Raw genomic sequence first — 199,291 nt, forward strand, 5'->3', positions numbered from 1 at the left:
TTATAGCATTTTTGAATGTGCATAACATTTAATTTATGAAGTGCAATTATTCCTATACTAGGTATAACATGGTGGGTTATATTGCTATTATAAGAAACATAGGTATTCTTTTCTATAATGACCCTTTTAATTTCTAACCACTGAACCATATAGTCTTTTAAACTAAGCTTAGTAGGTTCCACAAAAGCCCCTTCATATCTTTTTCGGCTTCTTTTTCCTATCTCTGGATCACGACCAATATTAATAAAGATACGGTACTTATTTCCTCTTTTTCGAATATGTCCTTCCGCTTAAAACACTCCTTCATTTTATTTTGAGCAATGGTGTATAAGTCTTGTTGTAATTTTACTGCTATGAAAATTATATTGTTGTACATATGAGAGATGGATATATTTTATCATATTTAGATTGTTATTAAGGAATAAAAAAAGAGCCATAAGGCCTCTTTTTTGCTGTGTTCATGGAAATAAAATTGAAAACGTTTGATAAATAGCTGCAAAAGTACAACATGTGTTTGCTAAAACACTAGCTAACCATCTTGGAGCATGAGTTTTTAACAGTAAGATATAAACTAATCCAAAAGTAACCAAGCGGAGGTTTGTTGATTCTTATTAGGATTAATTTGTTTTTTTGAGATTGATTGTTGTGGTGTTAAATTTGGGACACTCCCCATTTTAAAGCCTCCATTACTTATGTATAGAATTTAAATTTTTTAAAAGTATTATATATGCTAAATAGATAATTTTAAACCTATCTGGATAAAGAGAGGTTTTATAAAATTCAAATAAAATTCTTATTTGAACAGAAAAAAAGCGTCCGGGAAAGCGCTCTTTGACTAAGACTCAGATTAAGTGAAAATGTAGCAGTAATTTATTTTATATATGTTTCTAGCATATGTGCAAATTTCAAATGATATAGTTATTTTACTATAGAAAAATAAGTGACTTGGTAATTGTGTCAGCCGAGTCACCCAGTACTATCAATCCAGATAATATTCTTTTTTATATGTAGTTATAGCGAGTTCTTAGGGGCTAACTCAAAACCGCAGTTAAAGAACAAAGAAAATTATTTTAGAGAGAACTAGATTTTATTATGTTAACGCTACAACAGCAAGAGTTAAGCCCAACGTATTTAATGTATTAGAATATGGTCCTACATTAACAGTAAGAGTACTTGTTATACCTGAAGGTGTAGTGAAAATAGCGGGTGCTGATACAGAAGTGAATCCTGCAGTATATCCCAGAGAAGTACCAGAGCCAATGATTGGATTATTATTAAGGTACATAGTGATACCTGCCGAATTACCTCCTGGTTGAATGATAACTTGCACTTCATAGATTGCCAAATAGGTTCTTCCACCTTCAAGTAAAACAGTTGTTGGTGGTGTGAATGAGATTGCCGTACCATTAGAATTTACCACGGTATCTAGTGGAATCGCAGAATTTACAGAGACTATTGATGGGGTAGTTTGAACAACATTTAAACTGTTAGCCGTGGGGGATGGACAAGTGCAAGGTTTGTGAATGTTTGAGTTATTATCATTTTGGTAATTCACAAATAATCAAGCTCCTTTGCGTAAGATAATTTTTTATCCTATATAAAACGTAGCTTTTTTGTATCTAAATTATTTTTAATAAGTCTTTAAAGATAAGTCGAATATTGGTGGTCAGTCAACTCTTAAAGGCATTTGATACTCTGTGACTTCAAAGTGTATCTGATAAATATATATGAATGTTTTTTAAGGACATTACTGTAAGTTAGGAAACATAATAAGATAGTTATTTGGGCATAAAAAAGAGCACAATATATGTGCTCTTGGATAAGAAAGGTAGATTTCTATGAGTGAATGCCTCCATACAATAACATATGCTTGTCCAGTTAAAAGGTGAATAGATAAAAGAACCCGTTTGTTATAAACGGATTCTTTCCACAAGGTTTGCAAGAAATTCAAGGTAACTAGACCGGAGCACTTATTGAATTTCTTGTGATAATACTGTATGCAAATGAATTAATAAGGTTAAAGAAATTTTAAAAAAATCCTTATTTAACAACAAATAAAAAAGAGCGCTAATCAGGAACACTCTTTATACCTCATTATAACGAAAGTGACGAACTCATATCATACAGAAAGGTAGTATTAAAGTATGTAAAAGTATGAAATTGGTGAATGGGTTCAAACAAACTCTTTATTTAAATGAAGAAGCTCTAGAGTTAGGGCCCTAAGGCTTCTTGTGTTGGTATATCTCACACGATTTTATAAAAAGAATAGAATGTACTGAAGATAACACATGAATGTTTCATAAATGTATCAAAAAAGTGAACAAAATCGTTATTTTAATTAGTTCAGCCCCTTGAAGGGCGCTCCAAGGGGCTAAGATTCGAGAACTTGTAAACTCTTGTTTAATTACATGAAAACTCCCTAAGGAGAATCTATGATATTTTAACACTCAACTAACTATTTTGACAAATATATATTGATAAAAGAAGCCCCGATTGTCGACGGGGCTTCTAAGGGTAAGTGCCAAGTAATGATGTACTCGACTAATTAACCATATCATGAATTTTTCCGGTAAAAATACTGGTAAATTTGCCTAATTTTATGGTCGTTAATTTGAACAAAAACACTATTTTAATAAGAGTTGGTTCTCACTCAAAAGCAAGGGTTGCATAGGGAGTTCCAAAATGTTCTTTTTAGATGTATTAATGGTTAGGGAAACATAAATCTGGGAATAAAACTTGATATTCTGGGATTAATCGAAGGTCAACAGTTGTACTTGCAAAGAATTTATATTTTGTTTCTAATTCAGCTAGTGTAACTAGGTGATGCGTACCTAAGCCCTTCTGTATGCTATGTTTAGAAAGGGTTGGACCAATTTGTAATTTTCGATTTTTCATAGCTATGTTCCATGGACTGTAAAAGAATTTTAAAACGAAAGCAGGGCACATGTAAACGATAAAGGAATGATTTGACCAATGCCTTCCGGCTATATAGTTACCATGCGAATAATTGTGGATTAGTCTACCTCCGTAGTAAGGGGCAGGTGGAGTAGGGTGGAGTATTCTCCCATGATAACGCTGTTTGACAAGGGGAATTCCGTATCTCGGATTGGAATAACCATGAGTAGGGTCATCTACCATCAGAATAGTCCTAATAGCATACATGTTTTTCCTTAAAGTGATAAGAGATGAGAAAAAGGCTTCCTTATCAAAACAGCAAAGAAATTCAGTGGTATTTAAAACCATTTTCCACCCCTTAATTTCTTTTTCTATTTCCATTATCTCTTTATCAACTAATATAGCATCAAACTCTAATACTTTTGAATCTCGGATTTCCCAATGAGGCGCAAATAATTTACATATTTCTACTGAGCGATCAGTAGATCCTCGATTAATAAGAATACCGTGATCAAATAGTTTTGTATGGTGCATTAGCCACCATGGGAGTAGATACTCTTCATTGTAGAAATGGGAAATTAAAGTTGTCTTAATAAAAACCCCTCCTTATAAACATGGATAAAATAATTCTTGCTCTAGTATAATGCTTATCCTAGTAAATACATATGTTTTGAGTATATTTGAGCAAAATGTTTATTTACAAATAAAAAGAGCACTTTGGGAGGAAGGTGCTTTATAATCAAATCTTTTTTTGAAAAAAGGGTTCATATCATATTGTATGTATGTTTCTTAGATAGGTGTGGTTTTATACAAAAATCTGTATTTCATAACAAGAAAAAAAGAGTACATGTTTATATGTGCTCTGAGATAATCTTTTTAATATCTATTCAAGTGTTTCATTAGCATAAGTTGTATCAAATTTATCAATCAGTTTAAATAATGTCTCTAAAAGAATTGTAGATAAAATCGCAAAGATTAACACGGCATGTGGTGTTAATTGCACTGCTGTGAAATTAAGTTTTACTAGCCAAAAATATCCGACATACATTGGCAGGAAGGTACTAACAATTGAAATTGTAAACCCTAAGAAACCTAATTCTTTTAGCTTTGCTTCAGATAGTTTGAATACGCGTAGTACGAAAGAGAAGATGATCCCAACTATGAAAAATCCAATACATAATGTCAATAATGACATTAAACGTAGGTATTCAATTTCATTAGGCATTAATTGTTTCATTCCAATAATAATAACTGAAGAGACCAAGATAGGTATTAATAGTGGTGATAACACTAGGGAATTTGCCAATAGTCTATTGATTTTGTTTGTTTCATTGTTGTTTTGATTATTCATAAAGCCTCCAAAAATAAATTTCAAATAAATATCCTAGTGGATTTTAATACAAAAGTATTAGTAAATTCAAATTCAAAAAAAGGTGAATTTAAATAAAAAAGCTATTTTAATAGGGAGCAAGTTTAAAAGGCCCTGATTGACACAGGACCTTTTAAAAGGGAATAACATTTGACATGTTAAAAATTATGACTGAAAGTTACTTTCATATTACCATTATTGGGATTTTAATTCCAATAATGGTTGTTGAGAAATAAAAATCTTCTTTTGCACAACAAAGCAGCCAGCTCTAATTAGCTAACTACTTGTTGTACAAAAGAAATTAGGCCCTACAAGTTTGGATATGTAACTTTAAGTTACAGTTATAGTATGCACAAAACTCAACATGTTATGTGGGTGCAACTTAATAATAATTTCATTTTGTAGAAATAAGGAAATTAAAAAAGAGCACCATGCATCAGTGCACTTTCAGATAGGAGGTAACTCTTATGAGCGTAACGAGTAGGTATGAAGTATGTGGCTTGAAAAAGAAATAAGAACAAAATTTTATTATTTGCTCAATACAAAAGAGCAGTTAACAAGCGCTAACTGCTCATCCCTCAGAGAAAGGGAAAGAACATTACAGAGGTCACTGCGAATTCAAGCTGTATGAGCTCATTTATAGTATGGGACATAATTTGAAACTTTATTCGGGTAAACTAAAAAAAGGCAGCTGCAAGAGCTAACTGCCCTAGTGAATAAGAATAACGAAATGGTCATTCGTACTCAACCTTGGTGTAGTTATATTATTAACACTTTTTAGAAATTTATTCAATAAAAGAGCAGTTAGCCCAGCCTAACTGCTCCATACAGAGGTAAAAAATCTAGATGCATAGATATTATATGCCAAATTATTTATTTTATTCGAGACGGATTAAAGAATTTGTCCTTATTAGGGAAATATAGTTAAAGAATTTCTTTAAGAAACAGAAGCAGTAACTAAATAAAAGAGTAGCTAATAAAAACTAGTTGCTAAGCCCTCGGGTATTAAGGGAAATCAGAAACTGTATTTACATTATTAACGGAATAGTGGGTTTTATTCAGGGGGGGCAGAAATAGTATATATACAAACTGTAGACTGAATTAAATAAAAAATAACAGAGTTGCAGCGTAGCAAGATAAAACTGAAATGATAGAAAACATGGTTTTAAGTTTTCGGCGTTCTTTTTCATCTTCCGTGGCAAACAAAATATATTTTCGTATTCCAAATACGAATAGTCAATTGCCAAAGGTTAATCCGAACATGCTAACAAAGAAATGAAGATTAGGGAATGAAGTAGAGGTAGTAGCGGATAAAAGTACAGTTTTAATAGATAAATAAGAAAATGTTGTTAAAAGAGAACAATACATGATAGCGATAATCGATTTTTTCATAATATTTTCTTTTATAAAAAATAGTTAATTTATGTAAAAGAAAATATTATATCATGAAGCACGTTTATTGTATGTAATGGAGACAACTGAACAAAATAATCCTTTTGAAGTTAAATAGGTACCATTCACATTCAATCAGTTTTTTGAATGTAATAAGGTATTAAATTAATGAAAACACCCAAAAATGGAGAGTAAAAGTGTTTCGTAAGAAGGAGTGAGAGGATTGAATAATTTAAAGAAGAAGAAATTAAAAAAAGCAATTTCTCGTCGCACAAAAGCTATACAAAAATATGAGAAAGAAAGATTAGATAAAGCATGGATGAATCTTTTCATACAGTCAATTATCACAAAATAAATACAGTCAGGCTAGAAAACTAAAGGAAACCAATTCATTAAAGCAGCAAGTAAGGCTGTTTTAGGAATAGGTGGTCTTTTTATTTTGAAAAGGGAGATGGAGAAATGAAGGCGTTAAAGGATCAGTTACGTGAATGGAAAAAGAAATCTAAGTAAGGAAAGAAGAAAAAACGAAAAGAGAAATTTAGCACTTGTGAAATTGAGGATTTAATGGGGATGCATAGACCTTGTTATGAACTAAGACGTGGGGCATTAAGACAAAAGTAATTAAAACATAAAAAGGAGTGGTCTTACATGACTAAACAATTATCTTTCTTACCAAAAATTGATAGAACAGCGACACAAGAAGAATTAGAAGGTGTGTTGGAAAGCATACGTATACATAGGAAACTTGGGATGATGCGTAAGGAAATGAAAGTCACTCCTTCTTATGAAATACGTGAGCACGGTCCTACACATGCAGTTGGAAAACCATTAGAAGATGTTGCTATAGCAAATATTCAACAGAGCAAACGAGAAGAGTGGCTTGAAAGAAATGTCGTATTGATCAGTTTCTAAATCGATTAGGGAACGGACGTGCAGGAAGCATTCAAAGAGATATTATTTAGAAACGTTATTTAGAAGAAGAGGACGTATGTGATTATATGGTTTATAACGAAATAGGGATGTCAAAGCATACGGTTTCCTCTTTTCATTGCTACCGATAATGAGACGTTATGTTAACTGGGTTTGAATATTGTATACAGGCTAAAAACAGAGAAAGCTACCTGTCGTGTAGGTTGTTTTTTCTGTTTTTTTGATGATAGTTGTTAACTGATGTCTCACATTTCAAAAAACAACTTTTTTGTTTGCTTGTCCACACCATTTCACCTCTTTATGAATTATATAGTATTAAAGGAGGTGAAAAGAATGAATGAAGATATTATTTCAATTGGGGCAAATTGTATAGTGAGAATTAGAAACAGATTCTTTCTTCTAGTAGAAATTGAAGTGGAAGTTGGAAATGTAGCTATAGAGGAATTTGTTTTTATTCGAATATCTGAGCAAGAAGCTAGAACATTGTTAGCAGGGGGTATTCAACGTTGTACTATTTCTAATTGTATTCCTAGGTCTCATGATGATTTAGAAGTAGAATTCATTTGTGTTTTAATCGTGGGTGGGGAAGCATTTGCGGTTTTTGATGTAGAAGACGATGTTGATGAAGCTGTACTTGTTCCAATTTCATTAAGAGAAGCCGAGCGTTTAATCTGTAGAGGAGCAAGACGATGTACAGTTATCAATAGATAAGAGTAAAGCTTTTGGGAGCTAAAGAGGTTTCATTTTGTGTGGCTTCTTTTAAGAATAATTATGTAAATATGAATATCCTCCAGAGTACTTAACTGGAGGATATTTTTGTAGACTTCTAGATGTATTAACTACCAATAATCGATAATTATGTAAATAAGCTGTCCATATGGGCAGCTTATTTTATTTTTCCGCATAGCGTAGGTTATTTTGCAAAATGCTGGTGGTATCCCTATACAGTTACTCATAATTTTCGTACTGTGTAACATGAGTGATGGACTCTTTTTTTACTGTCTACCTATAGAGGATAATACCATAGGGCCTCTTTTTTACTGTGTTCATGGAAAAAAATTAAAAGCGTTTGATAAATAGCTGCAATAGTACATGTGGTTTCTAAAACACTAGCTAACCATCTTGGAGCATGTGCTTTTAACATTAAGACATAAACTAATCCAAAAGTAACCAAGCAGAGGTTTCTCTCCTTGTAATAGATCAAGCCGACCAGGATTTAATTAAAAATCGTCCTATAGGATTAGGGATTTGCTAAATAGGAAGAGGAAAAATCATTTTACAATTTAATCCTTGCTTTACAACTTGAAATTGGAGAGCTTGCAAATGAAACAAGTTGCTTTAAGCATTGGAGTAATAAAGGTCCTAGTGAAAAAGAAGTCATTTTAATGGAATATGTAGATGGATTCCATTTTATAGCTTCATTAGGGAACCGCATTGGATTCAATCATAATGAATATAACCTGAAATTATTAGAACATAATGCAAACATTTATACCGCAAGTACGTTAGTCAATTAATTTAACAATGTATATGTACCTGTGTCGGAATTTCGTGCAACTCAAGATACTGAGCTTTATGAAGAATAGTTGTACTCGTTCTTAGGTTTAGGTAAGAAATTAGAATAGTAAATTTAGATGTTAAACAAGGTGAAATGGACAAGTGAGGAATTTAGCAATGAAATTTTATAAAAGCGTTATTTTAAAATTAAAGAGTATCTTGGAAGAAAGGCGCTTGATGACCAAGGAGTGTAGTGAAAATGATACTCAATGAAAATAATGAGATGATCAAGAGTATTGTATGTATATTTCTAATGTATGTGAAGTCTTTATATACATTCAAAAAGAGCACGCATATAAGCGTGCTCTTGGACAAGAAAGGTAGATTTCTATGAGTGGATGACTCCATACAATAATATATGCTTGTCCAGTTAAAAGGTGAAATGTTTTAATAAAATAGTTATTTGATAGAATTTTGATAAAAAGCGATGATCATTAACTCACTCCTTAATTCATGACAATCGCTTATGTATTGAAAAGTTATTCAGCTATTTGAAATATAGTTTCATTAGGTCTGGAGAATCCATATAGTTTCCTTGCGAACTTTAAAATACCTTCTTCGCTCTCTGTTAAAGTTTCAACATCGTTTTCAAAATAACGTCCTATTAGTTCTAATTCAGACAATTTTTTCTTTTCTTTATTAATTGTAATTTGTTTTTCTTGAATCATATCTTCTTGTTTGTAAATGCAGATTTGAATGGAAATAACCATAGGTAGCATAAAAGCAAGTGTTAATAACAGACGACGTCTTAGCTTTTTATTCGTTTGTTGATTCTTATTAGGGTTCATTTGTTTTTTTGAGATTGATTGTTGTGGTGTTAAATTTGGGACACTCCCCATTTTAAAGCCTCCATTACTTATGTATAGAATTTAAATTATTTAAAAGTATTATATATGCTAAATAGATAATTTTGAATCTATTTGGATAAAGGGGGGATTAAATATAAATAAAAACGTTATTTGAATAGAGAAGTCCTAGATTTAGGGGGCTAGGGCTTCAAATCTGAGCATATCCCACACGGCATTATAAAGAGAAAAGAACGTACTGAAGATAACATATGAATGTTTCATAAATGTAACAAAAAAGCGAACAAATTCTTTATTTCAAAACTAAAGAGCGCTTTTTAAAGCGCCCTATGACTAAGATGTATATTGAAAAAAAGGTTCACATCCTATTTTATGTATGTTTTTTTATGATGGTGCAATTTTGAAACAAAATCGTTATTTGAATTATCAATGCGAGTTTTACATTATTAAAGGAGGGAGAAGGGGGGATAGAAGTATAATTCTACTTTTCCCTAAGAATAAATAGATTTGATTAAGGTTGAGTTATATTCGTTGTGACGCAACTTGCTTCGGAATTATTGTTAAATACAAGTGTACCTTCACCAGTAAATGGCACTCTAATAACTAGATTCTTACTATCATAATCAAATTCTGTTGATAGTGAACATGATCCGCACTCAACGGAGGAGGATACAAGGTTACCGTTAGAAATATTATAAATAAGAGTTAAACAAAGTGGCTGAGTTAACCCTGTGATAATGCAAGACATTCTATTTACACCTCCTATCTTCTTACTTATTAATAGCGTATGCAAATAGTACAAGCTTTGGCACAGTAGAAGCGGATAGGGAATGATGTAAAGATAGAAACTTTTAATAAAAGCGCTATTTTAATCAAAAGGGAGAATGAACATTGATCGTAAAGGAGTACGTCGTTTATAAAAGTTAGAGAAATGGTGTGATTAAGTATGGACATTGAATACGGAATGTTTATATTAAAAAAGAGCAGACTTTAACCTACACATAAAAGTGCTGAAGTTGTTCTAAAGGAAGGAATATCTGAAATATAAATATAATTGAGAGGAGTGAAATAATAATGGAAACTAGTTCTTTTTTAGGGCTGTTCTGGGGATGGATGACGGTTATCGTATCGGGAATACTTTTCGTCCGTCCATCGGTGCTACGTGACTTGAAAAAATTAGTGGTTGAAGACAGAGGGTTTGGTATTATATATGGTTTTCTATCGATTTTCCTAGGATTAGGTACTGTAATTCTACATAATGTATGGGGATTCAACTGGCAGGGATTCCTAACGGTTATTGCATGGCTTGCATTATTAAAGGGAATTTACATAATTGCATATCCTGAACTCTCCAAGAAAACAGACTTTGAAGTAAGGATACTATCTACACGTATAGTACTCGCTATTATTGGTGCTTTGGCTTTATGGATGCTTATAGTAATCTACATAAAATAATCTTTTTTTTATAAATAAAAGAGCCTGATGTGAGAGAATAGGCCTTTTCAAAAATTGCAATAGAAGGAAAAAGAAATATGTATATTGTCATTACCCTGTACCATCCATTTTGTTTAAAATATAGGGAGTTAAACTCACACATTAGTACACAATTGGAAATATAATCAGTATGTAAAGAAAGAATGTGTGAATTATTTAAACAAAAAAGTGCTAACAAGTTTGCAAACGAACTTGCTAACACTTATACAAAATAGACATAAATTATCGCTGATATGTCTTCCTCAATAATAGCCATAATCAATTAGAACACACTAGTACGAAACGCTCATAAAACTATTTTTAATATACATGACAATAGTATAAACTCTATATTTCTTTTAATAATTTAGGGTTATACCCTTTCCGCATTAGCCGCTTTTAACCACGCTTCATAGAATTCTATAACTGATGCATACCGTTCTGCTCGATTGGCATTTATAGCGCGATACGCTACCTCATATAATTCCTTACTTGCTTCCCATTTTATAAAAGAACGATCTTTTTCACCGCCTAAAAGTGAGAAAGCCATTGCTCCCATATTAAATACATTTGTTCTTTCATCAATTGTTGCGTTTAGTTCAAATTCCTCTGGTGACATAAAACGGGAGGAACCCCATAGCCGGCCCATTCTATTTATGTAAGGTTTCTTACTGTATAAATCTATATCACAAATTTTTGTTTCGTTTGTATTAAAATTATATAAAATACTACCGTCATAAAAATCTATTGCTACATAGTTTTTCTTTTCTACATAACTATGGAAAGAAAAAATGGAATGTAAGGAATGAATTCGTTCTATAGCAGATAAATGCCTAAATTTATAAAATGGTGAGTTTGGATTTTTATATTTTTCAGGAGGTGGGAAACTCCAATGCGAATGAAGACATTCACCATCAAACCAATCGAAAATTAATACATATCCAGATTGGACTGGAAAATGATTAATTAGTCTTATGAGCGATTCATGCTTTAAATCTTCATAGATAGTAACTGAATTTTTTAGCCTTTTAATAGCATCACCCGTTGTTCCTTCATATGTAATTGTTTGTGCTCCTGCGTATTTGATAAATTTCTTATGCCCATCTTTTTCTACACCAAAACTTATATTCCCTGAATCTTGTTGGTCAAAAACTGCAAATACGGTCCCTAATTTAATAAGCCAATCAAAATTATGATATTCTTTTAATTGGAATGTTACGTTATTTAACTGAATTTCGACGGAATTATCTTTCATAGATTACCTCACATTTAATATAATTAAGTTGTACATTCCACTATTCGACATATTTTATGGAAATCCTATGCTAACAACATAAAATTTTATAAATATAATGATAAACACTTATAGAGAGGTGAGTATAATGGATCAACAAATTGTTATTAAACCGTATCAAAAAGACTGGGTTGAAGAGTATATAAAAGAAGAAGAGAAATTCTGTTCCTTGTTAGGACAAGAAATAATCGCTGTTGAACATATAGGGAGCACAGCAGTAGAAGGATTAGGAGCTAAACCTCTTATTGATATGATGATTGGCGTAACAGACTTACAAATTACTGAAAACTGGATTGAAGTTCTATCGGAAATTGGATATGAGTTTGTCCCAAAAGAAGCAACGAATTGGCGTTTTTTTAGAAAGGGAAAATGGAGAGCAGGTACTCATCATTTGCATGTTTATATTTATAATAGTGACGAGTGGAGAAACAATATTTTATTTCGCGACTTTCTAATATGCCATAAATGGGCACGTAAAGAATATAGAGAATTAAAAGAGAGGCTTGCTATTACATATGCTTTTGATCGTGTTTCATATACAAAGGCAAAAGCGCCGTTTATTCGAAAAATATTAGAATTGGCTAGAACTCAATGAATTTATAGATTCTGATCTAACTAGTTTTGAAACCTCTTCCTATACTTTTTATAGGGAGGGGATTTTTTTCATAACAAAATATATAATTTCTAATTATTGGAGGCAAACTATTTTATTTATTTTGATATTTCTAGTACATTGGAAATATTAAGGGGGAATTAAGCAATGAAAGCTATTGTACATCAATATGAAAAAGGATTAGAGGGGTTAGAATATAAATTTTCACCTGAGATAAGTCCTAATGCAGGTGAAGTAAAAATAAAGTTAAAAGCTGCAGGGTTAAATCATAGGGATTTATTTATTATAAATAATAGAAAAGAAATGGGTCTACCATTAGTAATAGGGTCAGATGGATCAGGAATTGTTACAGAAATAGGAGAAGGAGTTTCAAATATTACACTACATACAGAAGTTATTATTAATCCTAGTATTGGATGGGAACATGCTACTGAAGTACCGGAGTTACCGGAAGTGCTAGGTGGACCGAAAGATGGAACGTTTGCTGAATATGTAATTGTACCAGCTGAAAATGTAGTAGAAAAGCCGTCATATCTTACTTGGGAAGAATCAGGTGTTTTATCTTTATCCGCATTAACTGCATATAGGGCGCTTTTTACAAAAGGGAGATTGAAGTGCGGCGAACACGTTTTAATTCCGGGAATAGGCGGTGGTGTTGCTACATTTGCCATGTTATTCGCGAAAGCAATTGGCGCAAAAGTGAGTGTTACTTCAAGGGTAGAGAATAAAAGGGAACTTGCTGCAAAATATGGTGCAGATATTTCTTTTCATAGTGCCGGAAATTGGGAAGAGAGCTTACAAGGTGAAAAAGTAGATTTAATAATAGATAGTATAGGTCCAGCAACTTTTTTGAAATATTTTGATGTATTAAAACCAAACGGAAGAATCGTGAATTTTGGTGCAAGCTCAGGAGATAAAATTGAATTACCATTACGCGCGCTATTTTACAATCAAATTGATATTATGGGAACATCCATGGGTAGCCGTGAGGAATTTAATGAGATGATAAAGTTTATAGAAAAACATCAAATTAAACCAATTATTGATAAAGTTTACTCGTTAGAAGAGGCAATTCGAGCACTTAGCCGTATGGAACATGGAGAACAATTTGGAAATATTGTACTTCAAATGAATTAAAAAATATGATTTTGCAATTAGTATATTTAAATGAACATGTTATGTATTCCAAACATGAAAAAAATACGAATCGCCTTATTATAAAGGTTTACGAACTTTATATATAAATAGCGTATAAAATTTGCTTTATAATTGTCACATGAGTAATAGTAAAATGAGAATTAGATGAGAAAAGTTTAAGCCCATTTTCATAATGGTATTGTATACTGTGTAAATCAAGAACACTTGTAAGTAGGGAGAGAGTATTATGAATTACACAGTATTTCAGTGGTTTAATAATTTTGCTGATTCATCCAAACTATTAGATACGATAATGGTTGCAATTACAAATAGTGCTGCATACGTAGCCATTTTATTTATGCTTATCTTATGGTTTAATAATGGAAAGAAAGAGAATGCAATTAGAAAACAATATACAGTTTTATATACGACGCTTTCGGTTATTATTGCATTAGTAGTAAATGTTCTTATACATGCGGTATATTACCATCCGCGTCCGTTCGTATCACATGATGTACATCAATTAGTACCACATGCAGCAGATTCATCATTTGTTAGTGATCATTCTGTACTTGTATTTTCAATCGCCTTCGTATTTATTCTTAGAGGAGAAAAACTGAAATATATCGCGCTATTATGGGCAGTGTTAGTCGGTATATCACGTATGTATGTAGGTGTTCATTATCCTTTAGATATACTTGGTGCAGCATTCTTAACACTTATTACGAGTGCTTTAGTAATGCAAAGTACACGTATGTTTGAACCAATAGCGAAATTCGTATTCAAAATGTATGCATTAGTAGCGAGACGAATTCCTTTCTTAGCAAAATATAACCATATTGCATAATTTTCTTATAAAAAGTTCCCCTTTGGAAATCCAGAGGGGAACTTTTTATAGTAAATAAGAAAAGAGTTTAGAGTGCTATGCAATCAAGTTTTGGTGAAGTTAATATTCAGAAATTTCACGCACCGTATTTTAATGAAATAAAACAAAAACAAAAAATAACAATAGTTAGTTTCGTATTGTTTTAAAGGAATTAAAAAGAAAACTTCGAAACATATAGTATCGTAAACAAAAACTACAAATTATAAAACGCATCTTCGTACGAATCCATTCCAAAAGAGAGGAGATAAGTATGCAAAAACTTCAAACGAATAAAGGCGCTCGATATATGATGATTGCTTTTATTGTTTTGTTTCTTATTATGATTTTGCGTATAGTCTATATTCAGGCAGTAGGAGTCGTGCATAATGTAAATGTAAAGGACCTCGCGGATGAACAACATAATAAAAAAGGTGTTTTAGAAGCGAATCGTGGCACTATCTATGACCAAACGGGAAAGGTGTTAGTACAAGATTCTACAACATATCGAGTTGTTGTGAATTTAAAAGGAAAAGATAAAGTGAAAAATAAAGATGAAACCGCACAACAATTAGCCGATGTGCTTGAAATTGATAAAGAAGAAGTATTAAAAAACTTTCATGAAGGGCGTACGCAAGTTGAAATTGGGAAAATTGGTCGGAACTTATCTAGGGAAACGAAGGAAAAAATTAACGATTTAAAAATACCAGGTGTATCTTTTATGTCGGAAAAAGCAAGAGTGTATCCGAATGAAGATTTTGCATCCTATATACTGGGTTTTGCTAGACCAGATGATAAAGGGAATACGGAAGGAAAGTTTGGGCTTGAAAAGAGTTTGGATAAATATTTGCGCTCGACAAACGGGAATATAGAATATGTGGGTACACGAAGGGGGATTCCGCTTACAAATGATATAGGTAAAGTAGAACCTGCTAAAAATGGGAATAACGTGTATTTAACGCTTGATAAACAAATTAATAGCTTTTTAGAAGAAGCGATGAACAAAGCACAAGAGCATTATGATCCTTCTATGTTAATTGGCATTATTGCTGATCCAAAAACAGGAAAGGTTTTAGCGATGTCTAGTAAACCTAGTTACAATCCTAATGTAGGTGATATCGAATACTTTTTAAATGATCCGATTGCAAATGCATATGAACCAGGTTCAACAATGAAAGTTTTTACGTTAGCGGCTGCCATTAATGAAGGTGTATATAACGGCAAAGAATATTTTCAATCTGGAAAATATTCCGTTGGTTCATCTGATATAAAAGATCATAATGGTGGATTTGGATGGGGATCAATTACATTTGATGAAGGTTTTGAAAGGTCATCAAACGTAGCTTTTTCTATTTTAGAAGATCAGTTACTGAAACCAAATAAATTTAAGCAATATATGAATAAATTTGGATTCAATCAAAAAACAGGAATAGATTTACCTGGAGAAAGTAAAAATACTTTATTATTAAATACGCAAATTCAACAGGTTACAACTTCTTTTGGTCAAGGTTCTACAGTAACTCCGATTCAATTAATCCAAGCGGCTACTGCTATAGCAAATGACGGGAAAATGATGCAACCATATATCGTTGATAAAGTTGTAAATCCAACAAACAAAGAAGTTATTATGGAAAATCAACCGAAAGAAATTGGGAATCCGATAAAAAAAGTAACAGCGGACAAGGTTAGAAGCTTAATGGAGCGTGTTATAACATCTTCAAAAGGAACTGGTACAATGTATAAAGTGGATGGTTATCCAATTGGAGGTAAGACAGGAACAGCACAAATCCCGAATCCTGAAAACGGCCGATATATGGAAGGGAAAGAGAATTACATTTTCTCCTTTTTAGGAATGGCTCCAATTGATGATCCGGAGTTAATCGTATACTTAGCTATTAAGCAGCCAAAGTTAAAAGGAGATGAGTATGGAGCTCAGCCTCTTGCTGAAATATTTAAACCTGTTATAAAAAACAGCCTTGAATATTTAAAGGTGAAACCGTATACCGAAAAACAAATAGCTGATGCAGCGAAACAATCTCAATTAAAAGTACAAAATTATGTAAATCAATCGATGGGTACAGCAGAGAAAAGTGTAGAAAAAGAGAAGCTACAGCCGGTAATTTTAGGAGAAGGAAAAATAATAAAACAATATCCACAGTCTGGCGAGGTAATGAGTGAAGGTGATCGTATATTTTTATTAGGGAATAACGCACAAATGCCAAATGTAAAAGGTTGGTCCATGCGTGATGTTATGTATTTCTCTAAGCTTTTGAAATTAGATTTGAAAACTTCTGGTACGGGTTATGTAACGAGCCAAAGTATTGAAAAAGGACAAGATTTACATGAAGGAGATACACTAGAACTAGAATTAGAACCGCCGTTACAACCGTTAACAGAGGCGAATACGAATTAATCCAGGCATTTGGAAAGAGCTATATGCAAATAGCTCTTTCTTTAGAGTTGCGAGTAATTTCACGCACCGTAATTTTTAGAAAAAATAATAAATAAAAGAACTAACAGTGACACGTTATTAAATATCTGATTATTGTTTATTTACAGTTAAATTTATATGTGATAATATGGAAAAAATAAATGCAGTGAAGAGAAGAGTAAATAAAATGAATTTTTCACAGAGAGCTCCATGTAGCTGAAAAGGAGTAAAAATTCTTTATTGAACCAAGCCTCTGAGCAGCACATCGGAACCTATTATTAGGGGATGGTGTGACGGGAGCTCCCGTTATAGAGCTATGGTATAAGCATGAATTAGAATGCAGTACCTGATAAGGTTAGTATGGTGACATATTAACAAACTAGGGTGGCACCGCGATGATAAATCTCGTCCCTAAGATTAAAAGTCTTGGGGGTGGGATTTTTTTATTGTTGTAAAACAATTTTGAAAGCGGGGGCCAAAAATGAAAAATTTACTTAAAGATTGGAAATATCCTTTATTACTATTGTCCGGAGTTGGTATTGCGAATTTAGGGGCATGGATTTACTTAATAGCACTGAATGTACTTGTCTATAATATGGGTGGCTCAGCCTTAGCTGTTGCTACTTTATATGTAATAAAACCATTAGCCACTTTATTTACAAACGCTTGGTCTGGGAGTATGATTGATCGTTTAAATAAACGGAATTTAATGATTCACCTCGATATATATCGTGCGTTATTTATCGCTATTTTACCTTTACTTCCGTCACTTTGGATTGTTTATGTATTCGTATTCTTTATAAGTATGGCCAGTGCAATTTATGAGCCAACTGCTATGACGTATATGACGAAATTAATTCCAGTAGAGCAAAGACAACGTTTCAACTCATTACGCAGTTTAATAGGATCTGGTGCATTTTTAATTGGTCCAGCGATAGCGGGGGTTTTATTAATTGCGAGTACACCAGAGTATGCTATATATATAAATGCTATAGCATTTCTCTTATCAGGATTCATTACATTACTTTTACCGAATCTTGATAAGAAAGAAGATTCGGATACAACTAGTAATACATTATCACTTACAGTATTAAAAAAAGATTGGAACACTGTTATAAATTTTAGTAGAAAACATGTGTATGTCGTATGTGTGTATTTCTTATTTCAAAGTATGTTCGTATTAGCAACTGCTACTGATTCACTTGAACTATCGTTTGCGAAAGAGGTATTACTACTAACAGATAGTGAATACGGTTTTCTAGTTAGTATAGCTGGTGCAGGATTTATTTTAGGTGCCATAACAAATACAATTTTATCAAAGAAATTAGCACCTTCATTTCTAATTGGAATAGGATCATTATTCATCGCAATTGGTTATATAATTTATGCTTTTTCAAATGTATTTTTAATAGCTGCTATTGGATTCTTTATTTTATCTTTCTCTATGGCATATGCAAATACAGGATTTTATACATTTTACCAAAATAACGTTCCCGTTCATATAATGGGACGGATCGGGAGTATATATGGACTTGTTATTGCGTTAGTAACAATCTTTATTACAATATTATCTGGTGTTGCGACTCAGTTCATTTCTATACAACTTGTAGTTATTGTAGGTTCATTGATCATGTTATTTATTACTATCGTCTTGTGTGTGTTTACTTTATTCCCATCACAATCTAAGTTGTATTCTACTGAATCAATAAAGTGAAACTTTAATCAGGGGGGGCATCCTCCGCTGATTATTAGCCCTCACCAATCGGGCTTTTACGGGCAGCAGGGCCCCCACCTCATTTCTTTGCTTCTACTGAATTTTGAGATGGGGGTCTTACTGCTCATAAATAACGGGATAACTTCGAAATGAACTTTGTGTTCTCATTAACAATTTATCGTATTTAATAAGAGGGTTCTTTCCTCTTTATATGGAAAAATTAATATGAGGAAAGAACAATACCGAAAGATAAGGGTGGTTGTCGTGATAAAAACAAAAGATGAAATTGATAAAATTGTAAAAGAAATACAAAAGAAAATAGATTTCTCTGGAGTAGTTTTAGTAAAAAAAGAAAAAGATTTAGTCTATGAAACAGCATTGGGTTACGCAAACCAAAGTGAATGTATAAACAATACGATACAAACAAGATTTGGCATTGCCTCAGGATGTAAAATCTTCACTGCAATTGGCATCTGTCAACTTGTTGAAAAAGGTGTTATTTCTTTTCATACAAAATTAAAAGATTGTCTAGAGATAAAATTTCCAAACTTCGATGAAGATATTACAATACATCAACTACTAACGCATAGTGCTGGTATACCAGATTATTTTGATGAAAGTATTATGGATAACTTCGAAGACCTTTGGAAACAAACACCTATGTATCTATTAAAGAGCGTAAAAGACTTTTTACCATTATTTCAAAACAATAATATGATGTTTGCACCTGGAAATAAGTTTCACTACAACAACGCAGGTTTTATTATACTTGGATTAATAATAGAAGAACAGACGGGACTTAAATTCACGGAGTATATAGAAACAAACATTTTTAATCCTGTTGGTATGAATGATTCTGGCTATTTTTCGTTAGATAGATTACCAAGACATACAGCTCTAGGATATATAAAGGACGAAACCAACCAAAATTGGAGAACAAACATCTACTCTATACCAATAAAAGGAGGAGCTGATGGAGGTGCATATGTTACTGCACCAGACATGCTGAAATTTTGGGCGGCACTATTTAATAATGAAATTTTAGGAAAGGAATATACAAGGTTACTTTTAACTCCCCACATTCAAGTAAATGATAAACAATCTTACGGATATGGAATATGGATTGAAACACGAGAAAACAAGGTATTCAAATATCATGTAATGGGATATGATCCAGGCGTCAGTTTTCGCTCGGCCATATATCCAGAATTAGGAATCGCTTTAGTTATTCCATCGAATAAAGGGGCAGGACCCGAAAAATTAATGACAGAAATAGAAAGAGCTTTTTAATTATATGGATATAAAAGAAGAGATACGAAAATAATTTAAACGGGTTCATGCTTGTTTCTGTTTTGAAAAATATTTTAGTTAACGAGGAACCCTATATTCATTTAATAAGGGTTTTTTGTAATTCCGCACAATTATATATAAATATATGGATTTTTAAATAAAAAACATTACTATATAGTTGTAAATTTTAATTATTACTTCATATGAAAGGATGTGTTAACAATTTGTATATGATCAACGGTAGTTTGTTTATTATTTTAGGGGTTATTTGTTATTTAATTGTACGTGGAATATTAATTGGTACCAAAAATAAAAAATATGTGATTTGGTGGAAAGAACTAGTAAGTTTTTTATTCGTGGTCTACATTTGTATGGTTGTTGCAGTAACTTTATTCCCTTTACCAATCGGTTTTCCTTCTAATATTGAAAATCTGAATCGCTCGGTCAATATAATACCATTTGCATCAATTATTAAAGACATCAATCAAATTGGTAGTGCTTATGATGGAGATGCCCTATTTATGATTGGTCTAATTGTAAGAAATGTAGGCGGGAATATTTTATTATTAATGCCTTTAGGATTTTTAGCACCTATCCTATGGGATAAATATAAGAAATTCAAAAATACAATTTTATTAGGATTTTCTATATCAGCTAGTATTGAATTGCTACAATTAATTGAGTCGTTATTTAGTGGAGTGGGACGTATTACTGATATTGATGATGTGATTTGTAATGTTCTAGGTTCTATTTTTGGATATTGTATTTATAATATCTTTTTAAAAGCCATTAATAAATTTAACATTCGAGTGTTGGGTAAAACTAATTCTAAAGGTATGGAATTAGTTGATAAATAGGAGTTTAAACGAGTTATTAAAGGCGTACGAGTAAAAAGTACGTCTTTTTATTTTTATAAATAATGCTTAAGGCTGATGAGAAGGGGAGAATATAAGCTTTAAAGATAAACAAGTTTATAGGAGGATTCTAAATGGATATTTTACTTGTTGTTCTTATTATTGTTTTGATGTAAAGTAAAGAACGAAAAGTGAAAATAAACCGTATTTGGCTCATTTCGGCTTTGTTGTGGTTTGTAACAATCCAGTCCATTATTCATATGGGACAAATAACATCCCTTGTTTAACATTGCTAAGAACGGTAATACTAATTAACATTGAACTTTTACAACAAGGGATGATAATATGATATACATTTACACAGATTTTGGTGGAACACATACTACCTCACTAGCTGCAGCGTATCATTTAAATAAACTACCAACGGATCGTAAGTTAACGAAAGAAGAAATTTTGAATGTAGATTACTTTAATAAATTGAAAACAGAAGATATGGGAAAAATTATTTTTCATGGAATCGATGAACATGGTCATCCTGTATATACGATTGGATGTGGCGCATCAAAAGTTGTTGTACCAGCGATGAAGCATTTAGGAGAAATCTTGCAAAAACATTATCAAAGCCATGAAAAGATTATATTTTCTAATACATCACCAACAGTGCCTTTACCGATGACTTTCGGTGGGCTGTTTTCTAGAAGGTTCCATATCGATTTTATTGGCGTACCGTTACTCGTATGGGGAGCAAAAATTTGCTGTGATAATATACAAAGGCTTGTTAGTTATACAAAAGAAGCTGGACGATTAACAAATGATTATGTAGTAATTTTAGATAATGAAACTTTTAAATAGTATATGATAAGAAGAAAATCGAGCAAATTCCTTGATTTTCTTTTTTATTTGTGAAATAGACAAGAAATAGTCACATTTAATATACATCTACTATAGCCAAAACAATAAAGTCCTGTTACTATTACAGGGATATTCTCTTTTCATAACATAAATATATAGAAAAATTAGAAAAGAGGAATTGAATTAAGGGAGGAACAACATGAATCGTGTTGCTTGGATTACTGATAGTACAACTGCGAGTTTTAAAACAGAAGGAGATAACTTTGTTATCCCAATTGAAGTTATTATTGATGGTGTGTCGTACAAAGATTGTGAAGAAGGTGTGCGTGAGCGCGTTTATAATGCTTTGAACGAAGGTAAAACTGTCACTACATCACAGCCTAACATAGGGGAAATGGTAGAGTTATTTTCGAAATGCAAAGAAGAATATGAAGAAGGATTTGCAGTTGCTATTAGCGGAAAAGTAAGTGGAACCTATCAAAATATGAAGTTAGCTGCAGAAATGGCAGGTTTTCCATTAACGGTATTAGACAGTGAAACAACAAGTTATCCAATGGATGAACTAATTAGAAAAGCGAAATCGTTATACAATGATGGTATGACTTTACAAGATATACACAAAACATTAGTAGAGGAAAAAAGAAGACCTTTCCACGTATTCCCGAAAAGTTTAAAAGGCCTTTATGCAAGTGGTCGTGTAAAGGGCATTCAATTTTTACTTGGAAGTTTATTAAGTGTTAACTTAATATTAGAAGTAAAAGGTGGAGAGCTTTTACTTGAAAAGAAAGTTCGTAAAATCCAAAAATGTCGAGAATATATTAAAAATGAACTTGAAAAAGAATTACCAAAAGTACTTCACATGTTCCATGCTAATGATAAAGATGGAGCCGAGGAATGGATTGCAGATATTAGACAAGCATTCCCTGAAATGGATTTCAAATTATATCCATTACCAATTTCATTTGCGGTTCATGCAGGTGAAGGTACAATAGCAATTAGTTATTAAAGTAAAACCCGTGAATTATTTACGGGTTTTTTATTTAATTAAAATGAAATGTGATCTCGACATATCTCCATCGAGGTTAGAAATCGATGGTCGAGCTACCTTCTCATAGATAACTGTGGAATGCCTTTTTTATGACTTATCCAATTATTTCTTACAAGATTTAAGGAGGATTGAGTTGAAAATGAATTGATTAAAGTGTAAAATTACACTAAATAACACATTAGTTACTTTTGAGGGGGAAGTAAAGTGAATAAGGAGCATGCAATTGAACTTATTTCAATGAAAATAAAGTTAATACGCACTGAAAAAAGATATACACAAGATAAAATGGCTGAAGTTCTCGGCATATCAAAAAAAACGCTTGTTCAAATTGAGAAAGGGAGAACGAATGCAGGTTGGACCAACACTGTTGCTATTTGTGCATTGTTTAGAGATAGTGAAGTTTTACAGAATACTCTTGGGGATGATCCATTAGTAGTAATCGAAACAATGGCCCACAATAGCACTAACAACTTCAAAGAAAAAACATTGGGAGGAAAAGTCTGGTGGAAGCAGATTCAAGAAAAAGGGAACTTTCGCTTACAACAAAATCTAATTAGTCAGCATTATCGTATTCTAGACAGACAGGATTACCGTTGGTTTAATTCGTTTGATTTAGAAGAAACGCTAAATCAACTTAATAAATTAGCAACGAATTCAGAACATCAAATAACCAGAACTACAATGAGCGAAAATAAATAGGAGGAAATTACATATGATCATCTTGCATTTTCTTTGGATTTACTTTATGCCAATTTACTGGTTATGTGGATTTATAGGTGGAATCTATTTAATTATTGCAGGTATCAAATATCTTAAATTACTTGTAAGTGTAATGGGATTACTTTGTCTTACCCTTGTCGTGTTACCTATTGTTTGTTGGGGGACAGGGATTAATGCGGAATTTCTTCTTACACCCGTTTCCAACTTTTCACTATTCTCTTTAAGTGGGTTAATAGCAGGATTTATTGGATTGTGGTCAAAAATTAAAGGCATAAGAAATATGGGATTTACTATTTTTACTTGTGGAGTAATAGGTGCCCTATTCTATTATTTAATGTCTATACCCGATTCATACTATATAGGATAGTTTTTCAAAACTCAGTTCATTTACAAACAAAAGGATAGTGAAACAGGAAAAACATTATTTCTATTCTTTCTGTCTAACTTATTAAATAAAAAGGAGGTGCTATAGAACTGGTAGCGTTTCCTTTTTCACATGAATCATTCACCTATCAGATAGGTTGCGCTCCAGTACGTAGTAGGTAGCATATCAATAACTAGCTATAATTTCTACATTCTCTGACTTTAAATGATAAAGGAGATGTTATCACAGTTGTTCCTGCAAAGAAAAAATGAATAGTTGTAGTAAAAACATTCTAGAATACAGAAGCTTAGGAATATTGGATATAAAATATGATAAATACGAGGCATAAGCCAGTTTACAATTTTTATGTCAACACTACAAACTTGACATGTGTGTATTTCGTTTTGCACTGTAAATCATTCATATTAAGTAATAGAATTGTAGGAATATATAATAGAATATTCGCACTAATATTTATACAGCTACAATCTATTTACATATAAGGTTATTGGGATTATATTGAAAATGAAAGAGAAAACAATAGATGGAAGGGGATGTTTTTTATGTTTAAAAAAGCAGCACTAGGGATTTCATCGTTAGCAATCACAGCGTTCGTCGGATTAGGAATGGCAACAGAAGCTTCAGCTGGACCAGCAGCACCACTTACTTCACTAAACGTCGTACAAGTAGAGTCTGAGCTAGGCGGGGTAGAAACAATTAATCAGAACAGCTTCAGCACATCGCGTAACCACGGGGGAAAATATTTATATATTACAACGAAAGAAATGGGCTATGGCCAAAACCCATTTGCTAAAATGAATGGTTCTAATGTAAAAAGTATTGATTCCACTATAATTGGCGGAAGACCAATCGTTGGCTGGTATTATAAATGGGATGCTTCTGGACACCAACAAGGAACGTTTGAGTACCAAAAGACATCTATAAATTCACCATTTAATACAATGCGTACATCAATTTATATCCAATAATTTTGAAAGCGTTCGCACATATAGAATAGTAAAAAAGGTACTTCTAGGAGTACCTTTTTTTGATTTGAATCACGTTCATCTATATTTACAATCCTGATTTCACAGCAAAAATACTTACCATAAAACAAAATCCTTAAACGTCTATAAAATTAATATGAACGCGTAGTACAAGTCCGCTACAGTTAAAGTACGTAACTTTACATATTTCAACTCAATGAAGAAGGAAGAAACTGTAGTACTTACGCCACAGTTTTTAATTTATCCATGAACTCATAGTTTAATTTTAAGTTTTTTAGATATATAGACATAACCGTACTACCTGCTACCCTTTTTTTAAATTCAAGATTAAAAAGAGTAGCTAAACTTATATAAGCTTAGCTTGATGGATATGTGGCGGAACTCTAAAATTAATTACATCTTTTTCATAATATAAACAATTTTATATAGGGAGATGAAAGGATTTTTTAAAATAATAAAGAAGTATGTATAAACAAATATATAAATGGTAGTGATTAGGATGAAAATCAGTAAGTTTGCAGAAGTAAATAATGTAAGTGTAGATACGATTAGACATTATATGGATCTCGGACTCGTTATTCCTGAGAAAAAAGGAAGTCACTATTTTTTTGACGAGTATTGTCAAAAGGATATAGAACTTATATTAGAGTACAAATGGATAGGGTTTAGCTTGAATGAAATTAAAGAACTGTTTTTTTATAAAAATTTAGGGAAATCCTTAGACTATGAAAAGGATATTTTTTATCAATCTATATTTAAAGTAAAATATGAAAAGATTGAACAAGAGATAAAAACCTTAAAGGAACGAAAAGATAAATTAAAGAAAACGTTAAATAATTTATCTATAGAAACTGAAATTTCGAGTTCAATTTTAGGGGTAGATTTAAAAGTACTTCATTTATTTAAATGTGTTAAGTGTAACGGAAATTTAATTCTTGAAGATGGGATTATTAATAAGAATCAAATTATTGAAGGAAAGTTAATTTGTAATTGTGGTGAAGAATACGCGATTATTTCAGGGGTTTTAACAGCTGGTAACTCGTTGAAAGCGTATGAAAAGACATCACTTGAAGATTCTATTTCGGATTATATCCATGAAACCGATACTGCTTTTTTGGAAAATGTTCAAAGAGGAGGAGAATGGTCAAAAAAGAAACTAATGCAACTAGATTTAAATGAAAAAATACTACTTGATTTAGGGTCTGGTATTGGGTTCTTTTTACGAAATATTTATGAAGAACTACCGGAAAATTGTTTATATATTGCTGTTGATCGAGATTTGAATAAACTTTTACTTTTAAAAGATGTAATTGAGAGAAGAAATGTGAAAAGAAATATTGTATTTATTTGTGCCGACTTTCTAAACATACCTATTCAGAGTAGTTCTATTGATATTGTAATCGATCAATCAGGTACAAGTAATTATAGTTTTGAACATGAGGAGTTCTTATTGCGCGAATTAAATTCCCTTTTTAAACACAATTGTTATTTATTAAGTTCATTTATTTTATTTAATAAATTTAGTATAAATAGCCAAATTGCACCTAGACTCCGAGGGAATTTTACATCTGCAAAAGTAACGAAAGAAATCCAAAATTTACAGTTTCAATCGATTGATGAAAGCACTTCAAATTATTTAAAAAGAGGCGGAAAGTACGAAGATTTCTTTGTTCAAGGAGAAGAAATTTATACATATTCATTTTTCGGAAAAAGATGGGGTTAACTCCATCTTTTATTTATTTTCCCTTAAAACTTTTCAAATCGTACATATTGCTATTGGGCTGACCCAAGAACTTACAATGTACGTAATACAAAGTTATGCAGGGGGGAAAATGATGGGAAGTTTACGATTACATATAGAAAATAAAAATAGAAACCAAGAACTAAGAAATATTTGTTTATATTCAATTGCAAAAACAGTATCACTATTTGGTAGCTCTATTTATAGTTTCGCATTAGGGTTGTATGTATTAAAAATAACCGGATCTGCTTTAAATTTCGCGATTACGCTTATTTTAGGAACGATTCCAATGATTGTTATGAATCCATTTGCCGGTGTCATTGCTGATAAGGTTGATAAAAAGAAACTCGTCGTTTGCATGGATGTATTAAGCGGGTGCTTATTAATAACTGTTTATATATTAAGCAACTATTATGGATTAAACTTATTCATTATTTATACTACTACCTTTCTTATGACCGTATTTACAACGTTTTTTGGAATAGGATTAGAGGCCGTAAAACCGAATATGGTTACTAAAGAACGGTTAATGAGTATTAATTCTATAAGTAAAATTATCGATTCTATATCTTTAATTTTAGGGCCTATGTTAGGGGGCATTGTTTTTGCAGTCTTTGATATGAAAACTTTTATAATTATTAACGGTATTTCATTTATCCTTTCGGCTATATCCATATTGTTTATAAACTTTAAATTGTGCGAGCAAAACATAAATGAGGAATGTTCAATTAGAGAAATTAATTTTATTGAAGATATAAAGGAGGGATACTCTTACTTATTGGAGCGGAAAAGCTTAAAAAATACTTTTAGTATTTTAATTTCCCTTAATTTCTTTTTAGGCTTTGCTGTAACCGTTCCGTTGCCATACATTATTAACACAGTTCTCAATCTTAATTCTAAGCAATTTGGTATGATTCAAGGGACTTTTCCGATAGGTATGATAGTTGGTGCAATATTAGTGAAAAAGATAACTGATTGTTATTCTTATTCTTATCTATTGAAAAAAATAAGTTTTATGTTGGCAATTTTTATGATAGTTTCAGGGATACCTGTTTTATTTAAATCTATTGTAGTAAATAATTTGGTATATGTTACTACGTATTGCATGATTATGTTCTTTTTAGGATTTATGATAGCACAAATTGATATTCCTTTAATGTATTTCATGCAAAATGAGATTCCTGAAGAATATAGAGGAAGAGTTCTTAGTATTGGATTAAGCTTAGGTAAAATAATGCAACCAATAGCACTTGCAATATCAGGACTATTATTAAATTTCATTCCAGCCTACACGCTTCCCATTGCAGGGGGGATTGTATTTTTTACTTTGAATAAAATTTTAGCAAATAAGTTTAATTTAGAAATTCATTCAAAAGATTATAGTGTTTAACGTAACTTAAAAAGCGCAGGATTAGCATCCTGCGCTTTTCTATCGTAATTCAGCTGTTTTTCTAATAACAATCTTATCAATATCATCTTCTTCATCACCAATAAATAACCCGCGCTCTTTTAAATACGCTTCAAAATATAAATCTGCTTCTGCACGTTCATCATATGGTTTGACAGATAGAACGAAACCTAATTTGTTTTGTTCTTCTAAATGAGAAGTGGAAATGTATGCCGGTACATTGTGGCGTAAAAAGAGTTCTTTAACCGGAATAATCATATCTTTCATTAATTTCGTTAACATACCCATTTCAAACTCGAAATTAAAGCGATCTATACTAGATAAATCAGCGAATACTACACCGATAAAACCTGTATTAAATACTTCTTGATATTCTACATCTTCGTCATGGCCGCCGTAAAAATTCTTTTCGATTAAATAATTTACAAAATAAGCAACGCCATCACTTTGTTCAAATGGTTTCGTTGAAAGAACAAAGCCAATTTTCTTTTGTTTATGTAAATATACACATGACATGTATGCTGAAATGTTATGTTCTTTAAACAAAGCGCTTGTTGCTCCAGAGAGACCATCTAATACGTGATGAACAATTTGAAGTTTTTTACGAGCGAAATAATAGGATTTCTTTTGTAACTCCAATGTATCAATAAAGACAGAGCCGATAAAGCCTGTATTTGAAATAATAGGTGCTTGCTTTTTTCTTCCTCTGCGCTTTAATGGAGCCATTGTTAAAATCATCCCTTCATGTACGTTTAAAATAAAAAAAGAACGTTTGTTCGTATAATTATATTTTACTATTAAAACGCTATAAAGTAAAGGGTTTTTGATGAAAATATAACAAAAAAGACACCTTATAAAAGGTGCCTTAAACGCTGTAGGGAATAGGGTTTACCCTAACTATTTATATTATGATACAGAAACAATCTCTTCTGTATCTTCTACATCTAAATGACAGTCCATAGTACGAACATCTTGATCTTCATGACTTCCGAAATAAATAGTAATTTTCATATGTATCGCTCCTTTATTCTAGGAATACCTAAAATAATTACTAGTAATGTTAATATTTATTATATACCACTTTTTTCATTCCGACAACGTTATATTATTTTTAATTATTTTAAACTATAGAGCACAATTTAAAGAGGTACTTTTTATAAAAAAAGGTAAATTTCTAATATGTTATATTTAATATAGAGAGATTCGAGTATTACTTTTTATGAAAAGGAGAACTATTGATGAATTATAAACAATTACTAATAGATAACTTTGCATTTAAAACTTCATATGTTGCGCAATTTGTGCCCGGAATGAGTATAAAAGAAACGAAAGATTATATTGCTGTTGATTGCGGATTACCTGCCGATACATTCAATATCATCACTCTACTGAATAATAATTTAACGGAAGGGGTCGAGAAATTATATAAGGAGGTAGAATACTATAATCAAAAGAAATTTCCAATGAGTGTTTGGTTATGGGATGAGGAGCAAGAGCGGGATATAAAAAGCGAGTTAAATAAAATCGGTTTAAAAGAAGCGGAGCAAAATATTGCGATGGTAGCAGACTTAAAAATAATTTCTCCAACAATACACATGCCAGTAAGTTTTACAATTCAACAAGCATCTTCACCTGGACTAATAAAAAAATTTGGAGAAACGTTAGCTAATCTATTCGGCACATCAGAAGAAGCTATACATGTACAAGCATTCTATAATCAAATTTCTAATCTTGATTTATGGAACAGTGAGAATATGAAACTATTTTTAGGATTTTATGAAGGTGAAATCGTAACTGTTGGTTCATTGATATGTTCAAAAGATAGTATTGGTATTTATGACATCGCAACGAAAGAAGAAATGAGAGGACGAGGATTCGGATCTACTATGTTCAATTTCCTTCTGCAAGAAGCACATAAATTTAAAAATACGTATTGTGTATTACAAGCTTCACCCGATGGAATCAATATTTATAAAAAATTGGGATTTCAAGATATCGGCAAAATGACTGTATTGGAAAATCGACATTTAATTGAGTAAATCATTCAAGTTAAATCGTCTTTATATAGGAGCTTATAAATCGTTATGAAAAAGATATATCTCGTTACAATAATTTGTGCATTTATAGTAATAAGTATCTTTGTTTTTCAGAAAATAAATGAACATAAGTATACTAAAGCTATTAATCAATCAAATCATATAAAAAATATCGCACATAGAGGTGCTTCTGCATATGCGCCTGAACATACAATAGCAGCATATAAATTAGGACAAAAAATGAATGGAGATTATATAGAAATTGATCTCCAAATGACAAAAGATGGGCATTTAGTGGCAATGCATGACGAAACCTTAAACCGTACAACAAATGGTACTGGGCTAGTGAAAGAGCATACATTAGAAGAAATAAAGCAACTAAATGCAGATTCTTTTTTCAACGAAAAATATCCGAACTTAGCAAAGAAAGAATTTGAAAATGCTAAAGTCCCAACATTAACAGAAATTATTGAAATGTTTGGGCATAACGCAAACTATTATATTGAAACAAAATCACCTAATGAATATCCAGGAATGGAAGAAAAATTATTAGAAATTATTAATCACTATGAAATACAGGATAAAGTTATTATTCAATCGTTTAGTGAAGAAAGTCTGCAAAAGATTCATAGCTTAAATAGTAATATATCTTTAGTACAATTATTACCTTATAAAAAAGCAGTTCAATTAACAGAATTAGAGATAGAAAAGTATAAAACGTACTGCATAGGTCTTGGTATGAATTACAAATATATTGATTCAGATTATGTAAATAAAATAAAGAAAAACGGATTAGAAGTTCATCCATTTACAGTAGATAATGAAAAAGATATGAAAAAGTTACTTTCATGGGGAGTCGACGGGATGTTTACTAATTATCCGGATCGTTTACATTCAATATTGGATTTGAAAAGTCATGAATAAGAAGTGTTATTCATAAAGGGAAAATTTACACAACCTATATATTAGGATTAATAATGCAAGGTGGCATGTTGCATATAAAAAGAAAATACCAAAAACCGCAACTAGAAGACCTGGGTTGCGGTTTTTTTATTGCTTCGATTTCAGTTTACAAAGTTTGAAGCTAGAAATGTAAATCTATTTAGATGAATTGGCTTCTTATGTATTTGTACTTCGGATCGTTCTAGGTATATGTACAACCCATGAGACGAGTTTTGCATAGGATAATAGAAAAGGAGATGTTGCATATTGAAATACCACAATAGAAATGTAAGTAATCTGAATAAATTAGCGGATAATACGAAAGCTGCAGCTTTTAAGTGGTATCAGTACTGTATCGACAATGGAATTGAAGTATTAATTTATGAAACAATCCGTACGGTCGAGCAACAACGTGAATATGTTCGTAAAGGAGCATCACAAACGATGCGCTCATATCACTTAGTAGGACAGGCATTAGATTTTGTTCCAATTCAGTCGAATGGTACAGAAGATTGGAATGGCTATAATAAAGAACCGTGGGCATCAGCAATTCGTTATGCTAAACAAATTGGCTTTGAATGGGGCGGTGACTGGAAAGGATTTGTGGATAGCCCGCATTTGCAATATAACTACAAAGGATATGGAACGGATACTTTTGGAAAAGGTGCTCAAAACGTAGTGACTCCTCCCCCGTCGAATGATAGTGTAGGGATTGCTTATATTAACGGTAGTAATGTAAATTTACGAAAAGGACCTGGTACTGGATATGGCGTTATTCGTCAATTAGGGAAAGGAGAGTCCTACAAAGTATTTGGACAATCAAATGGCTGGTTAAATCTCGGTGGCGATCAGTGGATTTATAACGATCCATCATATATTCGTTATACGGGAGGAAATGTACCAACACCTTCACAATCATCAAACGAGGGTGTAGGTGTAGTTACTATAATCGCTGATGTATTGCGTGTTCGTACCGGCCCAGGAACAAATTACGGCATTGTGAAAAACGTGTATCAAGGTGAAAAATATCAATCATTTGGATATAAAGATGGTTGGTATAATGTTGGTGGAAATCAATGGGTTTCTGGTGAATATGTTACGTTTGTAAAGTAAAAATAAGAGCCGTCCTGTTGGGCGGCATTTTATTTTAAATATTCATAGGGCGAGCACTCATGATATCATTCGTGATACATAGAGTATAATTTTTCATTCTAATAATCAGAAAGTAATCAAAATGTAATTAATTTCAACTACGCTTTTTATATTTTTTTGATACACTGGCTACGAGGGGGATACCAATTAAGGTGGGTAAAAACCAAAACCATATTGGCGGAAGTAAATTTATAATAGGAATATGGATGCCGACATTTACTAAAAGTGCGGTGACTGCCCCTATATAAGAACCTAACATACCTCTAATGTGGTGATGGAGCCAATTTTTCCAACGTTTTTTTCGTGCAAGGTATCCATAAATCGCAAATGAATAAGAGAAGATTGCTACATAAAATAAATATGCAATTTTATCCCAGTTGATAATGGATAATAGTATTGCCGTAAGGGTAATGACAACATAGGATGCATGATATATTTCGCCCCATTCGGTATGTTTTCCTTTCTTCTTTTGGGCAACCATCGCTACAATACCAGTGATTAAGCATATTGTTCCAAATAGGATGTGTACGGTTAAAAGAATGTTAAAAATGCTCATAATAATTCCTCCTTTTTTATTTTTATAGTATTGCAGTATAGGAGAAAAGTTGAAAAATATAGTTAGTTCGGCTTAATATATTGAAATAAAGGTACTCCTAGAACAAAATCCAATGATTGAACTATTTTCTCAAATTTAGTGAGCTGATTATTATGTTAAATGAAGGAGAGACTTCTATGTTTACATCTATTACATATTTACAATCGGGCAATGACAAGCAACAAAAAATATATGATGTTTTGAATAGCCTAAACATAATGGAAGATTTAGCTTTATATAATCCCGTTCTTTGCGGGACAATCCCGATAAGAATTGATACTCCTCAATCTGACTTAGATATTGTAATGGAAGTATATAACTTTGATGTTTTTGAGCAGGAAATGAGATCTTTATATGGTTCTTATGGAGGGTTCAACATTAAAAAGAAAAAAATTAAAGGTACTGAATCGATAAAGGTGAATTTTGAATTCGAAGGTTTTGAATTTGAATTATTTGCTCAACCTAAGCCAGTGCGTAATCAAAATGCATATAGACATATGATAGTGGAGCACATGTTATTAATGCAGCATCCCCATATAAGGGAAGAAGTTATTCACTTAAAGGAACAAGGTTTAAAAACAGAACCTGCTTTTGCTCAAGTATTAAATATTGACGGAGATCCTTATGAAGAACTTATTTTATTAGGGCAGGAAATGAAATTGTGGTAAATAAGATACATAAAAAAATCCTCCAAAAACAAAAGAGGATTTTTTTATGCCGTTAACTTCCGAATTAATTCACTGAGCAATTTAATTCCGTTAGTCATTTGTTCTGGAGTAGCATATCCATATGATAAACGAATGTACTGATCTGATTCTTCTTCATAAATACGTCCCGGATTTAAAAGAATTCCTTTTGATAGTGCCTCTGAAAATAGTTTTTTCATCGGAATGTTATGTACAACTTTTAGCCATATAAAAAATCCACCACTAGGAATATCCCATGATGCAATATCTGCACAATATTTATTTAAAGCTCGTATCATTATTTGTCTTCGTTCTTTCAGGTGCATTCTTACGTTTGCTACATGTGCTTCATAAAAACCTTCATTTATCCATTCAGCAGCTACTCTTTGAGATAAAGAGCTGGATCCATAGTCTGTTTGCATTTTTATATCTGACAATCTATCAATAACAGGTTCTGGTCCAATTATCCATCCAATTCTAAGTCCTGGGCTAAGTGTTTTAGAGAGACTACCAATATATAATACATGTCCATGTTTATCCATCGACTTTAAAGGAGCTGGAGGTGATTCATCAAGCCATAACTCTCGGTAAATATCATCCTCGATGATAGGCAATTGCTCTTTTTCACATATTTTTAATATTTCTTTTCTTCGCTCTTTGGACATCAATATCCCCGTTGGATTTTGAAAACAAGGGATTGAATATAAAATATTATTCTTTTGACTATATTTAATTCGTTTTAATAAGTCGTTAGGTAAAATACCGTGATGATCCATTGATATACCGGATAAATTTATATTTGCTGATTGAAAAACATGAAGTGAATATAAGTAAGAAGGTTGTTCAAGTAAAACAGTTGATTTTCTATGTAAAAGACCAATTGATATTAATTGTAATGCTTGGAGTGCACCAGAGACTATTAATATAGAACCCGGTGATGCATGTATTCCAAATGATTTTACGTATTTGCTTATTGCTTCACGTAACGGATAAAAACCTTTTTGTTCTTCGTATCCGAAATAATCTAATTCCTCACTGACGTTTTTAATTATAGATTGCATAGTTTCGAGCGGGAAAAGGTGAGGTGCAAGTTCACCTTTACTAAGATGGATAAGCGTTTTATTTGCTTCTGCTTCATTTATTTCTCGCACCATTAACTTACTTGGTTTATGAATACCGGCCTTTACATATTCACTCCAATCGGGCGGGGGATTAGTTGCTAATAATGACCATGTATTATTTGTTACAATTGTTCCTGCTCCGATTTGTCCTTGAATTAAACCATCTGCCATAAGTTCATCTAGCGCATTTATTACAGTACTTCGATTTACATGAAATAATTTTGCTAACTGCCGCTGACTAGGGATTTTACTTCCAATTGGCCATTCTCCGTTTTCAATTTTTTCTTTCATATAGTCTATTATCTGCCGATATTTGGGCACTTTTTTATCGGTTGTCATATAAAAAACTCCTTCGTTTATTTAAAAGATTCAAAGTGGTTGGTTTTTCCGATAAATAACTGGTTGAAGACATTGTATCAACTATTAAATATGATGAAAAGAAATAATTGGTAATTTAAAAATGGTTGGTTTTTTAGGGAAGGAGAGAAAATATGCATAATAAAAAATGGGATTTACGCATTATATGTGCTCACGCTTTGACAATTCTTATATGGGGAACTGCTTTTCCAGCAATTCGTATGGGGCTTGAATCTTATACGCCTGAACACCTTACTTTACTACGCTTATTAATCGCTTCATTTATACTTTTGTTATTTTCATTTATATACAAACTACGACTACCGGATTTAAAGGATATCCCAGCAATTTTTATATTTGGTGCTTTAGGGTTTACTATTTATCACATCGCATTAAATTACGGCGAAAAAACAGTAAATGCTGGATCTGCAAGTTTAATTATTTCAGTCACCCCAATAGTGACGGCAATTCTTGCTTCTGTTTTTTTGAATGACAAAATGAAATTAAATGGTTGGCTTGGTGGTGTAATTAGTTTTACAGGAATTGCCTTAATTTCATTTAGCCAGGGCGATGCTATTCAATTGAATAGCGGGGGATTATTTATATTATTAGCGGCGATTTCAGAAAGTCTATTTTTCGTTTTCCAAACATCTTACTTAAAAAAATACGGCTTCTTACCATTTACCATATATACAATTTTGTCTAGTACTGTATGTATGCTTATTTTCTTACCCGGAGTTTATCAAGAAATACTAGCAGCTCCTCTTGAAGTTAACTTGAGCGTTATATATTTAGGTGCCTTTCCAACAGTACTCCCGTATATTGCATTGGCCTATATTATATCTCGTGCTGGTGCTTCTGAAGCAACAAGTTCTCTATATTTAACGCCAATAACTGCGTGTTTCATTGCTTGGATATGGTTAGGAGAAGTGCCAACTTTAGTTTCGATAATTGGCGGAGGGATTACTATACTTGGAATTGTGATTGCTCATATACCGGTATTAAGAAAAGAAAAACATAGGAATTTAGCAAATAATCAATCCGTATAATGTAATTCAATAATAATTTTATGATACTTTTTTATATAGTTTCTTTCTTATGTTGATAAATATAATATTTTGTATTTCAGTTAAATATTGTATGTTACATTTTATGTAGTAAGCATTTTAAAAGGAGCTGACAACATAATGAATGGAAAAAGAAAAATTTTCACATGTATTTCTATTGTAGGAATCGGACTAGCTAGTTTTTCTAATTCTAGTTTCGCAGCAAGTGTAACGGACAATTCAATACAAAATTCTATTCCCGTAGTTAATCAACAAGTAGCTGCTGCAAAGGAGATGAAACCATTTCCCCAGCAAGTTAATTATGCAGGTGTTATAAAACCGAATCATGTTACACAGGAAAGTTTAAATGCTTCTGTAAGAAGTTACTACGATAATTGGAAAAAGAAATATTTGAAAAATGATTTATCTTCTTTACCTGGTGGTTATTATGTAAAAGGAGAGATTACAGGTGATGCTGATGGGTTTAAGCCACTTGGAACTTCAGAAGGTCAAGGGTATGGGATGATAATTACAGTATTAATGGCTGGTTATGATTCGAATGCTCAAAAAATCTATGACGGTTTATTTAAAACAGCAAGAACTTTTAAAAGTTCTCAAAATCCTAATTTAATGGGATGGGTTGTCGCAGATAGTAAAAAAGCACAAGGTCATTTTGATTCTGCTACTGATGGAGATTTAGATATTGCGTATTCTCTTCTTCTTGCTCATAAGCAGTGGGGATCTAATGGAACAGTTAATTATTTGAAAGAAGCACAAGACATGATTACAAAAGGTATTAAAGCTAGTAATGTTACAAATAATAACCGACTAAATTTAGGAGATTGGGATTCTAAAAGTTCACTTGATACGAGACCATCTGATTGGATGATGTCACACCTTAGAGCATTTTATGAATTTACAGGTGATAAAACTTGGCTTACTGTTATTAATAATTTGTACGATGTTTATACGCAATTTAGTAATAAGTACTCTCCAAATACAGGACTTATTTCAGATTTCGTTGTAAAAAACCCACCACAACCCGCACCTAAAGACTTCTTAGATGAGTCAGAATATACAAATGCATATTATTACAATGCTAGTCGGGTACCATTGAGAATTGTAATGGACTATGCGATGTACGGCGAGAAAAGAAGTAAAGTCATTTCTGATAAAGTCTCTTCATGGATTCAAAATAAAACGAATGGAAATCCTTCTAAAATTGTGGATGGTTATCAATTAAACGGATCCAATATTGGTAGTTATTCAACTGCTGTATTTGTTTCACCGTTTATTGCTGCAAGTATAACGAGTAGCAATAATCAAAAGTGGGTAAATAGCGGTTGGGATTGGATGAAGAATAAGAAAGAAAGTTATTTTAGTGATAGTTATAATTTATTAACTATGTTATTTATTACAGGAAATTGGTGGAAGCCTGTACCTGATGATAAAAAAACACAAAATCTAATAAATGATGCAATTTATGAAGGATACGATAATTAATTAAATTTGAGAATGGTTACTGAAGAAAGGAATTAGCATTCGCTAGTTCCTTTTTAATGTTTTGTAAAACATTATCCATTCTAAAATTCGCATAGATATACTTGCTTTTTTCATATACATAGTTATTGATGACTCTATGTTTTTATGAAGGGAGAGTATTTCTTGGAAAAAGTATTAAGTTGTTGTCGAAAAAGGGAATTATTTCGCTACGTTGAATATAAACATACATCCTCTATATAAAGGAGCTTACCATATTGAATATCCAGTTAAAGGTTGTTACGAGAGAGAATTGGGAAGATGCTTTAAAGTTACAAGTTAAAGATAATCAGACGAAATTTGTTCCATCTGTAGCAGTTTCACTTGCTAAAGTATATATAAAACCAGATGGGGACGCTGTAGAGTACCTACCATTTGCGATATACAATGGTGATCTAATGGTTGGTTTTGTTATGCATGCTGTTGTAAAAGAAACAACTGATATGTATTGGATAAACGGATTTATTATCGATCGAAAGCAGCAAGGTAACGGTTATGGAAAAGCGGCATTACAAGAAAGTATATACTTAATAAAAAATACGTTTAAGGCGTGTAAAGAAATTAGATTAACCGTACATAAAGATAATATCTCTGCAAAGAGATTATATGAACGATATGGTTTCATATCATTAGGACAGGAGTATGATGGTGAGCAAGTATATCGTTTATTTGTTTAACTATTAGGAAGTAAAGGTGTGAAATGAAATATGCAATTTACTGAAGTGAAAATTGAAGTGTTCATTCCTGAAGAATATATTGAAACATTAAGGGATGAATTAAATAAAATTGGAGCATGTAAAACGGGCGAATATGACCATTGTCTTTCCTATAGTTCAGTGAAAGGATATTGGAGACCTTTAGACGAGGCATCTCCTTTTAATGGAGAAATTGGGCGAATATGCGAAGGACAAGAATGTAAAGTTGAAATAAAGTGTAAACGAGAACTTATAAAAGATGCTCTTGAAGTTATTAATGATATTCATCCGTATGAAACACCTATGATTTATATTATACCAATACTAAATGACTATTTTGAGCAACTATACATTGAATAACTAGGAGGAATACCAATTGAAAAGTAAATTTCATCATATTGTACGAGCACTCATGATAAAAGATGAAAAATTATTAGTTGCTGAATATATTGACCATCATTATTTTTTACCTGGTGGCCATGTTGAAATTGGAGAATCAGCAGAGAATGCATTAAAAAGAGAGTTAAGAGAAGAACTTGGAGTAAACTGTATTATACAACAATTTTTAGGCGTCATAGAAAATCAATGGCAAGATAAAGAAGTGCTTCATCATGAAATTAACCACATTTTTGAAGTAGAGTCACAAGATTTACATACGGACTTAACACCGAAATCTAGCGAGTCTCATTTAGCATTTCACTGGATAGATTATAATAAAGAAGCCTTAAATCATTATGAAATCATGCCAATGCCTTTAGTGAAGGAATTACTAAAAAGAAAGGTAAATGATGAACTACTAAATTGTTGGATTAGTAATTTTTAAATCACTTTATTTATAGTAAATACGTCCATCAAATGAATATAAAGAAAATAGGCTAAAAAACAAGGTACATCACCTAGTGTAAGTTCATATTTTGTTGATGTACGCATTTAGTCTATAGTCTTGTTTCTACTTTGTTTACAAGAATTTATTAACTTTAATATTTGGACGAAATTTACATTTATAAATGGAGGGTTTCATAATGAATCAGTTTCAACAAGAACTACAATCATTAAACCTTAATGATTATCAAACTGGCAATGTTGTGTATTGGGATCAACAACAAAGTCAATATCCATACTACTATATTCAAGACGATGCACGTCGTTGTGGCGGATGCGGAGGTTGTGGTGGACGTTGCGGTGGATGTGGCGGTAGATGCGGTGGATGTGCAGGTCGTTGCGGCGGGTGTATAGGTTGTGCAGGATGTTTCGGTTGCTTTAATTGCTGGAACTGGTGGATCATTTAAGTATAGAACATCAAAGCTATTTTACTTGAAAGAAAGGTGTGAAAACTATTTTGCACTTTTCTTTCATGCTGTAATTTTGATGTGTATTAAGGGGGATTTATTTGTATACATATGATAAGTTGATTTCTTGGGTAGAGGATATAAAAGAAAAAAATCATAGTTCTGCTACAGCACTTTGTATTATAAAAGATAATAAAATCGTACTAGAGCATTATAGTGGTTATCACTCAAATACATCTACAACCAAGAGAGTAACAGCATCTTCACAATTTAACGTTGCTTCTGCTAGAAAAAGTTATTTAGGATTAATGATAGCGTATGCGCTTTATGAGGGGAAAATAAACTCTATTGATGATGAAGCGATAAAATATTTTAAAGACTTTGATCCTGCATTGCTTAGTAAAACGACGATAAGACATTTAGTAACACATTCGCACGGATTAGAAGAAACGAATGACAGGACAATTTTTCGTGAATTTGCACCGGGGCAATCATGGGCGTATAGAGATATTAATGTAAGAATGATGACACGTCTTATTTATCAGCTATATAACAAAAGTTTTCCTGAATTGTTAAAGGAGCGTGTGTTTAAGCCTGCTAATTTTCAAGAAACAGGTTGGAGAGTTCAGCGAGATGAAAATTTAGTTGACGTTGTTAATAATCCAAATGAAGACGCAATTAGTGAAATTGGTACGGTAGATGACGGTACTGAAAAAAATTTGTTTGTCTCAGCTAGAGAATTTGCGCAGTGGGGCAATCTTCATTTAAATCAAGGTGGGATAGATGGTAAACAAATTGTTCCAAAAGAAGTTATAAAAATCGCTACGAGTTTGCAGAGTCCAACATATATAAACAAAGAGCTACCACAAAATGGATTGTTTTGGTTCATCCAAAATGAGCCTGCGCGATTAAGCGAACTTGGTGAACGTGTTCCAAAAGGGGCTTATCAAATATTAGGGATTACTGGACCGACCATTTTAGTAATACCTGAATATAATGTAGTTGTTGCAAAAATGTATAACAAAAGATATAACTACGGCGGTGATAATTACTTATATTATTTACGTGAATTTAGTAATTTAGTCGCTGATACATTTAGTAACGGTAATAGGGCATAATTACTCCTATAACAAAAAGGAGTGATTGAAAGTGAAAGATAAAGTGAACAAAAATAAAAAACAAAATATAAAAGATGTAAATACAGAGCAAAATGCGATTTATAGCGATCCTAAAGATGCAGCTAATATGCAAACTGTACCGCAGCCGAAGGATTTTGATGAAATCGAATATTAATTTTTCATCCGACTATATGATGAATGAAAAATACGTCTTAAGTCTCATCACATATAAGAAATTATTTGATAACATATATACATAAGCATTTGAAAATGGCTTATCTTAACAAAGCTTTCTTTAGAAACATCTGATATAACCTGCAAAAGGCACTTCTTTATGAAGTGTCTTTTTGTGTATATGAACTTAATTACCATTTTCCGTACAGTATCTTGCAATTTATGATGGATATACTAACTGTGAAAATTCATGTCAAGATAAAAGAAGGGGACAGTTAGTATGAAACAAACTTCTATAAATCCGTTACTAATTGTTCTAGGTACAATCATTGTTCAAATTGGCCTTGGAACAATTTATACATGGAGTTTATTTAATCAACCCCTTGTAAGTAAGTTTGGATGGAATCTTAATTCAGTAGCGATAACTTTCTCCATAACAAGTTTTTCTTTATCATTCTCAACTTTATTTGCAGCCAAGTTGCAGAAAAAATTAGGACTTCGAAAACTTATTGCTACTGCAGGAATTGTTTTAGGACTCGGCTTAATACTTAGTTCACAAGTTTCTTCTTTACCACTATTATATTTATTAGCTGGTGTCGTTGTTGGTTATGCGGATGGAACAGCTTATATTACATCACTATCTAATTTAATTAAATGGTTTCCAAATCGGAAAGGGCTTATTTCAGGTATATCTGTATCAGCGTATGGAATGGGCAGCTTAATCTTTAGATATATAAACGGAAATCTTATCGATAACCTTGGTGTATCACAAGCATTTTTATATTGGGGTATTATCGTGTTACTTTTAGTGTTAATCGGATCGTTCTTCTTACGTGAGGCAATTGTAAGTAATGCTGTAACTGAAACATTACACAATGACTATACTCCGCGTGAAATGATGCGAACGAAACAAGTATATCTGCTATTTTTTATGTTATTCACCTCGTGTATGGGTGGTTTGTATTTAATCAGTATGGTAAAAGATATCGGCGTACAACTTGTTGGACTTAGCGCAGCAACCGCTGCAAACGCCGTTGCTATGATTGCGATCTTTAATACAGTAGGTAGAATCATTCTTGGGACGTTATCAGATAAAATCGGCCGAATGAAAATTGTCTCTGCAACGTTTATTATTATAGGTTTGTCAGTCTTTACTTTAAGTTTTATTCCGCTAAATTACGGAATCTATTTTGCTTGTGTAGCAAGTGTCGCCTTTTGCTTCGGCGGTAATATAACTATATTCCCAGCTATTGTCGGAGATTTCTTTGGATTAAAAAACCATAGTACAAATTACGGGATTGTCTACCAAGGTTTCGGATTTGGTGCGCTTGCAGGATCATTCATTGGAGCGATACTTGGAGGATTTCAACCAACTTTCATTATAATTGGTGTTTTAAGTGTTATTTCCTTCATTATTTCAATATTAATCCGTCCACCAACTGCAGAGAAGAAAAAGGAACTAAAACATTTACATCGGAAAGTAGCTTAATTTTAAAAAGAGTCCTCATACTAGGGCTCTTTTTTATTCCATTAACTTTGCTTCTTTACCAACTCATTAAAGACAGGACAATATCATTTTAAAATTGAATAGATAAGTAAAAAGGAGCGTGACACTTAAAATGAAAATAGTACAGCAGTGGGTACAAGAAGATAGTGATTACATAAGAGAGAAAGTAATTGAATACAATCAAAAATATCTCGCAGATGAAGAAAAAACACCTTCAGAAAAGGTTAGTTTCATAGTAAGAAATGAAAAAGAAGAAATAGTAGGTGGGGTAACAGCAATAACTTTTTGGCACCATATACACGTTGACTTTCTATGGGTTTCTGAAGAATATAGACATGAAGGTTACGGAACCAAGTTAATAAAACTTATTGAAGAATTTGCAATTGAAAAAGAGTGCAGGTTAATCAATTTAGATACTTTTAGTTTTCAGGCGCCTGATTTTTATAAGAAGCATGGATATAAAGTAATCGGAGTAAGTGAAGATCATCCGAAAGGACATAATCATTATTATTTAGAAAAACGGCTAAAAAGTATATAGAATTTGTTAACATTAGTATTTGGAATACACATGCAATAAGGGCGAGGTTATTATTAATTTCAGTATTAATTGAATCAATTTTTATTCTAAAACTGCAAGAACGTACTTTGGATAATCTTCCTAAGGTACGTTCTTTTTTTATATCAGTAGCCTATTCTTATTAACTCCACCAATAGTGGTAAAGGCAAGACTTAACTAACTTATATATATTAAAAGGAGTTAATGGTAGAATGAATAGAAGACAGAAAATTCCTTTTATTAAAAATAGAGGAGGAACATATGAAAAAAGTTAATGTTACATACGCGATTTTGTACGATAAAACTAATGAAAAGATTTTAATGGTAAAAAACAAAGGGGAAAATGGTTCTTATTATACATTACCAGGTGGCGCAGTTAAATTAGGAGAAACATTGGAAGAAGCAGTAATTCGAGAAGTAAAAGAAGAAACAGGGTTACATATAAACGTAAAAGGGATTTGTTCTATCAGCGAAGCCTTTTTCGAGGAAAGAGATCATCATGCAATTTTCTTTAATTTTCTAGGTGAAATAATTGGCGGAGAGACATATATATCAAGGCCAAAAGAAATTGAAGAGATTACTTGGATGGAATTACATATAGCAGCTCCATATTTACGCATACCAGAACATTTACTAGATTTATTACAAAAGAAAGAAACAGTACCTTATTTTTTTAACGGAACAATCGTTCATCAATCCTCATAAAAATATTATCTCATGTAAGGCGGGGAAAACATGGAGTTTATCGTTAATCACAAACAATTCACTCAAGCACTTTCAGAAGTAAGTAAAGCAATATCAACAAAATCTTTCATTCCTATATTATCTGGTATAAAAATAACTGCAGATCAATCTGGAATTACTTTAATCGCAAGTAACTCGAATATTTTTATCGAAAAATTCATTCCTGTTTCAATTGAAGACGAAAAGATTGCAACTATTTTAAAGGCAGGAACTATTGTTGTACCTGCAAAGTATTTCATTGAAATAATAAAGAAAATGCCAAGTTATATAGCAATAAAAAGTAAGAATGAGCAATTAATTACGATACAATCAGAAGAAATCACATTAAGTTTAAATGGATTTCCTGCAGATGAGTTTCCGAATGTACCGCTTATAGACAATCATGCAGAAATCAAAGTAGAGACAGAGCAATTGATTGAAGTATTTAAACAAACAGTCTTTGCGGTAGCGAAAAATGAATCTAGACCTGTTCTTACTGGGGTGCATATAGAGTTATCTAATAATAAGTTAATTTGTGCTGCAACTGACTCACATAGACTAGCGATACGTGAAACATTGCTTTCCTCAGATGTAAAAGCAAATTGTATTGTACCAAGCGCAACCATTAGTGAACTTCTAAAATTAATGAACAGCAATTCAGAATTCGTATATATCTATCTTTCAGAGAGTCATATTATATTTACGCTCGGAACAACTACATTATATTCAAGACTAATCGAAGGGAAATATCCTAATATTTCTAATCTTATTCCGAACGACTTTAAAACGATTATTAACATAGATAGAAAAAAGATATTACAAGGTGTAGACCGATCAAGTTTATTAGCAAGTGAATGGGCCAATAACAATGTTAACTTAGAAATCATAAACGAATCTACAATTAAAATTTCTTCAAATGCTTCTCAAATTGGGCAAATATCCGAAACGCAACAAATAGATGCGATTCAAGGTGAAAAACAATTAAATATATCTTTCGATGGGCGTTTTATGGTTGATGCTTTAAGAGCAATAAAAGAAGAAACGATTACTTTAAGCTTTGGTGGTTCTATGAGACCGATATTGATTGAAGCAGGAGAGAAATCTGCAGCAGTACATCTTATATCACCAGTAAGAGCTTATTAGGGATAGAGGAAGGGATTACATTATGTACAAGCAGACTTTTGTTTTATGAAATCATAAATCAATACATTATAAGAATGATGTATTAGTAAAGCAAACAGTTTACTAATTCCTACATAATATAATTCATAGACAAAGTAGCAATGGTAATCTGAAATACAAAGCAAAATAATAATAACCTCAATATAAAAGCCATAGATTAATCGATATGGGGTGAGTATGATGAAGAAAATAATTGTTTTACTCATTGGTATAGTTTTAATTACTTTTGCTTTTTATCAATACAATAAAAAAGACTATGCAGCTAAAAGTACTAACTTGTATGTAGAAAACTTTAAAGGGGGAAATGATTCAATAAAAATACAATCTGCTATTAATAAAGCAGAATCTAGTAAAATTAAAACGGTATTACTTGATGATAAGAAGTATAAAATTACGTCACCAATCATTGTTAAAAAAGGTGTGAAATTATTATTTGGTTATGGATCCCAATTTGTAGTTGAGGGAAACTTTAGAGTTCTAGAACTGGAGAACAACGCATCCATTGAAGGAGCGTATATAGCTATTGACGACCCTAAATTTAACTCTGAAGTTATTTATTTAGACGGTAAAAATAAATATTATAACACTTGGAACAAAACACAAATAAAAGATATAAATATTATTAATTGGACGGAAACGAATAAAGGTACCGGAATTTCTTTATACTCTGCTGGAAAAGAAAATGAAATTTCGTTTGTTAACTTCGAAAACATTAAAATTGTAGGAATGGAAACCGGACTAAAATTAGTAGCAAAAAAACCGAGCACCGGACAAGCTTGGATAAATGCCAATCGTTTTATGAACTTTTCTTTAGAAGACTGTGTAAATATGATTTATATGGATAGTCAAGTAACTACGCCAAATGAAATTAGTGGGAATCAATTTACAAATCTTCAAATACAGCCTTCAAATAAAACAAAAAGCATTATACAGGTAAGTGGTCAGCATAATGAATTTCATGGGATGGTGTGGGATTTAAATAAAATAAAACATGAAACCGAACTCATTGAACTGACTGATAAGAGTATGAATACAGTGGTTGAAATGTCCAGTGTACCAGCAAATAGAGTTTTAGATAGTGGGAAATCCAATATTGTGAAATAAGTTTAAATACAGAAAAAAGAGCGAATTCTTTATAAGAGGATTCGCTCTTTTTATATTTTAAAATTAAATTTCCTTCCACCAAGCGGATGAAGGATAATTTGTAGATTTTAACGTAATAGATTCACCAATTTGAGGCGTTGTAATTTTAACTCCTAAACGGTTAGCTTCTTTCGTAACACGTTCTATCGGGTCACTCCATTCGTGTAATGCTAACGTAAAAGCACCCCAATGAATCGGAAGAAGTAATTCTCCTTTAACATCAATATGAGCTTGTACCGTTTCTTCAGGCAACATATGAATAGCAGACCACCTCGGATCATATTGCCCGCATTCCATTAATGTAAGATCGAATGGACCGTATTTATCACCAATTTCCTTAAAGTGAGGGGCATAACCGCTATCACCACTAAAGAAAATTTTAGTCTCTTGACCAAGAATAAGCCATGAACACCATAATGAACGATCTCTATCTGTCATACCACGTCCAGAGAAATGCCTTGCAGGCGCACATACTAACTTAATATTATCAAACGTAATTTCGTCCCACCAATTATGCTCACTAATTTTACTAGGCGAAACACCCCATTTAATAAGATATTGTGCAACTCCAGTTGGAACATAAAAGTGCTTTGCGCGATCTTTTAACTGCATAATACTTTTGTAATTCAAATGATCATAGTGATTATGAGAAATGATAATCGCATCAATTTCTTGAAGGTCATCACGTTCTAAAGAAAAAGTACCACTATAGCGTTTACTATTAAACAAAGGAAATGGGGAAGAGGCATCTCCAAACATAGGGTCTAATAATAGTTTTTTACCTTCTATTTTCAAAAGAGAAGCAGAATGGCCAAACCATGTAACACTCTCTAACGATTCATTATCTTTATTTGATAAAACGATAGGCAAATCCTTTATAGGACGCAGCTTTGATTTTATTTTAAAGTAATCCGTCATTAAACTTATAATATCTTTCGGTTTAAAACTCATATCAGTATGAATTTGATTTGTATATTTCTTATTCATTCGTTCTCCTTTTTACGATTAACAATTTACGTATGTTGTTATTGTGGCTATTTGTAGTTTAAACTATATTATTTTACCTTTCATCTAAATTGCCTTGTATTTCATAAATTCGTCAAATTCATTATTTGTATCTATAAAGTACAAATTGCACAGTGGCAGCTAAAACAAATATTAAGTACATGTAAATTGTTTTTATTTAGTAAATTCCTTCTTATACGCAACAAAGAACATACGTTTCGTTGTATGTTATAGAAGAAAATATGTCTCTAATAAAAGAAAGGAAGGAGAGGATGTAAGTGCACATAGAGCGAAAAAAGAAATCAAAATGTAAACTATCAAAATCTGAAATCATGCATTTGTATACTGAAGGGAAGAGCACCTCAGAAATCGCCATGCTCGCTAATGTGTCTGCAAGGTATATTCGTATGGTTTTATCAGACAATAACGTACCAAGACGCGCTATAGGGAGTTGGAAGAGAAAGTATGACATAACAGAAGATTATTTTAAAACGTGGTCAAACAATATGGCTTATATTTTAGGGTTTATAGCAGCAGATGGTGTTATACAGAAAGAAAATCAATGTGTCAGTATATCTCAAAAAGAAAGTTATATTTTAGAAGATATAAAAAAAGAACTAAAAACAAACCAGCCACTTTATCAAAACAAAAAAACAGGCGTATATATGCTAAATATTAATAGCAAAACAATAAAAGACGACCTTATGAACATACACGGAATTATGCCATGTAAATCATTTAACATCGAATTTCCTTTTGTACCAGAAGAATATTTGCATCATTTTGTTCGTGGGTATTTTGATGGGGATGGTCATGTTAACTCTCACAAATACTTTGTTAGTTTTGTTGGTGGATCATATAATTTTATGAATTCTTTTAAAGATATCCTTGAGAATAATAAATTCCAATTAAGTTTTGTTGACAAAGAAAAACAATATCGTATTTACCTAAGTGGTAAAAATAATGTTAATAAATTTTCACGGTGGATTTATAAAGATAAAGGTTTACATTTAAAGCGTAAATACAATATTTTTCAAGAAAAAGAATAATTGTAATGATAATCGAATAATTCACAAACAAGTTCAATTATAAAATTAAAATTCACGATGAATTATTAATTGAAATCAAAGTAATTGCTAAAGCAAACAAATTATAAATATAGTTTAGTCAAATTCAAAGCAACTTGTTTAAATTTAATAATTAAACAAGTTGCTTTTTATTATGTTTTATTAATGATTATTTACGCTAATCCTGCATCAACGAACTATTCACTAATAAATAAAGAAAAGGGAAGTATACCAAATGAAACTAACCTATAATAAGTTTATTACTTTTTTCTAGTAGACATAATATATATTATAGGCAGTTATAGAAACAAAGTAATATCAGGTATCAAAAACCAAGTAAACTATACTTAATGAGACGAAACAGAGATTTTTAGTGAGATTCACATGAAATCTTATCTAAACAAATTTCTTCAGTTTTTATCGTTTTTATTTGTTATAAATTCATCACAGCAAATCTTAATCAATAATCGCTTAAGATTTAACGAATTAAAAACATTTTTGATTGGCAAGAAATTTTTATACAGAAAAATTATTTCTATACAAAATATAAATTAGTAATTTTATTTTATGTTTTACTTAATGAATTTATTGCTATTTGCACATGTTTTACAACTTTACATTATTTGTTGTTATTTCTGTTATTTAGACTTGACTTTCATTACACTCATTGTTTTTTATCCTAGTTAACATAACGCTTATTTTTAACATAAAAAAATCCTCCTCACCTTCAGGAAGATTTTTTGTTTGCTATTATTTTATTTATATCTTCTAGTAACAATCCCAATTGTAAATGACATTGGAAAAATCTAGATTTAACAAATCTTCCTTACGTATAAAGAAATTAGCAACCCCAGAATCGCCCCACATAATATTTAATGAATCGTCTGTATCGATTTGCAGCAATAATATGTCATGTTGCTGGTATTTTTCTTCCCATTCCCTTGGATCTGTCTGTGTGAAAAATGGATAACCACCAATTTTATGTCCTTGATCCTTACATAAATCATCATACAGTTCGCCTAATTCTGTATTATTTTCTTCATCAACAATTTCTTCCCAATCAATGTTATCACTAAAAATCATTTCAAATCGATAATCTCTTGGTGTTACTGGTTGATATGCCAACTCAAACTTTAGTTTTGCTGCTTCGGGTATGATAAAATTCTCTAAATCTAAAGTGTTTAAATAACTAAAATCAGTAATAACCTTATTTAAATCTTCTATAATTGTAGAATGATAAATAATTCGAAAGTCTTTTTGGACTGTTGGATGATCAAAATCTGCTCCAAAAAGATCTTCTTCAGCACTTATGAAAAACTGTAACATTCCATGTTGAGGCATATGTTCAATATTTGGTATTTCTTCAAGGTTTAACTGCGCAAGTAGCATCATAGGTTGTCCGTTTGAGTCTTTAGGATGCTCTTGATCTATAGGTAAATACGGATATCCACCAAACTTACTTTCAAAAAGCGTTGTCTCTGCTTGCGTTCCAGACACTTTAACATACGGTTTCACACTTTCTTCTAAAATACTACGATACTGTTCTAGTTCTTTCGGAATTTGAAGTTGATACGTATTCTTCACTACATTTGCCTCCCTTTAGTAATGAATTGAAAATGCCTAACTTAATTATATAGTAAGCGATAGCTCAATTGAAAATCGTTAAAAATCCATTTTCACCCTCATTTTTTGCGCGCTTGGTGGACAAAGTAGATTATGTTCTAATACCTTTTTATTAATAGTTCGAATTAAATCCGCTGTTTCTGCAGTATTTGTATTTTCTTTTAGCTTTTCTTTTAAATCGTCAATTTCTTTTGAAAGCTCAATCCACCTAGGTAAAACATGATTATTTGCTAAAGTTCTATAAAGTTGCTTTTCAGGATTGTACGAAAGATCTTTATCAAGATTAAGAGGTTTCCCTTTACCAGGTAAATGATCAAAAGACCCTTTCTTTTCTGCTTCTTTAACGATAGAACTAATATGATCTTCATACGTATAGGACCAAACTTTCTCATCTTTTACTAAAATCTCTTGCTTTTTTAGTTTTTTATCTAGTTCTTCTTGATTCATAGATTCTCTCTCCTTTTTATTTTCTAATGCCCTTAACCCATCGAATAGCTTTTCTCGCCACCATACGCTATCATGTCCGCCTTGAAACTCTTCGTAAGTGGTTTTGGTGTTTCATTTCTTCTAAAGCTTTATATAGCCGTCTATTAGCCGTTAAAAGAGGTTCGTTTTCAAGTTCACCTACTGCTATGTAAGTATTGAGGTGAGTTGCATTAGAATCTATTAATGAAATTTGATTTTCAATCCAAGGAATTGCATTTTCATAATCGTCCTTTTTCCAATGTACGGATCCAGACATTGACAACACATTTCCGAAAATATGTGGATTTTGAAGTGCTGCATAAAAAGCTGCTAAGCCACCAAGACTGAAACCAGCAATTGTTGTATGATTCCTTTCTTGATAAACGTGATACTTAGATTGAATCCACGGAAGTAATTCCTTTGTTAAAAATGTATTCATTTTATCGTTATAAGTTAGCTCTTCTAATCGATCAACAGGATCTATAGTAACAGCAATACACGATGGGATTTCTTTTTCGTAAATTAAATAATTAAGTGTTTTTGTGATTGAAAGGTCATTAATGAATGAATTCCCATCAAATACAATGAGAAGTTCTTGAATATGTGAAGTGTGAGAATAATCATGAGGCGTATAAATATGAATTTTGCGTGTGTTATTTAAAATCGAACTATAAAAAGAATATGTTTCAATCTTTCCGGATGGATAATCATTTGAAGGAAAACGACTGCTATATTGCACCTCCATTCCTATGTTTAACACAGACGCTTTATTGGTACCTTCTCCAAATGTATTTCGATTAAATTGGTCTATTTCGTACTGTTCACTACGCTTTATCCAATCATTTTCGAAAACATCGTTTACTGAAAAATAGTACGTTGAAATAAAACTCTTATCCGTCCTAAACGTTACATACCAAATATCTGTCTGTAACAATCGTTGTAATTGATTTACAGACAGATCCCAACCAGGAAAACTACCGAATACATAAACATTTTCAGTATTTTGATCGCCTAACCATATATACGTTATAAGTTTATACTGATTATCTGCAGGGCATTGTTCTATTAGTGGCGTGTGATTTGACTTGATTTCATGCAAAAAAGTATAAAGAGCTTTTTTGTTTCCATTCTTTAATTGATTTTTAAGCTTCTCTAACTTAGGACTGATTATTGTAGTCACCTCTCTTTCTCCTTTGTAGTATTTATTCTATATGTAGTTTTTTTCATTAGAATCCCTATATAAAAGTAGTCGTAAGTTATTTGTTTAGCGAAGTTATTTATTAGAAAAATAATCAATTGCCTGAATAGAAAGTTCTAATGATTTTATTCTTCTTTCTAAAAGCGTTCTTTGAGGACTCCCAAGCTTTGACTTAACGTAAATCTTTTCAATTGATGGAAGCAAACCAATTAGAACATTACGAGCTTCTGCTAAATCTTCCTGAGTATAATGATGAGTTTCTTGCTTCCAAACACTTTCTAACATAGCTAAGCCGATACTAGCTGCTTTGAGTCTTTTTTTCACTAAAGTAGTATTTGATCCTTTTTGAGTCATCTGTGATAAGGCATTTTCAAGTTTACTAATTGTTGACTGTAAAGATTTTATTGATTCTACTTTATCTATATTTGATACGTTTTTCATGTTAATGTTATCCCTTCTATGTTGCTAACTTGTTTTGTTTAATGTTTAATGAAATCCTTAAAAGCTTGATTTCACTCGAAATATTTTAACATAAATAACTAACTGTATTCGAGTTGGACAATAACTTAAAGTAAAACAGCTATTCCTCTCTCCTCCCCTGTATCATTCTATTATATGTACTTCTTTCTTCTCATTAGAATTCCTATATAAACTAGTTGTTAATATTGAATGTTTTATGAACAAAAAAACGTACAAGTAATGTAACCTGTACGTTTTCGCTTTTATTCAGTAAGGTAATAAAGTAATAGCTTCCTGGTCTTCTCATAACTTATGAAATCTCTATACAAAATGGGATAATTCACAATTTCTGTTTCTAGAAAACGATATTGCGGAAACCACTCAAAAAACGATTTTCTTAACCACTTTATTTGTTGAAACGTAATGTTCTGTTCGTTTCCATTTAGTACAGAATTTAAAGTAGCTGCTGTATGCATCCAATAATGATTAAAATCAGCGTTTATACAGTCATCTTCGGTAAATTTACTTTTTAAGTCTCGCTGCAATTTTGCTGTAGCACGATAAGGAAACGGTTTATGAAGTGGACTATGCATTTTCTGCAATTCCTTAAAAATAATTCGTTTTCCTAACTTCAACTTTCCACCCCTTTATTTCTCTATCCAATTTAATAAGTTTTCATAATGATATTGAGCATCGATATACCCAAGATTATATAGATTAACGAGCTTTTCCTTATTTCTTTCTATTCCGCTTATAGGAAGCTGTACACTTGGTTGAATTACATAAAAATTATCTTTTTGTTCTTCTCGATTCATATAAGATATCGTCTCATTATAAAAACGATAATGGTCTACTAAATTCTCTGCGATTTTCGGATATTTTCTATATAAAATTTTAGCCAGGCCTGAAAATTTATTTCGCTGCTTCTCATATCCTTCTGGCTTTGTCATAATTACAACGTTCTTTTCATAACCATCCTTTTGGGCTTTCAAAACAGGTATAGGGTCTATAATCCCTCCATCTAATAATTTTCGATTATTATATTCTACAGCAGGTGCTATAAACGGCACAGAGCTAGATGCACGAATGATTTTTAAAATATCATTTCCGTGTTCTGCTTTATTATAATAAATGGCTTGTCCTGATTCGCAATCAGTTGTCCCTATAACAAACTGTTCATTACAGTTTAAGAAAGTTTGAAAATCAAATGGTACAATTTTATTAGGTACTTCATCAAATAAAAAATCCATTCCGAATAATTCACGTTTTCGAATTAAGTTTCGATAAGATATATACCTGTAATCTGATACTAGCTCTGTATTTACTTTCTTATTTCTACCTTTTTGACGCGACAAATAGGTTGCTCCCATACAGGCTCCAGCTGATACGCCGACTACATATGGAAAGAATAAGTTCTTTTCCATGAAATATTCGAGTACACCTGCAGTATATAAACCTTTCATTCCTCCGCCCTCTAATACTAAACCAATATTCTTCATGCTATATCCCTCTGCTTCTTTTTTCTTAATTTCATATTAGCATAAGATTTTAAGATGAGGTTATATAAACTAATTACAACAATAACCAGAAACTACTAAAGTAATGTCATAATATCTTTGTGAGTAACATGTTACAATATAAGTAATTCATTCCACATATATTAAAGGAGGAATTTAATATGGGTTTATTTAGCGGTATTTTAGGAAATGCATCAAATACGAGTTCTGAAAGTGTAGAACGTGATTTAGAGAAGATTATGCTAGACGATGAAAAAGTAGAGCATGCTTATAAATTAATTCGTGATCTAATCGTATTTACAAATCGTCGTCTTATATTAGTAGATAAACAAGGAGTAACTGGCAAAAAAACAGAATACCATTCTATTCCTTATAAAAGTATTACACAATATAGCATCGAAACGGCTGGGCATTTTGATTTAGATGCAGAACTTAAAATTTGGGTGTCTAGTATGGAGGATCCAATTACGAAAGAATTTAAAGGTGACGATAGTATTTTAAGCATTCAAAAAGCGTTAGTAACCTTTACGACAAAGTAGTGGTTTTTTGTATTTTTATTCATTTTTAAAATTACTAACCCGATTATTCTGGAAGAACATACATTATTTTTGTATATTTAATCCGAAATGACATAAAAAGGTAAAGCGTATTTTATATGCTTTATCTTTCTTTTTTGTAATAAATAAGTGTAGTTTCATCATTTAATTTCTTTATAACTTCTGTTCTTTTATACTCCATCTTTTCATACAAAAAACAATTTTTCTCTTCTTCTAAAATAGTAGCAAGTTCCCAGCTCGTTGCTTCAGGAAACATTTCCTCAATTAATGTAAGTACCTTTTGGGCAATTCCTTTTCCTTGATAACTCGGGTGAATAAACATTGGACTGATCCAAAATTTAGAGGGTGTTTCTTTTTGTGAAATGCATATCGCTCCAACAAGATTCATTGCCACTATTATTTTATAGAAGCCACCGTCTACATGATTTATTCTACAAATAGTTTTTTCGATAGTTTCATTTGCTGGGTTTGTTTCGTAGTCTTTATATTTATGTAATAAAGGGCTAAATGAGTCTATTTGCATTTGAAATAAATCTGTTGCATCACTTTCTGTCGCCTTCTCTAATGTAATCTCCATGTTACCAATTAAGTCGCTTTCTTAACGAGGTAATATGAGCGGTATGATGACGACCATGCCATGCGTATAGTCCTATTGCAACAGCAAGTTCTGTTTCACCAGTTTCAGGATGGTTAAATGTCTTTTCTAAATCTTCAATTTCTAGAGAATATAAAAGGTTAACCCATCTTTTATGTAATGAATCTAGCATTACTAGTGAAACATCTACCGGTAATTTTGAATCGGGTAACTCTGCCCACTTCTCTTCTTTATACGGTTTAATAGTTGGATTCTTTTCTGTAAGTGCTAATTTGAAGCGTATGTAGCTATTCATATGGCTATCAACAACGTGATGAACAACTTGACGGACAGTCCACCCTCCAACGCGATATGGTGTATCTAACTGCTTCTGATCTAAATCTTTAATTGCCTTTGTTAGTTCATTAGGTAAATCTTCAATTTCTTGAATCCATGTATCAATCATTTCTTCAGTTATAGGACGTTTGTATGTAAATTGGCCAATTGGATAACGTAAATCCTTCATGAATAAGTCCTCCTTATTATAAGCGCGAAGTATTTCTCCAAATATAGTGTACAAACTTCACATGTTCTCCATGTAATTCTACAGATGTTATATCTGATTCATTTTGATAAGAAGAAAATCCGCTTTTTTCTAGTACAATTTGTGATGCGAGATTATTAGTCGTTGTTTTAGCATGAACTTCAGTAATTTCATTATTTTTCGCTACATCTAAAATTAATTTTACGGCTGCTGTTGCAACTCCTTTTTTAGTAAATTTTTCTCCGACCCGATACCCGAGGGAACTAATTCGAGTTTCCGTATCTATATCTACTAAATTAATTCGCCCTACAATTTCTTTTTCTTCATTACGAATTAAATAAAAATAAGAATCTCCATCCGCTTGTTCTATTAATAAATCGTCTAGTAGTTTTTGGAAATATTCAAATTCAAAATATTTCGAGCCACGATTTGGTACCATTGTTTCAAAAAAAGATTTATTCGTAAGTTCAAACATAAATAAATCCTTAGCATCTTGTTCCTTTAGTTGCTCTATGTATATTTCCATCCCGTATTCTCCTTCTTGATTTACTAACTGTTATACATTCTTTTTTAATCAATTATATTCCTGCTATTTCTTTCGATTAAGTAATATAGATAGTAACACTTTCGGATGAAAAAGATGAAATGGATTACGAATTAAGTTCATCACTCGTACTAACCGAATATAAACATCAGAATTACTTGCAGATAGTCGATATATTTGTTTCGTATACCATAGCTGAAATTTTTGTTTTGTAGTTAATTCTCTCTTTAGTTGCGGGTGACGTGATATTTCTGTTGTTGTCATATCCCAAGGGGTTTCTATTATAGTAGCTGCCTTTTTATAAAATTGTTGTGTAAATGTTTTATCAAGTTGTTTTCTATCTTGCAAAAGTAATTGCAATTGGTGAGCCTCCATAGCAGCAACTGATACGCCTTGGCCGAAAACGGGATCAAAACGACATTGCGCATCTCCAACAACTAATAATCCTTCTGGTACATTATTCACTAAATCAAATCGCCGGCGTACTTGATAAGGAATTTTGTATGTCTTTATATCAGTAATTCCCTCGGCCTTGTTTAAGAAATCTGTAACATTAGAAATTGATAGGTTTTCAGCAAAATCATAAAACTCATCATCTGTTTGTGGTGCTTTCTCGTTTGCGTATCCACTGAAAGTAACAAAATAACGATTATCTTCTATCGTTTGAATAAGAACGCCATAAGGGTTATCAGGGAAACTCGGAGACATTAGCACATTGCAACAGTCTAATTTCTCATTTTCTTTAAGTTTGAACATTTTCGTTGCGTAAAATAAATCAATACGAACTTTCTCTTCTTGTACTTCAATTTCGTATTCTCGTAGCCACTCTATACTTTTTGAGCCAAATCCACTCGCATCAACTACAAGATCCGCATGAACTTCTTCTTGTGTGTTTGTCTCTAGATATTTAACTTTTACTCCACACACTTTGTTAAGCTTTGCATCTACCAATAACCCTTTAACCAATGTTTCATATTTAATAGTAATATTTGAAATTTGATGTATTCGTTTTTGAATATGCCATTCTAGCAAAGGACGACTTTGTTGAATCATATGTACTTCCCCTATGAATGGCTGTTTCCATAGACCGAATTGATGCCATTTCAAATCACGAGTAAAGTTATTTACGATACTACCTGCTTCTATTAATTCATTCGTAATATTAGGAAACAATTCTTCAATTGCGTTTTCTCCACCTTTTAATAACACGTGAGGATGATTACTTTGTGGAACTCTTTTTCTCGAAGACTTTCCATCCCATCTTTCACCAGCTTCTATAATGATTACTTCTTTAAAAGAAGTTGATAATGCTTTTGCTGCAAACTTTCCTGCCATACTTCCACCAATAACGATAGCCTTATTAAACATATTTTCCCCCTTAATAAAAAGAGATCCTGCCTTGTATGAATGAAACAGGATCTTAAACTAATTAACTTCTTTATCATTATACTTAAAATACATCAGTAAATTGCAACATTAAAATTAAAATACCTAATCCCCATACGTAATACGCGAATACTTTTAAGGAGTGACGTTTTAAATATTGAATCATCCATGAAACAGCTATGTATCCAAAAAACGCTGCTGATAACGTTCCGACAATTAAAGATGTACTAGAAATAGATTCTGCTTTCCCTTGAAAAACGTCTATAAATTGCAAAATGATAGCTCCAACAATGGCTGGTGTCGATAGTAAAAAAGAAAAGTAAGCAGCAGTTTCACGGTCTAATTTTCTCCATAATGCAGCGACAATTGTCATTCCAGAACGGGAAATGGCTGGAAAAATAGCAGCAGCTTGAAATGAACCGATAATTAATGCGTCTTTATATGTTATGTCATCCATTTTTTTACGACCATTCTTTTGTTTATCTGCCGTGTAGAGAAAGAATCCGGTCACTAAAAACTCCCAACCGATCGTGATTCCTGTTTTTGAAATATCTTCAAAGAAATCTTTAAACAATAAACCAATTACAACTGCGGGTATTGTCCCAACGATAAGTAATAACATGAGCTTTGAAAATGGGTTTTTAATTAAATATATAAATTCTTTTTTGTAATAAATAAAAACCGCAAGTAAAGTCCCAATATGCAGCATCGTATCTAAAAATAAGCCAGCCTCATCTAATCGGAACAAATGCCTTCCTAAATAAAGATGTCCGGTACTACTGATTGGTAAAAATTCTGTTAAACCTTGAATTATACCTAGTATGAAAGCTTCTAACCAATTCATGATGGTCTCCTTTCTCTTTTGCTTGTACCAATATATGAGGGTTAAATTTTCGATATGAAAAAAACTATATTTCTCTATGAATTTACTTTTCATTTATGGATATATATGTAAAGAGGGTTAAGGAGGGTTATTATGTGGAAGCACACAAAATTCGGTAATGTATTACTTTGGGTGGGCCCTATCCTTGTATTTTTAGGACTATGTATGACAAATGTTATTTCAGATATTCCTTTCTTTGAGGGAAAACATAAAACGGTTGGTATTGTACTTATATTTATAGGTGTAATCTGTTTTGTTGCTGCTAATCATTTGAAAAAAGGAGAAAGATATGAAGAATAAATCTAAATAAAAAACAATCCTGGCATATTAGCTAGGATTGCTTTTTATTAATGTTGATTATTTGTAGAATACTTTATCAACGTTATATTTCGCTTTGTATTCATTAATGATATATGTTTCGTAAATTTCTCTTTCTGTTGGATCTTCTACGATACATGCATCAATGCGGTATACTTCATCACGGTGATTTTTAATTGGTGAAACATTATCTTCAAAATGCTTCTTAATACGTTGTCTAATTTTACGAGCTTTACCTACGAAAAGAAGTTCGTCATTAATATTGTAAAACATAAAAATGCCGCCTTTATCTCTAGGGAACAAGTGGAAATCGATAAATCCATTAATTGGAGTAATGATTGGCTCGTCTCCTTTAATAACTTGTTTACGTTCAGTAATTGAAACATCAGCTTCAGGAATATTAATTTTAATCAAGTTCATTCACGTCCTCTTTTATTATAAAGATAAATAATAGCATACATAAGTAAGAAAAGCTATGTTCAGAGGCATATTTCATTTTATAATTCAAATATTATAGGTGTATCATGTAAACTTTTCTTCCAAATCATATGATCACTGGATTCTCCCCAGTAATCTTTCAATACATAGCTAGGTTTTCCAAACTTTTTCATCCATATACTTTGCGCATTTTTATATCCACTATCTAAACAATATTCTGTTATCCCTCTGCTAAGTAATGTAAGAAACATTGTATGTAGTAATAAACTCCCTATTCCCTTTCTCTGATACTCCGGAAGTATGAATACAGTTCCTATTTCATACAAATTTTTAAGTACACCACCTGTACAACTATTAATCAATGTACTTGCTGGACCGATTTCGATTGTTCCAATGATTTTATCGTTACTTGTATCAATTGCTAATAAAAAGTAACGACTTTCTCCGTTACTATCAAAATCACTTTTCAAATACTGCTTTTTTGAGTTAATTTCATTTTCTATGTCATCTAATAATTGTGACAATCCTTCATTTTTGTATGTATTCGTAATAACTATACGGAAAAATAAATATAGTTCATCTATATCATTCAAATTCGGTCTTCTAACTGCAACGTTAGTCATGAATTCAATCTCCAATCCTCATTATGCCATTGTCAATACAACACTTTATATAATCTATTCATCATTATTCTGCAAAAACCTGCATAAATCCAACAGTATAGAAAACTCATTATAAATATTGATAAAATAATTTTTATATCCATAGTTGTATGAACAGCAGGACCAAGTACCGGAAAACGGAAAACATCGAGAACGATCATAATACCAATAAGTAGACAAGTTGCTGAAAAGGAAACAATCCAAATTCTCCTCTTTAATTTTAAAAAAGATACTCCTAAGGCTAGACCTAATAAGCCTGTAGTAAAAGGAAAGACAATTAGTTCACTGGGCTCAATAATAAATAATAGAAAAATAGTAAGAATATAAGAAAGTATTCCCTCACGAATAGAATAGAAAATAGCAAAAAAAATCGGTAATGTCGAAAATGGACTAATGAGCAAACCTATACCAGGAACTAAGTTCCCAGCTGCTTGAAACATGGTGGCCAATGCACTCATCAAAGCTGTCAGTACTAACTTATTCGCAAGGGACAATTTTCTTTTATGAACAAAACTCGTATCATGTTCTATCATCAGTTGATACCAATAACGTACAAACCGATTCATCAATATCTCCCCCTAAAGATGCCTCATTCATTACTTTCTATATTATTCATACAGTAGTGGTTTATGAGCTGCTTTCTACTTGTTATGAATTACTATATAATAAAAGACTTTTAGGGGGATAAATTGTGCGTTTTGAAACAAAATAAATTCCTTGGATTATTAAACTACGATTGTATATCGTATCAGGGAATAATTTCAAAAATGGTACCTTTGTTAAAATCAGTTACTTTCATAGAACTGTAAACTCCTAAATATAATTTAGTTTGATCCGAATTTGTTCCTAAACTCATATAATAAGCTGGTTGCGTACCAAAATCATAATTGGTTTCAATAGCATGAAAGTCAGCATGTTTACCGTCTGTACCTGCTCTAGTATAGGCTAAAACACCCTTAATTGGAGACTGAGATTCTCCTTTCTTGGCAAGGTCAGTAAAAACAACGCTACCTGTTAAATTTGGAATTGCATTTCCCATATATGGCTGAACTCCTGTAAGTGAAGTTCCTCCAAACTTATCTGTTCTAGAATCTTTATGAAAATAACTAAGTAGAGGCAGAATACGCTTGACTGAAGTTTGTATTGTTTCATCATAATAAACCATTGTTCTCTCATCCAAAGTCTGATTCTCAGAACAATGTCGTATAAAAGAAGTAGGTAAATCCCCTTCCCATCCTCGCCACCCAAAATTGATAACCCCATCTTGATTGGGAGTTAACCTCATAAAATGCATTTGAACAAGTTCTGTAACCGGTATAGGTTTATATTGAATAAATGAAAAAATAGACTCTACAATATCTTGTCCGACATTTCCGGCGTATTTGATATATTGATTATAAAACCTTTGAAATGAAATGCCGGTTATATTACGTACTCCTTTTGCAATTACTGTAAGTGTTTCTTGTATAGATAAAGGAAGTTCATTAAAGCGTGTAACTACAGGAGGGTTATTTATAAATGTATTTTTACTTACATCGATTTCAATTATTTTACCTGCTATTTCTAAATCATCTTGGCTTAAATTAAATGGATCATAACCTGACCCGCCATCTCCATTTGTAAAAACAAGTTTTCCAGTCTCAGGTGAAAAGTTTAAACTATTGACTCCGTTATGATTAAAAAATGGTCTTCTTACATTCAGTAATGTTCGTAGCTTTTGAGCTTGACCATTAGATTGTAAAGTCCATTCTTCTACTGTATCAATGTGATCATATTGCGTATTTCTATTAACCCACTTTAAATTTAGCGTTTTAGGGTCACAAGGATTCGGTTTAAATTGCTCAGAAAATGCACCTGGCCCTTGAGTTCCAGCTACTGAATAATGAAGATAAAATAACCCATTTTGATAAAATTGTGGATGGAACGCAAGTCCAAGCAATCCGCGTTCATCATAACCGCTACTAGAAACACCTTCTTCAAATGTACCTAATTTAATAATTAGGTGACGAATATCTAAAAATGTCTTTATAACTCCGTCCCCTATGTAAAAAATCTCCCCTAATTGAGTTGCGATAAATAGTCTTTCGGTTGATTCACCTGGAAGTATTGTTGTTTTCAATACGGTTGGTAAATTTATATTATGAACAATGGGTCGTAAACTAACTTTAACTTTTGTCAATTAACTGTACACCCCTTTTTCTTCTTTTTATAGAAGAATATGATTAGAGTAGTTCTGTTAGTATCAAATAAGTCGTATTCCTTTTTATTACAATTTTGTATATAATATAATTATAAATAATCTGGGGGACGAACTATGATAATCGTACTACAAATCATCTTACCACTAATTTTCGCAGTCTATTTATTTACCCTCTATCGTAAAGGGATGTATGGATCAGCTTCATTCATTTTAGCAGTCATGATAGGAATTTTCGGTTTAGAGAATATCTTTCAATATGCTAGTCTAACAGATCATGCTATTTATCCATATTGGGGCAGTTTGAAGGCTGTTGTTATCGTTTTATCAGTCGTATTTCTATTTAAAAAAGGTGGTTTAACAGGAAAATATTGATTTTTAATGCGTTACATATTTTCTTGTTAAATTGCTTTTATTTTATAAAAGAAGAAATATTTATGTAAAAACACGAAGAGATGTGTTACATATGTCTATAAATATTATTTCAATAGTATCTATCATAATATGGATTGTGTTAATTACAGAACTTATAAAACCTTCAAAAGAACAGAATGGACGAAAAATAGTAACTTTAGTAACTGCTGGTTCCGCATCAACACTTATTTTGACGGTTTCATTTATTCAAAATATCCCGTTTTGGAATTGATAGTGATATAACTAACAAAAATATGTATAAATAAAAAGATTAGGATTCACTCCTAATCTTTTTATTTTTTGAGGTAACACCACATGCCCAGCAAGCTAAGGTCTTGGAGTAGCCCCCAAACAAAATTTGAAATTTTTCTAAAGTTATTTATGTGAATTTAACTCGTTTTCAGGAACATATGTGATCCTTTTACAATTTGAATTTCTTTTTAAGCTTCTTATATTTTCTATACGAACGTCTAACAATGTTTAACATAAAATACGGTACTTTAATAGGGAAAGGCAATTTATATATGAAAGGAAAATAAAAGGTGAAATATGCCTTTTCTAGGTCTCTCCACTTACTATCTTCTTTTGTTTTTAAGAAATCAGATACATCGACTACATATCCCCTTCCTTTTTCCATCATCACATTTTTCCCGTGAACATCACAAGGAGTTAATCCCTGTTCCCTCGCATACTCTAAAGCCTTATTGATATCAAGTATTACCTGCTTAGGAATTTTAATCCCCTTATGAATAGCATCGTATAAGGTAATTTCTTTTAAACGTTTCAATACTATGAAATTTTCTCCTTTATATATAAGCTTTGAATAAGAAGGATGATTTCCGATTCTTCGGTATACTTCTGACTCTTTTTCAATTCCTTCTCCTTCTCGCACGTAAACTTTCACTACCCAATCTTTGTATTCTTTGTGCATGAATACTGCGGCATAATTACCTGTTCCTAAACACTTCCAAAGTCTAGGAATATCTTTAACTACTACAGGCTCGAATTCATCCTCACTTCTGATACTTACCTCTTTTAATAATTCGTTATTTATCAATCCCACAAAACTATTTATACTCATCATTCCCACTCCGGTTTTGCTAAAAGGGGGCCCACCCACATTTTAACGAAAATATACACTAAGCGAATTTTAGCATAAAACGAGTCATCTTTCTTCCTAAAATAAAAAGCTAACTCGTTTTATTTGAACTGTTGAATACTTAATATTTATTCCGTTATTCATAGCCAAAAACCGTACGATATAAAAATATTTCTAACTATTTTCATTTTTTCAGAGGCAAGTGTATAGGGCTTTTCTTAGTACAAGTTCTGTTCGTTCATTACCCATGCCAAATCTATAAAACATTGTTTAGAAGTGTAGCAAGGGTTTGTTAATGGTTCAATTCTTCTTCCACAACTATTTTTGTTAGCAAAAACTTTTATTGTTTTAATAGTCTTTTGTTTAATTCCCACAATGCTGTTTTGTTGCTATCCCATTTCAAAAGCGTTACTGCTTCCTCAAAGCATAACCATTTATAATTAAAGTGTTCTTTAGATAATAATATGTTTTTTGTAGGGACTTTAACTCCAAAAGAAAATTCTTTTATTACATAAACCTCTTCTCCCCAAAGGAATCCTCCAACTACATCCTCTACTGGTAGTGAAGACACAGAATCTAATTGTATATATGGACATTCTCTTGTAATACCAGCCTCTTCAAACGCTTCCCGTTTTGCTGATTCAATAGGAATCTCACCGTCTTCTCCGCCACCAGCTATTCCTTGCCAATAACCATAATCACTTCGGTTAAAAATGGCATATTGAATAGAATCGGCAGTTTTTATATAAGGAAATATCAATACTTGATATGACGCCCTCATTACTTAACCTCCTCTCGAAAATAAGTTTTAAATCAATATGAATAAAGAGCCGCCATCACAATTCTACATTATTAATGCAGGTTTATAATGTCGGCCCTCTATTTTTAAATAATTTTATTTTTCATAAACAGGCTTACTCTTAACAGAGGAAAAACTGATTATTTCTTGTCGAATTTGTTTAGCATGGTTTTTCCTAAATGTTAGCAGTACCCTATATTATTCAATTGCGCCAGCAACATCATAATCATTTAAATCTAATTCAATCGTTTTTCCGAGCGCTAGTTTAGCAAGTTCCGCTCCTAGATATGGACCAGCTGTTAAACCCGAAGCCCCTAATCCATTCGCAACGAGAATTCCTTCAAAGTTAGGTAGCGGTCCGATAACAGGTAAGAATCCTGGTGTAAATGGTCTGAATCCAACTCTCGTTTCAAGCATTGTAGCATTTTCTAAGCCAGGCGCAACTGTTAATGCCTTATGGAATACTTCATGTAAACCACCTGCTGTTACACGATGATCAAAACCAGTATCATTCTCATGTGTTGCACCAATTACGACATGCCCATTGTCAAACGTTAAAATATATTGATCGTTCGGTGGCATAACAACTGGCATATTTTCTGTTGCTGTATTCTCGATTTGCAGATGAACAATTTGTCCTTTTTGGAATGTAACTAAGAAATTAATTCCTAATGGTTTCAAGATTTCATTCGCCCATGCGCCTGCAGTTACAATAACCTTTTCTGCTAAAATTGTTTCATCGTTTACTGTAACTCCCGTAATATGATTTCCTTCACGGACTAATATAGCATCGCCTTTTATGAAAGTTGCACCATGTTTTTTCGCAGCACTTATTAATGCATTGCGTAATAATCTCCCATTTACTCGTGCAGCACCACTAATATGAACAGAACTATATTCGTCTGATAATGCTGGGAATAATTTTTTTGTTTCTTCAGCTGATAAGCGAGTGATTTCACCAATCTCCGGGGCATCTTCACGTCGTTTATAAGCTCGCTCTTCCATTTGATCTAACTTTTTCTCGTCAGTATGTAAACTAATTGCACCTACACGATTATATCCTGTGTCAGTTTCACCGTCTTCTTCTAATTGCTGAATTAACGAAGAATAGTAACGTGCACCGCCTTTAACAATTTTATACCATGCTTTATTACGACGCTGTGATAACCATGGACATACAATTCCTGCTCCTGCATCAGTTGCTTGCCCTAATTGTTGGCGATCCACGATAGTAACATTCGCACCTGTCTTAGCAAGATGATAAGCAGTAGACGCTCCTAAAATTCCAGATCCAACTACAATATACGATTTCATTTCAAACACCTTTTCTCTTTTGCTAATTATATAAATATAAGAACATTCCTTAGTATAATGGAAGGAATGCTTTTTTCAATGTACTCATCACAATTAATTGTTGCAGCATTGTGACTTCCTTAATCATTATTTTTTCTTCTTACGGAATAATTCAATTGTTTTATAGCCTTGTGAAAGGATTTCTATCATTTTCTCTAGACGTTTTTCACGAGTTTTTTCTTGTTTCACAGAAAAAAGATTACGTGCCCAATCTTTTTTGTATCCAGGCGTTAAACTTTGATAAAACTTAAGTTCATTCGGATGATTAGCTAATAATGCTTCAACATCTTTAATTCGATCTGCATAATCGGCAACACATTGACTCATAGCAGATGTTTTCGTTGTTTTTTTCTTTTCACGTTTTAAACCTACAACAGTAAAGACTTCATCCATACTTACCATTCGTGCAAATTTAATATCGCTTTCTCCCACATAACCATCTTCTCCAACGTTTAATGCCGGAAACATCTCATCACGGTGAATAAACGTACTATAACGAGCATTACCTTTTTTCGGATATGCGAAGAATAGGTAACCTTTTTCAATTAGTAATTCTTCATTACTAATAATAAAATTCGTTTGTTTCACCATTTCATCAAGCGTTTCTACAAATATAAAGATAGCATCGTGTTCTTTTGAGAATCCATTTTCTTTACCTGTAAAAATGTCATAATCACTTGGTTCGTTAATAACGACCATATTTGTATACTTATTAAGTTTCAATTTATCAATAACTGACATAATAATCTTCCTTTACATTCAAAATTCATTGTACATACTTTTTCGTACTGTTCTAGTGTATTATATGTATTAAGAAAATCAAACTTTAAATCGTGTTATTCTGCTGCAAAAGAACAGAATTCTTTAATAGATGGGGTGGTTTTATGCCATATGTAATCCGGGATGAAGGGCTAGTTTTACAAGGGGATGATGGAAAAGAACCAATTTTTCATACATATGAAGAAGCTGAGGAAACATTAAAAATATTAACTATACCGCAGTTTCCGAAACGTATTAGAAGAAAACCATTTACATCAAAAATAATAAAAATAGCCGCTTCTGAATAAGAACCGGCTATTTGTTTATTCATAACTTAATAGAAAATAAAGTATATAAAAACTCTCTATATTGATCTTCTGTAATTTCAAGCTTAGTTTTTTCCCCATGAATAATTTCAGTTAAACTTGTATTCGTTAATGAAATATGACCGGAGTTCGTCAACTTTACTGCAATTGGTCCTTTATTAAAAATAGACTTCTCATCTTCTATCACTCTTCTTTGAACATCGTTTACTACTATCTCATCAATATTATGTTTATAAAAAGCATGACAAACTTTCCATTCTCCATCAGTATCTATTCTTTCTAAAACATAATTTCCTTTACTCGTATCTTTTCGTCTCACCCGGTACGAACCATTTTTTGAAGAGACAGACTTACCAGTAAAAGGTACAGGAACAAGAGGTACTAACGAAGCTATACCTACATCAATTAAATACTGTACATTATCATAAGTTAAAATAATTGTTATATGGCCATCCTCAAGTGCCCATGCATTTATATCGTTTTTATAAACCGTACCTAATGCCAGTTGTACATCATAGCCACAGTCTCTTAAGAAATAGTAAAAAAGAGTATTTAATTCGTAGCAAAGTCCACCACGGGAACTAGTTAAAATTTTCTCTCGTAAGTTTTCCAGAGAGATTTGATTCGTATTTCGTGCTATAACATCTAAATTCTCAAATGGTATAGTATGCGCAAACGAAAAGAGTATGGTAGGTAATTCTTCAAACGTTACTTCATTACGTTTTTTAAGATTTAATCTTGTGAAAAGCTGATCTTGTAAACTTGTCATATTTAGCACCCCTTAAAAATTTATAAGTTTAAATAATATATGCTGATTGTAAATTTTAAGGGGCACTGTAACAACGTACATTTCATTAAACTGTACCGGTACAAAAATTACGATTCACATAGGAGGTGTCATTACACATGTTTTTTGTAATCACTTCTTTTTGTGGCAAACCAAAAGCTACGAATATAAATTTAATAGTTTATCTATAGGCAAACTATTACTATCACTTAAATCAACAAAATATTGAAGTTGCCATGCTTGGCTCTTTTTAGCTTGATTACTAACAGTGGTATCCCAAACAGGATAAATTCTCATTGCCATTTTCCCTGTTTGACTTTGTGTTCTCAATATTTTTTCTTTAAGAAGAATCTCTTTAGGAAAAATAAATTGCCCTAGTTTATTATCAGCAATACAAGTGATTACTAATAAATCAGGAGCAGCTTCATAAGAGAAAGCTCTATTTCGCATATTTTCATCTTTCTCCCAAAAAGAAACGAATTGACCAATTTTATTAGGTGTAACTTTTGATTTTCTAAAACGAATGGTTTTGTTATTTAAGTGGAATAAACATCCGGCATATTCTGCGTTTTGCTTTTCTTCTTTTAGATTCGTAATCATTAAGTTGTTAGGTTTGTAAACTATATTATTTAAATCTTGGATTATATTATTAAAATTGTTCAAAAAAACTCCCCCTTTATTCATCTCTTAGTTTACCACAAACATCAGTTCTTCTATATCGTATATAATTATGAACTAAGTGAAATGGGGGAATTTAGCAGGATATAATTATTACTTTAATGTACTTAGTTTTTTAATTGCTTGTTGTTCAGTTGCTAAGTAAAAAATGTCATTCCCTTTATTACATTCATAAATAAAATTCTTTAAGCTTTTACTAGTATACATAGAGAAATCTCCAACAATAGCAATCTTTACCTTGTAGTTTATAAACTTTTGAAGGATATCGCCCGCAAGCCGTGTTTTTAGATCAAAGAAATCTTCACTTATTAAAGATTTATGGATAATAATATGTTTCGCATCTACCTCATATTGAACTGTTGCCATAGTATCTAATGCAGACTGAACATCCGATATTAATACCTTATCGTTTCTAATGAGCGCAATATTGATTCCATCGATTACTACTTTCTTTATTTCCATAGTCCCACCTGTACAGAGATAATAAAGTTGTTGAATTTACAATAAAGTCATTTAAAAAATAATATAGTAGTTTAAAAATCCTTCTTCTACTAACGAGGCAGGTTAGTGGAAGAAATAGCAAGTGGTTTTAACTAGGAGAAGTGTCGATGACATTAAAGAAGACACCGAGGTGTCTTCTGTTTTTTAAATTAAGGATATCGATAAATTAAGATTTATTTACTTAACATTATACTTATTTTCGGACCGAAGCACCTAATCGATGAGTATATACAAACCAAGTAATGCTTGCTGTTAATAATGTTGACGAAATTAAAGCTGTAAGAACACTATATGTTTGCCAAATAAGTATCGTTGACCAATCGAAGGCAAAAAACATTATACACTGGGCAATCGTAGCGATTAGGAAAATAATTGTTACGATTGTTCTCTTTTTTGTCATTGGCTGCTGCTCATTCATTTTCCTTTTTCTTAATCCTAAGAAAAATAACAGAACGGCTAATAGGCAAAGAATAATTGTGGTAGACGACAAAATGATGTCCAAAAGCTGTGTGCCGCTTATCTCATATGACTGAGTTAGATTGCCGTTTAATATATCATTAACTTGTAGTACCAGGTTTATATTGGTATTTGCGCCGTTGCTCAGTAAGCAGATGGCTGTTCTTTCATTTGGCAGTATGGCTACTTTGGTACTAAAATTTGGATTACGCCCAGTGTGTTCTATAAACGTTTGTTCGGCGTTTACCGACCAACCTGCCGCATAATACATATCATTGACAGCCGAAACAGACATATCACCTCTATGTGATTTTTCGATGGCCCTGTGAAATATTTCGGGTATGTCCTGCACGATACCCATCTGTATGCCCATCCAACGCACCATATCTTTTGTATTAGAAATGATATAGCCGGCAGGTTTATTCCCAGCATAATCCGGAGCGTTAAATGGAGTTGTTATAAAAAAGGAAGAACGGTAGCCCTGTGCTAACTGTCCAGTGGCTTGAGCATCTTCTTTATAAACATACGTCTGGTGAAGACCTAAGGGTAGAAATACCTGTTCCTTCATAAAGTCTTCATAGCTTTGTCGTGATACAATCTCAATAACCAAACCCAATACGTCATAATTAACGGTTCCATAGTTATATTGTTCACCGGGAGAGAACGCCAATTCTGCATCTACCAGCGTTTCCACAGTCTTTTGCAACATATCAGGCGTATTACCTTGTGGAATATTTTGAAGATGTCTAATATTTGTCAGGCCGCTGGTATGGTGAAGAAAGTTATTTAGTGTAAGGTTTTGCATATCAACAGGTTTACCTTGATACTTTAACGTAAACCAAGGTAAATATTTTTGGATAGGGTCAGTCATTGATAGCAGCCCTTGCTCTTCCAATAGCAAAATCCCCATACCAGTAAAAGCTTTACTCACCGAGGCCAACTCATAGAGTGTATTTTCACTTGCAGACAGTCCCTTTTCAAGATCTGCATACCCAGAAGAAAAGTAGAACACTTCACCATCAGCAAGTATTGAGAGTGACATTCCAGGCACACCTGACGTACGACAGGCATCATCTAGCAATGCTTGTATTGCCACAGATTTCGAATCTGACAACGCATAACTTTGTGTTGCGAATCCTGAGAATAATATAAATATCGTTAATACAAAAACAATAGTCTTTTTCATACACTCTCCTTTCTGAAGAATTATAAGGGTATAAATAACTTATTTTTATAACTATAAACTAAATTCTGATTTATATTTCTATTCATCTATATAATATCAAATAATTGTGAAGAGTTACACTTAAAAACGGGGGCGTTAGTTTAATAAGAAGTAAACAACTTTATTATTCATTTTTTAAGCATTACATAAGCAGATGGATATAATTTGAAACAACTTTAAAGAGCCTTGCTGCATATAGAATGTAGTAAGGCTCTTATCTTTTTTAATCAAAATTCAATAACTTTATTATCACTATACACCACCCCTTTATAATTTACACAGTATGAGTAAAATTGTTTTACAAGACTTCGTATTAATCATAGATTAAATTAGCCACAGCTATTAAAATCGCCTCTATTTTTTATTGTAAGTATATATTTTTATTACTAATACGGTCAATGAAATTAATGATAGTTTCTCTTTTTTATATTATTTAATATATATATATATGGAATTACTTTTACTTGTTATAAAAATATTGTGGAGTAACATAACTTAACAAATTATCCAAAGTGTTAATCTCGGCATATGGTTGTATTTTGGTAGTATTATTGATTTTCTGAGGGTTAAACCACACCCCTTTTATATTTACATTTTGAGGACCAGCAATATCCTTTTCTAAGTCATCCCCAACAAATAAAGTATGTTCCGGTTGTAAATTTAGCTTATTTAATGCTAGTTCGAATATACGTTTATCAGGTTTACTAAATCCTACTTCTTCAGAAATAATGATTGTTTCAAAATACCTATTTAAATTCGTGTTAAATATTTTAGCTTTTTGCCTCTGAGTTGAGCCATTTGTTATAATTCCAACTTTACAGTGCTTCTTTATTTGATTTAAGAAATGAATAGTATTTTTGTCTATTGAAAAACATCTAGGGAAATTATTATTCCAAAAATCTTGGATGTAATTGCGTGGCAATCTATACCTTGGCGTGAATTCATCAAACAATGATTCTAAAACTGTCGTTTTATTACTTATGCCATATTCTCTTTTATCGTATTCTTTGAATTTCTGTAACATGTTGCTTTTAGCCGCACCATCTACATTTTCATAACACTTTTCTAAAACAATTAAAAATAATGCCTCTACTGCTTTATCCCTATCAAGTAATGTATCATCTAAATCAAACAGCATCGCTTTATAACCCATCAAATCATTTCACAACCTTTCTAGCATTATATAAATCTCTCCAAGTTTGTACCTTTAAACTTTTGGTTTAGCAAGAACATTATTATGTAGTGATTAACGATTAAATAGAAACTAGATGAAAGAAATCCAAAGTTCTTGGCACACACTCTAGTATTACGGTAGTTTCTTCTATATTGAAATTCCTTTTCCTCTTTTGGTAAAGAAGCAAAAGTATATTTTCACAAATTTTAAGAAACTACATACAATTCACATTATTATACATTAGTTTTTCGTAAATATTAATCGTACACCAATTCATACAATAAGTTTTTTTAAGCAATTATTTCTCCATAAAAAAGTAATATAGCTAATAATACTTTTTGGTAGTAAGCGTTCTATGAAGTTTACTACTGTATCTCCACATAAACTCCAGATTGTACGGCTATAATGACTACCAGGGGTGATATTATGAAAAACTATCATATCCTCGTGGTAGAGGACGATCAAGAAATTCAGGAATTAATTAAACAATTTTTAATGACACAGCATTATACAGTGGTAGTCGCTTCAGATGGACTAGAGGGTATGACACAATTTAATAAGCAATCCTTTGATTTAATTCTTCTAGATGTCATGATGCCCAATCTTAATGGATTTGAAGTTTCTAAAATGATTCGAAGTCAGTCAAACGTACCAATTATTATGCTAACTGCGTTGGAAGAAGAAGAAGATCAAATGAAAGGATTCGATCTTGGGATCGATGATTATATAACAAAACCCTTTTCATTTCATGTTTTGATTAGACGAGTCGAAGCTGTACTTAGAAGAAGTTATGATAAAAATGTAAATAATCATTTGATATTTAAAGAAGTTCGTATCGATGTGGATGCATATAGAGTCTATGTAAATGATGTTGAAATTATATTAACGACAAAAGAGTTTGAAATTCTACAACTACTATTTCAAAATGAGAGAAAAGTACTTACAAGAGAAAATATCGTAGAGAAAGTTTGGGGTTACGATTATTTTGGAGAAACACGAATAATTGATACACATATTAAAAACCTACGCAAAAAATTAGCTATCCCTTATATTAAAACAATAAAGGGTATTGGTTATAAAATTGATGAATAGTATTGTGAAACTCATGAAAATGAAGCAAATCACTTATAAACTCTTTATGACTACATCTCTCATTTTGTTATCCTTTGCAGTATTGATTTATTTAACTTTATACTTCTTTCTCCCTACATTTTATGAGCAATATAAAACAGATCAACTTCAAACAGGGATAAACGAAATCATTGATAAGTCTAAAAATCTTACGTTTCAAGATGCGATACCACTTTTTGATGAATACGCAAAAAAAAATAATGCGATGCTTTATCTTCAAAATAAAGAAGGAGTAATTATTTACTCTCCTTCGTTTTCTTTTATTCAAAGTGGTACGCAAAAAACAGTAGTTACTAAAGCAACACGATTCGAGAATGCAAGTACCCTTAGCAATTCATATAACGTTACGAAACCAATTCAATTCCAAGATGGTAGTTTAACGCTTATAGTCTTTGCTACATTTCAACCGATTGATGAAGCTTCACAGGTTTTAGTCCGCTTTCTCCCCTATATTAGTATCATTGTACTCGTAATTGGTATAGGGAGTGCTTATTTTTATTCCAGGTTTATTACAAAGCCACTTATTTATATTAATGAAGGTGCACAAAAGATGGCAAATTTAGATTTCTCCGAAAAAATTGAGGTTCGCTCTACAGATGAGTTAGGAGAATTGTCTAATAGTTTGAATGACATGTCTATTAACTTACAACAAGCTATGTTTGATTTAAAAAAAGCAAATGAACAATTAAAAAATGATATTGAAAAAGAAAGAGAAATAGAAACAAAACGCAGAGAGTTTTTTGCGATTGTAGCACATGAATTAAAGTCCCCTCTTACTGTAATGAAAGGCTACTTAGAAGGGATGATTTACAATATTGGCCCTTATCAAAATCGCGATCAATATTTAAAGAAAAATCATCAAATTATTGAAAGTATGGAACAATTAGTTCGTGAAATTTTAAGCGTATCGAAATTAGAACAACACACCTTCAAACTAAAAGTAGAGGAAGTTAATCCTTCAAAGTTAATAGGTACAATCACAAAAGATCTCGAATTTTTTGCTTCTCAAAAAAGCATCGAAATAATAAAAGAAATTGATTCTGACCTTTCTATTTATACAGATTGTGCTCTTTTAGAAAAAGCATGTAAAAATATTATTCACAATGCGGTTATGTATTCACCACATAATGAAAAAGTCTATATAAAGTTAAGTGAGGATTCGAAACAAGGTCAAATCGAAATGCAAATTATAAATACAGGTGTCAATATTAAAGACGAAGATTTACAACAAATTTTCAAACCATTTTATCGAATTGAAAAATCAAGAAATCGAAATACTGGAGGAAGTGGTTTGGGGTTATATATTGTTAAACAAATTCTTGAAACGCTAGATATAAAGTATTCAATAAAAAATATGGAACATAGTGTACAATTTCGCATGAGCATTCCATTATCTAAACACAAAAACAAACAAACTCTCCTTTAAATAGGACGAGTTTGTTTGTTTTTGTAGTAAATATAAACTTATTAACAGGTTTTTCACTTTAAACTTATTAACAGGTTTTTCACTTAATGGACAAATGCTGCTTCTTAAATGGCGATTATCATAAGTAGTGACAAACTGTATTCAATTTACATATTTATCTTCTACTATAACAGCAAAAAAACGAAATTCCGCATAGCGCAAATTAGATTCTCTTATTTGAGATGCATTTCATCTATGAAACTAAAAAGGAGGATGAAAAATGCATATTTGCCTCCATTTTTCAGATTAATTTGGAATTCTTTTATGATAAGCTATATGTAAAGATTAAACATAAAGGATGATTCGTATGCAAATAAGACCACAAGTAAGTGAATATAGCTCCTATTATGCAACGTATACCAACTTGGTATCAGACGGAAATATCATACATATTCTAGAACAACAAATGAAGGAAACGAATCTCTTATTAAAGGAAATTTCTGATAGTGAGGGACTTTTCCGGTATGCTCCTACTAAATGGAGTATAAAAGAAGTAATGGGTCATATAGCAGATACAGAACGGATTATGGCGTATCGATTGCTATCTATCGCTCGAGGCGAGACAGCAGAACTTCCAGGCTATAATGATGATATGTATGTTCTTAGAGCTGCTTTTGATAAGCAATCTATGCAAGATCTTCTTGAGAATTTAATTGTTGTTCGCCAATCTACCCTGTGTTTACTTAGAAGCTTAGATAAAGAAGCTTGGTCACAAAGAGGAAATGCGAATAATTCTGAAGTTACAGTTCGTGCATTAGCATACATCATTGCTGGTCATGAGCTTCATCATCTTCAAATTATAAAAGAACGTTACCTTGGTTCTGATGTATATCCAGCAACTTAATATTTGAAGAAAAAGATTCCTATTTATGTAGGGCTCTTTTTCAGAATTTATAACGGATTAGCGCTTAGAACCATGGCAATTAAATGTCTTTATTTATAAAATTCACCACATAATATATATGTTATCCCCTCTTATTCTGTACATAATTTTCTTTAGGCTGATATACTATAAACACAATAGTTCTGGAAAGGTGATGATATTATGTATGAACAACAAAATAATAGAGATAGAGATCAAAAAATGATGTTTTCTATGCAAGGAGTTCCCACAAATAAAATTAACATGAATCAATTACCTAAATGGATTAGAATTTTTGGCTATTGCGCGTTTGGTTGGATGATAGTATTTAGTTTAATTATGATTGTAGGTTTAATTCTGCAATAACTATACAGATACATAGGGAAACGGGACAGCATTTAGATCATACATCTAGGTAATGTCCCGTTTTTTATGTGTAATTATCCCATGATATAGGTAACCAATTATAATAAAAAGAACTTGTAGGATATTCTACAAGTTCTTTTTCAAATATTATTAAAACGGGAACGACAAACTATTTTAACATTCAGTACAGGGAGACCATTTTGATTATGGCATGATTTTATTATAAATCAAATATAAGCTTTTGAAAGGTCTAGTTTTTGAAAAATATGTGAATTAAACAGCTACGATGTTTATATTAGATTTCATTTATGACTAACTTCTTCTTACTTAAATACACTGCACGATCTGATTTTTTAGCAACCTCCTGTGAGTGCGTCACAACAATAATGCATTTATTCTCTTTATGTGCAAGTTCTTGAAACAGTTCTATTATATCCATTGCGGTTTCCTCGTCGAGATTTCCTGTCGGCTCATCTGCAATTAGTAAATCAACATTACAAGATAGTGCTCGAGCGATTGCTACACGCTGTTGTTGCCCGCCACTTAGTTGCAGGACGTTTCGTTTCGCTTCAGCTTCTGAGAGTCCTACCCTCTCTAATAATTCTAATGCTCTTGCTGTTTTATTTTGCACTTTAACACCTGTAATTTCCATTGCTGTTAAGACATTTTGAAGAGCGGTCATATAGGTAATTAAGTTATAAGATTGGAAAATTACAGATACATTTTGATTACGGTATCGATCCAAACCAATTTTTCTAATATCTTTGCCATTATACAGTACATAACCATTTTTAGGGACATCCAGTCCACAACCTAAGCTCAGAGTTGTGGTTTTACCAGATCCAGATAGCCCTAAAATCGTGTAGAAATGTCCTTTTTGAAAAGAAAAGTTAACATTATCTAGTATCGCTACATTTTTCCCATTACTTTCATAATAATAATCCAAATTTTTAAACTGTAAAATCGTCTCCATATCGAGCCTCCTCATTCATCTTTTAAAAGAATTTGTTTTGGGTTTAAACGTAGAATAGATAATGCTGGAAGAAGCGTTGCTATTATAGCAATAGCTAGTCCAATTCCACCCATTTTTCCTACATCTTCTCCTGTTACACTTACATCAATTTTATCGATTGGATCTTCTTTTTGATTTTGTAGAGTACCACCGGGTCCAGCCATCATTACAGTACCATGTTGCGAGGTATCTGTTTCTTCGCTTGCAGTAGCAATTTCATTCGAAAGTAAATTATCCCCGATATATTGAGAAACTTTAGCTCCTGTTGTTATGGATAATCCAAATGCTAAAATAGCGACACACACTACTTCTACTACGAATTGCGCCATCAGTTTCCACTTTTTCTCTCCAATAGACAATAGAATTCCCATTTCTTTACGACGCCCTTTAATTGATAGCATAATGATTAATCCTAAAATGATCGCACCTGCAATCGATACAATATAAATGATCATTTGAGAAGTCGAAGAGATATTTTCGATAGGACCAATCATTTGCTTGTACAATGAATCATGCGCATCTAATTTATAATAATTAAAATCAATATTAGATTTTTTTGCTTCTTTTTTAAATGCATCAATATATTGTGGATCATTCAAGAAATACACGACTTGAACACTACTTATACCTTGGTCTACTTCTAATTTTTTCATAGTTGAATGCGGCATATATAGTTTATTAGCTGGATCCATAATAGGAGGAGCCTGTTGACCCATTCCTTGCTCATTTGTTTCGTAAATACCGATAATTTCAACCTCAAGGGTTTCCTTCTTATCCCCTGATTGCACTTTAACTTTGTCTCCTACTTTCAAATTGTTTAATTCCGCTAATCGTTTTTCCATTAAAGCTACATTCTGATCCTTCATTTGCTCTGTAATTGGTTTTCCATCAATGATTTTACTTTTTCCGTTTTTAAAGCTTTCTTGTAATGCAGTCTTGCGAACTCCCTCAATCATAAAAGAAGCATTCATATCTATTTCTGTACCAGAGCTTGAACCGCCTCGCACAGCCGCCATTCCGGCTTTACCTTTTCCTTCTTCTTCTGAAGCTCCTACTAGTTTAAGTCCATCAGAAATACCAAAAGTGTTAGCTATGTAATTATAGTCTTTTACATACTTGGATTTCGCTAATTGATCTGTTTCTTTTGTATCGAGCTGCGGTGGATTTGGCATTTCTCCAGTTTCCTTAGCTTTTTGACCTAATTTGTCGAAATCAAGACCTAAAGTAACATCTGCACCAAGTTTTTTTCTCGCAGCATCCGCTGCTTTTTTTGACGCATTTTGGATTGTGAAACCTGAAAGAACCAAATTTGTAACAATCAGAAAAACTGCCATCAAAATTAATGATGTTCCTATCCTTTTTTTCATACTGAGAATTGCTCGTTTCATAAAATTCATTTTTTCTTACCTCCTTGATATCTTGTATTCTATATAGGTTATCTAGAGTTTATATGGAGCTAATCGGTAGTTTAACTAGAGATATAAGGAGTTTATGTGTAGTTATTTACCTGTTTCAGAAAAGCTAGAACACAAATTCAAAAACGTAGCCGTTTTTGAATATTGGTAAGGAGTTATTCCGTTTAATAAATTTATATAAAGGTTAAGATTAATTAAAGGTTAAGATTAATTTAATATATGTAGCACAAAAAATATTTACTGTGTAATTTCTATACAATAAATATAGAGAAACCTATTTGGATATCTATAATAGGGATTTTAATATAGTTACTGTATCTCATACAAATCACGTCGCTTTAAAAGGTGCACCTTTTAATACGAAAATAAGCAAGTTAATATTCTCTTATATGAATAAGAATATTAACTTGCTTTTTAGATTTTAGTATAATATATTTATAGTTTTATTTTATTGCAAGCTTTATAATATGATATACAAATTTATCACCTACTATTAGGAAAAGAGAATATTTTATAATTAATTTACAACATAAATTTTGTCCAGGTTTTAAACAATATGTATTTTGGAGGAGGTTAATTTGATTTTTTCAAAACTCATTGATCGGTACGCCTTATATGATTTACACAAAAAAAGAAGTGTAGCGTTTCAGTATACTTCCCTATCTAACACTTCATTAAATATAAAGGACATAGAATCTTTTTATAAAGTAAAACCATCCTATATTCATTTTGACATTAAGCATTCAAAACAGGAAAAGGAATACATGGTTGGGCAATTCAAATATAAAAGCTCGGTTCAATCCGGTGATTCACGCAACGACTCTGTAACTGGGGAATTATTCTTACATAAAAATGAAAATGCACCTCATGTTATCTTTGTTCACGGTTGGAGAATGGATTCTAACGAACGTGTGAAAAAAATATTCCACGATCATATGACCAGCCTGAAGTGGAATATGTATTATTTCACTCTACCCTATCATTTTGAAAGAAAACCCGATCAATCCTTATTCAGTGGAGAGTATATGGTAAGTGCAAATATTGAACGAACATTACAAGCAACTAGACAAGCGGTAGCTGATTTACGAGCTTTGATTAAATGGATTAAAGCAAATAAAAAGGGGCCCCTGATTCTAATAGGAATTAGTTTAGGCGGATTTATTACTAACTTAACCTCTCTTGTTGAAGAAGAAATTGATGTGTTAGCATCCATTTTCTATGCAAATCGACTTTCTTATTCGATTTGGAATACAACTCCAGGTAAATTTATTAGAGAAGACTTGGAACATCATGGTGTTACGTATGATGATTTAATAGATTATTGGAAAATCACTGAACCGAGTCAAGCATTGCCAAAAGTAAAAAAAGAAAATATTTTATTAATTTCAGGTAAGCATGATCTATATGTGCATTCTGAGGATACAGACTACTTGTGGGAATCTTGGGAAAGACCTCCACGATATATTTATACATGCGGGCATGCCGGGATCGTTCTTAAACGTAAAAAAATTGCAACTGATACTATTGATTTTATTCAAAATCGATTGAACTCCCCACACTTATCCAATGTCATGCCTTAAATCGCGAGATTACTAAGTAAAAAATCTTATACTTGTATTGTTATATTTTTTACTAGTCACCTTTGTAAATCTTAGCCCCAAGCCTTACACGATTGAAAATGAAATAAAATAAATAACTAAGGAACTAATTTACCATATGGAAAAACATTGCTCAGCATTTTCACCAGTGGTCCCTGTATATGCAATATTACATACAAAAATCTTTATGTATTACGTTATTAATTTAAAAATAAATTATTCATCCATTAATCTATACCATCCGTATTTACAGTTATGGATACCCTAATTACATATGAAAAAGAGAGAAGAACATTGGTTAATTCTTCTCTCTTTGTTTATTTTTAAGATAACCATCTATAAAATTTTGCTTTTCATAATTCTTCATGAGTCTAGAAAAGAATCTAATCCTTTTCTAGACTCAAAAAGAAATTTTTCTAATGTACATAATTACAACGACATTAAACCTCTTTGCTCTTAAATCCACTACTTGTATTATTGATTGCATGAAACTCCTTCTTGAGAAAGGTTTTAATTTCCGAATATTCTGTTGACCGTTATAACATATCCAATTTACAATTTAATTGTGGTGTTCTTTCACAATTAAACTACTTAGAATACACTTCATTTATTTGAAAACAATTACAAATAGAGGTGCTAAAATGAAAACTAGAGTAAATCCAGAATTATTACAAGGGTTAGAGATGTTTCCGGATCTCGATTTACGCCCAGAAAATTTGCAATCAATCAGAGAAGGAATAGCTCAAATGAGACCACCTACCGTTGTTGATGACTCTCTTTCTTTAACAGATAAAGTCATTGTTGGGCCTGATGATAATCCGTTACCATTACGAATTTATCGTCCAAAATCAAATCATGAATCTTTACCTGTCTTATTATGGATACATGGTGGAGGTTATATCTTAGGGTCTATAGATGATAACGATGATACTTGTATGAGGTTTGCAAAAGAAGCTAGCTGTGTGGTCGTGTCTGTAGACTACCGCTTAGCACCTGAACACCCTTACCCAGCACCAATTGAGGATTGTTATTCAGCTTTAAAATGGATTGCTGATAATGCAAAGTCATTAAACATTGATTCGAATCGAATTGGGGTTGCAGGAGTAAGCGCTGGCGGTGGACTAACAGCAGCATTATCATTATTAGCACGAGATCGAAAATATCCTTCAATTTGTTTACAAATGCCACTATATCCAATGATTGATGACAGAAATGATACACCTTCAGCGAATGAAATTAAAGAGGGATTTGTTTGGAACCAAAAGGCAAATGAAGCTGGCTGGAAAATGTATTTAGGAGAAATGTATGGAACGGATCAAATCCCTGCCTATGCAGCACCTTCTCGAGCTGAGGATTATAGTGACTTACCGTATACTTACACATTTGTTGGTCAATTAGATCCATTCCGCAGCGAAACATTAACCTATGTAAGCAAACTAGCACAAGCTGGTGTTGATGTGGAGTTTCATTTATATCCAAATGCCTATCACTGGTTTGAAGGGTTAAATCCAAATGCCGATGTATCTATTTATGCTGTGAACGAAATAGTACAAGCAATAAAGACTGGTTTCAAACGAGTATCCAAGGTTGAGGCTTAATCCCATTACAAGAGAAACACTTATAAATAGTATATATGTATTTATCATTTAAATATAATAGCCGATTCTAAATAAGAATCGGCTATTAATATGTAAAATCCGCCTAATATATCAAGGTTGAGAAACAGATATAAGATGTTTAGGCGATGTGTTTATTTCCTCTGCTAATGCTTTTATGTTCATCATGATTTGAAGTATTTCTTCTTTTGTTGTTCTTGGGTTGATAGAGCAAAGTCGAATTACTACTTTTTCTTTTAATTTAGTCGTACTTAGCATAGCAAATCCTCTTTGATTAATTTCTTCCACCAATTTTTTGTTTATTTCATGAATTGTATCTGTAGATGTTAGCTCACATGGAATATAACGAAAAGTAACAATTCCTAATTGGGCAGGTGTTACTACTTCCCAATCTTTTTCTTTCCTTAAAAACTCTTCAACTTGTTCAGCTAGCATAATGCCATGATCAATTGCCTCACGAAAAGCTGTAACTCCGAATGCTTTAAAAGAAAGCCATACCTTTAATGCTCTAAATCTACGAGAAAGTTCAATTCCACGCTCCCCAAAATTCACTTTTTCTTCTATATTAGTTTCTGTATCCTTAATATACTCTGGGATCATACGGAATGTTTCACTTAAATATTGGCTATTTCGAATAAGTACACAACCAACATCATAAGGCTGAAAAAGCCATTTATGCGGGTCTAACGTTAAAGAATCGGCACGATGAATTCCACTTAATAACTCCCTTCCTTTTTCACTGAGAATTGCTGCAGCCCCATAAGCTCCATCCACGTGTAGCCATATATCTTCATCACCACATACATCAGCCAATTCATCGAGGGAGTCCACCGCTCCGCAATTCGTTGTCCCTGCATTAGCAATAACACAGAATGGTTTTTTCCCTTTTAATCGATCTTCTTTTATTTGTTTTCTTAAAGTACTAACTGAAATTTTTAAGTCTTCATCTGTCTCAATTCGGCAAATTTGATGCTGTTTAAAACCTAATACTTTAAGTGCTCGATCTACAGAAAAATGAGTTTGGTTAGAAAAATAAACAATCGCATTTTCTATGTCATTATTCAGCTTGACCTGTCTCGCTACAGTAAGTGCAGTCAAATTAGCCATGGAACCACCACTGACAAATAATCCTTCAGCTGAATCAGGGAATCCTAGCATTGATTTTAACCAGTTAATTGTCGTTAATTCAATTTGTTCGGCACCTGCACCTACTATCCAAGCTGTAGGAAATACATTAAACCCACTTGCTAAAAAATCTGCTAATACACCAACATAATTATTAGGACCTGGCACAAAAGCCATAAAATGAGGATGATCCACATGAGTAATTTGATTAAACACATTGTTATTAAGAAAATGAAGTAATTCTTTTGGATTAGATCCGTTTTCCGGAATCGTTTCAATTAGCTTGTCTCTAAAAATATTACTATCAATCGTTTCTGAAACTGGTTTACTTTTTAAATGATTCATATGATCAACAATTAAGTCAACCGCTTGATATCCTAACTGACGCATTTCTTCGGCTGATAACTGTAATTTTTTTGTCATTTGATTTACTCCTATTCTATTTAAAAAGGCGAGTTTTTGCTCGCCTTTTCATTTTTTATAATTTGTAATCACAAATTGTTTGTATTGGATTTTGAAGAATCGTGTTGATTAACCCCTGGATGTGATTTAATATTTCCTGTATTTTCTCTGTTTCATATACCGTTTGATCATATCCAAACTTTATTGTAAGTCTTTCTTCAGGGAAGCACATAATTCCATACTTTACATGTGGCTCATCAACAACTTCGTAATCCGTGATAGCAAAATGTCTGTTTTCATTTGAAGAAAAGATTGCTGGATTAGTTGGATAGTTTTCAAAAACCCAAAGATGGTCAGTCAACTCAGTTTTTAATTCACTTTGCTTTTGTATATCAACAAATGAATAGTATGCATACTCATTACATTTCAATGTCTCTAGTTGTACCTTTTGCAGGAAGTCCACAAAAGATTGCGTTTCTGTCCATGCTAATCGGATAGGCAAAACATTTGTGAACAGACCGAACATATTTTCAATTCCTTCTACTTCGGGGGGTCTGACTGATACTAGGTTAGGCAATACTACTTCTCTCGTTCCGTTGAATTTGCCAAGCAATATTCCCCATACAGCTAGTAATGCCGTATTCATAGTTATATTATTTTTAGTTACAAATGTCTGTAACTGATCAGTCAAATCCTTGTCTAATGTTAAATCCATAAAAGTGAAGTTTAACCCTTCACTTTTAGATGGGACTTTCTTTTTAGGAATACTAATTTTCTGATTGTATCCTGATAAATAATCTCGCCAAAAATGACATGCTTTCTCATGATCTTGTGCCAAAGTCCAATCTATAAATGTTTCAAAAGGTTTTACCATGGGTAACCCCGCCGTAGTTCCGGCATTTGTAGTTTCGTAGAGCTGGAATAATTCGTCTATCAAAATGCTGACGCTCCAACCATCACATAATAGATGATGGGAACTCCAAATTACTTTATGCTCGTTATTACCTAGTTGGAATATACAGAGACGTGTCATAAGTTCATCATTTTTAAATCCTCGACTTAAATTTTCATTCATCCACTGTTTTAGGAATTCTTGCTGTTCTTGTTTCGTCATCTCAATCAAGTTTTTTATTTCTGAATTTATTTGAACATCATATAGAACAGCTTGCCAAGGTTTTGCTTGTTCATCTTGCACAATTATTGTTCTTAAAGCATCATGACGATCAACTAATTGTTGGAAACACTGAATAAAGAGTTTAATATCCAGCTCCCCCTCAAGTGCCCAAATTGTTTGTTCAAAATATGCATTTGTATCAGGTTCATTCGTAGCATGCTCATAAATAACTTCCTGGAAAGGTGCTAACGGGTAAATACGTTCTATTTTTATATCCGGCATTTTTTCTTGTATTTTGTTAAGTGTATGTTGATTAAGTTGTTTATCTTTAACATTTAGTAATGTAGCTTTATTATCGTTCATTATGTTTACATCATTTGTTTGTGAACTTGAAAACTGGTCTAGCTTTTTAACAAATTGAACCATGTCCCTTAATATAGGAAATGAAAATATATTTTTTGGTTCAAGCTCGAATCCTTGTCGATACAGTCTGACGGACACTTGAATCGCTTTTATCGAATCTCCACCTAAGGCGAAGAAATGATCATTTACTCCAACTTGATCTATTTTGAGTACTTCTTGCCAAATACTAGTTAATATTTTTTCCATTTCAGTTTTTGGGGCAATAAATACTTCATTTTTTTGTTTCTCCGGAGTAGGGAGCGCTTTTCTATCTAATTTACCGTTTGGAGTCAGGGGTAATTGGTCCAAATAAACAAAATAAGAAGGAATCATATAATCTGGCAAGTGATCTTGCAAATGCTTTCGTAGTTCTGTTGTACTAATATTTTGCTCAGTTACCACATATGCAACTAAAAATTTTATTCCGTTCTCATCTGTTTGATCAATTACGACAGCATGTTCGACTTGTTTATAAGTTAGAAGACAACGAGAGATTTCTTCTAACTCTACTCGATATCCCTGAATTTTCACTTGGTAATCTTGGCGGCCTAAAAATTCAATATATCCCTCAGAATGCATTTTTCCACAATCCCCTGTTTTATATATAAGACCAAAATCAGGATGTGACACAAACGCTTCATTTGTTTTCTTTTCATCATTTAAATATCCTTTAGCAAGGCCCACTCCCCCGATATATAAATCTCCAATTACACCAACAGGGCACATTTTCTTTTCATAGTTCAACACATAATACGTTTGGTTTGCCAAGGGCATCCCGTATGGAATACTATTCCAATGTGATTCCACCTGTTTGACCGGATAATAAATTGACCAAATCGATGCTTCTGTTGCCCCTCCTAGTGAGACTACTTCTGCAATCGGAAAATGTCGTTTTATTTTTTCTGGTAAAGAAAGCGGAATCCAATCTCCACTATGTAAAACTAAACGCAAAGAAGGATATTCAAAATGAGAACCTACTTGCTCCAATGCCAAATCCATGATTGCAGGCACTGTATTCCAAATTGTAATCCCTCTACGTTCGACAGTGCGGATTAATTCTTGCATGTCTCTCGGATCACGAATCATTACTAACATTGCACCTGTGCTTAAAGCTCCGAAAATATCGTATACAGATAGGTCAAAACACATGGAAGAGATACCAATAATACGATCATCTTCATTCACCTCATATTTTTGATTTATGTCTTGAATAGTATTTGTAACCGCTTGGTGAGTAATAATTACTCCTTTTGGTTTTCCTGTACTTCCTGAAGTGTATATAATATAGGCAATATCTTCTGGACCAGCAATAGCGGGCATATCTTCTGTTGTATAAAATGACAAATGATTTTCTTCATAAAGACTAGGTTCTAATAAAAGCTTGCATGAGCTATTTTTTAAAATATATGTTTGGCGATCTAAAGGATGATCGGGATCAATCGGAACATAAGCGGCACCTGATTTTAAAATACCTAACATATTAACAATTGTGTCAACTCGCCTTTTTGCTAAAAGACCCACTTTGTCACCTAGACCAATACCTTGCTCTTTTAAGAAGTGGGCAATTTGATTAGAACGTTTATGAAGTTCCGAGTATGTTAACCATTCTTGTTCAAATACCACTGCTACTTCATCCGGTGTACGTTTTACTTGGTCTGTAAATAATTGATACAGAGTAGTTGAAGGTATTTTTTCTGTTGTTTCATTGTATTGCTTAATTAAAGTTTGATCCGATTCTTTCATCTGCAAAGATGTTATATCGCTTTGTTTCACCAATTGTTCCAATAAGTCAACAAATTGGGAAAACATTGCTTCTATTACATCAACATCAAACAACTCTTCAACATAGTTCCAGCTAATTAATAACTCTCCATTTTTTTCAATTACTACATTATCCAAATACACTTGTGGAGTCCGAGCATGAATATAGCGAAGAGAACCAAGTTGTTCCCAAGAGAAAGCACCTGCACCTGCTAACATCGAGGTGAAAACGATTGGCATAACTGCTTTTGGCGTCATTTGATGATATCGAGTAAAATCTCGAATAAAGTTAACTCCATCGTAATGACGATGTTCAAGGCCATCTAATAAAGTAGCTTGCGTTTCTTTTACTCTAGTAAAGAAAGTTTGCTCTGGTTTTACATCAACATCCAATAAAATAAGTGATGTGAAATCTCCAACAATCTGTTCTACTTCATCATGAACAGGATAACGGTTAAATACAGTCAAGTTAATTGCTAATCGACGTTGATTACTCCAATATGCCAACACATCACCATATATTGTACAAAGTAGAGCGGAAGGCGTTACCTCTTTCTCTTGTGCTAACTTTCGTAGCTTTGTCCATTTTTTATTATCCAGGATTTTTGTAAGTGATTGGAATTTAGGAGTAGCAATCTCTGCTGGATCCTTTTTTAACAGCAAAGAAGGTGCAAACGGAAAGTCAGGAAGCTTACTTGTCCAATAATCTTTTGCTGTTTTATATTCTTCGCTTTGTTCCATTTCATCATAGATAAACATATAATCTTGAAAATCAAAAGATAAAGATTCTAATTTTTGATTTGGTTTATAATAATAATGCAACAAATCCTGTCCAACAATGTTCATGCTTGCTCCGTCCATTAATAAAGCATCGTATCGAAAACATAATAAATACGTGTCTTCTTTTAAAAGAAAAGCTTTCAATTCAAACAAAGGCCATTGCCCCAAAGGGAATACATGGTTAGTCATTCGAGAACGCTCTTCTTGTAAGCGAGCATGTTGATTCCTATCATCTAAATCTATGAGACTCACTATTTCAATCTCGTAATCAGGAACGCTTTGTAATATTTGCTGTTTTCCCTCTGGTAAAATTACAGCTCGCAACATTGGATGACGATGAATTACCTTTTGAAAACTTTTTGAAAGACGATTGATATCCAAAGCTGTTTCATATTCAAAATATGTTTGAGGGGAAATACCACTTAATTCAAACTGTGAATTCCGTCCTATCATATACGCTGTCTGAACTTCTGTTAAGGAAAATGGCTTAGACAAATCTTTAACATGAGTTGGTCTACTTTCAAGGTTTTCCTCTTTATGCTCTAGCTTTACACAAGAACTCAGTTGAGCGATTGTGGGGTGCTTAAAAAAATCTGTTGTACTTATTTTTAAGCCGTCTTTTCTTAATAAATTAATTACCTGAAGTGCTTTAATAGATTCTCCTTTTAATGCAAAAAAATTATCATGAATACCGATTCCCTCGATCTCCATAACTTTTTCCCATGCACGCACTAATTTTTGTTCAATTTCATTGCGCGGAGCAACGTATGGAATTGATACATAATCCGTTTGTGTTATATCCAACAATCTTTTTCTATCCACTTTTCCATTTGGATTCAATGGAATCTCTTCTACCTGAATCATTTTTTCAGGAATCATAAACTCAGGTAATTTATCACTTAAATATTTTCTGATTTCATCAAAAGACACCTTGTTATCCGATACATAGTAGGCAGCTAATAATTTCCTATTTCCATACACTTGATCAACAACGATAGCCTGGTTTATTTCTGGATATTCCCTTAATTGAGTTTCGATTTCTCTTAATTCAATCCGATACCCCCGAATTTTCACTTGCTGATCCATTCTACCTAAATATTCAAGTTCTCCATTAGGCAACCAACGAACGAGATCACCTGTATGATACATCATTTCCCCTGCCGCAAAAGGACTCGGTACAAACTTTTCATCTGTCAGTTTATTTTTACCAAGATACCCTCGTGCTACCGCTACGCCAGCAATGCAGAGTTCACCGGGAATTCCAAATGGTTTTAATTGGCCATACTTATTCAATATATAGGAATGATAATTCGGGTTAGGTTTGCCAATCGTAACTTCTTTGGAAGTGCTCAAGTCTTTTACTGTTGCGCAAATGGTTGTTTCTGTGGGACCATAAATATTTAAAATTGTTGCTTCACTGATACAACGAATTTTTTCAACCAAATCAATGGAAAATGATTCTCCTGCTAATAAAATAGATTTTAAATCTTTTAGAAAAATCGCCCCTTCTGGATCACTCAAAATCACTTCCATTCGCGATGGCGTTGATTCCCATAAATCCACCTTATGTTTTTTGACCAAATGAGCCAATTCTTTTGTTGCAAACTGGTCCTCTGTAGCAATTACTACTTTTGAACCTTGCGTTAAAGGAAGACATATTTCTAACAAGGAAATATCAAAAGATACACTAGCAAGAAACAAGAATGATTGATTAGCTTTTACTTTTTCTCTCATTACATTTAAAAAATGAACTAGCGATTTTTGTTCTATCATTACCCCTTTTGGATTTCCTGTCGATCCTGATGTGTAAATAACATAAGCTAAATCATTAGGATTATGTTCTCGTACTAAATTACTTTCTTCACCTTGAAAAAGATATTCTTTATCAAGATACAGTACTTCACCTGCAAATTGTGGCAATACTTCCTCTGTTCGCTTACTAAGTAAATATTTTGCTTGACTATCTTGTAACATATATTCAATTCGTTCAGTTGGGTAGTTAGGGTCGATTGGTAAATACGCTGCTCCTGCTTTTAAAATCCCCATCATACCAATAATCATTTCTAATGACCGATCTACCATAACGCCAATAATACTTTCTTTTGAAACACCTTTACTTTGAAGAATAGAAGCCAATTGATTCGCTTTCTTATTCAATTCTCTATATGTCAAAGATTGATCATTACAAACAACAGCAATTTGATCTGGAGTTTTTAATACTTGCGCTTCAAACAAATCTTGAAATGATTGAAACAAGTCTATGCCCGTTTGAAAAGTATTCAATCCTTCTAACAACTCTTTTTCTTCTTCTGCAATAATACAAATATCTTTCAATGCCAAATTCGGATTTTGTGAAACTTGCTTTAAAACATAACAATACGAATTGGCAAACTGTTGCAAAGAAGAGAATGAACGGGACTTGCAAGAAATTTGAAATTCAAATTCATTATGTATTTCATTCCATTTTCTTCGTATCCATAGGGCTAAATTATTCTCTGCGTATTCTTCTAGCGAATTTTCATTATGTAATCCTTCCATCCCGATTACAATTTGAAAAGGAGTTAAATTGTGTTTAACTAATAATTCAGAGAGCGGATACTCCTGATTTTCATACCCGAATAAAGTCGTTTGTTCAATCTCATTTACTAATTGTTTAAAGGTGTGATGCGGCTGGATTTCACTTCCTAAAGGAATCAACTTATTAAGATTCTCACTTTGTTCAAGATTCTTTTCAATTATAGGAATACCAATAGTAATTCTTTCTTGATCTGTATAATGTGCCAAACAAACCCTTAAAGCGGCTTGAAACCAGCTAAATAATAATAAATCTTGAGACTTACTTATTTTTTGTATACTTTTACTAAATTCTACATTCACTATGACTTGAACGTATTCACAAGGTGTTTCTTTATTTAGTTGGTAATCGTTATTAAATTTAAATACAGAAAAATCGAGAATCTCGGAAGATAATTGCTCCTTCCAAAACGCTTCTACTTCTTTATTTTCATGAATCGAACTTCGATCTTTAATGTGCATTTTTATCTTTATCCCCCTAATATTCATTTCTTCTACTCGTTAATTTTCAAGCCAACTTCAAGCCCATGAAGAAACACTTGATGATTATCCAAACATAAAAATTGCTGAATATCTTCAAATTTCATATGACCGACTGAACAAACCCCTAAATTTAATGTCTCAGCAACCATATTTAAGGTAGCAGTGATAATGCCTGACTCAATACAAGCAAATAAATATCCATCTGAACCGTATTTCGGGATGGAAGCGTTCGCATTATAAACCAAATAAACTGAGAAGGCAGATTGAGTAAATAAATCCTGATTAATTAACTCATGATCACTTTTGATTACTTGATCAATGTTGTTTACAATCACAAGACTATTTTTTGATGGGTTATAATAATAAAATCCAGCTTTCATATCCTCTATACGTTTTGGTTTTACATAAACAAAGATATCAATGGGATAGAGCCCGCCTGCACTTGCGTAATGATAGTATATTTTTTCTTCCCTAACCTGTTTTAGAGTTGATAAGAATCGGGAAAATTCCGAAAAACTAATATGTTTTTCCATATCAAATTGACGACAAGACCTACGTTCCTTGATTATAGTAGGTAGCTCATTTGTTGTTTCAAGTTGAATTTCGGTCGACCGTGCAGCAACGTGCGTGCGATTTAATTGTTTACTCATATACTTATCTAACTTTTCTTTAGAAAAGCGAATCTGGTTGCTATATGGATTTGAAAAAATCTTTTCTTGTGAAGAAAATACTTCTCTTGGGTGTAATATATTACTTACTAACACACGATTTTTTATCATGAGCTCTATGTTTTTTTGTGTCTCTTCTACATTTCCTAACGAAAAGCGCTCTACTAGTTCACTAATTTTCACACCTTTTTGAGCCATAAAATAAAAATCTGGAAACCACTCAGACAGAATACCTGTAAATCTCATTTCCCCTATCAAAACTTCATTATGCAACTTCTCCCAATGCTTAATCGGAGACCAGTAATAAATTTTCTCGCTCATATAACCCTCCATAAACATTTAACTTATTTTTGAAATGCAATTTTCTAATTTACAAAAATTTTTTCGGATTCTGCTCCTTGTCTCATAGTGATTATAAATACATGCACTTTAACGAAACTTGAAAATAATGAAATAACTTTTTCTTCATTAAAATTTTTTATTTCATCATAAAAAATGATTTCTTTTTGGATATTTCACATCCTTTCCCATAGTAATCCTATAAGGTATAAACCATTTGTAACATTGAGAATATTCATGTATTTCCAATGTGAAATTATTGTAATGGATTGGAGAGCGGTTGAATATAGTTATTAAATCAAATAATGTTGAGAAAGTTTTATTTATTATATCGATAAAATTTTATGATGTAATTTATTACAAATAGATTAAGAAAAGAGTTTTAAATTTTTCTTAATCAGTTAGTGTGAAAATATCACATACTATTACATACAATCGAGTTACTTACATTTCATATTCAAAATAGAGAAAAGACACCTTGAATGGTGTCTTTTCTCTATTTTAATTCCATATACTTTTTACGCCTTTGTTATTTTTAAACGATTTGTAGGAGTTAATACAACTCGAACATCTAGTTCGTTATATGTTCGAATATATAATAAACATTATATGAATTACGAATGTATTTCAGGTAATTTTATAAATAAACTCAAAGATATCTTCTCCTCCTACTGTCATAAAAGAAATAATCTATTGCTTATTTCTTTTATTAAATTGTAATATAATTACAGTATGTGAAATTATATTACATTAACTTTAAAAGCGAAGTGAGAATAATCTTCACTTCGCTTTTTTCATTTGCAATCCTTGTTAAATTTGCTCAATGCAGTATTTATTTCCACATTCTTCGCTTTTATTTAATCGGTTTCTCTGTTTTTAAGACAAATGAACTTAATGCAGGAACTTTAATTTTATTGTCATGGACAACATAAAGTAGTTTACTTCCCGCCTGCTTGCCATCTACTAGTACTTTCCAAGGCCCTTTCGATGGAAGTGTTATTTCAACAGCTTCTCTATTTGCATTGTGAGCCACTGTAAAGTATTCATGTTTATTCCCCTCTATTATATAAGCTACAGTATTTTTTGGAGCATCAATAAATGATACGTGTGTTTTTATTTGCTCTGCAGATGTCATTCGAAAAGCTGAGTACTTTTTGCGTAATTCTATTAAACCCTTCATATAATCTACTTCATTATTAAACGTTGCACGGCGCAGCCAATCCATCTGGTTAATTGAGTCTGGAGATTTGTAACTATTATGATCACCGTATTTCGTCCGCATAAACTCTTGCCCTGCATGTAAAAATGGAATTCCTTGTGATGTTAATAAAATCGAAGAAGACAATTTGTGCATTTGTGTTCGCACTTCATCGCTGTCACCTGGATTAGTTAACTCAAGTTTATCCCATAATGTATGATTGTCATGTGCTTCCACATAAGTTAGCACCTGCTCTGGATCTTGATAGGTAGACGAATTTGTATCGTAGTCAATACCTGCCGTAATACCTTTTTTAATACGATCTTCCATGTTTTCCTTTCCATTTATAAAACCATTTTCTTTTTCCTCAAATACACTACCTTTTAACCCATCACGTATATTATCGTTAAAATGAGCAATCCCTTTCATTTTCTCTGCATTTTTTTGATTTGCTTTCAGCTCAGCTGCAAGAGGTGTATTTAAATCCCATCCTTCTCCGTGTAGTATAATAGAAGGGTCAATTTGATTAACAGCTTTACGTATTTCATTCATCGTTTCATAATCATGAATACCCATTAAATCAAAACGGAATCCATCTAAATTGTATTCTTTTGCCCAATATGTGACGGAATCTATCATAAATTTCCTCATCATTTTTCTTTCTGAAGCAGTATCATTTCCTACTCCAGTTCCATTTGCAAATGTTCCATCTTCATTGTAACGATAATAATAACCTGGAACTAACTTATGGAAATTAGATTCAGCAGCGTTATACATATGGTTATATACTACATCCATCACCACTCGAAGATTATTATCATGTAGTGTTTGAACCATTTGCTTTAATTCAGTTATTCGCACAGTCGGCTCATAAGGATTTGTAGAATAGGAGCCTTCTGGAACATTGAAATTTTTAGGATCATATCCCCAGTTATATTGCGGTTCATTTAAAGTCTCTTCATTTACAGAAGCATAATCAAATATCGGTAAAAACTGAACGTGAGTAACACCAAGATCCTTTATATGATCAAGTCCTGTTTTTACACCTTCTGGCCCTTTTGTTCCTTTTTCTGTTACACCTAAATACTTCCCTTTCTGTTTAATACCACTTTCAGATTGAATGGAAAGATCGCGTACATGTAACTCATAAATAATAGCATCTTCCGGATTTTTAAATTTTGGCTTTTTGTTTGCTTTCCATTTTTTCGGATTTGTTTCTTCTAAATTAACGACTGCACCTTTATCCCCATTTACAGAAGCAGCACGCACATATGGATCAACCGCTTCAGTCCACTTATCACCAATTTTGACCTTATACGTATAAAAGAGCCCTTTTTGGTTCCCCTTTAGTTCTGCTGTCCAAGTTCCCTTTTCACCTTGTTGCATGTTTATTTCAGCACCTATTTTATCGTTCCAGTTTTTATATGTAACTAACTTCGCTTCGCTTGCAGTAGGAGCCCATAAACGAAACTTTGTATGTTGCGGAGTATATGTATTTCCTAAATCGTTACCACCATAATAAAATAAATTATCAAATTCTTCGCTACGAATGACTTTACCAATTTCAGTATTCGTATCAGCTAAGTTTTCTATTTTAACTTTGTATGTTTGTTTTAAATCAATTTTCTGTTCCGTAATTATTTTGACCTTATTAGTAATATCTCCACTGTTTATATCATAAGGAGTAATATTCTTAATTTTAATGCCTTCAATTTCAATTTTCTTTTCCTTAATATGAAACGGGACATTAGTCGTTACAGTAATTTCATGGAAACTATCAATAGTTGCTTTTTGAATTGAGAGATCCGATGATGGCTTAGAATTATATACTTTTTCATCACCCGAAAGAATCCATACTTCAGCACGACCGTCCTTTATATTTTCAATCCAACGATCCCCACCATCTTTTTCCCATTCATTTGTTCGAACTATAAATCCTACACGATTATAGTCACCGTCTATTTTTATCTTAGCGTATTTTCCAAATTCATCTTCACCAGTAAATTCATAAGATGTACCATTTGCATTTTCTCCCCATAACCAAAGATTCCAGTCTTTTGTATTTCCAAGCTTTTCTTTGTAATGAATGATAATTTCAGTTGTTTTCGAATTTGAAACTGCCTTCACACTCTGAAAGGAGAAAACAGATGATAACATAACGATTAAAGTAAGTAATAAAACTGTTTTGTTAATTAATCTTTTTATAATTTGCACCACATACACCCTTTCTTCAAATATTACTAACGATTTATTATGCTTTCACTACATAACACTGCTTAAATTAATCTAGAAATCTCTTTTACTTCACCTCCATATTGGCTATTTTCACGTATGTATTTCAATGACCTTTTAATACGAAAACGTTTGCATTAGTACTTAAAAAAATAGATTTGTTTATGCCTTCATATGTTTGTAAATGCTAAAAGATCAGGGAAATCATTTTAAAGCAATCGTTTGTTATCGCTTTCATTTTATAGACTTTCTATCAAGAGGTCAATATATTATTAATTTTCTGTTTTTATATATTTTAAACCTTATTTATTTGTCACAACTTCTTACAGGTAAAGTGCCTCATTATTGCTTAGTCAGTTTATTTTCAATAATACATTGCTACGTAAAAAACAGCTAATATCCTTAAAATGACATTAGCTGTTTTTCATAATGTATTAATATATGAATGATAACTATATTTCTAAATTACTTAATTTTTGCTGCATCAAATGCTTTTTGAACTGCTTGAACTTCAGCTGTATTCGCACCATATTTATTAGTTGCCACTCGAATACATGCTGATCTCAATTCTTTGAAATTAGAAGTCATGTTTAACTCATCTGTATTTGCATAATAGAAAATATCAAACATTTTATCTTCACCAATTCCTTTAACAGTTACTCCGTTATGAGTTCCGCCTTTTGCAATCAGATACGCAACTTTATTAATAATACTTGAATTAAAATGAACACCGCCTTGATCCCATCCATTAAAATCGTTAAATTCACTGTAATCATCTGGATAAGGCACTCCAAGTGAAGATGGCACAGAAGCTGGGTTTTCCATATCACGGAAAACAGATCCCGTTTGTTCTCCCATTGTCCAGTTAAAGTTTCCATTATTTACGTATTTCTCAATAGATGTTCCCATAATATCAGATAGCGCCTCATTAATCGCACCGGATTCCCCGTAATATTCAAGATTAGATTCGCTAGAAGTAACAGCATGTGTAAATTCATGTCCAGCTACGTCATATGCTTTAACAATAGGATCGCCATATACAAGCATACTTCCATTATTAGCACTTAATGCATTCTGCCAATTTTTCGGATCATTCGTCTCTTCAGAATCCCAAGCGTGTACAACTGAAACTACCTTTTGTCCCTTATTATCAAAGCTATTACGCTTGTATTTATCTTTATAAAAATCAAATACTTTTGTTGCTAAGTAATGAGCACTTACTGCTTTTGGATCGTTAAATGTTGCCGAAGTACTTGTCGCTAATGTACCAGGATAATAGCTTTCTTCTTTAGTAATATCTCTGTAATTCACATCATATGTTTCAATGCCTTGCCCTCTTGTATAATCAGCAAGAGCATATTTGCCATTACTTTGTTTAGAGATACCAAATGAACGATTAATACCTAAATCATCTTTTCCTGTTCCCGTTAATGATGTAAGGCTGCTTTGTTTACTTTTCTTTAAGGCTCCAACTAGTTTTTCACTTGCTTTTAAGTTAGATTCTTTTACCATATTTTTTAACATATCACCATTTTGTGCATTTACTAAATAAGTACCAGAAACATAGTTTGGTGTTGCAGCTTCGAAGGTAACTTGGTATGCATTGCTAGCTTGTCCATTATTTTCATCAACAAAAATAACCTCTTTAACTTCTGGCTCAGAAATAAACTTGATATCGTTCCCGTATTTCGTATAAATATATTGTTTTGCTTCATCTTTTGATAGATTAATAGTTTTTTTCAATTCTTCTTGTTTTAAATTTTGCGCGCTATCGCCTGAAACACTTTTAATAACACCCTTATTATCTACGTGTGCAGTTAATTGATGTCCATATACTTCTTTTCCTTCGTATGTTTGCTGCATACGCACAAGTGTAGTTCCATCATACGAACCACGTTTTTGAAGGACTTTATAATCTACTCCTGCTTCTCCATTGACTTGTTTTTGGGACAGAGCTTGTTCTGTTTTCTCCTTAAGTGCATCCTTTACTACATTTTCTGGTGCCTTTTGTGACGGCTGTGTAAGTTCACCCGAACGGAACGATTCCTCCTGAATTTGAACTTGTAGTTGATCTGTTTCCTCTGCATGACCTACCCCATATGGTGCCACAGCTGTTAAAGCTAATCCTGTTGTTAATGCTACCTTAGTTAATGTCTTTTTGTTTTTCATTATTTCACCTCGTATAATTTTTGAAATAGAAAGCTTGTACAAAGTATACTGTCTATTAATGTCTAAAAAAAGAGAAAATACACAATTTATGTAACATTATGCAAAATTACATAAATTAAGGATGATGCTACAATTAAAGAACAACTCATATAAATGCATTAATTTCAATAAAAAAGAGCTCCCTAAGACGCTCATCCAATTGGTTAGTTATTAATTATCTATATTCATTCTAATAAAAGTATACTTATATCTAAATAACAACATAAAAACCCACTCTTAACTATTTTAAGAGTGGGTTTCATGCTATTAAAATAACAATTACTATAAGAAATTTTATAATTTATATTTTTTTAGTAATCCTACTAAGTTTTTTGTAAAATTCACCTTTTGTCTTTACATGATTAAACTGATTTGGATTAATATTTGCTTTTTGTGAGAGTAATATAATCTCTTCTTTTGAAATTGAGTCTTTCGTATTTATAGATGCTATATTTGTGTATTTTCCGTCTTCTGTTTTTGGAATTTCTAAAATCCCTTTATTCACAAGATCAACTACCGCCTTATGCTCTGAAGAATGTAAATCTACACCAGTAATTTTCCAATTACGCATAACTTTTGGCGTGTATACACCGTTCTTTACCTCTTTTAAATATGTAATAGCAAGGTTACGAATGGTCCCACCTGTTTCTCCAAATGCATTCTCTTGTTTAGATGACCAAATTTGTTCAAACTTACGCCCCTCTAAAGCTCCTCCTTTTGCCTGAAGAGCCTCCATTCTATATGCATTCATTCCCAGCGTCATAGCATCGCTCATTTTGATTGGTTTGTTTGTACGAATAGAGCGTAAATTTGTAATTCTACTTCCATATGGTTTTGTTAAGTCAATTTCGTATTTTACGCCTCCAAAGAAATCGTTCGTACTGTATTTAGAGGCACGGCGGGTTTTATCAAAGCTAACGGTTACATCTCCGGCACGAGATGAGTTAAAATATCCTGCTGCCCATTCCATATAGTCTTTTAAATCTTTTCCAGAAATCTTATATACTGTAATTTCTCCCAAGGCATATTGATAATTGTACGCAATATCTTTTTTCTTAATAGGACCTATATCTAAACGGGCATAATCATTATCAATTTGATGGGCTACTACATCTGCTTTACTGTAGTAGAGCATGACTTCATGAAAGAAATCTGATAAAGGTGTTTCTTGAATCTGAACACTTGGAATACCCTTTATTTCATTTTCAGGAACAAGATTTCTACCCTTTAATTGAGCCACTACAACATTTGCATCTCCTCTCGCATATTCGTGAAAAGGTGTTAATGTTTCTTCAAGTGTAGGATCAGATAATATCGTTGTTCCATCAGCATTTTTTACAGGTATAGCGGTAGCAGTTTTATTTTTTAAAGCCAACTTCCCATCTTGCTTTGTAAAAGTAAGGTCAATACGTGAAATATGTGTTCCATATTTATCTGGTTCTGTAATAATTACGCCATTTACAACTTCTTTTTTTACAAGTTTATGCATGTGAGCCGCAAAAATAGCGCTTAGTTCCGGACAAGCATTTGCAATATCTTGAACACCAGTACCAGGGATACCATTCTCATTTTCTAATCCCATATGCATAACTCCTACCATTACATCTACTTTACCTTCTAATTCCTTAATTGCCTTTTTCGTCTCTTCTACCGGATTTTTCACCACTAAACCATTTAAGTGATCTGTCCCTTTTTCAAAATCACTAATCATTGGTGTATTCATACCAATAATCCCAACTTTAATTCCACCTTTTTCTACAATTGTATATGCAGGAAGAAAGCGCTCTCCATTTTCCTTATAAATATTTCCTGCTAACGTTTTCCCCTTATATTGCTCACTAACTTTTTTCAATGTATCTAATCCAAAGTTGAATTCATGATTTCCAAATGCCCAGGCGTCATATCCCATTGTATTCATCGCTACCATCATTGGCGATTGTGGCTTATCGTTGAATAATTCTACTGAGTTTCCTTGAATTGTATCCCCGGCATCTACTAATATGGTATTTGGATTTTCTTGACGGACCTTCTTTATAACCGTATAAAGCTGTGTCAAACTTCCACTCATATTTGCTCCATCAAGCGCATAATCCCAAGGCATAAATCTACCATGAATATCTGCAGTACCTAACAATGTGATATTAACTTCAGATTCCTCAGCCTTAGAGATAGGTGGTTTGACTATTACTGCTGTTCCAAGCAGTAATAGAATTACAAAGTAACATACAAAGTTCTTCCATTTCATTTTTTGCATAATAATAATATTTCTCCCCTTTTTGTAATTTCATAAAGTTGCTTGAACTTTAAAAATGTAACTTATTATTCAGGAAACTTCAACTACAAAAGATAATTTTGAAGGTGGTTCTGTTGCAAAAATAAAGAGAATAAATTGCATACATCCTCTAACAGAATTGTATTTTATCATTTCCTGACAGAATACCCCTTTCTTAAGAGTGTGAAGTGTACTTTCAAAATAAGGACATATCATTTATCATCATAAAAATCATCATTTCAATTTATTAAAACGGGCATATACAATATGTTATGATGATTAATTTTTTGAATTTCGTTACTGATTTATCTCCTTCTAAATAAAAACACTTTCAAAAAAATAACCCCGCTCTTCATTTAAGACGGGGGTTACACTTATACAGAAAATCGGATAGTTTCATATTTTCTTAAGCTTATTGGTTACTTTCAACTAATTTCATTCTATTTTTGGTTTCTTCTGAATCAATAAGAATCAACCGTTTTCCCTGTTTATAATACGTATCGATAATAAATAGGGAATAATTTTTACTTTTCAATTTCACAAAGCAATTTTATCTCTTTGATTTGTAACATATGACGCTGTTCATGCAAATAGATCAGTTCTATCCACTGATCAAGGGGCAATTCTCCAAGAGCTGGATGCATCACTGATTTTTTCGCTAATACAGACTCATCTTCTATTGTACTCAGGAAACGCATCAATTCTTTTCTTGATTCGTTTAGCATATTGAGCATTTGCTGCACTTCAAATAGTTCTATACTTGGTTCAATCATTTCTGGAGCTATAAACTTTTTCGTTCTATCTAATAAAATAGTGTGAATTTCTTTACGCTCATTTTGGGTACTATCTAACTTTTTTAATCCTGACGAAATAACTGTTATCACTCTCTCATCTAATAAAACTAAATGATGACAAACTTGTGCAATACTCCATTTATCCTTATCTGGTTTCCTATTAAATTGAGCATTACTCAACAAAGTAATTTCCTCAACTAATTGATTTCTCGTTTCATAAAACTTGTCATTTACAATTGTATCCATGTGGATTCTCCTTTCATTGCAGCCTACATACTTAAATTTCTACGCTAGAAATATTATCTTCGAAAAAAGATTTTCTTTCACTACTATTCCAATTTCATTTTAAAACCACAAATGAAGTTATTTGTTTTATATATATTTTTAATTGGCACAAATAAATCAACCTTTAACTTTCCTTCTAGATCTTCAGTAACATTATTTAAGCAAAACTCTAAATTATCTCTATCATAATCTGCATCATACTCACTATTTGGTAGCCACTCTGCATACATGTATTGATACGCTTCACTTAATTTATGAGGTTCATCATAGAACTGGCATAGACCATATGTACCTCCATCTAATCTTTTAAATTGCACAGTATGATACTTTTCTTTATCGAAGTTTTCAGGAATCGTAATACATGCATCATGCCGGCACTTATGACTTGCAACAAGTTCAGGATTATCCAATGATATTCCGATAAATGATTGCTCTGGTGGATACAGTTTATTTTCAATTGACCAATTCAGTAACTTTCCCCAGTGATCTTGCGGTTCAAAGTAGCTACCAGTTCGTCTTATATACGCTACTTCTAATGGTGGTAATTTTTTTATAACAACTTTCATTTATATCTTCTCCCCTATAAATATGTACACTGTTTAATTAGCTTTCTTTAACATTTATTCCTTCTTAAATAAAAAGAATTCTCTAATCATATAAAGTGAAACTTTAATCAGCGGGAGATGAATTTGAATTGAAATATAATTGATTACTATTACTATTACTATTACTACTAAAGTAGTATGTACTTTCATACTTTTATTTGATTTTAAATTCTTTTTAAATCGATATATTAATTGTAAGAAAATAAAAAGGTGGAGGATTTTAATTGATTAAAGGAATATACGAAGCGCATTTACCAGTGAGTAATTTACAACAATCTATCGAATTTTATGAAGAACTAGGGCTGAAGTTAGCCTGGAGCGATGAATCAACAGCATTCTTTTGGATTGAGGATGGGAAAAGTTGGCTAGGATTATGGGCGGGCTCTGAATACGAAACAAAATATCATCCTTCTTTACGTCATATTGCATTTAGAGTTTCCTATGAGGATTTAAAAGAATCATTACATTGGTTACACTCACTTCAAATTAAAGCTGTTCCGTTTGGGAGTAATGAATCTATTGAACCATTTGTCCGTCCACATCAAGGTAATGCATCTGTTTATTTTATTGATCCAGATGGTAATAGCTTAGAACTTATTTGTCATATTTTTGTACCTAACGCACTAAAACATATAAATGACAAATTGTCCTTGAAAGATTGGGAGACACTATTAGCTGACACATTTGAATGAATATTAGTTATAAATCATAATGGCTCACCTTTATTTTTATAACATGTATAACAATCTTGAATAATAATGTCCTATCAATTTATCATTAAATAAATGTAAAAAATGACCCTATTTATTCATTTTTAATGCGTATGTATGTACATTTGTTAATTTATTCGATATATTATGGGTATTGAATGATTACGTGAAGTGTATAGGTCGCTTATATAACACCTTATATTTTTATATCCGTGAAAACTACAAAGTGTATGAAAATCCATTTGTCAAATGAATTTAGTGCGGAAGGAGGTTTGTGGTTACTTCATAGGGTATAATAATCAGTTTTTTACTGATAAAAATATAGGAGGCGACATAATGTTTCGTACGATTTCAAATTTCATGAGAGTAGCTGAGATAAGAAGGAAAATCCTTTTTACACTAGCGATGTTAATCGTTTTTCGAATTGGCACGTTTATTCCAGTTCCTCATACTAACGCAGAGGTATTAAAAGTACAAGATCAAGCTAACGTTCTAGGTATGTTAAACGTATTTGGCGGAGGAGCATTGCAACACTTCTCAATCTTTGCTGTAGGTATTACACCATATATTACAGCTTCCATCATAGTACAGTTACTACAAATGGATGTTATACCTAAATTTTCGGAATGGGCAAAGCAAGGAGAAATGGGCCGTAAGAAATCAGCTCAATTCACTCGATACTTTACAATCATTCTCGCATTCATACAGGCCATCGGAATGTCGTATGGCTTTAATAATATAGCAGGTGGACAATTAATAACAGATCAAAGCTGGACTACATACTTATTTATTGCGACAGTTTTAACTGCAGGTACTGCATTTTTACTTTGGTTAGGCGAACAAATTACCGCTAACGGAGTTGGTAATGGTATTTCGATGATTATCTTCGCAGGTCTCGTTGCCGCCATTCCAAATGTTGCAAATCAAATTTATTTACAACAATTCCAAAATGCTGGCGATCAGCTATTTATGCACATAATAAAAATTGTTTTAATTGGACTCGTAATTTTAGCGATAGTTGTTGGTGTTATTTACATTCAACAAGCTGTACGTAAAATACCGATCCAATATGCAAAAGCTGTTTCAGGAAACAATCAATATCAAGGAGCAAAAAACACTCATTTACCGCTTAAAGTAAATAGTGCTGGTGTTATACCAGTTATCTTTGCTTCTGCATTTTTAATGACGCCGCGTACAATTGCGCAGCTCTTCCCTGATTCAAGCGTATCAAAATGGTTAGTTGCAAATCTTGATTTCGCACATCCAATTGGAATGACACTTTATGTCGGTCTTATTGTTGCTTTCACATACTTCTACGCATTTATTCAAGTAAATCCTGAACAAATGGCTGAGAATTTGAAAAAGCAAAATGGATATGTTCCTGGTATTCGTCCTGGTAAAGCAACTGAACAATATGTAACTAAAATTCTATACCGTTTAACATTTATCGGTGCAATTTTCTTAGGTGCTATTTCTATATTACCGCTCGTATTCACGAAAATTGCTACGTTACCACCTTCTGCTCAAATTGGTGGTACAAGCTTACTTATCATTGTCGGTGTAGCACTAGAAACTATGAAGACGTTAGAAAGCCAGCTTGTAAAACGTCATTATAAAGGCTTTATTAAAAAAGTGAATTAATTATCAAAAACACAGTTGGTTATTTTTCCAACTGTGTTTTTGATTTTATCAGTCCTGTAATATACAGGGCTATTGCTTTATTAAACTACATCTCCTTCTCTAATAACCGCCCTTTTTTGAAATAAGTCCGTAGTGTTGAACGATTGGCCAAAAATACACCAATCAATATAAGACAAGCCCCCATTCCCATTGTAGGATTTAAAGGTTCTCCTAAAATGATATATCCCACAATTATTGCAATTAATGGTGATACATATAACCACGTCGATGGAAATACTGGATTTGTTTTTGATAAGAGCCAGTAATATAATCCGTGTCCACCAATCGATCCGATAAATATGAGATATAAAATAGGCCATTGCACACTCCATGAAGTTAATACGGTTACATTTGGTTGTTCTACAATAATAGATGCGATTAGTAGTAAAATCCCTCCATAAAACATTTGAATACCGTTAATAAGAAATGGTGATACATTTGATAAATCTGACAGTATTTCTTTCGAACGAATAGAGCCTATTCCGTAAAATAACTCCCCTATAACTAAAACAATACAAGCAATACTCCATATGAAACTTACTTGTTGATGCATTCCTGGTAAAGAAACAAATATAACACCTATTAGTGCAATAACTAAAGCAACGAGTTGTTCCTTTTGTAATTTCTCCCTATTCCTCTTTGCTTGTATTAATAAAATCATCATTGGTCCCGTAGCAGAAAGAACAGCAGCTAATCCCGAAGAAATATATTGTTCTGACCAATATAAACTTGCGAATGTCATAAATGTTAAACAAAATCCAGCATACATAATGCGTTTTGAAAATATATGTGGCATAATTTCTTTTCGCTTTAATTTAAAAATAATCATAAGGATTATGCCCGCTAAAAAGAAGCGAATTCCTGCTGAAAACAACGGTGGCGCCCCTGCTTCAATTCCAATTTTTATCGTTAAAAATGTTGTCCCGAAAATAATACATACTAAAATGTAATTAAAAATGACCATTTTGCTTCCTCCTTTTTACTCTTAGAATGAGTATAGAGGCTATGGTGTATAACAGTGTATCGGTACATATAACAGTTACTTCAAGTTGTAGTTGATTCCCTATATATTTTTCGCTTTAATTAAGTTAAAAAGAAAAATAGGTGAACCTATGAAAATTGTATTGCGTAAAGAAACAAACATACCGTATTACAAGCAAATATATATGCAAATTGTTGACAGAATACAAAGTGGTATGCTTTCACATGGTGAATCTCTTCCTTCTTTACGTTGTATGGCCACAGATTTACAAATCAATGTATTAACAGTTCGTAAAGCGTATAAACAGTTAGAAACGAAAGGGTATATACGCATCGAACAAGGAAAAGGTGCTTACATATATAAACGGGTAAAGAAAGATTTCAAACCAATTCCGTATAAATGGCAACAAACGAAAACGATTAATGTTATGCGTTCTCAATATGCAATGAATAAGCACCGTAAATATTATAATTTTTCACAAGCAATTCTGTATCCTCGTCTGTTACCAAATCCATTTTTGGCAGATGAAATGCATAAATTGCTGGATAAAAATCCGATGTTGTTAGCAACTTATGGGCCAGTTCAAGGCGATTATGAATTGCGAGTTGAAATAGCAAATTACTTACATGAACACCAGAAATTAGTGACAGACCCATCTCAATTATTAATTACAAGCGGCGCACAACAAGGAATTGATTTAATTGCTCAAACATTATTAAAACCTGGAGATATTGTATTGGTAGAAAGTCCATGTTACAGTGCTGCGCTTGATATTTTCATCAATAAAGGTGTTCAAATCATTCCCGTTTCTCTTGATAATCATGGAGTTCGCTCCGACTTAATTGATGATATTTGTCAAAGTAAAAATCCCGTTTTATTGTATACGAATCCCACCTTCCAGAATCCGACAGGTACAGTAATGAGTAAAGAACGAAGAATGGAACTTATAGAACTATCGGAGCTATATCAATTTTTTATTATTGAAGATGATTCTTTCGGAGAAATATATTTTGAGGATGCTATAATCCCGCCCCCAATCAAAAGTTTTGATAAGGATGGCCACGTAATATATATAAAAGGATTTAGTAAAACGTTAGCACCAGGACTGCGTATTGCAGCACTTATTGCCGATGGTCCTATTTTTGAATGGCTATATGCAGTAAAAGGTTCAATGGATATCGGTAGTCCTTTATTAACACAAAAGGCACTTCTACCGTTTTTACGTGCAGAACGTATGAAAAACCATTTAGAAAAATTACGTACAGCTTTACAAATGAGACGTGATTTAACAATTGATATATTATCGCCATTAAAAGAACTACACTTTGAAATACCAAATGGAGGTTTTAATTTATGGGTGACACTACCTGATTCGATAGATCCCTTTACCTTATTACAAAAAGCAAATGAAGTAGATGTCTCTTTTTTACCAGGAACAGCTTGTCTATTAAACTACGAAACAAATGATAACCAATTAAGAATTAGCTATTCAATGTTAAACGAGAAAGATATGGAAATTGGATTAGAGAAATTACATGATACAATACGAAAAAGTATTTGTTAGAAGCAATATCACATTAGCCAACAATAAATAATACCCGAAAATGTATAGTATGGGATACTATTTATTGTTGAGCTTTTTCGTTATTCTTAACAACCGATTTTAAAACTTGTCTTTCTTTTAATTCTTCAACACTACCATATTGATCAATAACAATTGCTTTCATTTCCTCTCCTCCTTGCTGTTTATTTTAATAACATACAATTATTTCTCAAAATTTTTTGCCTTGAATTACCATATACTTATTTTTGGGGGTAATTATGCAAAAAGCATTATAAAGTGAAACTTTAATCATTCCTCACCAATCGGGCTCTTACTGCCCGGCAAATAGCGGGATGAATTTCAAAAAGAATCTTACACACATCTTAGAATGATTCAAAACTGTATTATTAATTAAATTCAAAAGAAATGGGGCTAACTTTATGAGTGAAAAGATATTTAAAATAAACGGTATTGATATATGTACAGAAAGCTTCGGTAACTCTAATGATCCCGCTATTTTATTAATTATGGGAGCTACTTGTTCAATGATATATTGGGATGAAGAATTTTGTGAACAGTTGGCGAACACAGGAAAATTTGTTATTCGCTTTGATAATCGCGATGTTGGACGCTCTGTTACATATGAACCTGGCACTTCAAATTATTCAGTAACAGATATGGCTGAAGATGCAATCGGAGTATTAGACGCTTATCATATTGATAAAGCTCACCTATTTGGTATGTCATTAGGTGGTATGATTGCTCAAATTGCTGCTGTAAAACATCCCGAAAGAATTTTGACGCTGACTTTACTAGCGACTAGTGTAATAGGATCTGATGACAATACTCGCGATTTACCTCCAATGGATGAAAGGATTTTAACACATCATGTTAATGGCACAAGTATAGATTGGGCAAATAAAAATGATGTGGCAGAGTATTTAGTTTCAGGATCTCGTCTATTATGTGGATCAGAACGAATATTTGATGAAAATAGAGTTTATAAACAAGTAAAACAAGAAATAGAACGCGCAAACAATTTATTAAGTATGTTTAATCACGCTTTACTTCAAGGTGATGATGCATATGAAGGTGTACTTCAATCGATACAAGCACCTACATTAGTTATTCACGGAACAGACGATACAGCACTACCATTTGAACATGGCCTCGCACTAATTGATGAAATTCCAAACTCAGTACTATTAACCCTTAAAGGGGCAGGCCATGAAAACCATCCAGATGACTGGGAAAGCATAATTAACGCTGTTTCTAAACATACATCTAAAATTTAGATAAATAACTAATGGAAGGGGGCACAAATTGTGCCCCCTTCTAGTTACAAACAAAAACCCATCACTGTATTCGTATGTATAGTGATGGGGACTTTTTATATTTTTCTATGTTTAAAAAAATGGACAATCTAATTGATCAACAGATTCCCATAATTTTTTTTTTGCATTTTCGGTGGATGTATTTGTGTCTAGTGTCATGTTTTTAAAAGGGTTTACTTCGACTTTTAATAAGGATGAAGGCTCCACATATAATGAGAAAACATGGCTGCTTGGTAAAGCTTTTGAAACGTCAATATCTCCAACTTGTTTAAATAGTTGCTGCGCAGCAAAAAAGAAGAAATTAGTTGGATTTGATTGTTTATTCAGCCACGCAAGCATTTCAGGTGATACCGATTTATGAATATTGATTTTTACTCGATCACCACGTTTATATCGCCTAGATCGCATACTTCCACCAACTAACTTATCGTTAAGTTTGTAAATCCTAACTCTTTTTGCTTATGCTCTCTATATTTTGGCGAACAAGTATAGACTAATAATCCTCGTGCATTTGTAAATAACGGATTATCTACAAAGATTACATTTTTGAGTCGTCCTTTTTGCTTTAAAATCATTTTTAAACTGTTTTTAATAATTACTGCACCCCCGCCATAAATAAACACGTATGGATCGTCTTTCATATCATCAATTTTATTTATAATATCTGTTGCAACACGTGCTGCTAAACCTAATAGCGCTGGCTGTGATTCCTCAACTAATAAGGTATTTCTCGGATGCTTATCATTTAAATAAATTTGATTGAATTCTGTAATACTATCAATCGTTTTAGTTGGATACTTCCGGTTCCATCTCGTAATGATTTGTAGTAACGTCTCTTTTACACCATAAGATAAACCTTTACTTAGTTGCGGACGGAAATTCACCCCTAATGAAACGACTTCTTCTGTCGTCCCTGCACCAATATCAAAAGAGAGTAGAGTTTTATCTACAAAATCAATTTCAGAAACTTGATTTTGCTCACATTCTATTTTATGTTTCACAACATTTCCTTCTTCATCGTATACAATGCCCCACGTACCAGAAGCGCCCTCAGGCAGGCATTTACAATACTCAATTGAAACATTAATTGTCACATCGCGTCCGTTCGGATAATGGAAAATAACCTTATGATTTCCCATATAACGTTTTGCATTTTCAGCAGCTATTTCTTGTGTAATAAGCTGCATAGGAAGAGCGACAGATAAATCATAACGAATATTAATATGGCTAGAAGTTGGACTTTGACGCATAGCGCTTACCGCCAAACCTGATAGTATTGTAATAACCATTAACTCATCCGTTGACTTATTCGATTTCTTCTCTACCTCAGTACCTTTTAATTGATCTTGAATAACTTTTTCTCCAACGATGTATCGTACATTATTTAGCATTAACGATGGCGAACTTATAGTCACATCAATGTGGTTTTCTAATTCAGATAATGAAACATCTACCTCATCTAAGAGTCCTGTAGGCTCACCTATATATAAAGAATAAATACTCGGAATAAAAATAGGGTCTTGCCCTTTCACCATTAACTTCAAACCGTTGTTTCCTGCATCTGCACCAGCTTTTAAAAGTATAGACATAACTACCCCCTAAATTAATCTGACATCCCTTCCAAATATATGCGAGCCCATTCTTTTACATTCAAATGTATTGTAATTTTTTATTTATCATAAAACCAAAATATTGCATACTTACATATTTCGTGTAAAAAGTATTTGACATGATACTTTTCCAATTTTATACTTATATTTGTAAAAAGTTTTTTACAATCGAGGGGGCAATTATTTATTGAATACTAAAAAAACTATTTTTATAATCATTGTTTTAGCATTAATTGCAATACTAGTACATGGCACATATAAATACATAACTGAAGGTTCTATTTTAGGTGGTACGATTTTTGCTATTTCGTTAATACTTAGTAATTTAATTAATCACATTACTTGGGGAGATCCCCACGGTGTGTCAGAAGAAAGTCAAGATGAGATGGGACAACAAATTACATATAAAAGCTTTAAAATTGCGTATTTTGTGCTTGTAGTTGTAATGTTCCTTTTATTAATCTTCTCCGAAGGATTTTCTATGGGGGCTAATTTAGATGGAGTAAAAAACCTCCCCCTGTTCATCGCAATTTGCTCTTCATTCTTTATTTATCCTATTGTCGAACTCATAGTTGCAAAACAATATAAGTAAAAAGATGAGGTTTTCTACATGTAGAAAACCTCATCTTTTTATATTTACATACTCTCTACAATTGCTTTTAATTTATTCACAGTCCGCCAATTCCTAACTGTAGCTGGTGTATGTGACTTCTGAAACTGGTTCATTAATTTAGAATTTCGAATGCTATTTTTGAAAAATAAATAAACGACCTTCTCATCTATATAGCAATCTTCAAGTTCACTTTTAAATGTAAGCAATTGACTACTCTCTTCTTCAGAAAGTACATTAGCTAAAAAAGCAATATGAACACTTTCTCCTTCTAACAATGAATGAACTTCATATGGACATTGTTTAATAATATTTATAAATTCATCATGTGTTCTTAGCATGACTGGAACATCGAAATCAAATTCTTTTTTTATTTCAGATTGTATTCGGTCCTTTAGAAAGTTTATACCTTCCTCAGATTCGAACACAATATTACCACTTTGTATATATGTTTTCACTTGTTTTAACCCTATTGATTCAAACACTCGTTTTAAATCAGCCATTTTGATTACTTTATGGCCACCGACATTGATTCCTCTTAGTAATGCAATATAAAGTGTCATATTATCCCCCCCACAGTAAAATGAACTTATCGATTGAATCGGTTTTCCCACTCATATTTCTCGGATATTTGTTTTAATTCTTCTAACATATCATGAATAGATAATACCTCAAATAAAATAATAGATTCACTTGAAAAATGGTGATGATAATGATTTGGTTTATAATCTTTTAAATCATTTTTATAACTCCAAAATTGCTTGTCTAATTCAGCAATAAGTTTGAAATGTTCCTCATCAATTTCATTACAACGGTTTCTCAATATAGCAATTATAGAATGAATTGTTCGTTGTAATATTTCTCTTTCACTTTGTGACCAGTCACAAGTCTCAATTGATACCCGAGCTAAATTATCTATATGGTAAATGATTTGCTGTAATATATGAAGTTGCTTCTGCATCGTTAAAAAGCTTCTCATTTCCTTCTTTGTATGTTGATGATATTTCCAATCTTTCTGCTCATATTGAACAAATTGTATCGCCTTATGCAATAATAAAGTCAATTTAGATAAATCCTGAGCAGTCTCCTTTTTCATACCTTTTCCTGCAACTAATGCAGTAATCCATTCTTCCATAATATTTGCTGTTTTAGCAAATAGATCCTCTGTACATCCAAAAATCATTTTCGTGTAGTGGGGTGGAAAAATGAAAAAATTCACTAAAGTAGATACTATAATACCAGTAGATGTAGTAGCTAAACGAATTAAAAATGCAGTAAAATAATGATTTGCCGTAATTGGAATCATTGCTACGGCAGTTAAAGTTGCGACTAAAGTTCCCGCATGTAAACTTAGTTTTTGACATGTAACGATCGTAAACATTGCAGCTAATGCATAAGAAATTGCTTGGTGGCCTAGGAAAAATGTGAAAGTCATGGCATATGCCGATCCAATTGTTGAGGCCGGAAAGCGAATAAGTCCTTTTTTTATTGAGTCTGTTGCAGTTGGTTCAATTGTAACAATTGCTGTTATTACAGCAAAAATAGTTGGGATGTTAAAAAAATCACAAACTAACACTGTAAGAAAAACTGCAATCCCAGTTTTAATCACTCTTCCTCCAACGATATTCCATTTTCTATCTTGATTCATTTTTTATATCCTTCATTCCTGTTTCATTTTATATACATATATTATATATTGTTAAAATAAAAAAACCTACTACTTGAATATTCAAGAGTAAGTTTTCTATCTCATTATTTTATTATAGGTAAATGCATTATTATTTGTTGGCCAATTGGTCCCATTCTTCTAAAACCTTTATCTTGGAAACCAACTTTTGCATATAAATTTTGTGCAGGAATATTTCTTTCATTCACAGCAAGTATAACTTCATTTTTTATTGGAAAATAACGTTTTACAAACTCTTCTAATAATAACAATGACTTTTTAGCGAATCCTTTTCTTTGTCTATTGTGATTAATAGAAAATGACGTTAAAAGTAAAGCATCCTCATTATCTGTGAACTCCTTTACTCTATCTCCCGTTTCCAATGCGAAAAGACCCACCGGTACCCCATTGTGATCTAAAATAACAATCACATTTTTTGTATGATCACTTTTTGCTTTCTCCAGTAATGCGCTTGGATCTGATGTAAACTGAACTTGTTCACTTGGTAAAGTAAATGTTTGTATAACTTCTTTATATTTCTCCTTATACGGAGCTAATTGAATTTCCCCTGTGTGTATGTTCATGCTAAACTCTCCCATTTTTTAGCTTATTAACTTATACCTTGCTGTGCTTTTGAATGCACTCTTCCATCTAAAAAGGTAATTTCAACAAATGAATTTGGATCGTTCCCTTTCCAAGCAAAAATTTGTTTAATTTGTGTAGAATGCTCTACCCCTTCTTCTATAAGTAAATCTCCTTCAAAACCAATTAAATCTTTCACTTCTGTATAAGTCATTCCTTCATTTATACTCGAGAAATGATTTATATTGATAGACTCTTTCTGTTGCCTTTCCATCACAGTAGAAGAAGTTGCTGTTTGGTTTTTCACTTCTTTTCTCTGTTCACACGCTGTCATACTGAAACCTAAGCATAAACTAAACAATATACATGCGCTTTTTTTCATCATAACAGTTGTCCCTCCCATGATAATTAAACCATATATTCCCTTAAAAATAAACTGAATATTTAATATTATATTTAAAAACCTCGTACAATTAAGTACGAGGCTAATTTCATTTATTCAAATGATTATTTGATTGATCATCCTGTTCTTTTCTTAACTCTTGTTCTTCATCTTTTGGTAATTGTTTATCATTATCTTTAATTGGATTCGTTTCTCTATTTTCTATCATATCATTTGGAACTTGTGGCATTACTCGGCCCACAATAGCGGCTAATTCATCTAGTATACCTTCACCTGTTTTTCCTTTTTTAATTTGCTTTCCGATTTGTTTGAGGCGTTCATACGTATCAACATCTGCTACAACGACTGCATTAGCACCGTCAGGGTCATTTTTTAAACTTTCTGCAACAGAGTATTTAATTGATTCAACTCGAGTTCGATCAAGTTTTGCTTTTACATCAATACCTACAATAGCATATTTTCCAACAACGACCGCTGTTGCATCATTCACACCTGGCACACTTGCTGCTAAAGATGCTAAATGATCTGCTGCTTTTTCATTTGGCTTATTTGATTTATTCGTATAATTAACATTTTTCATTGAAACATTTTTTTGTTCCGGCTTTTCGTTTGGATTGTCTTTTTTTCCAATACTGCATCCAGTTATAACGAAACAAAGCATCAATATATATATTAGAGTTTTCATTATTTTCACCACTTCACTATTAAGGTTTAATCATAAATTTTTTCAACAGCTTGCATTTTCTTTACCTTTTCCTCGGCCCCGCTATTAGCATTAATGAATATTTGGTACGTATCTTTTCCTAAAGTGCCTACAAATTCATAGCAAAGTACTTCATTATGCAAATCATTGACTACTAAAGCTTTACGTTCTTCCATAACTTTTACATCCGGATTGATTTTCTTTCTTGCTTCTGCTGCAGTTAGCTTTGCCGATGGAACTGTTCGCTTTTGATGTGACGCTAAGTATTCTTTTGCGGAGAACCCAACGATAGAACCATCATCTAAAGCAATTTTCATTTGGATTGCTTCTGGATAAATTCGTACTCCATTTTCATTTACTACATACGTAAATACACCAACATTATCATATTGAGAGCTATCATAAAGCTCCATATTATTAAACTTATGGTCCTTTAAAAATTTCAAACCTTTACTACCTGCATCGTTTAAACTAACTTTCTGTTCTTTAATTTCGCGGTTATTCATAACCCAAATTGGATATCCGCCTTTTCCGGTAATATCCATATAGAACTCATTGTTCGTTGCTTCATCTTTAATTTTCACACTATAGAAGGATTCTTTCGCACCTTTTCCGCTTTTCTCAACATCTACTTTTTCATTTCCTTTTAAATTCAAAAACGATTTGGCAATTTTCGCCGCTTCATCTTTAGAAATTGCCTTTCCTTCCGCTTCAAATCCACCTTTTTTATTTTTTTGCGCACTTGTAAAGGTCGGTCCGAAGTTTGTAGAAGAATATGATGTTACGTTTTTCTCTACAGTTTTCAATCCATCAATAATTGTGTTATCTGCTGGATCGCGATTTGATGCAAGTGCCATTTCTACATCCATCCAGCGTAAATTATTTTTCAAAACAAGATGTTGTACTTTTCTTAGTTCATCTTGTATATTTCCTGCATTTGAATATAAAGTTTGCAACGTTTTATATTCTTGCTCATTTAACGGTTCTTTTTCTAAATCACGAATGGCTGCACGGTAACTAAAATCACCGATATTCGCTAAAAATTCTTCCGTTTTATTAAATGGCATTAATGTTAAAGGAAGTTGCCCTACATCCGAGCGAGCTTCAGATGTTAAACGCCATACATCCGCTAATGCAGGTGATAAAGATGATCGTGAATTCATCGCAAGTGTTGTGCCAATTTTATCGTGTAATAAATCGACTTCGTATGCTAAATCATGGAATGCACGTTGATAGCTATTTTCCGCTCGAATTAAAACTGCATTTTTCTCTTGGTGCTCTTTATAGCCCCAATAGCCTGTTCCTACTACACCGACTGTTAATAATACAATGATAATACCTCGTAACATTGTCCCACCTCCGCTCTATTTACAGAAAATATGTTTACCGATTTTTTTAATTTGTGGACGAGTCCAAATCCATTTACTAGTCGCAGTATCTGGATTGAAATAATATAAAGCATTTCCTGTTGGATCCCATCCGTTAATCGCATCTAAAACTGCTTTTTTTGCTGTTTCATTTGGCGTTAAATATATTTGTCCATCGGCTACCGCTGTAAATGCTCTAGGTTCAAAGATTACACCTGAAACAGTATTTGGGAATGACGCACTTGTAACACGATTCAAAATAACGGCAGCTACTGCAACTTGTCCTAAATATGGTTCACCGCGTGATTCTCCGTATACTGCGTTTGCCATAAGCTGAATATCATTTTGAGAATAACCGTTCGGAACATTTGTCCCTTTATTTTGAGGTGGTTTATTCTCTTGTGCAGTTCCGCCGCTATTTCCTTTATTTGTTGTCGTCCCTTTATTAGCAGTTGACTTGTCATACTTCGTTGCCTTCACGAGCATTTGCTTCGTTTTAGCTCCAGCTAAACCATCAACGGGTAATCCGAATTTCTCTTGAAAATTCCGAAGTGCCCAATATGTACCCCATCCGAAAACACCATCCACTTTTCCCGTATAAAACCCGTTATATTTCAAACGAGATTGCAGTTCAATGACATCTTCGCCAGATGCTCCTCTTTGAATAACTTGATTAGAAAAAGCTTCTACATTCTTTAGTTGTATACTACTGACCATTAAAGACAGTCCTATGAACGCAAGTAAAACTGCTATTTTAAAAATAGCTTTTTGGCGCATAATTTTCCCTCCTTAATTACGGAAATGATTTCTTGGTTATGTTTTGTAAAAGCCTCGCTTTTATGTAAAGAAGACAAAAAAATCCAAACTAATATCGTTGAAAAAATATGTAAACAATATAAAAAAAGAATAAAAGGAGTTCATCATGAAGAAATCTTTAAAACACGTCGCACTCGTCATTCTGTTCCTAACAACATGTTCAAATATATATACAGGCTCATCAATTGTTCATGCGCAGCCACCGTATGCCAAATGGGGTAAACTTGCCGTAGAAAAGACGAAAGAACAATACCCAAAAGCAGAAATTATTGACTATCTTCATATAGGTAGAAAACCAAAAACAGTTCAAATAACTGTTGAAAAATTTAAATTGTGGTTACGTGAGAACGGAAAAGAATACGGTGTTTTTGTTGATGTAGAATTTGAAACGAAGACGGAGAAATTTATAAAGTTGTCGTTTCAGAAGACGAGTAGATAAAATGAAAGAAACCCGGCTATTTAAATTCATAACAGCCGGGTTTCTTTCATTTCTAAAATTTTTTTCTAAAATATCGATTCCCTAAAAATCTTACCAATATACAAATAGTGCCAATTACAACTGCTATCCCTATACTGTATAAAAGTACTCTACCATATCCACCAATTCTCGGATCTAAAAACGGATAAGGATACCAATTCACGATTGGACCACGAATTAAGCTATATACAACGTAAAAAAACGGGAATAAGAGCCAACTTGAAGCTTGTTTCCAAGTGATTTTCTTATTTGGTGGATTTAATATCCAATCTAAAAGCATAGCAATTGGCATGATATAATGTAACACAGTATTTACCCATGGTATTGCCGTTTGAAGTGATTCTTCTAACCCTCTTAATAATAAAAAATAAATGAGTCCAGTCGTAAGTATGTATACCGTTGCTGCACCACGAAGTATACTAAACTGTTCTGAGCGACCAAATGTAGCTGTTCCGATACTACTTAAAAGGAGAATACATGCAACTAAAATGTTACTTTCGATAGTGAAGAAACTAAAAAAGTTAACTGGGTTGAACGGTTTCACTTGTGCCCGTATTATAAATTGCGTAATGATTGTACTAAATGCTAGAAGGCTTAAACATAGTCTAAATAAAGATAAAATTTTTTCATCTTTCATACATTCCCTCCTTTTCTTATATATAATTAGAATTTCCCTGTACATGCTCAATAAATAATTTTAACGGAACGAGCCCACGTTTTGGCATATGACTACTTATAATAGATACTACTTCTAATTGAGGAATGATAACGATGTATTGTCCGCCGTATCCCATAGCGAAATATATACAATACGGTATGTGAAATCTTTCGTTATGTAATACCCACCAGTGATATCCATATGCGCCCACATGTTCATATGTTTCAAATTGCGCCCTACTTGACTCTTCTAACCATTTCGCTGATACAATTTCTTTTTCATTCCAATATCCATTTTGCAAACATAATTTTCCTAATTTTAATAAATCGGTAGATTTCATTTTCATACCGAAGCCACCTACATATATACCCTGCGGATCTTGTTGCCACTCGTATTCGTTAATTTTTAATGGATCAAATAAATATTTCTTTGCAAACCGCTCTGTCGACATTCCAGTAGCTTTTTGAATAATATAGCTCAGTAAATGAGAAGAACCTGAATTATAATTCATTTTTGTAGCAGGTTCTTCAATTATTGGCTTCTCTAATATGTACTGTACCCAGTTCTCTGATTCTACAAAGTCATTTGGGAATACTACTCCATTCCCAAACTCTTTCCAGTCCTCACCAGTAGTCATTGTTAATAAGTGATATAGCGTTAAATCATGTTTTTCCCCAGGTACATTTTCAATCCACTCTGTAATTGATGTATGTATATCATTTATATAGCCCTTATCAATTGCAATACCAATTAATAAAGATACGATACTTTTTGTAATCGAATTTATTTTATATAAGTTATTTGCACATTCGGGTGTTTTATAATACTCAGTTGTTAATTCCCCTTTTTGATAAACAAGAAATGTATTCACTTTTTTCTTTTCGAATTTATTTTCTAGTTGCTTGAAATCCAAAAACTTTACCTCCATTTAAATAGTTACTCCATTTATTATATCTTGTTCCTTCATTTTAAACATAATTGTGCTCAAGTAAAAATAAACCTGTCAGCCATAATGAACTGACAGGTTTATTTTTATAATTTTGTACGAACATTCCAAAGCTCCGGGAAGAATTGTTGATCAAGTACTCGCTTTAAATAAGAAACACCGGAGGATCCACCTGTACCCATTTTATGTCCAATAATTCTTTCTACTGTTTTCATATGACGGAAACGCCATTGTTGTAGCCAGTCTTCAATATCAATCAATTTTTCAGCAAGCTGATATAAATTCCAATATTTTTTCACATCCGCATACACTTCCAACCATGCTGCTTCTACTGTTGCATCTTCTTCATAAGGCTGCGTAATATCACGGTTTAACACATCTTTATGAATAGGGAATCCTTCTTTTACTAATGCTTGAATCGCGACATCATATAGACTTGGTGCATGTAGCGCTTTATGAAGTCGTGCATGTAATTCTGGATCCTTTTCATAAATTTTTAATGCGTGTGGCGTTTTATAGCCAAGTGCATACTCAATCATACGATATTGATACGATTGAAAACCTGAAGCTTGACCGAGTGAATCACGAAACTCAATATATTCTGATGGTGTTAATGTCGCAAGAATATCCCAAGATTGAATAATTTGAGACTGAATTTTTGATACACGTGCTAACATTTTAAAAGCTGGTTGTAATTTATCTTGTTTAATAGATTCAATCGCCGCATTTAGCTCATGTAAAATGAGCTTCATCCAAAGCTCACTTGCTTGGTGAATAACGATAAATAACATTTCATCATGATGGTCCGATAATCTTTTTTGAGAAGATAGTAAACTATCTAATTGTAAATACTCCCCATACGTCATATTCTCTTTAAAATCCGTATGAATCCCTTTTTCCATAATTACTTTTTCATTTTCTTTCATATTAGCCAAACGCCCCTTTTATATGATTCTACTTATATTGGTCTAATAACGGCTCGAACTGGACTTCCATCTGCATCAGTTAATGCAAGTGGTAATGCAATAAGTTCATAATCACCGTCTGCTACATGATCTAGTACGACATTTTCTAAAATATGAATTCCATGTTTAAATAATTGATGATGCGCTGCTAATTCTTTATCATCTAGCGGATCAACTGATGGTACATCTACTCCGATTAAACGAATACCTTTCCCTGAAAGAAACGACGCTATGTCTGCACGTAAATGAGGGATCACCTCTGGAAATTCTTCAGCTTTTCCATGTGAAGATGTACGTAATAATAATCGTTCTACACCTTCTAAATGAAAGCTTTCTAATTCCTTTTTCCCGATGCTTTCAAGATTAGAAACGTCAATAATCCGTGCTGGGCCAACATAAACTTGAACATCTAAATCCAATACTTTCTTTCCATCATTATCAAAATGAAATGGTGCATCAATATGAGTGCCTGTATGAATACTCATCGTTAACTTTCCGACATTTACTGAGCCACTTTCTTCTTTTGACCATGAAACTTCATACGAGAACGGTGTGTCTCCTGGCCACGTTGCAATATTATTATTTAGCGGTTGTGAAATATCAATCCACTCTGATGTTTTCATATTTATGCCACAACCTCTCGCTTATTTTCAAACTGCTTATACTCTTCATTTTTCATAATTTTCTTTAATATTTGTACAGATTTCCACACTTCTTCGTATGTGTTATATAAAGCGACCGGCGCAAGTCTCACCCCATTTGGCGCTCTAAAATCTGGAATTACTCCATTTGCTTTTAGTGCTTTACATATACGTGCTGCTTCTGCATGCTCTAAATAAATGTGCCCGCCTCGTTTTTCATCCTCTAATGGATTTCCAATTGTAAATTCGAAATCTTTTAATTCATGTCCAATTAAATTCAGCATGTATCTCGTAATATGTAAAGATTTCTCACGTAAACGTTCAATACCAGCATCTTTGAAAATTTCAAGTGAACCAATTAATGGTGCTGTACTTAATACGTGCGGTGTACCAATTTGATAAGCACCTGCATGATCAGCAGCTGTTAATGTATGCTCCATATCAAACTGTTTATCTTTTCTAGAACTAAACCATCCAGACAATCCTGGCAGTCTATTAAAATGTTTACTATTTACATAAAGGCCTGCAACACTACCCGGTCCTGCATTTAAATATTTATAATTGCACCAAACAGCAAAATCGACATCCCAATCTTTGAAATGATGCGGAATAGATCCTATTGAATGGCATAAATCAAATCCAATGTGAATGCCGCGTTTATGAGCTTCCGTTGTTAAACGTTTCATATCAAGAATTTGACCACTTCTATATAAAACAGAAGGTAATAAAATTAAAGCGATATCATCTTCCATCGCATGGATAATATCTTCTTCAGAAAGTGTTCTACCATCTCGGCTTTTCACTCTTACTAAATGCTCCTCTGGATCTAATCCTTTTAAACGAATTTGACTTTGAAGTGCATAAATATCTGATGGGAAAGTTAATTCATCCGCAAGTATTTTTGTACGTATTCCTTTTGGTTCGTAAAACGTCGCAATAACTTGGTGTATATTTGTAGTTGTAGAACCGGTTACAATAGTTTCTTCCGGTAAAGCACCAATAAGAGGGGCTGTAAGTTTACCTAATTTCTCTGAAAGGAAAAACCACGGGTGCTCACCTTCTGTCCAGCCGTCAATGCCATACTCTTTCCACGAATCTAGCAACGTAAGTAATGATTTCTCTGCTCTTTTTGAAAGTAGCCCTAATGAGTTTCCATCTAAATATATAGTACCTTCTTTTTTATAGAATTCAGTTTGAAAATCTTTCAGTTCATCATGTTTATCACATCCAAGCGCATACTCATAAGTTGGTTGAAATGGTTCTTTATACATGGTGTCACCTTCTCTTAATTTTCTTTTTATTCTAACTAATTGAAATATATCACCTTAATTGATACAACGTCAATGATATTATGTCAGTTGACTTTATATATGAACTTCTTTTACAATACAGTTATATTTTCAGATATTTCAGTATAAAGAGGTGATTCTTTGAAAAACTCTACTCTTTCATCAAGAAAACACCGCTCCTTAGAAACGAAGAAGAAACTATTACACTCTGGTTACACTATTTTTATAAATAATGGATTTCAAAAAACGACAATTACACAAATTATTAAACATGCAGAAACTGGTTACGGAACAGCATATGTATACTTCAAAAACAAAGATGATCTCCTAATTAGTTTAATGGAAGATGTTATGAATCGTTTTTATAATATCGCTGAGCGCTCTTTTTCTCCACAAACAAAAGAGGAAGCACGTATAATGATCCAAAATCAAGTTAGAGCATTCCTGCAATTAGCAGATGAAGAACGCGCTATTTTGCAAGTTGTAGAGGAAGCGATAGGATTATCAAGAGAAATACGGCAAAAATGGGATGAGATTCGGGAACGTTTTATAACAAGTATTAAACAGGATATTACTCACTCTCAAGAAAGTGGATTAGCACAACCTAATTTAAATAAAGAGATTGTAGCACGCGGTTGGTTCGCGATGAATGAATCGTTTCTTTGGACTATTACGCAAAATGATAAAAAGATTAACTTAGAGGAAATTGTGTATACGTTAACGGAGATGTATACGACCGGGTTATATAAATAGCACACCTTCAATAAGTAAGGTGTGTTATTTTACATCTATAAAAATATATTATCTGGGTATGGTAGTGCTAAAATTCAGATTTTCGGTTATATCGATGGCATTCCGACTTCTATAAATGATAATGTTTTAAAACAATATTTCCAAGGTAAGAAAAGAGAACAAATCATTACATCTTCTGAACTTAATTATTGGATAACAGAAAGATTTTGTGTTGATAAAGAAATATATGAAAGAGCTATTGAGATTTTCAATGAAAAATCTTCAAACAGTAAAAGCGTTACTCATGAGATTGAGTAACGCTTTTACCTTAATATATTTTTAATATTAATCTTCTTTATGATAAGCAGCTTCTACACATTCTGCTAGACGCTCCATTTGTTCCATAGTTAAACCTCGTGATATCCAGCCTGTTAACTTATACATCATTTTATAATAAAAATTACTAGGTTCATATTCTGAAATTAATGTTAGTGCTGTACCTTCCTCATCTTCTTCTAACATATAAGTCATTGCTGAATATCCTTGCTTCATTTCACTACCAAGTGAAATAATATGCGGTGCATCGTATTCAAGGATTTCTACTTCAGCCTCGAATATTTTCTTACCGACTTTTTGAACAGTAATATATTTATCTCCTACACGTGGATTCTCTTTATCCATATTTGAAGGATAGCGATTTTCTATTATAAACGTATTCCATTCTTTTATTTTTTCATCTTCTATTATATAGTCACATACAATATCCATTGGTGCTTTTATTACTATTTCAATTGCAAAACTCATTATACTGCCCCTCTCAAATACCCTATCCATTTCTATTTAACTAAATCATTATGCCATATTTTATATAGTGAAATACAAGTGGAATTTTAACTTTTATTGCGAGAATGTTTTTCGTAATAAGAAAATCATGAATAAATAATTTAAATACTTATTCATGCAAAATGTTTTACTAACAATACAACAATTAAATATAACGCAACGAGTAGTCAAGCGATGCCCATACTTTTATTTTCTTTATTTTTAAAATTTTGCACTCCTAAACTAACTAACATAATCCCTATAAGCGTTTGTAAAATTAGCATACTCTGTTCCGAAACATCATTCCAACTATAAATGGAATACCTCATTACAATAATTGCAAGTACAATCGTTAAGATCCTATTCATATGAAAATCCTTCCTATAAAAAAAGAAGCCACTAAGTTTCCTTAGTGGTTTTATTAACAATTTATATTTAGTAAAATTACTTTTTATGAGTTTGATATAAGTCAATAGAATTTCCTGGCCAATATAACTATGTATGTTAGCACACTTTTTCTTTATTCAGTCTACTTACAATTCCAACTATAAATTTATATTCAATCCTCTTCTTCTTAATCTTTTTAAATCCTTCTTTCGTATCAAAAATTAAACACGTTTTCCGAAACCACATTCGTACATATAGTGACTCAAAATAAATAGGTTTTATAATTCCTCGTTCTTCAAATTCAGTTCCATCTTTATTTTCGGTTTCTGTTCGAACGAACCACCTATTTCCGAAGCCAATTTCAATATACTTCACATAAGTCCCCCTTCTGGGAATTATTTTCTAACAATTCTATTATTTCCCCGGTAAGCGCACATTCCGACAGAACATGAGCCCACAAAGAAAAAGTAGATTACAAAAATCTACTTTATAGCTTATATTTCTGCATTCGTTTATAAAATGTACTTCGAGGAACATTTAACAGTTTTGCGGCTAACGAAACATTTCCGTTCGTCTTTTCTAACGCTTCAATCATGCTATCACGCTGTATTTTTTCGCGAAAATTCAATGTATGTTCTGTTTTATTTTCAACTTGTAACTCAAGTTGTTGTTGATTTCCCGTCATTGTTTGTATCAAAAAAGCGACTTGCTTTTCGCATATTTCCCGTCCTTGCGACAAAATGTAAATACGTTCTAATACATTTACTAGTTCCCGAATATTTCCGGGCCATGTATGTTGTAAAAATTGATTGTATATACTCTTTGGAAATACAACATTCCAATTCTTCCGTTCACAAAAGTGTTGTATAAAATATGGGATATCCTCTTTTCTTTCTATTAACGATGGAACATATAACGGATAAACGTGCAAACGATAATATAAATCTTGACGGAATTTCCCTTCTTCTACTAACCGTAGTAAATCTTTATGTGTGGCAGTAATAATACGAATATTTACTGGTACCTCTTTTGAACTTCCTATTGGAGTTATTGTGCGTTCTTGTAAAACACGCAATAAGGCTACTTGCATCTCTGGTGGTACTTCGCCAATTTCATCTAAAAACAGTGTTCCTCCATTCGCTTGTTCAAATTTCCCTTTATATCCTTGACGTCGCGCACCTGTAAACGCACCTTCAGCATAACCAAACAATTCACTTTCCATTAATTCTTTAGGCAAAGAACCGCAGTTAACAGCTATAAAGGGTCCGTCTTTTCTTGGACTATTTTCATGAATCGCTCTCGCGACATATTCCTTTCCTACTCCTGTCTCACCACATACATACACACTAGCATCAGTCGGTGAAACAAGCTTAATTTCTTCTAGTGTGTGTTGAAATGCTTTACTTGTTCCGGTAACTCCTGGAAAAGTAATTCCTTTTATAAATGTGAAAGCAGAATATGTATTCATTTGTTTGTTTTCCTTTAAATACATACATTTCCCGATCATTCTTTCATTACTATATACCGGTATCTCTAATTTAGTTTCCAATCCATGGTGCACTAAATCTTCAAGTTTCATTCTTGACCAATTAGTTACTCGTTCCCGAACGCTCTTACTCGCAGAAACGATAACATCACGATGATTACAAATAACTACTTGTTCATCACTATCAATGACATCTAAAAAACGATGGATTAAGTGTAATTCATTTTGATGAACTCTTATGCTACATTCACGTTCAATCGCATGTGCAATTGAAGTTACCATACCGAGCATATATGGATGCGAAAATTCAATTGGACAGGAGAAATCTAGAATACCAATTAATTTCCCGTCATCGTTATGAATGGGAGCAGCCGCACAACTCCAGCTATGAGATACCACGGAGTAATGTTCAGTACCGCTTATCATAATAGCTTCTTCAATTTCTAGCGCTGTTCCTATTGCGTTTGTCCCCACAGCTGCTTCCGTCCATTTTACACCTTCAATAAAATTAATATGTTTCGCTCGCTTTAACGTTTGTTTATTTCCACTTAAGGATAGGACATAACCATCTGGATCGATTAATAATGCCATCATTTGTAGTTCATCAATGGTTTTTCTCATATTTTGTATTTGGGGTAATGCTATATCAAGGAAAATTTCACTCTTTTTCTTTTGTTCTCGAAAAATATTAGAAGACAAAACTTTCTGACCTTTATTCATATGAGGATTAACATTAGCCTGTTTACATCGATGCCACGATTCTGAAATTCTTTGATTTATGCGATTTGAATCAAGAACACCTTCATTAACAAACTTTTTCCATGTATGTAAGTAAAACGGTGAAGCTAACATTGTATCATCTCCCTTTTAATTGTTTTGGAGATTTATAAAACATACTTTTATTATAAAACTGAATAAAAGCGTTTTCAATACAACTAGCAATACGACACAAATATGTTAATAATTTGAATATCCTAATGCCCTTCTTTATTCTTTTTTAGTAGCACTATATTTTGTATAATGGACGCAAAGAAAATACATAACCAAAACCACTTTTGTGGATTACCATTTATAAAGAAAACAATCACGGCTATTGCAAATAAAATAGTGGATGCTAAACTAAAATATAATTTTGTTTTAATTTCTATTATCCCTCACCCCTCTGTTACTTTACAGTACATACTAACTCTTCATTTTTCATCTCTACTATGTACTCCTGTAAAACATATTCTTTCCCGCCATAGTTTTCATACCATTCATGTATTCCTTTAATATGCCTCTCGTCACTTCTAATTTTCGATTCTATTTCATTATACTGTTCATAACTATCATATTCCCATATGGCAAATACTTCAGACGTACCATTCTTATTATCTTTCATCCAGCGTCCTATTAGCCTAGAACCATGCTTTAATTGATTAGGTAAGTTCGTATTATTGAAATGATCATTAAATACTTCTATAAATTCATTTTTCACTACATAGTACTTCCTTCTGTAAAACATACTTCTTCACCTCTTTCATGAAAAGTATTAGTAAATCTTCCCATCACTACCGTATTATAATACTTTCCATCCGATAGTCTTTTGTCATTTTTCAAAATGCCTTCTACTTCAAAACCTAATTTTTTATAAAGATGAATAGCTTTCTCGTTTGTCTCTAATACTTGTAAAGATATTTTATTCACTGCATTTTCGTCAGCCCATTTAATAGATTGTTGTAATAGGCTCTTCCCCATTCTATATCCCCAAAACTCTTTTAAAATGCAAACGCCAAACTCCACTTTATGAGATAATCTCTTAAAATTTGATCCTTCACATCTTGAAAATCCAACGATTCGATTGTGCACTTCTGCAACTAAAAAGAGATTCTTAGTCTCTTCACTATCTGTTTTTATTATTTTTTGAAATCCTAGATTATCTATAAATCCCTCTCCAGCATCTCTATCCATATTTTCAGTTTCTCCATCAATCTGAACTCTAATTTTCGATAACTGCTCAGCATCTTTCTCAGCTGCAGAACGAATTGTATAAGTTAATCCATTTATATAAAACTCTTGCTCTTTTACAATCATGTCAAACTCCTTTCAAATGAATATAATGGCGCTATTACAACTTGTTTACCTTGTTTCTCAAAGTCCTGAACAGTTTCTTTACTAGCCTCTTCGTCAGTTATAATAATGTCAATTTCTTTTAGAGACTCTCCTCTTATAAAACAATCTATTCCAAGTTTATTATGCGGAACTAAACAAATATTTCTTCTAGCAATTTCACTTACTCTTTTACTAAAATAAGCAACTTCAGGTGTTGCAGTACTAATACCTTGTAATGAAATGCCTCCACCTGTAGAGAAATAAAGATCAATAGAAAATCTACTTATCAATTCAGAGGCAAGTGTATCAGTAATATTCCCTGAAGGTTTTACTTTTCCGCCAATTAAATACGTATCAATATTCTTATATTCTCGTAGATAACCAGCTATTTCTATAGAATTCGTAATAACCGTAAATGATACTTCTGGTAAATATTTCAGCATCGCATTATGAACGGAAGCCCCACCAATAAAAATTGAATCACCTTCTTGTATATAAGATACCGCAACTCTTGCAATTGTGTCCTCATATATTGAGCTATCACTATAACGTTTAGCTGGTTCCGCAGCTAAATTTCTCACTCGCGTAAGTTCAATTGCACCTCCGTGCGTTCTTTTTAATAAACCATCCTTTTCCATAATAGACAAATCTCTTCTTATAGAATCAATAGACATATCAAATCTTTCCGCAAGATCCTTTGCGATTACTCTTCCATCTGTATTAAGTAGTTCTAAAATTTTCTCTCGACGTTCTTCAGTAAACATGTTATCACCACCGTTATTGAAGATTCAGAAACTTAAACTTTATTTTAATTATATGCATGCCTCTTCCGTTTTACAATATTTTCAATTCTTATTTATTCCGTTTTATACAGTCTTCTCCCTCTTTCTATCCTGTTAACTTGACAACCATATATATATATATATATCTGTATATTACGCAAAAATACTTCCATTCACCTTCCTATTGATGTAAAACTATTCCTATATTTTACTTTTTAACACAGAAAGGGATTACTATGAAATCATTAATCAAAACGACATGTACAGCATTATTATTTACTGGAATATTGACAGGATGTAATAACAATACTACATCAAAACAAGAAAAGAGCGCTCTCGAAAAGAATGCAATGCACTATGGAGAAATAGTTAAAAACGAATACTATAGAGCGACAGTTGAGAATGCAAAGTTTGAAAAAATAGACAAAGAGCGGCGCCTTACTACTCGTGTTATGATTAATAATGTTCGAGACGATGGACAAACTATTGATCTTTCGGAAATAAAATATTTCATACAAGATGAAAAAACTGGTCAGAAATATGAAGGTGAAGCTCATCCGATAGATGACGAGCACTATAAAAATGTTCCACACGAATTCTCTTTAACTACTGACATTGTGTTTGAACTGAAAACTTCACCAAAAGATTTAAATAATATGTATTTATACATAGATAGCAAAGCAGCCCCGTTAACAGATACATATTGGAAGCTTTCTATTTAGATACATTTAACTTTCATTAACACTTATAATAATTTTCTAATAACAACTTGAATAACATCAGCTAAGCCAGTGTGCCCTTTCTCTTCAATTCGCTCTTGTTCGCCATTAAAGAAATGAATTACCTTATGTTCTTCACACCAAGTAAGGATATCAATTGGATCATACAGCATATCAACATCTTTTGGTCCACCAGTACCATAGTTTATTTGTTTTTTTGAGTAAACTTCAAACATAATTAAACCACCAGGCTTTATCGTTTGTATCATTTTACCTAATATCATTTTTTTATAATCATCATGAAAATGTCCAAATACCATAATTGCTGCATCATATTCATTTTCTGGCAAACTATCAGCTAATAAATCTACTTTTTTTGTATGCACGTTTACGTTATGCTTCTCTGCCAATTTTTTTGTCTTCTCTAATCCATCTTCCGAATAATCAATAGCTGTTACTTCGTTCCCTTGTCTTGCTAGAAATACAGCATTTCTACCTTCTCCCTCCGCGAAAGCTATTACTTTATCGTGATTTGCTAAACGAAATGCTTGTTCTTTAATAAATGTATTAGGTTCTTCCCCGTAAAAATATTCATCTGATTTATATCGATCATTCCAAAATTTAGTCATCATCTTCTCTCCTTCTTCATATCATTTTCTAACTACAATTAAAGATATCAAAGAGTCTTTTTATCCTTAATTAATTTAAAAATAAAAGCAGATTAAAAATCCACTTTTATTTTTTTCGCAAGATCTACGATTTTTTGATTTCGTAACTCTTCTTCCATTTTCTCTTCTGCTGCAAGCATTACTTCATTAATTAAACATCCAGGTTTGTCATGTAAACAACATTCAAACAATGATGTTTTACCTTCAATTGCATGTATAATGTCTAAAAATGAAATATCTTCCCAATTCTTACTAAGCGAGTAACCGCCCTTTGGACCAGATGATGAATGTATCATCCCTTCCTTCGTCAACTTAGTTAGTATTTTAGACAAGTACGTTGGTGAAACATTTTGCATTTCTGCTAATTGGTGAACACTAACTAACTTATTTGGTGTAGCCTTTGCCAGAAAAAGCATTGTATGAAGAGCATAATTTGTAGCTTTAGAATATTTCATAGTACAGCCCCTATTGTAGACTTCATGTATCTACAATAACTTTATTTTTTTATTATGTCAAACGTTTGTAATGCTCCATAAAAAATTATTTCTTCACAAGTAATACATCTGTCGCACAAATCGTCACTTCTCTAAATGGACAGTCGAATAAAACACCTAGTTCAAAACCATCTTCAGTAAGAGCTATTTCATGATATAACCACCAAGCATTTTCAAAGTTTTCCGGCATAGAACACTTTGTTACTCCTATAAAGGTTACTTCAAATTTATCAAATTCACTAAAAGTACCACTGCAATCTAATACGATAGACAAAGTATCTTCTGACTTTCTCTTTACTACTTTAATTACACTGTCGTGTAATGATGTCTTGTGTAACTGAACGACATTTGACGGAAGTTTTTTCTCAATGGAATTAAAATATTCTACGTATGATTGATCTAATTGTGCCACTCTTTTCTCATAATCTGTTGACCACTTTCGCATACGTTTTTTCAGTTCACCTGATGGGTATTCTGAATTAGTTGTGATGTTTTGTATAATTGAGTATATCGATTCAGGAAGGAACTTTAATAAATCTATTTTCCTTTTCTCAATTTCCTCCTTTAAACTTTCTATATCCATTTCCGACCATTCTTTTATAGAATCTATAAAACTTACAAATTCTAAAACTTGCATTTCTTTATACCAATCTCTTGTAAAATATTTCAATGACACCTCTCCTAAAACATCTTTACATCCAGTAAAAACAATATATCCACTTATTATATCATTCCAATAACCATTCTTTCTAAAGAAAAAATGTAAAACTGTAAATATTCCGCCTATTATTTCTAAAACTTCAGAATATTTACAAAAGTATAAAAATAGAATACATTTTATCTGTACAAGATTCACCTGTACAAAAATTCAAACAAAAAGGGATGGTTATATGTTGAAGAAATTAGTAGCAGGGACATTAGTAGCGGGTTTTGCACTAACTGGAGGACTAGGTGCGGTAAGTGCTGAAGAAAAAAGTAACACAATTAAGTCATTTGATTATTTAAAAGTGGATGAACAAAATGTTAATTCATTTGCAAAATTAAGTGAGCAGGATAAGAAAGATATCCAAATTACTATGGTATTACCAGAGCAAAATGAAAATGGAGATTGGCTAGCTTATGGTTTTACTAGCCGTGAAACATTAGATGCGTATATTGAAAAGGATAAAAAAGCAATTAAAAATAAAATTAATCCTTTAGGTAGCGGTGCTGGTAGTACTGATTTTTATGAACATAAAGATAAAGGTGGACAATATATTTACTGGAGTAGCGGCTTTAAAAACTTACCATCTAGCTGGAATGACAGAATTTCTTCTGTAAGTACAGCGTCACCTTCTGCAAGTTATTCAACTACACTTTGGGAGCACACTTCAACACAAGGATATGGAAAAGGCGTTTTATTTAAACATGCTGATTGGTACGGTAAAACTGCTAATTTAGCTGCTGATTGGAACGATATTACTTCAGCGATTGAAATTAAATAGTAATAAGATATTTAATTTCTTCTATAAAAATTCAAACCACTATTCTCTCTTTCATTTAGAGAATAGTGGTTTATCATATTTCTATTTAAGCATGTACAGCATGTCCTACTGCTTGCATTAACGCTTCATGAATCGCCTCAGATAAAGTTGGATGTGCTGCAATATAATCTCTCATTATATCAGCGGTAACTTCTGTATGAATCATTACGGTTCCTTGACCAATAAGTTCAGTTGCATAAGGACCGATAATAGAAATCCCTACAATTTCTTGGTATTTAGGTTCTACAATGACTTTTACTTTCCCTACTTGTTCTCCTAAAATAAGAGCTTTTCCGTTCGCTGTAAAAGGAAATTCTCCGATGAGAATATCACCATATTGTTCTCTTGCACCTTTTTCACTTAACCCGACACTAGCTATTTCTGGAGCTGTGTATATACAACGGGGCACAGCGTGATAATTTACTTTCACGTCTTCTCCGCTTGCGTGTAATGCTGCTGTCGTTCCTTCATGGAAGGCAACGTGAGCAAGCTGAATTCCACCGATTACATCACCAGCTGCGTAAATATGCGATACGTTCGTTTGCATATGTTCATTCACAGAAATCCCTTTATTTGAAAACTGAACCCCTGCCTTTTCTAATCCTAATTGTTGCACTCGTGGTTTTCTTCCTACAGAAACAAGAACAAATTCTGGAGTTACTTCGTGAGTAATTCCCTCGTACTCAAATGAAGCTTGCTTCTTATAGTTATTTAATCCTTTTAAAACTGCTCCCGTAAAAATTTTCACACCATCTTTTTCTAATTTCTCTCTTAAAATATTCGCGATATCTTCATCTTCACCAGGTAGTAATTGCGGTGCCATTTCAACTATCGATACTTTTGTGCCAAGTCTACTATAAATACTTGCAAACTCACATCCTATTACACCACCGCCAACGATTAACAATGAAGATGGTACACTCTCAAGAGACATGGCATGGCTACTATTTAAAATCCATTTTCCATCGAACGGAGCGAATGGTAATTCTGTAGGTTCGGAACCAGATGCGATAATAAAGCTCTCTCCATCAACTACTTCTTCTTTATTTCCTTGTACAACTCGCACACGATGATCCGTTTCGAATTTCGCTTTTCCTTTTACAACTTTAATTTTATTTTTCTTCATTAAATATTGTATTCCTTGGACGAGTTGCATTACGATTTGTGATTTTCTCGCCTGTATTTGATCCCAATCAATTGATATACTTCCTGTATTAAGCGTAACTCCATAATCATTCGCTTTTCTCACAATGTCATGTATTTCAGCACTTTCTAACAGTGATTTCGTAGGCATACAACCAACATTTAAACACGTTCCGCCAAGTTCAGCTTCATCAATAAGAGTGACACCTTTGCCATTTTGAGCTGCGGTAATTGCCGCTACATATCCAGCTGGTCCGCCTCCAATTACAACTAGTTTACTCATTCTCTCACCTTCTCTTTATAAAAGAATTGTTATAGGTTCTTCTAAATAATGTTTAATTGTGCGTAAAAATGCAGCTGCTGGTGCACCGTCTAGTACACGATGATCGAATGTTAAACTTAAAGGTAACATACTACCTTTTTTTAATTTTTTCCCTTTATATACAGGAACATGTTCAATTGCGCCAATACCTAAAATGCCAGTCTCAGGTGTATTTAATACAGGTGTGAAATATTCAATACCAAAGCTACCTAAATTACTAATTGTAAATGTCGTTCCGTGCATATCATCACTACTTAAGCTACCTGCTCGCGCCTTTTGTGCCACATTCTTAATCTCTTTAGACAATTCTACTAAAGATAAATTATTTGCAAAGCGGATAGCTGGAACGATTAACCCTTTTTCTAATGCGACTGCCATGCCTAAATGCACATGTTCAAATTGATGAATTGCATCATCTATATAAGCGCTGTTCATTTCTTTATGCTCTCCAAGTGCTAATACAGCAGCACGCGAGACGAAATCCGTAATGGTTAATTTATTATCATATCTTTTTTGTACAACTTTCGCTATTTCTTTATGTAAAGCAACTAAATCTGTTACATCTACTTTCATCGTTAACGTTAATTGTGCGCTATTTTGTAAGCTTGCGTGCATACGATTTGCGATCACTTTACGCATACCAGTAACAGGAATCACGTTACTTTCTTCTTGTTCAGATATTTCCGGAACGATTCCTCTTACCTCAAGTGCTTTTAATACATCTGCCTTTGTAATCCTTCCGCCAGGACCTGTACCAACTAATACCTTGATATCCAAATTTTCAGACTTTGCAATTTTCTTCGCTACAGGTGAAATTTTAATTCTTTGCTTGGCTACTTCTTTCCCATTTGGTTCTTGATTTTGTACATTTTGTACTTCTATATTAAATGTTTTTTCTTCTATCACATGTGTGCTTTCCTGCATTTCTACTTTTTCATTCGGTTTACCGATGTAGCAAATTACAGTACCAGGCGGCACCCCTTCATCTTCACTTACAGCTATATCAAGCACCGTACCATCAGCTGGCGCTTCAATTTCCGTTTCAATTTTTTCTGAATTAATACTAGCAATTAGTTCTCCTTTTGCTACATTATCGCCTGCTTTAATATTCCAGCTCGTAATAATACCTTCTTTCATCGCCATACCTAACTTCGGCATTACAACTTCTACAGCCATGTTTCTCTCTCCCTTCTCATCGTTTTATTACACATGTAATAAAGATTGGTCTCCAATCATTTCTGATACAGTTTCAATTACTTTTTCTGGCGTTGGCAAATACAACTTTTCAAGTGGCGGTGAGAACGGAACAGGTGTGTGTGGTGCTGTAATTCGTTTAATAGGTGCATCTAACAAATCAAAACCTTTATCCGCTACAATTGCCGCAATATCTGTTGCCATACTACATCTAGGATTCGCTTCATCAATGACGATAAGACGATTTGTTTTTTCAACAGATGATAAAATCGTATCCTCATCAAGCGGTGATAAAGATCGTGGATCAATTACTTCTACTTCAAGCCCCTTTTTCGATAATTGCTTTGCAGCTGCAAGCGCTGTATGAACTTGCTTTCCGATTGCGACAATTGTTACATCAGAACCTTCCCGTTTAATATCTGCTTTTCCTAATGGAATTGTATAGTATCCTTCTGGCACTTCACCTTTCATATTGTAAAGTGTTTTATCCTCAAAGAAGATTACTGGATCATCATCTTCAATTGCTGCTAATAATAAGCCTTTTGCATCATACGGCGTGGAAGGAACAACAACTTTAATACCTGGTATGCTCGTAAATAATGCGTACAAACTTTGTGAATGCTGAGCTGCTGCACTAAAACCAGCGCCATGCATCGTACGTACTGTAACAGGTACTTTTGCTTTACCTCCAAACATATAACGGAATTTCGCACCTTGGTTTAATACTTGATCAAGACAACTACCGATAAAATCATTAAACATTAACTCAGCTATCGGACGTAACCCAGTTGCAGCAGCTGCCATCGCAGCTCCCATATAACCCGCTTCAGAAATTGGTGTATCCAATATACGATTTCGGCCAAACTCTTGTACAAGTCCTTTCGTAACACCAAGAACACCACCCCAAGCTTCATCATCTTGCAGATGATCAACTTGTGCACCGCCTGCAACATCTTCACCTATTAAAATTACATTTTCATCACGACGCATTGAGATTTTCATCGCTTCATTAATTGCAGTTGACATACTTACTGTTCTAGTCATAATTTTTCACCCTCCTCTTATTTGTAAAAAACGTATACATCTTTTAATAATTCTTCATCGTCTGGGTATGGACTATTTTCACTAAATTCAATGGATCTTTGTACTGCATCATCTACTGCTTTTTCCATATCAACAAGTTCAGATTCCGTTAATAAACCTTCATGAATTAAATGCTTACGGAAATTCACAATTGCATCTTTTTCATTTAAATGTTCTTCTTTTTCTTCTGATGATTTATATGTTTGCGCTTCACCTTCGAAATGACCATAATTACGATATGTCATACATTCAATAATTGTTGGACCATCCCCATTACGCGCACGTTCCACTGCTTCTGCAGCAGCTTTATATACAGCTAGAAGATCTTTTCCATCTACTTGAACACCTGGAATATTATAAGCTTTTGCGCGATCAGCGATAGAATCACAACTTGAAGCATATTCAAATGTAGTTGCTTCACCGTAACCGTTATTTTCTGCAATAAAAATAACTGGTAACTTCCAAATCGCCGCTAAATTAACCCCTTCATGGAATGTTCCTTCATTATTTGCTCCGTCACCGAAGAAGCAAACACTTACATCTTTTGTTCCTTTATATTTAGCTGTTAATGCTGAACCGCAAGCAAGTGGGAAACCGCCGCCTACAATGCCATTCGCACCTAGCATTCCTTTATCTAAATCGGCAATATGCATGGAACCGCCTTTTCCTTTACATAATCCTGTCGCTTTCCCGAAAAGTTCAGCCATCATACCATTTAAATCACAACCTTTTGCGATACAATGTCCATGACCTCTATGTGTACTTGTAATACTGTCACTATCCGTTAAGTGGGCACATACACCAACTGCTACCGCTTCTTCACCTGCGTATAAATGAACGAAACCTGGCAAAACGCCTTGCGCGAACAATTCATGCACCTTATCTTCAAACTTACGAATCTCTAACATTTTTTCGTACATCCAACGAGCTTGTTCTTTCGTAATTTCATTCCCTTTACTTTCAGTTGTTTTTAACATGTCCAGCCCTCCTATTTTCTTGTTCGTCTTTTATATTGCAAGTACCGTGCCAAATTCTAATCCTTGCTTTAATAGGTTTTCGCTTTTCTTTCATAATAAAAAAGTGGACAAAATGAGACATTTGTCTCGTTTTGTCCACTTTTGTTCACCTAATTTGAGAACTATTATCTTATTCATTATCAAAGCTCTGCTGTAATTTTCGGATGTAAATAATTTGCCCAATATGATATGCATTATGAGTTGTTACATTCGCTAACACTTCCCACCATTTTGCAGAAACAGGAAATCCTACTACATCACTTTCAACCTTTTCTTCATTTATAAGATTTTGCCATTGTAACAGTTTTTCTAATAGCTTTTCCCGTAATTCATCGAAAGTTTGATTATCTGAAAGCATAAAACTTTTATTATTATCTCCTATAGCGGGTACTGCATTAACATGTGATTCTTTATACCTAGTTTGCCACGTAGAGTTCCAATACAGTAAATGTTGTACGATTTCGGCTATACTATTACACTCTTCATTCGGTTTCCAGAAAGCTTCCCTCTCAGATAAATCCTTAACTGCATCTGAAAATGGCATATACCAACTGGGATCATTCGCATTTGCTAATAACTGATCTGCTAATACATCTTTCACATGGACCATTTTTCTTCCCTCATTTCATTATCATATTAATATACACTACTCTATATACGCTCATTCCCTATAATCCCCTTTTTTACATACAAATTGATTTCATACTGAATGTAAGAATAATAGATTTTCTTATCATAACTCGTTATGATAAAAGAAAAAGAAAGCTGGCAGAAAATGAATAAAAAAATCGCAATAATTACAGGAGCCTCAAGTGGATTTGGACTATTAACTACACTCGAACTCGCAAAAAAAGATTATTTAGTTATCGCTACAATGCGAAACCTTGAAAAACAAGTGAGCTTAATATCTCAAGTTACTCAACTTAACTTACAGCAAAATATAAAAGTTCAACAATTAGATGTAACCGATCAAAATTCTATACATAACTTCCAATTATTTTTAAAAGAAATACAAAAAGTAGACCTTCTTGTTAATAATGCAGGATATGCAAATGGCGGATTTGTAGAAGAAATTCCAGTAGAGGAATACCGTAAACAATTTGAAACGAACCTATTTGGAGCTATATCAATTACCCAGCTTGTCTTACCGTATATGAGAAAACAAAGAAGTGGAAAAATCATTAATATAAGCAGCATTAGCGGCCAAGTTGGATTCCCTGGTTTATCTCCTTATGTATCTTCAAAATATGCATTAGAAGGCTGGAGTGAATCGCTTCGCTTAGAAGTAAAACCTTTCGGAATAGATGTCACTTTAATTGAACCAGGTTCTTATAACACAAACATATGGGAGGTTGGGAAACAACTAGCTGAAAACCAATCTGATACAACATCTCCTTACAAAGAGTATATGGATAAAATACAAAAACATATTAATAGCGGTAGTGATACATTTGGTAATCCGATAGATGTTGCTAATAAAATTGTTGAAATTGCTGAATCTAAGCGTACAAATTTACGATATCCAATCGGTAAAGGTGTGAAATTTATGATTTTTGCGAAGAAGATTCTTCCTTGGAAATTGTGGGAATACCTTGTTTTGAGAAGCTTTAAGAAGATGTAAATATAAAGAGTAACTATCAAGATAAATAATGGTAGCTACTCTTTTTAAATATTCATCATGAAAAACCAAAACGACATTAGTATGTAGAAAGAGGATCAAAATAAAGTAACATTGAAACCATAAAAACAAATGCAAAGAATCCAATTATAGAAAGAATATATTCCTTTGTCTCTCTGTTATACTTCCATTCCATCCATACGCGTAATAAGGAAATTGCTCCGAAATAAGTAAGTACAGCAATTCCTATATTAGCATTTTCTACTTTGAACAGATAAATAAAACTTACTATAAGATATACGATAAAAAGACCTATTTCTAATTTTACATGTAAACTATTTACATGCTTATATATCCAAGCATTGCCCTTTGGCATATTTAGTTTTTTTCTTAAAAACTTTTCTAAAAAATATCCTCCAATTATCATAATAATAACCATAATCCAAATAGTAGAGTTGCCCATTGCATTCCCTCCTATTAAATTAATTATGTTTTCGTAACAAAGTGGATTATATATTTTTTAATATGTAGATAATGTATTCATTTTCTTTATCTTCTTTAGTAGTAGTTTTATCAAAACATGTTTTATGTATTGTATAACAACAATCTATTTCCCATCCCTTTTGTTTCGGGATGTTTATCCTTTTTCTTTCTATTTTTTCAAAAACGAATATAGATAGTACCGATAAAATTAATAGAGTTATTTTTATAATTGACAGAAAACCCTATCCTTTTATTTTCTTACTTGCATTTTCTCCGGCTGATCACTCGGATACGTAGCATTCCTTTTATTTTCTACGTCCCAACTAATAATTGTCGCACTATCACGTCCCAACTGATGATGCACGTGTTCTAAAACATTGTGAATATTTTCTTTAAGTGTTTTATCATTTCTATTCATAGCATTATACAAATTTACAGGTGTTTCATATCGGCGTTCCCCGCATTCTAATACTCCATCTGTCACTATTACAATTCGGTTTTTTCCAGTACGTAATTCACGAATACCTGATGAATAACAAGGAACAGGTAAATCGAATGTGTTTACATTCCCAATCCATTCGTAAAAATGACGTTGATTTAATGCATATTGCCCTAACTTATGTAACTCTTCATGAAATACATACACTAAACAATCACCGATAGAAAGCCACCATATATAATTTTCTTTCCTTACACATAGTAAGCAAGCTGTTTCACCTTTAATTTTTTTGCACTTTTCCTTAAATGAAGATGACTGAAAAATTGTCAGTATATGATTTTCAATAGATTGAAACACTGTATTAATTGATTCATTCAAAATTACTTTTATATTTTCATATTCTTTTTCGATTGTATTTACTACTAAATCAACACTTTCTGCACTATTATGTCCATCTAATATAGCTGCAAATTCCCAATCACCATTTGACCAAACTAACGCACCATCTTCGTTCTTTTTTGCTCCGGCACTAATATTCCCACCATATGCACCGAGCACGATATCACCATATTGCTTTACCGAAATTTCGTCTAAACACATTTCTCTACTTCCAACCCATGAATGTTGTCTATTATTTGTTGTATGCATATTCACTCACCATATACTCTCGTATTCTTTCGCATAGTTTTTTGATTTTCGCTGCGTCACCATATGGTGCGCCAGTCCATTCCGCTATCTCGGTTGGTGACCAAAACTCTTTTGGTGTATTTGCATAACGCGGTATGATATGCATATGCATATGCATATGTGGTACACCATTCCCTGAAACAAAAGTGTAAATATGCTCTGCACCTTCGCTTTCTTTTAGCGCTTTACTTACTCTACTTGTTATAAGTCCGAACGCTTTCGCTTCTTCATCTGTTAGTTCAGCGAGGCCAGGTACATGCCTTTTTATATCTATCATTACATAACCCAAGTATGTTTCTTCACTATCCCAGTGGACATGTCCAACGTAAACCAGTTCATCTTCGTAAATAGCTCCACCTGGAACTATAATATTTCCTTTATGCTTTTCACAAATAAAACAGTTTAATTTTACTTAATCGTTTGTTGCCATATTCATCACCATCCTTTTCATATATAATATCATAAAAAAGGAAAAACAGGATTTATATTCCGAAAATTCACTCTTTTGATACAGCAATTTTTGAAATGAATTTAGACCTCATTATTTCTTCAAAAACGCAATCCCAATTACGATCCCAATCACAATTCCGATTACTAAATTATTTGTAAAATAACCTTGGACTACACCGATTACAACTCCTATACCAATACCTATTGCCAAAGCATCATTTCTTTTTTTATTTTTAGCCAAAATTGCATCTCCTCCCATCATTTCTCGCTAAACAACATACACTTACTTGAATGTATTAATATATTCACTATCTCACTTGAACATTTCAAAAAAATGTACTTTAACTTCACATATAATATTTTCCATTTTCTGTACATACTCCTTTTATATTGAAAAATTTTCAAGTAACTATTAATTATACATAGGCATTTACTATAAGAAAGCTTCGTAATTTATTGAAGGAGGAACAATTCAAATGTATCCTCATTGGAATCCAAATATAAATCAACAGTATGTTTATTCCACCCATCCCGCAAGGAATACATTGCATCATGATTCACAATATATGATGCGGCGTATCGTAAGTCTTGAAAGTCAATTAACTAAATTAATCTCATTAATCGAGGAAAATAATCAATTCATTAAATCAATGGAACAACAACAAAACCAAGTTTGTGCACCAGCTGGAGGTTCTGTTATCGTTCATATGTAATCTAGATGCAATAAAAAACACACTTTGTATTATAAAAGTGTGTTTTTTGGTCATTATTTTCTTTTCGTATGGAACCCTTGTGTAATTCGATCTAATATAATTGCGATTACTACGATAGCTAATCCAGCTTCAAATCCCATTCCGATATTAACTTGTGTTACAGAGCGATATACATCAACTCCAAGCCCTGGAGCTCCTACAAGTGATGCTGTTACAACCATCGATAACGAAAGCATAATGCTTTGGTTCACACCAGCCATAATCGTTCCGGTTGCAAGTGGTAATTGTACTTTAAATAGTTTTTGTGATGCTGTGGAACCAAACGCATTCGCTGCTTCAATTAAATCTTCTGGAACTTGTCTAATCCCTAAGTCAGTAAAACGAATTGTCGGTGGCATTGCAAAGATTACCGATGCAATAATTCCAGGTACTACACCAACTCCGAAAAATGTAATCGCTGGAATGAGGTATACGAATGCCGGCATTGTTTGCATAAAATCTAATGTTGGCTTTAAAAATTTTGAGAAACGCTCATTTTGAGATGCTAATATACCAATTGGAATTCCGACAATAATTGAAATAATAACAGACGTAAGTACGAGTGCTAATGTTTGCATCGTTTGTGCCCAGTAGTTAATATTCAAAATGAATAATAATCCAATAAGCGTAAAAATGACTAAAGATAATTTCCTCGTTGTGTACCAAATGAAGAAACACAAGATAATAATCATCAATATGGCAGGTATTATTGTTAAAAAATTAGTGAGTAAATCAACGAATCCACCAATAATATAAGAGAATCCTCGGAATAAGCCTTCAAAGTGCTCATATAAACTTGCAACAAATGAGTCGACCCATTCCCCTAATGGAATACGTGGTATACTATTCATCGTCTTTCACCTCTTCCTCAATGTTTCCTGCAAGAGCTTGAATGACACTTTCACGTTTAATAATTCCTCTTAGCCTTTTCTTCTCATCGATTACTGGTAACGGATATTTCATCTCTGCCATTTTTGCATATGTCTCTTCCAGTAAAGTATCCAAATACACATGCGGAATATCATTAAGTAATAAATCAGCAATCGGCCACTGTTTTTGTACCGCTTTACTCGCATCATCCGCAGTTAATATACCTAAAAACTCATACTTTTTGTTTACAACATATACAGTTGAGACACCTGCATTCCTCATAATTTGAAGGGCCACACGAGGTCCACGATCAATTAATAAAGTTTCTGGTCGTTTTAAAATAGACTCAGCCGTAATTACTTTTCCTAAATTCACGTCCGCAACAAACTTTTCTACAAATTCATTTGCGGGGCTCATCATAATTTCTTCTGGCGTTCCAATTTGGACGATTTCTCCATCTTTCATTAATGCGATACGATCTCCAATTCGAAGCGCTTCATCTAAATCATGCGTAATAAATATAATCGTTTTTTCCATTTTATCTTGTAACTCTAACAATTCATCTTGCATTTCTTTTCGAATAAGTGGATCTAATGCACTAAATGACTCGTCCATTAGTAATACATCTGGATTATTCGTTAGTGCCCTTGCGATTCCAACGCGCTGCTGCATACCACCACTAAGTTGACTTGGATAATTATCTTTATGATGATCGAGTCCTACTAACTGTAGCGATTCTAACGCTTTTTTCTCCCGCTCTTCAACCGGAACTCCTTGTATTTCTAAACCATATGCAACATTTTGTATAACTGTACGATGCGGAAATAGAGCGAATTTCTGAAATACCATACTCATTTTCGTTCTTCTTACTCTCCGTAACTCTTCTTTTCCCATCGTTGCGATGTCTTCACCATCTATGTATATATGACCTGCAGTTGGTTTAATCAATTGATTTAACATACGAACTAGCGTAGATTTCCCGCTACCAGACAAACCCATAATAACGAAAATCTCTCCAGAGTAAACTTCAAACGTTGCTTTTTTCACCCCAACGTTCATTCCTGTCTCTTTTAAAATTTCCGATTTACTTTTTCCTTCTTTTAATAAGGAAAGGGCTCTTTGCGGATGTTTCCCGAATACTTTTGTTACGTTTTCAACACGCACCTTTGTATTATCCATGTCACTACTCCTTTTCTACCCATCTATTCACATAGTGTTGCGATTTTACAAAGAAATATTACATAAAAATAACATTCATAAGATTTCTTTAAAATTCTCGTTTCCGTTCATAATAAGAATGCTTACTTATACATTTATTTTATAAGGCAAACGTTACTTAGGAGGTTTTCGATGCGAAAGAAAATTTGGTTTATATGCCTTGCATTATTTATTACTATGATTTTCACTTCATGTAATGCAACAAATGCAAATTCGAAAGGAAAAATTAAACTTGGTGTAACAAGTTGGAAAGAAAATATTGCAACTGCAAACATGTGGAAAGTTTTATTAGAAGAAAAAGGCTACAAAGTTGAGCTCATGTATTTAGAAAAAGCCGCAATTTGGACTGGTGTCGCTCGTGGCGATGTTGATGCGAATTTAGAAGTATGGCTACCAGTTACAGATAAACCGCTAAACGATCGTTATAAAGATGATATTGTCTTAAAATCAAAATGGTACGAAGGTACTGGACTAGGTTTAGTCGTCCCTTCTTATATGAAAAACATAAACAGTATCGAAGATTTAAATGCTCATAAAGATGAACTAGATAATAAAATTGTCGGTATCGAACCCGGTAGTAGTCTTATGAATTTAACGAATAAAGCAATGAAAGAATATGATATAAAACTAAAACTTGTCCAATCTTCTGAAGCTGCGATGATGAGTGAACTAAAGAAAGCATATACAAAAAAGAAACCAATCGCTGTTACGCTTTGGAATCCGCATTGGGGTTTTTCAGAATTTGACTTAAAATATTTAAAAGACCCTAAGAAAGTATATGGTGAAAAAGATGACATTTATTACTCCGTTCGTAAAGGTTTCGAAAAAGATCACCCAGATGTTATAAAATACTTTGATAAATGGAAAATGAACGATGAACAGCTCGGTACGTTAATGGTCATGTTAAATAAAACAAAAGATCCTGAAGAGGCTGCGCGAAAATGGATTAAAAAAAATCAAGCATTAGTTGATGAATGGGTAAAGGATTAATAAAAAGGCTAGAGAATTAACATATCCTCTAGCCTTTTTCATCTTATTTTTTCGTAACAACGTCATCTACAATCCCATATGCCTTCGCTTCTTCTGCAGTCATAAAATAATCTCTTTCTGTATCATGTGCTACTCTTTCAATCGGTTGGCCTGTTTTTTCTGCAATCATTTTATTAATATCATGCTTTAACTTTAATATTCTTTTCGCAGTTATTTCAATTTCTGTTGCTTGCCCTTGTGCACCACCAAGCGGCTGATGAATCATAATTTCACTGTTAGGGAGCGCAAACCGTTTTCCTTTTGCTCCTGATAATAATAACAATGCACCGAATGATGCCGCAAAGCCCATGCATAGCGTTTGCACATCTGGTTTAATTAAATTCATCGTATCTAATATTGCAAAACCTGCTGTCGTTGAACCTCCTGGGCTATTGATGTATAAATATATATCTTTTTCTGCATCTTCTGCTTCTAAAAATAATAATTGCGCTACGACACTACTCGCTACTTGATCGTTAATTTCTGAGCCGATAATAATAATGCGGTCTTTTAATAACCTTGAATATATATCATAGGAACGTTCTCCTAATTTTGTTTGTTCTACTACATATGGAATTGTATTCATTTTAAATTCCTCCAATACTTGTTATGCTGCGCAAAGCATACAACTGTAGGAAGAAGGGTTTTTCACATTAAATAATAACACTGGCTGTTTAGATGGTAACTTAGTAAAATCTATTTTCGGAAGAAGTTTCGTTAACAATTCTGGTCTTTCCTCACGAATAGATGTTACAACAACTTCAATATCCTCTGTGAATTCGACTATCTCAATCCCTTCTTCACTTACAGTTTTCAGCCTATTTCTACTTCGAAATAAAGAAGCCTTTACTGCACCTTCTGATACAAAACACACTTTAGCAATATCAGCGATACTATATTGAAAAACATCTTTTAATAATAAAATTGCGGATTGCTGTACATTTAATGAAGACAATACTTTCCCTACCATTTCATGCAAATCTGCAATGTTCTCATGTGGTTCTTCAAAAGTGATTTGTTCTCTTATTTTTTCATGAACAGACTTAGACTTTATCTGATCTAACCAACGATTTCTTGCTATTTTATAGACGAGTGTCATACAAATATCTTTATTTCTATATTTTTGAAGCACTTTACACACTGTTTCTTGGGCGAGATCTTCCCCATCCCATTTGTTTTTCGTTAAAAAAGTACAGTATCTTTTTAACTCTCCATATTGTTCAATTAAAAAGTTTATATTTGAATGATTCATATCGATATGGTTCTTTAAAACATGAGTTACTTTTGTGCACAAAATAACCACTCCTTTTCAGCGCTTACTTAATAAACGATTCAACATTAAAAAAAGTTACGGGGATATAAAAAAATAATGTTTATGTTCAATAATTCGCGGTCATAAATATGTTATGTACAATTTTACGTGAGGAGGAACAAATTTGCCAAAATTAACAATTGAAGGTGCGGGAACTTTTGATGTGAAAGAAGGAACAAAGTTAGTATTAGCAATTGAAGATAGCGGTGTCAACATTCTTCATCGTTGCGGCGGGAATGCACGTTGCACAACTTGTAGAGTAGAAATACTAGCAGGTGATTTCTGTGAAGCGAGTGCGAATGAGAAACATGCAATGACGGAAAAAGGAATTGAAGATCATTTACGATTATCTTGTCAAATGCGTGTACATAAAGATATAGTCGTTCGTCCGGTACTTACAGTTGAAAATTCAGGTCTTGATGCTGGGCCACGTCCGGCGGAGTAAAGCGATGAATTTAAAACAGCTCGCTGGCGAATATGCTGCTAACTTTGTAAACGATGGCATGAAAATTGGGCTTGGTACAGGTTCTACTGTATATTGGACAATACAAAAATTAGGTGAGCGTGTAAAAGAAGGATTATCATTTCAAGCTGTACCAACATCAAAGGAAACTGAAGCATTAGCACAGCAACTAAACATCCCCCTAATTTCGTTAAACGACGTACAAAGTCTTGATCTTACAATTGATGGAGCGGATGAAATTGATTCAAATTTACAACTTATAAAAGGCGGTGGCGGTGCATTACTTCGTGAAAAAATCGTTGCCTCTTCCTCTAAAAAACTAATTATCATTGCTGATGAATCGAAACTTGTAACACATTTAGGTACTTTTCCATTACCTATTGAAATCATCCCTTTTTCATGGAAACAAACCGAAAATAAAATTCAGTCTTTAGGATGTCAAACAACATTACGTTTGAAAAACAATGAAACCTATATAACCGATAACAATAACATGATTATCGATTGTATATTCCCTAATCATATTTCTAATCCTGCCCATTTACACACTCAATTAAAAATGATTACTGGTGTAGTTGAAACAGGCTTGTTTATAAGTATGACGAGTACAGCAATTATTGGTACTAAAAATGGGATAAAGAAATTGTAATAAAAGCTAACTTTTTAAAGTTGGCTTTTTAGTATGTTCTTCTTCTCTTAATAGTGCTTTATTATGATATACTAGGAAAACGTAAACTGATTACACTAGAAAGGACTGAACATTTTGCAATCCAAACTTATAACAGAACTTACTGATTTAGAAACTGCCTTTCATATTCGAAAAGAAGTATTTGTAAAAGAACAAGGTGTTCCTCTTACAGATGAATTCGATACATTCGATGAACTCGGAGAGCAATGTAAACATATTTTAGTTTATTATCATGAGCTTCCTGTAGGCACAGGGCGTATACGATTTGTTGATGGTGTCGGAAAATTAGAACGTATTTGTATTTTAAAAGATTATCGTACATACGGATTAGGTAAAGTCATCATTCAAACGTTAGAAGAACTTGCTCGTAACAAACAAGTTACAAAAGTGAAACTACACGGTCAAACACAAGCTGAAGGATTTTATACAAAACTAGGTTATCAAACTTCTTCTGATATATTTATGGAAGATGGCATTCCACATATACTTATGACGAAAGTATTATCATAATAAAAAGGTAGTGTATGAATCTTATGTATTCATACACTACCTTTTTTTATTAATAGAAAAGTGAATTCTCAAGATTCCCTTTTGCATCAAAGCCCATCATCTCTTAGTTCATACCTAAGTAAAGCTTACACTGTTTTCCATAATGATAATGCATAAATCCAGTTTGGATCACCATTTCCTTGATAACTCTGGACTGCTTCACATACTTTTCCTTCGTGCAGAACTCTATCTCCCTTTTTATATGCTTTTTTTGCATCCCACGCTTCATATGAAGCGTTTTCAGTTTTTGTAGTAATTGTGAATATATCACTCTGTACGGATTCATTTCCAGCTACATCAACAGCTTTCACTACATATTTATAAGTAGTATTAGCGAGCAGATTTTTATCCAAATAAGAAGTTGTATTGGATGTTGCAATCTTTTTCATTGCCCCTTCTGTTTCTCTATAAATATCATAATGGTCTACACCAATATTATCGTCAGATGGACTCCACATTAAATCCACACTTGACGCTGTCGTTCCCATACTATGTAATCCTTTTGGTTGTGTTGGTGCTTCTGTATCAGGAGTCTCAACTGTCGTTTTTACTGTAAGCGCTGCACTTTCTTTCGATACATTTCCAGCTGCGTCAATTGCTTTTACAGTATAAGAGTATTCTGTACTTGGTTGTAATTTCTTATCAATAAAATGAGTGCCTAGTACTGTATCAATCATCTCTCCGTTACGGAAGATTTGATATCCTTTTACCCCTACATTATCCGTAGAAGCGTTCCATGTTAGTTCTACACTATTCGCTGTTACTTTTTGCGTCTGAAGTCCATTTGGAATACTTGGCGCTTCTATGTCTGGTTTCACATCATTAATAAGATTAACATCAATTACATTATAGAATGCATTTGCTGTATCAGCTACATCCCATACTGCTAAAATCACATGATATCCACTACGATCAGTAGGTACATTGATTTTATGAGTTAAATTATTTGAAGCTGCAGAACCATCATGTTGTACTGTTCCAATTGGTTCAAAATCTGCTCTTGTTAGCGCTTTATTTGGATTCCATCCTTTTTTAGTAATATAGTAATGCCACTTACTCGTTAAGTGAGGCGCAGTATACTTCCAAGTAAATGTATTTTCCCCACCAGTGATTGTATTTTTAAACCAACGATTTGCTGTTTGTTGATCTAAAATACCACCAAATTTTCCGCCTGCTGAAGCAATTTGTCCATCTACTGGACCACCTTGTGGGAACCCTTTTGGAGCTTCTAAACTTTGTGGTTCATACATAACACTTCCACAGTTTACATTTAGCGCACCATAAGTTGGACTACATAAAGCAGATCGGCTACCAGGCTTTTCAACAAAACCGTGCGCATAAGCATTTTGAGGAATAAGTGTCGTACTAATAATTCCAGCTGTTAATGCTACAGCTCCTAAACTTTTTTTGTTCATTTTCATATTTTGTAGTTGTTTTAAAAATCGATTATTCATGTTCATGTCTCCTTCTTGTTATACTTTGTAGTGGAATGTGGGCTTTGATGTAAAAGAATAACAAGAGACAAACTTGTACCGATGTATGTGTTAATTATGCATACACCGCAGTGAAATTATATTTTTCTTGTGAAATATTTCACTTTATGAATATATCATGACATAGAAATTACCTGAGTATGTGCAGAAGTTGTGCAGAAACAGTGAAATTATTACTAACATGTAAAACTAAGTCCTAACATTTTAAAATAAAATTTGAATATATTTATCTATCATCTTTACTTCATAATTGACAATACATTTAACTAGTTAACTTTTATTCTTATACTTATATCTCTCAGTGCCTTAGTTTTAACCATACTAAATATTAAAAATAAGAATTATAAAGTTAAATAAAAAGCATCCTATTTAGATGCTTTTCTAATGTAGAATTTCATTTTTTTCACTGACCTACAAATATAAAAATTTCATCAACTGCTTCCTTATATCCACCTGATTTCCGGAAAGACTCCTTCATATTCAAAGCGACTTTTTTAAACGACGGATTATTTAATACCATTTCTACACTTTCACTTAGTTGATCCGCAGTTAATCCTTGCATTTGTAATTTTATTCCTGCTCCAAGACTCTCCACTTGCTTTGCGACTACTGGCTGATCTGCACTTTGCGGTATTACGACGAGCGGAATCCCGTTATACAGTCCTTCATGCACACTGTTCATCCCGCCGTGTGTAATAAATAGTTTCGTATAAGTAAGCAGTTCGGTTTGGGGTACATAGTTTTTCACAATGAAGTTTTTAGGAATTTCGCCTAGATCACTTATTTTTGTTTTACTACCAATAGACATAACAATTGTATGCTCACTATTCTCAAAGGCCTTCATACACAGTTTATAAAAGTCAATCGCTTCATTAAAAACAGTACCTAATGAAATATAAATCGGACTTTTTTCTTCAATTGAAGTAAAATCAACGTCTCTGTTTTTCATTTGTGCAGAGATAGATGGTCCTACAAATTTATATGTTTCATCAAACGTATCACCAAAAGGCTGGAACTCCTTAATTGTATACACAATAGTAAGGGGTGCAGGATTACAGAAAACTTCATACGATGATTTTATTTCAACACCATATTTTTCAACAATTCCCTCCGTTAAGTTTTGAAAATCATTCTGTATTTTATCATGAATTTCTACTGGGATATTTTTTGACAGATGACCTAACATTTGCTCAAAGGATTTTTCATCCTGCGCAAAAGATGTGCATGAATTTATGGCTGGCAGTTTAAGGATTTGAGCAATTAAATGGCCACAGCCAAACATAGAATCATGAATTATGTAATCAAAATGTTCACCTTCAATTTGTTCTAGAACGCTAGGTATGACAATATCCGCTGTATGTAGAAGGCCATTTATTCTTTCCTGTAAATAATTTCTGCCTCCAGATAAAAACGCTTTTATAAATTTTTGATCATCAATCGTTCGTACAGTAGCACCTGTCTTCTCAATCCGCTCCCTGAAAGCTTCTATTGAAAAATAAACGACCTCTTCACCACGAGAAATCAATTCATCTACAACTTGTAAAGTTGGATTTATATGTCCTTCTGATCCAGCATTAATAAATAAAACACGCGCCATAATAAACACTCCTTACGTTAAATCATTTCTATGTTGGCAAGAGTACGGATTCTTTCCATACTCTTTTCCTAGCTGTTCGTATCATGTTCCTACTAAATTGACCTAGCGAGTCTAAAACCGAGATCATCTATATGAAATGTAGGATGGCTTCGACGACGACAAGTAGCGCCGCACCCTCTCGCTGTTTCAGCCCAACTACCACCACGAAAAATACGGTATGATCCGTACACTGTTTCATCATACAAATCATAACACCATTCCCAAACGTTCCCTAGCATATCATAAAGTCCCCATGCATTCGGTTCTTTTTGGCCAACGTCATGAATTTCTCCATTTGAATTTTCATTATACCATGCTATATCATGAAGTTTCCCGTATGTATATCCGGTTGTACTTGCTTTACATGCATATTGCCACTCTGCCTCAGATGGTAATCGGTAGCCATTCGAATCTAAATTACATTTCACAATTTGACCACCATCACTAATAGAATAATATTCTTTTAATCCCGCTTTTTTTGAAAGTACATTACAAAACGCAATGGCATCGTTCCATGAAATATTGACAACTGGTTTATGATTTTTATCAAAATTATTTAATGTACTATTTGTAATAGCATCATATAGTTCCATTGTTACAGCATACTTTGCAAGAAGAAATGGTTGAATTTGCACTATCCATTCTTTTTTTATTCGATCATCTCTTAATACTACCTCTCCAACTGGAATATTTACCATTAATGAATCGATTGTTTGAATTAAATCATTAGTCATTTTCTATTCCTCCAAACGTTCATTTTATATGAACTTATAGTCATATACTCATTACAAAATACAATTTTCAAAAAGCGTTAAATTTTTCATAATAAAAAACGATTAGTTTAATTAAACTAATCGGTAAGATCAAAAAAGAATTGTTGTGTCACATTCTATTATTATATGTGCTCTAAAAATTTCCGAACCTCATTTGGAGATTTTAAAACAATAACCTTTTTCTCTTCGGACAATTGCTCTAACCCTTTTAAAATTGTAGGTCGTTTAGTATTAGGATATTCCCATATCCATTTAAAGAATTGCAAATCAAATCTTTCTTCACATCCCGCGCCCATATCTGGTCTTGTTTTATTCCGGTATTTTACAATTCTTTTAAAAGCACGATAAATACAAATTGTTCTATGCATATCAATGTACTCTTTATTCTTGCATAAAACCTTCGCTACTTTTGGTTGCATTACAGTAGCTGTGACATGTTCATTTTGAAACCAAAGCTTTGCAATTTCCAGTGCTTGTTCCATTTACAAATACCCCTTTTGCAATTCTTATTTCTTCCGAAAAATAACCTCACACAGTATTCCCACTCCAACACCAATTGTATATGCCACTAAATCACTCCACAAAAAACCATATCCCAACACAAGTCCACCTAAAGTCGTTGCACGAATGCTGTCTATCCAATTTGCATGATACAATTGGCTCACTTCAATCCCATAGCAAAACATTAAACTAATAAAAGCCAACTTCTTCGTCTCTGTTTTAGGAAACAAAAATCCAAAGCCAGTAAAAATCATTAATGCCCATAAAGCATCACCTAAATAATCATTTAATAGATGTGGTAGTGCAAAAGCAAACTTTCTTGAGCTAAGACCTAAAATAATAATAACTATAGTAAATAGTGCATATACTACTCTATTTCGTTTCGTATTCATTTTAAAGTCCCCTAATATGTAATGTAAAACTGTAAATAGCTAGTAAAACAAAGTTATTTTACTAGCTATTTATTAGTTGCTTTAATGATAAGAAAATGTGGATTCGTATTTAGATAATAATATGATTTTTCGTCTACTTCTTTCATTTTTTCAATTGCCTTCGGTTCTACTATCTCTTCTAATACAAAATAATTTGTAGTTTCATTTAGTATGTCTTGTAATGATCTTCTAAAAAACTTGACTTCAATAGTAATATTCGGTTTAACCCAAGTATCTATTAATAACTGTTTTTCAAAATAATTTTTACATGGAAACTTTGTGAAATCCATAAAAGGATGATGAATAGAATAAATAAGTTCCCCACCTGGCTTCAATACACGACGAAATTCTTGAAATACTTGATTCCAATTTTCTAAGTAATGAAGAGTTAACGAACTTACAATCACATCATACGTATTATCTTCAAATGGCAATGTTTCTTGCAGATCATGACAAAGGAACGTTGCTTCTTCTCCTATATTTTCTTTTGCTGCTTTTACCATTTCAGGACTTACATCAATTGCTGTAACATTTGCTCCTCTTCCTATGAATTGAGAAGTATACCATCCAGCTGCACATCCAGCATCTAATATCTTTTTTCCTTCTAGTTCCCTTGGAATAAGCTCCATCATCGCCGGTCTTTCATAATAACTGTTATATGGATTTGCAAAATCTAGATTTTCTTTATATGTACTCGCTAATTTATCATACGTATCTTTAATCGAATCTTTCATTACACACACTCCTAATACATATTAATCCATTAACTCCTGCTGCTTTTTCTTTGAAAATGATTGTAGTACTAGATCATACGACCAATCAATCATTTTATTAATTTGCTCCTGCTCTATACCCTTATGAATATAAACGGTATTCCAATGTTTTTTATTCATATGATACCCTGGAATAATTGTTTCTGGATAATCTTCTCTTATTCTTAATGCGACTTCTGGATCACACTTCAATGTAATCGCAGCTTTTTCGCCTTCTTCATGATTTACTATCGCAAATATTTTATTATTAAGCCTCATACATGTTGCACTCCAGCCATCTGGAGAATCTTCTGTCGCTTTTCTTTTCGATAAACAGTACGCTCTTGTTGCATTCATTTTAATTGGCACCTCTTATTCTTTCCCTGTTTGATTACGATGCATCACAATTTGCTTCGTTGCTTGAAATTGCTGCTCACCGTAAAACTTTATTAGCTTCTCACCGCAAAATAGACTAACAATATCAATATGAGATATTTCTCGAAGTAATATTGTAAGCATTTTCTCTCCAATACCTTTATTTCTTACACTCTCATGTACGACAACATCTTCAATGTATGCTCGAAAAGCACCATCAGAAACGACTCTAGCAAATCCAACTAATTCATTTTCTTCCCATACTCCAATGCCTATACTATTCTTTAACATTTTTTCAATATCGACTTCTTTTCTTTCTGGCCACCAACCGACAGAATCATAAAGCTTCTTTATTTTTTCTGCACAGATTGGTTGTTCTTGTTGCAATTTATACGTGTACATATGCTTTCTCCCATCAACCAGTATACATAATACTATTATAATCTCTTTTCAAAAAAGTGCTGACTATGACCTTTCGGATGATCTTCAACGACACCATACTCCCTGTAACCGTGCTTTTTATAAAATTCTGGCGCTTGAAAACTAAATGAATCTAGCAATATTAATCTGCACTCTTTTTCCTTCGCAATTTCTTCAATTTTATGTAAAAGTTGGCTACCATAACCGTCATGACGAACTGATTTATCAACCCATAAAAAGTCGATATGAAGATGATAAAAATACATCGTACCTGTTACACCACCAAATATTTTTCCTTCTTCATTTTTTACTACGAGGCTTACTTCTTCCATCGGCTGTTTTACTTCATCTGTTAAGATGGACATATTATATTGAATAACTTTATTTTTAATGTATTCTCCTTCAATACGTGTACCGTTCTCTATATGTTTCATATACATTGCTTCCTTTCAACTTAGTAAGCTACATTTTGTTTTTCCCCTTTAAAATACTAATCAAAACGAATCCACCATATGTAACAAAGCATGAAAAGCCAATTATCCCTGGTACAGAGACATAGCCTACCCTTATGTAACTTATAACTGCAAAACAAGCGATAGACAATAAAATAGATGGCCAAAATATAACAGCTATTTTTCTTCGTCCTCGTTTCGATGTACTTTCTTTCTCTTCAGAAACACGTGTGCCAAAAAGCAATACAATACAAATAAGGATCGCTGCAAAGTAAATTGTATCTAATGACAAATTGTGATCATATAGTGCGATTCCAACTTCAAGAACAATAATCGTTAAAATTAAAATAATGATTGTTGAAGTCTTTAAGTTTCTTTTCAATCGCTCACTCCTAGCATGCTTTCACTATATTCTTTGTATATGTACTTTAAAACTGCTGCAAAAGCTTCATCTACCTCTTTATTTTCACGTCGATTCGGTAAATCTTTTCCCCCCATCACATAAAGAAGCGGAAATTCGTTAAACATTCCTATTATACCAATAAATTCAATATCGAATATAAAAAAACTTTTCGGCAGCTCATATCAGCTATTTAAATAAGAAAAAGGTAGCATGAATTTTTTCTTGCTACCGAAAAATATTTATTCTTCTATAGGATTTTCAGGACCGTTAAGTTCCAGCTGATAAAAAGCTAAATCTAGCCATTTATTAAACTTATAACCAGCTTGTTTTATTGTTCCTGCATGAATAAATCCATATTTTTGATGCAAGGCAATACTTTTCTCATTCTCTGCATCAATTCCAGCAATTAAGGTCATATACTCTCTTTCCTTTGCAATTTTGATTAATTCTTTCATTAATGAAGACCCAATGCCATTTTTTCTATATGCCTTATCTACATACACAGAATGTTCAACTGAATATTTATAAGCAGGCCACGCTCTAAATGGGCCGAATGTCGCAAATCCTACTACTTTATTATCTAATTCACATACGAAAATTGGATACCCTTCAGCCTTTTTTTGTTCATACCAATCTATTCTATTTTCAAGGGTTACAGGTTTATACGCATATACAGCTGTTGTATAAAGTATCGCATCGTTATAAATATCTAAAATGTATGCTAAATCTCTTTTCGTTGCTTCCCTTATCATTGTTTTCTTCCTTTCATCATGTTCATCTTATTTCACTATCTTTTTAATAGTTTTATTTTATCGAAATTTCCGATTTTTATCTACATACGAATACTAGCTTTTCGGAAACCATCAAATATATTTATTGCAGCAGATAATGTGTAGAAGAAAATTCCTCCCCCAATGAGCCACGTTTTAAATCCCTCTGGGGAAATAGTAAATGCATTTGCCAAATACGTAATAAACCCTGCGTTAAATACATGTGGATTTACTACAATTACAATGAATACTATCGTCCCAGCTATTTGAAGAATAGTATTCCCAATCGCCAATCTTTGAGTCCATTGTCCCTGCACCAATTTATAAAGGGATATACATATTTCAAAAACGATCATAATTATAACGATTGGCCAGTACTGCAATAAAACATCTTGATTAAAAGTTGGCGAAACAAACTTCAGTCCATTTGCCGTACCGTTATATACGCCAACAAGATGATTCGCATAAAAGTAAAGTGTAGCCCAAACTGCTGTCCACATTAAACCTGCAAAAACTTCAAACTTCGAGATTGCTTTTTTCTTTGGGATATACGAGATGTTTTTCAAATCATCTGGTGTCCATTTTTTTAAACTTGTCGTCAACGGCTCGATACCTTTGTCTTTATCTGTTCTTTCTAAAATAACAAACACAAGTGTCAACCAGAAAAATACATGGAGGCCCACTTCAAAAATTTCCCCAATGCCTTTACCTATCAATTGCAAAATAACATTTAATACCGCTTGATCACCACTATAGCCTATAAAATTTTCTGCAACCATTGATATGAGTGCAATGACAGCTGCGATTGGTATAATCATTTTTAACAACGTTGTATATACATCAAAATAACGTGGTCCAATTAAATGCATCGGTCTATCCAAATAACCATTAGCCAATGAAACCGGACTCCCCAATTTTTTGAGAACGCTCTTTACATCTTCCTCACTATAATCTTCAGGTAACATATCCTCTATAGTTGACCTTAGTTCAAGTGTAATATCTTCACGAGTTTTTTCAGGTAATCTCTTCGCAACCTCTTGGATATAGAGATCAATTAAATTCATTCTCTTCCTCCTTTAATAAGTTATAAAGTTCTTTCGAATCCTTTATCCATTCTTTTTTCAACTGCAAAAATATTTCTAATCCATAATCACTTAAAACATAATACTTACGAGGTCTACTCTCCGTTTTATCCCAACTACTCGTCACTAATTCCTGCTTTTCTAATCGGCGAAGTAGTGGATATAAAGTACTTTGATCAATTGTAATCCCTGATTGCTCCAATAACTGGACAAGTGAATATCCGTACTGCGGCGTTCTTAATTGACTTAAAACGGCTAACGTTAATGTCCCTCTTCTTAACTCAGTAATTAACGAGTTTAATAAAGTATCCATTTACTCACCTCATTTCCATTACTATATGTCATACAGTATGTGTTTTATACTATGTATCGTACAGTATTAATGTGACAAAAACTATATTTTTTACCGAAAAACGGATAATGAAAAGCGCAAATTATATGATTTGTACTTTTTTAGCTAAGTTATATATATATATATATATAACACTCTAAAAGATAGCAACCTTAACTACTAATTTTGAAGTTGCAGTAATGCTATATTAAGTGACAACTATCGTATACATATGATGTGAACATAACATCTCACTATAGGAAGCTAATAAAACGGAAAATTATCATGGTTGAATGATTCCTGTTTTATTCTTTAGGCACTGTTGATTTCACACCGTTTTCAGCACCTAATCAACGTTATTTCCTTCATAAACTTCATCTTGTTCAAAATCTCTATTTTTGTTTGGTTTATTAAAGGAAAATAAAAAACAATTAAATTGGGTTAATTGTTTTTTTAATGCAAAATCTTTATTTTTTTAAATAATCTATGATATTCGAAAAGACAAACTCTCCAAATGCAAGTGGTATATAAATAAACCATAACTTTAATATTGCCTTTGTTTCTTTGTGATCAGAATCTCCCATTAAAACCAACCCTATCCTTTTTCTTCAAATATTTTCTTTTTAATTCCAATAACAAGGAAATTATACCATTTATTAATGTTATAGTCTATTTTTTCTAAAAATTAAATAAATAAATCCCTTGTATTCTCTTAATATTTAGATAAATATAATAACTTTTTTACGTTTCATCTTCAAAGTCAATAATGAGTCCTGTTAGAACCGCTACATTACCAATCGATTGGATCCCGTGACCAATAAAATCCACCTTAAATTCTTCCCACTTTAATTTATGTAATGATATAATAACACTAAATTTTCAACACGTGCTTAATAGATTGGGGACTTATAATGGATAAACCTCTCACTGCATTACAAACTATTATTATACATATGAATACAACTGAGCATTGGCATGATTTTATTTGTTACTGTCAGCATCGCGAAGCGGGACTTCGAAAATTAGCTTATAAACATTTAGAGACATTTATTACAAATGCAAAGAAATGGGAATCAAAAGATCAAGAGGAGTTTGCCATTTCACTGTTTACTATTTTAGATGCATCAAACGAAAAAGATGAGGTGTTAACTTTCTCACTAAATAGTTTTCTAATTGACATTCTATATAGATGGACAGAAAACACCCCATTTGATTCAAGACCTTTTAGATGGATAGGAATTTATATGGACTCTAGCAATAAAGAAGACGATTTAGAAAAATCCCTTCGAAAAGCGATTGAATTAGGTGGTGATACCGAACAAGAAGCCATGATATACCTAGTTTCTAATTACATCAATACTTTAGATTTTGGTACACATGAATTACCGTCAGGTTATTGCGGGGATTTAGGCGAATGTATAGAAAAACTTCCCTATATGCTGCAATTAATTGATAGAATTCAGAATAAGAACATAAAGGAGCAAAACATTGGGCAAATACAAGAACAACTACACCTTATTCTAGATTGGTTAAAACATACACAAATTCCAGTAGATGCTGTTCGTATATGGGAAAAAGAACAAACTAAGGAATTAGAAAAAAGCATCGTATATCATTTAAACAACAGCTCAAGTCGTTAATTCATCGTGTACAGAGATAATAAAGTTGTTTAAAAAACGCCAGTCATGTTATTCAACAATCGGGCTATATAACGGAATAAATCCTTGTAAAAATTAAAAATATTTGAAATAATCGTCATTAAGTTGAAGTAGAGCGATTGCAGAAAAAGGTGATACGACTTTTTCTTACTTAATAATTGCACGATAGTTAAAAAATTCAACTAATTATATTCCGAAAGGGTGTGTGTAGTATCTTATCAACTAATGTTTTTACTTATAAATCTAAGGATGGAAAAACAATAATAATTAGAGAAGCTAAAGAACGGGATGCAGAAAGAATACTAGATTCTGCTTCAAAAGCTTTAATAAACGCTCCATACATGCTAAGTACGGTTGAGGATGTAAAAAAGGTGCGTATCGATGCTATTCAAAAAACGTTAAAAGCTTATCATGAAAATCCAAATTATGTACAGTTTATTGCTGAAGTTGATGGTAAGTTAGTCGGTACAATAGATTTTAAGAATGGAAACAAAGAAAAAATTAGTCATCAAGGGGCTTTTGCGATGACCATACTACCCGAATATCGAAATTATGGTATTGGAAGAGCTCTTCTAGAAACGTTAATCAATTGGGCTAAAAATAACAGTAAGATTGAAAAAGTTTGTCTTGAGGTAATGGAAGATAATCTAGGTGCAATCCAGTTATATAAGAATCTAGGCTTCTTTGAAGAGGGTAAAAAAGCAAAGGGTGTAAAATTGGATGGTGGCTATCAAGATTTAATATTAATGGCTTTATTCGTTTAAAATTGAACATTAATTTCAATATAAAAAGAGGATCTTCATGGTCATCTCCCTGTTAAGTAGACAGTAATAGAAATCCTCTTTTTATATTTATCCCACATTAGCTTGCAGTAAAATTCCTCACTGATTATAGTTTTACTTTATTTTAATCCTTTAATTAAAGGTGACGCTTCCCCACTATGGAAAACCCATAAGTCATGAAGTGATCTCGTACATCCGACATATAGTAACTTTGCATCATGTTTTGTGTTTTTGTAATGTTCTTCATCCACATCAATTAAAAGCACCGCATCAAATTCTAAACCTTTCGCTAAATAGACAGGTACTACTGATATACCACCTTCATATTTACTTTGGTTTGCTTCAATTACGTTTACCGTTAATCCTGCATTTGTTAATTTCACATATATATCACGGCATTCATCTTCTGTTCTTCCGATTACCGCAATTGTTTTCACATCTGCATTTTGCAAATGTTTTACCGTCTTCACAATTTCAGTAAATTGATTTTCTGCATGAATTACTTTCACATCTTCTCCACTGCGGAAGACTGGTGTTGCGAGTCCTACTGGGATTTCTGCATTTTTAATTATTTCATTTGCAAATTCAATAATTTCTTTTGTAGAACGATAACTTCTTGTCAATTCATAATAACCGGTTTCTTGGAATACTTCCTTAAAAGCATTCCAATCTTCAATTCCTTGGTAATCATAAATCGCTTGCGATAAATCACCTAATATAGTGAAAGAATTACCTAATGTAATTTCTTTTAATACATAAACTTGGAAAGGCGAAAAATCTTGCGCTTCATCAATAACAACGTGATGAAACTTCTGCCCGATTTCGATCCCTGTTATACGATGATGTATGTATATTAAAGCTGGTAAATCTTCTACACACACTTCTTTTTTACGACAACTCTTTTCTGTTTCTTTAACAAGTTCTTCAGGTAATACCTCAAGTATTTTTTTACTTTTTACTATTGAACTATACAGTGAAAGAGCACTCATTTTCGGCCAAAACTTCATATATGCGTTCAGTCTCTTAGTCGCTTCTTTTTTTAGTAATTTTTTCTCGTTTGTTTCCCCGAATTTTTTAAGTTCAATTTCAATCCAGCGCTTCATTCGTCCTACTAATCGTTCTCTTCTTTTCTGTAAAGGATAATGTTTATATTCAACTCTCATCCATTTTTTAACATTTTCTAATGGAATAATCGCTCTATCCCACGCCTCAAAATCTTTTGTCGGAACTAACTCATTTTCAAATTGGATCATTCTCTCTTCAATATACGTCTTAAATTCCAACGTACCCTTTAATTTACCTAGCATTACCTTCTTTTCATCACGATTAATTGAAAATGCTTCTTTCAATTTTTTTTCTGTCTGCTTTAGTTTCACTGAATCATCTAACGTACGTAATGCCCAATCTGGAAACGTTGTTTGACTAATATTCCCTACACCTAATTCAGGAAGTACACTCGAAATATAGTCTAAAAACAGACTATTCGGTGCAAATACGATCATTCTTTCTGCTTCTAGTTGTTCACGATATTCATAAATTAAAAAAGCAAGGCGATGTAAAGCAATTGTTGTCTTTCCACTCCCTGCAACCCCTTGAATAAGTAATGGTAAATTTCTTTCCGCTCGAATAATATCATTTTGTTCCGATTGAATCGTTGAAACAATATCCTTTAGCTTATTATCTTTATTCTCACCTAATCGATATAGAAGAAAATCATCGGCATGTGATACATCTTCATTTCCTTTTACATATGTATCAACAACACGTTCAAGTTCTCTTTTTCGAATGGAAATGTTTCGTTTTAAATACACATCACCTTCTACTAACCCATCTGGTGATTGATAAAATGCTAATTCTTCTCCACCGGTAAATGAATAAAACATACTTGCGACAGGCGCTCGCCAATCAATAATGATTGGCTTCATCGTGTCCATATCCGAAACCCCTACTTTTCCGATATAAATCGGCATAACTTCTTCTTTTCCATCTTCCTGAAAATCTAACCTTCCAAAGTACGGCTCTTGCACACCAATACGTAAGTTTTGTCTATTAGACTCCCTCATACTTTCAAGAATTTGCTCTTTAAAATCTTCTCCATAATAAACCGGGATTTTTTCAAGCCTATCCAATTGCTCATCCATCGTATGTAAAGTATCCTTCATTTTTTGTAACTCATCTTCAAATATGTTGCTCATTTCGACGATTCCCTCCTGTCCGTTCTAATTTTTCAGTCGAAGTATCATTGTATTAAAAATCCAATCATAAAGTCAATAGTTTCCATTTAAATTTTCCGAAAAAACTTACTTTTCATCTTTCTAATTTAAAAAGAATATGCAACATCTAAATCACACACATACACATATAGTATAATGATGCATGTAAAAGATACTTCTTTCTATTTGTCTCCTATTTAATTTATCTATTAAAAAACATTGTAAAAATTAAAGACTTTAATCAATGGGCGTTTTACTGCCCATAAATAGTAGGATAAGTAAAAGTAAAGGAGGCTCTTCAAATGAATATTTTGAATCTATCTCAAGATTAAATATGCTTCTATCTGGCTGTATCCTTATGGTTTGTTGGTCAATTATGTATGTTGAAATATATAGACTTACAAAATCCGTCTGGCCATGTGTTATCATGCATGCGATCGAGGATGCTGTTCCTACTATTTTAGTTACCATAACAGGAATTATTACCCTTACAAACAGTAGTGATTTTTGGTTAAATCCTATTAGCGGGGTCGCTGCTACTGTTTTATTTCTTGGAATTGGAATCGTACTAAGAACTATAAGAATAAAAAGAGAACGACAATTATTCACACAATAAAAAGCAGATAATGAATTCGTCATTATCTGCTTTCCAATTTTTAAAACTACCTTATTATATTTTTTGATACATAAGCCAGTCACCAGAGTCTATCACTTTCTTTAACATCTTTTTATCTTGAGCGATATACACATATGCCTCAATTTCCCTATCAGCAACATATACTGTTTGCGTGATTCGATCATATAAATCAGTCTCCGCATTACCTGTATATTCTTCTAGTTCATCTAACTTACACAATATCTCATCATTTACTACATAAACTTCTCCATACACCTGTTCTTCAATCGAATAAGTCATGGCCGGATATCCTTCGTTCGTATCAAATAATTTGCCATATGTCCAAGCTCTGTCTGCGATGCATGTTGCACCTAGCATATAATGAGCATTCGTTTGTCCTCTTCTTAACGTGCCATAAACGAAAACATGATACATAAATTCTTATCCCCTTTATATGCCTCTACTTTCTTATTTGTAAATAAGCACGAATCATAAAGTAACTCACTTCATTCGGAAGCTGTTCTTTAATAGATTTCAGACCACCATCTGCATTTTGAACGGCAGTTTCAATAAGAGATTCATACTCTGCTGGAACAAAGCTGTGCCAATCTACTTCCATTCCATCCTCATAGCAGCGAATTAAATGGTTTTCGATTGTTTGTCTTGATAAGTTACGTTCTTTTGCAATCTCATTCAAATCAATACCTTGTTTATACATTTCATACGTTTCTAAATGAGAATTTGCGGACGCTTTTCCTGACTTTTTACGCTCTGAAACTACTTCTGTCTTAATTGTTTCAGCATAATTTGGATTTTCCTCAATAAAATGCTGAACTGCTTGTAAGAAGTGCGAACCATATTTCACAAGTTTGTGTTCTCCGATACCTTTTACCGTCAACAATTCGGAATCACTTTGCGGCATTTTCACACACATATCTTTTAATGTTTGGTCAGAGAAAATAACGAACGGAGGTACACCTTCTCCTTGTGCAATTTCTTTACGTACTTCACGAAGCACTTCAAATAAAGGATGGTCTTGAACAATTTGTCTTGTCTCTACTCGTTCTTTTCGTAAAACATTCTCTTTACCAAGTAATACTTCTTTCCCTTTTTCAGTTACTTTTAACGTCGGATAAGTGCCATGTTCAACTGCAATTAACTCGTCTGAAATTAAAAACTCGATAAACTCACTGACCTCTTTTACACTACGGTTCGATAAAAGCCCATACGTTGGTAAAGTATGAAAATTAAATTCAATAACTTTCTTATTCTTCGACCCAGTTAATACTTGCGCTATCATTTGCTTTCCAAAGCGTTGGTTCGTTCTAATCATGCATGATAAAACCATTTGTGATTCCCTTGTCACATCGATGCTCTCGCGATTGTCTGTACAATTACCACAGCGTCCACAATCTTCTTTCGGTTCTTCTCCAAAGTATTGCAAAATGAATGATTGTAAACATTGTTCTGTATGACAGTAATCGGTCATATTTTGCAATTTTTCAAGTTCATTTGAAAAACGTGATTCTCCAGTTGATTGATCAATTAAAAAACGCTGTACTTGTACATCTTGAGAAGAATATAACAATATACATGTACTATCTAATCCGTCACGACCAGCACGTCCTGCTTCTTGATAGTAACTTTCCATATTTTTTGGAAGCTGATAATGAATTACGTAACGAATATTCGATTTATCAATACCCATCCCGAATGCAGATGTTGCTACCATTACACTTACTTCATCTCGTAAAAAGAGTTCTTGTTGCTCATTTCGATCAATATCACTCATACCAGCGTGATATTTTGATACAGAAACTCCTGCCTTCATTAAATCTTCATATAACTGATCGACTACTTTTCTAGTAGCTGCATATATAATCCCAGATTCCTTTTGATTTTGACGAATATAATCCGCCAAATATGCATTTCGATCTTGCCCTTTAATAACAGAAAACGATAAGTTCTCACGCTCAAACGTTGTCATAATTGTATTTTCTTGATTAATTTCAAGTGTATTACAAATATCATCACGTACTTGCGGTGTTGCTGTTGCTGTTAATGCTAATACAAGCGGCTTTTCTGGAAGATAATCTAATATGCGATGTATATGTAAATAACTTGGACGGAAATCATGTCCCCACTGTGAAATACAGTGTGCTTCATCAATCGCAATCATAGGGATTTTCATATCGATAAGTTGGTCAACAAACTCCATCGAATCAAGACGCTCAGGCGCGACATAAAGTAATTTGTAATGTCCTTGTTTCGCTAATTGAATTCGCTGATTTGCTTCAGCAATAGAAATAGAACTATTAATATATGTAGCTGAAATGCCATTCTGTACCAATGTATCTACTTGATCCTTCATAAGTGATATTAAAGGTGATATAACCAACGTCGTTCCTTCAAATACTAATGCCGGAATTTGATAACAAATCGACTTACCGCCACCCGTTGGCATAATACAAACCGTATCTTTCCCATCTAATACGTTTTTAATTGTTTCATCTTGTCCTCTTCGAAACGAAGAATAACCAAAGTAGGACGCTAAAAGTTCTTGTGCTTTAGTAAACAAAAAAGAGTCACCTGCTTTTCTTTATCTTTCATCTACTTCTATTATATCAATCACTTATGCGACTTGAAAGGGATGATTAGATGCTTATTGTTTTTTCATTATTCTATGTTTCTCCACCTATTTAATACTAACTAGCATCATTATTTTATATGTTTTACAACATTTATAATATAAATCCAGTACACAAGAAGAGAGAGTTTCAATTTAAACGTTCATTTTATTTCCCTTTCTTGAATACTACTAATCGTATACATATAAATTCAGGAGGTTACTATATGAAGCATCGTAATATGAGTTCCATTACGGCGAAAACGAAAACACAAAAACTCCAATTCTCTAATAATGATGCGTGGAAATATGAATCATACTATAAGTATCAGCCATTATTCTCTTATAAAAAGCTTTTTAATTTTCTTTCTCAACTTTTTAGACGTTAATATATGCGCAAAAAATATATCATTCACAAAATTTTTCTCAATATTAAATGTATAGACTTACTCCAATTCAGTTGTTACCATATATAATAATCTGTTGGATAAACCCCTTAAGTTGACCTGCTTATATTAGCAGGTCTTTTTCATGATTACATACTTCTGTGTACCTCGATCTCACTTCCAAGTCTTTTCTCCATTTTATAACCATATTTAACTCCCAACAATTCATGATAATCATATTTAGTTCCGAGCTAATTAGTTTTATCATGAATTGTTGGGAGTTAAATTGTTCACATATAATTATGCAATTCTTCTTTCTCAATACACAAAAGACATTTTACTTGTTACTATAAAAGTACTCCAGATGAGTTTTTTGCTTATCGACATTATCTAGTTATTGGGGCCTGCCGCGGGAAGCAGGTCCCTTTGACTGTATGAAGGTCCTAATTTCATTTGGACACATTTACCAGGTTTTTTCAAAAGAATTTTATGATAACATTACGTAGTCGAGTCCGACATCTCGGCAATACCCTTTTGAGGGTCTGCAACTTCCCTTGCAGACCCTCTTTTACTTTATATTCAATTTATTCATATATACCACAACAACATTCATTGAATTTCTCCATTTCAAATTCCCTAAAAATAATCTAGGACACGTAACTAAAAATAAATCTTCATCATACTTTGAGTTATACATGTTCAAAGGAGTGTTACTATTTATGTATTCTTATTGGCAATCGTATTACTCCCCCTACCATAACCCTTATGTAAACTATGATTTATCCGTACGGAACTACCGAATTAGTAAAAATGAGAATTTTTTAAAAGGGTATATGCGTTCTTTATGGGAACAACACGTCGCTTGGACGAGATTGGCTATTATAAGTATAGTCTTTAATTTACCAGATGTTAACGTTACTGTTGGACGACTTCTACAAAACGCAACACATATGGGACTATCACTTGAACCATTTTACGGTGAGGATGCAGTGAAAAAATATAGTGCATTAATTAAAGATCACTTAGTAATTGCAGCGGATCTTGTTAAAGCCGCAAAAGCTGGTAATCAAAATACAGCGGCCGCTATAGAGAAAAAATGGTACGCTAATGGTGATGAAATTATTGAATTTCTTAACAGTATCAACCCATATATAGATAAAGAAGAATTTAGAAAAATGTTTTATGAACATTTAGCACTAACGAAAGCAGAAGCACTTGCCTTCCTAAATAAAGATTATGAAGCAGGAGTAAAACTTTACGATAAAATTGAAAAAGAAGCATTGGAAATGGCCGACATGATAACAAACGCAATCGTAAAACAATTCCCGCAAGTATTTCAATAAAGTGAAACTTTAATCAGAGTAGGTATTACTACTAAGTAATACTTGATAAAAATAAGTCGGTTTCCAAACATAAATCGGCTTATTTAGTTTTCTCTCCATGATATTTCACCTCTCCTCTTTACATTTAGCTTATATCGATATATTTTATTAATATCCGTTTTTTATAGGAGGAAATAGTTTGATTAACGCAATTGGTCTCGTTTTTATACTTACAAATAAACACGAGAAAAAAAAGAAAGTTTACTTAAATGAAAAATTTGCACTAATAGATATTATTGATTCTAAAGAAGTATTTGATGATGAAGGGAATCCTTTAGTAGAACTAACATGTAAATACAGTATATATTTAGATGAAAAATATTACTGTAAATCTCTCGATGATTATACCGGACAAGTATTTCCTTTCTTAAGTGCAAAAATAGGAAAAGGTCTTCTAAGAAACTTAAACTACTACTTTTCTTACGTTGATGCCTATGATAAGAAACCACCAGTTAAAGAAATAAGACCACTTATGAAACAAGTAACGAACAGATAGCCAAAAATACAAAAAAAGAAAGCATCTAACTCTGGATGTTTTCTTTTTTATTGAAAACTCATTAACTTTCATCCTCTTCTAAAAGTATGTATCCAAGCATATTTTAAATTAAAAACATTGGAGGATTAGAGTGAATGAAATACTCAGAAACAATTATAAGCAAACGACTTCGAATACTTAAAATGACGGGTATGTTTTTCATGCTAGTGTTAATAGCATGGATTGGCTATACAAAATTACTTTATGAAAACGGCTTTCTTCAAGAAAAAAAGAATTCAGTAGAAGTAATGAACACTAGCATTACAGGAGAAATAGAGCAGCTTTTTCATATAAACTTGCAAGGTTATCGAAAAACAAGCCTTGATGCTGTTATAGAAGCAAGCAAAACCGATCCAAGTGAACTATCCCTAATTGAACTGGTCAACAAATCCTGCTCGCGAGATTGCATAGGCGAACCAGTAACATATGTAAACTCAAACAATGGATATATCTTTTATAAGGAATCTAATGGAACTAATGTAGCTATAACGGTTAAAAAGAAAGACACATGGGTAATTGTAAAGAAATCTGTTCAAGATGGAATATAATCACCCAAAAAAAGAGTACGTATCGTACTCTTTTTTATTATTAATACCCTTCCTCTTCATGAATACAATGGCATTTCGGTTTTGTTTTACAATGACATTTTTCACACTCACATTTCGGTTTCTCTTTGCAACAACATTCGTGAAAATCATTGCGTTTACATCTACATCTCCCAAACATTAAATTATCCCAAAATGTATTACAATTTCGGGAATGCCCACAATGACAAGTATTCCCCATGAATTTGCTTCCTCCTTAATAGAATTCATCATATTCTATGTTTAAAAGTATACAAAGGCTTGTTTATTAGTCTATTTTCTCCATATTATAAGTAGAGTTAAAAGATTACATAAAAATAAAAAACCGTCACATGACGGCTTTTTATTTAGCAAACTACTCTTTTGTATAAAAATATTTAATTCCTTTCGTATCTAACCAAGCAGTTGCTTTGTCCAGTTCGCTCCCTTGACGATAATCTGTTTCGAAATACACAAGCCCTTGGTTATCTCCACGAGATATTATTTTAGAAGTATATCCAAGCTTATCCATCATTTGAATCATGTCAGGAACTAAATTTACACCAAATTCATAAGTAACTACTTTGTTATATTTATTCACTATAATTCCAACCCCTTCTTGTTTTTTTATCGGCTCAACAATTGGATTTGTAAACCAAGCTAACGGCTTATTTCCAATCAGCTTATTTAAATCACACTTGCCGATACCAGCCACATTCCCTGTTTCTGTGTATTGCCAAATATCACATGAATACGCCGGCTTGTTACCACCGTAACGAGGAATCCATACAAAATCAGAATTGAAATTTGCCATTCCAAATGGAGCATACATATGATGAGCAATATATAAACCAGCCTTCTTAGCTCCTAATCTGCGTAATTCATCAATAAAAGCTTGTGCACCCGCTCTCATATCGTTCATTGTTCTTACTTCTACGTCAGCTACCCAAACTGTTGCATTTTTATCACCACGGTTCCAAAAGTCTCTTGCTTCTATCCGTGCATCCTCTACTGAAACGAAACGACAGAACGCATAATTACCAAACGGAATATTCCGTGCTTTCATTGCTTGTACATAATTTTTATATAAAGGATCTACATAGTTTGAACCATCTTGCACACGTGCAATTACGAAATCCAATTGTGGTGCTGCGATATCCCAGTTAATGTCGCCATTCCATTTCGAAATATCCACAATATAACCCATTATTTAACATCTCCTTTTTCATTATTATATTCAAAGCTTGTTTTTTTGCTATTATCAACTAATAAATAGTATGAGAGGTAGTATATTATTGGGTAATAATTTAAAATTCGGCTTATGTATTGAGAAAACAAAATATTATTACAGGTTTAACAAGTAAAGATTTACAAAGCTCTAAACTATATAAAGTGAAACTATAATTAGTAGGAGGCTACGAGCAGTGAAATTCCCACTTAATTTCTTAGCTTCATCCGAATTTTGAGATAAGAATTTTACTGCCCACAAATAGCTAGATAAACAAAACCACCTTTCTGACAGGTGGTTTTGTTTACTAATTTACATATACATTGTCCATATTTTTATAGTTACATAATTATTAGTTACTTAATATACTTGTTAACTAAATATAAGACAATTGTTAGTTTTTAATCAAACTAATTTTCATTTTATCTCACGTACTCATAGTACCATTTTCGTGCATCTAACCAAGCTGTAAATTTATCGATATTTCCAGACGGATAGCCATTCGTTATAGCATAACCAATGCCATCTTTCTGAACGACAATTTGTCCATCAATACCCGCATCTACCATAGCTTGAGCCAAAGCTTGTAAATTACTAAATGCTACACCACCAGTTTTTACTTTGAGCAAATCCGCTGCACCTCCTCCAGTTTGTCCTGTAAGAGCAAATACAACAGAATTAGCGATTTTATCAACATTCCATTTTGCCATATCAGATTCATTGTCAATAAATCCTAATTCTATAAGAATAGCAGGTGCTTTCGTCCCATTTAATACCGCTAAATCCGTACGCTGTTTCGCACCTCGATCACGCCATCCAATATCTTTTGCTAGTTGAGCTGAGATTTTAGCCGCCAAATCTTTCTGATCATAATACAAAACCTCAACACCCTGTCCATTTCCATCACTTGCATTAAGATGAAAAGAAATAACTAAATCCACAGCATGGGAATTGCTATTCCGAATGATATTATTTAAATTTTGTGATTGAGTTGCCCCTACCTCGTCCGTATCGTCATAAACCGTGTGTCCTAGGGATCTTAACTTAGTCGCCACAGCATCTTTAACTTGCCTATCTAAAACGTGTTCTTTCCGATTCCCAAAATTAGCACCTTGAACAATACTATTGTGTCCTCCGTGCAAACTATATCTGGCCATTATTTATCAACATCTCCTTTCTTAATATCCTATTCAAAACTTGTCTTATTGCTATTCCCACTTACAATCTTAACTGTACCCATATGTCCTACATTTTCTAGAAGTGAAGCAATTTGTTCTCGATATAAAAAAGCTATCGCTTCATAAATCGAATGATTTATTCTCTAAATTACTTTTACATGAATGACGACACGAACAAAAAAAGCATCACCCTTTCGGCGATGCCTAAAAACTCTATTTTACTTTTCAGCTCCCTAAATAAATAGAGTTTAAAATCACTGAAACTACACCTATATTTCCTCCCCTTCCTTCACAGCTTCTTTCAACCTCTGCAACATATATCCAATCCCTTTACACCCCTCTAGCGGATATGTAATCATTTCTTCTGGATATAACTTTGTCACTACTTTTTTATGCTTCTTCCCTGCTAGTAAGACGATTTCGTCAAACTGTAATAAACTTTTATCTACCATCTGTTTTTGTAATTGCTCTATATTTATTACTCCATCGCTTTTTGAATCAAATGCAAGATCATAGTTTTCTAATACAATATCATTTGGTCTTAAAAATCCATGTTTCGCCGATAATATAACCCAGTTTTCGAAAAACATAGTTGCGTACGCCTGACATGCTTTTCCGAACGGACTAATATACACATCTTTTGCTTCCATCGGTCCGTAGTCTGAATGTTTATCCCAAATTTTCTTTTTTCCACATGGAATTATACATATCCTTTTCATATATATTTCTACTCCCTTTACTTTGGTAAATAAAATTCGTTATTTTGTACATTTTTCTCTCGAAATACTATATAATAATTTTGAAAAGTTTAAATTACACATTTTACCATATATGTACTATGGATCACTCTCATTGCAAATATTATAATACCATAAAAATTTTTGCATTTTTTTCTTCAAATTATTATAATTAAATTTTAATATTATTATTTATTAATTAAATTAGGAAGGAGGTCCATAAAAATGAAAAATATTATCCCTGCACTATTAGTCTATTTTATTGTTTGCGTTATTTCCGTTATCATCCCAGCATCTGAAGGCTATAATTATGTCGGCTGGAAGTTATTTGTTGGGCAAGTGTATGCGATACCTATTTTCTTCATTACTGCTATAATTACATTTTATATAAACAAGAAAAAATCTTACGAATAAACGATTATAAGGATAGCTAACGCTATCCTTATTTTAATTCGTTAATCAAATTTAGAATGACCCTTGCAGTACTTTATATCCTTTCTTCTAAAAAGTCAAACGCAACTTCTGTATTTCAGCGTTTAAACGTAGCTCCTCCGAGAGCCAGCTCTCTAATTCTGAAACCGACGTAATATTTCGTTCTAAAAGTGACTGTAATTTACTCTCCAAATCATTAAACATACACAATCCTCCCGTTTTTAATTTTCTGTTTTTTAGAGATAAAAAAGGACAAGTAGCCAATCTGACTACTTGTCCTTACTGTTCATCTGTACGCAATACGATTAAGCTTGGAATGCTTCTGTTAATACTGGTACGATTTGTTTTTTACGAGATACAACACCTTTTAAAGTAGCTGTGTTGTTTTCTAGTGATACGTTGTATGCTTTCTCAACAACGTTTGCTGCTTTACCGATCGCAAGACCGACAGAATCATTAGTTAAGATATCAGTTACAACGAATAAGAATAGGTCTAAACCTTTTTCTTCTACTACTGCAGAGATTACTTTTTCAAGTTCCGCTTGGTGTACAAGAACGTCGTTTGTATCAACAGCGTTTACTTGTGCGATTTCAACTTTCGCATTACCCATTTGGAATTCTTTAGCGTCAAGAGAGATTAATTGCTCCATTGTTTTTCCGCTTAAGTCAGCACCAGCTTTTAACATTTCTAAGCCGTAGTTATCTGCATCTACACCAGCGATTTGCGCTAATTCACGAGCAGCTGCTACGTCTTGTTCTGTGCAAGTTGGAGATTTGAATAGTAAAGAATCTGAAATGATTGCAGATAACATTAAACCTGCAACTTCTTTACGAATTGTTACGCCATTTTCTTTGTACATTTTGTTTAAGATTGTAGCTGTACAGCCAACTGGCTCACAACGATAGTATATAGGATCGCTTGTTTCAAAGTTAGCAATACGGTGATGGTCAATAACTTCTAACACACGAACTGATTCGATATCGTTAGCACTTTGTTGACGCTCGTTATGGTCAACTAAAATAACGTTGTCCACTTCGCTTGCTACTGTCTCAACAAAACGCGGTCCTTCTACTTTAAAATAGTCTAACGCAAATTGAGTTTCACCGCTGATTTCGCCTAAACGTACAGGCTCAGCATTCATTCCTAATTCTTTTTTCAATTCTGCATAAGCAATTGCAGAACAAATTGCATCTGTATCTGGGTTTTTATGCCCGAAAACTAGTACTTTTTCCATGTTTTCCACCTCTTCATGAAAAGGATATCTTAAAGAAGCAAATATGACAATATTTAAAGCATATTTTTTTATAAATAATTGCACTTTCTTCTATATTTTTCATCATTTTCATAAAAAAAATCATCTAAAATGAATTAGATGATCGAAATGTATGTTTCAATTAAAATAGTGTAGGAGCTTGCACTACATTGTTAAAAGCGAAATTTGAGGATAAGCCATTATTCAAAAGGTTTACATCTATAACTTGATAAAACGCATTTCCAGTGTCTGCAATTTCCCAAACAGCTAAAATAAGATGGTATCCACTACGGTCAGTTGGTACATTTGCTTCGTGCGTTACTGTTGTCCCTGGTCTAGATCCACCGTCATTTTTCACATAGAATGGCACTAAATCTAAATCTGATCGCGTTAAAGGTTTATTTGGATTCCAACCTTTTTTCGTAATATAATATTTCCACTCTTTTGTACTATGAGGAGCCGTTAGTTTCCACTTGAATGTATTCGTCCCGCCATTTAACGTAACTTTCTTCCACCTATCTACAGTTTGAACATCTAAAGCGGGAAAATGACCAGCCCCTGCAATTTGTCCATCAGAAGGTCCTAGTTGCGGAAATCCACCTATCCCTTCTACGCTTTGTGGTTCATATTGAATCGGTCCACAATTTACATTTACCCCTTGCTTACATAAATAAGATCGGCTCGCTGGTGATTCTACATATCCATGAGCTGAAGCCTTTTCTGAAAATCCAAATGTTAATAATCCCGTAAGTAATACTCCACCACTTAAAATAACTTTCTTCATCTTTTGTAAACTATTCTTTTTCATACTTTCATCCCCTTCCGATAATAAAGCGAAAATAACTATAGTTGGCTAGTCATCTTCTCTACATTTATTATAAGACGAGAATCATTACTAAAAGAACCCTCTAAAAACTTTCTCAAATTCATTTAGTGCGTTAATTAGATTATAATTAACTATTTTAACACCGCCAGAAAAATATAGACTGTGTTAAAAATAGTCGTTTATTATTCACTTACTAATAATTAAGCACTCTCCCCGTTTGATTATACCTTAAATGTTTTTATAATAAATAACCGTAGCATCTAACTTTCCATTCGGAGAAATTGCATACCCTGGTATTGTTCCAACTTCTTGGTAGTCTAGTGATTTATACAATTTATTGGAAGGATCTCCTTCTCTAGTATCTAATACTAAAAGAGACCTGTTTTCTTGCTTTGCTCGTTCCTCTGCTTTTTGCATAAGCGATCGTCCAATACCGTTACGTCTAAAGTTTGGATGAGTCATTAATTTGCAAATCTCGGCTCTATGAATTCCGTTAGGCTTAGTAACTAATTGTAATTGAATACTCCCTGCTACTTCGTTGTTTATTTTAGCCACATACAATATCACTTCTGGCGCTAATACTGTTCGCCAATACTTTGTTGCGTCTTTTTGTTCCAGTGGAGGCAAAAAACCAATTGATGCCCCATCATTTACAACCATTTTTAAAAGTTTCGAAAGTTCTTCCATATCATTTTCTAGTTGCTTTATTTCTTCAATTACTAAATTTCGCATTACTTTTCCCCCTTTTGTTTCATTGTAACAATTTTTAAAGAAGGAATAATGAAATAATAAGATGAATTTATAGAAAGATATGATTTTTTGTGAAAGGATAACGATATGAAATATATATTAGATAGAACGTACGCAAAAGAATTACTCGAATGGGCATATGAACAAAACCCGGGCCCTTGGTTTGAACATTCACTACATGTTGCTCATGCAACTGAAAACATAATTATAGAACTTATAAAAAAAGGGTACAAGCTAGATGCTGACATAGCATATAATGCTGCCCTTTTGCATGATATCGGAAGATACAAAGGTTTTACCAAATCGGTCATTCATTCCTATGATGGTTATATGTATATGAATGATTTAGGATATACAGGAAACGCTGTTATTTGTGTGACACACTCATTCCCATGCAAAAATGAACATATAGATATCGCAGCGGAGTGGAGTCTCGTTCCTGACCATATGAGAAGCCGGTTAGTTGAAATATTAAATGAACATTGTAACTACGACTTATACAATAAAGTAATTACTCTTTGTGACGCTCTTGCTGACGCAGATGGCTTTACTACGCTGGAAAGAAGATTAATTTCCGTTGGTTTGCGTCATGGTACAACATCTCATACATCTTTACATTGGAAAGGGTTTTATGCGATTAAGAAAGAATTAGAAGCTTTAATCGGTAAGAGTATATACACAGTTCTTCCTGATGTAGGAAAATCTATTTATGAAGATATAGAATATTAAATTGAATACAAATTGAAAACGATAAAAATTGAACCCATCCTAGATAATTTTTATACTCAAATTTAATTTCACATAAAAAACGTTTTAAACATAAAGTTTAAAACGTTTTTTATTCAATGCTTTTGATTTTTCAGTTCTGTTAAACACTCTTGCACTAAAGTTACCGCTTGACTCATCGCAGCTCCGCCAGCAAATGCTGCTGAAACACCACATGCTTCCAAAATCTCTTTATCCGAACATCCTTGATCAAGACAACCTTTTGTATGATAAATTGTACAATACTCATCTTGCGTTGCTAAACTAATTCCTAATGCAATAAGTTGTTTTTCTCTTTTTGTTAAAGCACCCTCTTGAAAACAAGCTTGCGTGAACGCATTATATGTCTCAGCGATTTCAGGAATTTGATTTGTAAAACTACCTATACCTTCTTTATAATGATGTAGAATATCATTTATCGAACTATGTTGCTCATGTTCCATCTTATTCCCTCCAGTCATATTATCCATACCTATTGTAGTATGCGATGAAATGGAGGCAATATACCTTCTTTTAAATTAAGAATTTTCAGTTAATTTACATTATAATTTTAAATTATCATCTACAATAACTTTTTCTTTCAACCTCTTTACTTCTTTCTTCCCAAAATGTTAATCCTTCAATCCCCACATTTTTAGGATTAAATACTGGGTCTTTCCCTTCTTTTTTCTGCGTTTCATAGTCTTTTAACACTTTTAATGCGATTTTACTTAATAATAGAATCGCGATTAAGTTTAACCATGCCATACTACCGATTCCTAAATCTCCGAGATTCCATAAAAGCGACGCTGATTCAACACTACCGATGTAAACCATAATTAAAAATCCAAATTTTAAAACTGGTTTTAACCAGCCATACTTCAATTGACGATCTAAATAAGTAAGTGTCGTTTCAGCAATATAGTAATAAGCGAGTAACGTTGTAAATGCAAAAAAGAAAATTGCAATTGAAATAAATATTGGACCAAGCCCTGTCATCACAGTTTCAACTGCTTGTTGCGTATAAATTGGACCTGCTTCCACATTTCCTATGTTTTTTACAATAGCGCTTTTCCCTTCAGGTATAACATTATACATACCTGTAATTAATATCATAAGAGCTGTCGCTGTACATACGACAATTGTATCAATATATACGGAAAACGCTTGAACTAATCCTTGTTTTGCAGGATGCGATACTTCAGCAGCAGCCGAACTATACGTTGCTTCTCCGACACCAGCAACGTTTGAAAATACAGCGCGTTTTACACCCCATGCAATAGCTGCACCAACAATTCCACCAAACATTTCATTTACACCAAATGCGCTAGAGAAAATTAAAGCAAACATACTTGGAATCTCCGTTACATTCGCAATTAATATGATACATGTAACAATTACATAACCAATTGCCATAAATGGAACAAGCATTTGAGAAACGCCAGCAATTCTCTTTACACCACCAAAAATAATTGCTGCTAGTAACACGACTAAAAATATACCAGTTATATATTTGTTAATACCATTAGAGTTTTCGAATCCAACTGCGATACTACTAGATTGAATACCTGGTAATAACATGCCATATGAAAGTGTTACAACTACCGCTACAATGACTGCAAACCATTTCATTTTTAAACCTTTCTCAATGAAATATGGAGTACCGCCGCGATATTCATTCCCTACTTTACTTTTGTATACTTGAGATAATGTTGATTCAACAAACGCACTCGCTGCCCCTAACAAAGCCATTACCCACATCCAAAATACAGCTCCAGGCCCGCCGAAAGCAATTGCTGTCGCTACCCCTGCAATATTACCAATTCCAACTCTTCCTGATAAGGCTAAACAAAATGCCTGAAAAGATGATATCCCCGTCTCTGAACTCTTTCCTTCAAATAATAGTTTAATCATCTCTTTAAAATAACGAATTTGCAAAAAGCGTGTTGCAATCGTGAAATATACGCCTGCCCCTAATGCAAAAACAACTAAACCGATACTCCACACTTGCCCTACTAACCATTCTACTAAATTCTCCATCCAAATCCCCCTTATCATTTTTTTTTAAAGCAATTTTGTATATAAGAAAACGGACAACTATTATCAAACTTTCTAGTTGTCCGCATCTTTCATTATTTCATCCCTCAATTTTTGTCAGTAAAACGCCCTATTACTTTATATTTACCCAAACACTTTTCACTTCTGTATAATTGTCAAGCGCATATGAACCTAATTCGCGGCCAATACCAGATTGTTTGTATCCACCAAATGGTGCAGCTGCATTTTCTAAGTTATAATCATTAATCCACACTGTTCCTGCTTTTAATTTATTTGCCACTTGATGACCCGTTTTGATATTTTGCGTCCATACACCCGCAGCAAGGCCATAGGATGAGTTGTTCGCTCGTTCAATTACTTCTTCTGTCGAATCAAATGGAAGTACAACAACAACTGGTCCAAATATTTCTTCCTTAACGATTGTCATATCGTCTGTAACATCTGTGAATACAGTTGGTTTAACGAAATAACCTTTTTCAAGCGCACGTTCGCCACCAGCCGCAACTGTAGCACCTTCTTTCTTCCCTTGCTCAATGTAATGTAACACACGCTCTTGTTGTTTCTTAGATACGAGTGGACCCATTTCCGTTCCTTTCTCCATACCTGCTCCAAGTTTTACGGTGTTCGCCATTTTCACAAGTGCATCTACTACAGTTTCATAATGTTTACGATGAACAAACACACGTGATCCTGCGCTACAATTTTGACCGTGATTATACATAATACCTTGGAATGCACCATTAATTGCTTCTTCCAAGTCCGCATCTTCTAAAATGATATTTGGTGATTTTCCGCCAAGCTCTAACGTTACATGCTTAATCATTTCTGCAGACTGACGCATAATATACTTTCCAGTAACAGTAGATCCTGTAAAAGCAACTTTATCAATGTCATGGTGATTTACAATTGCCGTCCCTGCTTCAGGACCAAATCCTGGTACAAAGTTTACAACACCGTTTGGAAATCCAGCCTCTTTAAAGAGTTTCGCTGTATACAGTAAAGATAAAGGCGTTTGCTCTGCTGGCTTTAATACGATCGTACAACCTGTCGCCAGTGCAGCTCCCATTTTCCAAGAAGACATAACGAGCGGAAAATTCCACGGAATAATCTGACCTACAACACCTACAGGTTCATGTCTCGTGTAATTTAAGTAATCTTTTGAAATTGGTATGGTTTGCCCAATGATTTTTGTAGCCCATCCTGCGTAATAACGATAATTTTCTACAGTCGCTGAAATATCATCATCAAGTGCTACTTGATATGGCTTTCCATTATCTAAAGCTTCTAGTTGCGCTAATTCTTCTCTATGTTCTTCAATTAAATCTGCTAATTTATAAATAAGATGCGCTCTTTCAGCAGTAGTCATTTCTGCCCACGGACCAGATTCAAATGCAGATCTTGCCGCTTTTACTGCAGCATCAATATCCTCTTCTTGCGCTTCACATACGACAGCTAGAACATCTTCTGTAGCCGGATTATACGTTTCAAACGTCTTTCCGCCAATAGCAGAAACAAATTCGCCATTAATAAACATTTTAATTTCTTCATTTAAGAACGCTTCCACTTTTGGTTTCAGCTCAATATTTGTCTTTAACATTATGTTCTCCTCCTTATTTAAACAGCTGCATGAGCTGCAATATTTGATAAAATCATTTGAAGCTTTTGATCTTCGTCAGCAGTTAACCCTAGTCTTGGATAGCGAGAAGGTCCTCCGGCTTGCCCATGTAATTCCATAGAACGTTTAACGATTTGAACATATTTCCCTGATCCTTCAAGAAACTCGCAAAGTGGTAAAATAGCATCGTTTATTTCCCACGCCTTTTCTAATTCACCATTTTGAAAATGCTCATACATTTTTGTAACGAGACCGGGAACGATATTTCCTGCTACTGAAACCCATCCCGAGGCACCAACTAAATATGATTCCATAACTAAATCTTCAGAACCACAGAAGACTTGGAAAGCCCCTTCACTTTGTCTTACTAAATCTCTTGCTTTTCGAATATCTCCGCTAGATTCTTTAATATGTGTAACATTTTCACACTCTTTTCCAATACGGAGCATTAGCTCTGTACTCATATCAACACCAGAAGTAAATGGATTATTGTATAACATAATTGGTATATTTACAGAGTTTGAGATTTCTTTAAAATGAAAATAAATCTCCTCTTCCTTCGGTTTACAATAGTAAGAGTTTATAATTAATGCACAATCCGCTCCGTGCGCTTCTGCATGTTTCGTATATTCAATTGTTTCTTTTGTGGTCTCTGCTGCAGTTCCAACAATGACTGGAATACGGCCATCAATTTCTTTCAACACAGTTTCTACCATTTTAAATCGCTCTTCTTTTGATAAACTTACAAACTCTCCTGTACTTCCATTAATGATAATACCTGCAACCTTTTGTTCGATAAAGTAATTTACATTTTGTTTTACCCCATCCCAATTAATTTCCTGAAATTCATCCATCGGTGTTATTAATACTGGAAATGCCCCTTTAATTTTTTGCATATTTATCTCTCCCTATCACATTTTATTTTAATAAGAATCCTGCCGGAAACGGATCCGTAGGGTCTAATAGAAACGTCTGCATCCCTGTAATAAATCCTCTACTTTCAAAACGGAAAATGTATCCTAGTTCCTCCTTCTTCACTTTTTCCACAGTTATAAAACTATTAAATATACTTTCATTTTTAAAAGGTTTATCCGCCATATAATCATTTTTAAATAATGCATGAACATAGGAAACGATAGTAGAAACAAAACCTGGCGAACGTACGATAAAGTTATCTTCATGAAATGTAATCGACTTTATATGGTTCTTTTCTTTTTGCGAAGGATCTACTAAAATAAGCCTTTTTATTAGCGACTGTTTTTGTATAGCCTGCAGTGTAGCTTCTCCCCATCTTTTCAATTCAGAAATGTTTTCAACACGAATTTCTGGCGAATACGCACCTTTTTCTACAACTGCATATACTTTATCTGCTTGTATGAGAGAATAACTTACATTACCAACCTGTAAATTTTCCTCAATCAAATAGCAAAGTTTGCTTTCAAACGAAACAGATATAACTTCATCATTCTCTACATACGCATGAACTAAAAATATTCCAGATAACGTTTCAATTTTGTATTGATTGGACTCTCTCTTTTTTAAATACCCACTTTCGAGTAACATCGTTATTACCGCAACAATGCCCCCATAATGAAGCGGAATCGAACCTTCATGATTAAAAAATAATACAGCTGCATCCACTTCATTATGGATAGATGGAACGACAATACACCCATTCAAACCGATAAAACCACGTGGTTCATTTAATAAAAGCTTCATCTCTTCTGCTAATTCACCTGAAAATTGTTCATTTAATTGCTCCAAACTGTAGTAGTATTTGCACGGTACGTCTTTCATTACACGAAATGCCTCACCATTTACATGTACGTCTACTGCTGTATACATTTTTTGAATGTTCATTTTATATCCTCCGTTTCATGTTCCATCGGCGGAATTAGCAAAAATCCTTCTTTGAGTGGATCCATTTCATTGTAAAAAAATTTATGCATACCCATAAGCCAAGCTGATCCCGTAATTTTCGTTATGACAGCTTCAATATTTTCAACATGTGTCGTATTCACGACATATCCTTTAAATAAAGAACCAACGATACTCTCATGAATGAACTCTTCACCAATTTTGATTTCTTTCTGAGCGTATAATACAGCTAGCTTCGCAGATGTTCCTGTACCGCATGGGGATCGATCTATTCCGCCTGGTGGTACAACAACTGTATTTTTCACATGCGCACATTCATGAGTAGCATCTGTATAAAATTCAACATGTGTTAATCCTCTAATAAACGAATACTCTGGATGAATGATTTCAAACTTCTCATTAATTGTGTTTCTTATATGAATCGCCTTATCGATGATTGTAGATGCATTTTCTGGTATTAATTCTAGGCCTACTGACTTCGCATCAATAATGGCATAAAAATTCCCTCCATACGCAATATCAGCCTCTATAGTCCCAATGTCTTTCACTTGTACAGTAATATTTTTCAATAAAAAAGCTGGTATGTTACAGAAAGATACTTCTTTTGCTTTTCCATCTTGAACAGCAATATCTACTTCCACTAAGCCAGCCGGTGTATCTAGTTTTAAAGAAGTAATCGGTTCAACTACCGGAATTAAACCTGATTCAACTAACGCTGTACATACACCGATTGTATCGTGACCACACATCGGTAAATATCCACCTGTCTCTATGTATATAACACCTATATCAGCCTCAGGATGACACGGGTCTGTTAATAATGCTCCTGACATTACATCATGACCACGCGGTTCATTCATTAACAATTTTCGAATCCAATCATACTCCTTTTTCATATGTAACATCTTCTCTGCCATCGTCTCTCCAATCAACTTTGGAAGTCCACTAATTAATGTCCTCGTTGGATTCCCACCTGTGTGTGTATCAATCGTCGTAAAGACTCTTTGTGACCTCATCTGTTTAACACCCTTTCTGTAAAACGACTCAAACGAAGTGGTTCAATAGGAATAATTGTCTCTTTTTCATTTAATAACTCTTCAATTACTTTTCCAGTAACTGCTGCAAGACTAATCCCATCACCTTCATGTCCAGCGGCAATGAAATAATTCGGAATATGTTCCACTCGTGAAATAATCGGTAAATGATCTTCTGTCCACGGACGTAAACCAGCGTAAGAACGAATTACCATCATATCTGCCATTTTCGGATAAAAGCGAATTGCTCTATTTGCGATACATTTAATGACTTCATTATTTATCCTCGTATGAAATCCTACAAATTCACGACTACTACCAATTAAGAAATTTTGACTTTCAGTAGGCTCAAATACGAGCGCAACCCCGTATTTTTCAGTTAAAGCATCTACTTTTCGTTTTCCGCCAAATTTAGAAATTAAATAACCGAATTCCATTACTTTACGGCATCCTACGTGTTGTTGCCTTGAAGCTACAATAATATGCCCTTTTCTCGGTTCAATTGGTATATTTATATTTAACATCTGACCAATCTTAGGAGCCCACACACCGGCTGCATTTACAACTTGTTGTGCTGTAAAAGTTCCATTCGTAGTTTCTACAACAAATGAACCATCCGTCTCTATTTCCATACTCTTTACTTCCGTCTGCTTAAAAGCTTTTGCGCCAAACTTTTGTGCCTCTGACAGAAGCGAGAAAGCAAGGAGATATGGATTCACAGTTGAATCCGTCGCACATTCTAAACCGCCTAATAAATCCTCAGCAAAAAAAGGCGACTCTTCCCTTATATCTTGCCTATCAAGCATTCGAAACGGTAATCCAGCTTCTTTTTGCCGATTTACCCATTGCTGCGCAGCTTCCATCTCTTCGTCTGACTCACATACGAGAATACTTCCTGGTGCCCTATATTCAAATGAATGCTCTAATTCTTCACTTAAATCAGTTACTAATTTTTGACTTACTAAAGACATTTGACTATCAAATCCTGGGTCTTTATCAATGGCCAAAATATTCCCATCACACCGTGAAGACGTCCCGCTGACAAATTCCCCTTTTTCAATGATTGTTACGTCTCTTCCGTATTTTGAAGTGTAATAAGCGATAGAACACCCTATTATTCCACCACCTATAATTAAAACGTCGCAGTGCCTCACAATATACTCCTCCTTTCCCTAAACCTCTCACTTTCTTTTATGCAATTGACGTGCCAATTTTTCATATATACAATTTCCATAAACAATATTTTTATTTGTAAAAATAATTTAAATTTACAGTAAATAGGTGTATTATTTTTTTATCACTGTCAAAATTTTTATACATAACAGGAGGGCATTATGGCATTTTCATTTCCGACTATACAAGAGTTTTTGGAACGTGTTTTAATCGATCATACATGTAGCCTTAATCACATTAAGCAAGTAAACGAAAGGTTTTATTATCTCCCTTCTACTACAGATGAATATAATTGCGCCATTATTTATGTAGATGACTCATTCACTGCACTAATTGACGCTTTTTCTTATGAATTAGCTGTTATCATCCTTAACGAAAACGATGAGCCGATATGCTGTATAACTTCTCAGCAAATGATTCCATTTCTTTATAAGTCCTACAATGAACTACAGTCATTTTATGACACCGTAATACAAACAACTGACTCTTCTGTTACAGTCATTGATAGTAAAGAATGCGTTCGAACTTGGACAGATGGTGCTGAAAAAATATTTTCAGTCAACCATAATGAAATTATTGGGCAACCGATTACTCATTTTTTTGATTATAAAGACTTGGAAATTTTACAATCTTTACATGATGGAAAAAGCATAGTCGCTCAGTTCCATCAGCCTCGTCCCGATTTATTCGTATTAATTAATTCAAATCCAGTTTATTGTAATGATGAAATTATAGGAGCAGTCGTTTCAGAAACAGATGTTACAAATCAAGTCGCTTTAAATGAAAAACTATTTAATATGTCACATGAAATGCACCGTTTAGAACAAGAAGTGGCAAAGTATAAAGATGAATCCGATCCATTCCTTGCGATGAATGGGAAAAGTCCTATTATACAAAGAACGATACAATTAGCTAGAAAAGTTTGTTCGGTAAAATCAACTGTTTTAATACTTGGGGAAAGCGGAGTTGGAAAAGAAGTATTTGCGAAAGCAATTCATGAAGCAAGTGAGGCAGCGAAGGCGCCTTTCATTTCGATTAACTGCGGGGCAATTCCAGAAGCGTTATTTGAAAGTGAATTATTCGGTTACGAGCGTGGGGCGTTTTCTGGAGCAAATAGTAAAGGAAAAAAAGGTAAAATTGAACTCGCGCAAGGCGGTACTTTATTTCTTGATGAAATAGGTGAAATGCCACTTGATATGCAAGTAAAACTGTTACGTGTACTGCAAGAGCGAAAGTATTACCGAGTTGGTGGTGAAAAAGAAATTAATATTGATTTCCGTATTATCGCTGCTACAAATCGTGATTTACAAGAAGAAATGAGAAAAGGAACTTTCCGAGAAGATTTATATTACCGCTTAAATGTAGTTAGTTTGCAGATTCCACCGCTGCGCGAAAGACGCGAGGATATTATTGAATTAACCTATTCTTTCTTAAACGATTTTTCAATCAACTACAACAGACCAATTCGTGACCTACCTTCAAGCATTATGCATGAACTGCTTCATTACAATTGGCCAGGTAATATTCGCGAACTTCGAAACGTTGTTGAACGGCTTGTGGTATTCGCAACAGACGGAATTATAAAACAAGAATATTTACCATTTCATACGACTGAAACTTTAGACAACCATACAGCTCATTCCCTATTACTCAGCAACAATAATACAATCCTTTCTTTACAAGAAGAGATGGATGAGCATGAGAAAAAAGTTATTGAAAGGGCTTTACGAATTTTAAATGGGAATAAATTAGAATGCGCAAAACAACTTGGTGTAACAAGGGCTACTTTATATAACCGTTTAAAGAAACTTGGACTTCAATAAAGAATCAGTATGCACCGATCAGGCGTTTACAGGTAGCCCTCTCTCCCTCCTCTATATTGGCATGATTTTTGCATGTATAATTTGTGAAAATCGAACTAGAGGAGGAATACACATGACAAATAAAAACAACTTAATCGTTTGTCGTTGTGAAGAGGTTACATATGGGCAACTTCAATCGACAATTGCTGAATATAACTGCTCGGCAAGAGAATTAAAATTAAGAACACGTGCTGGCATGGGATTTTGCGGTGGTCGCACATGCAGAATAATGATAGATCGAATGATTGAAAATGTGAATCCTGACGTAACTCTTAATGAACTACCGTTAAAATATCAACCACCAATACGTGCAGTTACTTTTGGATCAGTAGGTGAAAGTAAATGAGTAGAATTACACATCACCCTATTTTAGGTACTTTACAAAGTAGTGAGCGTATTACCTTTCAATTTAACGGTCATCAATACGAAGCATATGAACATGAAACGATAGCTGCTGCCCTGTTAGCAAATGAAATAAGGACATTAAGAGTTCATGAAGATAGCGGAACACCGCGAGGTATTTATTGTAATATCGGGCACTGTTCCGAATGCCGCGTGACAGTAAATAATCAAACAAATGTACGCGCATGCTTAACTGTTGTAGAAGAAAACATGGTTGTTGAAAGCGGGAAACAGCATCCGAATATCGTGAGAGAGATGGTGAAAAAGCGATGAGTGATGTAATTATTATAGGTGCAGGGCCAGCGGGATTATCTGCTTCTATCTCTTGTGCTCGTTTCGGACTAAAAGTGCTCGTTATTGATGAATTTATGAAGCCGGGCGGGAGATTGTTAGGACAGTTGCATCAAGAGCCTACTGGAGAATGGTGGAACGGAATAGAAGAATCGAAGCGACTTCATGAAGAAGCAGAATCACTTTCAGTACATATCAGGTGCGGTGTTTCGGTCTATAATTTAGATAGAGATGAAAACAATTGGTTTGTACATACTAATATCGGTACGTTAGAAGCACCTTTCGTACTACTTGCTACTGGAGCTGCGGAATATTCTATTCCCCTTCCTGGCTGGACACTTCCAGGAGTGATGTCAATTGGAGCAGCTCAAGTTATGACAAATGTTCATCGCGTGCAAGTTGGAAAAAAAGGAATTATTATTGGTGCTAACATTTTGTCTTTCGCCATTTTAAGTGAATTGCAATTAGCGGGAATTACAGTGGATCATATTGTACTCCCTGAGAAAAGCGAGTTAAGTCAAAAAGCTGGTGAACCTGAAGAAGTTTTAAACTCTCTTTTAAATGCAGCTCACCTCGCTCCTTCTGCTTTCTTGCGAATAGGTAGCCACTTTATGAAATTTGATTGGATTCGAAAAGCTGGATTAACATTCTATCCAAACAACGGAATGAAAATAAACGGAACGCCACTTCACCTTCGGAAAGCAGCTCTTGAAATTATCGGAACAGATCAAGTTGAAGGTGTACGTATTGCTAATATTGACTCTAAAGGAAATGTTATTAATGGAACAGAGAAAATATACGAAGCAGATTTTGTATGTATTGCCGGGGGATTATACCCACTTGCCGAACTTGCAGCTGTAGCTGGTTGTCCCTTCCATTACATTTCAGAATTAGGTGGACACGTTCCTCTCCATTCTGAAGCAATGGAAACCCCTCTTCCCGGTTTATTTGTAGCCGGCAATATTACAGGCATTGAAAGCGGAAAAATTGCGATGACGCAAGGAACAGTTGCAGGTCTATCTATTGCTAAATATGCAAGTAAAAAACCTGATATAGTCGACCAACAATTATCTCACGCCATTCAAAACGTTCACTCTGTTCGTCAAAAAGCTGCAATTCAGTTTAATCCTATGGTAGATATCGGTAGACGAAAAATGAATGAAATTTGGCGTGATTATTCTTCTACATATGCACATACTAAAAAGAGCTGTTGAGATTATTCTCAACAGCTCTTTTTTCTAGTCATCTGAGTTATTAAATTTCGCTAATGCGTAAATGCCTTCTTCATCATCTAATTCAAGTTGTAATCTCGCTGCGAATGGATTGACATTATATTCTCTGTCAAGCAATAAGCGTAAAGCTTCGATTAAGTTTGCTTGAATTAAAATTTGCTGGCGACCATTTACCTCTACTTCCGCAGAGAAACCGTAGTCGTCATCATACATGAGTTCAACTAATACTTCTTCTGGACCCACTTGTCTTTTTTCAGCGATATATATACAAAGCGCATTTATAAGCTCTTGTTCAGAAATTTTTATTGTTTCCATGCTACTTCATCTGCTTTCTTCTTACGTTGGTCTTTGAAGTATTTAAATGCACGAACTGCTAACATTACGATACCAGCCATTACTAACATATTTACCATAAACGCTAATACAGAACCAAGAGCTCCCATATTTGCAAATAAGCTACCCATTAGTAAACCACCAAGACCACCTAGTAATAAACCTTTCATAAAGCTTCCTTTATTACTTTTTGGTGCCGTGTTTGTTGCTTTCGTTTTTGAATCTGGAGTCGTTTTTTGAGAATTTACATTTGAGTCTTTTTTGTTTAAATCAACTTTTGACTTTTGACCTGAACTTGGTGTAAATGATTTTTTACCAGATTTGTAACTTTTCGCTGCTGCATGATCTACGAACATAAAGCTGCTAGCCCCAAAGATAACCATGAATGCTGTCATTACTGCTACAAGTTTTTTCAACATATTATATCCATTCTCCTTTTATATAGATATATGTGAAATCTATCTTTCTAGTAAATTCAGAATGATAGATTTGTTTTTAAGAACATTTTAAAGGTTCTTATGAACTTATTATATGAACTTTTGTCGAAATATGCAAGTATTATTTACTTTCAACAGTTTGGTCACAAAGGAAAAATTAAGCAAAACAGAATTGACTTTAAATGAAACAAAACATATTATAAGTTCATAAGAACTTTTTATTATTTTGGAGGTGAAAAGATGGAAACATTTCATCTCACACGAAACGAAATGGCTACCCTTCTTCTATCACTAAGAGGATGGAATACGAAAAAGCCTCTCGGTATTTTACAAGAAGCTTGGGCAAAGTCACATAAAAAAGATATTGAAAGCGGACAAAGCGTTACAGCTTTTATTACTACCGCACTTTCACCTATTTTTGAAAAGCTGATTAAAATTGACGATACTGATGTCGGTTTTTCTTTAAATGAAATAGTTGCGCTTGGCAATCAGATTGAAAACACAAGTTTCTCTGTAACTGCTATGCAAAACTGGGTGAAACGAGATATAAAAGAAATGATTGGCTCTCCTCAAAAAGGGAAAAAATATTCAATTGAACAAGCAGCCTTACTATTTATTGTCGAAGATTTAAAAACAGCACTTGATTTTGAATCCATTCGTAAGCTATTACGCCTTATTGTAAATGACCCAGCCGATCGAAGTGATGATTTAATCAATCCTGTTCATTTATATGTAGCATACTCTTCTCTATTTGAAGAACTCAATCAAGGGAATTGCTTACAATTAAATGCAACAGATACCGTTCATACAATTGAAAACATCGTAAAAGAAAAAGCTGATAAAATCGCAAGCAAGTTCGATCAAATTAATAACGAACAACGCGAAGCAATTCGTAACGCTATTATTATTGCGACCCTTTCTGTACATACCGCATATGTACAAATGTTAGCAAAGCGTTACGTAACAGCAACTTTATTTTTACAGAACTTAGATGTGAAGCCTTAAAAAATAGGAGCAGAAATGCTTCTATTTTTTTATAAGAAATTTTTAATAATCTTTTCATTAACCCTTCATGAAAACGCGGCTTATATCTTTTACTATAATAATTATGAGAGACATAAAAGAATTGAAATAGCAATCCCCTATGTAAATAAGGTATAATCTACATATAGTGAACCTTTTACGTCATTAAATAAAAGGTTCTTATACTCAAAAATTCATAAACTAGAAGGTGCAACAATGTTAAGTAGTTTTATTCATTCAGTATTAACGTTTTTTGAAGGATTAGATTATTGGGGCATTATGCTTGGACTTATGATTGAAATTATCCCAAGTGAAATTGTCCTTGCTTATGCAGGATACTTAGTATTCAATGGAAGTATCTCATTTATAGGCGCTGTTGTATTCGGTACAATTGGCGGTGTTATTGCTCAAATCTTTATTTATTGGCTTGGACGATACGGCGGACGCCCTATATTAGAACGTTACGGAAAATATATTTTCATACATAAAAAACAAATAGATGCTGCAGAAGATTGGTTTAATCGTTACGGAACTGGCGTCATTTTTACAGCACGCTTCATTCCAGTAGTGCGTCATGCGATTTCAATTCCTGCTGGTATTACAAAAATGCCATTACTACGTTTCACTACATTAACAGCACTTGCGATTATCCCTTGGTCTATTATTTTCATTTATTTAGGTGAAAAACTAGGTGAAAATTGGGAGAATATAAATGATATTGCTGGTCCGTATGTGAAATCATTCGCAATTGGTGGCGTCGTACTTATACTTTTATACTTCGTTATAAAAAAATGGACAAAAAAGCGTAAAAATCTCGCTTAAGAATATAATAAAAACCGCTATAAATTCATTCGGAATTATAGCGGTTTTTTATTTATATATGAATTAATCTTCAGGAATTATATAACACCTTTCCATCTACATTTACATGGATAAGCAACCATTTAATCATTTCTTTCGTATATTATCTCAAAAAGGAGTGGTTCCCCTATGCATTGGCAGCAAAAAATACCGTACTTAATCGGACGCCCTATCGGCATTTCCTTCATAAATGGACAAGGAACTTCTGGTGTATTATGTTCAGCGCATGATGGTCAATTATATGTGTATGAATACCTTTATCAAGCTCAGTTTGCAATGAAACATTATGATTATAGACAGATTCAAGATATACATGCATTCCCAAATTGTCCTCACCAAAATCCTCTATACTAAAAAAATCGGAACGGCTCATAGCCATTCCGATTTCTATACTTTATTTCTCAGAATAAAATTTCTGCACTGCTTCATCAAAATAAATCCAACCTTTCCAGCCCAAATGAATCGTATCTTTTAAGAAATACTTATCATATTCATGACCAGAGAAATCAATTACTGGATATCCTGCTTTCTCAACCTGTTCTCGAACTTTTTTATAATACACTTCACGGCGTTCTTTCGGGAAGCCAGTATAATCATACCAAGGCCCATTTACAGGTACAGAAATAAAGAGTGGTTTGACATTTTTCTCTTTAAATAACTCTAAAATAATTTGTAAATCACCGTATTCTGGTGATTCATCATATGTTTCATTTGCTCTAAAGTTTTTTAAACCTTTTAGTTTTTTCTTCAGATTATTCTTATGATAATACGGATTTTCAATTCCGAATGTATTTGTAGTAGATTCAGCTTTCCCTTCTTGTTCTGCGTGTTTACGTGCGTCTTCCCAAGAAATTGAACGAAGTCCGATATTTGTTTTCTCTTTCATCGGTTCGATTTTAAATAAAGAGTTAAATAAATCTCTATGATCTAAAATATTTCGATGCATATAAGCAAGTGGTTTAACTAACCCTGCTTTTATGTTATGTTTCGAATCATTATATACAATACCTTCTAATGAATTTTTTAATATATCATCTTCTTGAACAACTTTATAATCTAATAGCCGTTTCGCGATTTGCTTCTTCATTTCTGGATTTATCTCATCATTAAAAATAAAATGATATGCTTGTTGTTTGGAGAAATTATTAGTGAAATCCCCTTGTGATACACCAGTCTTTGTAAACCATTGTGGTGAAAGAACAAAGACTACTTTTTTACCTTCTAATTCATCCATAGTAGATGTCATATTTAAAATATGAGCTAAACTTTGTGTACCACCAGTTCCAATTAAAAACGGTGTAAAACCAGTTGGGTTTACTTTGAAATAATTAGACGGATGATATGCATCCATTCGTAAAAATTCTGATGAACCGTACATCGGTAAATACTGTGAATTCTCTAACATTTTTTGCTGTAAGAAAACACTTTGTAATTTCTCTTTTTGTAAAGAAGTTGCCGCATCTTCTACCTTCTTATCACTAATAAGCGATACTAAACTTTTCGATGGGATTAGAATGATAATGAAAAAAAGCACACACGCTAAAATTATAGGACCAAAAGCATGCTTCATTTTCATCTTCTGTCCCTCTTTCTATCGTTATTAAATTGTAACCCTTGTTTTTGACACGTCATCTTTTCTCTCCTTTTTCTCTATACATGTTCCATTCTATTTATCTATTATATACATGTATGTATTTCCTTACTTGGTCTATTAAGTCCTATATAAATAGCACAAGAAAATGTTTCCATAGAAACACGTTAATTATACAAGATTCTACATAAATTTCACACTGGAATTTCATTAATAATTTTATTTTTTAACAATAAAAAAACATATGAAATGTCTAGAATTCTTCGGATGATGTATGAAGTTCAAAATATGATAATAAACGCCCGCTATGATTAACTTCATGAGTATATATAAACCCGAGCTTTCGTAAAAGTTTTTTCGAGCTCTCATTTGCTACTTTAACTCTAGCAATTATTCTTGTTACATTCAAAGTCTCTATTGCATATTTAATGGAAGCCTCTGCTGCTTCTAATGCATACCCATTCCTCCAATGTTCTGGGTCAAGGAGATACATAATTTCTATTTCACCTGTTTCCTCTACCGTTCTTAAACCACAATGTCCTAAAAGCTTTCCTGTTTTACTATTAAATAACAACCATACCCCGAAGTCATACTGTTCCCAATGTAAGATAAGTTGCCCAATATAATCATTTGTTTCTTCCTTCGACATTCCTCTTGATTTAGCCAACCATTTGCCAACAGTATCTTTTTTTAATATGTTATAAAACTGATTAATATCTTCTACAATTGGTTTCCTCATAAATAATCTTTTTGTATAAATTACTTTCTCTTCTTCAAACATAGACATCATTTCCCCTCCAAATACTGTTTACAGACTAATAAATTATACCATGAACTATTTTTCTAACTTTAAATGAGAAAAACAGACTATCACATACATGAAGTCTGTTTCTCCATCACTTTATTTTTGTACATCTGCCCATTTTAAACTTGTAGCTGGACCAAATTGATGTACATATAAATCTTTCACATAGGGTTTTTGTAAGTAAGATAATCCGCGCTGGAATACTGGAGCAATTACCGCATCATCCAGTAGCATTTTTTCAGCATCTTGCATTGCTTTCCAGCGAGCCTTTTCATCATTACCTAATTCTGTTTTAATCTTCTTAATTAACGCATCATATTCTGGGTTTGCATATTCTGTATTATTGACGCTACTTCCAGAAAGGAATACTTCTAAGTAAGTCATTGGATCTGGATAATCTGGTAACCAGCGTGATAACGACATTTCATATTCTTTCTTCTTCTCAAGTGCTAATTTTTGCGTATGTGGTTGTAATTTCACATTCACTTTTAATCCTGGTAAGTTTTTCTCAAGCTGCTCTTTAATGTACTCTCCAACTTTTTTAAAGTTTTCCAAGTCATAATTTAATAGTTCTAACGTCACTTCATTTGTACCTGTCTCTTGTTTTGCTTTCTCCCAATATTCCTTCGCCTGTTTTACATTTGTCTTATTAAACTCACCAGCCGTACTTCTAAAATCTTTCTTATCTGGGCCCTTTAAAAATCCTTTTGGTACGTAATAGTTTGCTGCAACCGATCCATCATTTAAAAATGAATCTGCGAGTCCCTTCTTATCAAAAACTGTACTTAGCGCAAGACGTGCATTTTTATTTTTAAGAATCGGTACATTTTCATTAAATCGGAAGAAGTACATAACTGGATCTGTATATTGTTTTAACTCTTTATTATTTTTATATTTATCTACGAATTCTGTAGAAATAACAGCTCTATCAACTTTATCTGTTTCATATAAATTTACCGCAGTTGAAATTTCTTTTACAATTTGATAGTTTACTTCATCTAACTTCACTTCTTTTTTATCCCAATACTTATCGTTTTTCTTCATTGTAAAGCTAGCTTCATGCTTCCACTCTGATAATGTAAACGGTCCATTATATACCGCTTTATTTGCTTCTAATCCATATTTATCACCTTGCTCTTTCGCATATTTTTCGTTAATTGGATAGAAGGATGGTAAAATTAATAATTTCGTAAAATACGGTACAGGATGTTCTAGCTCTACGACGAATGTTTTATCATCCTTCGCTTTTACTCCTAATTCATCTAGACCTAGTTGTTTTTTATTTATTTTCTCAGCATTTTTTACATCGTACGCAATGTATGCATATTGAGAAGCAGTATCTGGATTTACCAATTGCTTCCAAGCGTATACGTAATCATGAGCGGTTACTGGCTCTCCGTTAGACCATTTCGCATCACGTAATTGGAATGTATATGTTTTTCCATCTTTACTCACTTCATATTTTTGTGCGCCGGCTTCAATTACTTCATCATTTTTCGATAGACGAAATAGTCCTTCCATTACGTTATTCAAAACGTTAAACGAGACTGCATCTGTTACTTTCCCTGAATTTAACGACGGAATTTCACCTGTTTCTAGTAACTGTAATACTTTCTTCTCATCTTTCGGCTTTGTTGCAGTTTTTTCTTTTGCGCAACCAACTAAAAATGAAGAAACTAATAGAGTACTAACTAATGAGTAACGAACAACTTTTTTCATTTAAAAACCCCCTTCTATTTTTAAGGTAAGTAACGACGAGCACCAGCGTATTCTTCTATATATCCTGGTGTATTTAGCGGTATAATCTCTACCGACCTTTCAGCTCTTGGTGAGTGAATCATATTGCCATCACCAATATACATTGCAACGTGATGGACACTACCTTTCCCTTGATCATGTGCAAAGAAAATTAAATCTCCTTTTTGTAGATTTTCTTTATCAACTGCAACCCCTGCTCTTGATTGCGGTCCAGAATCTCGCGGAATTGTAATGCCGTGCGATTTATAGATCGTATGTGTGAAGCCAGAGCAATCAAATCCAAAACCACTTGTACCAGCCCATATATACGGTAAGCCTAAAAACATTTTCCCTGTGTTAATTAAATCATCGGCCGCCGGAGTTGGAATATCAGTTTGAGATCGGTAAACTGTTCCATCATTTTTTCGTAGCCATGCTTTCTGACCATTTGGCAACAATACACGGTATGAAATTGTGTCTTCACTTAATAGCGGCAGTCTTGTATTATAACTGACTTCAAGTGCTTTATGTTTTTCAAAAGGATTTATATATAAAATCGCTGTTGGTTTGGTTATTAAGACAAAAGGTTCATTTGTTTTATCTGCAAATTCTTGATTATATGTTAATTGTTTTTCAGGCATCCAGCCCGGATAACCTTCTTCATTTCGTGGTGTTGGCTGTCCATGCACTAATACCTTCACCCATTCGCCTTTCTTATCAATAACAGTTACTTCTTGACCGAGTAAAGCTTGTGTTTCTAATTTATTTGCATTTGTTAACCATAGTTTCTCGTCAAGTGTCATTGATTTCGTCCATTTCCATAGATCCACTGGATTTGTTGCACTCGGTGTATCGATTGGTCTTAATGAATCAGGTGCTGTCCATAACGTTGCAGCAGATACATCTATAAATGCTTTATTATCCTTCTTTTCTTCAGCATTTGCCGATGTAAACGATGAAAATATAAATAAAGTTGTTAAAAATGCAGTTCCTACTTTTTTCATATATATCCCCCTTAAAAGATAGTTTACTTGTCTCTTCTCCTAAGATTTACTATTCACTGTCGATTGAAGGTTTACCTTTGATCCAGAATAAGTCATTCCTTCTGGCTCTTCCATTAACCAAAGCGGTGCATCAAGATCAAAATAATGAATATTAGGATGCGCTGCCGCTAAATGCGCAACAGCACTAACGGAAAGTGAAGACTCCATCATGCTGCCCACCATACACTTCACACCAGCTGTTTCTGCGATATCAGCAATACGCCATGCTTCACGTATGCCACCACATTTCATTAATTTAATATTAATGAAGTCTGCATATCTTCCTTGAACGAGCTTTAATGCGTCACTTGCTGAAAATATACTTTCATCGGCCATAATTGGCGTTTGCACACGATCTTTGACGTACTTTAACCCATCCCAATCTTTCGCGTGTACTGGTTGTTCAATAAATTCTATATTTAAATTACGATTTTCCATCTCTTGAATGATAGAGACCGCTTCTTTTGGACTCCAACCTTGATTCGCATCTAAACGTAATGTCGTATTTCTTGGTACCACATTTCGAATTGCCTCAATACGTTCCAAATCTAAATGCGCCTCTTTACCCACTTTAATCTTTAATGTTTGAAATCCTTTTTCTATATGTTTCTTCGCTTCTTTTGCCATTAATACAGGCTCATCTACACTCACTGTAATATCGGTATGAATTTCTTTCTTCCCGCCTAACAATGCATATAACGGCACATTTTGATATTGGCAATATACATCATATAAAGCGATATCTACCGCTGCTTTTGCACTTGAATTTCCAATACAACTCATTTGAATGCGCTGTAGTAACTGCTGAAATTGAATGATATTTTGACCAATTAAACATGAACGCATCGGCCCTAAAATCGCTTCTTCCATTCCGCTGGTGAAATCCCCCGTAATAACTGGCGTTGCGGCTGCAGCCCCCTTACCAATCACTCCTTCGTCTGTATGAATATAAACATCTATACTTTCAATTTCGGTTACAGTACGAAGCGCGGTTTTAAACGGTGTATGCAGTTTTACACGTCTACGATTTACTTTTACATCTGTAATTTTCATTTTGTTCATCCTTTCGTTCTCCAATGAAGTGAAATTTTAATCCACCGGAGATTTATACCCACGGATTATTAGGTAAACCCATTGGGCATTTACTCTCCTATCTCTCTACTTTATTTTCGTTTGCTTTTGATGTAGGACGATAATGTGAAATAAAAAAAATCCAGCCATAAGAATGATTCTTACGGCTGGATTTTGTCTATGATTGAGTAGACAAAGCAGCAATCTGATTATATTTTTTCTGTGCATCTTTTAGCGCTACAAGTAACGCTTTTTGAGAAGAACCGAAATATCGGTTCTTTACTTCCATTACTAACGCCGGGTCATTTATATTTTTATGTAGAAATAAATATTTAACAAATTGAGATGTTAATGCAATTGTCGCTGAGCAGTCTGCATCTACAATTTCCCCTGTATCCTTAACAAGTATAAATGCTACGAAATAGCTTTTAAACTTTTCAGTAATGGGATTATTTTGAGGTGCTTTCGCATCCCCTACGATATAAATTGTATTTGAAGCGTACACAGCTATCTTCCTTTCTTATACGAGGATAACGGGTTTCTTAATAGTCGTATGAGCGAGGAACTCAACGTGGATTAAAAAATGTATCCGCTTACCTTGTATTATAATATAATTGACAGAATTTTAACAACATTTATTTTAGTGCATATTCCATATTTATGAAAACAGCTTAAACTCTTCATTTTTACAATATGTGATTGTTCCTTGTACCATGACATTCATACATAAAAAACTGCACCTCCAATTGTTAGACGCTGCCTAACAATTGGAGGTGCAGTTCAATGGTTAACTGTTTTTTATTACTTTGGCATCACAAATATAGTTTCATTTGACTTAGAAAATTGATACTCTTTTCTCGCTAACTTCAAAATTTCTTCCTCATCGTCTGTTAAATTTTCTATGTTAGTCTTTAAAGAATCTTTATCTTTCTTTAAAGATACTAATTGCTTCTTTTGATCCGTAATCGTATCTTTCTTTTTATCAATTACTTCTTGTTGTTTCGTTAAAATATATTGAACGTACAGAGTAGTTGTCGCAATAAAAAGGACCATTAAAATAAGTCGCCTTAACTTCTTTTTATTTACCCTACGCTTGTCACTAGGTTGTGATAATTGCTCTGGTATATTAGGAACATTTACTCGTTTGAGTTTCCTCATTCAAATCCCCCTAACCCATATTTTTCACTACCATCGGCACGTTTTCTTACTAAATTAATTCTATTCTTATAAAATAAACTCCTTCACAAAAATATCCCATAAATTAACCAATTAAAGATAGCATTCGACGACATTTCCATATTTACACCGTTTTTTTTTATACATGCTGCTATAAAATAGTAGTTTCTGTAATTCTTTTTCTACTATTGTAGAAGAGTTTTTTCACACACAAAATTCCTTCCCCACATATCCATGTTATAACATGCTTACAAGGAGGGGGAATATGCATTACCGTACATTAGGTAAAACTGGAATAACTGTTTCTGAAATAGGTTTTGGCGCATGGGCAATCGGTGGGGATGAATGGGGACCTGTTAACGATAAACAATCTATAACCGCTATAAAAAAAGCAATTGAGTGTGGTGTGAATTTTATTGATACTGCGGATGTGTATGGTTTAGGACATAGTGAAAAGTTGGTGGCTACCGCGATTAAAGGACATCGTAATGATATTATCCTATCAACGAAAGGTGGTTTAATCGGACATCACTACGACCCTAATGGAGTTCCTGTATATGATACTCCCGAAAAAATCATCGCCGTATTCGAAACAAGTTTACAACGTCTTCAAACAGATTATATTGATCTTTATTTTTGTCATATTTGGTGGCATAATCGTAGGGAAACAGAAGCATTTCTACGTGCATTTGACATATTAAAACGTGATGGCAAAGTAAGAGCAGTCGGTGTTTCGACTCATGATTTACAATACATTCATCATTTCAATAACAACAACGAAATTGATATCGTACAGCTTGATTACAATATATTAAATCGAAAACCAGAAAAAGATATATTACCATTTTTACAAGAGAAAAATTTAGGAGTTGTTATTCGTGGTCCATTAAAAATGGGCATTTTAACTGGAAAATTCTCAAATAAAACAATTTTTCCGGATGGAGATTTACGCAAAGATTGGCCAAATGAAACTTGGTTTCAAGAAGACTTACAAACTGTAGAGAAACTTCGGTTGCTCTCAAATAAAAATCAGACCTTAGGGCAACTTGCACTTCGCTATGTACTCTCTCATCCGGCAGTAAGTGTTGTAATTCCTGGTGCCAAAACAGGAATACAAGCACAAGAAAATGCAAATGCATCTGTTCGCCCTATGTTGAGTGATGAAGAGCTTAACTATATCCATTCAATATAAAAAGCCCAATCCGGGCTTTTTAATTTGGGAAACTAATATCATACTCCATTCGCTTCGCTGTGTCCTCCGCAACATGCACACCTAACAAGTTTTTCACAATATGAAATGACATATTAATTCCAGCTGAAATTCCAGCAGATGTTATAATATGTCCTTCATCTACAAACTTTACATTTTCTATAACTTCAACATTTTGAAACTCATTTTTAAACTTTTCAATACTAGCCCAATGTGTTGTTGCTTTTAAACCTTCTAGTAAACCTGCTTTCGCCAGTAATAGCGCTCCTGTACAAACTGAAGTCATCAGCTTTACTTCTTTCATTTGTTGGCGAATCCATTTTATTACTATTTCATTTTTTATTTCATATTTTCTAGCACCTAGCCCGCCCGAAATTATTAAAATATCCACTGGTGGTAAATTTTCAATACTATAATCTGACTGTACCTTCAATCCATTCCTTGCTGTAATCATTTCCCCATTCTCGTTAACTGTATAAACAGTAAAGGGTTTTTCTCCATTCACCTCAGTTACAGAAAAAACTTCAAATGGCCCTGCAAAGTCTAACACTTCTACTTCATTAAATAAAAATATACCAACACTCCATTTATTCATCATAAGTTCACTTCCTGTTTCAAATGATGTAAAAGGTGATCATATCCTTTTCTAATGCAATATCATACGCTGTTTTCCCATCACTTTTCTTAATCATCTTATTAGCTCCATTTTTAAGGAGCAACATAATTATTTCCTCATTTCCCAATAATGCTGCTTCGTGGAGTCCTGTCCAGCCACCACTTTGCATAATATTTACATCTGATCCTTTTTCAATTAAGAAAGCGACAAGTTCACTTTGCTTGTTCGCAATTGCCGCTTGCAAAGGTGTATTTTCATTTTCGTTTTTCGCTCTACTATGTATATCTGCATCGCTTTCTAAAAGAAAACTCGCTATTTCTTTCTGTCCAAAATAAGCTGCTAAATGAAGTGGTGTCCAGCCATCTTCACTACATTCGTTAACAATACTTGGACTCGCCTTTATAAACTTTACTACTTTTTCCTTATTACCACTTATCACAGCTTGTGCTATTGATTGTAAATACTCCATAATAATCTCCCATCCTTCAAAATATTTAAGCATCTCCTTCTACATGTTCTATTCATTATTACATTTTCCTTTTAAAATCTTAAGTTTACATAACAATATTATATACCACTTTTTTGTGCTTAATGCTGAATAGCAATAATGTTAAAAATACTGCCTTTAAACAATGAAGACCATGATTTCATTAGAGTTACTGAAAAAGCAAGCAAAAAACTATACACATAGTTTTCATCATATTTGTTCAGTTGCATGAAATAAAACAGGTAATGTCTATTACTGCTATTCATGCTTTCGACGCATCAAATAATATTATTCCAATAAAAAAACAATCCCTTTTTAGAATGGATTGTTTTTTTATTTCTTTTTTATACTGTTTATTTTATTTTTGTATTTTCGATGATGAAATAATTACATTTACAAAAATGAAACACTACTATCTTAGCCCCTCTTATAGTGAGTTTTTCGTTTGAAAACAAAAATACACTTTCACCTTACGATTGAAAAAAACATATGTAAAAGTCTCTAAAACAGCTGCCTTATCATACTAATCTATAGCAATTCTGTCTTCTTCCCTTACCTGTTTCCTTTAACACATACGATTTTAAAACTAGCGCCGTTAATGAATCTGTTAATGTTTTATATGATAAATTTGATAATGCCAATAGATCGTTCGTATATAACATTCTATGCTTCTCTAATAATAATAGTACTAATCGTTCAGACGGTTTTAATGCCTCGTCACTTTCTAGTATAAAGTCTATATTTTTCATTTCTCTAATTATTACTCCTTATATAAAAAAATACTTTAGACACTTATTTAATATGAAAATAATACATAACAAAATTATAGATATATTAAAATAGCGCCCTCTAAAAACACTATTATACTATAACATAGAAGTAGTGTTTCCCCAAATAGGAAATACTTTTTATATCGCTTATAAGATTCTTGCAAACCTACATAATATTTTGTACCATTAGCCGCCAAGTTTTCTTCTAATTTCGCTGGTCATCCCGATGTATTTGTAATCAATGAAGTTCTTCTAAATTTATAAACAAATAAAAAAACGGTTCGTCTATCATGCCCTAAACATGAATGACAACCGTTTTCCAGCTTCTTCTTAATTAACAACATGTTCTATCTTAAATATTTCTTGCAATATGCGACTTACTGTAATGACTTGTTCCACCGCCACCTACTACTACTTTACCGCCTTTTTCGAAAATTAATAATTTACTTGAACCATCTGCAAGAAGCACTATTACTTCAGCATTATTACTTGTTGCAACATAAATTACATAACCACTCTTTGATATACAAGTTTCCCAATTCGAATCAAATTCTGATCTTACTACACGATTTGAATACACTTGATTTTCAATTCTATCTTGTTCTACGTTTTCCAAATTGATTCCTCCCACTTCACTAAAATAGCATTTATAGGAAAATAACAGCCCTATATAAAATAGTAGCTGACTTTAACATAAATAGTATATGTAATTAATAGGAAAATGCTTGGACAACGAAAACGAAATAAACTTACTAGCCTTTTTGCTTCTTTCGTACTGTAATCAAAAATTGGACTTACTAAATCAATTGTCATGTGGTTATGAAAAAGTTTTAAACCGGTTAATGTTGCTAATTCTTGCCCCACTGTCATTTTTCCAACTGCTTGTGGGCCAAATATTAATATAAGTTTTATTTATTTCCCTCCAATCTTTCTCTATAAACCATTACATAAAATAAAAAATAAGACAGCCGATTTTAAAACGATTGCCTTATTTTTTATTCATAGTTTTAGTTCTATTCTTTTCGCACAGCTTCAAAAGTAATCATTTGATTTGCGTTTGACGGTTCTTTTTCATAAACATATTCAGCAGAGCAAGTAATGTTAGAGAAACCTAAACTTTCTAAAAGGAGTTTAAACTCTACTATTCCATACCAGCGCAGCGCAAAACGTTGTAACTCTGTTTGTACGAGCTGTCCTTTACTCCACTTTTCATATTTCAAATATGATACAGTAACTTGGTTCAGCCAATCTATTTCAATTGATTTATTTTCTAATGTGATTCCGTCTCCACTCGGCAAAGAGAAAGTCGATGTATGAATTTCTCCAGTCTTCCAGTCATGCGGAAGCATAATATCTACGATTAATTGTCCATCTGGATTAAGATGTTCATAAAAACATTTCAATGCATTTATAGAATCCATACGATTTTCAATTAAACAAAAAGATCCAGTAGGAATGATAATTGCGTCATATTTATGCGGAAGTGAAAATTGTTGCAAGCTTCCTTCATACAAATTAGGATGTAAGCCTCTCTCTTTACAGCGCTTACGGCAAGAATCTAGCATTTCAGGTGAATAATCTATCCCATCCACTTTAAAACCAGCCTCTAGAAGCGGAATGATGACACGCCCTGAACCTACTGCAGCTTCGAGGATTCTTCCTCTACAACCTTTTAAAAGTTCTTTGTAATACTCAATATCACCATTTAAAGAATAACCGACTGGTTTTGTGTAATCATACAGTTCCGTACAAAGTGTACTATAAAAGCTAAACATTTATTTTCTCCTCCGTTTTTACGTACGGAAGATTTCAATTCAACTAATCTTCCTGTACCTCTAATTTTAATGAGATTTCGAAAGAGCTGACTATCATAATATATCACTCACTTTCCATAGAATATAATGATATTGTATTACATAACCTTCCAATTTGAAATATAAAAATTAAAAATTCAGACTACAAATTAAAGAGCTTACTTTAGTAAGCTCTTTAGAAAAAATATTTATTTCACAATCGGCAATGTCACTTCACTTAATTTCACTGTAAGTTTCGTGCCAGCTTTCGGTCTAATTGTATAATCATAATCACTTGCAATTAAAACAACTCCGATTTGATGCCCCACTTTAAATACATAATCATCTGGCTGCATGTCCCATGTAAATGTATAATCTTTGCCCGCTTGAATCGCTGTTGAATTTTCTATACTCTTTACGTTTTGTGGATCCATCCAGCCTCTCGTTACGATTTCCGGCTTCGCTCCTCCATAGTCAACAAGTAATGCTGTTAAATTTGATACAGATCGATCAATATTTCCTGTAATTGAAATCTTTGGTGTACCACTTATACGCGTATCTTTTTGCAGTACAGGCATTGTATATACTAATCGATTTGCTACTTCTAATTCTGGGTTTGCTACTAATTGGTTTGATTTCATTTGTGCATCATCTAAGAATGAGAAAACTTTATTAGCCGATCCCATACTTAATGGCAAATTGACTAATTTATTACTTAAATACATACGGATTTTTGAAGGTACAGCTGATGGATCTGGCCAATTTTTTATCTTTTGCCACGTTTTATTTTCTCTTTGCACATCAACCATTGGTTCATCCATAATTCCATTTTCAATCCCGTATAACCAATAATCTAACCATTTATTTTGTGTTTGCTGCCAGCTATTACTTGATGTCCCACCATGACCACCTTGATGTAGCCACATTTTACGCGGAACATTATTTTCTCCAAGTGCTTCCCACCATTGCGCGAACTGTTTTGTTTTAACATTCCAATCGTTTAAACCATGAACAACAAATACACTCGCTTTTACATTTTTAGCATCTTTTACATAGTTACGTTTATCCCAAAAATCATTATAATTACCTGTTTTTCGGTCTTGTCCAGCCGTTAACTCTTTTATAACTTGTCCGCAAACTTCAGGGTTTTCCCTTGTCAGTACTGCTTCTGCCATATTATCTGTATCTTCCCCTTGATATCCGCCTGGAGCAATGACTGCACCATTTGCACGATAATAATCATACCAACTACTAATTGCTGCGATTGGAATAATTGTTTTTAAACCTTCAACTCCAGTAGTCGCAACAGCATTTGGTAATGTACCATTATAAGAAACTCCAGTCATACCTACATTGCCTGTAGACCAATTTGCCTGAACTTCCTCACCCTGTTCTGTAAATGCTTTCGCGCGACCGTTTACCCAATCAATAACAGATTTTGTCCCAAGTATCTCTTGTTCATCTCCAGTTGTAGGGCATCCATCTGATTTTCCAGTACCGATACTTTCGCCTAGAATAACTGCATAACCTCTTGGCACGTAATAGTTCCCATACGAACCAAGATTAATCGCTCCATACGGTTTTCCTTCATACGCATACAATTCTTCATCTACATTATATACAGGAACATCTTTTAATCCAGATCGATATGGACTCATTTCATAAATAACAGGAACTTTCACATTCGGATCTGTCTTTGGACGCATAACTTTTATCGATACTCGGTCTTTCTTACCGTCTCGATCACTATCAACTTCTGTCTCTACATATAAATTTTCGATAATAGCTTCATCGAGAGAATAAATCGGTTTTGTCATCCCATTTTCTAATTCAATTTTCGTATTTTTAGTCTCTTCCTTCTTCTCTGCATGCACATCCATAGTAAAGCTAGGTATAATTGTTGCAGATAGCATTGCTGACAGTGTAATTGCCATTTTCTTTTTACTCAAAATATTCCCTCCCCTTATTCGTTCTCTTTTACTATATAACAAAATAACTGAAAATTCAGTTTTATTTTTATATAAAAGTTGAGAAACTCAAAGATTTCTTATTAAGTAAAATTTAATGGAGGTGTGAAATTATTTTCCCACTTCCTCCTTCTTTATAACGTGAAACTTTAATCAGCCCTC

204 protein-coding genes, 11 pseudogenes and 1 other annotated feature are annotated in these 199,291 nt (G+C 33.0%); of the genes and pseudogenes, 82 read left to right on the forward strand and 133 right to left on the reverse strand.

Features of this window, described 5'->3' with window-relative positions; all coding sequences use genetic code 11:
* The 5 genes and pseudogenes from DN404_RS16805 to DN404_RS16820 form a co-directional block, all read right to left on the reverse strand.
* Window positions 1-251: tyrosine-type recombinase/integrase (locus DN404_RS16805; protein ID WP_472926809.1), on the reverse strand; the 251-nt coding region annotated here is incomplete at its 3' end.
* A 341-nt stretch (window positions 252-592) separates the two neighbouring features.
* Window positions 593-673: pseudogene (locus DN404_RS31330) on the reverse strand (septum formation initiator family protein); the annotation flags it as partial.
* 417 nt (window positions 674-1,090) lie between these two features.
* Window positions 1,091-1,555 (reverse strand): hypothetical protein, encoded by a 465-nt coding sequence (locus tag DN404_RS16810; RefSeq protein ID WP_043924670.1) that lies wholly within the window; start codon window positions 1,553-1,555, stop codon window positions 1,091-1,093.
* A 1,145-nt stretch (window positions 1,556-2,700) separates the two neighbouring features.
* Window positions 2,701-3,429, reverse strand: coding sequence for a glycosyltransferase family 2 protein (locus DN404_RS16815; protein ID WP_242285304.1), 729 nt, complete (start codon window positions 3,427-3,429; stop codon window positions 2,701-2,703).
* 349 nt (window positions 3,430-3,778) lie between these two features.
* Entirely contained in the window at window positions 3,779-4,246 is a 468-nt protein-coding gene (locus DN404_RS16820; protein ID WP_113304841.1) for an epimerase, read from the reverse strand.
* A gap of 1,633 nt (window positions 4,247-5,879) precedes the next feature.
* On the opposite strand from DN404_RS16820, the gene DN404_RS16830 reads away from it, so the two are divergent.
* From DN404_RS16830 to DN404_RS16850, 5 genes and pseudogenes are all read left to right on the forward strand, one after another.
* A complete protein-coding gene (locus DN404_RS16830) occupies window positions 5,880-6,011 on the forward strand; it encodes a DUF3983 domain-containing protein (protein WP_113304801.1) in 132 nt (43 codons plus the stop codon).
* Between the two features lie 293 nt (window positions 6,012-6,304).
* Window positions 6,305-6,690: pseudogene (locus tag DN404_RS16835) on the forward strand (ArpU family phage packaging/lysis transcriptional regulator); the annotation flags it as partial.
* A 229-nt stretch (window positions 6,691-6,919) separates the two neighbouring features.
* The gene (locus tag DN404_RS16840; RefSeq protein WP_001001284.1) at window positions 6,920-7,297 is read left to right on the forward strand and encodes a hypothetical protein; all 378 of its coding nucleotides are present in this window, start codon (window positions 6,920-6,922) and stop codon (window positions 7,295-7,297) included.
* A 451-nt stretch (window positions 7,298-7,748) separates the two neighbouring features.
* Window positions 7,749-7,841, forward strand: a pseudogene (locus tag DN404_RS30990) (helix-turn-helix domain containing protein); the annotation flags it as partial.
* 4 nt (window positions 7,842-7,845) lie between these two features.
* Window positions 7,846-8,169, forward strand: a pseudogene (locus tag DN404_RS16850) (dUTP diphosphatase); the annotation flags it as partial.
* A gap of 453 nt (window positions 8,170-8,622) precedes the next feature.
* On the opposite strand, the gene DN404_RS16855 reads toward DN404_RS16850, so the two are convergent.
* Together DN404_RS16855 and DN404_RS16860 are read right to left on the reverse strand one after the other, a co-directional pair.
* The gene (locus tag DN404_RS16855) at window positions 8,623-8,982 is read right to left on the reverse strand and encodes an FtsB family cell division protein (protein WP_088344389.1); all 360 of its coding nucleotides are present in this window, start codon (window positions 8,980-8,982) and stop codon (window positions 8,623-8,625) included.
* A 478-nt stretch (window positions 8,983-9,460) separates the two neighbouring features.
* Window positions 9,461-9,697: a hypothetical protein gene (locus DN404_RS16860; protein ID WP_088344387.1), complete on the reverse strand. Its 237-nt coding sequence runs from the start codon at window positions 9,695-9,697 to the stop codon at window positions 9,461-9,463.
* 326 nt (window positions 9,698-10,023) lie between these two features.
* Between DN404_RS16860 and DN404_RS16865 the strand changes: the two genes are divergently transcribed.
* A complete protein-coding gene (locus DN404_RS16865; RefSeq protein ID WP_088344385.1) occupies window positions 10,024-10,404 on the forward strand; it encodes a hypothetical protein in 381 nt (126 codons plus the stop codon).
* Window positions 10,405-10,795: 391 nt separating this feature from the next.
* Here the strand turns inward: DN404_RS16865 and DN404_RS16870 are convergent, their stop codons facing one another.
* A complete protein-coding gene (locus DN404_RS16870; RefSeq protein WP_149215261.1) occupies window positions 10,796-11,677 on the reverse strand; it encodes a protein kinase domain-containing protein in 882 nt (293 codons plus the stop codon).
* 127 nt (window positions 11,678-11,804) lie between these two features.
* On the opposite strand from DN404_RS16870, the gene DN404_RS16875 reads away from it, so the two are divergent.
* The 14 genes from DN404_RS16875 to DN404_RS16940 all read left to right on the forward strand — a co-directional run bounded on the left by DN404_RS16875 (window position 11,805) and on the right by DN404_RS16940 (window position 27,739).
* Complete coding sequence (locus DN404_RS16875; protein WP_149215262.1) at window positions 11,805-12,311, forward strand: GrpB family protein; 507 nt, start codon at window positions 11,805-11,807, stop codon at window positions 12,309-12,311.
* A gap of 165 nt (window positions 12,312-12,476) precedes the next feature.
* Window positions 12,477-13,466, forward strand: coding sequence for a zinc-binding dehydrogenase (locus tag DN404_RS16880; RefSeq protein ID WP_149215263.1), 990 nt, complete (start codon window positions 12,477-12,479; stop codon window positions 13,464-13,466).
* A 247-nt stretch (window positions 13,467-13,713) separates the two neighbouring features.
* The gene (locus tag DN404_RS16885) at window positions 13,714-14,313 is read left to right on the forward strand and encodes an undecaprenyl-diphosphatase (RefSeq protein ID WP_001110119.1); all 600 of its coding nucleotides are present in this window, start codon (window positions 13,714-13,716) and stop codon (window positions 14,311-14,313) included.
* A 289-nt stretch (window positions 14,314-14,602) separates the two neighbouring features.
* On the forward strand, window positions 14,603-16,741 hold the full coding sequence (locus tag DN404_RS16890) for a penicillin-binding protein (RefSeq protein WP_149215264.1): 2,139 nt from the start codon (window positions 14,603-14,605) through the stop codon (window positions 16,739-16,741).
* Between the two features lie 175 nt (window positions 16,742-16,916).
* Window positions 16,917-17,175 (forward strand) — a binding site (T-box leader).
* A 65-nt stretch (window positions 17,176-17,240) separates the two neighbouring features.
* Window positions 17,241-18,473, forward strand: coding sequence for an MFS transporter (locus DN404_RS16895; protein WP_149215265.1), 1,233 nt, complete (start codon window positions 17,241-17,243; stop codon window positions 18,471-18,473).
* Between the two features lie 264 nt (window positions 18,474-18,737).
* A complete protein-coding gene (locus tag DN404_RS16900; protein WP_000598050.1) occupies window positions 18,738-19,763 on the forward strand; it encodes a serine hydrolase domain-containing protein in 1,026 nt (341 codons plus the stop codon).
* A 224-nt stretch (window positions 19,764-19,987) separates the two neighbouring features.
* The gene (locus DN404_RS16905) at window positions 19,988-20,620 is read left to right on the forward strand and encodes a VanZ family protein (RefSeq protein WP_000281844.1); all 633 of its coding nucleotides are present in this window, start codon (window positions 19,988-19,990) and stop codon (window positions 20,618-20,620) included.
* A gap of 342 nt (window positions 20,621-20,962) precedes the next feature.
* Entirely contained in the window at window positions 20,963-21,469 is a 507-nt protein-coding gene (locus DN404_RS16910) for a DUF3189 family protein (protein WP_000639421.1), read from the forward strand.
* A gap of 199 nt (window positions 21,470-21,668) precedes the next feature.
* Window positions 21,669-22,475, forward strand: coding sequence for a DegV family protein (locus DN404_RS16915; RefSeq protein ID WP_025709375.1), 807 nt, complete (start codon window positions 21,669-21,671; stop codon window positions 22,473-22,475).
* Between the two features lie 246 nt (window positions 22,476-22,721).
* Window positions 22,722-23,216, forward strand: a complete 495-nt coding sequence (locus DN404_RS16920) for a helix-turn-helix transcriptional regulator (protein ID WP_001031006.1) — start codon at window positions 22,722-22,724, stop codon at window positions 23,214-23,216.
* 13 nt (window positions 23,217-23,229) lie between these two features.
* A complete protein-coding gene (locus tag DN404_RS16925) occupies window positions 23,230-23,604 on the forward strand; it encodes a hypothetical protein (protein WP_000584709.1) in 375 nt (124 codons plus the stop codon).
* Window positions 23,605-24,164: 560 nt separating this feature from the next.
* The gene (locus tag DN404_RS16930) at window positions 24,165-24,590 is read left to right on the forward strand and encodes a DUF4879 domain-containing protein (RefSeq protein WP_000472917.1); all 426 of its coding nucleotides are present in this window, start codon (window positions 24,165-24,167) and stop codon (window positions 24,588-24,590) included.
* Between the two features lie 517 nt (window positions 24,591-25,107).
* Complete coding sequence (locus tag DN404_RS16935) at window positions 25,108-26,331, forward strand: methyltransferase domain-containing protein (protein WP_006929666.1); 1,224 nt, start codon at window positions 25,108-25,110, stop codon at window positions 26,329-26,331.
* A 112-nt stretch (window positions 26,332-26,443) separates the two neighbouring features.
* On the forward strand, window positions 26,444-27,739 hold the full coding sequence (locus tag DN404_RS16940) for an MFS transporter (protein ID WP_149215266.1): 1,296 nt from the start codon (window positions 26,444-26,446) through the stop codon (window positions 27,737-27,739).
* Between the two features lie 39 nt (window positions 27,740-27,778).
* On the opposite strand, the gene DN404_RS16945 is transcribed toward DN404_RS16940, so the two are convergent.
* Window positions 27,779-28,483 carry a hypothetical protein gene (locus tag DN404_RS16945; RefSeq protein WP_000035355.1) on the reverse strand — a complete coding sequence of 235 codons (705 nt, stop codon included), beginning with the start codon at window positions 28,481-28,483 and terminating at the stop codon, window positions 27,779-27,781.
* 512 nt (window positions 28,484-28,995) lie between these two features.
* On the opposite strand from DN404_RS16945, the gene DN404_RS16950 reads away from it, so the two are divergent.
* The 3 genes from DN404_RS16950 (at window position 28,996) to DN404_RS16960 (ending at window position 31,848) form a co-directional block, all read left to right on the forward strand.
* Window positions 28,996-29,796, forward strand: coding sequence for a GNAT family N-acetyltransferase (locus DN404_RS16950; protein ID WP_149215267.1), 801 nt, complete (start codon window positions 28,996-28,998; stop codon window positions 29,794-29,796).
* A 45-nt stretch (window positions 29,797-29,841) separates the two neighbouring features.
* Window positions 29,842-30,717 carry a glycerophosphodiester phosphodiesterase gene (locus DN404_RS16955; RefSeq protein WP_149215268.1) on the forward strand — a complete coding sequence of 292 codons (876 nt, stop codon included), beginning with the start codon at window positions 29,842-29,844 and terminating at the stop codon, window positions 30,715-30,717.
* 285 nt (window positions 30,718-31,002) lie between these two features.
* Window positions 31,003-31,848 (forward strand): SH3 domain-containing protein, encoded by an 846-nt coding sequence (locus DN404_RS16960; RefSeq protein WP_000873736.1) that lies wholly within the window; start codon window positions 31,003-31,005, stop codon window positions 31,846-31,848.
* Between the two features lie 133 nt (window positions 31,849-31,981).
* Here the strand turns inward: DN404_RS16960 and DN404_RS16965 are convergent, their stop codons facing one another.
* Window positions 31,982-32,443: a hypothetical protein gene (locus tag DN404_RS16965; RefSeq protein ID WP_006929674.1), complete on the reverse strand. Its 462-nt coding sequence runs from the start codon at window positions 32,441-32,443 to the stop codon at window positions 31,982-31,984.
* Between the two features lie 176 nt (window positions 32,444-32,619).
* On the opposite strand from DN404_RS16965, the gene DN404_RS16970 reads away from it, so the two are divergent.
* A complete protein-coding gene (locus tag DN404_RS16970; protein WP_000495168.1) occupies window positions 32,620-33,150 on the forward strand; it encodes a DUF4269 domain-containing protein in 531 nt (176 codons plus the stop codon).
* Between the two features lie 44 nt (window positions 33,151-33,194).
* Here DN404_RS16970 and norG read toward each other — a convergent pair whose 3' ends face one another.
* On the reverse strand, window positions 33,195-34,628 hold the full coding sequence (gene norG / locus DN404_RS16975) for an efflux pump transcription regulator NorG (protein ID WP_000205599.1): 1,434 nt from the start codon (window positions 34,626-34,628) through the stop codon (window positions 33,195-33,197).
* A 152-nt stretch (window positions 34,629-34,780) separates the two neighbouring features.
* Here norG and DN404_RS16980 point away from each other — a divergent pair, with 152 nt between their 5' ends.
* From DN404_RS16980 to DN404_RS17035, 13 genes are all read left to right on the forward strand, one after another.
* Window positions 34,781-35,695 carry a DMT family transporter gene (locus DN404_RS16980; protein WP_149215269.1) on the forward strand — a complete coding sequence of 305 codons (915 nt, stop codon included), beginning with the start codon at window positions 34,781-34,783 and terminating at the stop codon, window positions 35,693-35,695.
* 138 nt (window positions 35,696-35,833) lie between these two features.
* Entirely contained in the window at window positions 35,834-37,195 is a 1,362-nt protein-coding gene (locus DN404_RS16985; RefSeq protein ID WP_001013592.1) for a family 8 glycosyl hydrolase, read from the forward strand.
* Window positions 37,196-37,449: 254 nt separating this feature from the next.
* Window positions 37,450-37,908, forward strand: coding sequence for a GNAT family N-acetyltransferase (locus tag DN404_RS16990; RefSeq protein WP_149215270.1), 459 nt, complete (start codon window positions 37,450-37,452; stop codon window positions 37,906-37,908).
* 30 nt (window positions 37,909-37,938) lie between these two features.
* Window positions 37,939-38,286 (forward strand): divalent cation tolerance protein CutA, encoded by a 348-nt coding sequence (cutA, locus tag DN404_RS16995; protein ID WP_149215271.1) that lies wholly within the window; start codon window positions 37,939-37,941, stop codon window positions 38,284-38,286.
* A gap of 16 nt (window positions 38,287-38,302) precedes the next feature.
* Window positions 38,303-38,749: an NUDIX domain-containing protein gene (locus DN404_RS17000; RefSeq protein ID WP_063536512.1), complete on the forward strand. Its 447-nt coding sequence runs from the start codon at window positions 38,303-38,305 to the stop codon at window positions 38,747-38,749.
* Window positions 38,750-38,948: 199 nt separating this feature from the next.
* Window positions 38,949-39,215, forward strand: coding sequence for a heterocycloanthracin/sonorensin family bacteriocin (locus tag DN404_RS17005; RefSeq protein ID WP_001071388.1), 267 nt, complete (start codon window positions 38,949-38,951; stop codon window positions 39,213-39,215).
* 101 nt (window positions 39,216-39,316) lie between these two features.
* Entirely contained in the window at window positions 39,317-40,333 is a 1,017-nt protein-coding gene (locus DN404_RS17010; protein WP_149215272.1) for a serine hydrolase domain-containing protein, read from the forward strand.
* Between the two features lie 31 nt (window positions 40,334-40,364).
* Window positions 40,365-40,508 carry a hypothetical protein gene (locus DN404_RS30580; RefSeq protein ID WP_000653680.1) on the forward strand — a complete coding sequence of 48 codons (144 nt, stop codon included), beginning with the start codon at window positions 40,365-40,367 and terminating at the stop codon, window positions 40,506-40,508.
* Window positions 40,509-40,787: 279 nt separating this feature from the next.
* Window positions 40,788-41,996, forward strand: a complete 1,209-nt coding sequence (locus tag DN404_RS17015) for an L-lactate MFS transporter (protein ID WP_086412063.1) — start codon at window positions 40,788-40,790, stop codon at window positions 41,994-41,996.
* A gap of 130 nt (window positions 41,997-42,126) precedes the next feature.
* Window positions 42,127-42,552: a GNAT family N-acetyltransferase gene (locus DN404_RS17020; protein ID WP_000706904.1), complete on the forward strand. Its 426-nt coding sequence runs from the start codon at window positions 42,127-42,129 to the stop codon at window positions 42,550-42,552.
* A 279-nt stretch (window positions 42,553-42,831) separates the two neighbouring features.
* Window positions 42,832-43,275, forward strand: a complete 444-nt coding sequence (locus tag DN404_RS17025; RefSeq protein WP_000757601.1) for an NUDIX hydrolase — start codon at window positions 42,832-42,834, stop codon at window positions 43,273-43,275.
* A gap of 30 nt (window positions 43,276-43,305) precedes the next feature.
* Window positions 43,306-44,436 carry a DNA polymerase III subunit beta gene (gene dnaN / locus DN404_RS17030; protein ID WP_098528854.1) on the forward strand — a complete coding sequence of 377 codons (1,131 nt, stop codon included), beginning with the start codon at window positions 43,306-43,308 and terminating at the stop codon, window positions 44,434-44,436.
* A 219-nt stretch (window positions 44,437-44,655) separates the two neighbouring features.
* A complete protein-coding gene (locus tag DN404_RS17035; RefSeq protein ID WP_141402966.1) occupies window positions 44,656-45,579 on the forward strand; it encodes a hypothetical protein in 924 nt (307 codons plus the stop codon).
* Between the two features lie 63 nt (window positions 45,580-45,642).
* Here the strand turns inward: DN404_RS17035 and DN404_RS17040 are convergent, their stop codons facing one another.
* Entirely contained in the window at window positions 45,643-46,605 is a 963-nt protein-coding gene (locus DN404_RS17040; RefSeq protein ID WP_001037062.1) for an MBL fold metallo-hydrolase, read from the reverse strand.
* A 296-nt stretch (window positions 46,606-46,901) separates the two neighbouring features.
* Between DN404_RS17040 and DN404_RS17045 the strand changes: the two genes are divergently transcribed.
* Window positions 46,902-47,672, forward strand: coding sequence for an LAGLIDADG family homing endonuclease (locus tag DN404_RS17045; RefSeq protein ID WP_000546826.1), 771 nt, complete (start codon window positions 46,902-46,904; stop codon window positions 47,670-47,672).
* A gap of 786 nt (window positions 47,673-48,458) precedes the next feature.
* Here the strand turns inward: DN404_RS17045 and DN404_RS17050 are convergent.
* The 6 genes from DN404_RS17050 to DN404_RS17075 form a co-directional block, all read right to left on the reverse strand.
* Window positions 48,459-49,274, reverse strand: a complete 816-nt coding sequence (locus tag DN404_RS17050) for a YwqG family protein (RefSeq protein ID WP_006929708.1) — start codon at window positions 49,272-49,274, stop codon at window positions 48,459-48,461.
* A gap of 78 nt (window positions 49,275-49,352) precedes the next feature.
* Window positions 49,353-49,760: a DnaJ family domain-containing protein gene (locus DN404_RS30995; RefSeq protein ID WP_006929710.1), complete on the reverse strand. Its 408-nt coding sequence runs from the start codon at window positions 49,758-49,760 to the stop codon at window positions 49,353-49,355.
* Between the two features lie 70 nt (window positions 49,761-49,830).
* Window positions 49,831-50,958 carry an alpha/beta hydrolase-fold protein gene (locus tag DN404_RS17060; protein ID WP_006929712.1) on the reverse strand — a complete coding sequence of 376 codons (1,128 nt, stop codon included), beginning with the start codon at window positions 50,956-50,958 and terminating at the stop codon, window positions 49,831-49,833.
* A 93-nt stretch (window positions 50,959-51,051) separates the two neighbouring features.
* Window positions 51,052-51,417 (reverse strand): hypothetical protein, encoded by a 366-nt coding sequence (locus tag DN404_RS17065; protein ID WP_000800305.1) that lies wholly within the window; start codon window positions 51,415-51,417, stop codon window positions 51,052-51,054.
* A gap of 281 nt (window positions 51,418-51,698) precedes the next feature.
* Window positions 51,699-52,070 carry a YxiJ-like family protein gene (locus tag DN404_RS17070; protein WP_000765936.1) on the reverse strand — a complete coding sequence of 124 codons (372 nt, stop codon included), beginning with the start codon at window positions 52,068-52,070 and terminating at the stop codon, window positions 51,699-51,701.
* A gap of 12 nt (window positions 52,071-52,082) precedes the next feature.
* Window positions 52,083-52,934: a patatin-like phospholipase family protein gene (locus DN404_RS17075; protein WP_016122609.1), complete on the reverse strand. Its 852-nt coding sequence runs from the start codon at window positions 52,932-52,934 to the stop codon at window positions 52,083-52,085.
* Between the two features lie 179 nt (window positions 52,935-53,113).
* Here DN404_RS17075 and DN404_RS17080 point away from each other — a divergent pair, with 179 nt between their 5' ends.
* Complete coding sequence (locus tag DN404_RS17080; protein WP_000522472.1) at window positions 53,114-53,491, forward strand: PH domain-containing protein; 378 nt, start codon at window positions 53,114-53,116, stop codon at window positions 53,489-53,491.
* A 121-nt stretch (window positions 53,492-53,612) separates the two neighbouring features.
* On the opposite strand, the gene DN404_RS17085 is transcribed toward DN404_RS17080, so the two are convergent.
* From DN404_RS17085 to DN404_RS17105, 5 genes are all read right to left on the reverse strand, one after another.
* Complete coding sequence (locus DN404_RS17085) at window positions 53,613-54,086, reverse strand: GNAT family N-acetyltransferase (protein ID WP_149215273.1); 474 nt, start codon at window positions 54,084-54,086, stop codon at window positions 53,613-53,615.
* Between the two features lies 1 nt (window position 54,087).
* Window positions 54,088-54,609, reverse strand: a complete 522-nt coding sequence (locus tag DN404_RS17090) for a YfiT family bacillithiol transferase (protein ID WP_149215274.1) — start codon at window positions 54,607-54,609, stop codon at window positions 54,088-54,090.
* A gap of 16 nt (window positions 54,610-54,625) precedes the next feature.
* A complete protein-coding gene (locus DN404_RS17095; RefSeq protein WP_016122611.1) occupies window positions 54,626-55,153 on the reverse strand; it encodes a GNAT family N-acetyltransferase in 528 nt (175 codons plus the stop codon).
* A gap of 63 nt (window positions 55,154-55,216) precedes the next feature.
* Window positions 55,217-56,539: an FAD-dependent oxidoreductase gene (locus tag DN404_RS17100; RefSeq protein WP_000482056.1), complete on the reverse strand. Its 1,323-nt coding sequence runs from the start codon at window positions 56,537-56,539 to the stop codon at window positions 55,217-55,219.
* An 82-nt stretch (window positions 56,540-56,621) separates the two neighbouring features.
* Complete coding sequence (locus DN404_RS17105) at window positions 56,622-57,401, reverse strand: undecaprenyl-diphosphate phosphatase (RefSeq protein ID WP_001104303.1); 780 nt, start codon at window positions 57,399-57,401, stop codon at window positions 56,622-56,624.
* A 132-nt stretch (window positions 57,402-57,533) separates the two neighbouring features.
* Between DN404_RS17105 and DN404_RS17110 the strand changes: the two genes are divergently transcribed.
* The gene (locus DN404_RS17110) at window positions 57,534-57,740 is read left to right on the forward strand and encodes a hypothetical protein (RefSeq protein ID WP_000265477.1); all 207 of its coding nucleotides are present in this window, start codon (window positions 57,534-57,536) and stop codon (window positions 57,738-57,740) included.
* A 57-nt stretch (window positions 57,741-57,797) separates the two neighbouring features.
* On the opposite strand, the gene DN404_RS17115 is transcribed toward DN404_RS17110, so the two are convergent.
* The 4 genes from DN404_RS17115 to DN404_RS17130 all read right to left on the reverse strand — a co-directional run bounded on the left by DN404_RS17115 (window position 57,798) and on the right by DN404_RS17130 (window position 61,037).
* Window positions 57,798-58,178, reverse strand: a complete 381-nt coding sequence (locus DN404_RS17115; RefSeq protein WP_001048941.1) for a nucleotide excision repair endonuclease — start codon at window positions 58,176-58,178, stop codon at window positions 57,798-57,800.
* 77 nt (window positions 58,179-58,255) lie between these two features.
* Window positions 58,256-58,819 carry a GNAT family N-acetyltransferase gene (locus DN404_RS17120; protein WP_006929726.1) on the reverse strand — a complete coding sequence of 188 codons (564 nt, stop codon included), beginning with the start codon at window positions 58,817-58,819 and terminating at the stop codon, window positions 58,256-58,258.
* Between the two features lie 32 nt (window positions 58,820-58,851).
* On the reverse strand, window positions 58,852-59,424 hold the full coding sequence (locus tag DN404_RS17125; protein ID WP_001079232.1) for a YybS family protein: 573 nt from the start codon (window positions 59,422-59,424) through the stop codon (window positions 58,852-58,854).
* Window positions 59,425-59,606: 182 nt separating this feature from the next.
* Window positions 59,607-61,037: a PQQ-dependent sugar dehydrogenase gene (locus DN404_RS17130; protein ID WP_149215275.1), complete on the reverse strand. Its 1,431-nt coding sequence runs from the start codon at window positions 61,035-61,037 to the stop codon at window positions 59,607-59,609.
* A 135-nt stretch (window positions 61,038-61,172) separates the two neighbouring features.
* Between DN404_RS17130 and DN404_RS17135 the strand changes: the two genes are divergently transcribed.
* Complete coding sequence (locus DN404_RS17135) at window positions 61,173-61,430, forward strand: hypothetical protein (RefSeq protein ID WP_000587700.1); 258 nt, start codon at window positions 61,173-61,175, stop codon at window positions 61,428-61,430.
* 91 nt (window positions 61,431-61,521) lie between these two features.
* On the forward strand, window positions 61,522-61,701 hold the full coding sequence (locus DN404_RS17140) for a hypothetical protein (RefSeq protein WP_000026325.1): 180 nt from the start codon (window positions 61,522-61,524) through the stop codon (window positions 61,699-61,701).
* Between the two features lie 189 nt (window positions 61,702-61,890).
* On the opposite strand, the gene DN404_RS17145 is transcribed toward DN404_RS17140, so the two are convergent.
* From DN404_RS17145 to DN404_RS17160, 4 genes are all read right to left on the reverse strand, one after another.
* A complete protein-coding gene (locus DN404_RS17145) occupies window positions 61,891-62,553 on the reverse strand; it encodes a protein kinase family protein (protein WP_006929730.1) in 663 nt (220 codons plus the stop codon).
* Between the two features lie 355 nt (window positions 62,554-62,908).
* On the reverse strand, window positions 62,909-63,349 hold the full coding sequence (locus tag DN404_RS17150; protein ID WP_149215276.1) for an NUDIX hydrolase: 441 nt from the start codon (window positions 63,347-63,349) through the stop codon (window positions 62,909-62,911).
* A gap of 216 nt (window positions 63,350-63,565) precedes the next feature.
* Window positions 63,566-64,681 (reverse strand): NAD(P)/FAD-dependent oxidoreductase, encoded by a 1,116-nt coding sequence (locus DN404_RS17155; RefSeq protein ID WP_000844396.1) that lies wholly within the window; start codon window positions 64,679-64,681, stop codon window positions 63,566-63,568.
* Window positions 64,682-64,807: 126 nt separating this feature from the next.
* Entirely contained in the window at window positions 64,808-65,461 is a 654-nt protein-coding gene (locus tag DN404_RS17160) for a YdeI/OmpD-associated family protein (protein WP_113304040.1), read from the reverse strand.
* A 143-nt stretch (window positions 65,462-65,604) separates the two neighbouring features.
* On the opposite strand from DN404_RS17160, the gene DN404_RS17165 reads away from it, so the two are divergent.
* On the forward strand, window positions 65,605-65,787 hold the full coding sequence (locus DN404_RS17165) for a hypothetical protein (RefSeq protein ID WP_001147156.1): 183 nt from the start codon (window positions 65,605-65,607) through the stop codon (window positions 65,785-65,787).
* A 19-nt stretch (window positions 65,788-65,806) separates the two neighbouring features.
* Here the strand turns inward: DN404_RS17165 and DN404_RS17170 are convergent, their stop codons facing one another.
* The 5 genes from DN404_RS17170 to DN404_RS17190 all read right to left on the reverse strand — a co-directional run bounded on the left by DN404_RS17170 (window position 65,807) and on the right by DN404_RS17190 (window position 70,605).
* Entirely contained in the window at window positions 65,807-66,574 is a 768-nt protein-coding gene (locus tag DN404_RS17170; RefSeq protein WP_000202756.1) for an arylamine N-acetyltransferase family protein, read from the reverse strand.
* A gap of 177 nt (window positions 66,575-66,751) precedes the next feature.
* Complete coding sequence (locus tag DN404_RS17175; protein ID WP_074619061.1) at window positions 66,752-67,276, reverse strand: MepB family protein; 525 nt, start codon at window positions 67,274-67,276, stop codon at window positions 66,752-66,754.
* An 87-nt stretch (window positions 67,277-67,363) separates the two neighbouring features.
* Complete coding sequence (locus DN404_RS17180; protein ID WP_149215277.1) at window positions 67,364-67,732, reverse strand: DUF4180 domain-containing protein; 369 nt, start codon at window positions 67,730-67,732, stop codon at window positions 67,364-67,366.
* Between the two features lie 232 nt (window positions 67,733-67,964).
* Complete coding sequence (locus DN404_RS17185; protein WP_000751389.1) at window positions 67,965-69,413, reverse strand: serine hydrolase domain-containing protein; 1,449 nt, start codon at window positions 69,411-69,413, stop codon at window positions 67,965-67,967.
* A 499-nt stretch (window positions 69,414-69,912) separates the two neighbouring features.
* Window positions 69,913-70,605, reverse strand: coding sequence for an HAD family hydrolase (locus DN404_RS17190; protein ID WP_000540710.1), 693 nt, complete (start codon window positions 70,603-70,605; stop codon window positions 69,913-69,915).
* 447 nt (window positions 70,606-71,052) lie between these two features.
* On the opposite strand from DN404_RS17190, the gene DN404_RS17195 reads away from it, so the two are divergent.
* From DN404_RS17195 to DN404_RS17210, 4 genes are all read left to right on the forward strand, one after another.
* Window positions 71,053-71,718, forward strand: coding sequence for a response regulator transcription factor (locus DN404_RS17195; RefSeq protein ID WP_000800727.1), 666 nt, complete (start codon window positions 71,053-71,055; stop codon window positions 71,716-71,718).
* The gene (locus DN404_RS17200) at window positions 71,711-73,183 is read left to right on the forward strand and encodes a sensor histidine kinase (RefSeq protein WP_001084895.1); all 1,473 of its coding nucleotides are present in this window, start codon (window positions 71,711-71,713) and stop codon (window positions 73,181-73,183) included. Before DN404_RS17195 ends, DN404_RS17200 begins: the two co-directional genes overlap by 8 nt.
* A 346-nt stretch (window positions 73,184-73,529) precedes the next feature.
* Window positions 73,530-74,066: a DinB family protein gene (locus DN404_RS17205; RefSeq protein WP_001167138.1), complete on the forward strand. Its 537-nt coding sequence runs from the start codon at window positions 73,530-73,532 to the stop codon at window positions 74,064-74,066.
* A 201-nt stretch (window positions 74,067-74,267) separates the two neighbouring features.
* Window positions 74,268-74,450 carry a hypothetical protein gene (locus DN404_RS17210; protein ID WP_000273238.1) on the forward strand — a complete coding sequence of 61 codons (183 nt, stop codon included), beginning with the start codon at window positions 74,268-74,270 and terminating at the stop codon, window positions 74,448-74,450.
* 295 nt (window positions 74,451-74,745) lie between these two features.
* On the opposite strand, the gene DN404_RS17215 is transcribed toward DN404_RS17210, so the two are convergent.
* Both DN404_RS17215 and DN404_RS17220 read right to left on the reverse strand, forming a co-directional pair.
* Window positions 74,746-75,423, reverse strand: coding sequence for an ABC transporter ATP-binding protein (locus DN404_RS17215; RefSeq protein ID WP_149215278.1), 678 nt, complete (start codon window positions 75,421-75,423; stop codon window positions 74,746-74,748).
* Between the two features lie 11 nt (window positions 75,424-75,434).
* Complete coding sequence (locus tag DN404_RS17220; protein WP_149215279.1) at window positions 75,435-76,859, reverse strand: ABC transporter permease; 1,425 nt, start codon at window positions 76,857-76,859, stop codon at window positions 75,435-75,437.
* Between the two features lie 596 nt (window positions 76,860-77,455).
* Here DN404_RS17220 and DN404_RS17225 point away from each other — a divergent pair.
* The gene (locus DN404_RS17225) at window positions 77,456-78,457 is read left to right on the forward strand and encodes an alpha/beta hydrolase (RefSeq protein ID WP_000577718.1); all 1,002 of its coding nucleotides are present in this window, start codon (window positions 77,456-77,458) and stop codon (window positions 78,455-78,457) included.
* Window positions 78,458-79,116: 659 nt separating this feature from the next.
* Entirely contained in the window at window positions 79,117-80,073 is a 957-nt protein-coding gene (locus tag DN404_RS17230; RefSeq protein WP_000857943.1) for an alpha/beta hydrolase, read from the forward strand.
* 111 nt (window positions 80,074-80,184) lie between these two features.
* Here DN404_RS17230 and DN404_RS17235 read toward each other — a convergent pair whose 3' ends face one another.
* The 8 genes from DN404_RS17235 to DN404_RS17270 form a co-directional block, all read right to left on the reverse strand.
* A complete protein-coding gene (locus tag DN404_RS17235) occupies window positions 80,185-81,639 on the reverse strand; it encodes a pyridoxal phosphate-dependent decarboxylase family protein (protein WP_000162820.1) in 1,455 nt (484 codons plus the stop codon).
* Between the two features lie 55 nt (window positions 81,640-81,694).
* Complete coding sequence (locus DN404_RS17240; protein WP_149215280.1) at window positions 81,695-88,711, reverse strand: non-ribosomal peptide synthetase; 7,017 nt, start codon at window positions 88,709-88,711, stop codon at window positions 81,695-81,697.
* A 32-nt stretch (window positions 88,712-88,743) separates the two neighbouring features.
* Window positions 88,744-89,721, reverse strand: coding sequence for a SagB/ThcOx family dehydrogenase (locus DN404_RS17245; protein ID WP_016122625.1), 978 nt, complete (start codon window positions 89,719-89,721; stop codon window positions 88,744-88,746).
* 871 nt (window positions 89,722-90,592) lie between these two features.
* Window positions 90,593-93,151: a type I pullulanase gene (gene pulA / locus DN404_RS17250; RefSeq protein WP_044306440.1), complete on the reverse strand. Its 2,559-nt coding sequence runs from the start codon at window positions 93,149-93,151 to the stop codon at window positions 90,593-90,595.
* A gap of 483 nt (window positions 93,152-93,634) precedes the next feature.
* Window positions 93,635-95,338, reverse strand: a complete 1,704-nt coding sequence (locus DN404_RS17255; RefSeq protein ID WP_000791448.1) for a M4 family metallopeptidase — start codon at window positions 95,336-95,338, stop codon at window positions 93,635-93,637.
* A 340-nt stretch (window positions 95,339-95,678) separates the two neighbouring features.
* On the reverse strand, window positions 95,679-97,631 hold the full coding sequence (locus DN404_RS17260; RefSeq protein ID WP_001171052.1) for a bifunctional metallophosphatase/5'-nucleotidase: 1,953 nt from the start codon (window positions 97,629-97,631) through the stop codon (window positions 95,679-95,681).
* Between the two features lie 542 nt (window positions 97,632-98,173).
* A complete protein-coding gene (locus tag DN404_RS17265) occupies window positions 98,174-98,689 on the reverse strand; it encodes a DinB family protein (RefSeq protein ID WP_149215281.1) in 516 nt (171 codons plus the stop codon).
* Between the two features lie 83 nt (window positions 98,690-98,772).
* Complete coding sequence (locus tag DN404_RS17270; protein ID WP_149215282.1) at window positions 98,773-99,294, reverse strand: AraC family transcriptional regulator; 522 nt, start codon at window positions 99,292-99,294, stop codon at window positions 98,773-98,775.
* 263 nt (window positions 99,295-99,557) lie between these two features.
* Between DN404_RS17270 and DN404_RS17280 the strand changes: the two genes are divergently transcribed.
* Window positions 99,558-100,025, forward strand: coding sequence for a VOC family protein (locus DN404_RS17280; protein WP_149215283.1), 468 nt, complete (start codon window positions 99,558-99,560; stop codon window positions 100,023-100,025).
* Window positions 100,026-100,379: 354 nt separating this feature from the next.
* Window positions 100,380-101,684, forward strand: a complete 1,305-nt coding sequence (gene secY / locus DN404_RS17285) for a preprotein translocase subunit SecY (RefSeq protein ID WP_000490135.1) — start codon at window positions 100,380-100,382, stop codon at window positions 101,682-101,684.
* A gap of 85 nt (window positions 101,685-101,769) precedes the next feature.
* On the opposite strand, the gene DN404_RS17290 is transcribed toward secY, so the two are convergent.
* A complete protein-coding gene (locus tag DN404_RS17290) occupies window positions 101,770-102,687 on the reverse strand; it encodes a DMT family transporter (RefSeq protein ID WP_000234337.1) in 918 nt (305 codons plus the stop codon).
* Window positions 102,688-102,835: 148 nt separating this feature from the next.
* On the opposite strand from DN404_RS17290, the gene pdxR reads away from it, so the two are divergent.
* Together pdxR and mle are read left to right on the forward strand one after the other, a co-directional pair.
* Window positions 102,836-104,269, forward strand: a complete 1,434-nt coding sequence (gene pdxR / locus DN404_RS17295) for a MocR-like pyridoxine biosynthesis transcription factor PdxR (RefSeq protein ID WP_006922681.1) — start codon at window positions 102,836-102,838, stop codon at window positions 104,267-104,269.
* Between the two features lie 419 nt (window positions 104,270-104,688).
* Window positions 104,689-105,543: a BCA family alpha/beta fold macrolide esterase gene (mle, locus tag DN404_RS17300; RefSeq protein WP_001290782.1), complete on the forward strand. Its 855-nt coding sequence runs from the start codon at window positions 104,689-104,691 to the stop codon at window positions 105,541-105,543.
* A gap of 111 nt (window positions 105,544-105,654) precedes the next feature.
* Here the strand turns inward: mle and DN404_RS17305 are convergent, their stop codons facing one another.
* Entirely contained in the window at window positions 105,655-105,990 is a 336-nt protein-coding gene (locus tag DN404_RS17305; RefSeq protein ID WP_001257760.1) for a hypothetical protein, read from the reverse strand.
* Between the two features lie 11 nt (window positions 105,991-106,001).
* Window positions 106,002-107,171 carry a ParM/StbA family protein gene (locus DN404_RS17310; RefSeq protein WP_000025622.1) on the reverse strand — a complete coding sequence of 390 codons (1,170 nt, stop codon included), beginning with the start codon at window positions 107,169-107,171 and terminating at the stop codon, window positions 106,002-106,004.
* A gap of 208 nt (window positions 107,172-107,379) precedes the next feature.
* Here DN404_RS17310 and DN404_RS17315 point away from each other — a divergent pair, with 208 nt between their 5' ends.
* Entirely contained in the window at window positions 107,380-107,784 is a 405-nt protein-coding gene (locus DN404_RS17315) for a hypothetical protein (protein ID WP_001093141.1), read from the forward strand.
* Window positions 107,785-107,828: 44 nt separating this feature from the next.
* Here DN404_RS17315 and DN404_RS17320 read toward each other — a convergent pair whose 3' ends face one another.
* From DN404_RS17320 to sleB, 7 genes are all read right to left on the reverse strand, one after another.
* The gene (locus DN404_RS17320; protein ID WP_016122631.1) at window positions 107,829-108,365 is read right to left on the reverse strand and encodes a DUF1697 domain-containing protein; all 537 of its coding nucleotides are present in this window, start codon (window positions 108,363-108,365) and stop codon (window positions 107,829-107,831) included.
* A 26-nt stretch (window positions 108,366-108,391) separates the two neighbouring features.
* On the reverse strand, window positions 108,392-109,450 hold the full coding sequence (locus tag DN404_RS17325; protein ID WP_149215284.1) for an aromatic acid exporter family protein: 1,059 nt from the start codon (window positions 109,448-109,450) through the stop codon (window positions 108,392-108,394).
* 104 nt (window positions 109,451-109,554) lie between these two features.
* Window positions 109,555-110,067 carry a GNAT family N-acetyltransferase gene (locus DN404_RS17330; RefSeq protein WP_149215285.1) on the reverse strand — a complete coding sequence of 171 codons (513 nt, stop codon included), beginning with the start codon at window positions 110,065-110,067 and terminating at the stop codon, window positions 109,555-109,557.
* Between the two features lie 11 nt (window positions 110,068-110,078).
* Entirely contained in the window at window positions 110,079-110,435 is a 357-nt protein-coding gene (locus tag DN404_RS17335) for a hypothetical protein (protein WP_000976446.1), read from the reverse strand.
* Window positions 110,436-110,541: 106 nt separating this feature from the next.
* Entirely contained in the window at window positions 110,542-111,138 is a 597-nt protein-coding gene (locus DN404_RS17340) for a YhcN/YlaJ family sporulation lipoprotein (RefSeq protein WP_000854053.1), read from the reverse strand.
* Window positions 111,139-111,164: 26 nt separating this feature from the next.
* Complete coding sequence (ypeB, locus tag DN404_RS17345; RefSeq protein ID WP_000943727.1) at window positions 111,165-112,505, reverse strand: germination protein YpeB; 1,341 nt, start codon at window positions 112,503-112,505, stop codon at window positions 111,165-111,167.
* Between the two features lie 15 nt (window positions 112,506-112,520).
* Window positions 112,521-113,300: a spore cortex-lytic enzyme gene (sleB, locus tag DN404_RS17350; RefSeq protein WP_001249053.1), complete on the reverse strand. Its 780-nt coding sequence runs from the start codon at window positions 113,298-113,300 to the stop codon at window positions 112,521-112,523.
* 145 nt (window positions 113,301-113,445) lie between these two features.
* On the opposite strand from sleB, the gene DN404_RS17360 reads away from it, so the two are divergent.
* Window positions 113,446-113,778: a DUF3889 domain-containing protein gene (locus DN404_RS17360; RefSeq protein ID WP_000749106.1), complete on the forward strand. Its 333-nt coding sequence runs from the start codon at window positions 113,446-113,448 to the stop codon at window positions 113,776-113,778.
* Window positions 113,779-113,830: 52 nt separating this feature from the next.
* Here DN404_RS17360 and DN404_RS17365 read toward each other — a convergent pair whose 3' ends face one another.
* The 5 genes from DN404_RS17365 to kynU all read right to left on the reverse strand — a co-directional run bounded on the left by DN404_RS17365 (window position 113,831) and on the right by kynU (window position 118,298).
* Window positions 113,831-114,454: a Pr6Pr family membrane protein gene (locus DN404_RS17365; RefSeq protein WP_149215286.1), complete on the reverse strand. Its 624-nt coding sequence runs from the start codon at window positions 114,452-114,454 to the stop codon at window positions 113,831-113,833.
* Between the two features lie 16 nt (window positions 114,455-114,470).
* Window positions 114,471-115,388: a serine hydrolase domain-containing protein gene (locus DN404_RS17370; RefSeq protein WP_000346253.1), complete on the reverse strand. Its 918-nt coding sequence runs from the start codon at window positions 115,386-115,388 to the stop codon at window positions 114,471-114,473.
* A 119-nt stretch (window positions 115,389-115,507) separates the two neighbouring features.
* A complete protein-coding gene (gene kynA / locus DN404_RS17375; protein ID WP_000661957.1) occupies window positions 115,508-116,347 on the reverse strand; it encodes a tryptophan 2,3-dioxygenase in 840 nt (279 codons plus the stop codon).
* A gap of 32 nt (window positions 116,348-116,379) precedes the next feature.
* Entirely contained in the window at window positions 116,380-117,009 is a 630-nt protein-coding gene (gene kynB / locus DN404_RS17380; protein WP_149215287.1) for an arylformamidase, read from the reverse strand.
* A gap of 2 nt (window positions 117,010-117,011) precedes the next feature.
* On the reverse strand, window positions 117,012-118,298 hold the full coding sequence (kynU, locus tag DN404_RS17385; RefSeq protein ID WP_149215288.1) for a kynureninase: 1,287 nt from the start codon (window positions 118,296-118,298) through the stop codon (window positions 117,012-117,014).
* A gap of 159 nt (window positions 118,299-118,457) precedes the next feature.
* Between kynU and DN404_RS17390 the strand changes: the two genes are divergently transcribed.
* The gene (locus DN404_RS17390) at window positions 118,458-119,069 is read left to right on the forward strand and encodes a TetR/AcrR family transcriptional regulator (protein WP_049108036.1); all 612 of its coding nucleotides are present in this window, start codon (window positions 118,458-118,460) and stop codon (window positions 119,067-119,069) included.
* Window positions 119,070-119,138: 69 nt separating this feature from the next.
* Window positions 119,139-119,366 (forward strand): annotated as a pseudogene (locus DN404_RS17395) (hypothetical protein); the annotation flags it as partial.
* A 27-nt stretch (window positions 119,367-119,393) separates the two neighbouring features.
* Here the strand turns inward: DN404_RS17395 and DN404_RS17400 are convergent.
* The 7 genes from DN404_RS17400 to DN404_RS17430 form a co-directional block, all read right to left on the reverse strand.
* Window positions 119,394-119,852 (reverse strand): SRPBCC family protein, encoded by a 459-nt coding sequence (locus DN404_RS17400; protein ID WP_000006415.1) that lies wholly within the window; start codon window positions 119,850-119,852, stop codon window positions 119,394-119,396.
* A gap of 206 nt (window positions 119,853-120,058) precedes the next feature.
* Window positions 120,059-120,238, reverse strand: a complete 180-nt coding sequence (locus tag DN404_RS17405) for a DUF3953 domain-containing protein (protein WP_001079917.1) — start codon at window positions 120,236-120,238, stop codon at window positions 120,059-120,061.
* Between the two features lie 136 nt (window positions 120,239-120,374).
* On the reverse strand, window positions 120,375-120,632 hold the full coding sequence (locus DN404_RS17410) for a DUF3977 family protein (protein WP_000873828.1): 258 nt from the start codon (window positions 120,630-120,632) through the stop codon (window positions 120,375-120,377).
* A 112-nt stretch (window positions 120,633-120,744) separates the two neighbouring features.
* Window positions 120,745-122,595 carry a sigma-54-dependent Fis family transcriptional regulator gene (locus DN404_RS17415; RefSeq protein ID WP_000881435.1) on the reverse strand — a complete coding sequence of 617 codons (1,851 nt, stop codon included), beginning with the start codon at window positions 122,593-122,595 and terminating at the stop codon, window positions 120,745-120,747.
* 313 nt (window positions 122,596-122,908) lie between these two features.
* The gene (locus tag DN404_RS17420) at window positions 122,909-123,247 is read right to left on the reverse strand and encodes an NIPSNAP family protein (protein WP_149215289.1); all 339 of its coding nucleotides are present in this window, start codon (window positions 123,245-123,247) and stop codon (window positions 122,909-122,911) included.
* Window positions 123,220-123,816: a GNAT family N-acetyltransferase gene (locus DN404_RS17425; RefSeq protein WP_000635684.1), complete on the reverse strand. Its 597-nt coding sequence runs from the start codon at window positions 123,814-123,816 to the stop codon at window positions 123,220-123,222. Before DN404_RS17425 ends, DN404_RS17420 begins: the two co-directional genes overlap by 28 nt.
* Window positions 123,813-124,598, reverse strand: a complete 786-nt coding sequence (locus tag DN404_RS17430) for a DeoR/GlpR family DNA-binding transcription regulator (RefSeq protein WP_006924315.1) — start codon at window positions 124,596-124,598, stop codon at window positions 123,813-123,815. Before DN404_RS17430 ends, DN404_RS17425 begins: the two co-directional genes overlap by 4 nt.
* A 254-nt stretch (window positions 124,599-124,852) precedes the next feature.
* Here DN404_RS17430 and DN404_RS17435 point away from each other — a divergent pair, with 254 nt between their 5' ends.
* Window positions 124,853-125,338, forward strand: coding sequence for a hypothetical protein (locus DN404_RS17435; RefSeq protein ID WP_149215290.1), 486 nt, complete (start codon window positions 124,853-124,855; stop codon window positions 125,336-125,338).
* A gap of 23 nt (window positions 125,339-125,361) precedes the next feature.
* Here DN404_RS17435 and DN404_RS17440 read toward each other — a convergent pair whose 3' ends face one another.
* The 3 genes from DN404_RS17440 to DN404_RS17450 form a co-directional block, all read right to left on the reverse strand.
* Window positions 125,362-125,967: a class I SAM-dependent methyltransferase gene (locus tag DN404_RS17440; RefSeq protein ID WP_149215291.1), complete on the reverse strand. Its 606-nt coding sequence runs from the start codon at window positions 125,965-125,967 to the stop codon at window positions 125,362-125,364.
* 89 nt (window positions 125,968-126,056) lie between these two features.
* Complete coding sequence (locus tag DN404_RS17445; RefSeq protein ID WP_000877650.1) at window positions 126,057-126,458, reverse strand: Rrf2 family transcriptional regulator; 402 nt, start codon at window positions 126,456-126,458, stop codon at window positions 126,057-126,059.
* Window positions 126,459-126,543: 85 nt separating this feature from the next.
* Window positions 126,544-127,167 (reverse strand): DUF4085 domain-containing protein, encoded by a 624-nt coding sequence (locus DN404_RS17450; RefSeq protein ID WP_025687592.1) that lies wholly within the window; start codon window positions 127,165-127,167, stop codon window positions 126,544-126,546.
* A 220-nt stretch (window positions 127,168-127,387) separates the two neighbouring features.
* Here DN404_RS17450 and DN404_RS17455 point away from each other — a divergent pair, with 220 nt between their 5' ends.
* Entirely contained in the window at window positions 127,388-127,981 is a 594-nt protein-coding gene (locus DN404_RS17455; protein ID WP_000914443.1) for a hypothetical protein, read from the forward strand.
* An 85-nt stretch (window positions 127,982-128,066) separates the two neighbouring features.
* Here the strand turns inward: DN404_RS17455 and lpdA are convergent, their stop codons facing one another.
* The 5 genes from lpdA to DN404_RS17480 all read right to left on the reverse strand — a co-directional run bounded on the left by lpdA (window position 128,067) and on the right by DN404_RS17480 (window position 133,388).
* Complete coding sequence (gene lpdA, locus DN404_RS17460; RefSeq protein WP_000041216.1) at window positions 128,067-129,446, reverse strand: dihydrolipoyl dehydrogenase; 1,380 nt, start codon at window positions 129,444-129,446, stop codon at window positions 128,067-128,069.
* A 15-nt stretch (window positions 129,447-129,461) separates the two neighbouring features.
* On the reverse strand, window positions 129,462-130,661 hold the full coding sequence (locus DN404_RS17465) for a dihydrolipoamide acetyltransferase family protein (RefSeq protein WP_149215292.1): 1,200 nt from the start codon (window positions 130,659-130,661) through the stop codon (window positions 129,462-129,464).
* A 27-nt stretch (window positions 130,662-130,688) separates the two neighbouring features.
* On the reverse strand, window positions 130,689-131,723 hold the full coding sequence (gene acoB, locus DN404_RS17470; protein ID WP_000198901.1) for an acetoin:2,6-dichlorophenolindophenol oxidoreductase subunit beta: 1,035 nt from the start codon (window positions 131,721-131,723) through the stop codon (window positions 130,689-130,691).
* 17 nt (window positions 131,724-131,740) lie between these two features.
* Window positions 131,741-132,739 (reverse strand): acetoin:2,6-dichlorophenolindophenol oxidoreductase subunit alpha, encoded by a 999-nt coding sequence (gene acoA / locus DN404_RS17475; protein WP_023522152.1) that lies wholly within the window; start codon window positions 132,737-132,739, stop codon window positions 131,741-131,743.
* A gap of 169 nt (window positions 132,740-132,908) precedes the next feature.
* The gene (locus tag DN404_RS17480) at window positions 132,909-133,388 is read right to left on the reverse strand and encodes a DinB family protein (protein WP_023522154.1); all 480 of its coding nucleotides are present in this window, start codon (window positions 133,386-133,388) and stop codon (window positions 132,909-132,911) included.
* A gap of 165 nt (window positions 133,389-133,553) precedes the next feature.
* On the opposite strand from DN404_RS17480, the gene DN404_RS17485 reads away from it, so the two are divergent.
* Window positions 133,554-134,399 carry an oxidoreductase gene (locus DN404_RS17485; protein ID WP_217890256.1) on the forward strand — a complete coding sequence of 282 codons (846 nt, stop codon included), beginning with the start codon at window positions 133,554-133,556 and terminating at the stop codon, window positions 134,397-134,399.
* A gap of 76 nt (window positions 134,400-134,475) precedes the next feature.
* Here the strand turns inward: DN404_RS17485 and DN404_RS17490 are convergent, their stop codons facing one another.
* From DN404_RS17490 to DN404_RS17505, 4 genes are all read right to left on the reverse strand, one after another.
* Window positions 134,476-134,859: a DUF4181 domain-containing protein gene (locus DN404_RS17490; protein WP_086388219.1), complete on the reverse strand. Its 384-nt coding sequence runs from the start codon at window positions 134,857-134,859 to the stop codon at window positions 134,476-134,478.
* Window positions 134,860-135,129: 270 nt separating this feature from the next.
* Window positions 135,130-135,966 carry a PP2C family serine/threonine-protein phosphatase gene (locus DN404_RS17495; protein ID WP_006924306.1) on the reverse strand — a complete coding sequence of 279 codons (837 nt, stop codon included), beginning with the start codon at window positions 135,964-135,966 and terminating at the stop codon, window positions 135,130-135,132.
* Entirely contained in the window at window positions 135,950-136,399 is a 450-nt protein-coding gene (locus tag DN404_RS17500; protein ID WP_255445186.1) for an HIT family protein, read from the reverse strand. Before DN404_RS17500 ends, DN404_RS17495 begins: the two co-directional genes overlap by 17 nt.
* Before the next feature lie 147 nt (window positions 136,400-136,546).
* Window positions 136,547-136,714: a glycine zipper domain-containing protein gene (locus DN404_RS17505; RefSeq protein WP_065224864.1), complete on the reverse strand. Its 168-nt coding sequence runs from the start codon at window positions 136,712-136,714 to the stop codon at window positions 136,547-136,549.
* 217 nt (window positions 136,715-136,931) lie between these two features.
* Between DN404_RS17505 and DN404_RS17510 the strand changes: the two genes are divergently transcribed.
* Complete coding sequence (locus DN404_RS17510) at window positions 136,932-137,168, forward strand: hypothetical protein (RefSeq protein ID WP_048656175.1); 237 nt, start codon at window positions 136,932-136,934, stop codon at window positions 137,166-137,168.
* A gap of 53 nt (window positions 137,169-137,221) precedes the next feature.
* On the opposite strand, the gene DN404_RS17515 is transcribed toward DN404_RS17510, so the two are convergent.
* Window positions 137,222-138,058, reverse strand: coding sequence for an ABC transporter permease (locus tag DN404_RS17515; RefSeq protein WP_001084759.1), 837 nt, complete (start codon window positions 138,056-138,058; stop codon window positions 137,222-137,224).
* Complete coding sequence (locus DN404_RS17520; protein WP_000370606.1) at window positions 138,051-139,256, reverse strand: quaternary amine ABC transporter ATP-binding protein; 1,206 nt, start codon at window positions 139,254-139,256, stop codon at window positions 138,051-138,053. Before DN404_RS17520 ends, DN404_RS17515 begins: the two co-directional genes overlap by 8 nt.
* A gap of 171 nt (window positions 139,257-139,427) precedes the next feature.
* Here DN404_RS17520 and DN404_RS17525 point away from each other — a divergent pair, with 171 nt between their 5' ends.
* Window positions 139,428-140,285, forward strand: coding sequence for a glycine betaine ABC transporter substrate-binding protein (locus DN404_RS17525; RefSeq protein ID WP_001227615.1), 858 nt, complete (start codon window positions 139,428-139,430; stop codon window positions 140,283-140,285).
* Window positions 140,286-140,328: 43 nt separating this feature from the next.
* Here DN404_RS17525 and clpP read toward each other — a convergent pair whose 3' ends face one another.
* A complete protein-coding gene (clpP, locus tag DN404_RS17530; RefSeq protein ID WP_001092372.1) occupies window positions 140,329-140,910 on the reverse strand; it encodes an ATP-dependent Clp endopeptidase proteolytic subunit ClpP in 582 nt (193 codons plus the stop codon).
* Window positions 140,911-140,931: 21 nt separating this feature from the next.
* Window positions 140,932-141,618 (reverse strand): RNA polymerase subunit sigma-70, encoded by a 687-nt coding sequence (locus DN404_RS17535; RefSeq protein WP_149215293.1) that lies wholly within the window; start codon window positions 141,616-141,618, stop codon window positions 140,932-140,934.
* 142 nt (window positions 141,619-141,760) lie between these two features.
* Between DN404_RS17535 and DN404_RS17540 the strand changes: the two genes are divergently transcribed.
* The 3 genes from DN404_RS17540 (at window position 141,761) to DN404_RS17550 (ending at window position 143,297) form a co-directional block, all read left to right on the forward strand.
* On the forward strand, window positions 141,761-142,081 hold the full coding sequence (locus DN404_RS17540) for a 2Fe-2S iron-sulfur cluster-binding protein (protein WP_001125388.1): 321 nt from the start codon (window positions 141,761-141,763) through the stop codon (window positions 142,079-142,081).
* A 4-nt stretch (window positions 142,082-142,085) separates the two neighbouring features.
* The gene (rpiA, locus tag DN404_RS17545; protein ID WP_044306431.1) at window positions 142,086-142,748 is read left to right on the forward strand and encodes a ribose 5-phosphate isomerase A; all 663 of its coding nucleotides are present in this window, start codon (window positions 142,086-142,088) and stop codon (window positions 142,746-142,748) included.
* A gap of 114 nt (window positions 142,749-142,862) precedes the next feature.
* Window positions 142,863-143,297 carry a GNAT family N-acetyltransferase gene (locus tag DN404_RS17550; protein ID WP_149215294.1) on the forward strand — a complete coding sequence of 145 codons (435 nt, stop codon included), beginning with the start codon at window positions 142,863-142,865 and terminating at the stop codon, window positions 143,295-143,297.
* Between the two features lie 125 nt (window positions 143,298-143,422).
* Here DN404_RS17550 and DN404_RS17555 read toward each other — a convergent pair whose 3' ends face one another.
* From DN404_RS17555 to DN404_RS31435, 15 genes and pseudogenes are all read right to left on the reverse strand, one after another.
* A complete protein-coding gene (locus DN404_RS17555) occupies window positions 143,423-144,790 on the reverse strand; it encodes a lytic polysaccharide monooxygenase (RefSeq protein ID WP_149215295.1) in 1,368 nt (455 codons plus the stop codon).
* 442 nt (window positions 144,791-145,232) lie between these two features.
* Window positions 145,233-146,426, reverse strand: coding sequence for a macrolide family glycosyltransferase (locus DN404_RS17560; RefSeq protein ID WP_149215296.1), 1,194 nt, complete (start codon window positions 146,424-146,426; stop codon window positions 145,233-145,235).
* Between the two features lie 92 nt (window positions 146,427-146,518).
* The gene (locus tag DN404_RS17565; protein WP_086388223.1) at window positions 146,519-147,199 is read right to left on the reverse strand and encodes a formylglycine-generating enzyme family protein; all 681 of its coding nucleotides are present in this window, start codon (window positions 147,197-147,199) and stop codon (window positions 146,519-146,521) included.
* A gap of 161 nt (window positions 147,200-147,360) precedes the next feature.
* A pseudogene (locus DN404_RS17570) lies at window positions 147,361-147,615 on the reverse strand (P-loop NTPase family protein); the annotation flags it as partial.
* 129 nt (window positions 147,616-147,744) lie between these two features.
* Window positions 147,745-148,131 carry a ribosomal maturation YjgA family protein gene (locus DN404_RS17575; RefSeq protein ID WP_086388225.1) on the reverse strand — a complete coding sequence of 129 codons (387 nt, stop codon included), beginning with the start codon at window positions 148,129-148,131 and terminating at the stop codon, window positions 147,745-147,747.
* Between the two features lie 65 nt (window positions 148,132-148,196).
* Entirely contained in the window at window positions 148,197-148,904 is a 708-nt protein-coding gene (locus DN404_RS17580; protein WP_086388226.1) for a class I SAM-dependent methyltransferase, read from the reverse strand.
* Window positions 148,905-148,925: 21 nt separating this feature from the next.
* Complete coding sequence (locus DN404_RS17585) at window positions 148,926-149,279, reverse strand: MmcQ/YjbR family DNA-binding protein (protein WP_000994622.1); 354 nt, start codon at window positions 149,277-149,279, stop codon at window positions 148,926-148,928.
* A gap of 15 nt (window positions 149,280-149,294) precedes the next feature.
* Window positions 149,295-149,699: a GNAT family N-acetyltransferase gene (locus DN404_RS17590; RefSeq protein ID WP_025709475.1), complete on the reverse strand. Its 405-nt coding sequence runs from the start codon at window positions 149,697-149,699 to the stop codon at window positions 149,295-149,297.
* A 35-nt stretch (window positions 149,700-149,734) separates the two neighbouring features.
* Window positions 149,735-150,151, reverse strand: a complete 417-nt coding sequence (locus tag DN404_RS17595) for a GNAT family N-acetyltransferase (RefSeq protein ID WP_000680416.1) — start codon at window positions 150,149-150,151, stop codon at window positions 149,735-149,737.
* Window positions 150,152-150,179: 28 nt separating this feature from the next.
* On the reverse strand, window positions 150,180-150,551 hold the full coding sequence (locus DN404_RS17600) for a hypothetical protein (RefSeq protein ID WP_025709477.1): 372 nt from the start codon (window positions 150,549-150,551) through the stop codon (window positions 150,180-150,182).
* Window positions 150,548-150,712 (reverse strand): annotated as a pseudogene (locus tag DN404_RS30585) (serine hydrolase); the annotation flags it as partial. The pseudogene DN404_RS30585 and the gene DN404_RS17600, both read right to left, overlap by 4 nt.
* A 99-nt stretch (window positions 150,713-150,811) precedes the next feature.
* Window positions 150,812-151,324 carry a GNAT family N-acetyltransferase gene (locus DN404_RS17605; RefSeq protein ID WP_149215298.1) on the reverse strand — a complete coding sequence of 171 codons (513 nt, stop codon included), beginning with the start codon at window positions 151,322-151,324 and terminating at the stop codon, window positions 150,812-150,814.
* An 80-nt stretch (window positions 151,325-151,404) separates the two neighbouring features.
* Entirely contained in the window at window positions 151,405-152,406 is a 1,002-nt protein-coding gene (locus DN404_RS17610) for an HAAS signaling domain-containing protein (RefSeq protein WP_149215299.1), read from the reverse strand.
* Window positions 152,393-152,737: a PadR family transcriptional regulator gene (locus tag DN404_RS17615; RefSeq protein ID WP_000380294.1), complete on the reverse strand. Its 345-nt coding sequence runs from the start codon at window positions 152,735-152,737 to the stop codon at window positions 152,393-152,395. The genes DN404_RS17610 and DN404_RS17615 overlap by 14 nt, the downstream gene beginning before the upstream one ends.
* A 762-nt stretch (window positions 152,738-153,499) precedes the next feature.
* A pseudogene (locus tag DN404_RS31435) lies at window positions 153,500-153,574 on the reverse strand (DUF6944 family repetitive protein); the annotation flags it as partial.
* A 92-nt stretch (window positions 153,575-153,666) separates the two neighbouring features.
* On the opposite strand from DN404_RS31435, the gene DN404_RS17620 reads away from it, so the two are divergent.
* Window positions 153,667-154,395, forward strand: coding sequence for a hypothetical protein (locus DN404_RS17620; protein ID WP_149215300.1), 729 nt, complete (start codon window positions 153,667-153,669; stop codon window positions 154,393-154,395).
* Between the two features lie 221 nt (window positions 154,396-154,616).
* The gene (locus DN404_RS17625; protein WP_174402547.1) at window positions 154,617-155,177 is read left to right on the forward strand and encodes a GNAT family N-acetyltransferase; all 561 of its coding nucleotides are present in this window, start codon (window positions 154,617-154,619) and stop codon (window positions 155,175-155,177) included.
* A 137-nt stretch (window positions 155,178-155,314) separates the two neighbouring features.
* On the opposite strand, the gene DN404_RS17630 is transcribed toward DN404_RS17625, so the two are convergent.
* Window positions 155,315-157,390: a HelD family protein gene (locus tag DN404_RS17630; RefSeq protein ID WP_149215301.1), complete on the reverse strand. Its 2,076-nt coding sequence runs from the start codon at window positions 157,388-157,390 to the stop codon at window positions 155,315-155,317.
* A gap of 319 nt (window positions 157,391-157,709) precedes the next feature.
* Here DN404_RS17630 and DN404_RS17635 point away from each other — a divergent pair.
* A pseudogene (locus DN404_RS17635) lies at window positions 157,710-158,024 on the forward strand (CPBP family intramembrane glutamate endopeptidase); the annotation flags it as partial.
* Between the two features lie 54 nt (window positions 158,025-158,078).
* Here DN404_RS17635 and DN404_RS17640 read toward each other — a convergent pair.
* Window positions 158,079-158,459: a gamma-glutamylcyclotransferase family protein gene (locus DN404_RS17640; RefSeq protein ID WP_000274908.1), complete on the reverse strand. Its 381-nt coding sequence runs from the start codon at window positions 158,457-158,459 to the stop codon at window positions 158,079-158,081.
* Window positions 158,460-158,484: 25 nt separating this feature from the next.
* Entirely contained in the window at window positions 158,485-160,602 is a 2,118-nt protein-coding gene (gene recQ, locus DN404_RS17645) for a DNA helicase RecQ (RefSeq protein ID WP_025709485.1), read from the reverse strand.
* Window positions 160,603-160,877: 275 nt separating this feature from the next.
* On the opposite strand from recQ, the gene DN404_RS30590 reads away from it, so the two are divergent.
* The 4 genes from DN404_RS30590 to DN404_RS17660 all read left to right on the forward strand — a co-directional run bounded on the left by DN404_RS30590 (window position 160,878) and on the right by DN404_RS17660 (window position 163,501).
* Entirely contained in the window at window positions 160,878-161,039 is a 162-nt protein-coding gene (locus DN404_RS30590) for a hypothetical protein (RefSeq protein ID WP_000682743.1), read from the forward strand.
* Between the two features lie 716 nt (window positions 161,040-161,755).
* Window positions 161,756-162,379, forward strand: coding sequence for an acetylglutamate kinase (locus DN404_RS17650; RefSeq protein ID WP_149215302.1), 624 nt, complete (start codon window positions 161,756-161,758; stop codon window positions 162,377-162,379).
* Window positions 162,380-162,557: 178 nt separating this feature from the next.
* Entirely contained in the window at window positions 162,558-162,914 is a 357-nt protein-coding gene (locus DN404_RS17655) for a hypothetical protein (RefSeq protein ID WP_000606231.1), read from the forward strand.
* 134 nt (window positions 162,915-163,048) lie between these two features.
* Window positions 163,049-163,501, forward strand: coding sequence for a hypothetical protein (locus DN404_RS17660; RefSeq protein ID WP_000877572.1), 453 nt, complete (start codon window positions 163,049-163,051; stop codon window positions 163,499-163,501).
* Here the strand turns inward: DN404_RS17660 and DN404_RS30595 are convergent, their stop codons facing one another.
* From DN404_RS30595 to DN404_RS17675, 4 genes are all read right to left on the reverse strand, one after another.
* On the reverse strand, window positions 163,502-163,675 hold the full coding sequence (locus DN404_RS30595; RefSeq protein ID WP_000503004.1) for a hypothetical protein: 174 nt from the start codon (window positions 163,673-163,675) through the stop codon (window positions 163,502-163,504).
* 217 nt (window positions 163,676-163,892) lie between these two features.
* Complete coding sequence (locus DN404_RS17665; protein WP_149215303.1) at window positions 163,893-164,723, reverse strand: GH25 family lysozyme; 831 nt, start codon at window positions 164,721-164,723, stop codon at window positions 163,893-163,895.
* Window positions 164,724-165,166: 443 nt separating this feature from the next.
* Entirely contained in the window at window positions 165,167-165,901 is a 735-nt protein-coding gene (locus tag DN404_RS17670) for an N-acetylmuramoyl-L-alanine amidase (protein WP_006920619.1), read from the reverse strand.
* A gap of 290 nt (window positions 165,902-166,191) precedes the next feature.
* On the reverse strand, window positions 166,192-166,641 hold the full coding sequence (locus DN404_RS17675) for a DUF6884 domain-containing protein (protein WP_000820904.1): 450 nt from the start codon (window positions 166,639-166,641) through the stop codon (window positions 166,192-166,194).
* 243 nt (window positions 166,642-166,884) lie between these two features.
* Here DN404_RS17675 and DN404_RS17680 point away from each other — a divergent pair, with 243 nt between their 5' ends.
* On the forward strand, window positions 166,885-167,073 hold the full coding sequence (locus DN404_RS17680; protein ID WP_000789485.1) for a DUF4017 family protein: 189 nt from the start codon (window positions 166,885-166,887) through the stop codon (window positions 167,071-167,073).
* An 87-nt stretch (window positions 167,074-167,160) separates the two neighbouring features.
* Here DN404_RS17680 and DN404_RS31000 read toward each other — a convergent pair whose 3' ends face one another.
* The 4 genes from DN404_RS31000 to DN404_RS17700 all read right to left on the reverse strand — a co-directional run bounded on the left by DN404_RS31000 (window position 167,161) and on the right by DN404_RS17700 (window position 169,902).
* The gene (locus DN404_RS31000) at window positions 167,161-167,295 is read right to left on the reverse strand and encodes a hypothetical protein (RefSeq protein ID WP_000481362.1); all 135 of its coding nucleotides are present in this window, start codon (window positions 167,293-167,295) and stop codon (window positions 167,161-167,163) included.
* 101 nt (window positions 167,296-167,396) lie between these two features.
* Complete coding sequence (gene ppaC, locus DN404_RS17690) at window positions 167,397-168,326, reverse strand: manganese-dependent inorganic pyrophosphatase (protein WP_000416873.1); 930 nt, start codon at window positions 168,324-168,326, stop codon at window positions 167,397-167,399.
* A 160-nt stretch (window positions 168,327-168,486) separates the two neighbouring features.
* A complete protein-coding gene (locus tag DN404_RS17695; protein ID WP_098618430.1) occupies window positions 168,487-169,152 on the reverse strand; it encodes a lytic polysaccharide monooxygenase in 666 nt (221 codons plus the stop codon).
* Window positions 169,153-169,398: 246 nt separating this feature from the next.
* Window positions 169,399-169,902, reverse strand: a complete 504-nt coding sequence (locus tag DN404_RS17700; RefSeq protein WP_016122672.1) for a GNAT family N-acetyltransferase — start codon at window positions 169,900-169,902, stop codon at window positions 169,399-169,401.
* Window positions 169,903-170,007: 105 nt separating this feature from the next.
* Here DN404_RS17700 and DN404_RS17705 point away from each other — a divergent pair, with 105 nt between their 5' ends.
* Entirely contained in the window at window positions 170,008-170,649 is a 642-nt protein-coding gene (locus DN404_RS17705) for an HD domain-containing protein (RefSeq protein ID WP_149215304.1), read from the forward strand.
* 113 nt (window positions 170,650-170,762) lie between these two features.
* Here DN404_RS17705 and DN404_RS17710 read toward each other — a convergent pair whose 3' ends face one another.
* From DN404_RS17710 to DN404_RS17740, 7 genes are all read right to left on the reverse strand, one after another.
* Window positions 170,763-171,155, reverse strand: a complete 393-nt coding sequence (locus tag DN404_RS17710) for a carboxymuconolactone decarboxylase family protein (protein ID WP_001999958.1) — start codon at window positions 171,153-171,155, stop codon at window positions 170,763-170,765.
* Between the two features lie 88 nt (window positions 171,156-171,243).
* Complete coding sequence (locus DN404_RS17715) at window positions 171,244-172,704, reverse strand: alanine/glycine:cation symporter family protein (protein WP_370512802.1); 1,461 nt, start codon at window positions 172,702-172,704, stop codon at window positions 171,244-171,246.
* 130 nt (window positions 172,705-172,834) lie between these two features.
* Window positions 172,835-174,319: an aldehyde dehydrogenase family protein gene (locus DN404_RS17720; protein ID WP_061113186.1), complete on the reverse strand. Its 1,485-nt coding sequence runs from the start codon at window positions 174,317-174,319 to the stop codon at window positions 172,835-172,837.
* 17 nt (window positions 174,320-174,336) lie between these two features.
* Window positions 174,337-175,233 carry a 4-hydroxy-tetrahydrodipicolinate synthase gene (gene dapA, locus DN404_RS17725; protein WP_001169448.1) on the reverse strand — a complete coding sequence of 299 codons (897 nt, stop codon included), beginning with the start codon at window positions 175,231-175,233 and terminating at the stop codon, window positions 174,337-174,339.
* A gap of 22 nt (window positions 175,234-175,255) precedes the next feature.
* Window positions 175,256-176,197, reverse strand: a complete 942-nt coding sequence (locus DN404_RS17730; RefSeq protein ID WP_001025560.1) for a proline racemase family protein — start codon at window positions 176,195-176,197, stop codon at window positions 175,256-175,258.
* Window positions 176,194-177,231 carry a proline racemase family protein gene (locus DN404_RS17735; RefSeq protein WP_016122676.1) on the reverse strand — a complete coding sequence of 346 codons (1,038 nt, stop codon included), beginning with the start codon at window positions 177,229-177,231 and terminating at the stop codon, window positions 176,194-176,196. The genes DN404_RS17730 and DN404_RS17735 overlap by 4 nt, the downstream gene beginning before the upstream one ends.
* Window positions 177,228-178,403, reverse strand: coding sequence for an NAD(P)/FAD-dependent oxidoreductase (locus tag DN404_RS17740; RefSeq protein ID WP_001215265.1), 1,176 nt, complete (start codon window positions 178,401-178,403; stop codon window positions 177,228-177,230). The genes DN404_RS17735 and DN404_RS17740 overlap by 4 nt, the downstream gene beginning before the upstream one ends.
* A 180-nt stretch (window positions 178,404-178,583) precedes the next feature.
* On the opposite strand from DN404_RS17740, the gene DN404_RS17745 reads away from it, so the two are divergent.
* From DN404_RS17745 to DN404_RS17760, 4 genes are all read left to right on the forward strand, one after another.
* The gene (locus DN404_RS17745) at window positions 178,584-180,245 is read left to right on the forward strand and encodes a sigma-54 interaction domain-containing protein (RefSeq protein ID WP_149215305.1); all 1,662 of its coding nucleotides are present in this window, start codon (window positions 178,584-178,586) and stop codon (window positions 180,243-180,245) included.
* A 112-nt stretch (window positions 180,246-180,357) separates the two neighbouring features.
* Window positions 180,358-180,630 (forward strand): (2Fe-2S)-binding protein, encoded by a 273-nt coding sequence (locus DN404_RS17750; RefSeq protein ID WP_000182620.1) that lies wholly within the window; start codon window positions 180,358-180,360, stop codon window positions 180,628-180,630.
* Entirely contained in the window at window positions 180,627-180,959 is a 333-nt protein-coding gene (locus tag DN404_RS17755; RefSeq protein WP_000087063.1) for a (2Fe-2S)-binding protein, read from the forward strand. The genes DN404_RS17750 and DN404_RS17755 overlap by 4 nt, the downstream gene beginning before the upstream one ends.
* Window positions 180,956-182,191, forward strand: coding sequence for an NAD(P)/FAD-dependent oxidoreductase (locus DN404_RS17760; RefSeq protein ID WP_001286091.1), 1,236 nt, complete (start codon window positions 180,956-180,958; stop codon window positions 182,189-182,191). The genes DN404_RS17755 and DN404_RS17760 overlap by 4 nt, the downstream gene beginning before the upstream one ends.
* 24 nt (window positions 182,192-182,215) lie before the next feature.
* Here DN404_RS17760 and DN404_RS17765 read toward each other — a convergent pair whose 3' ends face one another.
* Both DN404_RS17765 and DN404_RS17770 read right to left on the reverse strand, forming a co-directional pair.
* On the reverse strand, window positions 182,216-182,524 hold the full coding sequence (locus DN404_RS17765) for a YxcD family protein (RefSeq protein ID WP_000447746.1): 309 nt from the start codon (window positions 182,522-182,524) through the stop codon (window positions 182,216-182,218).
* On the reverse strand, window positions 182,512-182,961 hold the full coding sequence (locus tag DN404_RS17770) for a hypothetical protein (protein ID WP_000914478.1): 450 nt from the start codon (window positions 182,959-182,961) through the stop codon (window positions 182,512-182,514). The genes DN404_RS17765 and DN404_RS17770 overlap by 13 nt, the downstream gene beginning before the upstream one ends.
* Window positions 182,962-183,219: 258 nt before the next feature.
* Between DN404_RS17770 and DN404_RS17775 the strand changes: the two genes are divergently transcribed.
* The 3 genes from DN404_RS17775 to DN404_RS17785 all read left to right on the forward strand — a co-directional run bounded on the left by DN404_RS17775 (window position 183,220) and on the right by DN404_RS17785 (window position 185,217).
* Window positions 183,220-183,984 carry a DUF1836 domain-containing protein gene (locus DN404_RS17775; protein WP_000447231.1) on the forward strand — a complete coding sequence of 255 codons (765 nt, stop codon included), beginning with the start codon at window positions 183,220-183,222 and terminating at the stop codon, window positions 183,982-183,984.
* Window positions 183,985-184,218: 234 nt separating this feature from the next.
* Window positions 184,219-184,824 carry an undecaprenyl phosphate transporter UptA gene (gene uptA / locus DN404_RS17780; RefSeq protein WP_149215306.1) on the forward strand — a complete coding sequence of 202 codons (606 nt, stop codon included), beginning with the start codon at window positions 184,219-184,221 and terminating at the stop codon, window positions 184,822-184,824.
* 168 nt (window positions 184,825-184,992) lie between these two features.
* Window positions 184,993-185,217, forward strand: coding sequence for a hypothetical protein (locus tag DN404_RS17785; protein WP_000558689.1), 225 nt, complete (start codon window positions 184,993-184,995; stop codon window positions 185,215-185,217).
* A gap of 40 nt (window positions 185,218-185,257) precedes the next feature.
* Here the strand turns inward: DN404_RS17785 and dltD are convergent, their stop codons facing one another.
* The 7 genes from dltD to DN404_RS17820 form a co-directional block, all read right to left on the reverse strand.
* A complete protein-coding gene (gene dltD, locus DN404_RS17790) occupies window positions 185,258-186,439 on the reverse strand; it encodes a D-alanyl-lipoteichoic acid biosynthesis protein DltD (RefSeq protein ID WP_061112978.1) in 1,182 nt (393 codons plus the stop codon).
* A gap of 268 nt (window positions 186,440-186,707) precedes the next feature.
* A complete protein-coding gene (locus DN404_RS17795) occupies window positions 186,708-187,241 on the reverse strand; it encodes a GNAT family N-acetyltransferase (RefSeq protein ID WP_000061618.1) in 534 nt (177 codons plus the stop codon).
* A gap of 114 nt (window positions 187,242-187,355) precedes the next feature.
* Window positions 187,356-188,978: a peptide ABC transporter substrate-binding protein gene (locus DN404_RS17800; RefSeq protein WP_000758260.1), complete on the reverse strand. Its 1,623-nt coding sequence runs from the start codon at window positions 188,976-188,978 to the stop codon at window positions 187,356-187,358.
* A gap of 20 nt (window positions 188,979-188,998) precedes the next feature.
* Entirely contained in the window at window positions 188,999-190,000 is a 1,002-nt protein-coding gene (locus DN404_RS17805) for a C40 family peptidase (protein WP_149215307.1), read from the reverse strand.
* A gap of 39 nt (window positions 190,001-190,039) precedes the next feature.
* Window positions 190,040-191,101 carry a dipeptide epimerase gene (locus DN404_RS17810; RefSeq protein WP_001038463.1) on the reverse strand — a complete coding sequence of 354 codons (1,062 nt, stop codon included), beginning with the start codon at window positions 191,099-191,101 and terminating at the stop codon, window positions 190,040-190,042.
* 187 nt (window positions 191,102-191,288) lie between these two features.
* Window positions 191,289-191,615, reverse strand: coding sequence for a DUF3870 domain-containing protein (locus DN404_RS17815; RefSeq protein ID WP_000271312.1), 327 nt, complete (start codon window positions 191,613-191,615; stop codon window positions 191,289-191,291).
* 296 nt (window positions 191,616-191,911) lie between these two features.
* Window positions 191,912-192,268: an FtsB family cell division protein gene (locus DN404_RS17820; protein WP_001228729.1), complete on the reverse strand. Its 357-nt coding sequence runs from the start codon at window positions 192,266-192,268 to the stop codon at window positions 191,912-191,914.
* A gap of 283 nt (window positions 192,269-192,551) precedes the next feature.
* Here DN404_RS17820 and DN404_RS17825 point away from each other — a divergent pair, with 283 nt between their 5' ends.
* A complete protein-coding gene (locus DN404_RS17825) occupies window positions 192,552-193,478 on the forward strand; it encodes an aldo/keto reductase (RefSeq protein ID WP_088362616.1) in 927 nt (308 codons plus the stop codon).
* A gap of 19 nt (window positions 193,479-193,497) precedes the next feature.
* On the opposite strand, the gene DN404_RS17830 is transcribed toward DN404_RS17825, so the two are convergent.
* The 7 genes and pseudogenes from DN404_RS17830 to DN404_RS17865 form a co-directional block, all read right to left on the reverse strand.
* Window positions 193,498-194,094: a DJ-1/PfpI family protein gene (locus DN404_RS17830; RefSeq protein WP_149215308.1), complete on the reverse strand. Its 597-nt coding sequence runs from the start codon at window positions 194,092-194,094 to the stop codon at window positions 193,498-193,500.
* Window positions 194,091-194,581, reverse strand: a pseudogene (locus tag DN404_RS17835) (ankyrin repeat domain-containing protein). The gene DN404_RS17830 and the pseudogene DN404_RS17835 overlap by 4 nt, the downstream one beginning before the upstream one ends.
* Window positions 194,582-195,117: 536 nt before the next feature.
* A complete protein-coding gene (locus DN404_RS17845) occupies window positions 195,118-195,348 on the reverse strand; it encodes a hypothetical protein (RefSeq protein ID WP_000789031.1) in 231 nt (76 codons plus the stop codon).
* A gap of 373 nt (window positions 195,349-195,721) precedes the next feature.
* On the reverse strand, window positions 195,722-195,985 hold the full coding sequence (locus DN404_RS17850) for a hypothetical protein (protein WP_149215309.1): 264 nt from the start codon (window positions 195,983-195,985) through the stop codon (window positions 195,722-195,724).
* 122 nt (window positions 195,986-196,107) lie between these two features.
* A pseudogene (locus DN404_RS17855) lies at window positions 196,108-196,281 on the reverse strand (DEAD/DEAH box helicase family protein); the annotation flags it as partial.
* 101 nt (window positions 196,282-196,382) lie between these two features.
* A complete protein-coding gene (locus tag DN404_RS17860; protein ID WP_016122683.1) occupies window positions 196,383-197,144 on the reverse strand; it encodes a class I SAM-dependent methyltransferase in 762 nt (253 codons plus the stop codon).
* Window positions 197,145-197,371: 227 nt separating this feature from the next.
* Window positions 197,372-199,111, reverse strand: coding sequence for a Xaa-Pro dipeptidyl-peptidase (locus DN404_RS17865; protein ID WP_149215311.1), 1,740 nt, complete (start codon window positions 199,109-199,111; stop codon window positions 197,372-197,374).
* Window positions 199,112-199,291: the final 180 nt, after the last annotated feature.

The organism is Bacillus sp. TE8-1, assembly GCF_008368855.1.
In the GTDB taxonomy this organism is placed as follows: domain Bacteria; phylum Bacillota; class Bacilli; order Bacillales; family Bacillaceae_G; genus Bacillus_A; species Bacillus_A cereus.

What these genes read in the sequence shown, in the direction of transcription:
- DN404_RS16815 (WP_242285304.1), bottom strand. Translation starts at nt 3,429, where the DNA reads ATGCACCATACAAAACTATTTGATCACGGTATTCTTATTAATCGAGGA.
- DN404_RS16820 (WP_113304841.1), bottom strand. Translation starts at nt 4,246, where the DNA reads ATGAATAATCAAAACAACAATGAAACAAACAAAATCAATAGACTATTG.
- DN404_RS16840 (WP_001001284.1), top strand. Translation starts at nt 6,920, where the DNA reads ATGAATGAAGATATTATTTCAATTGGGGCAAATTGTATAGTGAGAATT.
- DN404_RS16855 (WP_088344389.1), bottom strand. Translation starts at nt 8,982, where the DNA reads ATGGGGAGTGTCCCAAATTTAACACCACAACAATCAATCTCAAAAAAA.
- DN404_RS16860 (WP_088344387.1), bottom strand. Translation starts at nt 9,697, where the DNA reads ATGTCTTGCATTATCACAGGGTTAACTCAGCCACTTTGTTTAACTCTT.
- DN404_RS16865 (WP_088344385.1), top strand. Translation starts at nt 10,024, where the DNA reads ATGGAAACTAGTTCTTTTTTAGGGCTGTTCTGGGGATGGATGACGGTT.
- DN404_RS16870 (WP_149215261.1), bottom strand. Translation starts at nt 11,677, where the DNA reads ATGAAAGATAATTCCGTCGAAATTCAGTTAAATAACGTAACATTCCAA.
- DN404_RS16875 (WP_149215262.1), top strand. Translation starts at nt 11,805, where the DNA reads ATGGATCAACAAATTGTTATTAAACCGTATCAAAAAGACTGGGTTGAA.
- DN404_RS16880 (WP_149215263.1), top strand. Translation starts at nt 12,477, where the DNA reads ATGAAAGCTATTGTACATCAATATGAAAAAGGATTAGAGGGGTTAGAA.
- DN404_RS16885 (WP_001110119.1), top strand. Translation starts at nt 13,714, where the DNA reads ATGAATTACACAGTATTTCAGTGGTTTAATAATTTTGCTGATTCATCC.
- DN404_RS16890 (WP_149215264.1), top strand. Translation starts at nt 14,603, where the DNA reads ATGCAAAAACTTCAAACGAATAAAGGCGCTCGATATATGATGATTGCT.
- DN404_RS16895 (WP_149215265.1), top strand. Translation starts at nt 17,241, where the DNA reads ATGAAAAATTTACTTAAAGATTGGAAATATCCTTTATTACTATTGTCC.
- DN404_RS16910 (WP_000639421.1), top strand. Translation starts at nt 20,963, where the DNA reads ATGATATACATTTACACAGATTTTGGTGGAACACATACTACCTCACTA.
- DN404_RS16915 (WP_025709375.1), top strand. Translation starts at nt 21,669, where the DNA reads ATGAATCGTGTTGCTTGGATTACTGATAGTACAACTGCGAGTTTTAAA.
- DN404_RS16925 (WP_000584709.1), top strand. Translation starts at nt 23,230, where the DNA reads ATGATCATCTTGCATTTTCTTTGGATTTACTTTATGCCAATTTACTGG.
- DN404_RS16930 (WP_000472917.1), top strand. Translation starts at nt 24,165, where the DNA reads ATGTTTAAAAAAGCAGCACTAGGGATTTCATCGTTAGCAATCACAGCG.
- DN404_RS16935 (WP_006929666.1), top strand. Translation starts at nt 25,108, where the DNA reads ATGAAAATCAGTAAGTTTGCAGAAGTAAATAATGTAAGTGTAGATACG.
- DN404_RS16940 (WP_149215266.1), top strand. Translation starts at nt 26,444, where the DNA reads ATGGGAAGTTTACGATTACATATAGAAAATAAAAATAGAAACCAAGAA.
- DN404_RS16945 (WP_000035355.1), bottom strand. Translation starts at nt 28,483, where the DNA reads ATGGCTCCATTAAAGCGCAGAGGAAGAAAAAAGCAAGCACCTATTATT.
- DN404_RS16950 (WP_149215267.1), top strand. Translation starts at nt 28,996, where the DNA reads ATGAATTATAAACAATTACTAATAGATAACTTTGCATTTAAAACTTCA.
- DN404_RS16955 (WP_149215268.1), top strand. Translation starts at nt 29,842, where the DNA reads ATGAAAAAGATATATCTCGTTACAATAATTTGTGCATTTATAGTAATA.
- DN404_RS16965 (WP_006929674.1), bottom strand. Translation starts at nt 32,443, where the DNA reads ATGAGCATTTTTAACATTCTTTTAACCGTACACATCCTATTTGGAACA.
- DN404_RS16970 (WP_000495168.1), top strand. Translation starts at nt 32,620, where the DNA reads ATGTTTACATCTATTACATATTTACAATCGGGCAATGACAAGCAACAA.
- norG (WP_000205599.1), bottom strand. Translation starts at nt 34,628, where the DNA reads ATGACAACCGATAAAAAAGTGCCCAAATATCGGCAGATAATAGACTAT.
- DN404_RS16980 (WP_149215269.1), top strand. Translation starts at nt 34,781, where the DNA reads ATGCATAATAAAAAATGGGATTTACGCATTATATGTGCTCACGCTTTG.
- DN404_RS16985 (WP_001013592.1), top strand. Translation starts at nt 35,834, where the DNA reads ATGAATGGAAAAAGAAAAATTTTCACATGTATTTCTATTGTAGGAATC.
- cutA (WP_149215271.1), top strand. Translation starts at nt 37,939, where the DNA reads ATGCAATTTACTGAAGTGAAAATTGAAGTGTTCATTCCTGAAGAATAT.
- DN404_RS17005 (WP_001071388.1), top strand. Translation starts at nt 38,949, where the DNA reads ATGAATCAGTTTCAACAAGAACTACAATCATTAAACCTTAATGATTAT.
- DN404_RS17015 (WP_086412063.1), top strand. Translation starts at nt 40,788, where the DNA reads ATGAAACAAACTTCTATAAATCCGTTACTAATTGTTCTAGGTACAATC.
- DN404_RS17020 (WP_000706904.1), top strand. Translation starts at nt 42,127, where the DNA reads ATGAAAATAGTACAGCAGTGGGTACAAGAAGATAGTGATTACATAAGA.
- DN404_RS17025 (WP_000757601.1), top strand. Translation starts at nt 42,832, where the DNA reads ATGAAAAAAGTTAATGTTACATACGCGATTTTGTACGATAAAACTAAT.
- dnaN (WP_098528854.1), top strand. Translation starts at nt 43,306, where the DNA reads ATGGAGTTTATCGTTAATCACAAACAATTCACTCAAGCACTTTCAGAA.
- DN404_RS17035 (WP_141402966.1), top strand. Translation starts at nt 44,656, where the DNA reads ATGAAGAAAATAATTGTTTTACTCATTGGTATAGTTTTAATTACTTTT.
- DN404_RS17040 (WP_001037062.1), bottom strand. Translation starts at nt 46,605, where the DNA reads ATGAATAAGAAATATACAAATCAAATTCATACTGATATGAGTTTTAAA.
- DN404_RS30995 (WP_006929710.1), bottom strand. Translation starts at nt 49,760, where the DNA reads ATGAATCAAGAAGAACTAGATAAAAAACTAAAAAAGCAAGAGATTTTA.
- DN404_RS17065 (WP_000800305.1), bottom strand. Translation starts at nt 51,417, where the DNA reads ATGAAAAACGTATCAAATATAGATAAAGTAGAATCAATAAAATCTTTA.
- DN404_RS17075 (WP_016122609.1), bottom strand. Translation starts at nt 52,934, where the DNA reads ATGAAGAATATTGGTTTAGTATTAGAGGGCGGAGGAATGAAAGGTTTA.
- DN404_RS17080 (WP_000522472.1), top strand. Translation starts at nt 53,114, where the DNA reads ATGGGTTTATTTAGCGGTATTTTAGGAAATGCATCAAATACGAGTTCT.
- DN404_RS17085 (WP_149215273.1), bottom strand. Translation starts at nt 54,086, where the DNA reads ATGGAGATTACATTAGAGAAGGCGACAGAAAGTGATGCAACAGATTTA.
- DN404_RS17090 (WP_149215274.1), bottom strand. Translation starts at nt 54,609, where the DNA reads ATGAAGGATTTACGTTATCCAATTGGCCAATTTACATACAAACGTCCT.
- DN404_RS17095 (WP_016122611.1), bottom strand. Translation starts at nt 55,153, where the DNA reads ATGGAAATATACATAGAGCAACTAAAGGAACAAGATGCTAAGGATTTA.
- DN404_RS17100 (WP_000482056.1), bottom strand. Translation starts at nt 56,539, where the DNA reads ATGTTTAATAAGGCTATCGTTATTGGTGGAAGTATGGCAGGAAAGTTT.
- DN404_RS17105 (WP_001104303.1), bottom strand. Translation starts at nt 57,401, where the DNA reads ATGAATTGGTTAGAAGCTTTCATACTAGGTATAATTCAAGGTTTAACA.
- DN404_RS17110 (WP_000265477.1), top strand. Translation starts at nt 57,534, where the DNA reads ATGTGGAAGCACACAAAATTCGGTAATGTATTACTTTGGGTGGGCCCT.
- DN404_RS17115 (WP_001048941.1), bottom strand. Translation starts at nt 58,178, where the DNA reads ATGAACTTGATTAAAATTAATATTCCTGAAGCTGATGTTTCAATTACT.
- DN404_RS17120 (WP_006929726.1), bottom strand. Translation starts at nt 58,819, where the DNA reads ATGACTAACGTTGCAGTTAGAAGACCGAATTTGAATGATATAGATGAA.
- DN404_RS17125 (WP_001079232.1), bottom strand. Translation starts at nt 59,424, where the DNA reads ATGAATCGGTTTGTACGTTATTGGTATCAACTGATGATAGAACATGAT.
- DN404_RS17135 (WP_000587700.1), top strand. Translation starts at nt 61,173, where the DNA reads ATGATAATCGTACTACAAATCATCTTACCACTAATTTTCGCAGTCTAT.
- DN404_RS17140 (WP_000026325.1), top strand. Translation starts at nt 61,522, where the DNA reads ATGTCTATAAATATTATTTCAATAGTATCTATCATAATATGGATTGTG.
- DN404_RS17145 (WP_006929730.1), bottom strand. Translation starts at nt 62,553, where the DNA reads ATGATGAGTATAAATAGTTTTGTGGGATTGATAAATAACGAATTATTA.
- DN404_RS17150 (WP_149215276.1), bottom strand. Translation starts at nt 63,349, where the DNA reads ATGAGGGCGTCATATCAAGTATTGATATTTCCTTATATAAAAACTGCC.
- DN404_RS17155 (WP_000844396.1), bottom strand. Translation starts at nt 64,681, where the DNA reads ATGAAATCGTATATTGTAGTTGGATCTGGAATTTTAGGAGCGTCTACT.
- DN404_RS17160 (WP_113304040.1), bottom strand. Translation starts at nt 65,461, where the DNA reads ATGTCAGTTATTGATAAATTGAAACTTAATAAGTATACAAATATGGTC.
- DN404_RS17165 (WP_001147156.1), top strand. Translation starts at nt 65,605, where the DNA reads ATGCCATATGTAATCCGGGATGAAGGGCTAGTTTTACAAGGGGATGAT.
- DN404_RS17170 (WP_000202756.1), bottom strand. Translation starts at nt 66,574, where the DNA reads ATGACAAGTTTACAAGATCAGCTTTTCACAAGATTAAATCTTAAAAAA.
- DN404_RS17175 (WP_074619061.1), bottom strand. Translation starts at nt 67,276, where the DNA reads ATGAATAAAGGGGGAGTTTTTTTGAACAATTTTAATAATATAATCCAA.
- DN404_RS17180 (WP_149215277.1), bottom strand. Translation starts at nt 67,732, where the DNA reads ATGGAAATAAAGAAAGTAGTAATCGATGGAATCAATATTGCGCTCATT.
- DN404_RS17185 (WP_000751389.1), bottom strand. Translation starts at nt 69,413, where the DNA reads ATGAAAAAGACTATTGTTTTTGTATTAACGATATTTATATTATTCTCA.
- DN404_RS17190 (WP_000540710.1), bottom strand. Translation starts at nt 70,605, where the DNA reads ATGGGTTATAAAGCGATGCTGTTTGATTTAGATGATACATTACTTGAT.
- DN404_RS17195 (WP_000800727.1), top strand. Translation starts at nt 71,053, where the DNA reads ATGAAAAACTATCATATCCTCGTGGTAGAGGACGATCAAGAAATTCAG.
- DN404_RS17200 (WP_001084895.1), top strand. Translation starts at nt 71,711, where the DNA reads ATGAATAGTATTGTGAAACTCATGAAAATGAAGCAAATCACTTATAAA.
- DN404_RS17205 (WP_001167138.1), top strand. Translation starts at nt 73,530, where the DNA reads ATGCAAATAAGACCACAAGTAAGTGAATATAGCTCCTATTATGCAACG.
- DN404_RS17210 (WP_000273238.1), top strand. Translation starts at nt 74,268, where the DNA reads ATGTATGAACAACAAAATAATAGAGATAGAGATCAAAAAATGATGTTT.
- DN404_RS17215 (WP_149215278.1), bottom strand. Translation starts at nt 75,423, where the DNA reads ATGGAGACGATTTTACAGTTTAAAAATTTGGATTATTATTATGAAAGT.
- DN404_RS17220 (WP_149215279.1), bottom strand. Translation starts at nt 76,859, where the DNA reads ATGAATTTTATGAAACGAGCAATTCTCAGTATGAAAAAAAGGATAGGA.
- DN404_RS17230 (WP_000857943.1), top strand. Translation starts at nt 79,117, where the DNA reads ATGAAAACTAGAGTAAATCCAGAATTATTACAAGGGTTAGAGATGTTT.
- DN404_RS17235 (WP_000162820.1), bottom strand. Translation starts at nt 81,639, where the DNA reads ATGACAAAAAAATTACAGTTATCAGCCGAAGAAATGCGTCAGTTAGGA.
- DN404_RS17240 (WP_149215280.1), bottom strand. Translation starts at nt 88,711, where the DNA reads ATGCACATTAAAGATCGAAGTTCGATTCATGAAAATAAAGAAGTAGAA.
- DN404_RS17245 (WP_016122625.1), bottom strand. Translation starts at nt 89,721, where the DNA reads ATGAGCGAGAAAATTTATTACTGGTCTCCGATTAAGCATTGGGAGAAG.
- DN404_RS17255 (WP_000791448.1), bottom strand. Translation starts at nt 95,338, where the DNA reads ATGAAAAACAAAAAGACATTAACTAAGGTAGCATTAACAACAGGATTA.
- DN404_RS17260 (WP_001171052.1), bottom strand. Translation starts at nt 97,631, where the DNA reads ATGCAAAAAATGAAATGGAAGAACTTTGTATGTTACTTTGTAATTCTA.
- DN404_RS17265 (WP_149215281.1), bottom strand. Translation starts at nt 98,689, where the DNA reads ATGGATACAATTGTAAATGACAAGTTTTATGAAACGAGAAATCAATTA.
- DN404_RS17270 (WP_149215282.1), bottom strand. Translation starts at nt 99,294, where the DNA reads ATGAAAGTTGTTATAAAAAAATTACCACCATTAGAAGTAGCGTATATA.
- secY (WP_000490135.1), top strand. Translation starts at nt 100,380, where the DNA reads ATGTTTCGTACGATTTCAAATTTCATGAGAGTAGCTGAGATAAGAAGG.
- DN404_RS17290 (WP_000234337.1), bottom strand. Translation starts at nt 102,687, where the DNA reads ATGGTCATTTTTAATTACATTTTAGTATGTATTATTTTCGGGACAACA.
- pdxR (WP_006922681.1), top strand. Translation starts at nt 102,836, where the DNA reads ATGAAAATTGTATTGCGTAAAGAAACAAACATACCGTATTACAAGCAA.
- mle (WP_001290782.1), top strand. Translation starts at nt 104,689, where the DNA reads ATGAGTGAAAAGATATTTAAAATAAACGGTATTGATATATGTACAGAA.
- DN404_RS17305 (WP_001257760.1), bottom strand. Translation starts at nt 105,990, where the DNA reads ATGCGATCTAGGCGATATAAACGTGGTGATCGAGTAAAAATCAATATT.
- DN404_RS17310 (WP_000025622.1), bottom strand. Translation starts at nt 107,171, where the DNA reads ATGTCTATACTTTTAAAAGCTGGTGCAGATGCAGGAAACAACGGTTTG.
- DN404_RS17320 (WP_016122631.1), bottom strand. Translation starts at nt 108,365, where the DNA reads ATGACACTTTATATTGCATTACTAAGAGGAATCAATGTCGGTGGCCAT.
- DN404_RS17325 (WP_149215284.1), bottom strand. Translation starts at nt 109,450, where the DNA reads ATGAATCAAGATAGAAAATGGAATATCGTTGGAGGAAGAGTGATTAAA.
- DN404_RS17330 (WP_149215285.1), bottom strand. Translation starts at nt 110,067, where the DNA reads ATGGGAGAGTTTAGCATGAACATACACACAGGGGAAATTCAATTAGCT.
- DN404_RS17335 (WP_000976446.1), bottom strand. Translation starts at nt 110,435, where the DNA reads ATGATGAAAAAAAGCGCATGTATATTGTTTAGTTTATGCTTAGGTTTC.
- DN404_RS17340 (WP_000854053.1), bottom strand. Translation starts at nt 111,138, where the DNA reads ATGAAAACTCTAATATATATATTGATGCTTTGTTTCGTTATAACTGGA.
- ypeB (WP_000943727.1), bottom strand. Translation starts at nt 112,505, where the DNA reads ATGTTACGAGGTATTATCATTGTATTATTAACAGTCGGTGTAGTAGGA.
- sleB (WP_001249053.1), bottom strand. Translation starts at nt 113,300, where the DNA reads ATGCGCCAAAAAGCTATTTTTAAAATAGCAGTTTTACTTGCGTTCATA.
- DN404_RS17360 (WP_000749106.1), top strand. Translation starts at nt 113,446, where the DNA reads ATGAAGAAATCTTTAAAACACGTCGCACTCGTCATTCTGTTCCTAACA.
- DN404_RS17365 (WP_149215286.1), bottom strand. Translation starts at nt 114,454, where the DNA reads ATGAAAGATGAAAAAATTTTATCTTTATTTAGACTATGTTTAAGCCTT.
- kynA (WP_000661957.1), bottom strand. Translation starts at nt 116,347, where the DNA reads ATGAAAGAAAATGAAAAAGTAATTATGGAAAAAGGGATTCATACGGAT.
- kynB (WP_149215287.1), bottom strand. Translation starts at nt 117,009, where the DNA reads ATGAAAACATCAGAGTGGATTGATATTTCACAACCGCTAAATAATAAT.
- kynU (WP_149215288.1), bottom strand. Translation starts at nt 118,298, where the DNA reads ATGTATAAAGAACCATTTCAACCAACTTATGAGTATGCGCTTGGATGT.
- DN404_RS17400 (WP_000006415.1), bottom strand. Translation starts at nt 119,852, where the DNA reads ATGAGTTTTGCAATTGAAATAGTAATAAAAGCACCAATGGATATTGTA.
- DN404_RS17405 (WP_001079917.1), bottom strand. Translation starts at nt 120,238, where the DNA reads ATGAATAGGATCTTAACGATTGTACTTGCAATTATTGTAATGAGGTAT.
- DN404_RS17415 (WP_000881435.1), bottom strand. Translation starts at nt 122,595, where the DNA reads ATGTTAGCTTCACCGTTTTACTTACATACATGGAAAAAGTTTGTTAAT.
- DN404_RS17420 (WP_149215289.1), bottom strand. Translation starts at nt 123,247, where the DNA reads ATGTTTTACAGAAGGAAGTACTATGTAGTGAAAAATGAATTTATAGAA.
- DN404_RS17425 (WP_000635684.1), bottom strand. Translation starts at nt 123,816, where the DNA reads ATGATTGTAAAAGAGCAAGAGTTTTATATAAATGGATTAACTTATACA.
- DN404_RS17430 (WP_006924315.1), bottom strand. Translation starts at nt 124,598, where the DNA reads ATGTTTACTGAAGAACGTCGAGAGAAAATTTTAGAACTACTTAATACA.
- DN404_RS17435 (WP_149215290.1), top strand. Translation starts at nt 124,853, where the DNA reads ATGAAATCATTAATCAAAACGACATGTACAGCATTATTATTTACTGGA.
- DN404_RS17440 (WP_149215291.1), bottom strand. Translation starts at nt 125,967, where the DNA reads ATGATGACTAAATTTTGGAATGATCGATATAAATCAGATGAATATTTT.
- DN404_RS17445 (WP_000877650.1), bottom strand. Translation starts at nt 126,458, where the DNA reads ATGAAATATTCTAAAGCTACAAATTATGCTCTTCATACAATGCTTTTT.
- DN404_RS17455 (WP_000914443.1), top strand. Translation starts at nt 127,388, where the DNA reads ATGTTGAAGAAATTAGTAGCAGGGACATTAGTAGCGGGTTTTGCACTA.
- lpdA (WP_000041216.1), bottom strand. Translation starts at nt 129,446, where the DNA reads ATGAGTAAACTAGTTGTAATTGGAGGCGGACCAGCTGGATATGTAGCG.
- DN404_RS17465 (WP_149215292.1), bottom strand. Translation starts at nt 130,661, where the DNA reads ATGGCTGTAGAAGTTGTAATGCCGAAGTTAGGTATGGCGATGAAAGAA.
- acoB (WP_000198901.1), bottom strand. Translation starts at nt 131,723, where the DNA reads ATGACTAGAACAGTAAGTATGTCAACTGCAATTAATGAAGCGATGAAA.
- acoA (WP_023522152.1), bottom strand. Translation starts at nt 132,739, where the DNA reads ATGTTAAAAACAACTGAAAGTAAAGGGAATGAAATTACGAAAGAACAA.
- DN404_RS17480 (WP_023522154.1), bottom strand. Translation starts at nt 133,388, where the DNA reads ATGGTCCATGTGAAAGATGTATTAGCAGATCAGTTATTAGCAAATGCG.
- DN404_RS17485 (WP_217890256.1), top strand. Translation starts at nt 133,554, where the DNA reads ATGAATAAAAAAATCGCAATAATTACAGGAGCCTCAAGTGGATTTGGA.
- DN404_RS17490 (WP_086388219.1), bottom strand. Translation starts at nt 134,859, where the DNA reads ATGGGCAACTCTACTATTTGGATTATGGTTATTATTATGATAATTGGA.
- DN404_RS17495 (WP_006924306.1), bottom strand. Translation starts at nt 135,966, where the DNA reads ATGCATACAACAAATAATAGACAACATTCATGGGTTGGAAGTAGAGAA.
- DN404_RS17505 (WP_065224864.1), bottom strand. Translation starts at nt 136,714, where the DNA reads ATGGGAGGAGATGCAATTTTGGCTAAAAATAAAAAAAGAAATGATGCT.
- DN404_RS17510 (WP_048656175.1), top strand. Translation starts at nt 136,932, where the DNA reads ATGTATCCTCATTGGAATCCAAATATAAATCAACAGTATGTTTATTCC.
- DN404_RS17515 (WP_001084759.1), bottom strand. Translation starts at nt 138,058, where the DNA reads ATGAATAGTATACCACGTATTCCATTAGGGGAATGGGTCGACTCATTT.
- DN404_RS17520 (WP_000370606.1), bottom strand. Translation starts at nt 139,256, where the DNA reads ATGGATAATACAAAGGTGCGTGTTGAAAACGTAACAAAAGTATTCGGG.
- DN404_RS17525 (WP_001227615.1), top strand. Translation starts at nt 139,428, where the DNA reads ATGCGAAAGAAAATTTGGTTTATATGCCTTGCATTATTTATTACTATG.
- clpP (WP_001092372.1), bottom strand. Translation starts at nt 140,910, where the DNA reads ATGAATACAATTCCATATGTAGTAGAACAAACAAAATTAGGAGAACGT.
- rpiA (WP_044306431.1), top strand. Translation starts at nt 142,086, where the DNA reads ATGAATTTAAAACAGCTCGCTGGCGAATATGCTGCTAACTTTGTAAAC.
- DN404_RS17555 (WP_149215295.1), bottom strand. Translation starts at nt 144,790, where the DNA reads ATGAATAATCGATTTTTAAAACAACTACAAAATATGAAAATGAACAAA.
- DN404_RS17560 (WP_149215296.1), bottom strand. Translation starts at nt 146,426, where the DNA reads ATGGCGCGTGTTTTATTTATTAATGCTGGATCAGAAGGACATATAAAT.
- DN404_RS17565 (WP_086388223.1), bottom strand. Translation starts at nt 147,199, where the DNA reads ATGACTAATGATTTAATTCAAACAATCGATTCATTAATGGTAAATATT.
- DN404_RS17575 (WP_086388225.1), bottom strand. Translation starts at nt 148,131, where the DNA reads ATGAATACGAAACGAAATAGAGTAGTATATGCACTATTTACTATAGTT.
- DN404_RS17580 (WP_086388226.1), bottom strand. Translation starts at nt 148,904, where the DNA reads ATGAAAGATTCGATTAAAGATACGTATGATAAATTAGCGAGTACATAT.
- DN404_RS17585 (WP_000994622.1), bottom strand. Translation starts at nt 149,279, where the DNA reads ATGAATGCAACAAGAGCGTACTGTTTATCGAAAAGAAAAGCGACAGAA.
- DN404_RS17590 (WP_025709475.1), bottom strand. Translation starts at nt 149,699, where the DNA reads ATGTACACGTATAAATTGCAACAAGAACAACCAATCTGTGCAGAAAAA.
- DN404_RS17595 (WP_000680416.1), bottom strand. Translation starts at nt 150,151, where the DNA reads ATGAAACATATAGAGAACGGTACACGTATTGAAGGAGAATACATTAAA.
- DN404_RS17605 (WP_149215298.1), bottom strand. Translation starts at nt 151,324, where the DNA reads ATGATAAGGGAAGCAACGAAAAGAGATTTAGCATACATTTTAGATATT.
- DN404_RS17610 (WP_149215299.1), bottom strand. Translation starts at nt 152,406, where the DNA reads ATGAATTTAATTGATCTCTATATCCAAGAGGTTGCGAAGAGATTACCT.
- DN404_RS17615 (WP_000380294.1), bottom strand. Translation starts at nt 152,737, where the DNA reads ATGGATACTTTATTAAACTCGTTAATTACTGAGTTAAGAAGAGGGACA.
- DN404_RS17620 (WP_149215300.1), top strand. Translation starts at nt 153,667, where the DNA reads ATGGATAAACCTCTCACTGCATTACAAACTATTATTATACATATGAAT.
- DN404_RS17630 (WP_149215301.1), bottom strand. Translation starts at nt 157,390, where the DNA reads ATGAGCAACATATTTGAAGATGAGTTACAAAAAATGAAGGATACTTTA.
- DN404_RS17640 (WP_000274908.1), bottom strand. Translation starts at nt 158,459, where the DNA reads ATGTATCATGTTTTCGTTTATGGCACGTTAAGAAGAGGACAAACGAAT.
- DN404_RS30590 (WP_000682743.1), top strand. Translation starts at nt 160,878, where the DNA reads ATGAAGCATCGTAATATGAGTTCCATTACGGCGAAAACGAAAACACAA.
- DN404_RS17650 (WP_149215302.1), top strand. Translation starts at nt 161,756, where the DNA reads ATGTATTCTTATTGGCAATCGTATTACTCCCCCTACCATAACCCTTAT.
- DN404_RS17660 (WP_000877572.1), top strand. Translation starts at nt 163,049, where the DNA reads ATGAAATACTCAGAAACAATTATAAGCAAACGACTTCGAATACTTAAA.
- DN404_RS17665 (WP_149215303.1), bottom strand. Translation starts at nt 164,723, where the DNA reads ATGGGTTATATTGTGGATATTTCGAAATGGAATGGCGACATTAACTGG.
- DN404_RS17670 (WP_006920619.1), bottom strand. Translation starts at nt 165,901, where the DNA reads ATGGCCAGATATAGTTTGCACGGAGGACACAATAGTATTGTTCAAGGT.
- DN404_RS17675 (WP_000820904.1), bottom strand. Translation starts at nt 166,641, where the DNA reads ATGAAAAGGATATGTATAATTCCATGTGGAAAAAAGAAAATTTGGGAT.
- DN404_RS17680 (WP_000789485.1), top strand. Translation starts at nt 166,885, where the DNA reads ATGAAAAATATTATCCCTGCACTATTAGTCTATTTTATTGTTTGCGTT.
- DN404_RS31000 (WP_000481362.1), bottom strand. Translation starts at nt 167,295, where the DNA reads ATGTTTAATGATTTGGAGAGTAAATTACAGTCACTTTTAGAACGAAAT.
- ppaC (WP_000416873.1), bottom strand. Translation starts at nt 168,326, where the DNA reads ATGGAAAAAGTACTAGTTTTCGGGCATAAAAACCCAGATACAGATGCA.
- DN404_RS17695 (WP_098618430.1), bottom strand. Translation starts at nt 169,152, where the DNA reads ATGAAAAAGAATAGTTTACAAAAGATGAAGAAAGTTATTTTAAGTGGT.
- DN404_RS17700 (WP_016122672.1), bottom strand. Translation starts at nt 169,902, where the DNA reads ATGCGAAATTTAGTAATTGAAGAAATAAAGCAACTAGAAAATGATATG.
- DN404_RS17705 (WP_149215304.1), top strand. Translation starts at nt 170,008, where the DNA reads ATGAAATATATATTAGATAGAACGTACGCAAAAGAATTACTCGAATGG.
- DN404_RS17710 (WP_001999958.1), bottom strand. Translation starts at nt 171,155, where the DNA reads ATGGATAATATGACTGGAGGGAATAAGATGGAACATGAGCAACATAGT.
- DN404_RS17715 (WP_370512802.1), bottom strand. Translation starts at nt 172,704, where the DNA reads ATGGAGAATTTAGTAGAATGGTTAGTAGGGCAAGTGTGGAGTATCGGT.
- DN404_RS17720 (WP_061113186.1), bottom strand. Translation starts at nt 174,319, where the DNA reads ATGTTAAAGACAAATATTGAGCTGAAACCAAAAGTGGAAGCGTTCTTA.
- dapA (WP_001169448.1), bottom strand. Translation starts at nt 175,233, where the DNA reads ATGCAAAAAATTAAAGGGGCATTTCCAGTATTAATAACACCGATGGAT.
- DN404_RS17730 (WP_001025560.1), bottom strand. Translation starts at nt 176,197, where the DNA reads ATGAACATTCAAAAAATGTATACAGCAGTAGACGTACATGTAAATGGT.
- DN404_RS17735 (WP_016122676.1), bottom strand. Translation starts at nt 177,231, where the DNA reads ATGAGGTCACAAAGAGTCTTTACGACGATTGATACACACACAGGTGGG.
- DN404_RS17745 (WP_149215305.1), top strand. Translation starts at nt 178,584, where the DNA reads ATGGCATTTTCATTTCCGACTATACAAGAGTTTTTGGAACGTGTTTTA.
- DN404_RS17750 (WP_000182620.1), top strand. Translation starts at nt 180,358, where the DNA reads ATGACAAATAAAAACAACTTAATCGTTTGTCGTTGTGAAGAGGTTACA.
- DN404_RS17755 (WP_000087063.1), top strand. Translation starts at nt 180,627, where the DNA reads ATGAGTAGAATTACACATCACCCTATTTTAGGTACTTTACAAAGTAGT.
- DN404_RS17760 (WP_001286091.1), top strand. Translation starts at nt 180,956, where the DNA reads ATGAGTGATGTAATTATTATAGGTGCAGGGCCAGCGGGATTATCTGCT.
- DN404_RS17765 (WP_000447746.1), bottom strand. Translation starts at nt 182,524, where the DNA reads ATGGAAACAATAAAAATTTCTGAACAAGAGCTTATAAATGCGCTTTGT.
- DN404_RS17770 (WP_000914478.1), bottom strand. Translation starts at nt 182,961, where the DNA reads ATGTTGAAAAAACTTGTAGCAGTAATGACAGCATTCATGGTTATCTTT.
- DN404_RS17775 (WP_000447231.1), top strand. Translation starts at nt 183,220, where the DNA reads ATGGAAACATTTCATCTCACACGAAACGAAATGGCTACCCTTCTTCTA.
- uptA (WP_149215306.1), top strand. Translation starts at nt 184,219, where the DNA reads ATGTTAAGTAGTTTTATTCATTCAGTATTAACGTTTTTTGAAGGATTA.
- DN404_RS17785 (WP_000558689.1), top strand. Translation starts at nt 184,993, where the DNA reads ATGCATTGGCAGCAAAAAATACCGTACTTAATCGGACGCCCTATCGGC.
- dltD (WP_061112978.1), bottom strand. Translation starts at nt 186,439, where the DNA reads ATGAAAATGAAGCATGCTTTTGGTCCTATAATTTTAGCGTGTGTGCTT.
- DN404_RS17795 (WP_000061618.1), bottom strand. Translation starts at nt 187,241, where the DNA reads ATGTCTATGTTTGAAGAAGAGAAAGTAATTTATACAAAAAGATTATTT.
- DN404_RS17800 (WP_000758260.1), bottom strand. Translation starts at nt 188,978, where the DNA reads ATGAAAAAAGTTGTTCGTTACTCATTAGTTAGTACTCTATTAGTTTCT.
- DN404_RS17805 (WP_149215307.1), bottom strand. Translation starts at nt 190,000, where the DNA reads ATGAAAAAAGTAGGAACTGCATTTTTAACAACTTTATTTATATTTTCA.
- DN404_RS17810 (WP_001038463.1), bottom strand. Translation starts at nt 191,101, where the DNA reads ATGAACAAAATGAAAATTACAGATGTAAAAGTAAATCGTAGACGTGTA.
- DN404_RS17820 (WP_001228729.1), bottom strand. Translation starts at nt 192,268, where the DNA reads ATGAGGAAACTCAAACGAGTAAATGTTCCTAATATACCAGAGCAATTA.
- DN404_RS17825 (WP_088362616.1), top strand. Translation starts at nt 192,552, where the DNA reads ATGCATTACCGTACATTAGGTAAAACTGGAATAACTGTTTCTGAAATA.
- DN404_RS17830 (WP_149215308.1), bottom strand. Translation starts at nt 194,094, where the DNA reads ATGATGAATAAATGGAGTGTTGGTATATTTTTATTTAATGAAGTAGAA.
- DN404_RS17845 (WP_000789031.1), bottom strand. Translation starts at nt 195,348, where the DNA reads ATGAAAAATATAGACTTTATACTAGAAAGTGACGAGGCATTAAAACCG.
- DN404_RS17860 (WP_016122683.1), bottom strand. Translation starts at nt 197,144, where the DNA reads ATGTTTAGCTTTTATAGTACACTTTGTACGGAACTGTATGATTACACA.